This window comes from Pseudomonas sp. FP603 (genome assembly GCF_030687415.1).
In the GTDB taxonomy this organism is placed as follows: Bacteria; Pseudomonadota; Gammaproteobacteria; order Pseudomonadales; family Pseudomonadaceae; genus Aquipseudomonas; species Aquipseudomonas wuhanensis.
In genome coordinates, this window is sequence record NZ_CP117431.1 from 115,343 (window position 1) to 346,028 (window position 230,686).

A 230,686-nucleotide genomic window follows, 5' to 3' on the forward strand; every position below is an offset into this window, starting at 1 on the left:
GGCCGACGTACTCTTCGATCTCCACCGGCAGGCCGAAGTACTCGCTGAGAATGGCCTTCAAACCGTCCGGGTAGCGGGTTTGTGCCGACAGATGACCGCTGTAATGCAACTTCGCCGTGTCGGGGATCAGCCCTTGTTTGAGCAGGCTCGGCATGCCCCGGCCGCTCAGTGCTGCCAGGCGTGCCGACCAGTAGTCATCGTCCGGGCGATCATGGCTGACCGTCGGCCGCGCTTCGGCCCAGGCCCGGTAAAACAGGCTCAGCAGGCGGTGATGGAACACATCCAGGAAGCGTTTACTGGTGCTGTCGGCGTTGTTGCGCTGGCGTTCGCGCACATATTCGGTGAGGTGCAGCGGCAATGGGCCGTTGGGGCCGCCGAGGCCGAAAAAGAACTGCTCCAGGCGCGCCGGCGCACCGTCGACGCCCGGCTGTACCGAAGCCAGGGTCGCCGGGGCGAAGGTGCAATCGGCCTGTTGCCCAAGGCGCAGTGGATCATCGGCCAGGCGCAACGAATGGCCCAGGCGCGGCAGTTCAGGTGATTCGCACTCGATGCGCCGCAACGCCTGGAAGAAGTCGTATTCCCAGGGCTCCTGGTGCATCGCATCCAGAGTACTCACAGGGTCGGACGGCGTCCGGGCTTGGCTTTCCATCGCATGATCTCGCCGCGTTCGGTGGTACGGATCACCGTCTCGGTAAAACTGTTGATCGACACGTAGCGTGCCAGGAAGCGCTCGAACACGGCACCGAGCAAGAAGACTCCAGTGCCGCGAAACGCGTTTTCATCGAATTCCAGGGTGATCTCCAGGCCACGACCAAACACGATCGGGCCCGGCATTGGCAAGCGTCGGGTGCAGGCCTTGCTGCTGACTTCGCGCAGGCCTTCGATCTGCAATTGCAACGCCGCATCGTTGCTGTCGCCATACAGGCGCAGCAGTTCGCGCAGGGCGGCGGCGCCCTGGCCTTGCTCGCTGAGGGACAAGTAATTGAGCGACAGCTGGCTGATCAGCCGCCACGCCTTGGCGTCATGGGCATGACTGGCGCGTGGGCGGCTCGGGCCTGCCACGCAGCGCACCGCCGCTACCGGTGCGCTGTCGGCCAGGGTGAAGTCGGTCTTGCTATTGCCCACGCTCATGAACAGCGGCAGGTCGCGGTTGGTGCACAACGCCGTTACGCCCAGTTGGCGCAGGTCGTGGCGATAAGGCGCCTGCTGGCTGTCCACCAGACTGACGAAGGTTTCGCTGCCGATGTAAGTCGAACGCGGGCCGTTGCGCCGCTGGCCGCTGGACAGCACGCGGGGTTCGCGCCGCACCGTGTACCAGGCTTGATCGCGGCCATAACGAGACGGATCGCGTACCGCATAGAACGGCAAAAAAGGCTGCTCCGACCCGGTGCCGTGGCCGGTGAGGGTGGTCAGGGAATGAATCTCGAAATCCATCGGCCGGGTGCGGTCGGCGATCACATGGTGTTCATTGACCCGTTCCGACAAGTGGATGCGATCCAGGCGTTTGGGAAACAAGTTGATGGCCGGGGTGCAGAACGGCAGGAACTGCGCGGCTCCGACGCTGCCTTCCAGGCTCGGATCGTGACGGTCGAACAGCACGATCAATTCCAGTGTCTGGCCGTCGCAGCGTTTGACCGCCCGGCTCAATTGGGTGAAGTCGACAAACAGAAAGCGGTGGGGCAGGGCGAAGTATTCCTGCAACAGGCGATAGCCCTGGAAGGCCCGCGAGACCACTGGTAGCGCGGCGTCGGTGTCATCGAATCCCACGGAACGCAGCGCGTCCTGCGGCAGGCGTTCCACCCAATCACCGCCGGGCTGACGGGCGAACACGGCGCAGACGTTGCCCAGCAGCTGTTCGTAGAGGCGGAAGGGTTGTTCGTCTGCACCGCTGAGGTACAGCGGCAGGTTGTCCAGGGCCAGACTGTTGAACGGTAGTTCGGCGCCGGTGCGCAGGGTCAGGCGAAGACCGGCCTTGGCCTTGGGTTCGCTGGCGGCCATGCGCCCGAGCACGGCGGACGGGTTGCCGAAATACTCGGCCTGGCTGACCTGCAACGGCCACAACGTCACCGCGTGGGCGGTGCGGTACTCGCAGCAGGTTTGGGTTTCGCGACCCAGGGCGGCACGCAGAACCGTGTCCCGGGGCAGCGGGAAGCCGCTGCTCAGCGAGCCTTCATCAGGGTCGGCCTGCAATTGCACCACGGTCATCGACGGTGTTGGCGCCAGGTAATGGGGGTACGCGATTTCCAGCAGGTTATGAGTGAAGGTCGGGTATTCGGCATCGAGTTTGAGCTGTACCCGCGCCGTCAGGTAGGCGAACCCTTCCAGCAAGCGCTCGACGTACGGGTCGGCGCAGTCCATGCCGGACAACGTCAGCCGACTGGCGATTTTCGGGTATTCCTGAGCGAACTCCGCCGCGCTTTCGCGCACGTGGTGCAATTCCTGGTTGTACAGTTCCAGCAGGCGCGGGTTCATGAGCGTCTCCGCTGATCGGCGTTGATCACTCGCACATGGCCGGATTCCAGGTCCAGGTCGGTTTGCAGCATCAGGCGCAGCGGCACTGGCTGGGCCCAGAGATCGCCTTCGATCTCGAAACTCAGGGCGTTGTGGTTCATCTCGGCGGATGCCCGGGCCCGCACGCGCAACGTGTTACGCAGAATCCGCGGTTCGAACGTGGCGATAGCCTGGTGGATCAGCGCTTCAAGCGCCGCGATATCGACGTTCGACGCACTGTTGCCGGCCAGGGCCGGCAGCCCGAAGTTGACCACCGACGTGCCGGCCGGGGGTGTGCAACGTCGCATCGGCGCTGAGCAATGAAGTGGTGTTGAGCAGCCACGCCAAATCACGCAGCACCGAGGCTTTCAGTTGGGTCAGGGATAGCACGCGCTTGTCGGCGCTTTCCTTCAGGTTGCTCGGGTCGTCGTCGGTCAACCGGTCCAGCAGGGACGGTTGCAGGCGATCGCGGGTGGCGATTTCGGTTACCACGTAAATGGCCCCACATACATTTTTTTGGTCCCCGCCCGAGCCGCAGGAGGCATAGTTACTCGCGGCGCCCGCTTCCAGGGCCCCGTTGATTTGGCGTATAGCCTGCATTTTGCTGAGGCAGTCGCGACTAGGCGCTGGCATGTGCTCGCTACGCCAGACCGCGAATATCGGAATGTCGTTGAAGGTCTCTACACGCAGCCTTTGCGGTTTATCCAAACTGAAGCTGCAAGGCCATTCCATGTCCAGCCTCATACGAGTCTGGTCGGGTTTGACCAGTGTGCATCGGCCCTGATCGTCAACCAATCTGAGTTGTTGCCCGACGAAGACTGCCTGGGTGGCCGTCGGTTCAGCATGTTGGGCCCATGCGCCCAGGCTGATGAAATTCATCGCCAGGCACACGGTGAGCAGATGCTTTTTCATTGATAAACGAAGACCTGACCCCGACTCGGGCACCGAGCAGGAAAGGACTGGATTGGAGCAAGCAGTAAACGCCATCGGCGCATTCAACCGGGCCGGGAGGGACGGTTGCAGGCGATCGCGGATGGCGATTTCGGTTACCACCGGAATAGTGCCGTAAACATTTTCTGGTCTTGCTGGCCGAGCCCGCACATGGCACTGGGGTTGACCGACGAGGCTTCCAGAACGCCGTTGATTTTGCGTACGGCTTGGGATTTTGTATCGCAGTCCCGACTAGGCGATGGTTCGGGGACGCTCCGCTCGACCAGGAAAATCGGGACGTCTCTGAACATTTCTACCCGCAATTCACCCTTTGGGTTCAGGTTGAAATAGCACGGCCATTCCATACCCAACACCAAATGAGTCTGATCAGGTTTGAGGATGGCGCATTGACCGTTCTGGTCGACTAGCTTAAGTAGCTGGCCGGCGAACGTTCCTTGAGTGCGAGCGGGCGCGTCGAGTTGGTCTGGATCGGTTTCAGCGCAGGCATTCAAACTGATCAGCAGGCCGCACAGGAGTGTCGCTCGGAGCATTGGCCCTATCATGTCAACTCCCAGAACCAGACCTGTCTGGAAAGGAAATCACCATCAAAGAAGCCTTTGGTTCGGCCACGATTCCATAGATCGATGTGGTCGCCTGAGCGCTCGCTTTCAGGCTCGTTTGCACGGCTAAAGCAATCCTTGAAAAAGATGATTCCGGTCTTCTGGCTGAGTTTCAGACGATCGGCTGCGCTACCACTCAAAATGGTCGGACGCCCCAAATGATGCCGCCACAGCCAGTTCGCCAGAGACTCGGCGCCACGGGCATGGTCATGCTTGCATTTGGGATCGGTGTAGGTCGATTTGTTGACCTTGATGGTCAGCTCGCCATTCAACGCGACACTCATACGAATCGCGCACTGGTTGCCCCAGGGCTGGTCGCATGGATCCTTGACGGTGGGATAGCTGCTCCACAAATTAATAAACGAAGGCTTGGCCATGACTCAGACACCGGATGGGAAAGGATTGGATTCGAGCAAGCACCAAAATGCCCCCGACGCATAACGACGGGGGCACGTTCGATTACACCTTGACGTTCTGGCGGATGTTCCAGCCGAACTTGACCGGTCCGCCTTCCTTGGTGCCATCGGCTTTTTGCGGCTGGTAGTCCACCAGCACCTTGGCGAAGTTCAGGGTGAGGTTTTCGGTCAGGCGATCATCGCTGCCCGAGCCGCCGGTGCTCAGGGAAGTGACCAGCACTTCTTCCAGGTTGATGATCATGTACTCGACCTGGCTTTCGCCGCCGGCCTTGCGCACGGTCAGCTTGACCTTGTCGATGTGCTTGCCGCTGGCGCAGTGCATCATCAGGTTCGGTGAGGCCTTGTCGACGTATTTGGTCAGCGACAGGTCCTGGATATTCACCTTGCCGGCACCGCCGCCGCTGCCCACGTGCATGTTGCCGGACTGAGACATGCCCCAGCTCCAGTTCAAGACGTCGATTTCGTCCTTGTGGGCCTTGTCCATGGACTCGCCCTTGATGTCGCCGATCTTGATGAAAATATCAACAGCCATGTTTTCTCCCTGTGTGGTCTCTACCACATTGTGTTTTTGCTGATCGTTCCCACGCTCTGCGTGGTAACGCATCGGGTGACGCTCTGCGTCACTGGGACGCGGAGCGTCCCGGGCGGCATTCCCACGCAGAGCGTGGGAACGATCACATCAAGGGCGTTTTTATGCGCCTTTGGCCGAAGGCAGCTTGGATACCAGACGCAGCGACACGGTCAGCCCTTCGAGCTGATAGTGCGGGCGCAGGTAGAACCTGGAGTTGTAGTACCCCGGGTTGCCTTCCACGTCCTCGACGATCACTTCGGCCGCCGCCAATGGGTGCTGGGCCTTGGTGGTTTCGGTGGAGTGCGCCGGGTCACCGTCGACGTAGTTGAGGATCCAGTCCTGCAACCAGCGCTGCATTTCGTCCTTCTCTTTGAAGGAGCCGATCTTGTCGCGCACGATGCACTTCAAGTAATGAGCGAAACGGCAGGTAGCGAACAGGTACGGCAGGCGCGCAGCCAGGTTGGCGTTGGCGGTGGCGTCCGGGTCGTCGTACTCGGCCGGTTTCTGCAACGACTGGGCGCCGATGAACGCGGCGAAGTCGGTGTTTTTCTTGTGCAGCAGCGGCATGAAACCGTTCTTCGCCAGTTCCGCTTCGCGGCGGTCCGAAATGGCGATTTCGGTTGGGCACTTCATGTCCACGCCACCATCGTCAGTCGGGAAGGTGTGCGCCGGCAGGTTTTCCACTTCACCGCCAGACTCCACGCCACGAATGCGCGAGCACCAGCCGAAGTGTTTGAACGAACGGTTGATGTTCACCGCCATCGCGTAAGCAGCGTTGGCCCACGTGTACTTGGAACTGTCGGCACCGTCGGTGCTTTCTTCGAAGGCGAAGGCCTCCACCGGATCGGTCTTGGCGCCATATGGCAGACGCGCGAGGAAGCGCGGCATGGTCAGGCCGATGTAGCGCGAGTCTTCCGATTCGCGCAGAGAGCGCCAGCCGGCGTATTCCGGGGTGGTGAAGATTTTGGTCAGATCGCGCGGGTTCGACAGTTCCTGCCACGAGCCCATCCCCATCACGGTCGGCGATGCGGCGGCGATGAACGGCGAGTGCATGGCGGCGCAGACTTTCGACAACTCGCCCAGCAACTCGACATCCGGCGGCGACTGGTCGAAGTAGTAATCGCCCACGAGGCAACCGTAAGGTTCGCCGCCGAACTGGCCGTATTCTTCTTCGTACATCTTCTTGAAGATCGGGCTCTGGTCCCATGCGGTGCCCTTGAATTTCTTCAGGGTCTTGTGCAGGTCGGTCTTGGAGATGTTGAGCACGCGAATCTTCAGTTGCTCATCGCTCTCGGTGTTGTTGACCAGGTAGTGCAGGCCACGCCAGGCACTTTCCAGTTGCTGGAAGTCCGGGTGATGGATGACCTGATTGACCTGAGCGGTGAGCTTGGCGTCGATGGCGGCGATGATTGATTCGATCGACTTGATGGCGTCGTTGGACACCAGGTCGGTCTGCGCCAGAGCCTGTTCGGCCAGGGTGCGCACGGCGGTCTCGACGGCTTCGCGAGCACGTTCGGTCTTGGGTTTGAATTCTTGCAGCAGCAGGGAGGCGAACTCGCTGGCTTCTTCGATGGTGCCCAGTGTCTGAGCGTCTGCACGTACTGAATCGGTCATGATCATTCGTCCTGATTAAGCCTGAGGCTCGGCTGGCTTCGGCGCACTGGCAAGCGCCTGGAGCAGCGCCGGATCCTTGATGGCCTTCATGATGATTTCTTCGGCACCGGTCTTGCCGTCCATGTAGGTCAGCAGGTTGGCCAGTTGGGTGCGCGCTTCGAGCAACTTGTTCAGCGAGTCGACCTTGCGCGCCACGGCGGCCGGGCTGAAGTCGTCCATGCTTTCAAAAGTGATGTCCAGACTCAGGTTGCCTTCGCCGGTCAGCTCGTTGGGCACGTGGAACGCGACGCGTGGCTGCATGGCCTTGAGGCGCGAGTCGAAGTTGTCGACATCCACTTCGAGGAACTTGCGATCGGCCACAGGCGCCAGAGGCTCGGCGGGCTTGCCGGCGAGGTCCGCCATCACGCCCATGACGAAGGGCAGCTGGACTTTTTTCTCGGCGCCGTAGAGTTCGACGTCGTACTCGATCTGCACTCGAGGCGCGCGGTTGCGCGCGATGAATTTCTGAGAACTTTGCTTCGCCACGTTGCTGCTCCTGGTCGCTCAAGCGACGGTGTTGGCGTCATCGGCGGTACCGGTGACGTGACTGCGTGATCCGTTCGCTTTTATTCGCCGTCTGGTCCGCGCAGGTTTTCAAATTGGCTCATGCCGTCGGGAATCAGGTTGCGCACGATGGCCGCAAAGTCGGCGTGCACCAAATTCTTCGCCCGGTTCAACAGCACCGGCAGCGGGCTGGAGGGCTCATGACGGGTGTAGTACGCAAGAATCCGGTCCAGGCTGCGCAACACGTCGTCGCGGTTGTTGATTTCGCCAGTGCTGCGCGGTGTGCTCGGCGCGGTGGAGTGTTCAACCGGCGCGGCACTGTCGTCGCTGATGGAATCGGGCAGGGGGCTGTCGCCGCTCTGCGGGGCGAACTGGCCGAGAATCTGCAAGGCCATTTTGAGCGGTTGCTTCAACGGACCAAGGTCAACGCCCTGGGCGGAACCGACGTGTTCGCTGATCTGTTGCTCGATGGCCTCGGCGACGCTACGAGCCTCATGCAACGCTGCGCGGGTAATTTCCAACTGTTCGGGATCGCTATCCAGGAACGCCCCGGCGAGCTGCTCGGCGCCGAGGTTTTCGTCAGGGAAGCTTTGCAGGCCGCTGGCATTGGCGGCGGCGCGCAGGCTGACAGCGCCAAAGGTTCGCGAACGGGCCAGGATGCTTTCGCGCAGCAGGCGAATGGTGGCATCGGATGTCAGGCCGGCGAGGGCATTGATGCGCACGGTGGGGTCGTTGTCGTCTTCGGCATCCAGGCGTGGATGCAGGTCGGCCCAGTATTGCTTGAGCAATTCGCTGATCAGTGTCAGGACGCGGGCCAGGCCGGTGACGCCTTCGAGGGCAAGCGAGCTTTGCAAAAGGAAATGGGTGATACGCAGGTCTTTGCTGCGCTGCAACAAATCCAGACTTTGCTGCTGGATGCTGCGCCATTCGGGGGGGGCGGCAGGCAATATCGAATCGCCCATGCTGCGCTCGGGCTGGCCCAGGGAATCGCGTTCCAGGCGCAAAAAATCCGCGTCATATTCCAGATCTTCGCCACAAGGCGAAGTCGCGGAAACGGCGGCGAGCAACAAAGGCACTTCCACTGAATTTGATCTCCCTATCGCCCGACTTATCAGAGTCGGGCAGTTCACATGTTAGTTCCAGGTGGAACTTCACATGCTTCCTTGAGTGTAATAGCCCTTTGGATGCGCAATGATCTTAAAGTGCCATCATCTATATTCAAGAAGTTATGCATTTTTGGTGTAGTACTTATGGCTTGTCAAGGTAAGCTATTTCCTCTGTGTGACAGATGTGAGGTGCTTAACAACCTGCGCGACTGATTGGTCGAGGCGAGCACTGATGCAGGTTTTTTGTCACGCAAGCCGGTTAAGATCAGCAATCATGCTGGTAAAAAGCCGTTTTCGAGGTTGTTTGCAAGGTAGTCGGAACGAATCTAACGGGAGTAAATCCCGATTCGCCCGCGCGCAAAGTGTTCAGCAAGGAGGCAAGATGTCGCTGTGTTTGACTATCACTAGTTATCACAAAATTACCCCTGGCCAGTGCCCTGAGAAATCCATGGATCAGGGCGTGATGGCAATAGGCCGTAATTCTGATAATGACTGGGTATTACCCGATCCAGAGCGCTTGGTTTCCGGAAAACATTGCGTTATTCAATATAAAGATGGCCGGTATTACTTAACTGATAACAGCACTAACGGTGTGGAATTGGTCAAGGCCGGTCTTCGTCTGCGCAAGGGCAACAGCGAGCCGTTGCAAGATGGCGAAGTTATCCGCATCGGTGATTATGAAATCCAGGCGCGTATCGATTTCAGTCTGCCGGTGACTGACGGCAACCCTTTCGCCGATTCGTCCAGCAGCTTCGAGGCCCTGATGGGGCGTCAGGGCGCCGTCGTGAATACGCCGACGTCGTTGCCCGTGACACCACCTGCACATTTTCAGGGCGTATCGGCCATGGACACGATGCCGGACCTGTTCGACTTTCTGACACCGACCAGCGTCCCGCCGGCCACCCAGCCCGACCATGTCCCGGCCGAGCAACACGACTTCCGCCCACCGACTCCGATCCCCAACCCAACGCCCGTGGCCACGCCTGCGCCGCTGGCGTCGGCCCCGGTGATTCCGGAAGATTGGGACCTGTTCAGCGACAAGCCTGCGCCGGTGATTGTCGCCGCCCTGCCCGTTGCAGAGGTTGCGCCGCCGCCCGTACCTCACATCAGCGCACCGATCGAACCGGCACCCCTACGCGAACCGCCCGTGGCCATCGTCGAACGCCCGGTCACCCCGGCCGACAATTCTCAACCCGACCTGTTGCAAGCCTTTCTGCGCGGTGCCGGGCTGGATCAGTTGCGCCTGGACAAGGCCCAGGCCGAAGCACAAATGGAAAGCATCGGCCGCAGTTATCGGCTGATGGTCGAAGGCCTGATCGATGTCTTGCGCGCCCGTAGCAGCCTCAAGGGCGAGTTCCGCATTCAGCAAACGATGATTCAGCCGGTGGAAAACAATCCGCTGAAATTCGCTCCCAACGTCGATGAAGCATTGCTGTTGCTGTTGCGCCACAGCAATCAGGCGTTCATGGCGCCGGACCTGGCGGTACGTGACAGTTTCGATGACTTGCGTGCCCACCAATTGGCGGTGATGGCCGGCGTGGAAGCTGCGATCAAGCACCTGCTGGCGCGCTTCGAGCCGGCGCAACTGGAAGAGCGCATGGGCAAGCCCGGTGGCCTGTCGAGCATTTTCAATGGCTCGCGACAGGCCCAGTACTGGCAGCAGTTCACCGAGCTCTACAGCAATATTTCCCGCGAGGCCCAAGAGGATTTCCAGGACCTGTTCGGTCGGGAGTTCAGCCGCGCCTACGAAGAACACAGTACAAGGCAGCGCCGCGGCTGAGCATCGCATCGCATAGCGCCATTCATAGCAAAGAACGGAACAACGGATAGCTGAAACGTCATTGAGGACGCAGGATGATTCCCAGGTTTTTACTCGCAGTTGCCACCGCGCTTCTGCTGACCGCATGTGCCAAGGATGCGGCAAAACCCCAGCCCGAAGAGACTGAGGCCGAGGCCGACACGGCCGCCGTCGAGTTGCACTTTCACGCCATTGCCGGGCTCAACCCCGGCGCCACTGGCCAGCCAGCCCCGGTCCGGGTGCGTATTTTCGAATTGAAAAATGCCGCCACCTTCGGCCGTTCCGATTATTTCGCACTGGCCGAACGGGCCCAGGCGACGCTCGGCGCAGACCTGATCGACCAGGACGAAGTGCTGATCCAGCCCGGCCAGCAGTTGAGCCTGCAGCGCGACCTCGACCCGGCCACCCGCCATATCGGCGTACTGGTGGGGTATCGCGAGCTGGATCAGTCGTTGTGGCGCGCAGTGATGAATGTCCCGCCGCGCCAATACACCGAATACCAGATCAGCCTCGATGTGCGAGCCGTGCGCAGCGCCGTCGTGGTTTCCCCATCCAGCCCTGCCCAATAAGCAATCGGAGCTCCCCATGTCCTGGAACAATCGTGTGGTCTGGTCGGAAGGCATGTTCATTGGAACGCAGCACTTCCAGCAGCATGACCGTTACCTGGAGAACCTCATCGACGCCCGGAGCCGCCCGTTGTCGGCCGGCGCCTGGGGTTTCTCCGAATTGCTGATCGACCAGGGCCTGTTGGCCCAGGGCAAACTGGCAATCATCTCGGCACGGGGCCTGTTGCCGGACGGCACGCCATTCAATATTCCCCAGGATGACCTGGCGCCTAGCCCGCTGAATGTCGATGACAACCTGCGCGATGGCTTGGTGTACCTGGCCTTGCCGCTCAAGCGCGCCGGTGCGCGGGATACCGTTGACGAAGGCGAAGTCCTGGGCGCTGCGCGCTACGTGAGCCAGGTGCGCGAAGTGCGGGACGACAACGCGCCGTTCGAAAATCAGGCCCCGGTGGCCGTGGGGTCGAGGGCGCTGCGATTATTGGTTGCCCAGGATGGCATCAGCGACTACGCCGCCATCGGCCTGGTACGAATCAAGGAGAAACGCGCCGACCGTGCCTTGGTGCTCGACGACACTTACATTCCGCCGCTGCTGGATGTGGTCGCCTCCACCCCCTTGGCCGCGTTCCGCAGCGAACTGCTGGGCCTGCTGCATCAGCGCGGTGAAGCCCTCGCCGGGCGCGTGGTGGCATCCGGTGCCGGCGGTGCCTCGGAAATTGCCGATTTCATGTTGCTGCAACTGGTCAATCGTGCCCAGCCGTTGATCCAGCACTTGAGCCAGTTGAGCCCGTTGCACCCCGAGCGGTTCTACAGCGAGTTGGTGAGTCTGGCTGGCGAGTTCTCGACCTTTACCGCTTCCGGGCGGCGCCCCCAGGAATACCCGCAATACCAACACGATGACTTGGCGCTGAGTTTCGCGCCGGTGATGCAAGCCCTGCGTGAGGCGCTATCGATGCTGATCGACAGCAAGGCCACGCCGATTCCGATTGTCGAAAAAGCCTACGGCGTCCATGTGGCGATGCTGGCCGACAAGTCCCTGCTCGACAGCGCCAGCTTCATCCTGGTGGTGCGCGCCGACGTACCCGCCGAAACCCTGCGCAGCCACTTCGGCCAACAGAGCAAGGTCGGCTCGGTGGAGCACATCCGCAACCTGGTCAACCTGCAATTACCGGGCATTGGCCTGCTGCCGCTGCCGGTGGCGCCACGGCAGATCCCGTATCACGCCGGCTCCACTTATTACGAACTGGACCGGGGCAGCGAGCATTGGCAACAACTGGCCAACTCCGGCGGTTTTGCGTTCTACATCGCGGGGCAATTCCCGGGGCTGAACCTGGCTTTCTGGGCGATCCGAGGATAAACCGCAATGAGCAACGACGATCGTACCCAATTCATGCCGACGCCCGGTGGCCGTGGCGCCGACCCGATCCGCCCGGAGGCTGGCCGCGCCCAGTCCGCGCCACTTTCGATGCCGGCCGCGCCGCTTTTGATCAGCAACGCCGAAGGTCTCAACCCCCTGGAGAGCGCCGCTGGCCCGTTGCTGGCTTTGCTGACCCGCTTGCGCAACACCATTGCCCACCCGGCGCCGGCGAGCCTGCGTGCGCAATTACTGGCCTACCTGCGCCAGTTCGAGGAGCGCGCCGAGGCTGCCGGCGTGGTGCGCAACGATGTGTTGCTGGCTCGTTACGCCTTATGCACCGCCCTGGATGAAGCGGTGTTGAGTACGCCGTGGGGGGGGGCCAGCGACTGGGGCAAACAGAGCCTGCTGATCACCGTGCACAACGAAGCCTGGGGCGGCGAGAAGGTGTTCCAGTTATTGGAACATTGTCTGCAAAGCCCCCGCGAACGTTTGTATTTGCTGGAGCTGTTGTACCTGTGCATGTGCCTGGGTTTCGAAGGGCGTTATCGGGTCATGAACGACGGTCGCAGCCAACTGGAAGCCTTGCGTGAGCGCACCAGTGCGGTCATCCGCAGTGCTCGTGGCGAGTATGAGCGTGAACTGTCGCCCCATTGGCGCGGCGTCACCGTAGCCCGCGACCGGCTGGCGCAATTCATGCCGCCATGGATCGCCGTGGCCATCGGCGTGGCGCTGCTGCTGGCGCTGCTGTTCGGCCTGCGCCTGAAACTGGCCGCCGATGCCGAGCCGGTGTTTAAAAACATCCATGCACTGGGCGAGATCCCGGTGCAGGCCATCGACCGTCCGGTGGTGCAACCGAAACTGATCGAGCGTCCCCGTCTGGCGGGCTTCCTTGCCGATGAAATCAAGGCTGGACGGATCGCGGTGGAAGACGCCGTTGACCGTTCAGTGGTGACCATTCGTGGCGATGAACTGTTCGCCTCGGGCAGCGCCAGCATCATCGACAATTTCCAGCCGCTGATGCTGCGCATCGCCGATGCCGTTCGCAAGGTCAAGGGCCAGGTCCGGGTGACCGGGCACAGTGACAATCGCCCGATTGCCACCTTGCGGTTTCCATCAAATTGGGCCTTGTCCGAGGCGCGGGCCAATTCGGTGCTGCAAATCCTTTCGGCCAAGACCGGCCAGCCCGAACGCTTCAGCGCCGAAGGCCGCAGCGACACCGAACCGCTGGCCTCGAACGCGACAACAGAGGGCCGCGCACGCAACCGTCGGGTCGAAATCACAGTGTTGGCGGAGGGGGTCGAGTGAAGGCGTTTTTCAGTTTTATCATCCGCTGGGTCATTCCGTTGCTGGGGCTGATCGCCCTGAGCCTGATCATCTGGTTTGTCGGGCCGCTGCTCGAATTCCTGGTGCCCGAAGGCCGGCGCTGGACGCTGATCATTCTGGTGTTCGCGGTGTGGATCGCCTATCGGCTGTTTCGCATCTTCCAGGCTCGCCGTCAGGCCGCCGAAGTGATGCGCAGCCTGGCGGCGCAAACTCCGCCGGACCCGACCAGCATCGCCACGGCCGAAGAGCTCGAAACCCTGCGCCAGCGCATGGACGAAGCCTTGGCGCTGTTGAAAAAAGCCAAGTTGGGCGGTGACGAGCGACGTAACCTGTACGAGCTCCCGTGGTACGTGATCATCGGCCCGCCGGGTTCGGGCAAGACCACGGCGCTGGTCAATTCCGGGCTGCATTTTCCGTTGGCGGCGCAGTTGGGCGCCGGGGCGGTCCGTGGCGTTGGTGGCACGCGCAATTGCGATTGGTGGTTTACCGATCAGGCCGTGCTGCTCGACACCGCCGGGCGCTACACCACCCAGGACAGCGACGCGACGGTCGATAAAGCCGCATGGCTGGGTTTTCTCGGCCTGTTGAAAAAACAGCGGGCCCGACGCCCGATCGACGGTGCGTTTATCGCCATCAGCCTCTCCGACCTGCTGCTGGGCAGCGACGCCGAGCGCGCCGCCCATGCCGCCGCGATCCGCCTGCGTATTCAGGAGCTGTACACGCAACTCGGCGTGCGCTTCCCGATCTACCTGATGCTGACCAAGCTCGATCTGGTGCCAGGGTTCATGGAGTATTTCGATACCCTGAGCAAGGAAGAACGGGCCCAGGTCTGGGGTATGACTTTTGCCCTGGACGACGGTAAAAACAATGACAGCCCGCTGGCCCATCTGCAAAGCGAGTTCACCGGCCTGGAACAGCGCCTCAACGATCGTTTGGTGGAGCGTTTGCAACAGGAGCGCGACCCGGCGCGGCGCGATCTGATCTACGGCTTCCCGCAACAGTTCGGCGCGTTGAAGGATTGCCTGCAAAGCTTCCTTGAGGGCGTATTCAAACCCAACGCCTTTGAAGAGCGGGTGTTGTTGCGTGGGGTGTATTTCACCAGCGGCACCCAGGAAGGCAGCCCGATTGACCGGCTGATCGGTTCCATGGCCCAGAGCATGAACCTGGACCGCCAGCATCTGGCGCGCCAGAACGGCACCGGGCGCAGTTACTTCATCGAAAAACTCTTCAGCGCCGTGGCCTTTGCCGAGCGTGGACTGGTGGGGGTCAACCCGAAAGTCGAACGTCGGCGCAAGTGGATCGCCCGGGGCGTGCTGGCCTCGACCGTGGCCCTGGTGCTGGTGGTCGGGACCTTGTGGTGGATCAGCTACCGCGCCAATCAGACGTATATCGCGCAAGTCGATCAGAAAGTCGCGCCCCTGGGCCAGGCCGTGCAGAGCCTCAGCCCGGCACAGCGGGACGTGCTCGCGGTATTGCCCTTGCTCAACGCGGTGAAGCACTTGGCTGACGACGCGCCGAGCTGGGCCGAAGGCCTGGGCCTGTATCAGGGCGACATGCTTGAAGCCGAGTCCGGCAGCGTTTATCGCAAGCTGTTGATCGCGGTCTTCGCGCCACGCTTGCTCACGCGCATCGAAGAGCAACTGCACGGCGGCGGCAATTCGGACTTCCTTTACGAAGGCTTGAAGGCCTACCTGATGCTCGCCGACAGCGAGCATTACGATGCCAACTTCATCAAGGCGTGGATCGCCCTGGACTGGGATCGCAGCCTGCCGCGCGACTTGCCGGCCGAGCAGCGTCTGGCCCTGGAAGAGCACTTGCAGGCACTGTTCGAGCGCCATCCGCCCACCGCACGTCTGGACCCGCGCCTGATCGACGACCTGCGCCGGCAGTTGCAACAGCTGCCGGTGGCCCAGCGCGTCTATGACCGGATCAAGCGGCAGAAACTGCCGGACGGCATTCCGGACTTTCGTCTCAACGAAGCGGCCGGGCGTGATGCCGCGCTGGTGTTCAGCCGCAAGAGCGGCAAGCCGCTGGGCGAACCCTTGAGTGGCTTCTTCACGGCCAAGGGTTACCGCCAAGGGTTTTTGCTCACCAGCCTGAACCAGACCGGCACCCTGGCCGAGGAGCAGTGGGTACTCGGTCACGATCAGGCAGAACAACAGAATGTCGCCAGCCTGGCCGCCGACGTGCGCCGCCTGTATTTCCAGGATTACCAGCGCCAGTGGGACGCCTTGCTGGCGGATATCGACTTCGTGCCGATCACCAGCGTGGCTCAGGCTGCCGATGTGTTGCGGGTGATTTCCGGCCCGACCTCGCCGTTGAAAAAACTGCTGGTGGCGGTGGCAAAGGAAACCGACCTGCAACAGGAAGAGCGCCTGCTGGCCGCCAAGGGCGCGCCGGTGGAGGGCGGGGTCGACAAGCTCAAGGAGCGCTTGGGCACCTTGCTCGGCCAGGAGCAGGCGATGCAAAACACGGCTGAGGCCAGTGACGATCCCATCACCGCGCATTTTGCCGAACTCAACCGCATCGTCAGCAAAAACGAAGGCGAGCCTGCGGCCATCGACGGCCTGCTGGCCGACATGAACGCCCTGTATGTGCAGGTCAGCGCCATGGTCGGCGCCAGCGGCGACGCCTTGCTCGGTGAAGCCAAGAACCAGGCCGCAGCGGCCGCGACACGGGTCAGCCTCAACGCCGAACGTCAGCCGCCGCTGGTGCAGGGCCTGGTCAAATCGGTGGTCAACTCCACCACCAACAGCATGATGGGCGGGGTACGCAATCAACTGAACGCCGCCTGGACCAGCGAAGTGGTGAACATCTATCGCCAGTCCCTGGCCGGGCGTTATCCGATGTCGCCGGGCAGTGCGCGGGACGCGACCCTGGACGATTTCGGCCAGTTCTTCGGCGTGGGCGGAGTGATGGACAACTACTTCCGCAAATACCTGCAGCCGTACGTGGATACCTCGACCCAGGCCTGGCGCTGGCAACCGGGCGCCGCACAGAAGCTCGGCATCGCCCCGGGGGTGCTGCAAACCTTCCAGCGGGCAGCGACCATCCGGGATGCGTTTTTCCGTTCCGGCGGCACCCAGCCGATGGTGCGCTTCGAACTCAAGCCCGTGGCAATGGATGCCACCATCACCCAGTTTTTACTCGACCTCGATGGCCAGCAATTGAGCTACGACCATGGCCCGAGCCGTCCGACCGCCATGCAATGGCCAAATCCCGGCAGCATCGGCGTGGTGCGAATCTCGATCATGCCGCCCTCGGCCAGCGGTCGTTCGGGCATCACCCTGGACGGGCCCTGGGCCTGGTTCCGCCTGCTCGAGCAATCGGACCTGACCGCCGGCAACTCGCCGGATCGCTTCAACCTGCGGCTGCGGGTCGACGGCGCCAGCGCCTCCTATGAGCTGCGGGCCAACAGCGCCTTCAACCCGTTCAAGAGCCGTGTGCTCAGCGGTTTCAGCCTGCCGGAGCGTTTATGAGCACGCCGGGCTTCTATGGAAAGCTGGCCAGCCGCGGGGACTTTGTCAGCCGTGGCTTGTCGCAGAGTTTTATCGGCCCCTGGGATTCGTGGCTGGCGGCGGGCCTGCTCGCCAGCCAGAGCCTCGGCGACCGTTGGCTCAATGCCTATCTGGTCAGTCCGCTGTGGCGCTTTATGGTCGCGCCCGGTGTGTGTGGGCCGCAGGCCGCCGTCGGGGTGGTGATGCCAAGTGTCGATCGGGTGGGCCGGTATTTTCCGCTGACCGTCGCGGTGCTGCTGGATCACGAAGCCGACCCGGCGTCGGTGGTGGGCGGTTCGGACGCCTGGTTTGAACAGGTCGAGCAATTGATGTTGAGCACCTTGAGCGTGGAGGCGAGCTTCGAAGCCTTCGGTGCAGAGCTGGAGACGCTGGGCAGCCCGGCGTACCCTGCCACGCGCGCCAAGCAGCCGTTTTGCCGGCCTGAACCGCTTTGATGCCACCGACCCGAAGGCGCGGATGACCGCGCTTGCCGAACTGGCCTGCGAAGGCGCAAGCCTGTGGTGGGGCCAGGGTTCGGAGCGTATCGCCCCCGGTTTATTGCGGTGCCAGGGTCTGCCGGCCGCCGCCGATTTTGCGCAATTTTTGCTCGGCCAAGAAGGTGTTGTGTAGATGTGTCCACGCGTTGGAAAGACGTTCAAGTCTGCAAGCAAGAGCCATGTCGGCATGGTCCGCCAGGTTAACGAAGATGCTTGCCTGGACCGGCCGGAAAATGGCCTGTTGGGTGGTCGCCGATGGCATGGGCGGGCACGCGGCGGGCGACTACGTCAGCAGTCTGATTGTCGACAGTCTGCGTAGCATTGCCGTGGGCCGTTCGCTGGATGAATACGTCGCGGCGCTGAAAACCGACCTGCTGCGGGTCAACGCCGCCGTGCGTGAAGAAACCGCCAACCGCGGCGTGACCATGATGGGCAGCACGGTGGTGGTGCTGGCGGCGCGTGACTTGCGCGGGGTGTGCCTGTGGGCGGGTGACAGCCGCTTGTATCGCCTGCGTGACGGCCTGCTCGAAAGCATCTCGCGGGATCACAGTTACGTTCAGGATCTGCAGGACAGCGGCCTGCTCAGCGAAGCCGAAGCCCGGGTGCATCCACGGTCCAATATTGTCACCCGCGCCATCGGGGTCCAGTCACAGCTGGAACTGGCGATGGTCGAGCTGCTGTTGAAGCCCGGCGACAGTTACCTGTTGTGCAGTGACGGGCTGAACAAGACCGTTGAAGACCATGAGATCCGCGATGTGCTGGGCCACGACGAACCTGGGGAAATCGCCAGCAGCCTGGTGTCCCTGGGGTTGATGCGCGGCGCTCCGGACAACATCACCGTCATCGTCGTGAAGGTGCCGTCATGAATTCCACCCTGAGCATTCTGATCCCCGGCTATGACATCGACGGCGAGATCGGCGAAGGCGCCATGGCCAGCGTTTACCTGGCGACCCAGCGCTCGCTGGAGCGCAAGGTGGCGCTGAAGGTCATGGCCGCGGCGCTGGCGGCCGACCCGAGTTTCTGCGAGCGCTTCCTGCGCGAAGGTAAAACCCTGGCGCGCCTGTCTCACCCGCATACGGTCACCATCCATGACATTGGCCATGTCGGTGAGCTGTATTACATGGCCATGGAATTTCTGCCCAACGGCACGCTCAAGGAGCGCATCGCCGCGGGCCTGACGCCGGAACAGGGCCTGATCTATATCCGCCAGATCGCCTCGGCCCTGGGCTACGCCCATGGGTTGGGGCTGGTTCATCGCGACGTCAAACCGGCGAACATTCTGTTCCGTGCCGATGGCACGGCGGTGCTCTCGGACTTCGGCATCGCCAAGTCCATGGACGACCGCACCCAGTTCACCCAGGCCGGTTTCGCCGTCGGTACTCCCAGCTACATGAGCCCGGAACAGGCGCGCGGCCAGGATATTGATGGTCGGGCCGATCTGTATGCCCTGGGCGTGGTGCTCTACGAAATCCTCGTTGGCAAACTGCCGTATACCGGCAACGACGCACTCTCCACGGCCCTGGCGCATTTGACCGAACCGTTGCCGGAGCTGCCGGTGCACCACGGTCGTTATCAAGAGGTGCTGCGCAAGCTGTTGGCCAAGGATCCGGTCGAGCGTTTCCCGGACGCCAAGGCGCTGTTGCAGGCGCTGGATAATCTGCCTCGGGAGTCGGTTGACGCGACCACGATCCGGCCATTGCCAATTCCGGTATCGCCGATTGCGGTGAGCAATGACCTGGCGGGACTGACGCCGGTGTCCATCGATATACCGACCGGCCCCGCGCAGCCACAACCGCGACCCAATCCTGTTGCGCCGACGGTGAAGCCGACGCCGCAATCCCCAGCCTCGGAGCAGCGCAAGGGGCCGATGTTCGCGCTTGCCGCCGTCGCGGTAGCCGTGGTGCTGGCCTTGGGCGGCGCGGGTTATTGGTGGCTGTCGGGTGACGTCGAAGCGGACGCCAAGACGCCAGTGGTTTCAGTGCCTCCGGTCAAAACACCGCCGCCAACCGTGGCGCCACCGGTGAACCCCCCTGTGGCGACAGAAGTCGATAATGGTCAGCGTCCACTGCTGATGGCCGGCAAAAAAACCTTGTTCCAGCGAGTACTCAGCAAGCCGGGGGCGAAATTCGCCAGCGACCCTGGGGGCACACCCGACAAGGCCTTGCCGGCGTTTTCCGTGCTTTACGTCTATCAGCGAAAAGAGGTTGATGGCAGCCCTTGGCTGCGCGTCGGCGCCGCCACCGACGGGCGCAGTGACGGCTGGTTGCCGGCCGCGCAAGTCAGCGACTGGAAGCAAAGCCTGGTACTTAAATTCACCGAACGCTCCGGCCGTGCGCCGGTGATGTTCCTGCGTCAGCCCGGTGATGTGGAGAAGCTGCTGGCAGATCCGTCGACGGCAAAAAACCAGCTGCTCAAGGCCCAGCAGAATCGCGAAGACAACCAGCAGGTACTGGCTCTGGAACCGGCCGCCAGTGCAGTGCCGCAGAATCAGTTTTACCTGTTGCCGATTTTCGATTCGCGCGAGAGCTTCGATGAGAACGGTCAGTCGGTGCAGTTGCTGAACGTGGCGTCCATCGACCCCGGTGATGCTCCGAAGGCCGCTGCCAGCAACACGCCAATCACTACCGCTAGCGCCGACGCGTTCCGCACCGCCGTGGTGTTGGTCGTTGACACCACCGTGTCCATGCAACCCTACATCGATCAGGTCCGCGACGTCGTACACGAACTGCAAACCCGCATCGCCGAGCGCGGCGAGATGGACAGTGTCAGCTTCGGCCTGGTGGGGTTTCGCAGCAGCACCCAGAAAACCCCGGGCCTGGAATACGTCGCCAAAACCCTGATCACCCTCGAACAAGGACGCGATCCACAGCGCTTCATGGACCTAGCGCGGCAGGTCAAGGCGTCCACGGTTTCCAGCCATTCGTTCAACGAGGATGCGTTTGCCGGTGTGATGGAAGCGGTCGAGGGCATGGACTGGTCCGGCTATGGCGGGCGCGTGATCCTGTTAGTCACCGATGCCGGTGCCTTGCGCAAGAACGACCCATATGCCGCCACGCAAATGAACGAAGCCGAAGTGCGCCAAGCCGCGCTGGGCAAGCAGATCAAGATTTACGCCTTGCACCTGCTCAGCGATGCCGGCAAGAAAACCCATGGCGGTGCGCAAAGCCAGTATCGCACCCTCACCGCCGACGCCAACCCGCAGATCGGCGACCTGTACATTCCGGTGCCGGGCGCCGATGTGCGCAAGTTCGGTGAGCGGGTGGACGAGATCGGTTCGGTGTTTGCCGACCTGGTGCATCAGGTGCGTGGCAACAAGCCGCAAACCGTGCCGCTGCTGAGCGCCGCGCCGAGCCTGAGCGATAAATCGGCAGCCGTCGGCTACGCGATGCACATGGATTTCCTGGGGCGTAAAGCCGCCAGCCAGGCGCCGCAACTGGTCAGCGCCTGGACCGCCGACCGCGACCTGACCAACCCGGCACTGCCGGCGTTTCAGGTCTGCGTGATGCTGACCAAGTTGCAGCTCAACGACTTGCAGCAATCGCTGAAACTGATCGTCGATGCGGCTCGCAAGACACAGACCTCACCGAAGAATTTCTTCCAGGAAATCGCCAGCGCCAGTGCCTACATGAGCCGCGATCCCTCGGCCTTGCGCAAGGGCGGCAACCTGGCCGATGGCGGGGTTCTGGGTGAGTACCTGGAAGGGCTGCCCTACCGCAGCAAGTCGCTGAACATGACCCAGGATTTGTGGCTTTCGTTGAGCGTGGCCGAGCAGGAGGACTTTATCGACGAGCTGGATTCGAAGATCCGCCTCTACGAAACCTTCCACAACGACCTGGCCAACTGGGTGCGTTTCGGCGATGCCGAACCGGGTGATGCCTTGTACCGCGTTCCATTGTCGACGCTGCCGTGATGCTGAACATGAACGCAGTGCACAAAAACCGGGGCGTCGGCAGCCAGCGCTACAGCCTGGTGATTCCACGGTTGCAACTGCGTGCCGGTGAACAACTGGCGGTGGTCGGTCCCAGTGGCTGCGGCAAAAGCACGTTGCTCGATTTGCTGGCGCTGGTGCTGGCGCCGGATCAGGCCGGGCAGTTTGATTTTGCGCCCGGCCAAACCAGGACGGACATTAGCGGGCTGTGGCGCGCTGATGCGCAAAGTGCCTTGGCGGACCTGCGCCGCCGGCACTTGGGCTACGTGCTGCAAACCGGTGGCCTGCTGGATTTTCTGGACGTGCGCGGCAATATCGACTTGTCGCGCCAACTGCTTGGTTTGAAGGACGACGGCAGCGTGGATCGCCTGGCCGGGGCGTTGGATATCGCCGATCAATTGGGCAAAAAGCCGGGTGATTTGTCCGTCGGCCAACGACAGCGGGTGAGTTGCGCCCGCGCCCTGGCCCATGGGCCGCATCTGCTGCTGGCCGATGAACCGACCGCCGCCCTCGATCCGCTGAACGCGGAACGCGTGATGCAGTTGCTGGTGACCCAGGCCCGCGAACACGGCGTGTGCTGCGTCGTTGCCACACACGATGAGTCACTGGCCCGCGCCAGCGGTTTGCAGGTGCGGCGCATCAGTTGTCATCGCGACGTCGATGGCGGTGTCACCGCCATCCTCGGGGAGGCCTGCTGATGCGCAGCGCGCTGGTGGCTTCCCTGGCCTGGCAGGATTACCGCAACGATGCGTGGCTGTCGGCCTGTTCGGTGCTGGCGCTGGTGGCGGTGGTCGCACCGCTGCTGGTGTTGTTCGGCTTGAAATTCGGCCTGGTCAGCAGTTTGACCGAGCGCCTGGAAAATGACCCGGCCACCCGGGAAATCATTCCTCTGGGTGGCGGCCGGTTCAGTGCTGCGTTTATCGAACAATTGAGCCGGCGCGGCGACGTGGCTTTCGCCTTGCCGCGCACCCGGCAGATTGCCGCGACGGCGGATCTGACCACTGACGCGTCGACGGTGACCGTCGAAATGATCCCCACCGCCGCCAACGACCCCTTGCTCGGCAGTCTATCGGTGCCCCAAGGGTTGGATCAGGTGCTGCTCAGCCAGACCGCCGCCGAAAAGCTCGGGGCCAAGGCCGGTGATTGGCTGGAGGCCAGTTTCGGCCGGCAAGTGGCCGGTCGTGGCGAGGCGCAGCGCACTCGCGTCCAGGTGCTGCACGTTCTGCCGCTGGAAGCCTTCGCCCGGGACGGATTGTTCGCGTCATTGGCGTTACTGGAAGCGGCTGAAGATTATCGGGACGGTCGCGCCGTGCCAGCGTTCGGTTGGCCAGGTGATGCGGTGGGTGTGACGGAGCAGCGGGTGTATCCGGCGTTTCGTCTGTACGCCCGCAGCCTCAAGGATGTCGAGCCGCTGCGTCAGTACTTCGCTGCACAGAATCTGCTGGTCTCGACCCAGGCCCAAACCATCGCCCAGGTGCAATCGCTGAGCCGCAACCTGTCGATCGTGTTCTGGATCATCGCCGGATTGGCCCTGGCGGGAGCGTTCGCGGCGATTTTTGCCGGCGCGCTGGCGGCAGTCGAGCGCAAGCGCCGAGAGTTGTCGGTGTTGCGCCTGCTGGGGTTTTCCACGGCAGCGTTGCTTTTGTTTGTGGTGGTGCAGGCGCTGTACAGCGCCGGCCTTGCCGCCCTGTTGAGTGCCGGGCTGTATGGCCTGGCGCAATCGGGCCTGAACCATTTATTTGCGCAGATGCCGGGCGAGTACGCCAGCCATCTGCTGGCGCGTCACTACGCGTTGGCCCTGGCGGCCGTGCTCGGCGTCAGCGCCGTGGCGGCAGTCTGTGGTGGCTGGCGAGTGGCGCGTATCCAGGCGTGTGAAGGAATCCGAGATGTATAAGTTACTGGGCGCCGCCGTGGCGCTGAGCCTGGCCAGCATGGTCTGGGCTGATGAAAGCACCGACAAACTGGACAACCCCAAGCCGTTGCCCGATGACGTCAGCCTGCCGCTGCCGTGCGAAGGGCAGATGGTGTTCCGTTACGTCTACATCCTGGCGCAGGGCACTCTGGACGATCGCGAGATCAGCCTTGGCTATCCATTCAGCGAGGGCGAGGCCGGTTATCAGCAGTCGTTCATCTCCGGTTACCGCCGGGACTTTATCAACGGCCAGTTCACCCTCAAGGATCTGCCCAAGGATTGGGGCAAGACCCTCACGCCGTTGATGCCCAAGACTGACAACAAGACCCCGCTCAAACCGATGCTCTATTTCATCGGCAAATACGAAGTCACCGCCCGCCAATACGCCCAGGTCATGGCCCAGGCGCAATCGTTGGCCAGCGGCGAGCCGGCACCGGCCTGCGAGGCATTGCAAGCCGAGGCGCCGCAAGGCATGGCCGGGCGTTTGCCCAAGGTGAAATTGTCGCGATTCGAGGCCGAACGCTTCTCGGCGGTGTATAGCGCCTGGCTGATGAAAAACCACAAGGACCTGCTACCGGTGAGCGGTCGTGGCACCTCGGCGGAAGAGGGCGGGCTGGGTTTTGTGCGCTTGCCGACCGAGGTCGAATGGGAATTTGCTGCCCGTGGCGGGCAGGCCATTAGCCGTCAGGACCTGGAAGGGCGCCTGTTTCCCCGGCGCCTGGAAGGCAGCGAAAGCGACGGGCCACTGGCGGACTGGGCGGTCTTCAACCAAGTCGCCGGCGGCACTGGCCAAGCTGCGCGGCTGATGCCGATCGGTACCAAACTGCCAAACCCCATCGGCCTGTTCGACGTGATCGGCAACGCCGCCGAGATGGTCCAGGAGTCCTTCCAGCTCGTGCATGCCGGACGCCGCCAAGGCACCTACGGCGGCTTCGTGGTCAAGGGCGGCAACTACCTTGAAGGCGAGGGCACCTTATTCACCGGGATGCGTCGCGAGTACCCGCTGTTCGCCGCCGACGGCACCGAGCAAAACAACGAAACCACCGGGTTCCGGGTCGCAATTGGCGCGTTGTCGGCGCCACGTTCGCGCTACAAGGAACTGTTTGCCCAATGGCAGAAAGAAGGCCGGCTGGCTTCGCTGACCGATGCCATCGACGACGCCCAGGACCCGACCAAACGCCTGGACAGCATCATTGCTGCCAGCGTCGATCCGCGCCTGCAAGCCGAGTTGGGGCTGGTCAACGAAGAGCTCAAGCGCAACGTCTCGCTCATCGCCCAGCAGCGCGAGGAAGCGGCCGGCAACCTGATCCAGTCGGCGGCCCTGGTGGCCGAGACCGTCAACAACTACAACATTCGCCTGACCAATTTGCAGAAGAGTCGCCAGCAGGCCCTGGACGCCAAGGACGAGGCCAGCGCCAAGCTGTTCGCTACCGCCATCGACAATGGCCGCAGCGCGCTGGACGGCGCGGTGGCGATCTACATCGACAACCTGGCAACCGGCACGCGCTACACCGATGCCGTGATCCAGGCGCAGTTTCAACGCATCAAGGAAGAGTTGGAGCGCAAGCCGGTACTGGGCAAGAGCCTGGTAACGCGCGCAACGTTATTCGTTCGCCATGTCGGTGATTATCGTCAGCAACGACGAGCCGACCCGGCGGCGATATTGAAGGAATTGCTCGCATCGAACGCCCAGCGGTCTTGATCGTTCGTTGTACAGCGAGCTTGGAAGGGACTCAGGCGGCGGTGGGCCGTGCTGAGCTGGTCAAACTTAAAAGAGAACACAACTATGCTTTCCTCCCGTAAACCTTTTGCTTCGCTTTCCAAGCGTCACTTGCTGCTGATGGCCGTCGGCTTCAGTACCGTACTGACCGGTTGCGCCACGTCGCCGACCTCCAAGGTCGCCTCGAGCACCAAGGTCGAGTACTACCCAAACTGCTACGAGCCAGTGCAGCACTTGCGTGCCACTGATTCGAACATGACCAAGTCGGTCGTCACCGGCGCGGCCGTCGGCGCTGTCGGCGGTGCACTGCTGGGCGCCTTGGTCGACTCCGAGAACCGTGGCCGCAACGCCGCCATCGGTGCAGCGGGCGGTGCCCTGGCGGGCGGCGCGACCGGCTACTACACCGAGCGCCAGAAGCAGATCGCTGATGATAACCAGCGCATCGCTTCCTACGCCTCCGACGTCAACAAAAGTGCCGCCGACATCGACCGCAGCACCGCGTACGCCAAGACGTCGCAGCAGTGCTACCAGAACGCGTTCACCAAACTGGTCGCCGACCGCAAGGCCAAGACCGTCAATGACACCGAAGGCCGCAAGCGCCTGGCAGAAATCGTCGCGGGCCTCAAAGAGTCCAACGACCTGATCGTCGCGGTTAACGGTAAAGCCAGCGAAGACCTGAACAACTACACTCAGGCCTACGAAAAAGACCTGCAGCAAGTAGGTGTGCAGCGCACCGACGTGGTCACCGTTGCAACCGCCGACACCACGCCCGTCGTGGCGCCGACCAAGAGCAAAAAAGCGGTGAAACCGGCGAAAAAACCGGTGCTGCCAACCGTGCCGAAAGAAGCGGTCACCACTGAAAAAACCCTGCAGACCGCACAAGCCAAACAGGCGGAAAGCAAGCAAGTGGCTAGCGCAGGCACCACTCAGGTCAACAGCATGTGCAAGAACCCGGACCTGGGCGACTGGGCACCGGTGCCTTGCCCGAATGTTTGATTGAGTTTTTTGTAGGGCTTTGATCATTCCCACGCGCTGCGTGGGAGTGATCTGTACTGGCTACGCCTTGGCGCTATGCGCCGCCATCGTATTTGCTCTCCTTGATTTGCGACACCGTCAGATTCTGGAAAATCCGATGATCGTGACTGAATTGCAAGTAGTGCAGCACAGGCACCAGGGTCAAGTGATAACGGGTCAGGCGTATTCCAGATTCACTCGCGACCACGTTTTCTATTAGGCCATGAATACCTTCGCCGTTAAGCCCGAATTGGAGAAACTTGGTTGTTCATCCATAGGAAGCTAACACCCTGTGGGCAAACTCTTTCTTGCTTGGCTGAATATCAGCGTGCTGCTCCAAATGCGCGCGCCATGCAGATTCAAGCATGGGGCCATCAAGATCGCCGTCGGTAGCGAGATAGGCGGCGGCATCGTCTTTCACTGCCTGAATGTAGAGTTTGGAGAAACCATCCTTGATGTCGTTCGTTGTCGTAATAAACGGTCCGACCGTTGTGATGAGCAACCCGTATCCAGTGAATGACGAGGGGGTATAAGTAGGCTCAGCCCGAACAGAGTCGCTACCTACGAGTATGATCATGGCCCCACATAAGCTCCCGAAGGCCAGAGTCCATTTTTTATTGCGCCGAGTAGTCATGATCTGGTTGAACTCCCTGTCTGTGGCCGCCCAAAGCGTGAGCGCGCTGCCATAAGCGACGTGCCGCATCGACTCAACATTGAGAGTGCTTGTGTTTAAGTGGCGGCAACGTTGGCACTTTTGTTGATTCGGGCAAGGGCTACACAATCGAATCAATATCTAAATGGAACGGCGTACCCACCGCATGCCCTCCCGTGATTGCTGCAATAGCCGCTTCATTGTCTTCGGGGGGGGATGGCATCATCGCCAGTTGTTCCCGGGCGATATTTTCCAGATGAGCATTCCACCGAAGCAGACTGTCCTGCACCCACTCGGGTTGATCGGCGTAGCTGCCATAAACATCAGCCTCGGTGATCGTCCGCTTGTGCAGCGCGAGCAAGCGGATCTTGGTTTGGCTGATCTGTTCGACTTCTTTTTCTAGATCCCTTATCGCTTGGACATCTCGCTGGGGATTGGCATAAGCACGGGAGAGCTTTTCGATTTTCGCTTTGAGTGCACTTAGTTGTCCTGAGACGTTTGTCAGGGTGTCGCTGACCCATTGGAATTCAGTCAAAGTCACCAGCGAGCGTCTTTTTTCCAGCGTTTCCTGCCAGCGGCGCAGGCTGGCCCAGCATCCGGGAATGTAGCTATCGACCATCGAGTGATGGCCGTTATCTATCACCTGCCGCAGAAATGAGTCGCGCTTGGGCAAGCCATCAATCTGTCGCAGCGCTTCGGCGCAACCATGATCGTTGATCGTGCTGCAACCCGGTTCCCAAAGGATGGAGGAGCTGTGACCTTCGCCGAATACCACCGGCATGAAATGACGTAACTGGCCGTGATGCCCATACGGGTCACCCAGGAAATTAATGATCCCGCCTATAAAAAACGCCAAACCACCGACCGGGTGGAGAGCAAGTGCCGCCCCGTGGGTGGCATACATCGGAACGCGGTTGGACGGCGTGTTCATCCAGGTGGAAGGAACGCTCGGTACGGGGTCGTTGTGGAAGACGATGCGATGGTGGTTCAGCGGTTTTGCAGCTTCGATAAAGGTTGAGTCGGCGGCGCGGGGGGCGCCATAGGTGTAAAGCACGATGTTCGGTTGATACCGTTTATTACGTCGCAGCATCTCAGCCAGTATCAGCGCCACCGCACCACCCAGGCTGTGCCCGGTGATTACCAGCTTTTGCCCGCTGTAGAATTTTTCCATGTAGTCCACGACAAATCTGTAGGCCACTTTGGCAGCTCTATAGAAACCGTTGTGTACCTTTCCATCCCCTTGTTCGAAAGGCACCTGGTAGGCATCCGCATCAAGCCAGGCGTCGGCTAATATCTCACTTGTTCCCCTCACACTTACCAATATCAACTCGTCGTGATGGCAGATGAAGGCTTGGGTGTCGGTCTTGTTTACTTTGTTGCGATCATCGAGGAAGTTCACGTTCGCCGGGTGTTCCTGCGCATCGCCCAATTCCGGATCGTTGACCTCGGGGTACAACTGCGGGTCGAACGGCACCAGTTCCAGACGTTTGGAGTAAGGCACCTCTTCGTACATTGGGTAATACTTTGCAGTCTGGCCGGCATCGACTTGCCATATCTCATCAAATTGCGGCAGGGCATGACCGAACCAGTTGCCGCTGCTGGGCCGCAGTGGAAATGTCACGCTATCCGTTTCGACGGGCTGGGTATTCGGGTCTTGACCAAAGTCGGTGTAACTCAACGTCGACATCAGTGACAGTTGATAGAGGTTGAGTACGCAAAACTCGTTGCCTGTCGACAACATCGGCCGTAGCGCCCTCATCGGCCGCACTTCCAGTACATGATGTTTGTTTGGTAATAAGGCAATGCCTTTTGACTTGGGCGGCGGCGGGGCGAACCCTAGTTCGAACATGCCAATGTCCGCCGGAGTGATGACAGCGCCCATTCCCCCATCCGTGGCATCTTTATTCTGAGGCGTGAATGATCTGGTCTTTGCGGGCTGGCGGAACAGCGTGTGTAACATCGTGTTGGGTGGGGCGTTGCGCGAGGCCAAGGGCGGCAAATGCGCAACGTACTTGACCAGTTCGCTCACTTCGACCTGGTAATAGGCATCGGGATCAGCGAGGTCCTTCGCTGGATTTGCCAGAGTGCGTACGCCTGATTTGTCGAAAAAGCGGGTTTTTTCGGCGCGCACTTGTAGTTCGGTAATGGGGAGTGGGTAATGCTTCCTGCGAACTAATTCGCTGTAATCATCATTAAGTCCTCGATATTCGTCGTTCAGTTTGAGCAACACCGGGCCACAGAAGTGGTTTTCCACTTTGGCAGAGCCGGTGGCGTCGAGTTTTCCGGTGTAAACGGTGTCTTCGTAGTCGGTAACTTCGTAAGTCAAACCGGAGTAGGCCTTGCCATCACCGAACTCGTCGACTAGCTGAAAACTTGTCGAGTGGCCACGCAATGGGCAAGCGTGGATGTTGCCTTTCATAAATGGAATATCGCTCGCAGCCAAAGATTCGACGCTCATGGGTTTTCCTCCTTGTTTTCCGTGCAGCCTGGGTAAATGGTGCAGATCCGTTCGTCCACCATCCTGAAGGTGCTGAAATCCTTGTGATTGCCGTAACAAAACGCATGCTGGTCTTCGAAACCTTTGCCCATGCAGCGCTTCCAGCCGTCAGGCACCTTCACCCATGTGTCACCCATATAAGGCTCCTCCTCATGGGCCAAGGTGATCTTTAGCTTCACGATTTTCCCTGGTAGCTGATCAAGGGTATAAGCCGTGAAGGGACGACTTTTCGCGACGTTTCCCTGCGCATCGGTTTTTTTGCAGTAGAGGATTTTTATGAGGTAACGCTTGGGGCCGACTGTGCGGAAAAACCACTGACACTCGCCTGAAAACTCACCTATGCCAGCAGCGTTGAGCGTGCCTTTATTCCGATCCAATAACTCTGAGCGCACGGCAATTACGGCATAGTCAGAGCTTCTATCACTGAGTTCCGGGCCGAAGATGCCCGTGATTCTGATCTCCACTCGATTCAACGCCACCAGGCAGTCTTCAACTGTTCTGTACAGTTCAATGTCAGAAGTAGTTTCGTATTTCATATCGATTTTGTTGAAGCCCAACTGAGCATTTCTCCCTCCCGCGAGGGTGCACGTTTGCCCTTTGGCTGGCAGGTAGATCGCCTTCAACTCGTACTTGAAATCAGGCGGAAAATCGGGAACAAAGGTGAAGCTGTCCGACTTGCCGAGCGCGGAACAACCCAGTGTCAGGGAGAGGCAACTGCCGAGGGTCATGCTTTGAAAGATCCGCTTCATACAGGCGCATTTCCCTGCCAATAAAGCACCCGCTCAAAATGCGCCGCTGGGTCCTCTTCCGGCTTCGGTTGCCATGTCTTGGGCGGCAGGTAACTCGGCGCCTTCAAGCACTGAGTCAGCAAAAAATGCACCTGCTCCGGTTGCTGCCAGTCCCATAAACGGGCCAATTGAATCAAGCCCCACAACCAGTCATCCACATCGCGCTCTGTGGCAAGGGCAGCCAAGGCTTCGGTGTGCTCACGGATCAGGTAGCGGCGCGTGTTATCGAACTGCACGTTCGCGTAGACAATCTCCGGCGTCGGGGTTTTCAGCCACGCCGGTTCGAGCGGTAGCGGGTGTTCGCCGGGGTCAGGGTTGTCCGTGACTGTCCATTGCTCCGCGTGCCAGTAACAGACGCTGGCGATCGGCCCCAGATAATCGGCGTGCTGCTCAGGTTGCAGATGGCTCAGGGCGCGTCCCAGTACGCGATTATCGTGGAAGCGATACAGCGCCAGATTCGGGCGCTCGCCTACTACCAACCGGTCGCGCCAATGTGTGACTAAGGTATCAAGGTCCGTGAGGGCGGCGCTGGCCATCCAGCCCCAATGACGCTCGGGCGTGGCGAGCAGCGACTGGATGACCGGATGGTTGACGGTTCCGAGTTGAATAAGAACAGGGCCTGCTTGCGCCATTGAATTAGCTGCCGTGCCCACATACAAATTGCGGTATTGATCGGCTCCCAGTTCCTTGGTTAACGCATTGCGCTCGTCGAGATGACCGTCCGAGTCGAGCATCAGATAGAGCTCCCGTCCGGACCGGGATTGATCGAACAGCCATTGTTCAAGCGTACTCATGCGACTTCTCCAATGCTGCATTGGCCAGCGAGACAAGCCTCACAAAGCGGGCAGTAATCCGCCGCCCACTGTCGGGCGCCGGCGACGATAGACAGTGGGCTGGCGATGACGGGATTCGAATTGCTGGGTACAGCCTGAAGCGCCTGTAGCGGCTGAATACCCGCCAGTGGCGCTCCGCCCTCGACAATGGGCACGCTGCTGAAAATCCCGCCGGCATTGATAACGATGTGGTGACCACCCGCCTTGAGCGTCAGGCTCATGCCCGCGTCGATCACCACGTTAGTGGCGGTGACATGCGCCTGTTGCCCGGCCTGAATCACCAGCGACCCCGCGGACGTCGTGCTGCTATTGCCGCTGATAGTGATCAGCTCATCAGCGCCGATCACCGTGCTACGCACGCCTTGGGTGGTGTGGAATTCCTCGCCCTTGATCAGGCTGGTGCTGTTGTTGTCCACTTGCTCGAAGCGGTCGTTGCTGATCAGGCTGTGGCTGTCGTTGAGGATCAGTTGCTCGATGTCGCGTTGGGCGCGCAGGTAGATTCTTTCCTGCCCGACGCGGTCTTCAATCGACAGTTCGTTGTAGCCGCCATTGCGCGGCGAGCTTTGGCTGCGCAGGACAGTTCTGGTCTTGTTCTCGGGCAATTGATGAGCGACGGAAGTGACCTTGTTGGCCACGCAACCGGTGATCAACGGTTGATCCGGATCGCCCTCCTGAAATGTCACCACCACTTCCATGCCGACGCGCGGGATGGTCACTGCCCCAAAACCTTCGCCCGCCAAACTGGATGCAACCCTTAACCAGCAACTGCTTTTCTCGCTGTTGAGCTCTGCCCGATCCCAAGGAAACTCGACGCGAACCCTGCCGTACTCATCGCAATAAATTTCTTCTCCGGGGGGGCCTGTGACGCGCGCGATCTGGCAGACCAGCACAGGTTTTCGGGGAGGCATCGTTGGCCGATAACACACGTCCCAGGGAATCGCGCTGAAGCGGTTGCGGTAGCCCTGGGTAAAACCGTCCTCAGGTTCGGCAGTGCTGGTGATCGACTCTTCAAGCACCTGGGGTTGTTTTCCAGCGTGAGTGACACTGAGCAGCAGCCATAGATCGTTGTACGTTTCGCGTGGGTGTTGCGTCAGGCTGAAGAAATGACCGCTGCGCAGGGTCGACTGGTCGCTTTCGCCTTCGGCCAATTGGTAATCGGTACGGTGCCGTTCCAGCGCCAGCCGAGCGAGCTGTTTACCGCGTTTTTCGCTCTCGAATAACAGCGGGTAGCGATAGTCTTCAAGCTCAGGAGTGAACTCGGCGGTGAAGCAACTTTCCAGCAACAGACTCGGGCGTTTAAGGTCGTAGTGTCGGCGGGTGGTCGTGCTGGGGCGGGTGCTGAAACGCAGGGAAAACTGGCTGACGACCGAATGCTCCGCCACCATGCCGGAGTCTTGCTGATAAGGGGTTTCGCCCAACTTGGGGAAGCAGGTCTGGTCGTCGGTGAACACCAGCAGGTGGCTTTCCCGGGAGTGCTGGTGGTGCCAGGCGATGCCATCCTCGGCGCACAGCCGCTGGACGAACTCGAAATCATTTTCCCCGTATTGAGTGCAGTACTCGCGCTCGTGATTCGTTGCGATGTTGAAGGTGAAAGCATCGGCCTGAATGCCATGCCCCTTGAAGACCTGAGCGATGATTTGCGGCACCGTCAGGTGCTGAAAAATCCGTTGGTTGTGGCTGAACTGCAAGTAGTGCAGCGCGGGCACCAGAGTCAGGTAGTAACGGGTCAGGCGTCTACCAGCTTCACCTATGAGCACATCTTCGATACGGCCATGAATGCCTTCACCATTGAGGCCGAACTGGAGAAACGCTGGCTGGCTGAGCAAGCTTTCCAGATCGAAATCAGCGTATTCGCTAACCAGCTCAATCCGGATCGAATACAAGGTGCTCATGGCTTCAGTGCCTTCAAAGGCCAGCACTTTGAAATCGTTGCGAAGCGTTGGGATCAAAAACGTGAAATGAGCAGCATTGGCCGGGGCGAACATACGCTTATCCTTTTGCTTTTCCGTGGCTCGTCCTTAAGCCGAAAGAGGAGACAAATCGCGCTGCCAAAGCCATGCCCGGCGTGAGCAAACGCAAACTGTCCAGCACGCTAACAAGAGGGCAAAAGAATGAATGTCGGACGCGTCCAGAAAGTACGTCAGAGTTTTCCGCACTTCAGAATGTTGCGTCAGCAATGCGTGAATGGCTTTCGATATTTTTGTAAAAAGTTTGAGACGAACTGAGTACGTATTTGTAGAAAAATGGGTGAAATAAAGAAGTGCCATCATTCTGATGGCGCTTCTTGTTGCTTATTGTCAATTATCGCTACGTCCATGGATGACTGTAACTTTTCGGAAAGCTCCTACATTTTTCATGTTTTATTTTTGTCATGCTGGGTTCCGTTTCAGGGCGTGCATGTCCTGTGATCATTGGCGGGGTTGATAAACCGCTCTGGCTCAATGGTTGTGGGGGTGATGTGGCGAAGGTGAAGAGGTAAAAACCGGCATCAGGGGATCCCTTGTCCCCTATAGGGAGATCTCCTACAGCAACAACGGAGACGCAGTTTTATTGTTTTATCGGATGCTTGCTAATGGCCATCATTGTGATTAGGATGCGCGCCTTGAAAGAGCGCGAACTCAATTGGATGAGACTCATCGCAGCTCTTTGATACTGTCCCGCGCCATTTCAACTCCAATGGCCGCATGACTGTAATCCTAATTAAAGGTCACGGATGTCCTACTCAAGCAAACTTTCCGCCCATTACCTTGAACTCGCAAAAGCCTCTGTTTCAAAAGAGAATTTCGCGGGCGAGGATGTTCGCTTTTCGAGCGAATATGAGGCGTTGGAAAGCGAGCTGGGTAAAGCCTCGTCCATGCACGAAAGCGGTCAGATCGACTGGCTGAAAATCCGCGAAAACAGTGAAAATCTGCTGCGCACCCAATCCAAGGATTTGCGTGTTGGCGCGTGGCTGACCTGGGCGCTGTACCAGCGTGAATCCTTCCAGGGGCTGCTGGCCGGCCTCGGTTTGTTGCACCACCTTTGTGAAAATCACTGGGCCGAAATCCACCCGAACAAGGCCCGCACTCGCTCCGCTGCCATCAGTTGGCTGGTGCCGCGTCTTGAGCAGGTGCTGAACGAAAACGTCGCGATCAAAGAGCAGCTACCGCTGTTCCGCCGTCTGGTCGAGCATCTGGAAGGTCTCGACGCCGCGTGCACCGAGCACCTGGACGATGACGCGCCGTTGCTGCTGCCGATCTCCCGTCGCTTGAAAAACATGGTCCAGCGCGCCGCCGACAATCAGCCGGAGCCCGGTGTGGTGGGCGCCGCGGTGGCCCAGGTCAAGCAGGCCGCGACCCAGCTGTTCACTCCCGGCGCGCCGATCGATAACGAGAAAGAAGCCCACAAGGCCCTGCGCGCCCAGCAGGAGAACGCCCGTCCGTTGTGTGCCTGGTGGCTCAAACAGAAAGCCACCGACTTGCGCGCCCTGCGCCTCAATCGCACGTTGTTGTGGTTGCCCATCGATGCGGTGCCTGAGCGTAACGCCGAGCAAATCACCGTTCTGCGTGGCGTGCCGGCGGACAAACTCAAGGCCTATCAGGACCGCTACGATCAAGGGAAATACGCAGATCTGCTGGTAGAGCTGGAGGCGAGCCTGGCGAAAGCGCCGTTCTGGTTCGATGGCCAGCGAATGGTCTGGGAATGCCTTCAGGGGCTGAACGCCGAGATGGCGATGCGCGAAGTGGAAATCCACTTCGCGCTTTTGGTTCAGCGCCTGCCCGGCATCATCGAATTGCGTTTCCATGACGGCGCGCCGTTCGCCGATCCGGCCACCCGCGCCTGGATCAGCGCCAACGTCATGCCGCACCTGCAAAGCGCCAGTGCGCCGCGCAAGGTCGAAGTCGCCGATACCCAGCCGGCCTGGGAACTGGCCCTGGAAGAAGTCTTGCCGATTCTGCGCAAGGACGGCCTCAAGGCCGCCGTGCAGATTCTCAAGCAGGGCTTGCAAAGTGCCCACGGCGGGCGGGTCCGATTTTTCTGGCAGTTCGCCCTCGCGCGGCTGTGTTTCATGGCCAAGAAATACGAACTGGCCAAGACCCAACTCGAAACCCTCGACCAAACATTACAGGACTCAGGCCTGCACGCCTGGGAGCCCGATCTTGCGCTGGAAGTGCTGCATTTGCTGCATAGCTGCTGCGAGTTGTTACCGCAGAACCATGCAGTGCGTGAACGCAAGGAAGAGATTTATCGCAGGCTGTGCCACCTCGATCTTGAAGTGGTACTCGAATAGGCCCCCGGGCCACAACCGCAAGGAGAAAAGCCATGGCCAAAGAAGGCTCGGTAGCCCCCAAGGAACGCATCAACGTCACCTTCAAACCCGCCACCGGCGGTGCTCAGGAAGAGATTGAACTGCCGCTGAAACTACTGGCAATCGGTGACTACACCCACCGCAAGGACGAACGCAAAGTCGAAGATCGCAAGCCGATCAGCATCGACAAGATGACCTTCGACGAAGTGCTGGCCAAGCAAGAGCTGAGCCTGACCCTGAGCGTGCCGAACCGTCTGCAGGAAGATGGCGAAGCCGACGAGTTGGCCGTGCAACTGCGCGTCAACTCGATGAAAGACTTCAACCCGGCCTCGCTGGTCGAGCAAGTGCCTGAGCTGAAAAAACTGATGGAACTGCGCGACGCGCTGGTGGCCCTCAAAGGCCCGCTGGGTAACGCGCCTGCGTTCCGCAAAGCCATCGAAGGCGTGCTCGCCGACGACGAATCCCGCGGTCGCGTACTGGGTGAGCTGGGCCTGAACGCCGCCGCCCCGGACGCCTGAGCCCCTATCAGCCAAGGAAGCCAACACAATGAGCACTAGCGCAGCACAGCAAAAGAGCAACGAGAACGGCGAATACAGCATTCTCGACAGCATCATCGCCGAAACCCGCCTGACCCCGGACGACGAAGCCTACGACATCGCCAAACGCGGTGTGTCGGCGTTCATCGAAGAGCTGCTCAAGCCGCAGAACAACGGTGAGCCGGTCAAGAAGGCCATGGTCGACCGCATGATCGCCGAGATCGATGCCAAGCTCAGCCGTCAGATGGACGAAATCCTGCACCACCCGGACTTCCAGTCCCTGGAATCGTCGTGGCGTGGCCTGCAGTTGCTGGTCGACCGCACCAACTTCCGCGAAAACATCAAGATCGAAATCCTCAACGTCTCCAAGGACGACCTGCTGGACGATTTCGAAGATTCGCCAGAAGTGATGCAATCGGGCCTGTACAAGCACATCTACACCGCTGAATACGGTCAGTTCGGTGGTCAGCCTGTAGGCGCAATCATCGCCAACTACTTCATGTCCCCAAGCTCGCCGGACGTGAAACTGATGCAGTACGTGTCCAGCGTTGCCTGCATGTCGCACGCGCCGTTCATCGCGGCTGCCGGCCCGAAATTCTTCGGCCTGGAAAGCTTCACCGGTCTGCCGGACCTGAAAGATCTGAAAGATCACTTCGAAGGCCCGCAATTCGCCAAATGGCAGAGCTTCCGTCAGTCGGAAGACTCCCGTTACGTTGGCCTGACCGTGCCGCGTTTCCTGCTGCGTAACCCGTACGACCCGGAAGAAAACCCGGTCAAATCGTTCGTGTACAAAGAAACCGTCGCCAACAGCCACGAGCACTACCTGTGGGGCAACACCGCCTACGCGTTCGGCACCAAGCTGACCGACAGCTTCGCCAAATTCCGCTGGTGCCCGAACATCATCGGCCCGCAGAGCGGTGGCGCGGTTGAAGACCTGCCGTTGCACCACTTCGAAAGCATGGGCGAAATCGAAACCAAGATTCCTACCGAGGTATTGGTTAGCGACCGTCGTGAATACGAACTGGCCGAGGAAGGTTTCATCTCCCTGACCATGCGTAAAGGCTCCGACAACGCGGCGTTCTTCTCCGCAAGCTCGGTGCAGAAGCCGAAGTTCTTCGGCATCAGCGCTGAAGGCAAGGCAGCGGAGCTGAACTACAAGCTCGGCACCCAACTGCCGTACATGATGATCGTCAACCGCCTGGCTCACTACTTGAAAGTGCTGCAGCGCGAGCAACTCGGTTCGTGGAAAGAACGCACCGACCTCGAGCTGGAACTCAACAAGTGGATCCGCCAGTACGTGGCCGACCAGGAAAACCCGAGCGCCGAAGTTCGTGGCCGTCGTCCGCTGCGCGCTGCCCAAATCATCGTCAGCGATGTTGAAGGCGAGCCGGGCTGGTACCGCGTCAGCCTGAACGTGCGCCCGCACTTCAAGTACATGGGTGCCGATTTCACCCTGTCGCTGGTTGGCAAGCTGGACAAAGAGTAAGCGGAGCGACTCATGACTGGATACGGCAGCCTTTTCGAACGCCTGGGTGGCGACGCGGACAAACGCGTCGGCTGGAGCCGCGAGGTTTCCGCCATGGCGTCGGTGGCTGCCCATCTGGCCAAGATGCTCAGCACCCGTGCGGGCAGCGTGCAAACGCTGTCCGATTACGGGCTACCCGATCTCAATGACATGCGCCTGAGCCTGCACGACTCCCTGAGTCAGGCCCGTCTGGCCATCGAAAATTTCATCGAAGCCTACGAGCCACGCCTGAGCAATGTGCGTGTCATTTCCCTGCCGCGTGACAACGATCAGCTTCGCCTGTCCTTCAGCATTGAAGGCTTGCTGGAAGTTGATGGTTTCAAGCGTCAGGTCAGTTTCGCCGCGCGCCTGGATGGCAGCGGTCAAGTAAAGGTCAATTAAGGAGACTCCGATGTCCGGCAAACCCGCAGCACGCGTATCCGACCCCACCGCTTGCCCGCTCCCCGGCCACGGCACCAACCCGATCGCCGCCGGTTCCGGCGATGTGTTCTTCGACGGCCTCGCGGCCGCCCGCCAAGGCGATGCCTCGGCGTGTGGTGGTGCGATGTCGGGCGGGTTGGCGACGACGGTTTTGATTAACGGAAAACCGGCCGCCACGGTGGATTCCGTCGGGACTCATGGCAACAAGGTTACGGCTGGGTCCGGGACGGTGATTATCGGGAATTCGCATTCGCCGGCGCCGTTTGTGGCGCCGTTGCCTGTGATTATTCCTGGGTTTGATGAGCAGTTTGTCTTGACTGATAAGAGCGGAACTCCTATGGCAAACCGTCGATATCTGTTGATCCGAGAAAATGGCCTACAAGAAGAAGGTGTTACCAGTGATACAGGTCTGACTCATCGAGTGGCGCGGCACAATAGTGCGGAAAAAGTCGATATCTACGTTGCATCAGAGGATTGATGCAATGACGACTGACGTATTGGAAACACCAACAGGCATATTTAAAAAGATTGCCTCGACCAGCAGCACTGCTACTGCGGACAGGGCACCGAAAAATATCGTGGTGGAAGAAGGTCTGACTGTTTATCTCGGCGGCGCTGGCATGACCGGCGGATATATTGATGATCAGGTTAAGTCTCTACGTATGGTCGGTATTAGTGGTGCAGTAGTAGGGCGAAATACTGAAGGCCAATACGTCGATGCGGTCGCTGGGGTCAACAAGCACCGTTATAGGCTTAAGACAATTAATGGTATGTCTGACACCGGGCCATACAGTGTTGAAGCAGACTGGAGTTTGAATGCGCTAGGAGTGAGTCGTTCCGTTTCAGTCGGAGGGCAGTTTAATCTTATTGGTTATTCTTTCGGGTCGCTGGTGGCCGCACAGTCAGCTCTTTACTACGCTGATAAGGGGCAGGCAGTTGATTATTTAGTTTTGATTGGTTCTCCCATTTCTGAAGAAATGTTGAGAGAGGTTAAACAGCAATCGCTTATTAAGCATGTTGTTGTTCTCGATCTGAAGGAGCATGGCGACCCGATCCATGCGGGCATGTCATTATTCGACCTGGCTGAACACGCCCCCTTGCTCGGTTCGCAGATGACAGAGTCCAGTGAGCGTAAGGAAGGTGTGGGGCATTTCTACTACGGTATTGATGGACCATCTGGTGAACAGCGTCGGCTTGACTTGGCCCAATTCCTTTATGCCGAGGGCTTGCGTTGATGAGTAGCGCAAAAAAAGTCAGAGCAATGATCATCATCGCAATTGCTTTGGTCGCACCGTTTGCAATGTTCGAAATTTATGCGGTTGTCCGGTTTGGATTTGCTGAGCCTTATAGCTATTTGCTTTCCGTTCCGTTGGGGATTATCTCGTTCTTGCTGTTGCAGTTCGCTATTGGTTATGGGGTGGTTAAAGGGTGGGTAACCTGCAGAATGCCTGGTAACTACTATTTGATTGTACTTTGGGTCATCAGCTTGTTGGTGCTATTTGTACTTCCAAAGTTTTTTTCGAATGGGCCGATGTCGTGATTAGTTGTGAAGTAAGGCCAGCTCCGAAAATTGTGTTTGGGCTGCTATGTTCGAAAAGTGGGGCGGGTCCGAAAATTTCTAAAATGGTGAGTTGTTTTTATTTTTCTATGTCTGCGTTTTTTCTGCTGATGTCACTCACTGACCCCAAGACTAAATGGTCAGTGAGTGGTATTGATGTTTACAGCAGTTTATTTGTTTTTTGTGCTGCGCTTTATATTCCGATGATGGCATTTGTTTTTTATTATTTTGCAAAGGCAGTGGCAGTTATTTTTAGAGGGCAACGCTTACAAGATGGATTTCATCCCTTGGTCGCCGCCGCTGTAGGTGTTGTTGCTCTTTATAGTTTTAATAAGTGGGTGTTCAGTGAGTTGTTTTAGGCTTGGCTCGAAGCAACCCACTTGGAAAACTGAACGACATGCACGGGATAGGTGAAATGGAAGGCTACTTGGCGGTTGTTGCCGACAGCAATTTGTTTGGCGTTCTGGCATTGCTGTGTCTTGTGCTGATTCTGACCGGGCTTCGTCGTGGATTCCGAGAGTCGCTGCTCCATCGTGCACTGACGTTCGTAGTGTTAATGACCGTCGTCGTGATGGAGCTCACCGGTTCCTACTATGCGAATTTGAGTCCAGCATGAACATCTACGTCCGCTTTGCCATGTGCCTCGCTTTCCACGCTGCTGGATGCGTTGCTTACGCGTTCCTGAACGATGCAGTCGTCGTTGCCTATAAAGCGTTCAACGGCGGGTTCACAACGCGTGGCGTGGGAATCGGCATTGCTCATTACATGTTCATTTATATTTTTTTCGGGGTGAACGCACTGGTCGCAGTTTTCCCGAACCTATGGGCCAAACTCGGTTTGCTCGCGCTGATGGTTGCCTGGATTTTGTTCATGATGGTGCCCGACAACCCGTTGCGTGCGCTCTTCTACACCGTGGCCCAAGGTGGCGTCACGTTGTTGGCGATTCTAGTCACGCAGGTCATTGAGCTGCGTTGGGAAAAACGCGCGCTGATGCGGCAGGCGTTGCCTGCGAGTCCTGCGCAGGAGGTGGTCGCATGACCAGCTCGGGTCGCCTCAAAATGATTTGGCTACAGCGCTTCCTCATGGCGATGGGTGCGCTCGCCTGCGTGGCGCTCGGGGTGATTGTTTGCTACATGGATTTCTCTAAAGCACAGCCTCATGTGCTGAGCGAGTACCCGAATGCGAAGTGGCGCGGTGGTGCCGATGGTGGCCAGTTCGTAGAAATCAGCAAATCAGAACCACCCTATTATTTCGTGGAGATCCGCAATGATGATGGGTCATTGTGGGATCAGGGTTGGCTGAAGTTCGGAGATGAAAATAGCCAGCCGTTGACTGCCGACAGTGTGATGTTCTTCGCCGGCGAAGGAGTTATTTACCTTCAGCAAAGCCAGATTCTGAGCGCTGATAAAGCCATGGCCGGAGTTGTATATGAATAGCCGTCGGGTCATCGGTCTGGCCGTGCATGCGCTGGCCTGCGTGGTTTATATCGTCATGAATGGCTATGCCGTGCCCGCCTACAAACAACTGGTCGGTGGGCTGACCTCGCGCGGTGTCGCCATCGGCATGGCGATGTACCTGATTTTCTACTTTTTCGTTTCCCTGAATTTGATTCTGGTCTTCATCCAGCGCCAGGCCATCCAGTTTGGCCTGGTGATTTTCATGATGCTGGCGATTTTGTTTTACCTGCTGCCGCAGTATCCCATCCGGGGTTTGGCGTACTGCGCACTCACGGGTGGCTTGACGGTTGGCGCCATCCTGCTGAGCAACGCCATCGACAATGCCTACAGCCGCTGGCGCAGGCTTGCGCAAGTGCAGCCGCTGGCGACTCACGACCGCCAGGCAACACCGCGTCTGCTGCAGATCACGGCGCTGATCGGTGTGTGCATATGTACCGTTTTGCTTGGGATGAAGATTTTCGGTGGTGTAACGGCAGAGGCCGTGACTCGACACTCGAACGATTCGGGCAAGTGCTATCTCGTCACATACGCGCCCGGCTATCACAAGCTTGAATTGATCGGACAAGTGTTCGGGTTGTTCAGTAGTGAGTACTTTTTTCGGGTGTACACCACGGAAGGCGCGCTGCTCGAATCGTCCGAATGGAATTTTCGGGTGACTGAAATTTTCGGTGTTCCCCCTGAGTTCAGCGGCTCGACAGTGCTCTATCCCGGCACGCATGGTTATGAATACTGGTGGGTGCCGGAATGCGCCTGATCGCCAGAAGAACTCGCATGCGCAAAACCCGAACATGGTGCGCGCAATGACGCCATGGATTCGCGTATGGAAATGGCTCAATCACCTGCTGAGCCTGATCGGTGCATTGTCCATCATCGTGGTCGCGACGTTCTGGATCGGCTCGAGCCGGGGCAACGCGAAGCCGGTATTGCCCGAGCATCCCGATGCGGTATGGCGCGGCGCGCAGGACGGTGGCTACTTCATCGAGATCAGCCAATCCACGCCGCCGGACTATTTCGTCCAGGTGCGCGCGGAGGGCGGCAGTCTGGTGACAGAAGGCTGGACTCGTTTCAGCATTCCCGACGGCAAGCCGCTCACGATGAATCGTGTAAGCGGGGCCGACAGCGAGTACCTCTTCATCGACTCGTACGTGCCGATCACTGCGAGCAAGGGAGGGCAGAGCCAGTGAAATTTCGCTCTTGCCAGACAACGGTGTTACCGGGTCGCCAAGCTGAGGATAGGGGCTTGCCAATGATCGACGCAGCGGACGAGATGCCCACGCTTAGCCGCGCGCAGCTTGGTTTCTTCATGGCTGCCTTGTGGTGGCCATTGCTGGCGGTGCTGGCGATTTTTTCCTATGGCCTGTGGATTGGCGAGTACTCCACGTTCGATTCATCCGAGACCCATTGGGTGTACCTGTTGTGGTGGGGCATCCCCGGGTTGTTGATGTTTTCGCTGTGGACTTCTCGATCTGCCAAGAGCCGAAACGAGCAACAAGCGTTGCGGATGGTCTGGTTGGCGCCGTTGAAGTTCATTCCGTTCTACGCCGTGCCATGGATGCTTTATGGCTTGTTCAGTCTGGTCGCCGGGCAGCTCAGTGACTCTTACATGGCCTACGGCTGGATCCTGATCGTGCCGTATCTCCTGATCGTCGGTTATTTCTGTGCCGGCGTGACGGTCGTGCTCTACAGGATATTTTTTTGATGAGATCCACTACCAGGAAGGTACCTCGTGTCCTTTAACCACTACTACCAAAGCGAACTCACCGCACTTCGCCAGTTAGGTCGTCGTTTCGCCGAGCGTAGCCCGGCGTTGGCGCCTTTCCTCGGTCAGGCGGGGCGGGATCCGGACGTGGAGCGGTTGCTGGAGGGCTTTGCGTTCCTGACCGGGCGCCTGCGCCAGAAGCTCGACGACGAGTTGCCGGAGCTCAGCCACTCGCTGATGCAGTTGCTGTGGCCGAACTACATGCGGCCGCTGCCGGCGTTCAGCATTTTGCAGTTCGACCCGTTGAAGCGTTCCGGGCCTGCGTTGAGGGTCGAGCGTGATACGCCGGTGGAGAGTGTGCCGGTCGATGATGTGCGCTGCCGTTTCCGCACCTGCTACCCGACCGAGGTGTTGCCGCTGGATCTGGCCGCGCTGACTTATTCGGTGAAGGGCGACGGTTCGCTGTTGAGCCTGCGCCTGGAGATGAGCGCTGATGGCCATCTCGGCGAGCTGGAGTTGAGTCGTTTGCGCCTGCATTTTGCCGGTGAGCGCTACATCAGCCAGATGCTTTACCTGAGTCTGTTGCGCAACCTCGAAGGCATTGAGCTGATCCCGCTGGACGGTGCCGGCAAGGCCATCAACGGTGTAAACGGCCAGCCAATGGCGTTCAGGATGCCCGGCGACCGCGTGCAGCCGGTGGGCTTTGCCGAAGAAGAAGCGTTGATTCCGTATCCGCTGAACACCTTCCGCGGCTATCGCTACCTGCAGGAATATTTCGCCTTCCAGGACAAATTCCTCTTCGTCGACATCAACGGCCTGGACCTACTCAAGGCGTTGCCGGAAGACACCCTCAAGCAGATGCGTGGCCTGGAGTTGCGCTTCGATATTCGCAAGAGCGGCATCATGCGTATGCGTCCGACCCTGGACAACGTGAAGCTCTACTGCACGCCGATCGTCAATCTGTTCGAGCACGATGCGCTGCCGATCCGCCTAGACGGCAAACAGGACGAATACTTGCTGCTACCGGCCGAATACGACCTGGAAAACTGCGGTGTGTTCTCGGTGGAAACCGTCACCGGCTGGAAGCCCGGCGGTCTCGGTTATCAGGCATACGTGCCGTTCGAATCCTTCGAACACGACCCGAGTTTCGACGTGCCCACCAGCCGTCCGCATTACAGCATCCGCCAGCGTTCGTCCTTGCTGCACGACGGCCTCGACACTTATTTGAGCTTCGGCATCCGTCACACCGAAGCCCACGAAACCCTGTCGATCGAGCTGATGTGCACCAACCAGAACCTGCCGCGCAAGCTCAAGCTCGGCGACATCTGCATGGCCTGCGAAGAGACGCCGGAGTTTTTGAGCTTCCGCAACATCACCCCGGCCACGTCGAGTTTCGCGCCGCCGCTGAACCGCGACTTCCTCTGGAAGCTGATCAGCACATGTCGCTCAACTACCTGTCGCTGGCCGACGTCAATGCGTTGAAGGTGATTCTCGAAACCTACGACCTGCCGCGCTACTACGACCAACACGCGGAAAAAGTCAGCAAACGCCTGCTGGGTGGGCTCAAGTCGATCAAGCACCAGCATGTCGACAGATTGCACCGAGGGTTGCCGGTTCGCGGGTTGCGCACCGAGCTGACCATCGACCCGGAAGGGTATATCGGCGAGGGCGACCTGTTCGTGTTCGCTTCGGTTCTTAACGAGTTTTTCGCGCTTTACGCCAGTCTCAATTCGTTCCACGAGCTGCGGGTAAAAAGCACACAGGGAGAGGTGTACCAATGGACACCACGTATGGGCCTGCAGCCCCTGCTTTAAGCGGGCTGACCCGGGTAATACGCGAGTACTCGCTGTTTCAGGCTGTGCTGCTGGTGATCGACCGGCTGCGCGATGCACACCCGCACCTGAGCGAAGACGACCTCTACGACCAGCTGGAATTCCAGGCCAACCCGAGCCTGGGTTTCCCTGGCAGCGACGTCGATCGCGTGGAGTTTTTCAAAGAGCACGGGCAGATGCGTGCGCGCCTGCGTTTCAACCTGATCGGCCTGGTCGGTTCCGGTTCGCCGCTGCCGGCGTTCTATGGCGAACAGGCATTGGGCGACAGCGAGGACGGCAACCCGACCCGCAACTTCCTCGACCTGTTCCACCATCGCTTGCAACGGCTGATGCTGCCGATCTGGCGCAAGTACCGCTACCGCGCCAGCTTTCAGAGCGGTGCCCTCGATCCGTTTTCCTCGCAGTTGTTTGCGTTGATCGGCCTGGGTGGCGAAGAGATCCGCAAGGCTCAGGAACTGAACTGGAAACGCCTGCTGCCGTACCTCGGCCTGCTCAGCTTGCGGGCGCACTCGGCGGCATTGATCGAAGCGGTGTTGCGTTACTACTTCAAGCACGCCGAGCTGACCATCGAGCAATGTATCGAGCGCCGTGTCGAGATCCTCGACGAGCAGCGCAATCGCCTGGGTCGCGCCAACAGCATGCTCGGCGAAGACCTGGTGCTGGGCGAACACGTGCGCGACCGCAGCGGCAAATTCCGCATTCACATCCGCGAGCTCGACTGGCAACGCTTCCACGAATTCCTGCCGATCGGTTTCGGCTACCAGCCGCTGTGCGCGCTGGTGCGGTTCACCCTGCGTGACCCGCTCGATTACGACATTCGCCTGGTGCTGCGCCAGGAAGAAATCCGCGAACTTCGCATCGGTGAGCAGAACGCCTGTCGCCTGGGGTGGACCAGTTGGCTCGGCCGCGAAAAAGCGGACGGCGTGGTGACCCTGGGCAGCAAAATTCATTAAGGACAGATGACACATGATCAACGTAGACCTGCAACAACTTATCCAGGCGCTGGACGCCGAAACCCGTCGTGACCTGGAAAGTTCTGCCGAACGCTGCGTCGCCCGTGGCGGCAGCAAGATCCTCGTCGAAGACTTGCTGCTGGGCCTGCTGGAGCGTCCGCAAGGCCTGCTCGCCCGGGCATTGCAGGATGCCGAGGTGGACGCTGGTGAGCTCAGCGCCGCGCTGCAATCGCGGGTCGAGCACAGCGCCTCGCGCAACCCGGTGTTCGCCCCGGAACTGGTGCAGTGGCTGCAAGATGCCTTGCTGGTGGCCAACCTCGAACTGGGCCAGAGCCAGGTCGAGCAGGCTGCGTTGATCCTCGCATTGCTGCGCAACCCAATGCGCTATGCCGGCAGCCGTTATCAGTCGTTGCTGGCCAAGCTGAACATCGAGCGCCTGAAAGAATTCGCCCTGTCGCAGAAAGAACAACCGGCCACCGGCAAACCGGCGGTGCCCGGCGAATCGCTGCTGGAGCGCTTCACTCACAACCTGACCCAACAGGCCCGCGACGGCAAACTCGACCCGGTGCTGTGCCGCGATGGCGCGATCCGGCAGATGGTCGACATCCTCGCCCGTCGCCGCAAGAACAACCCGATCGTGGTCGGTGAAGCCGGCGTCGGCAAAACCGCCATCGTCGAAGGTCTGGCCTCGCGCATCGCCGCCGGCGAAGTGCCGCAAGTCTTGAAAGGCGTCGAGCTACTTTCCCTGGACATGGGCCTGTTGCAGGCCGGTGCCAGCGTCAAAGGTGAATTCGAGCGTCGCCTCAAAGGCGTGATCGATGAAGTCAAAGCCTCGCCGAAACCGATCATCCTGTTCATCGACGAAGCCCACACCCTGATCGGCGCGGGTGGCAACGCCGGCGGTTCCGACGCGGCCAACCTGTTGAAACCGGCCTTGGCCCGTGGCGAGTTGCGCACCATCGCCGCCACCACGTGGGCGGAGTACAAAAAATACTTCGAGAAAGACCCGGCCCTGGCCCGTCGTTTCCAACCGGTGCAACTGCACGAACCGACCGTCAGCGAAGCAGTGACCATCCTGCGTGGCCTGGCTCAGGTTTACGAGAAGAGCCACGGCATCTACCTGCGCGATGACGCGGTGGTGGCCGCGGCCGAACTGTCTGCTCGCTATCTCGCTGGCCGTCAGCTGCCGGACAAAGCCGTCGACGTGCTCGACACCGCCTGCGCCCGCGTACGCATCAGCCTCGCCGCCGCCCCGGAAAGCCTGGAACGCCTGCGCGGCGAACTGGCCGAAGGTGGCCGTCAGCGTCAGGCCCTGCGTCGCGACGCCGAGGCCGGTCTGCTGATTGACCATGAAGCGCTGGACGTTCTGGAAGATCGCCTGGCCGATGCCGAAGAAGAAATGGTCGCTCTGGAAACCCTCTGGACTGAACAAAAGGAATTGGCCGAGTGCCTGCTGGACCTGCGCCAACAACTGGCCAAGGCCCGCGAGGACGCCGCTGTCGAACCGACCATCACGGTTGAAGAGGACGCCGAAGGCACCGTGATCGAAACGCTGCCAGTGGACGAAGCGCAAAGCGTCGAAACCCTGGAAGCCGCGCTCAACGAAACTCACAAAGCCCTGACAGAACTGCAAGTCAAAGAACGTCTGGTGAGCTTCGAAGTCTGCCCGCGTCTGGTCGCCGAAGTGATCAGCGCCTGGACCGGTGTGCCATTGGCGCAACTGGCCCGCGAACACAACGCCAAGGTCGCAAGCTTCGCCACCGACCTGCGCACGCGCATTCGTGGTCAGGAGCAAGCGGTTCATGCGCTGGACCGTTCGATGCGCGCCACCGCTGCTGGCTTGAACAAACCCGATGCGCCGGTCGGCGTGTTCCTGCTGGTCGGCCCAAGTGGTGTCGGCAAGACCGAAACCGCGCTGGCCCTCGCTGATTTGCTGTACGGCGGTGATCGTTTCATCACCACCATCAACATGTCCGAGTTCCAGGAGAAGCACACCGTCTCGCGCCTGATCGGTGCGCCACCGGGCTACGTCGGTTACGGCGAGGGCGGCATGCTCACCGAAGCCGTGCGCCAGAAGCCGTACTCGGTGGTGTTGCTCGATGAAGTCGAGAAAGCCGACCCGGACGTGCTCAACCTGTTTTACCAAATCTTCGACAAAGGCGTGGCCAACGACGGGGAAGGGCGCGAGATCGACTTCCGCAACACGCTGATCCTGATGACCTCGAACCTGGGCAGCGACCGCATCAGCGAACTCTGCGAAAACGGCGCGCGGCCGACTGCCGAAGTGCTTGAAGAAACCATTCGCCCGGTGCTCAGCAAGCACTTCAAACCGGCGCTGCTGGCGCGCATGCGCGTGGTGCCTTACTACCCGGTCGGTGGCCCGGTGCTGCGCGAGCTGATCGAAATCAAACTCGGTCGTTTGGGCGAGCGCCTGAACCGTCGTCAGCTGGATTTCACTTACTGCCAGAGCCTCGTCGATCACCTGGCCGAGCGCTGCACCCAAAGCGACAGCGGTGCGCGTCTGATCGACCATTTGCTCGACCTGCATGTGCTGCCGTTGGTGGCTGACCGTTTGCTCGACGCAATGGCCACCGGTGAAAGCCTCAAGCGTGTGCATGCGACGCTCGACGGTGACGCCAGCGTGATGTGCGAGTTCGCCTGAGGTGGGTGTGATGTTCACTCAAGTGCAGCAACCGCTGGTCTATGCCGAAGCCTTGCTGGCGCAATTCGCCAGCCTGTCGCGCGCGGCGGACGGTGCTGCGCTGCTGGGTGACTTCGTGCGTGGGTTGGCCGAGCTCAGCGGTTGTGAGTTGACGCAGTTGTACCTGCTGGACGCGACTCACACTTGCCTGGGGATGAACGCCGAGTGCCTGAACGGCATTCTGCAACCCCGGGAAGGGGCGAGCCTGCCGGCGGATTACAACGGTGAACAACTGCTGCAATTCGCCCTGTGTCAAAACCGCGTGGTGTGCCTCAGCGAGCTGAGCGGCAGCCTGCACGAAACCAGTTTTCTGCCGCTCCAGGCCACGCCCTGGCAGTCGCTGTTGTGCGTGCCGCTGGTCAATCAGCAAAAGGCTGTCGAAGGTTTGCTGCTGTGTGCCAGTCGCCGGCAGATCGACCTGCAAGGCTTTGCCGATTCCCTCGGTCAACTGGGCTCGTTCGTGCTCGGCCAACTGCACTTGCTGCAGCGCTTGCGTCAACCGAGCGGCGATACACGGCCGGCGCCGGTCAACGTTCCGAGCGCCAGCGGTTATGGCTTGATCGGTAAAAGCGCGGCCATGCGCCAGACCTATTCGCTGATCAGCAAAGTCCTGCACAGCCCGTACACCGTGCTGCTGCGCGGCGAAACCGGCACTGGCAAGGAAGTGGTTGCGCGGGCGATCCACGATTGCGGCCCGCGGCGGTCCAAGGCGTTCATCGTGCAGAACTGCGCGGCGTTCCCCGAGAACCTGCTGGAAAGTGAACTGTTCGGCTACCGCAAAGGCGCCTTCACCGGCGCCGACCGCGACCGTGCCGGGCTGTTCGACGCGGCCAACGGCGGCACCTTGTTGCTCGACGAAATCGGCGATATGCCGTTGTCCCTGCAAGCCAAGTTGCTGCGGGTGTTGCAGGAAGGCGAGATCCGCCCGCTGGGTTCCAACGACACCCACAAGATCGACGTGCGCATCATCGCTGCGACGCACCGGGATTTGTCGGTGCTGGTCAGCGAAGGCAAATTCCGTGAGGACTTGTACTACCGCCTGGCGCAATTCCCGATCGAACTGCCGGCGTTGCGTCAGCGCGAAGGTGACATCCTCGATCTGGCACGGCACTTCGCTGACAAGGCCTGCTCGTTCTTGCAGCGCGATGCGGTGCGCTGGTCCGACGCGGCGCTGGATCACCTGTCCGGTTATGCCTTCCCCGGCAACGTTCGCGAACTCAAAGGTTTGGTCGAACGCGCGGTGCTGTGTTGTGCGAAGGCGGCGAGTTGCTGGCCGAGCATTTCTCCCTGCGCATGGAAGCCATACCGGAAGACAGCAGCCTGAACCTGCGCGAACGCCTGGAGCAGGTCGAGCGCAGTTTGCTGCTCGATTGCCTGCGTAAAAACGACGGCAACCAGACCCTCGCGGCCCGCGAACTGGGGCCTGCCACGCCGCACGCTGCTGTACCGCCTCGGACGCCTGAATATCAATTTGGGTGACTTCGATGGTTAGGCAACAGACCGTCGATTTCACCGCGTCCGCTTATTTCAGCGCCGCCCAAACGGGCTGGCGCTTTGTGCTTTGTCTACCCCTGGAGACCCTCTGATGCCTGTTCGTCACTGGCAAGCCGTCCTGCTGACCCTCGTCGTTCTATGCGGCCTCGGCGGCTGTAGCGGCAATTACAAATACAACGACAACACCTATCGCCCATTGGGTGATCCGCAGGCGGTCAATCGCGGCAAGTGACCGCAAGGAGTATCACCATGGAACTGGTTTTCGAAATGCTGAACACCAAGCAGTTCGTGCCCACGGATTTGTGCCAGAAGACCTTCAAGCAGGCCGGTGGCGTAATCGGCCGGGGCGAGGATTGCGACTGGATCATCCCCGACCGCAAGCGTCACCTGTCCAACCACCACGCGGTGATCAGCTACCGCGAAGGCACGTTTTTCCTGACTGATACCAGCAGCAACGGTATCCAGGACAGCGAAAGCGGCGCGCGCCTGCGCAAGGGCGAGCCGATGCGCATCGAGCACGGCAGCGTGTACGTGCTGGGTGACTTTGAGATCCGTGCGCGGCTGGTGCGCGACCCGGCGACCTTCGATGTTGAAGTTGGCCGTCCGCAGGCTGCGGGCAGCATCATTCCGGACGATGCCTTCCTCGACCTCGACCCGCTCAATGCCCTCGACCAGCAAGAGCGCGTGTACTCGGAAATCGACGAGCTGATTTCCCCGAGCACGGTGATTGAGGACACCCGTCAGCGTGCCGACTACGCGCGCATCGACATGGAAAGCCTGATGGTCCCGGAGCTGATCGATGCCCCGGCAGAGCCAGCACCGGCGCCACCACCAAAAGCGGTCGAACGTCAGAGCGAAGGTTTCTGGGAGCACTTCGGTGCGGCGTTGGGCGTGGACCTCAAAGACCTCGACCACGACGCCCGCGAAGCCCTGGCGCTGAACGCCGCGCGCCTGCTCAAGCAAAGCGTCGGCGGTTTGCAGCAGAGCCTGCGCACCCGCAGCGAGCTGAAAAACGAACTGCGCCTGGCCCAGACCACCGTGCAAGGCACCCACAAGAATCCACTGAAATTTGCCGTCGATGCCGGTGAAGCGCTGGGCATTTTGTTGCAGGGCAACAAGCCGGGCCAATTGCCGGCGGAGCAAGCGATCTCCCGCGCGTTCCGCGATTTGCAGGCGCATCAAGTTGCCTTGCTGACCGCCAGCCGCGCCGCCGTTCGCGGCACCCTGGAACATTTCTCGCCTCAACAGCTGACTCTGCGTTTCGAACGCGACAGCAAGCCGTTGCTCGCCACCTCCGGCAGTCGCTGGAGAGCCTACGGGCGTTACCACCAGGCTCTGCGTCTGGACGATGACTGGAGCGAACGCCTGCTGGCCCGCGACTTTGCCCAGGCCTACGAAGAACAGATCCGCCTGATTTCCACCCTTCACACCGACCACCAAGGATGATGCGCATGTCTCGCTGCTCCACCGCTTTTTTCAAGACGCTGACGGCGCTCATTGCCCTGGTGCTGTTGGCCGGATGCTCGTCGTTGTCGCCTTATTCCAAAGTGACCAAAGTTAACCTGAAGCTCACCGGTAGCGATCAACTGAACCCGGACCTCAACGGGCGTCCGTCGCCAATTGTCGTGCGTCTGTTCGAGCTCAAGCATCCGGTGACGTTCGAGAACGCCGACTTCTTCAGCCTGTACGAACGCGCCAAAGAATCCCTGGTCCCGGACCTGGTGGCCAGCGAAGAACTCGAGCTGCGTCCGGGTGAAACCGTCGAACTCAAGCTCAGCGTGGAAGAGGGCAGCCGTTACGTAGGCGTGCTCGCGGCCTACCGTGACCTGCCGGAAACCAAATGGCGCTACACGGTGCAAATCACTCCGCTGGAAGTCACCGTGGCTGACCTGACCCTCGATCAGGCCGGCATCCGCAATACCCATGAAACGCTCGCCAAGGCGGATGACTGATCATGAATTCCCATAAAGTCATTTGGCAGGAAGGCATGCTGCTGCGTCCGCAGCACTTCCAGCACAACGATCGTTACTACGACCACCAGATGAAGACCCGCACCCAGTTGCTGGGCAGCTACACCTGGGGCTTCCTCAACCTGGACATCGACTTGCAGTTCCTCAACATGGGCAAACTGGTGATCAGCCAGGCCTCGGGGATTCTGCCGGACGGCAGCCTGTTCGAACTCGGCGGCAACACCGAGCCGTTGGCGCTGGACGTGCCGCCGAACACTGGCAACACGCCGATCTACCTGGCGCTGCCGCTGGTCACCGGCAACCACATCGAGTCTCGCCGCCCGGAGCAGTCCGACGTGCTGGCGCGCTACACCGCGTACGACGCGGAAGTCGCCGACTCCAACGCCGGCGACGACTCCGCCAGCCAGGTCAGCTGCGGTCGTCCAGACTTCAAATTGTTGCTCGGCGAGCAGCAGAGCGACCAGGCCTACGTGAAGCTGAAGATCTGTGAAGTGCTCGACACCACGCCCGACGGCGTGATCAGCCTCGATCCGGACTTCGTACCGACCTACATTCAGGCGCACTCGTCCAGCTACCTGCTGTCGTGCCTCAAGGAAGTCATCAGCATGCTCGGCCACCGGGGCGACACCATCGCCGACCGGATCCGCTCCAACGGCAAGGTCGGCGGCGCGGAAGTCGGCGACTTTATGATGCTGCAACTGATCAACCGCACCGAAATGCTGCTGCGCCATTACCTCGGCCTGGAACAGGTTCACCCGGAAGAGTTGTACCGCACGCTGCTGACCATGCTCGGTGATCTGGCGACGTTTTCCAGCGAGAGCAAGCGCCCGCGTCTGGACAGCCGTTACCAGCACAGCGACCAGGGCGCGAGTTTCCGCAAACTGATGGAAGCGATTCGTCAGGTGCTGTCGATGGTGCTCGAACAGCACGCCATCGAACTGGTACTGCAAGCGCGTCAGTACGGGATCATCGTATCGCCGTTGCACGACCACAAACTGCTGGGCTCGGCCTCGTTCGTACTCGCGGCCAGTGCCAACTGCGACTCCGAAGAACTGCGCCATCGCTTGCCGGCGCACCTCAAGGTCGGCCCGGTGGAGCGCATCCGCCAACTGGTCAACCTGCATCTGCCAGGTATCAAGGTCAAACCGTTGCCGGTGGCCCCGCGGCAGATCGCGTTCCACTCCAACAAAACCTATTTCATCCTCGAACTCAGTTCCGAAGACCTGGCGCAACTCGAGCGCTCCGGCGGCTTCGCGTTCCATGTGTCCGGCGAATTCGCCGAGCTTGAACTGAAATTCTGGGCCATCAGGAACTGACCGACATGATCAAGGACATGGAATACAACCAGGACGACAAAACCGTCCTGCTCGACCGCCAGGGCCACGGCCCGGCGTCGAGTCCGCTGACTGACTTCGCTGCACCGCCGCGTTTCGAACAGCTGGAAGAGCGGATGATCTACGCCGCGCGCTTGCGCCCGGCCGAAGCGTTCAACATCAGCCTCAATTCGCTGGTGGCGGCGGCGTCCGAGCTGCTGTCGGAAGTGGTGCGCCTCAAGCACAGCGACACCCGCGAAGACCTGTACGCGCTCAACGAGCGGCTGACCGCCGGGCTGAAACTGTTTGAAGTGCGGGCGCTGCACAACGGCGCTGAAAGCAGCCAGGTGATGGCCGCCCGTTACGTGCTCTGCACTGTGGTCGACGAAGCCGTCGTCACCACGCCGTGGGGCAACGAAAGCGAGTGGTCGCAGATGAGCCTGCTCAGCAGCTTCCACAACGAAACCTTCGGTGGCGAGAAGTTCTTCCAGCTGCTGGATCGCCTGTCGAAAAACCCGGTCAAGCACCTGCCGATGCTGGAGCTGATGTACCTGTGCCTGTCACTCGGTTTCGAAGGCAAGTACCGGGTGCAAGCCCGCGGCATGCTCGAACTCGAAGGCATCCGTGACGCCTTGTATCGGCAGATCCGTCAACTGCGCGGCGACGTGCCTCGTGAGCTGTCGCCGCATTGGGAAGGCTTGAACGATCAGCGCCGCAGTCTGGTGCGCATCGTGCCGGCGTGGATGGTGGTGCTGTTCACCGTGGTCTGCCTGGTGGTGATGTATTCGGGCTTCGCCTGGGTGCTGGGCGAGCAACGCGAAACCGTTCTGCAACCTTATCAGCAGCTTGATCCGGCCACGGTTCAGCCGCAGCCGTAAACAGGGACGTGTGATGAAAAAGTTTTTCAAGAAAGTCGGCGCATTCCTGCGCCAGACCTGGGTCTGGACCCTGTTGCTGGTGCTGTTCGTCGCGCTGCTGGTGTGGTTCGTCGGGCCGCTGCTGGCGGTCAATGACTACAAATTCTGGGAAGGTTCGACCTCCCGCCTGCTGACCATCAGTGTGCTGTTCCTGATCTGGGGCCTGACCATGGTCTTCGTCAGCTGGCGCGCCGGTGTGCGCAAAAAGGCTGTGGAAGAAACCGAAGACGGCCAGGACCGTATCCGCCGTGAAGAGCTGATCGACGAAGAGCAGAAAGAGCTTCGCGTACGCTTCAAGGATGCGTTGAAAACCCTGAAGACCTCGAGCCTGTATCGCGGTCGCAGCGAGCGCTGGCGCAGTGATTTGCCGTGGTACTTGCTGATCGGTCCGCAGGGCAGCGGCAAGACCAGCCTGCTGGACTTCTCGGGCCTTGAGTTTCCAATCAACAAGATCGACCGCAAACTCACCCGCGACACCCTTGGTACTCGGCATTGCGACTGGTACTTCGCCGACCACGGTGTGCTGATCGACACCGCTGGGCGCTACCTGACCCAGCCGGATGCCGAAGTCGATGGCAGCGCCTGGAGCACCTTGCTTGACCTGCTGCGCAAGCGTCGTCGCAACCGTCCATTGAACGGCGTGCTGGTGACCATCCCGGTGGAAACACTGCTGGGCGGCAGCGAGCAAGACCTCGACACCCTGGCCCGCCAGGTGCGTGCGCGTCTGCAAGACGTGCATCAGAAACTGCACGTCGACGTGCCGATTTATCTGGTGCTGAGCAAAGCCGATCGCCTGCTCGGTTTCGACGAGTTCTTCGATCAGCTGACCCGCGAAGAAAGTGATCAGGTGCTCGGCACCAGCTTCCGCAAAGAACAGAGCGGTACTGACGTCGCCGTACTGCGCGCCGAGTTCGAAGAGCTGCTGCGTCGCCTGAACAGCCAGGTGATCATGCGCATGCACCAGGAGCGCGACACCCAGCGCCGTGGTCGGATCCTCGACTTCCCGCATCAACTGGGGCAGATCGGCGAGCGCCTGTGCCTGTTCGTCGACATGGCGTTCACCGGCAACCGCTACCAGCGTGTCAGTCAGTTGCGCGGTTTCTACCTGACCAGCGCACCGCACCTGACTCAAGAGATGGACCAGACCACCGCCGGCATCGGCGCCAATCTGGGTATGAACGCCGGTGTGTTGCCGACCCTGCGCAGTGGCCGTTCGCGGTTCATTCACCATTTGCTCAGCCGGGTGATTTTCCCCGAGGCCGATCTGGCTGGTCTGGACAAACGTGAACGCAGCCGCATCCACTGGGGCCAACGTGCGTTGTACGTGGGCGCATTGGCGGCACTGGCGCTGTTCGGCATGCTCTGGGCCGGCGGTTTCTCGGCCAACTATGAGCGTCTGGAAAACCTGCGCTCTCTGGCGCAAACCTGGAAGCAACAACGCTCGGCGCTGACCGCTCGCGATGATTCCATGGCGGTGCTCAAGACCCTCGACACCAGCTATGCGGCCACCCAGGTGTTCCCGAACAAAGGTGACGTGTCGTATCACGAGCGCGGCGGCTTGTACCAAGGCGAAGACGCCAATCCGGTGGTCAAGAGTGCCTACGAGCGTGAGCTTGAAGCGCAACTGCTGCCACGGGTCGCGACGCTGCTGGAAGGGCAGATTCGCGCCAACATGAAGGATCGCGAACGCCTGCTCAACAGCCTGCGCGCGTACCTGATGCTGAACATGAAAGATCGCCGCGATGCTACGTGGCTCAAGGATTGGGTCGCCACTGACTGGTCCCTGCGCTACGCCGGCAACACCGCGGTGCAGAACGGCTTGAACACCCACTTCGAGCGTTTGCTCAAGCAGCCATTTATTTACCCGCTGAACGATCAACTGGTGACTCAGGCCCGTCAGGTGCTGCGCAGCGAGTCGCTGGCCAACGTGGTTTACCGGATGCTGCGCGAACAGGCTCGCAATCTGCCGGAATACCGATTCAGCCAACACTTGGGCCCACAGGGTGCGCTGTTTGTCGGCACCGATTACGTGATCCCGGGGTTCTACACCCAACAGGGTTATCAGCAGTACTTCTCGGTCCAGGGCACTGCACTGGTCACCGATATCCTGCGTGACAACTGGGTGCTGGGCGAGGGCTCGGGCATCAGCGGCATGGACTTGCGTCGCCTGATGGTCGAACTGGAGCAGTTGTATTTCCGCGACTACGCCAACTTCTGGAGCGAAGCGGTCGGCCAGGTTGCCTTGCCACCGATCAACGACGCCGGTGAAGGCGCCGAGCAACTGGCGGGCCTGACTTCCGCCAACTCCCCAGTGCTGCAACTGCTGGTGGAAGTGCGTGAGAACACCCGTTTCCCGGTCATCGCAGACAGCGCTGATGAAGCCGCCGAAGCGGCTGACAAGCTGGGCGAGAAGGGCGGCAAGTTGGGCAAACTCGCTGCGGCTGCCGCGGACAAAGCGTCGGACATGGCCAAGAACTTGCCGGACACCGCGAAGAAATCCCTGCAACGTCGCTTCGAACCGCTGCACCGCTTGCTGGATGACAACAACGGCCCGGCCGCTGACCTGACACCGGCCCTGACGGCGCTCAACGACCTGCAACTGCAACTGTCGAGCCTCGCTCGCGCCAGTGCGCCGGACCAGGCTGCGTTCGAAATGGCCAAGACCCGCATGAGCGGCCAGCGTGATGCGCTGAGCAACTTGCGCAACGCGTCGAACCGTCTGCCGCGCCCTGTCAGCGTGTGGTTCAACGTGCTGGCCGAAGACACCTGGCGTCTGGTGCTCAACGATTCCTACCAGTACCTGAACCAGCGTTATCAGAGCGAGCTGTACAGCTTCTACGGCAAGGCGATCAACAAGCGTTACCCGTTCAGCGCCCACAGCACCAGCGATGTCGCGATCAGCGACTTTCGCGAGTTCTTCAAGGCCCAAGGCATCGCCGACCGCTTCTTCGAGAACTACATGCGTCCGTTCGTGAGTGGCGATCCAGGCAACTACCGCCTGCGCAGTATTGACGGTCACAGCATGCCGATCTCCAAGGTCTACCTCGACCAGATGGCCGCGGCACAAGTGATCCGCCAGAGCTTCTTCGCCAGCAACCCGGCCGAGCCGCAAGTGCAGTTCAAACTGGAGCCGTACACCCTCGACCCGGCCGTCAGCCGTTCCGAATTCAAGTTCGGCGACAAGACCATTGAATACCGCCACGGCCCGATCGTGCCGGTGTCGTTCAAATGGCCGACCGACGCCGAAGACGGTCGCACCAGCCTGGTCCTCGACAAGATGGCCGGCCGCCCGATCGGCATCGAGAAGAACTCCGGCCCATGGTCGCTGTTCCGTCTGTTCGACCTGATGCAGACCGAGTACTTGATGGGTCGCGACGTGTTGGTGCTCAAGGCTGACGTGGGTGGCCTGCGCGCCAACTACTTGCTGTCGAGCCAGCGCACGCCGAACCCGTTCGACATGGGCGTGTTGCGCACCTTCCGTATGCCGGTGCAGCTCTGATGCTGGTTGCCAGTCCCTGGCGCAGCGCTGCGCGTACCGATCCGGGCAAGGTTCGGGCGCGCAACGAAGATGCCTTTCTCGACTGCCCACAGCAGGGGCTGTGGGTGGTCGCGGACGGCATGGGAGGTCATCAGGGTGGCGACATCGCCAGCCAGTTGATCGTCGCCAGCCTGGCGGAATTGCCGGTGCAAAATGACTTCGACGAACGACTCAAAGGTATTCGCCAGTGCCTGCACTGGCTCAACCGCCGCTTGGGTCAAGAGTTGACCGTCACCGCCGGGCGCCACGACAGCATCATGGGCAGCACCGTGGTGGCGCTACTGGTGGAAGGCAATCGCGCGGCCTGCATCTGGGCCGGCGACAGCCGCTGCTACCTGTGGCGCGGCCAGCGTTTGTATCAGCTGTCCAAGGACCATTCGCTGCAACAGCAATTGATCGACGAACAGAACATGAGCGTCGAAGACGCTCGCGCGCATCCTGCTGCTCATGCGCTGACCCGTGCGGTCGGTGCTGCCGAGCAACTGACGCTGGATGTGTTGGAACTCGAGGTCTATCCCGGCGATGCGTTTCTGTTGTGCAGCGACGGTTTGTATCAAGGGTTGAGCAGCGACGCCCTGGGCAACGCCCTGAGCCTGACCGCGCCGCACGTTGCGCTGGAGCGTCTGTTCGACGGCGCTCTGCGTGGCTCGGCCCGGGACAACCTGACTGCCGTGGTGATCCGCCAATGACCGAATTCATGCCACCGTTCGACGACCTGCTGGTGACCGAGGAAGAAGCCAATAACCTGACTTACTTCGCCTTCGCCAAGCCTCTAAACGGAAAGCCGCATAAGGCTGAGCCTGCGTTGGCGCCGACCCGGGCCAGCGTCGGTGAACTGCCCGACGTGCTGGCGGGGCGTTACCGCATCGAGCGCCTGCTCGGTGCCGGTGGCATGGGCGCGGTTTACCGTGCACGGGACTTGCTGAGCGAACAGTTCGGCGATCCCGACCCTTACATCGCGCTGAAAATCCTCAGCGAAGAATTTGCCGAATCGCCGGACGCCAGTGCCTTGCTCTACAGCGAGTTCGCCCTGACCCGACGACTGCGCCACGACAACGTGCTGCGACCGCACACCTTTGAAGTGGACACCGACTGCCAGCGCGCCTTCATCACCATGGAACTCATGCGTGGGCTGACCCTGGACAAATTACTCTGCGAGCGGCCCCTGGGCCTGCCGTGGAAAGAACTGCGTGACATCGCGCTGCCGCTGCTCGACGCGCTGGCCTACGCCCACGCTCGCGGCGTGCTGCACGGTGACATGAAGCCGAGCAACGTGATGCTCAGCGAAGACGGCGTGCGCCTGTTCGACTTCGGCCTCGGCCAGGCGCAAGAGGGCATCTTGCCCGGCCTGCCGCACCTGAGTCGCAACCGCTTCAACGCCTGGACCCCCGGCTACGCCGCCCCCGAACTGCTCGAAGGCCAGACGCTGTCGGCCAGCGCGGACGTGTACGGCGTGGCCTGCGTGATCTACGAATTGGCGGGCGGCAAACACCCGTTCCGCCGCTTGCCCTCGACCGAGGCCCGCGACGGGCATCTGGAGCGCGAGCTGCACGCACCAAAGAATCTACCGAAACACTGCTGGCCAGCCCTGCGAAAGGCGCTGGCTTTCGATGCGGCCAAGCGCACCATCACCGCCGCCCAATTGCGTGACGCCATGGGCGCCACTTCGTCTTTGCTGCAACGCCTTCGACTGCGGGCGTAACGGATGACTACCGAACAGGGAGCAAGCAATGTTCAACTCAGCTAACGAAACGCACTTCAGCCTCACAGTCGAAGACTATGCCGGCGACCTGCAAGTGCTGTCGTTCACCGGCACCGAAGGCATCAGCCAGCCGTATCGCTTCGACCTCGAACTGGTCAGCGAAAACCCCGACCTGGATCTGGAAAAGCTCCTGCACAAACAGGCGTTCCTGGCATTCGACCCGAAAGGCAGCGGCATCCACGGCCAGATCTACCGCGTCGCCCAAGGCGATGCCGGCAAGCGCCTGACCCGCTACAAAATCTCCCTGGTGCCGCACCTGCAATACCTGCATCACCGCACCAACCAACGCATCTACCAACAGATGTCGGCGCCGAAAATCATCGCCCTGATCCTCGAAGAACACGGCATCAAAGGCAACGCCTACCGCTTCCAGCTGAGCACCCCGTGCCCGGACCGCGATTACTGCGTGCAATACGACGAAACCGACCTGCACTTCGTCCAGCGCCTGTGCGAAGAAGAAGGCATTCACTACCACTTCCAGCACAGCGAAAAAGCCCACCTGCTGGTGTTCGGCGACGACCAGACCGTGTTCCCCAAACTCGGCCAGCCCACCGCCTACGTGCAAGGCAGCGGCATGGTCGCCGACGAGCCAGTGATCAAAGGCTTCAAACTGCGCCTGGAAACCCGCACCGGCCGCGTCACCCGCCGCGACTACGACTTCGAAAAGCCCAACCTGCGACTCGAAGCCGCCTACAAACCCGACGGCGAAAGCACCGAACCAGACCTCGAAGACTACGACTACCCCGGTCGCTTCCTCGACCGCGCCCGCGGCAAATTCCTCAGCCAGCGCGCCCTGGAACGCCACCGCGCCGACTACCAGCAAGCCGAAGGCCATGGCGACCAGACCACCCTCGTCAGCGGCCATTTCCTGGAAATCTCCGACCACCCACGCACCGAGTGGAACGACCTCTGGCTGCTCACCGAAGTCGTCCACGAAGGCAAACAGCCGCAAGTGCTCGAAGAGTCGGTCACCAGCGACACCACCGACAACAAAGACGACTTCCACCAGGGCTACCGCAACCGCTTCCTCGCCACCCCGTGGAACGTGTTCTACCGCCCGGCCCTGGAACACCCAAAACCACGCGTCCTCGGCAGCCAGACCGCCATGGTCACCGGCCCCAAAGGCGAAGAAATCCACTGCGACCAATACGGCCGAATCAAAGTGCAATTCCACTGGGACCGCGAAGGCCTGGCCGACGACAAAACCAGCTGCTGGATGCGCGTTTCTTCAAGTTGGGCAGGTGATCGTTATGGCGCCATCGCCATTCCGCGTATTGGTATGGAAGTGTTGGTGACCTTCCTTGAAGGGGATCCTGACCAGCCGTTGGTGACCGGGTGTCTGTACCACAAGGAAAACCAGGTTCCCTACGACCTGCCGGCGAACAAGACGCGCACCGTGTTCAAAACCCTCAGCTCACCGGGGGGCGGTGGGTACAACGAACTGCGGATTGAAGATAAGAAAGGGGCGGAGCAGATCTTTATTCATGCCCAGCGGGATTGGGATGAAAACATCGAACACGACCAGAAGATTCGCGTGGGCAACGAACGCCACGACACTGTTGAGAAGAACACTTACACCGAACTCAAAGCCGAAGAACACCGCACCACCATCGCCGACCGCAAGACTGAAGCGCGGATGGATGACCACCTGACGGTTGGGCAGAACCAGCACATCAAGCTGGGGACTGCGCAGCTGACCAGTGCCGGGAAGGAAATACACCTCAAGGCTGGGGACAAGATTGTTATCGAAGCGGGGATGGAACTGACGGTAAAAGCGGGCGGTAGCTTCATCAAGCTGGATGCGGGTGGGGTTACCGTGGTTGGGCCGGTGGTGAAGATTAATGCGGGTGGGTCGGCTGGGAGTGGGACGGGGATTGGGATTAAGCCACCGGTGCTGCCGGGGGCGGCGGATAAGGATAAGGCGGGGAGTTTGATGGATCAGGCGTTGGGGAATGCGCCGCCTGAGAAGGTTAAACCGAAGGCTTTTTTTGTGTTTTCTGAGTGATGAAGTTCGTGATGACAACAAACAAAAATGCAAGGCAGTTCAAGTGGTGCTCCATCGCACTGCTGACGTTGGGTATGTGCAGCGGCGCCGTTGCCTCATCGCCCAGTGACCCGCAATGCCCGAGCGGCAACTTTGCAGAGTTCGCCCAGGTTTTCTCATCCCAACCTGAGATACAGAAGGCATTTATTGCCTCGTCCGTTCAGGAACTTCGAGTGGTTGCCGATGGCGACAAGCCAAAGGTTGTCCAGGGCAAAATCAAAGCGCTGGACGCTGCCGAGTTGAACGTTCTTGTGCCGGAAAATGCTGCTGCGTCGAGCCTAACTATTAAGGTCGATTTACCGAACAAGCTGATCGTTCGTGACCAGGCAGGCAAATTTCTAAAGGTTTTCGTCTTCAAACACGGCGACTGTTGGGTTCTGGATCGTGTCGAAGATTGGTCGCTTGAAAACGTATCTGATGTTGTGTCTCGAACAGAGAAACTATTGCCAGGTCAGCGAGAGCTGAGGAAAGGTGCATGGTTTGACAGGCTGGCTAATCATGCATCGCCTGAATCGGGTGTTTATTTGTACGCAGCAGCACTGGATAGCTACTTGGCCGGAGCGCAAGAAGGTTCGCCGCAAGCTGCACTCGCTGCTGCGGGAATCAGTCTTTCTGGGCAAGCTCCCCGCCTGGATAACAGCAAAATTGTGGATCTTTTGATTGCTGCTTCAAAAAGCATTCCAGACGCAGGCGTGACGCTTGCGAATTTTTACTGCGATGAGGGTGAATACGACGACAAGCACGTCTGTATCAACCCGCAACAGTCAATGGCTGCATTGGAAAGCGCCGCGAGCCGAGGCTCGGTAGATGCGCTGAGCCAACTTGGCGAGGTGTATGAAGTCGGCACCGTCGTCCCTGCTGACCTGCCCCGAGCAATGGCGTGTTATCAGGAGGTTCAGAAAAAGGATCCTGAGTCCGGCACGCGAGGTGTTGACCACTTAGCGGCCCAAGGCGTCGTCGCTGATAACTCAATTCAATGTCTTAAAGCAGGGAGCTTCCGATGAGTACCGGACTACTCGAACAGCGGGCTAACTACCCGCATACCCAATATGAATACGGTCCAGCGAAAGGTTACGCCGATGCCGACGGCGACGGTCGAAAGGAAATCGACTGTTCAGGTCTGTTGTACCGAATGCTGAAGGACGCGGGATATTCAATTCCATACCTGACAACGGGACAGCTGAATGTTGACGTAACCCATTTTGACGTCATTCCGCTCGCGAGCGTCGAGCCCGGTGATATTGCACTCTGGATCAATTTCCACGGGCATACCGGGGTAGTCGAGGACATCAACTCTGTACGGACCGCGGGGAATTTTTTCGGCTCGCAATCTTCTTCTGGGCCGAAATCAGCTAAATATGGGCACCAGAGCGGTTACTGGCCGATGCCAGAAAAGTTTTTGCGTCCGAAGGCTCAATACAGAACTGATGCACAACCTGCGCCAGCGGCTGCACCCACCCCAGGAACTGCTCCGGCGGGATCCGCACCCCTGATGAATTTTCAATACCCCTTCCGAAAGGCTGACGGGAAGCAATTCACTGACGCAGAGGAAGTTTACAAAACGCTCGAAAATGAGAAGTCAGGTCATTACTTGTTGGGTAGCAACAAATTTTGGCATGGCGGCATCCACATCAGTGATGCAAGTGCTCCGCAATGCGTACTGAATGAGCCGATACGCTGCATGGCCGATGGCAAAGTCGTTGCGTATCGCCTTAACGAGGATTATCTGGAGTCGACCTTCGGTGACAATGAGAAAAAGCTGAAATATTCCAACTCCTTCTGCCTGGTGCGTCACGAGTACAAGTCGGCACCCAATCCGGAAGAAGGGCCGAACAAAGGCAAGCAAAACAAGCTGAACTTCTTCAGTCTGTACATGCATTTGCTGCCTTATAAGCGCTATCCACTATCCGAGGAAGAAACACCAAAACCCAAAGTAACCATGAAGGTAAATGACTTCAAGGCATACGACGAGTTTCCCGAAACAAGCAGCGTTCAGTCTCCCGGAAAACTGGCTATGGGCACCAAGCTTGAGGTGCTGGAGCAGAGAAGCGTCGGTAACGTCACCTATGCTAAAGGAAAAATCCTTTCCGGCAGTGTAAAGAACGGGTCACACAAAGTTCGTGAAGCAGGGAGAGAGGTTTGGTTCGCCTATTTGAAGAATGGTGCACCTTACCAAAACTCCCAACCCAAACGTATTTGGCTCGCGGACGATGTACCGGAACGTGCCAAGCCAAAGTATTGGCAAGGGAAAGTAAAAGCTAGGACGTGCAAACGCTTGGCTATGTATGCCGCACCAGCGAACCCTACGGATGGGCAACCTGCAGGTGCGCGTATAGAAGAAAGTCGTGAGATAACGGTCAGCAGCACTATTGCGTTCGATAGCAAGGATGTTGTGAGCTTGGTTCTCGACAACAAATTGCGGCGAATGGCCCCATGTACACCGGTGGAAGCTAGCATATGGACAGGCACGGGGAGCGTACCATCAAATTTCTGGGCCATTGTCGAAAGCGATCCGGATAGCCAGTACGTGCAGTGGGAGACGCTCACGCCTACAGAATTTGAGGTTGTGACGACTAGCATTGGAATCAAGGCTGGTGACCCGATCGGCTATTTGGGGCAAACGGAAAATCTCACTAGCCAGCAAGGCGCGTCGGACAGCAAGTTTCAGGTTCACGTCGAAATATTCACCGCCGAATCGGAAGTGAAAGACTTCCTTAAAAACCTCGCTGGTCTGAAAACAGGCAAACAGTACCTGCACTTGCCGACCGGAACGGAGCTCAAGAAGACACCCCCGGCGACGGGCATGACAGTGCTCAAACTCGACCATGCTGTCGACCTCAGTAAGGCTCCGGTCATAAAGGAAGGTACTGAAGACTGGTACAAGGTCAGTGTTACCGAGGACGCTCAACCGGTCAGCGGACTAGTGAAAAAAGCAGGCGCCCAAATCGTCACCCAGCACGACTGGGAAAAATTGGGATTCCATATTGTTGAAGAAACAAACGCTATGGCAGACGGTTTCCTCGACCCCGAAGACATGCCGCAGTTCTTCAAAGATTTGCTCATGAAAATTGATAAAAACCATGATGGTGAAGTCGATCCCGGCGAGCTCGCCGACGCGTTGAAGAATATTGATACGAGAGATCAGTGGGCGAAGCTTATTGCTCATCATCCGACTGAATGGAAGGACAAAGCAGAGTCGGCTAAGTGGAGTAAGTTGGATAAGTTGTTGGAGTCATCACCCAAAACGTTGAAGCATGAAAAAGAAAGAATAAGCAAATATGTGTTTTGGGATGAGCTTGTTGGCGAGGCTGCTATTGGTTCAGAAGTGGTTTGGCACTTTCATCCAATAGAATTTGTTGCTGGATTTACATCCGCTACTGCGGAGCTTTTGTCGTACGATCAAATGAAAAAAATGTTCCCGGAGTCGTCAGAGGAAAAGCGAGAAGAGGTGCGGGGGCTGTTCAATAAATATGCCGATCGTTTTGAAATTAATACAATTCCTAGAATTGCTCAGTTTTTTGCTCAAGTTAAAACAGAAGTTGGAAATGCTTTGGTTGGTAAAGTGGAAGACTTATGGTATTCCGCAGAAGCGCTCAGATCTAAATTTGGGCGGTATTTTAATACATATCCAGCGGAAGCGGATCAGTACGGGTATAAGCGTATCGAAATGGCGCAGTATAACGCTCTTAGTCCGGCTGCAAAAAGTGCCTATACCATTCGAAAAAATAAAGCTTATTCTCAGTTTCCAAATGAAGATGAAATCGCGAAACGCATTTACTGTTGCTGCTCCCCTCAGGGCAATTTTGTATTGACTGCGGGTGGCTGTGTGGAAGGTATAAAGTATAAAGGTAAAGGATTTATTCAACTAACATGGAAGTCTAACTATAAAGCCGTGGAAGATTTGTTAAGGGCGAAGCTGCCGGAGGAGACCATTAACATGGTTGATAATCCCGATCAGTTGCTCGAAACGAAAATAGGCCTTATATCTGCGATGGGTTTTTGGGAGCTAAATAAGCTGAATGATCTTGTTGCACCTAATACAACCTCTACAGATAAAATAACAGAAGTTGTGAATAAGCATACTAATAGTTATGGCGAGCGGCGAAGTAATTTTACAGTCATATATCAGGAGATAAATCAGTGAGCGGATTCGTGAAAAACTGTCGTTTTTTGATATTTGTTCTTTTAGGGGGTGGAAGCATTTCCGTTTCCGCAGATCAAGTGTTCAATCCACCTGCGGCCTCGGAGATATTTAAAGAGTTTGACATTGGTTTGCTTCCGAATAAAAGCAGCCAAAAACTATTGATTTTGAAAAGTGAACCCGGCGATAGGGCTCAACGCTTACTTGTGACGGCAATCGTCGACTCTAAGCAGTCCGTAATTGTTGAGGCGCCAACTGCGTTGCCATTAATCAAAAATGCTTATTCCCCAGCAAGTTATGATGGATTTGAAGTTGGCGTCTTAAAGGGATCAGAAAAAACTATCAGTGTAGTGGATGCGCAAGCAGAAATGGTCTCATTCAAGTATGCTTCCACGAAGCCTGGCGCAATTGTCTACCTGAATACAAAGGAAGAAGACAACGCCAAGTATACCTTTAATCTTCAGTTTCAATATGACGCTCAGTCGGAGAAGGTTGTTATGAATAATCTTTTTCTGGTGGTTAACAATGAGTCCTGTGATAGGTCGCTTGTAAGCGTTTATGCAATTCCTTCGAATGCGCTTATGTCTAAATCACTCGAAACGTTTTCGGGAGCTGAAGCATTCGAGTATTTAAAGAGGCTTCATGTCGAAGCTCAGCGTTCAGACGTTAAGCGTGAAAAGCTTATGTCAGTGGCGGTAGCTTCAAATTTTGATCAGGCGCTATTGGCATACAAAAATGGTGATAAGGTAAAATTCAAGGAGCTTATGAGTTATCTAGTTGTAGATGGTGGCGAGGATGAGACGTGTGCGCCAGATACTTATATAGTTGAAAAGTACTATTATTCAAATATGGTTGGTTGGTCTAATGATCTTGGCTTTTTATTTGCTGAGGCTGGTTACTATGGTGAGGCAATCGAACTGCTAAAACAGGTAGTCGCACAGAATCCGAACAGGATTGTTGCTTATCTAAATCTGGCGGATGCTTATTGGGGGGGCAGATAAAAAAGACTTGTCTACTGAGAACTATAAAAAATACAGCGCATTGATGAGTCGATCGGGCAAGGCAGCAAAAATCCCTAAAAGAGTTAGTGAGCGCAGCTAAAACCTGTCGAGCCGTAAAAAGGGGCGGATTTATTTGTGGGGGTAGATTTAACTTTCGATAAATAAACCTATCCTCTTTGTTCGGTTCGGTTCGGTTCGGTTCGGTTCGCTTTGTTCGTTGTCCAGGGAGATATTTTTGAGCTTTAACAGCCGTTGGTTATATGTAATTCTGTTGCTGGTGTCTTCAGCGTGGGGCGAGGGTAAAAAGCTCGCATGCGATGCGGATACCAATATTTGCTCTGTGGCCATTGCAGAGAATTATTGTGGGTCTGACGGTGTAGCCAAGTCCAAGTGGGACATCCGAAGTGGATATTATGTACTGAGCTGTGAGTGTGACTGCACTACTCAGGAGAATAGCTTCTGGTTTGTAAGTCAGGATGGAAAAGTTAAAACTCTTGAGGCGAGTAAGGTTGTAAGTGCGGTAGATGTTGTAAAAAATAAATCGGGTGTTCCTGACTCATTCGGAACGGTACCCTACTGTAAAGCACTAAAAATAAATCAGGATCGACTTGTTTATTTGCAGAAGGGGCCAGGTGCCTCTGAGTCATCGCAGCCGTACTGTTATTCAGTCGTTGAGCAAGATGCAGCGGAAGCCTGTACGACTGAAGACTGCATGCAGAAACAAAGACTGGTAGAGAAAACTGTTGCGAGCCTGAAAGGTGAGATTCTGACAGAGTTTAAGAATGCAACATCTCGGCTTTATAAAAATAAAGAAGCGTTCGTGAGTTTTCCGAAACGAGGTTTTATAGAGAAGTATATAACTGACCATGGTTACTCGAGTGGTGACCAGCAAAGCTTCAATGATATTGCTTATTTTTGGCAGCAGGCTGGATTCAATGAGGATGCTATTTGGTTGTTGGGAAAAGTCATTGCCGATAATCCGAAACGAGTCGTGGCCTATCTCAATATTGCAGATGCATATTGGTCGGAAGGCGACAAAGCTACCGCCGCGAAAAACTATAAAACGTATAACGAGCTCATGATCATAGGCGGTAAACAGCAAAAAATCCCTGAGCGTGCGAAGGAGCGTAGTGTTCTGAAGTAGAAAGAAAAGGGGGGGGCGATTTGTGAGTTGGCTTTTGTTGAGGTCCGTATATAAAACGGTCTTCTTATTTTCCAGTTAATGGTAAAAGGGAATTTTCCATGAATCAGCGTCTGCTCGCGGGCAGCCTTTCGCTGCTGCTCTCGTTTCCAGCCTTCGCCGCGCCTTCGGATGCCTACACCCAACGCGATGTCATGCAGTGTGGCGGCGTTGAAGTGGTGTTGGTGTCGTCCTGCCGATCCGTGACGGTGCAGGACACTGAAATCCACGTAATCCCGGTCTGCTCCGACCAGACAATCAACATCGGCGGCAATGTGTTTCGGCGCAACATCGACAAAGTTTCACAGCTCACGTCCGACGGTGCGAAGACGAAGATGTGTAACCGCTCCATGAACCCCACATTCAAAGTGCATAGCCGATCACGGATGCTGTGCTCCCGATTCCCTCAGGAGCCAGCTCGCCATGATGCGACCCGACGCCAAAGTCGAAAAAGTCTATCTCTACCCCAAGCCCGTGGACTTCAGAAAGTCCATTGATGGCCTCGCTGCGCTGGTCGAGCTGGATATAAAAGTGGCGGTGTTCGATCCCGTGCTCTTCGTCTTTCTCAACAAGCCCCGTAACCGCGTGAAGATTTTGTACTGGGAGCGCAACGGCTTCTGCCTTTGGCTTAAGCGCTTGGAGTCCGAACGATTCAAAACATCGCCTGATCTCAGCGATGAAGTGATCGTTCTGACCGTCCAGGAACTGAACTGGCTGCTTGACGGTTTTGACCTGTGGCGCAACCGTCCTCACCAGGTTTTGACCCCACGCTACGTAGCCTGACCCGGTATAATCCGGGCCATGATTTCTCTGCCCGACGACCTTCCTGATGACCCCGTTTTGCTCAAGCAGATGCTGCTTGATGCACTCAATCGCCAGGGAGAAGTGGTCCAGTCTTACCAGACTCACATCGTTGACCTGAAAGAACAGATCAAGCTGTTGCGCGACCGCTTGTTCGGGCGTAAGTCCGAGCAGACAGCGGAGCCCAATACGCCGCAACTTGCACTGTTCAATGAGCCCGAGAGCGAGCCGATGCCGTTGATCGGCGATGTCGAAGAAGAAGTCGTTGCCCCGGTGTCGCGCCGTGGTAAACGCAAGCCATTGTCGGCTGAGTTGCCGCGTGTCGAGGTGATCCACGAACTGCCCGAGCACGAACTGACCTGTGCCTGCGGTTGCCGCAAGCATGTGATCAGCGAAGAAATCAGCGAACAGCTGGATATCGTGCCGATGCAGATCCGTGTCATCAAACATATCCGCAAGGTTTATGGTTGCCGTGACTGCGAAACGGCACCGGTCACCGCCGACAAACCGGCTCAACTGATCGAAAAGAGCATGGCCAGCCCAAGCGTGCTGGCAATGTTGCTGACCACCAAGTATGTCGATGGCTTGCCGCTGCATCGTTTCGAGACGGTGTTAAGTCGACACGGCATCGATATACCAAGGCAAACACTGGCTCGCTGGGTGATCCAGTGCAGCGAACACTTTCAGCCACCTGAACCTGATGCGCGACCGATTACTGGAAAGCCCGGTGATCCACTGCGATGAAACCCGTGTTCAAGTATTGAAAGAGCCAGATCGAGACCCGACCAGCCAATCCTGGATGTGGGTACAAGCCAGCGGCCCGCCAGATCGCAAAGTCGTATTGTTCGACTACACGTCCAGCCGTGCGCAGGAGGTTCCGTTGCGTCTGCTGGAAAGTTATCGCGGCTATGTTATGACCGATGATTACGCGGGCTATAACGCCTTGGCGTTGCAACCGGGGGTCGAACGGCTGGCCTGCATGGCCCATGCGCGACGCAAGTTCGTTGAAGCGCAAAAAGTGCAGCCCAAGGGCAAGACTGGGCGTGCGGATATCGCGCTGACGATGATCAACAAGCTGTACGGCATAGAACGTGAGTTGAAGGACGCCAACGATGAGCTGCGGTTTATCGGACGCCAGGAAAAGAGCCTGCCTATCCTGACTCAACTGAAAAGCTGGCTGGATAAAACCCAATCCCAAGTGACGCCGCAAAGTGCACTGGGCAAGGCTGTGCATTATCTGGCGAACAACTGGAGCCGGCTGGAGCGCTATATCGAAGCCGGTTATTTACCCATCGACAATAACGCCGCTGAAAGAGCGATCAAGCCGTTTGTCATCGGGCGCAAGGCCTGGTTGTTCAGCGATACCACCAACGGCGCGACCGCCAGCGCGCAGATCTATAGCCTGGTCGAGACCGCCAAGGTCAACGGCCAAGAGCCCTATACGTGGCTGCGCCACGTACTGGAGCGGTTACCGCACGCTTCATCGATAGAGGACTACGAAGCTTTGCTGCCATGGAACTGCTCCCCGGAAATGCCACGGTAAATCGCTAACCCATCCTTAGGTAGGTGGGGTTCATGGATCGCATACGAAGATGTTGAGTAATGTGGTCGTGGCGATGGATTGCGTGAAAGGAACCAAGGGCAGCCTGGTTTCAATTGGCGGTTATGGCGGGTGCGGATCCTGCCCTGAATGGCGCGGGTATTACTCCACGGCCGGCCGGTTAGAGCATTACAGCTACAGCAATAGCTATCGGTCGTTTGGTTCGAAAGGTTCTTGGGAGGGGCTGATCGAGGCTTATGGCGTCACGAAGAGACAACTGCAATCGGAAAGCCCTGCAGTGAAAAGGATCGTTTATGGCCAGCCTTAAGTGGGTGTTGATGTTCGGCAGCCTGTTTGCCGCCAGAGCCTTTGCCCAAGACCTGCCAATAGTCGGTGTCGGCGGGCACGCAGTGACGTTTCGGGCGACAGAATGGACGATGCCCGGTGTGGAGTCGGCGACTGCTTGGTTCACCGCAAGTGGTAAAACGTTCCCGCTCTTCAGCATCGACGTTGGTGCTGATGGGCACTCCGGTTGGCTCAGTCCTGACAAGAAAACCTTGTTGCTCGACCCGGTGAGCTTCGGCATGTTGTCGGTCGAGAGTGGTGAAGAAAAACTGGTGTCGCAACAGCATTGCGATGTGATCTCGATGGAGAGCGGTTGCGTGCTGGCTGAGCGTTCTGCCAGCTTTTGTGTCGGTAAATGGGTGGGCAATCAGTGGGTTTCCAACGACGGTGAAGTGTTCAATCCCGTCCTGGAGACGAAGCCCCCAAAGGACTTGTTGAGGCATGTCGTGGACATCGAGCCGGCGCAGTCCCGCGCGGAATCCATCGTATGGAGCCTGAGCTTTTTGAGTCCGGAGTCCTACATGGCGTGTCATCCCCCGGCGCAATATCTTCAGGCGTTCAACGACCTTGGTTTTTACCTCGCCGAGGGCGGTAACGATGAGCTTGCGCTGAGGTTTTATCGCGGCGTTGAGGCGGTCGGCAAGCGCACGGTGTTGATGTTGAACATGGCTGATTCGTTGTGGCGACTGAACAGGAAAGACGAAGCGCAGTGGTATTACCGCGAGTACGGCGAAGCGATGACTGCCGCCGGTAAGGCGCAGAAGATTCCGCAACGCGTAGCTGAGCGATCCGTAAATCAAGGAATGAAAAATTGAACAGGACGGAGAGAAACGTCGAGTCTGATTCATCGTAAAAAGATCACCGGTATATGGCTTTGATGATTTGTTCAATGTCGTGGATCAACAGGGAAGTGAATGGAAGTGGCCAGGTTTTTTAGTTGTGTGTGCGTACTTGTATCAATCATCGGTTTTGCATCACAACCGGTGTCAGCCAATGACCTACAAACCATCGATCAAATGCATCCACCGGTGGTGGCTTCGGTGGGTGAGCAGAAAATCACGGTATTTTTCTTGAAGAACACGCTCAAAGGTCAGACGACAGGCGCGTACGTTCCCAATGGTGAAGTTTTCTACGCAACGATGAGTGCTACGAAACCAGAACTCACTTATGTGGCGCCGGTCATTGGCGAACAGATAGTGTCGGTGTTCTTCTTCGAGCGTAAATTTCCTGAGCGAGCGGGGAAGTCCCTGTATGTGCTCACGAAAAACAAGGAGTCGGCCCGCTTCGAGGGCTACTCCTATTCGACGCTGGAGTTACCACTGATTAAGGGCGGGGATCAGTTGTCTTTGCGATTTTTTCGCGGTGATCCGCCAGATCCCGAATTGCAGGACTGTCGCGACGGGCGAGACCTGGAAGGGGGGGCAGATCTTGAGTGTGCTTACAAGGATGCGGCGAGTATTAAAAAGCGTCTGGCAGACTTGGATGCAAAGATTATTGCGGATTCAAAACTGGAACATGGCATCAGCCAGGAGCCGCGCAAAATCGGTGGTAACGCGGCCGATATTGCTTGTCCCTCGAACGAGTTTTCAGCGTTCCTCGCAGCTTTTTCCGAGCGCGCAGACGTGCAAAAAACGTTCGTTCAACAGCCGCTGCAACTTGTCACGACTGTGGCGGGAGATCCCGAGCCTGAGATGGAAAAGCGCAGTGTCAGCGGCGATCAGATCAAGTTTCCAATCATCCCGGATCGTGTGAAACGAGAGGCCGATGGTCTTACGTTGACCGTCAAGGACGAGCGGGGCAACAACGCCACGGCGATCCTGCAGAAGCCGGATACCGATTATGTCTTCGAGTATCAGTTTGTTCGTGGGCAATGTTGGCGGCTTGCAAAAGTCTCGGATTTTTCACTTTAGGCATGCGGTAAGCTCTACTGAGAGCACGACATCGTTTTCAAAAAAATGAGATCAGAGGGATCTGTGAAGAAGTTATTTTTAATGCTGTTGTTGGTATTGCCGCTGACGGCCCGTAGTGAGATCACAACACAGGTCTCGTGTTTCCGTTCGCTGGAAGGTAAAAACATCAATTTCGAATTCAGAACCTATTACGACTCGGTTACCCAATGGAGCGGCACTGGGGTTAGGTATAGCAAGTCGAAGAAGGCCATTTCTCTAGTCCATCGAAGCACCGAGCAAGAAATCCTGGCAGAGGATCGGCCCTATCAATTCACGACAACTTGGGTGGAAGTTTCCGAGGGGGCGCTGACGGGTGAGTATGAGATGGTCCGTCAGGGTGCTCGGATCTATGGGATGACCTATACGAATTACAAATCCGGTAAGAAATATTCGTTCGATCAAGATATCAGCATGGAGGCGTCACCAGAGACAGGCTGTCAGTGGTGAGTCGAGATTATCGAGAAAGGGGACTCAACGTCCCCTTTCTCTTTCTGTGGTCCCTTTATGCCTTAGCCCGATGCTCCGCCGGATTCGGCGAATCGATATGATCCAGCGCTCGCTCCACCAACAACTGCACCCCATCCGCCATTCTGCTGAGCGCCAGGGCGACTGAGCGGCGGGTGCCTTCGATGTCATCGGCCAGGTCGGCGGCGATGGCGCTGATGGACTTCAGGTCTTCGGAGGCGTTGGCCAGGAGGGCTTCGGTGTCGATGTCGGGGGAGACGGTGAAGAGTTTGCCTTTGCGCTTGGGTTTTTCGTTGGGTGGCGGGGCGAAATGGTGGTCGAGGGCGCGTTCGGCGGCTTCGTGGAGTTTTCTGGAATCGAAGGATTCGTAGGGGGATGTGGCTGGGTTTTCTGGGGGATTCGGTGTTGGCTTGATCATAGATGTTAACTTCCTGGAGTTAAGAGGCTGACACCGTTTCTCTTTGCACTTCGAAAGGGGTGGCAGCTGTGCGTTGGTGTGCAAGACCGGTCCAGGTGCCCGGCAGACCCGAAGGTCTCCGACGCACAGCCGCCATAACGATCCGCGAGCATAGGAAAACGCTCGATGAATTGCCACCAACGATTGTGCACCTGAATCGGACTTGCACGTCCGAGTCACCGATTTTGCGGTGACGAACAGAGGTTATCGGTGATGGCCAAAGTCGCCTAGTTCATGAACAGCCCGGCGTTTTGAAGGAAATGTCCGAGTGGTTTGAGGGCATTAAGATCAAAAGATCGCAGCCTTCGGCAGCTCCTACAGGAATGTGTTTCTTTAGGTGTAGGTCGGGTCCCTTAGAATGAAGTGCAAAGCGTGACTTGGTGGTCATCATGCGGGAAAAGCTGTTCATCTTCTTCTAACGTAACCCGACAGTGGCGTTCTGGCTTGAAGCGGCTACACTGCGCCGGCCGTTCATTTTTCTTTTGAGGCTGTGCGCATGAAATTTCGTTTTCTTCTGTGGATGCTGGGTTTGTTGATGGGTAAGGCCAGTCGGACTAATCCTGCGTTTCAGCAGCAGTTGGGTGACAAGGCGTTGGTGTTTCAGCTACAGACCCTGGACGGGAAGGTGGCGCGGCATTTCTTTGTGAAGGACCAGCGCATCACCAGCAAGTCAGGCGTGTATGCCGAGCCGGCGTTTGCGATTGCGTTTAAGGATGCGGCGTATGGCTTTGCCACGATGCAGGCAAAGAACAAGCAGTTGGCGTTTATGACGGGGATTCAGGACAAGTCGATTCAGATCAAGGGCAACCCGGCGCTGGTGATCTGGTTTCAGGGGTTGACCAAGTATTTGAAGCCTAGGAAGGCGAAGGTGGCAGCTAAGGTTTGAGGCTTTCGATCAAGTCTGTGGTGAGGGGGCTTGCTCCCGCTGGGCTGCGAAGCGGCCCTGAAATCTGAGACCTCGGTTGTTTCTGACACACCGCGTTGGCTGGGTTGCGACTGCTGCGCAGTCGAGCGGGAGCAAGCTCCCTCGCATAGGGGTTGGTGTATTTCAGATAGATCGGGGTGGATTCATCGCGGGCAAGCCCGCTCCCACAGGGATCGCCTAAATCCTGTGGGAGCGAGGCTTGCCCGCGATGCTTTTAGGCCTGGCTAAATTGCGAAGCCAGTTCACGCAGCAGCACTTCAGCCTCAAGCACTTTGCTGACAACGTCGTTGGCTTTGTCGCGAGTCAGGCCAACGCGCTCCAGCAAGGCATCCGGAATGTCTTCATCCGGACCCGAACCAATCCCGCGACTACGCAGCAAACGCACGGCCAAACATACGAGGTTCGGGTATTCGGCGTAATCACCGTCATAGCTCGGGTCGTGCTGGAAGCGCAACGCGGTGGCCAGTTCTTCGGGCATGTCCCAGTAGCGCATCAGCCATGAGCCGATCTGTTCGCGGCTGATGCCCAGCAGGTGTTGTTCCACGTAGCTGTGGCACAAGTGCGGGTTGACCTCCAGGTGGCGGCAGATCAGCGAGAAGTGCGGCGGGAAGACGTGGGCCAGTAGCAGGTAGCCGAAGTTGTGCAGCAGGCCGGCGAGGTAGGTCAGGCCGGCTTCCGGGCGCTGGGCGCGGGGCATGGCGCGGGTCAGGCCTTCGATGACAGCGGCGGTGTAGATCGATTGCTGCCAGTACGGCGTGGTGTGTTGCGGGTGGTCTTTGGGCAGGCTCAGGGTTTTGCCCAGGGCCAGGCCCAGCGCCAGGTTGATCACCAGGTCGAAACCGAGCACCCGGACGATGGCGTCTTCCACTGAACGAATCTTGCCCGGCGAGGCGTAGTACGGCGACGCTGCCCAGCTGACGACTTGTGCGGCCAGGGCCGGGTCGGTTTCGACGACGCCGGTGATGTCGTCGATGGTGGCGTTGGGGTCGACCCGCAGTTTGATGATTTTCTGCGCGGTTTCGGCCAGCGGCGGAATCTCGATGGTCTCTTCCAGACGTTGCTGGATGCGCCGCGCGGTGAACACCTGGACGGCCTGGGTGATTTCCTGGCGGTCATCGTCGGGGCGGTCGAGGTTCGGGCGGATGCTGTTCACGGCTTCGCCGAAATTGCCGGCGCTGGCCTTGGTGAGCATGGTTTTGAAATCTTCGCTGGTGATTTCCAGCAGCACGCCCGGCTCGCCCGAGTTGATCAGCAACTTCGGTTCGCGCAGCAGGCTTTCTTCGTACAGGCACGGTGAGCTGGTGAGCGCCGGCAGGCCGGGCAACAGGCTCAGGCTGTGTTTGCCGAGCATTTTTACCAGGCGTTCGGTGGATACAGCGGTCAACCGGCGGCCGGTGAGTTCGGCGAGGCGATTGAGGTCGAGCAGTTGGCTTTGCGGAAACAGCACCATGAGCGCGCCGACGGCATCATCCAGCAAAACCGCCTGCACTTTGCGTGCGGGGTTCAGGCCGTGATGGTCGAGGACTTCCTGGTAGGCGATGCCCAGCTTGCCGAGCAGCAGCCGAATAACAGACGGAGCGTGCGGGGTTTCGGGGGCGAGGGCAGCTTCTGTCATGGTCTGTATCCGTTTTCAAACAATTGCGGGAGTATAACCAGCTTGTTTAAGGCCAGGGTCCAGAAACTGCGACAGTGCTCACACTTGGCCGTATTGCTGCCCATGGCGCAGCCAGCGGTCGAGCAGCGGGCTGACGTGATCCGGCCAACGCTCGAGCAAGGCCTGGGCGGCGTCGCGCACGGCAGGCAGTAAATCGGCGTCGCGCATCAGGTCCGCGACCTTGAATTGCAGCAGGCCGGTCTGGCGTGTGCCGAGCATTTCGCCGGGGCCGCGCAGTTCGAGGTCTTTTTCGGCGATGACAAAACCGTCGTTGGTTTCGCGCATGATGCCCAGCCGCTGACGACCGATCTGCGACAGCGGTGGATGGTAAAGCAGCACGCAATGGCTGACGGCGCTGCCCCGGCCGACGCGGCCTCGCAGTTGGTGCAGTTGCGCGAGCCCGAGACGCTCGGGGTTTTCGATGATCATCAGGCTGGCGTTGGGCACGTCGACGCCGACTTCGATCACGGTGGTGGCGACCAGCAGTTGCAGGTTGCCGGCCTTGAATTCGCCCATCACTGCGGCTTTCTCGGCAGGCTTCATGCGGCCGTGGATCAGCCCGACCTTCAACTCGCCGAGGGCGGCGGTGAGGTCTTCATAAGTCGTTTCGGCGGCCTGACAGGTCAGCTCTTCAGATTCTTCGATCAGCGTGCACACCCAATAGGCCTGACGGCCTTCGGCGCAGGCGCCGCGCACCCGTTCGATCACTTCGACGCGCCGGGTGTCGGTGACCAGCACCGTGTTCACCGGGGTACGGCCAGGCGGCAGTTCGTCGAGGATTGAGGTGTCGAGGTCGGCGTAGGCGCTCATGGCCAGCGTCCGTGGAATCGGCGTGGCGGTCATGATCAGTTGGTGCGGACACATTCGCCCGCCGACGCCTTTCTGTCGCAATGCCAGACGCTGCTGCACGCCGAAGCGGTGTTGCTCGTCGATGATCGCCAGCGCCAGGTTCTTGAATTGCACCTCTTCCTGAAACAGCGCATGGGTGCCGACCACCATTGGCGTGCCGTTGGCGATTTGCTCCAGCGCGGCTATGCGATTTTTACCCTTGAGCTTGCCGGCCAGCCACGCCACTTCAATGCCTAGCGGTTCGAGCCAGCGCTTGAACGTGATGAAGTGCTGCTCGGCGAGGATTTCAGTGGGCGCCATCAGTGCGACTTGGTAACCGGCCTCCAGCGCTTGCAGCGCGGCGAGGGCAGCGACCACGGTTTTGCCCGCGCCCACGTCGCCCTGAATCAGCCGCAACATGGGCTCATGCTGACTGAGGTCGTAAGCGATTTCATTGCCGACCCGTTGCTGGGCGCCGGTCGGGGTGAAACCGAGGTTGGCCAAATACTGAGTGGGCAGCTTGGTGGCTTTGGGCATGGCCGGCGCGCGCAGGGCACGCATGCTCTCGCGCAGGCGCTGCTGGGACAGTTGATGGGTCAGCAGCTCTTCAAAGGCCAAGCGGTGCTGGGCCCAGTGATGACCGAGGGCGAGCTCGTCGACGTCGGCATCGGCGGGCGGGTGATGCAGGTAACGGATCGCATCGGCCAGCGGTGCCAGTTGATAGTCCCGGGCCAGTTCGGTCGGCAGCCAGTCGGGCAGGCTGCTGGGCCCGAGCAGGGTCAGGGTTTGCATGCACAGTTGGCGCAAACGCTGCTGGGTCAGGCCTTCGGTGAGCGGGTAGACCGGGGTCAGGGTTTCATCCACCGGCGGCGGCTCATCGCCGGTTATGGCGCGGTATTCCGGGTGGTAGATCTCCAGCCCCGACGCACCGGGCCGCGCTTCGCCGTAGCAGCGAATGCGCGTGCCACGCTTGAGGCCTTCTTTCTGGGCGTTGCTGAAATGGTAGAAGCGCAGACTGAGCCCGCCGGTGCCGTCCTGCAAACGGACAACCAGGCTGCGGCGCCGGCCCATGACCACGTCGGCACCGCTGACGGTGCCTTCGATCACGGCGTCTTGCCCGGGTCGCAAATGGCCGATCGGGACCACGCGAGTGCGGTCCTGATAACGCAGCGGCAAGTGGAACAGCACGTCCTGGAGATTTTCCAGGCCGACCTTGGCCAGCTTCTCGGCCATGGCTTCGCCGACACCCTTGAGTGCCGTCACCGACACTTGCGACAACTCGGTCATGGCAGCGACTTAACCGGCCACCACCGGCGCTGGCGGCTTGGCCACCGAGCACAGGCGAATGGAGTCGGCGAGAATTTCAATCGCCTTCGGCCGCGGGAAACTCGCGCGCCAGGCGATGGCCACGGTGCGGAACGGCACGGGCGCGCTCAGTGGGCGCACTTCAATCACGCCGGGAGCGTAGTGATGGCTGTCCACCGCCGACAGCGGCAGGATCGAAATACCCAGGCCGGACGCGACCATGTGGCGAATGGTTTCCAGCGAGCTGGATTCCACCGTGGTGTGTTTGGCGCCGTCGTTGCCTTTGGCCAGGGTCGGGCAGGCTTCCAGCACTTGATCGCGGAAGCAGTGGCCTTCGCCGAGCAGCAGCAGGCTCTTGTCGTTGAGCAGGGCGGCGTCGATGGATTCTTTTTGCGTCCACGGATGCTGAGCCGGCATCAGGACGTAGAACGGCTCGTCGTAGAGCTGCAAGGTCAGCACGTCGGCTTCGTTGAACGGCAGGGCGATGATGATTGCGTCGAGCTCGCCGTTGCGCAGTTTGTCGCGCAGCACGTGGGTGAAGTTTTCTTCGATGTACAACGGCATCTGCGGGGCGACCCGGTGCAGTTGTGGAATCAGGTGCGGGAACAGGTACGGGCCGACGGTGTAGATCGCGCCGACTTTGAGCGGGGCGGTCAGCTGGTTCTTGCCGGCCTGGGCCAGTTCGCGGATGCCTTGGGCCTGTTCCAGGACTTTCTGTGCCTGGGCGACAATGCCTTCACCGACCGGGGTCAGGCGCACGGCGCTCTTGCTGCGCTCGAAAATCAGCACACCGAGTTCGTCTTCAAGCTTTTTCACGCCTACCGACAGGGTCGGCTGGCTGACGTGGCAACGCTCGGCCGCGTGGCCGAAGTGCTGCTCTTGGGCGAGGGTAACGATGTAGCGTAATTCTGTGAGAGTCATAGCAAGCGTCCATGAAGTTGCGGGCCAAGCATACCGGCTGCAATCGATAGACGCACGTTATCAGACTGAGTGTGTCGAGTGACACTGGGCAATGCAGGTTTGCCGTTTCCAGATATGCAAAAAGGCACCTTTCGGTGCCTTTCATAGGTTTTGCAGTCGCCGAAGAACCTGTGGGAGCGGTGCCTTTAACGGCGGCGTTCCAGCGAGTAAACAAACGGTGCTACGATTTCGATGGAGCCGTTGTTCAGCATGTCGGCCGGTGGCTTGGGCAGCGGTTGGGCGCGGCGGATCATTTCCAGGGTGGCCCGGTCCAGATCGGCATTGCCGGAGCGGCCCACCAGTTCGAACGACAACACGTTACCTTCGGCATCCACCACAAAGCGCAGACGGTTCAAACCTTCCTTGCCGCGTTGCTGTGCGCTGGCCGGGTACTTTTTGTACTTGGCCAGGTGCGCGAGCAGTGTGCCTTGCCAGCTGGCCTTGGCCGCTTGTTGCGCGGGCGATGGGCCGGGTGCTGGTTGAGCGGATTTCTCCGTCGGTGCCTGAGTCGGTTGCGCGTCGCTCGGTTTTTCCTCGGAAGGTTTTTCCTTCGGCGGCTCCGGCTTTTTCTCCACAGGCTTGGGCGGTTGAGGCTTCGGCTTGGGTTTGACCGGCTTGGGCACGGCAATCTCGGCCTTCGGCGCTTCAGCGAGTTTCGGCAGCGGCAGTTCTTCCACCGGGGCCGGTGGCTGTGGCGGGGTGATCACCTTCGGCGGTGCGGGCGGTGGCGGGGCCGGAACCGGCGCCAGTTCGACCATCATCGCTTGCGGCGGCAGCTCGATCGGCGGGCGCGACGTCCAGTTCAGCGCCAGCGCAATGGCCAGCGCATGGACGCCCAGCACCACGGCCAGGCTCCCGCTGTAACGCGTCAGCTTTTGGCGCGTGTTGATCATTTCTTGGCTGCCGTCTCGAGTCCGACCAGGCCGACCTTCAGGTAACCGGCGGCGCGCAGGGCGTCCATCACGCCCATCAGGTCGCCGTAGTCCACGCCTTTATCGGCCTGGAAGAAGATCGTCGTGTCTTTCTTGCCCTTCGTCTTGGCGTCGAGTGTGGCGCCAAGGGTCTCGGCCTTCACTTCGTCTTCGCCGAGGAACAGGCGCTGGTCAGCTTTCACGCTGAGGAACACCGGTTTCTCTGGCCGCGGCGCCGGTTTGGCGGTGGAAGCAGGCAGGTCGACCTTGATGTCCACGGTGGCCAGCGGTGCCGCCACCATGAAGATGATCAACAGCACCAGCATCACGTCGATGAACGGCGTGACGTTGATTTCGTGGTTCTCGGCCAGATCGTCGTCTGCGCCTTCTTTCAAATGCAGGCCCATGGCCGATTACCCCACTTTCACCATGTGCGGTTGCGAGCTACTACGCTCGGCCGGCAGGTGGTCGAGATCGCGGCTGACCAGCAGCAGGACTTCTGCCGAGGCGTCGGACACTTGCGCCTTGTAACCGGCGATGGAGCGGGCGAAGACGTTGTAGATGACCACCGCAGGAATCGCTGCAACCAGGCCCAGCGCGGTTGCCAGCAGGGCTTCGGCGATGCCGGGCGCTACCACGGCGAGGTTGGTGGTCTGGGTTTTGGCGATGCCGATGAAGCTGTTCATGATGCCCCACACGGTGCCGAACAGACCGACGAACGGCGCGGTGGAACCGATGGTGGCGAGTACGCCGGGTGCCGCTGCTCATGTTGCGACCGCATGCAGGCGACCAGGCGCTCCAGGCGGAAGCTCACACGTTCCTTGATGCCTTCTTTCTCGCGGCTGTTGGCCGACAGGCGCATTTCTTCCAGCGCGTCGTGGACCAGCAGGTTGGCAAGGGTGCCTTCCTTGGCCGCTGTCGCGCTGGCTTCTTTAAGGGTGGCGGCTTTTTTCAGGTGAGCGATTTCAGTGCGCAGGCGACGCTTGGCGCCCATCAGCTCGAAGCCCTTGGCGATCCAGATGGTCCAGGTGATGATCGAGGCTATGGCCAGGCCGATCATCACGATCTTCACGATGATGTCGGCGTTCTGGTACATGCCCCACGGCGATAGATCATGGGCCATGCCCAGCGAGTTGTCGGCTTCGAGGACTTCCGGTACATCAGCGGCGTCTACGGCCTGGACTGGATCGGTCGCGGCAGGCGCTACGGCTGGTGCGGCGGGTGTTTGAGCGGCAGCAGGCTGTGTGGCCGGCGCTTGTGCATCAGCGAATGCGGCGGTCGGCGCCAGCATCAGGCTGAGCAGCAGGGCGGCCACTGCGCTCCAGGCGCGAGGTCGTTTGGTTGGCGAAGCGGGGAATTGATTGGGTGTCATGCTGGCCGGACCTGAGAGGAAAAGACTGTAAGTGTTCTTCCAGGCCTCGTGAGGCCGAGAACAAAAGTGGCCTGCATTATTGCAAGTAATTCTTGTTAACAAAAGTAATAGAGTATCTTTTTTTCCTTCATTGCTAGCTGCTCATCCATTTCGGGCGCTAGTCTGTACCTTTCTTGAGGGAGTTTTCTGATGTCCGCGCCTTCTGTTTTGATCGCCGGCTGCGGTGATGTCGGCAGTCGTCTGGCCACGCAATTGCTGGCCGGGCACTGGCAGGTTTATGGTCTGCGCCGCAATGTGTCGCGCTTGCCTACGGGTGTGCTGGGCGTTGCAGGTGACTTGTTCAGTGCGCAATGCCCGGCTGACTGGCCGACCGCGACACTGGATTATCTGGTGTACAGCGCCGCTGCCACCGACCACGACGAGGCGGGCTACCGTGCGGCTTATGTCGAGGGTTTGCAGCATGTGTTGGGGTGGCTGAAACAGCATGGCCAGCAGCCAAAGCGCATTCTGTTTGTCTCCAGTAGCAGTGTTTACGGCCAGCAGGACGGTGAGTGGGTCGATGAAACCTCGCCGACGGTGGCGGGCGGTTACTCAGGGCGTTTGATGCTGGAAGCCGAGCAAGTAGCGCGCGATAGTGGAATCCCGGCCAGCATCGTGCGTCTGACCGGCATTTATGGTCCGGGTCGAGAGTGGCTGCTGACTCAGGTTCGTCGCGGTTATCGCGTGGCGATCGATCCCCCGTTGTACGCCAATCGCATTCACGTCGATGACGCGGCGGGGTTGTTGGCGTTTCTGCTTGAGGCGGATCGGCGTGGAGTGGCGCTGGATGATGCCTATATAGGCGTCGATGATGCGCCCGCGCCAATGGCGGAGGTGGTGGGCTGGTTGCGTGAGTTCCTGGGCGTGACCGAATGGGCCGATGACGCCAGTGTGCGTCGTGCCGGCAGCAAGCGTTGCAGCAATGCTCGGGCGAAGGCGTTGGGCTGGATGCCGAAGTATTCGAGTTTCCGCGAGGGCTATGCCGCGATTCTTGAAGGTCGCTGCTGACTTCCAGTTACCCCTAAACAACTAATGTGGGAGCCTGCTCGCTCCCACATGGGTTTTGCGTTGGCCTTAGGGTCGGGTTACTGCTTCTTGAGCAACCATTTGCGCTCGCCGGGGGCAAACTGCGGCATCTCGTCCGCCAGGGCGGTGTTCACGGCCTGAAAGAGCTCCAGTTCCTTGCCTTTGCGGGCGAAGATCCAGGTATTGCCCTGGCCATTGAGTTGCAGCCAGATGTTGTCGTTGCCGATGCTCATCGATGCGCAATCGCCGGTCAGGCACAGGGCGTAACGGTCGGCGCCGGGCAGGCCGGACACTTGGCCGTCGGCCTGAAACTGCACAGTGCCACCTTCGCCTGGGCCGTTGATGATTTTCCAGCTGCCGCCCATGTAAGCCGAGTACAGCGCACGCTCAAAGCTGGCACCGATCGGTGCCCCGTCCGGGACCGGGATCTGGGCGCGGTCGAAAAGCTGTTCTGGTTCGTTTTCGCTGGCGACTTGGTGCAGTTGCTTGCCATCACGCTTCAGCTCGCTGGCGGAGCTGCCATAAAAGTCGACTTTCCAGGCGCCGGACTCTTCGCCCAGCAGCTTGCCTTCGACATTTTCAAAACCATTGGTATAGCGGGCCTGACCGGCTCTGGTGTTGACGTCCCATTCCAGGTTCGGGCCATAGGCCTGGAGCGCTTCACGCAGGGAACCGCCTTCGGATGCCGCATCGATCGCCGCCTGATTGATCCAGGTGCCGCTGATGTCACGGTCGGCAGGGTTGCTGGCACAACCGCCCAAGAGAAGGGCGACCAGCGAGAGAGCTAGCGCTTTGCGCATGGTGGAATCCTTTCAGAACGAAATCGGCGCAACCTCTGGGGCCGCGCCGGACGTATTACTCGATGACCAGAATGGCATCCATTTCAACCTGCGAACCCTTTGGCAGGGCTGCTACGCCGATGGCGGCGCGGGCTGGGTAAGGTTGGTCGAAGTATTTGCCCATGATCTCGTTGACCTTGGCGAAGTGGCTCAGGTCGGTGAGGAAGATGTTCAGTTTGACGATGTCCTTGAACGAACCACCGGCCGCTTCAGCCACGGCTTTGAGGTTCTCGAACACCTGGACGGTCTGGGCTTCGAAGCCTTCAACCAGTTCCATGGTTTTTGGGTCCAGAGGAATCTGACCCGACATGTAAACGGTGTTGCCAGCCTTGATCGCCTGGGAGTAAGTACCGATGGCGGCCGGGGCCTTGTCGCTGTTGATAACGGTCTTGGTCATGTATGACTCCTTGTGAAGGGTGGGCTACGCGCGCATGCGGGTGATGCGGATCACCCCGGTCAAGGCGCGCAGTTTCTTGATCACGCGGGCCAGATGCACACGGTCGTGCACACTGACCACCAGTTGGACCACGCTGATACGACCGTCGCGTTCGTCCATGCTGATTTTTTCGATATTGCCGTCGGCCGCGTTGACACTGCTGGCCAGCAGGGCGATCAGGCCGCGCTGGTGTTCCAGTTCGACGCGCAGCTCGACATTGAATTCACCGGTGACATCCTTGGCCCACGAGAGCTGGATGCATTTTTCCGGGTTGTGGCGGATTTCGCTGATGTTGCGGCAGTTGTCCAGGTGCACCACCATGCCTTTGCCCGCGGAGAGGTGACCGACAATCGGGTCGCCCGGGATCGGTGTGCAGCACTTGGCGTAACTGAGCACCAGGCCTTCGGTGCCACGAATCGCCAGCGGGCCTTCCGGGCTCGGCAGCTGTTCGCCTTCGCCGAGCAAGCGGCGGGCGACCACGTAAGCCATGCGATTGCCCAGGCCGATGTCTTCGAGCAGGTCTTCGATCAATTCGAGGCGGTACTCGTGGAGCATCAACTGCACGCGCTCGGCCGGGATTTTTTCCAGCGAGCTGTCGAAGCCGTTGAGCACCTTGTTCAGCAGGCGTTCGCCGAGGCTGATGGATTCGGAGCGGCGTTGCAGTTTCAATGCATGGCGGATGTGGGTCCGCGCCTTGCCGGTGACCACGAAGTTGAGCCAGGCCGGGTTCGGCCGCGCGCCCGGAGCGCTGACGATCTCGACCGTGGAGCCGCTTTGCAGCGGTTCGGACAGCGGCGCGAGACGACGGTTGATCCGGCAGGCAATGCAGCTGTTGCCCACGTCGGTGTGTACCGCGTAAGCGAAGTCGACCGCCGTGGAGCCTTTGGGCAGCTCCATGATCCGGCCTTTGGGTGTGAACACGTAGACCTCGTCCGGGAACAGGTCGATCTTCACGCTCTCGATGAATTCCAGCGAGTTGCCGGCCCGTTGCTGCATCTCCAGCACGCCTTTGACCCACTGGCGGGCGCGGGCGTGAGTGCCTTTGGGCTGCTCGTCGCCGCTGGATTTGTACAGCCAATGGGCGGCGATGCCGTTGTTGGCCATCTCTTCCATTTCACGGGTGCGGATCTGAATCTCGATCGGTACACCGTGCATGCCGAACAGCGTGGTGTGCAGCGACTGGTAGCCGTTGGCCTTGGGGATCGCGATGTAGTCCTTGAAACGCCCCGGCAACGGTTTGTACAAATTGTGTACAGCACCCAGCACGCGGTAGCAGGTATCGACCTTGTCGACGATGATCCGGAACGCGTACACGTCCATGATCTCGTTGAAGGCTCGACGCTTGCCGCGCATTTTTTTGTAGATGCCGTAGAGGTGTTTCTGACGACCGCTGACCTCGCCCTGGATGCCATCGATGGCGAGGCAGTGGCTGAGGGACTCTTCGATCTTGTTGACGATTTCCTTGCGGTTGCCCCGGGCGCGTTTGACCGCCTGGTTGATCCGCGCGGAACGCATCGGGTGCATGGCCTTGAAGCCGAGGTCTTCGAATTCTATGCGGATGGCGTGCATGCCCAGCCGGTTGGCGATGGGCGCATAGATTTCCAGGGTTTCCTTGGCGATCCGCCGGCGCTTTTCGCCGGATAGCACTTCCAGGGTGCGCATGTTATGCAGGCGGTCGGCCAGCTTGACCAGGATCACGCGAATATCGCGGGCCATGGCCATGGCCATTTTCTGGAAGTTTTCGGCCTGGGCTTCGGCTTTGGTCTCGAAGTTCATCTGGGTCAGTTTGCTGACCCCGTCGACCAGTTCGGCCACGGTTTCGCCGAACTGCGCTTGCAGCGCTTCCTTGGCAATACCGGTGTCTTCGATCACGTCATGCAGCATGGCCGCCATCAGGCTCTGATGGTCCATATGCATGTCGGCAAGAATATTTGCAACCGCGAGTGGGTGCGTGACGTACGCCTCACCGCTGCGGCGGCGTTGGCCGTCGTGGGCTTGTTCGGCGTAGAAGTACGCTCGGCGGACCAGATTGACCTGGTCCTTGCCGAGGTAGGTCGATAAGCGATCGGCGAGGGCGTCTATGCTCGGCATGATAATTCCTGCCGTTCGTTGTGACCCCGCGCCGTGCTACGTCGACCAGGCATGGACTTATACTGCCTCGTTGGACTCGTCCTCGAACGCTGCGAACAGCGGTTCGTCTTCGACGATTTCAGCGTTGGCGATGAACTCGTAGCTCATCAGGCCTTCAGCGATTTCACGCAGCGCTACAACAGTAGGCTTGTCGTTTTCCCACTGAACCAGGGGCTCTTTGCCGCCGGTGGCCAGTTGACGGGCACGCTTGGTAGAGAGCATGACCAGCTCAAAGCGGTTTTCCACGTGTTCTAGGCAGTCTTCAACGGTTACGCGGGCCATGGTATTCCTCGGAGCGAATGCAATATGCGCGCTGCCCGGTTGGGCGAGCGGACTCAACAGTTTAAAAAATCACCAGCGATTAGGGAAGCGCTGATTTTTTGACCAGGCTCTTCAATGCGCTATAAGTGCCAATGTAAAGCCCTTGCAGCGGTTTTGGGAAGCGCTGTTTAGCCGAGCAATTCAGCCAGCAACATGCCGAAACGCACCTGTTGGCGCTTCTGTTGCAATTGATTGGCACGGAAAATCGCCTTCAGGTCATCCAGCGCGTGGGAGAAATCGTCATTGATGATCAGGTAGTCGTACTCGACATAGTGGCTCATTTCGTTGACGGCTTCACGCATCCGGCCGGCAATGATCTCGTCGCTGTCCTGGCCACGGTTGGTCAGGCGCTGGTGCAAGGCTTGCAGCGATGGCGGCAGAATGAAGATCGAACGCGCCTGGGGCATGAGCTTGCGCACTTGCTCGGCGCCTTGCCAATCGATTTCCAGAATCAGGTCGTGACCTTCGTCCAGCGTCTGCTGCAGATGGCTTTGCGAGGTGCCGTAGAAGTTGCCGAATACTTCGGCTCGCTCCAGGAAATCGCCGTGCTCGCCCATTTTCACGAAGGCTTCGCGGGTCACGAAGTGATAGTTCACGCCGTCCACTTCACCCGGACGCATGGCGCGGGTGGTGTGGGAAATCGATACGCGAATCTCCGGGTTGGTATCGGTCAGGGCCTTGACCAGGCTGCTCTTGCCCGCGCCCGAAGGTGCGGAAATGATGTACAGGGTGCCGGTGCTGTGGGTCATGTCGGGTTTGCCTTACTCAATATTCTGCACTTGTTCGCGCATCTGCTCGATCAACACTTTGAGGTTGACCGCCGCTTGAGTGCTGCGCGGGTCGAAGGCTTTGGAGCCCAGTGTGTTGGCTTCGCGGTTGAGTTCCTGCATCAGGAAGTCCAGGCGCCGACCGGCAGCGCCGCCGGATTTGAGTACCCGGCGAACTTCGATGATGTGAGTGCTCAGGCGATCCAGTTCTTCGGCGACGTCGCTCTTTTGCGCGAGCATGACCATTTCCTGCTCCAGTCGCTGCGGGTCGAGGTCGGCCTTCATGTCGGTGAAGCGGTCGAGGACTTTTTGGCGTTGGGTGGCGAGCATCTGCGGGACCAGTTCGCGCAGGATCACCACATCTCCTTCAATAGAGGTCAGGCGCTCGTTGATCAATCGCGCCAGCTCAGTGCCTTCGCGCTCACGCCCGGCCTTGAGTTCTTTCAGGCCCTGATGGAACAGCGCCAGGGCTTCGGCATTCAGCGCTTGCGGGTCGGCGGCATCGGCCACCAACACGCCGGGCCAGGCCAGGACCTCCAGCGGGTTCAGCGCGGCCGGGTTCTTGATCAGGCCGGCGACCGTCTCGGCGGCCGCGACCAGTTGCGCGGCGCGCTCGCGGTCCACTTGCAGCGGTTTGCCGGTGCTTTCTTCGGTAAAGCGCAGGGTGCATTCGAGCTTGCCCCGGGACAGTTCCTGGCGCAGGGCTTCGCGGACCGCGCCTTCGAGGTCGCGGAAAGATTCCGGCAGACGCAGGTGGGGTTCCAGGTAGCGGCTGTTGACCGAGCGCAGTTCCCAGCTCAGGGTGCCCTGGACGCCGGCTTTTTCGACGCGGGCGAAGGCGGTCATGCTGTGCACCATGGAGGTACCTCGCAATGCAGGTCGGCGCGTAACCCATGGTTCGCGGACCCGCTATCTGTGAATTAAAGCCGACAGGCAGCAAAGGCGCAGGATTGTAGCGCAGTGGGGCGGATGCGCCCAAACACACGCTGTGACAAAGAGCTGCAGGCCGTCGGCTAAGCTCTATTCAGGGGCTTCAATCGTCGGGCGATTTTTTTAGAAGTGCCCACTGGCGGCCCACGGCTCTATAATGCTCGGCAGTTTTCCGTCCCCCGTACAGGTAATCCCTATGAAACGTCCAAGTGGTCGCGCTGCCGATCAGCTCCGCTCGATCCGCATTACCCGCAACTACACCAAACACGCCGAGGGTTCTGTGCTGGTCGAGTTCGGTGATACCAAAGTCATCTGCACCGTCAGTGTCGAGAATGGTGTGCCGCGTTTCCTCAAAGGTCAGGGCCAAGGCTGGTTGACCGCTGAATACGGCATGCTGCCGCGCGCCACTGGCGAGCGTAACCAGCGTGAAGCGAGCCGCGGCAAGCAAGGCGGCCGTACTCTGGAAATCCAGCGTTTGATCGGTCGTTCCCTGCGCGCTGCGCTGGACATGACCAAGCTGGGCGACGTCACCCTGTACGTCGACTGCGACGTGATCCAGGCTGACGGCGGCACCCGCACCGCGTCCATCACCGGTGCCATGGTTGCACTGATCGACGCCTTGAAAGTGATCAAGAAGCGCGGCGGCCTGAAAGGTGGCGACCCGCTCAAGCAAATGATCGCTGCCGTTTCGGTGGGCATGTACCAAGGCGAGCCCGTGCTTGACCTCGACTACCTGGAAGATTCGGCTGCCGAGACTGACCTCAACGTGGTGATGACCAGCACCGGCGGCTTCATCGAAGTTCAGGGCACTGCCGAAGGCGCGCCGTTCCAGCCGGAAGAGCTGAACGCGATGCTGGCGCTGGCGAAGAAAGGCATGAACGAGATTTTCGAACTGCAGAAGGCTGCACTGGCCGACTGATCGGATCTGCTCCACGCAAGGAGGACGTAATGAGTGACGAGCAACTGCCGCTACCCACACCGAGTCGAGAGGTTCGTCAGTGGGCGATGTTTTGTCACCTGTCCGCCTTGCTGGGGATCTGGCTGCCGTTCGGTACGCTGATCGGGCCGCTGATTCTCTGGCAGATGAAGCGCGAGTCAGACCCGTTCATCGATGCGCAAGGCAAGGAGGCGTTGAACTTTCAGATCACCGTCGCCATTGCTTCGGCCATCTGCTTTTTGCTGATGGTGGTGATCATCGGGTTTTTCCTGTTTGGTCTGGTCGCGATCGGTGCGCTGGTGTTGACGATCATCGCCGGCGTGAAAGCCAATGAAGGGTTCCCTTACCGGTATCCGTTCACCTGGCGGCTGATCAAATAATAGCCAGCAAAGATTTCCTGTGGGAGCGGGCTTGCCCGCGATAGCGATCTGGCAGGCAACACATCTGTTGACTGTGACGGCCTCATCGCGGCATAGGTATCTACACATCTCTAAAGTCTTCGGCTGGCCACCCAGCCGATGGCCTCTTTAGCAAAACCCGCCAGTTCCTGGGGCGTGTATTGTTCCAATGTCTCGCACATGGCCAAAAGCATGTATAAACCGGCCAGCAGCGCGGAAGCCGTCACCGGCTGCGAGCGCTTCATCTGTCGACCAGACAGACGGACCAAAAAATCCCGTGTTTGCTCAGCAAACTCCCCCTTAGCCCGCATCAGACGCCAACTGACAGCACATGCCTGACTGGCGATCAACAGCCGTTTGAACACCGCTTCACCGCTCTCTTGCTGCCAGTTTTCCAGCTGATGCCCACCCCCTTTAAGCAGTTTGAAGTAGGACTCGATACGCCAGCGCCAGTAATACCAGAGCGCCAATCGTTCATCTGCGACCTCTTGCTCAAGGTTGCTCAGCAAATACCATTCGGCCAGCAGGTGACCATCGGCTCCCAGTATTCGGCTCACGACGAGCCGGGCCGGCAACGGCTCACCAGACTTGCGCAGCGTCTTGCGGTCGGCCCTGTCTTTGGTGAAAGGCTGGGCTTGGCGGTCAGCACGACGGCGGTTTCTCCCACCCATTGAATGGCCGGTTTTCCTTTGTAGTCCACCTTGCGAGTTTTGCGGTAGGTCATCTCGCGAGCAATTTGACTCAGGGCCCTCGATTGACCTGCATGACTGGCCGTGGAACCGGCCTTGACTCGCACCAGCCATTGCCGACCCTCGGCCTGCCATTGCCTCAGGTGAGCGACCGAATCAGCCTCTCGATCCACGATATGGACAAGCGGCTTGGCAAAATTCTGCTGTTCCAGCCAAGTGATACGTTGTGTCAGTTCATGCAGATGCTTCTCAGGGACCAGCACTTCTTCGGCTCGCGTGCTGAGCACGCCGTCCCTGGTCGCCAGATTTTGAGCGGGAGTACAGATCGGTGCACCGTCACGGTCGGTGACTAGCAGGCTGCTTTGCAGTTCGTACCCGATATCGCCTCGGTGGGTCATTTGCAGGCGATCAGCCTTGCTGTGGTGGTGCATGTAATTGAGCCGAGACCAATCGTGCATGACCAGCGCGTAATCATCACAGTCATCCCGACAACCCTCGTGGGCTAACGCCAGCAGCGGTTTAACCAGGTCAACGGGCCGAACCCGGTCATTGCTCAAAAATCGCCAAAGGGCTTGCGTCTGTGCAAAAGCCTTGTCGCTTCGCGGCAAGGCTTTCATCCCGGCGGCCAGCGCCGGTAGTCCATTACTGTGTCCCATGACCAACTCGTCGTATCGTTTTGTCAGTCGGGCATCTAGCCCGGTCATTTGATATCCATGCCGTCCCTTTATAGACCAGGATCGGGAGATGTGTAGATACCTATGCTCATCGCGGGCAAGCCCGCTCCCACAGAAAGTAAATCATCACCCACAAAAAAGCCGACAGTGATGTCGGCTTTTTTGCATCTGCGAAAACACGCTTAGATCGTCAGCGTCCAGTCGTAGTCCACGATCAGCGGCGCATGCTGCGAGAATCGTGGCTGACGCGGCAGGCGTGCGCTGCGTACGAAGCGGCGCAGGCCTGGGGTCAGCAACTGGTAGTCGAAACGCCAGCCCAGGTTGAGCATTTCGGCCTGTTCGTTGTCCGGCCACCAGCTGTACTGGTCGCCTTCACGGCTGACTTCGCGCAGGGCATCGACATAACCCATGTTGCCGACAATCTCGTCCATCCAGGCACGTTCAGGCGCCAGGAAGCCCGGGGATTGCTGGCTGTCGCGCCAGTTCTTGATATCCAGCTTCTGTTGCGCCACGTACAGCGAGCCACAATAAATGTACTCGCGACGTTTGCGCCGCTGTTTATCCAGATAACGGCCGAAATCGTCCATTAGCTTGAACTTCTGGTTCAAGTCTTCATCGCCGTTCTGCCCCGAAGGGAGCAGCAAGGTCGCGATGCTGACCTTGTCGAAATCGGCTTGCAGGTAACGCCCGTAGCGGTCGGCCGTCTCGAAGCCGAGACCGCTGATGACTGCCTTCGGTTGCAACCGCGAGTACAAAGCCACGCCACCTTGGGCGGGAACTTCAGCTTCGCAGGCATAAAGGAAGTAGCCATCCAGTTGGAAGGCTGGATCGTCCAGTTCAAAGGCGGAGGCGCGGGTGTCCTGCAGGCAGATGACGTCGGCATTCTGTGCTTGCAGCCAACTGAGCAAACCACGCTCGACTGCAGCCTGAATCCCATTGACGTTCACACTGATGATCCGCATAAGTGGCCCCAAAAATCGCGTGCGGGTATGATACACGGCGTCTACCTAATTAGCTAAATCCGTGGTATTTGGGGTTTTTTTCATGCAAGCGTATCAGCGCGACTTCATTCGTTTTGCCATTGATCGTGGCGTTTTGCGCTTCGGTGAGTTCACCCTGAAGTCCGGGCGCACCAGTCCTTACTTCTTCAATGCCGGCCTGTTCAACTCGGGTTCTGCCCTGGCGCAGCTGGGGCGTTTCTACGCGGCGGCCATCGTCGAGAGCGGTATTTCGTTCGACGTACTGTTCGGCCCGGCTTACAAAGGCATCCCGTTGGCGGCGACTACCGCCGTGGCGCTGGCCGAACATCATGGTCGTGATCTGCCTTGGTGCTTCAACCGTAAGGAAGCCAAGGCCCACGGCGAAGGCGGCAGTCTGGTCGGCGCGCCATTGACCGGCGACGTGCTGATCATCGACGACGTGATCACCGCAGGCACGGCGATCCGCGAGGTGATGCAGATCATCGCTTCCCAGGAGGGCGCCAAGGCCGCGGGCGTGTTGATCGCCCTGAACCGTCAGGAGCGTGGCAACGGCGAATTGTCGGCCATCCAGGAAGTGGAGCGTGACTTCGGCATCCCGGTGATCAGCATCGTTTCGTTGAATCAGGTGCTCGAGTTCCTGGCGGATGATCCGCAGCTCAAGCAGCATTTGCCTGCCGTAGAAGCGTACCGCGCCCAGTTCGGCGTCTGACGCCAATTCCCTGTGGGAGCGGGCTTGCTCGCGAAGGCGGCGACACAATCAGCATTGATGTCGCCTGATACACCGCTTTCGCGAGCAAGCCCGCTTGTGTCTTGCGCAGGACTTAGACTGAAGATGAGAGCGGTGAGTGGCAAGCTGAACGCCCGGAGTGCTAGCAGCACGTGTGGGAGCCCATGCTGCCATTCACCTCTCCACTCTGGTTATTGAGCCCGAACAGTTGAACGAGCCGACCTCGAACATTACAAGCGTGGAGCCCAACCAGAGCGCTCTCATTTATGAGTGTAAGAGGGTTTAGCCATGTTTTCCTGCGCAGGCATTGATGTTTCCAAAGACAGTCTGGAAGTCTGGATTAATTCGCAAGGCATTGGTGCGAGTTTTCCGAACAGCGCCAGTGGTTTCCCGGTGCTGATTGATTGGTTAAAAGGCTTCGAAGTCACCCGCGTGTTACTGGAAGCCACCGGTGGCTACGAGCGGGGGCCCATGAAGGTGCTTCAAAGGGGCGGCTTTGACGTCTTACGAATCAATCCTCGTCGGGCGAAAGATTTTGCCAAGGCAATGGGTTATCGCGCTAAAACAGACGCGATAGATGCGCGGCTTCTCGCCGAATTTGCAACGATTATAAAGGACGCCGATAGCCGTATCACCAGCGCCGAACAGGACAATTTGCGTGCGCTGGTACAGCAACGCGAAAACTTTGTTCAGCAGCAAAGTGACGACAGGCGGCGTATCAAAACGGCTTCTGTCGACTCGATAAAACCCTTGTTGCAAAGCCATATCGACTATTTAGATCAGGCAATAAAGTCGATAGAACAGCTGATCTGCCAAAGCGCCAAAGACCTGGACAGTGAAAAAATTGCCCGCTTGCGCTCGGTTAAGGGACTAGGGCTCGTGACCGCAGCCAGCATCATGGCCTACCTGCCTGAGCTGGGAGAGGTTGGACGGCACGAGATCGCAGCACTGGCAGGGATCGCCCCTTACAACGACGACAGCGGCAACCACGAAGGGCCTCGTCATATAAGCGGTGGCCGATTTGCCGTGCGACGTGCGATGTACATGGCCAGTTGGGCTGTGATTTTGCGACAACCCGAGTTCAAAGCCCGATATGACGCGCTTCGCCTGAGAGGTAAATGCGCGAAAGTGGCGCTGATCGCCTGCATGCGGGTGTTGTTGATAAGGCTGAACGCGATGATCCGTGACCAAACTGAGTGGAGAGAGCAGGCAGCCTAAACAGACTGCTTGCTCATTTGGGAAATCACATGGTTTGAGACTGTGGAAGTTCGGCTGCCCTTTGATCAAACTTCAAAATAAAAGACATCAAGACAGTTGCTCCCACATTTAATCTCGGGTGTTCACACATAACTGTGTTCACCGCAGATCTACTGTGGGAGCGGGCTTGCTCGCGAAGGCGATTTCGGCAACGCCTCAGCGAAACCGATCAACCTCCTGCCGCAAATCCGCCGCCAGCTTCTCCAGCTCTTTGGCAGTCACAGCCAGGTTCGACACCACTTCGCGCTGCTCACTGTTCGCCAAAGCAATGCTTTGCAGATTGCTGCTGAGCAAGGTCGCGGTGCTGCTTTGCTCTTGGGTCGCGGTGGTGATCGCCGCGAATTGCTGACCAGCCGAGCGGCTTTGTTCATCGATCCGCGCCAGCGCCGAAGCGACGTTGGCGTTGCGCGACAGGCCTTCCTGCATCAGCACGTTGCCCTGCTCCATGGTGCTGATGGCGTTGCCGGTTTCCTGCTGGATGCTTTGGATCATCCCGGAAATTTCGTCGGTGGCTTGGCGAGTACGTGAGGCCAGGTTGCGCACCTCATCGGCCACCACCGCAAACCCACGCCCCTGCTCACCGGCGCGGGCGGCTTCGATGGCGGCGTTGAGCGCCAGCAGGTTGGTTTGCTCGGCGATCGCGGTAATCACCCCGACAATGCCGCCGATTTCCTGGGAGCGCTGCCCCAAGGTATTGATCACCGTTGCGGTGCTGTTCAGTGCACCGGCGATTTGCTCCAAGGACGAGGACGCTTCGTCCATCGACGTACGACCGATCTGGGTTTGCTGTGCGTTTTCCTGCGCCAGACGCTGGGTGTTGCCCATGTTGTCAGCGATGTTCAGCGAAGTAGCGCTGAATTCTTCCACGGCGCCGGCCATGCTGGTGATTTCGCCGGACTGCTGCTCCATCCCTTCATAGGCGCCACCAGACAAACCGGACAACGCCTGAGCCCGACTGTTGACCTCTCCCGAGGCTTTACGGATGTGCTCGACCATGGTCGACAGCGCCTGGCTCATCTGGTTGAAGGCACGGGCAAGTTGGCCGATTTCGTCATTGCTCGACACGTTCAGGCGAACACTCAAATCACCAGCGCCCAAGGCTTCGGCCTGGCGTACCAGGTCACCCAGTGGCGCCAGTTTGCTGCGCAGCAACCAGACCGCCGCACCGACTGCCAGCAACATCGCCAGCAGACTGCCGATCGCCAATTGAATGCCGACGCTCCAGGTCACGGCGCGGATTTCGGTTTTCGGCATGCTCGCCACCACCGACCACGGCCCGCCTTCGAACGGCACGGCAACACTGTAAAAGTCTTGCGACTTGTCGCTCCAGAACTCGCCTTTGCCCGGTGTCTTGGCCAGACCGACGATGCTCGGGGCCGCCTGATCCAGCGCTTGCACACCGGCAATCGGCACCAGCCATTTGCCTTGTTCATCCAGCAACGCCAGGGAGCCGGTCTGGCCGATGCGGAAGCGTTTGAGGTTGGCGAACTGCGCGTTCTGCGCGTCGGTGTAATCGAATCCTACGTACAGCACGGCAATGATCTTACCGCTGCTGTCGCGTACGGGGGTGTACTGCGACATGTAGAAGCGTTCGAAAAGCAACGCTCGACCCACGTAGCTCTGCCCCGCCATCAAACGGGCGTAAGCCGGGTTCGCGTGGTCGAGCTGAGTGCCGATGGCACGGCTGCCATCTTGTTTGCTGACATTCGTGCTGACCCGAATGAACTCCTCACCACTGCGCACGAACACGGTCGCGACGCCTGCGGTCATCTGCTTGAACTCGTCGACTTCCGCGAAGTTGTTGTTCAACACTTCACTGCCCAAGTGCAGGCCCGGTGTCTGCACACCCGCCACGGTCACCGGCTCATCCGGATGCACGCTCAAACCGGCGCTGAAGCGCTTCTCGAACAGGCCGGCCAGGCGCTGGGTGCTTTCACGCAAAGTGCCGTGAAAGGTGCTCAGCTGATCGGCAAGCAAGCGGGCCTCGCTGGCCAAGTGTTCTTCGCGAGTGGCGAGGTTGGCCGAGTCAAGCGAGCGCAACGCAAACACTGTACTGCCACTGATGACAATCGCCAGAATCACGGCAAGCGCAAGACCCAGCTGTGAAGCAATCCGAGCACGAGGTTGAGACATGACAGCTCCTGACCCAGTGGCCGGATCATTTTGATCGCATCGCACACTCGGCAAAATTTCTGATTGTGGGGAAAACATGGAACCTGCACGACGGTGCCATCAGCAGATTTTCGGCGGCAAAGCTGAATACTTGAGTAATTAACGGGGATATGGCTCAAGGCCGCCATTGCGGCGGCTCCATCGATTCAGCCCAGGCGTTCGACATCCGGTAATTCCATGGCCCGGACTTCGCCTTGCAGGAAATCGCTGAGCCGGCGCAAACGCTCACCGCCGGGGCGGGTTTTCGGCCAGACCAGGTAATAATGCTCACCACTGGCGACGGCCGTCGGCCACGGCAAACTCAGACGTCCCTGCGCAACGTCCTCCGCCACCATCAGCAAGTCGCCCATGGACACGCCGTAACCTCGGGCAGCGGCGATCATGCCCAGCTCCAGCGTGTCGAACACCTGCCCGCCCTTGAGCGAGACTTGATCGGTCAGGCCCATGCGCTCCAGCCAGTTGCGCCAGTCACGACGGTCCGGCGTCGGGTGCAGCAGCTCGGTGCTGGCCAGGCGCGTAACGTCCCACGGTTGGTCCTTCAGAAGATTCGGCGCGCCCACCGGAATCAGCTCTTCGGGGAACAGCAAAGTCGCCTCCCAGTCCGGTGGAAAATGCCCGTTGCTGAGGATGACGGCGCAGTCGAAGGGTTCGTGGTTGAAGTCCACCGTATCGATGTCCATCCAGGCGCTGGTCAGTTGCACCTCGTTCCCCGGCCGCAGGTGGCGAAAACGACTGAGCCGCGCCAACAGCCAACGCATGGTCAGGGTCGACGGGGCTTTCATGCGCAGGATGTCGTCCTCGGCGCGCAAGGTATTGCAGGCCCGCTCAAGGGCGGTGAAGCCTTCGCGAATGCCCGGCAGGATCAGCCGCGCCGATTCGGTCAGTTGCAGATTGCGCCCGCTGCGATGAAACAGCCGACAGGCGAAATGCTCTTCGAGCGTACGAATGTGCCGACTGACCGCACTTTGCGTGATCGACAGTTCTTCGGCGGCGCGGGTAAACGAGCTATGCCGCGCCGCCGCTTCGAATGCTCGAAGGGCATACAAGGGAGGAAGACGACGAGACATCAGGAAAGCTCCTATAACGCGATTGCACCAACTTATCAGAAACTCCACAGCATGAGTTTTAATCATGCCACCCATCCTTTTTATCCCTTTGTGAAAACCCCGCAGAGCGCCGAGAATCGACGCTTCCTGTTCTCTCTGACACTCGAGCGTGATGACCATGCAGCATCCAGCGCGTATTGAACTCTGGGCCATCCTGCGGCTGGCGGGGCCGTTGATAGCCTCGCAGTTGGCGCACATGTTGATGGTCCTCACCGACACGTTGATGATGGCGCGCCTGAGCCCCGAAGCACTGGCCGGCGGCGGTCTGGGCGCAGCGACGTATTCGTTCGTGTCGATTTTCTGCATCGGCGTGATCGCCGCCGTCGGCACCCTGGTGGCGATCCGTCAGGGCGCGGGCGATATCATTGGCGCGGCGCGGCTGACCCAGGCCGGGTTGTGGCTGGCCTGGTTGATGGCGCTGGTGGCGGGTTTGTTGCTGTGGAACCTGAAACCGGTGTTGCTGCTGTTCGGCCAGACCGAAACCAACGTCCTGGCTGCCGGCCAGTTTCTGTTGATCCTGCCGTTCGCCCTGCCCGGCTACCTGAGCTTCATGGCGCTGCGCGGCTTCACCAGCGCCATCGGCCGGGCGACGCCGGTGATGGTCATCAGCCTCGCCGGCACCGTGGCCAACTTCCTGCTCAACTATGCGTTGATCACCGGCCTGTTCGGTCTGCCGAAAATGGGCCTCGTGGGCATCGGTCTGGTCACGGCGATCGTGGCCAACCTCATGGCACTGGCGCTCGCGTTGCATATTCGTCGGCATCCGGCCTACGACGCCTATCCGTTGCGTCAGGGTCTGTCGCAGCCCAACCGTCAGTATTTGAAGGAATTGTGGCGCCTGGGCCTGCCGATTGGCGGGACCTATGCGGTGGAAGTCGGTCTGTTTGCCTTCGCCGCGCTGTGCATGGGCACCATGGGCAGTACGCAACTGGCGGCGCACCAGATCGCCCTGCAAATCGTCTCGGTGGCGTTCATGATTCCAGCAGGGCTTTCCTACGCAATCACCATGCGCATCGGCCAGCATTACGGCGCCGGGCAATTGCTCGATGCACGTCGGGCCGGACGGGTCGGGATCGCCTTCGGCGCTGCGTCGATGCTGGGGTTTGCCATGGTCTTCTGGCTGTTGCCGAATCAGTTGATCGGCTTGTTCCTGGACCACAACGACCCGGCGTTCCGCGAAGTCATCAACCTGGCCGTGAGCTTGCTGGCGGTGGCGGCGTGGTTCGAGCTGTTCGACGGCACGCAAACCATCGCCATGGGCTGCATCCGCGGGCTCAAGGATGCCAAGACCACGTTCCTGGTGGGTTTGGGTTGCTACTGGTTGATCGGTGCACCGGCCGCTTGGTGGATGGCCTTCCATTTGGATTGGGGGCCGACGGGGGTCTGGTGGGGCCTGGCGCTGGGGCTGGCGTGTGCAGCGGTGAGTCTGACGCTGGCGTTTGAGTGGAAGATGAAGCGGATGATTCGGCGTGAGCCGGCGTCAGAGCAGAATTTCCAGGTCGCTCAGCCTGACTGAGATCCCTGTAGATACTCTGTTCACGGTCAAGCTTTTAGCAGATGTTTTTCGCTGAAAAGCTTGGCCGTATCGAAATCCTCTCCAGCACGTATGCAGGCCCACAAGCCTGTCAGGTATTTGCGCATAACCGCGCAGATGGCCTGCATTTTTCGTTTTCCACGACCGACTAGCACGTCGTAAAAAGCCTTCACATAAGGATCGCAACGGATCGCTGACATGGCAGGCATGAACATCGCCGAGCGCAGGTAGGCGTTGCCACCCTTGCTCAGGCGCCCGGGTTTGTCGATGCTCGTTCCAGACTGGGTCAGTCGCACGTCCAGCCCTGCATAACGACTGATCTGCGGGGATTTGAGTGTCACTGGCAGGGTCGTCAGTTCAGCCAGCACTGCAAATGTCGAGACCTCACCCATTCCGGGTGCAGCCACCATGTGATCAAACTGCTCCTGCAAAATTGGACAGCTAGCGATGATGTCTCGCCCGGCTCGCCTAAACCGTTCGATGCGCCTGCCGAACATCGCAATAGCTTCTTCCTCATCCTCAATCAGCATCGCTGAAGTTGTTTCGGTCGCTTGAAGGGCATGCAGCTCATTCTTCGCTCGGGTGCAGTGGCAGGTCAGACGGTTGATATGCCGGCCAATGGCACGCAACTCAAGCTGGGCGGGGCTTGGAGGAGTCCACAAGCGAGGCGTCATGCGTTCGCCGTACTCCGCTAGCAACTGGGCGTCGATGGCGTCCGTTTTACTGTGTTGAAGCATCAGTCTTGCAAAATTGCGGGAGCTTTTCGGGTTGATCACAGAAACCGGCAAGCCTGCAGTGCTTAACTCCAGGGCCAGATCCAGGTAATAAATCCCGGTGGCTTCCATGACCACAGAAAGCGGTTTGAGTGCTATCAGCTTTTTCACGGCAGCCTTGCGCCCCTTGGGCGTTTGAGCGATATCCCACGAGCCAGCTGCACGGCCTTTGTCACGCCATCCCATTGCTGTGGTGCGAGAACCAACATCCAATCCGACGTGTACACTCATGCTTTCCACTCCAAGGAAACTGGGTGAAGATGGCTCCTGGTTCCCCCGACCTCGAACTTCATGCCACTGCAACCTTGTAATGCGAAGTCCGACTTGTCGGCTTCTCGATACTCTTCGTGGTGGGCAATGAGGCGGGGGGGCCTCTCTACAGACAAGGTCAGGAGCAAATCCTGCCTTCAGGAGCGATCGGCCTCCCCCAGAAACACATCTTTGAGACAACACCGAGGAGCTTAGCTGCTCTCGCCGGGTGTTCGGCCAACATACAAGGAGCGAGGCTGTGTGGCGAGGGAGCTTGCTCCCGCTGGGTCGCGAAGCGGCCCCAAAAGCTTTGCGACTGCTTCGCAGCCGAGCGGAAGCAAGCTCCCTCGCCACAAAAGCACCCACAGTTGTTTGTGGTTAGCTCACGACTTCCAGTGCAGGCTGCTGGTTGCTGCCGAACGTCAAGTACTCAACCAACTCCGCCAACGGCAACGGCTTGCTGATCAGATACCCCTGCACTTGGTCACAACCAAACCCGCGCAACAAATCCAGCTGCTCCGGTGTTTCCACACCTTCGGCAACCACCTCGAGGTTGAGGTTGTGCGCCAGGTTGATCATCGCGTGCACCAGTTTGCGATTCTCTTCCCGCTCTTCCATGCCGCCGACAAAGCTCTTGTCGACCTTCAACAACGCAATCGGCAGGCTGTTGAGGTGCACAAACGAAGAGAACCCGGTGCCGAAATCGTCCAGCGAAAAGCGCACACCCAAACGCCCGAGGGCGTCCATGGTCTGCTTGACCAGATCGCTGCGACGCATCACTGCGGTTTCGGTCAGTTCGAATTCCAGCCATTGCGCCTCGACGCCACGCTCGGCAATCAGCCGGCTCAGGGTCGACAGCAACTGGCTGTCCTGAAACTGCCGGAACGACAGGTTGATCGCCATGTGCAGCGCCGGCAGACCTCGTTCGCGCAGCGCTTGCATGTCTCGCAGAGCCCGGGAAATCACCCAGTAACCCAGCGGCACGATCAAGCCGCTTTGCTCGGCCAGCGGCACGAATTCGCTGGGGGGCAGCAAACCGCGTTCGCCATGACGCCAGCGCACCAAGGCTTCGAGGCCAACGATCTGGCCGTCCTCAAGGTTCAGGCGTGGCTGGTAATGCAATTCCAGCTCATCGCGGCGCAAGGCCCGGCGCAGCTCGCTTTCGAGGTCGGCGATGCTACGGGCATTGCGATTGATTCGTTCGTTGAAGATGTGAAAGGTGCAGCCTTGAGTGCTCTTGGCCTGCTGCATGGCGATGTGCGCGTGCCACATCAACGGGTCGGCACCGGCCTGCGCTCGTGCGTGAGCGATGCCAAGGCTGGAACCAATCAACAGGCTTTCGCCATCGATCCAATAGGGTTCGGACAGGGCTTCAGTAATGCGTTCGGCCATCCATTCGGCGCGCTGAGGGGCGCGGCGGGTGTCGATCAGCAGGGCGAATTCATCGCTGCCCAGCCGCGCCAGTTGATCGCTGGCCTCCAGCTGGCTTTTCAGCCGTGAGACCACCTGCAGGATCAACCGGTCGCCGGCCTGATGGCCGAGGGCGTCGTTGGCGTGTCGAAAGTTGTCGAGGTCGAGGTGACCGAGGGCCAGGCCGCGGCCGTCGCTTTCCGCCAGACGCGCCGCCAGCAAGGTCTGGAAACCCTGACGGTTGGCGATGCCGGTCAACGGGTCCTGCTCGGCCAGGCGCTGCAAGGTGTTTTCCAGCACGCCGCGCTCGCGCACATGACGCAGACAGCGGCGCAACATGCCGGGATCCAGCAAATTGCGCACCAGCCAGTCGCTCACCCCATCGGGCGGCGCCAGCGGCTCGTGTTCGAGCAGCAACACCGTCGGCAGAGTGCAACGGCCGGGCGCCGGTTGCAGAGCAGGAATCGTCAACAACACCGCACTGCGGTTGTCATCGAACAGGTTGCTGACTGACTCCCAGCTCGGCGCGCTGAGCAGCACAGCCGAACTCCCCATCGGAGCCAGACACTCGCGCAACAACGCTGCCCACGCCGGCTCTTCAGCCAGTAGCAGCAAACGCAAGGGTTCGACAGGCGTAGACAAGCTAGCTCCCTAGACTCTGCAAAGATGTAGGCGGCGGGCATTATGCCGCGCAGATAACCAATGACCAAATGACATCGGTTATCAAACACGGCTTTTGTGTCTTGAATACGAACATTAGACGCAAATTCACTACGCATCCTGCGTGAAAGTAGCAAAACCGGCAAATAGAGATAGCGTGTTGCGTCACAAGTCGGAGAGAGCAGCACAATTCGCTGAGCCTGTTAAAATGCCGGCCCATTTCGCTAATGACTCCCTGATTTCGTATGTCCCGACTCAATCCCCGGCAGCAAGAAGCCGTGAGCTACGTCGGCGGCCCTCTTTTGGTGCTCGCCGGCGCAGGCTCCGGCAAGACCAGCGTGATCACCCGCAAAATTGCGCATCTGATCCAGAGCTGCGGCATCCGCGCCCAGTACATCGTCGCCATGACCTTTACCAACAAGGCCGCGCGGGAGATGAAGGAACGGGTCGGCACGCTGCTCAAGGGCGGCGAAGGCCGCGGCCTGACGGTCTGTACCTTCCACAACCTGGGCCTGAACATCATCCGCAAGGAACATGTGCGGCTGGGATACAAACCGGGCTTCTCGATCTTCGACGAGACCGATGTAAAAGCCCTGATGACCGACATCATGCAGAAGGAATACTCGGGCGACGACGGCGTCGACGAGATCAAGAACATGATCGGCTCGTGGAAAAACGACCTGATCCTGCCGCCCGAAGCCCTGGAAAACGCGCGCAATCCCAAAGAACAGACCGCCGCCATCGTCTACACCCATTACCAGCGCACGCTCAAGGCGTTCAACGCGGTGGACTTCGACGACCTGATCCTGCTGCCGGTAAAACTGTTCCAGGAACACGACGATATCCTGGAAAAATGGCAGAACAAGGTCCGCTACCTGTTGGTGGACGAATACCAGGACACCAACGCCAGCCAGTATTTGCTGGTAAAACTGCTGATCGGCAAACGCAACCAGTTCACCGTGGTGGGCGACGACGACCAGTCGATCTACGCCTGGCGCGGCGCTCGCCCGGAAAACCTGATGCTGCTCAAGGACGACTATCCGTCCCTGAAAGTGGTGATGCTGGAGCAAAACTACCGCTCCACCAGCCGTATCCTCCGTTGCGCCAACGTGCTGATCTCCAACAACCCGCACGAGTTCGAAAAACAACTGTGGAGTGAGATGGGCCACGGCGACGAAATCCGCGTGATCCGTTGCCGCAACGAAGACGCCGAAGCCGAACGCGTGGCCGTGGAAATCCTCAGCCTGCACTTGCGCACCGACCGCCCCTACAGCGATTTCGCGATTCTGTATCGCGGCAACTACCAGGCCAAGCTGATCGAGCTGAAGCTGCAGCATCACCAGGTGCCTTACCGGCTTTCCGGCGGCAACAGCTTTTTCGGACGTCAGGAAGTGAAAGACCTGATGGCCTACTTCCGGCTGATCGTGAACCCGGACGACGACAACGCCTTCCTGCGGGTGATCAACGTCCCACGCCGGGAGATCGGTTCGACCACGCTGGAGAAGCTGGGCAACTACGCCACCGAGCGAAAAATCTCGATGTACGCCGCCACCGATGAAATCGGCCTGGGCGAGCATCTGGACAGCCGCTTCACCGATCGCCTGTCGCGCTTCAAGCGCTTCATGGACAAGGTCCGCGAGCAGTGCGCCGGCGAAGACCCGATCTCCGCCCTGCGCAGCATGGTCATGGACATCGACTACGAGAACTGGCTGCGCACCAACAGCTCCAGCGACAAGGCCGCCGATTACCGCATGGGTAACGTCTGGTTCCTGATCGAGGCGTTGAAGAACACGCTGGAGAAAGACGAAGAAGGCGAGATGACCGTCGAGGACGCCATCGGCAAACTCGTCCTGCGCGACATGCTGGAGCGTCAGCAAGAAGAGGAAGACGGCGCCGAAGGCGGCGTGCAGATGATGACCTTGCACGCCTCCAAGGGTCTCGAATTTCCCTACGTGTTCATCATGGGCATGGAAGAGGAAATTCTCCCGCACCGCTCCAGCATCGAAGCCGACACCATCGAAGAGGAACGCCGCCTGGCCTACGTCGGGATTACCCGGGCGCGTCAGACGCTGGCGTTCACCTTCGCCGCCAAGCGTAAGCAATACGGCGAGATCATCGACTGCGCGCCCAGCCGCTTCCTCGATGAACTGCCGCCGGACGACCTGGCCTGGGAAGGCAACGACGACACCCCGACCGAAGTCAAAGCGGTTCGCGGCAACAGCGCATTGGCGGATATACGCGCGATGTTAAAGCGCTAGAATTGAGCACTTTTTAGTCGATGCATTTTTTAACCGAACACTTTTTACAAGCTAGGCGCACACGGCGCCAGTAGAGGAAAGCTTCATGGAAGCACTGCACAAGAAAATTCGCGAAGAAGGCATCGTGCCTTTCCGACCAGGTCCTGAAAGTCGACGCCTTTCTGAACCACCAGATCGACCCGGCCCTGATGAAGCTGATCGGCGACGAATTCGCCACGCTGTTCAAGGACTCGGGCATCACCAAGATCGTCACCATCGAAGCCTCGGGCATTGCCCCGGCAATCATGACCGGCCTGAACCTTGGCGTACCGGTGATTTTTGCCCGCAAGCATCAGTCCCTGACCCTGACTGAAAACCTGCTGTCGGCGACCGTTTACTCGTTCACCAAGCAGACCGAAAGCACGGTGGCGATCTCCCCGCGCCACCTGACCAGCAGCGACCGCGTATTGATCATCGACGACTTCCTGGCTAACGGTAAGGCCTCTCAAGCGCTGATCTCGATCATCAAACAGGCCGGCGCGACCGTTGCAGGCTTGGGTATTGTGATCGAGAAATCGTTTCAGGGCGGTCGTGCGGAACTGGATGCCCAGGGTTATCGGGTTGAATCGTTGGCTCGCGTTCAGTCGCTGGCTGGCGGTGTCGTGACCTTCATCGAATAAACCTCCCGCAATGATCGTTCCCACGCTCCGCGTGGGAATGCTTCAAGGGACGCTCCGCGTTCCGGCTTTCGAATGGGACGCAGAGCGTCCCGGGCTGCATTCCCACGCAGAGCGTGGGAACGATCAACCGCCACACCGCAAAACCGGTGTGGGAGCGAGCAAGCCCGCACACATTTGGTCTCCGCTGGCCGTTACAAAGTGGTGGCTTTGAGGCCGGTCAGTAGTAACCGCTGAAACAAATCCTCTTTCAACCCCTCCGGCTTCGTCAGCTGCATCCGCTCCAGATGCACCGGAAACTCCGAAGCCGCTGGCGCATCCAGCGCAGCCTTGCCCAGTTCCAGAATCTCCGTGAGCTTGAACTTGCTCTTCAACCAGTTCAGCGCCCGCAATAAGTCCCGTTCCTCAGCGGTGAAATCACAGCCCAGCGGATATTCCGGAAACAGATTCGAATGCCGCGCCTGAATGGCCTGCAAACGCTGTGGGCTGTTGTCGGCGAAACGCGGATCGAGTCGGAAATGCTTCGGCAACTTGCCAACGCTCTGCGCCTGCTCGATCAGCCCCGACTGGAAACGTGAGTCGCTGATATTGAGCAACGCTTCGATCACCGCAGCGTCAGTCTTACCGCGCAAATCGGCGATGCCGTACTCGGTGACGACGATGTCTCGCAGGTGCCGTGGGATCGTGCAGTGACCGTATTCCCAGACAATGTTCGAACTGACTTCACCGCCCGACTCACGCCAACTGCGCAGCAGCAGAATCGAACGCGCGCCTTCCAGCGCATGGCCCTGGACGACAAAGTTGTATTGCCCGCCGACACCGCTCAGCACCCGTCCGTCTTCGAGTTGATCGGCCACGCCGGCGCCGAGCAGGGTCATGGTGAAGACTGTGTTGATGAAGCGCGCATCGAGGCGCTGCAAGCGTTTGAGTTCTTCCTGACCGTAGAGCTCGTTGATGTAGCTGATGCGGGTCATGTTGAATTCGAGCCGTTTGCCTTGGGGCATCTCCCGCAGGCGTTCATAGAAACTTCGCGGCCCGAGGAAAAACCCGCCATGCACCGAAATGCCGTCAGTCTGCGCGGCCTCGTCCAGTGTCCCGGCATTCGCCTGCTGCTGGGTTGGCACGTCCGGGTAGACCTTGCGCCGCACGATCCCGGCGTCGGCCAACACCAGCAAGCCGTTGACGAACATTTCGCTGCAACCGTAAAGGCCCTTGGCGAACGGTTCGATACCTCCTTCACGCTCAATCAACTGCGCCCACTGGCTGAGATTCAGATCTGCCAGCAACGCCTTGTAACCGTCACTGTCAGCTTGCCGCGCCAGCAACGCTGCCGTCAGGGCATCACCCATGGCGCCGATGCCAATCTGCAAGGTGCCGCCATCGCACACCAGCGTGCTGGCGTGCAGGCCGATGAAGTGATCCTGGAAACCCACCGGCATGTTCGGCGTGGAAAACAGCGTGGTGCTGTCCTTCGCGTCAATCAGCAGATCGAAGGTGTCGATGCCGATTTCCGCGTCCCCCGGCATGTACGGCAACTCGTTGTGCACTTGCCCCACCAGCAGGATCGTTTCCCCCGCGGCGCGGCGTTTGGCGATCATCGGAAACAGGTCGAGGGTGATGTCCGGGTTGCAGCTCAGGCTCAGGCTCAGGCGATCGGGATGCTCGGCATGGCTGGCCACCAGTTGCGCGACCAGGTTCAAGCCAGCGGCATTGATGTCCCGGGCGGCATGGCTGTAATTGCTGCTGACGTAATCCTGTTGGGCCGATGCGCTGTTAAGCAGGCTGCCTGGCTGCAGGAAGAATTGATGGACGTGAATGTTAGCGGGCAGGCTGTCGCGATGCAGGTCGGCGAGGAACTCCAGCTCCGGATAATCGCCGAACACCCGCTCAATGAAGGGTTCGAGGAAGCGCTTTTGCAAGCCATCGCCCAATGGCGGGCGTCCGAGGCACAGGGCGGTGTAAATCGTCAGTTGCCGCTCGGGCAGTTGCGCGATCCGTTGATACAGCGCGTTGACGAAATGATTGGGCTTGCCCAGCCCAAGCGGCAGACCCATGTGGATATGCGCAGGTAACCGGGCCAACACATCATCGACCGCTTGCTCGATAGAACACAGCTGCACCATCCGATTCTCCCTTACATTCCGTGAATTGGGCCTGGACCGAGCTTGCCGGGTCTTTGCCGCAAAGAATAGCCTCGGGGAAAAATCGCAGGCACAAAAAAGCCGCTCGAAAGCGGCTTTTCGTTGAAGACGGGCTTATTTCAGGCCGGACATCTTCTGGATGGCGCCCTTGAGATCGTCATCAGAGCAGTCGGCGCAGGTGCCTTTTGGTGGCATCGCATTGATGCCAGAGATTGCTTTGGCCAGCAAGCCGTCAAGGCCGCCCTCTTTCTTGGCGCGCTCGCCCCAGGCCGCGGCATCACCGATTTTCGGCGCGCCCAATACACCAGCGGTGTGGCAAGCGCCGCAATGTTTTGCAATCACCGAGTCAGGGGTTTTGGCATCACCACCACCCGCAGAAGCAGCGACTTCCATTCCCTTGCACTCTTTGCCCTGCACACAGACCTGGCCGACAGGTTCAAGACGTTTAGCAATATCGTCGTTGGTCGCTGCTTGTGCGCTGACTGCCCAAAGGGCCAATACGGTTGCTGGTACGGCCAGCATTTTCATAATTAGATTCACGCGTTCACCCTCAATGGTGGCTAGTCACGCCCACGGCCACGGTTCGCAGGCGGGCGCAAGTATAGCGGTAAGCCCGCCACACTGAAACAACCCCAAAGTCGAAGGGGTCTTGTCGTGGAATGGGAATACGGCATGGGCGTCTCCACAATCCGGGCAGGACGCCTCTTCTCTTAAAAATTCGCTGGGGTAGCTGCGCTGATTAGTCGCGCCGGGGTATCGAACGGATTACGGAAGCGGTGCGGCTTGGTACTTTCAAAGTAGTAGCTATCACCGGCTTCGAGCACAAATGTTTCGAGCCCGACCACCAGTTCCAGCCGCCCTTCCACCAGTATCCCGGTTTCCTCACCCTCATGGGTGAGCATCTCGTCACCGGTATCGGCGCCTGGCGGGTAGATTTCGTTGAGGAACGCGATAGCCCGGCTCGGGTGAGCCCGACCGACCAGTTTCATGGTCACTGCCCCATCGGAAATATCGATCAGCTCGTGGGCTTTGTAGACGATCTGAGTCGGTTTTTCCTGCAGGATTTCTTCGGAAAAGAACTCGACCATGGACATGGGAATCCCGCCCAGTACCTTCCTCAGCGAACTGATCGAGGGGCTGACGCTGTTCTTCTCGATCATCGAAATGGTGCTGTTGGTAACACCCGCGCGTTTGGCGAGCTCACGCTGGGAAAGACCTTTGAGCTTACGGATCGATTGCAGTCGTTCACCGACGTCCAATGCTTGCGCCTCCAGGGATTCAGGTTGCAGGAATATTGAGCGTTATCATGGCGACAGCGTTCAGTATTTACAACACTTGGGCCTGAATCCAGCCTGGCGAAGCGACTTTCGGTCGGGAGCGCTGTTTGTCAGGCCCCGGAATAGAGCAGCGGTACCCGACGCAGGTTGCAGAATATCTGATAAGGAATCGTGTCGGCGGCGGTCGCGACGTCACTGGCGAGGATATTTTTGCCCCACAACTCCACGGGCGAACCAAGGCCGGCTTGCGGTACGTCGGTCAGGTCGACGCAGAGCATGTCCATCGATACCCGCCCCAGCAACTGACTGCGCTGCCCGGCCACCAGCACCGGCGTGCCGCTCGGTGCCTGACGCGGATAACCGTCGGCGTACCCCATCGCCACCACGCCCACACGCATCGGTTTGGGGGTAATGAATTTCGCGCCATAACCAATCGGCTCGCCGGCCGGCAGTTCACGCACGCAAATCACTTTCGATTCCAGGGTCATCACCGGTTGCAGGCGGGACGCCACGGCATTGGCCTCTTCGAACGGCGTCGCGCCATAGAGCATGATGCCCGGGCGCACCCAATCGCTCGGAATCTGCGGCCAACCGAGCACCGCCGGCGAGTTACGCAGGCTGATTTCGGCCGCCAACCCCTGCCGCGCCGCCTCGAACACCGCGACCTGCTCGGTGCTGGTCTGGCAATGCAGCTCATCGGCGCGGGCGAAGTGACTCATCAACACGATCTTCGCCACTTTGCCGCTGGCCAGCAGCCGTTGATAGGCCGCCTGATAATCCGCCGGGTGCAAGCCAACCCGATGCATGCCCGAGTCGAGCTTGAGCCATACCGTGATCGGTTTGCTCAGCGCGGCTTGTTCGATGGCTTCGAGCTGCCACAGCGAATGCACCACGCACCAGAAGTCGTGCTCGACGATCAGCGCCAGCTCATCGGCTTCGAAAAAACCTTCCAGCAGCAACACCGGCGCACGAATGCCGGCGGCGCGCAGCTCCAACGCTTCTTCGATGCACGCCACGGCAAACCCGTCCGCCTCGGCTTCCAGCGCCTGGGCGCAGCGTACCGCGCCATGACCATAGGCATCGGCCTTGATCACCGCGAGGGCACGGGCCCCCGTGACTTCACGAGCGATCCGGTAGTTGTGGCGCAGGGCTTGAAGGTCGATCAGGGCACGGGCTGGACGCATGGCGGCAGACTTCTAGTCGGTCATTTGAAAAAAACCGGCGCTGGCTGACAGCGTGAACCGCCAACAGCGCCGGGAGAGGGATCTTTCTGGCTGAGCGTTATGGCAGCGCGGCAACAACCGACAGCTCGACCAGGATTTGCGGTTCGCACAGCTTCGATTCGACCGTCGCGCGAGCCGGGGCGACGCCTTTTGGCAGCCACTGGTCCCACACCGAATTCATGCCTGCGAAGTGCGCATCGATGTCTTTCAGGTAAATCGTCACCGACAGCAGACGGTTCTTGTCGGTCCCGGCCAGATCCAGCAAGCGCTCGATGTTGGCGAGGGTTTCACGGGTCTGCTGTTCAATCCCGGCGCTCATGTCATCGCCGACCTGCCCTGCCAGATACACGGTACTGTTGTGGACAACGATCTGGCTCATACGCTCATTGGTGAGCTGGCGCTGGATTGACATGTTTTGCGGACTCCTGAAATTTGTTGCCATAACGGGAAATATCGAGGCCTTCGGCGCTGATCTGTGGCGTTCTTTTCGCCATCAGGTCAGCCAGCAAACGACCGGAGCCACAGGCCATGGTCCAGCCGAGTGTGCCGTGGCCCGTGTTCAAGAACAGGTTTTTGAATGGCGTGGCACCGACAATCGGCGTGCCATCCGGGGTGGTCGGACGCAGGCCGGTCCAGAAACTCGCCTCGGCGAGATTGCCGCCCTGAGGATAAAGGTCGTTGACGATCATCTCCAGGGTTTCGCGTCGACGCGGGTTCAACGACAGGTCAAAACCGGCTATTTCCGCCATGCCACCAACGCGGATGCGGTTGTCGAAACGAGTGATCGCGACCTTGTAGGTCTCGTCGAGAATGGTCGACGTCGGGGCCATCGCCGGGTTGATGATCGGCACGGTCAGCGAGTAACCCTTGAGTGGGTACACCGGGGCCTTAATGCCCAACGGCTTGAGCAATTGCGGCGAGTAACTGCCCAGCGCCAGCACGTAGCGGTCGGCGGTTTCCAGCTTGCCGTCGATCCACACGCCGTTGATGCGATCACCGGCGAAGTCGAGGCGCTGAATGTCCTGGCCGAAACGGAATTCCACACCCAGTTTCGTAGCCATTTCGGCCAGGCGGGTGGTGAATATCTGGCAGTCGCCGGTCTGGTCGTTTGGCAGGCGCAAGGCACCGGCGAGGATGTCGGTGACACTGGCCAGGGCCGGTTCGACCCGGGCAATACCGGCGCGATCGAGCAGTTCGAACGGCACGCCGGACTCTTTCAGCACGGCGATGTCTTTGGCGGCGCCATCGAGCTGCGCCTGGGTGCGGAACAGTTGGGTAGTTCCGAGGCTGCGGCCTTCGTAGGCAATGCCGGTTTCGGCGCGTAATTCGTCGAGGCAGTCACGGCTGTACTCTGACAGGCGCACCATGCGCTCCTTGTTCACCGCGTAACGACTGGCGGTGCAGTTGCGCAACATCTGCGCCATCCACAGGTATTGGTCGATGTCGGCGGTGGCCTTGATCGCCAATGGCGCGTGACGCTGCAACAGCCACTTGATGGCTTTGAGCGGCACGCCCGGCGCGGCCCACGGCGAGGCATAACCCGGCGAAACCTGCCCGGCGTTGGCGAAACTGGTTTCCATGGCCGGCGCTGGCTGACGGTCCACGACCGTCACTTCAAAGCCGGCTCGTGCCAGATAATAGGCACTGGCGGTACCGATGACGCCGCTACCCAAGACCAGAACGCGCATTTTCATATCCCTCATCGCGGCTTACCGCTGACGTTTATTGTGCAGACCGAAGATGTGGGCAGTTTAAAAAAGATTAGCCAGTGCTTTTCACTATATAAGTGCCTATATTTGGCGACAATTCTCGGCAAAAACCCTTTTCACGGAGGCGCATCCCCTATGCGGACCAACACACAGACCAAACGTGAGCTGGACAAGATCGACCGCAACATCCTGCGGATCCTGCAAGCGGACGGGCGCATTTCCTTCACCGAACTGGGGGAAAAGGTCGGCCTCTCCACCACGCCCTGCACCGAGCGGGTACGGCGCCTGGAGCGCGAAGGGATCATCATGGGCTATAACGCCCGCCTGAACCCGCAGCACCTCAAGGGTAGCCTGCTGGTGTTCGTCGAGATCAGCCTCGACTACAAATCCGGCGATACTTTCGAAGAGTTCCGACGCGCGGTGCTGAAACTGCCCCACGTACTGGAATGCCATTTGGTGTCAGGGGACTTCGATTACCTGGTGAAAGCACGGATTTCCGAGATGGCCTCGTACCGCAAGCTGCTGGGCGACATCCTGCTCAAGCTGCCGCATGTGCGCGAATCCAAGAGCTATATCGTGATGGAAGAAGTGAAAGAGAGCTTGAACCTGCCGATTCCGGATTGAGGCTTTGTGGTGCATGTCCGGGCCCCATCGCGGGCAAGCCCGCTCCCACAGGTGTTGCGCCGATCTTGTGGGAGCGGGCTTGCCCGCGATGGGGTCGACTCAGTGAGTCTGACTTACGCAACAGTCAGACCAACACCTGTCGGGTAGAAGCCATGTACTCATGAATCTGCTTCTCGACCCGCGGATGGATCAGTTCCACCGGTCGCCGCCCGTTGGGGCATGGCAACGTCTTGGTGGTGCCGAACAGCCGACAGATCAACGGTCGTTCGTCATATACCGTGCAGCCGTTGGGGCCCAGATGGACGCAGTTGAGTTCATCCATCGCCGCATCCTGCTCGGCCCGGGTCTTGCGCGGCAGGCGGGACATTTCTTCGGGCGAGGTGGTCACCGGCCCACAGCAGTCATGGCAGCCGGGCACGCACTCGAAAGAGGGAATCTGCTGGCGCAGCGTGCGAATTTTCTGACTGTTGCAACTCATCGAAGCGGTGACCGAATGCGAAATAGACCGGGATTCTGACGCAAAAACCCCGATCCAGACAGCATCGACCGACCGGTGTTGCCCGGGTCCGAAGCGGCGGCTTATGCTCCGTCAACTTTTTCAAACACACGAACTCAGGATGACGCACATGAACGCCCCCGTTCAGCAACCTGCCCCGAGCCATCAACACGCGGCCTCTTATTACGCCGCCAGCAGCCTGCCGCAGCCCGATCTTGCGGTGCTCACAGGTGAGCTGGTTGCGGACGTGTGCGTGGTGGGAGGCGGGTTCTCCGGGCTGAACACCGCCCTCGAATTGGCCGAGCGAGGCTTGCGCGTGGTGTTGCTGGAAGCGCACAAGATTGGTTGGGGCGCCAGCGGACGCAATGGCGGGCAATTGATTCGCGGCGTCGGACATGGCCTCGACCAGTTCGCCAACGTGATCGGCGTCGACGGTGTGCGTCAGATGAAACTGATGGGCCTGGAAGCGGTGGAAATCGTCCGACAGCGGATCGAGCGTTTTCAGATCCCTTGCGACCTGACCTGGGGCTACTGCGACCTCGCCAACAAAGCTCACGACCTGGAAGGCTTCGCCGAAGACGCCACCGAGCTGCGCAGCCTCGGTTACCGTTACGAAACCCGTTTGCTGCAAGCCAATGAAATGCACAGCGTGGTGGGTTCCGATCGCTATGTCGGTGGCTTGATCGACATGGGCTCCGGGCATCTGCACCCCTTGAACCTGGCACTCGGCGAAGCGGCCGCCGCCCGGCAATTGGGCGCGAAGCTATTTGAGCAATCGGCAGTGACCCGTATTGATTACGGCCCCGAGGTCAAGGTACACACCGCCCAGGGCTCGGTTCGCGCGAAGACGCTGGTACTGGGTTGCAACGCCTACCTCAACGATCTCAATCCGCAACTCGGCGGCAAGGTGCTGCCCGCCGGCAGTTACATCATCGCCACGCAACCCTTGAGCGAAGAACAGGCCCACGCGCTGTTGCCGCAAAACATGGCGGTCTGCGATCAACGGGTGGCGCTGGATTACTACCGACTCTCGGCGGACCGACGCTTGCTGTTCGGCGGCGCCTGCCATTATTCAGGACGCGACCCGAAAGACATCGCCACGTACATGCGACCGAAGATGCTGGCGGTGTTCCCACAACTGGCCGGGGTGAAAATCGACTATCAATGGGGTGGGATGATTGGCATCGGCGCCAATCGCCTGCCGCAGATCGGCCGGCTCAAGGAACAGCCGAATGTGTATTACGCCCAGGCCTATTCCGGCCATGGGGTGAACGCCACGCATCTGGCGGGCAAGTTGTTGGCTGAGGCCATCAGCGGTCAGCAGAGTGGAGGGTTCGATCTGTTTGCCAAGGTGCCGCATATCACGTTCCCCGGCGGCAAACATTTGCGTTCGCCGTTGTTGGCGTTGGGGATGCTTTGGCATCGGATGAAGGAGTTGGTCTGATCGGTTAGTTGGCGTTCTTACGGGCCTCATCGCGGGCAAGCCCGCTCCCACAATGGTCGCTGGTATTCACAAGAATTGTGTTCACCGCCAATCCCTGTGGGAGCGGGCTTGCCCGCGATGAGGCCCGTAAGAGCGCCCTGGAACTCAAATCCGCCAAAACGATTTAAGCCCCTCCTCCAACGCCTGCTCCCGACTCAGCCCTACATCCCTCAACTGCTCCGGTGTCAGCGTCAGCAACGCCTTGCGCGTGTGCAGACGATGCCAGAACAGGCCCCAGCGACCCAGGCCAGACGGTGCGTTGCGCATGACCGCCTCGCGTGCGCCGTTTTTTTGCCCTGCCGCCAGTTCCTGACTGTGTAACGTCAGCCGCACATCGCTCAAGCCGTTCATTTTCGTCGCTCCTGTTTACTTGGGTAGCCAGAGCTTTCATGATGCGCGGACGGCAAAAAGCATTACAGATTCAACGATGGTGTATTAATTCCATACAGATTTTCCGTTTCAGCCTCTGAATCACATATTTTTGCCCCATCTGTACTGGTTAACCCAATCACCCATACCGAGACTGCGTCATGACCCTTTACGTCAACCTCGCCGAATTGCTCGGCACGCGTATCGAACAGGGCTTCTATCGCCCCGGCGACCGGTTGCCCTCGGTGCGGGCGCTGAGTGTCGAACACGGGGTCAGCCTGAGCACAGTGCAGCAGGCCTATCGAGTGCTGGAAGACGTTGGTCTGGCGATGCCCAAACCCAAGTCCGGCTACTTCGTGCCCGTGAGTCGCGAACTGCCAGAGTTGCCAGTGGTTGGCCGGCCGGCCCAGCGACCGGTGGATATTTCGCAGTGGGATCAGGTGCTGGAACTGATCCGCGCCGTACCGCGCAAGGACGTCGTGCAACTGGGTCGCGGCATGCCGGACATCACCACGCCGACCATGAAACCGCTGCTGCGCAACCTGGCGCGAATCAGCCGTCGTCAGGACATGCCCGGCCTGTATTACGACAACATCTACGGCACCCTTGAATTGCGTGAGCAAATCGCTCGCCTGATGCTCGATTCCGGCTGCCAGTTGAGCGCCAACGATCTGGTGGTCACTACCGGTTGCCATGAAGCGCTGTCCACCAGCATCCGCGCCATCTGCGAGCCGGGTGATATCGTCGCCGTGGATTCGCCAAGCTTTCACGGCGCCATGCAGACGCTCAAGGGCCTGGGCATGAAAGCCCTGGAAATCCCCACCGACCCGCTCACCGGCATCAGCCTCGATGCTTTGGAACTGGCGTTGGAGCAATGGCCGATCAAAGCCATACAGTTGACCCCCAACTGCAACAACCCGCTGGGCTACATCATGCCGGAGTCGCGCAAACGTGCGCTGTTGACGCTCGCACAGCGTTTCGACGTGGCGATTATCGAGGACGATGTGTATGGCGAGCTGGCCTACACCTACCCGCGCCCGCGCACGATCAAATCCTTCGACGAAGACGGCCGCGTCCTGCTCTGCAGTTCTTTTTCCAAGACCCTGGCACCGGGCCTGCGCATTGGTTGGGTCGCACCGGGCCGTTATCTGGAACGGGTGCTGCACATGAAGTACATCAGCACCGGCTCCACCGCGCCGCAACCGCAAATTGCGATTGCCGAATTTCTCAAGGCCGGGCACTTCGAACCACATTTGCGGCGGATGCGCACGCAATACCAGCGCAATCGCGACGCGATGATCGACTGGGTGACCCGCTATTTCCCCGTCGGCACCCGAGCCAGCCGTCCGCAAGGCAGCTTCATGCTGTGGGTTGAACTGCCGGAGGGCTTCGACACCCTGAAACTCAATCGGGCGCTGCATGATCAAGGCGTACAGATTGCTGTCGGCAGTATCTTTTCCGCCTCGGGCAAGTACCGCAATTGCCTGCGGATGAACTACGCTGCCAAAACAACCCCGCAGATCGAAGAAGCAGTACGAAAGGTCGGTGCGACAGCGATCAAACTGCTGGCGGAAACCGACTGACCTTTCTTCGGGGTGCGGCGTCCATATGCTAACCGCCACCACCCGGAATACGCTCCGTGAGAATCAGACAGCCCCTGCTTGCTCTTCTGTTACTCGCCTCGTTCCTGGGTGGCTGTACAACACTCAATGTCCCTCGCGAACCGAGTCAGGCCCTGCCGGCGGCCAATTCGGCGTTCGGCCGTTCGATCCAGGCACAGGCTGCCCCCCATCAGGGCCAATCGGGCTTTCGCCTGCTCTCCGATAGCGCCGAGGCCTTCACCGTTCGTGCCGAGCTGATTCGCAACGCCCAAAGCAGCCTCGATCTGCAGTACTACATCGTCCATGACGGCATCAGCACACGAATACTGGTGAGCGAGCTGCTCAAGGCCGCCGACCGCGGCGTGCGGGTGCGGATTCTGCTCGACGACACCACCAGCGATGGTCTGGACCGGATCATCGCGACTCTCGCCGCGCATCCGAAGATTCAGATCCGCGTATTCAATCCGCTGCACCTGGGCCGCAGCACCGTCGTTACGCGAACCATGGGCCGGTTCTTCAACCTGTCGCAGCAACATCGGCGCATGCATAACAAACTGTGGGTCGCGGACAACAGCGCGGCGATCGTTGGCGGGCGCAACCTGGGGGACGAATATTTCGATGCCGAACCCAACCTCAATTTCACCGACATCGACATGCTCAGTGTCGGCCCGGTTGCAGAGCAGTTGGGGCACAGCTTCGACCAGTACTGGAACAGCGCCTTGAGCAAGCCGATCGAGCAGTTTCTCTCGACCAAGCCGACAGCCAGGGATCTGAAAAACACCCGGACCCGACTGGACGAATCCCTGGAGGAAACGCGCAAACAGAATCACGCGCTCTATCAACAGCTGATGGCCTACACCACTCACCCGCGCCTGGATGTCTGGCGCCGGGAACTGATCTGGGCGTGGAACCAGGCGCTGTGGGACGCACCGAGCAAGGTACTGTCCAAGGGCGAGCCGGCTCCGCACTTGCAACTGACCACCCAGTTGGCGCCCGAGCTCAATGGGGTCAGCAAGGAGCTGATCATGGTCTCGGCTTACATCGTGCCCGGCGAACCGGGGCTGGTGTACCTGACCGGTCGCGCCGATGCCGGCGTGTCGGTGAGTTTGCTGACCAACTCACTGGAAGCCACCGATGTACCGGCCACACATGGTGGTTACGCACCCTATCGCAAAGCCTTGCTGGAGCACGGCGTGCAACTGTTCGAATTACGCCGCCAGCCCGGCGACAACGGTGACAGCGGCAGCGGACCGAGACTGTTTCACAGCAGGAGCAGCTCCTACCAAAGCTCCGACTCCAGCCTGCACAGCAAGGCGATGATTTTCGACCGACAGAAAGCCTTCATCGGCTCGTTCAATTTCGACCCTCGCTCGGTACTGTGGAACACCGAAGTCGGGGTACTGGTGGACAACCCACAGCTCGCCGGGCGGGTGCGCGAACTGGCACTGGAGGGCATGGCGCCCGCCCTCAGCTATCAGGCCCGGCTGGAGAAGGGTCAGATCGTCTGGGTCACCGAAGATGACGGCAAGCAGCACACATTGACCAAAGAACCGGGAGGTTGGTGGCGACACTTCAATTCATGGCTCAGCAGCATGGTTGGCCTAGAGAAGATGCTGTAGTCAGGAGTCTGGTGATCAATTGTGGCGAGCTCTCTGACCACAGACAAGCCCTCTCACCACAGGTTTGTGCAGCGCTCAGGCCGGTTCGGCAACCGTGCCAAACGCCCCTTGCCGCGACACCAGAATCACCAGCCCCAACGCGCCCGCCGCCATCAGTAACGGCAAGGCATGCCCGCTGATCCACTGGCTTCCGGCACCGGCTGCCAAGGGCCCGATCAGGCAACCAATTCCCCATAGCTGTGCGATGTGGGCATTGGCCCGCACCAGCGCATCGTCGCGATAACGCTCGCCGATCAGGATCAGCGACAAGGTGAACAAACCGCCGGCACTGGCGCCAAACAACACCCAAAGCGGCCAGATCAGTAGCGTGTCGATCAGCAATGGAATCGCCAGGCTCGACAGCAACAAGAGCATCGCACAGCCGGTGAATAGCGTACGCCGCGACAAGCGATCAGCCAGCGCGCCAATCGGCAATTGCAGCAAGGCATCACCCACCACCACCGTGCTGACCATCGCCAAGGCGATTTCCGTGGTGAAGCCCTGACGCAGACAATAGACCGGCAGCAAAGTCAGGATCATCGCTTCGAACGCAGCGAACAGCGACACTGCCCAGGCAATTGCCGGCAAGCCGCGGCAGAAGGTCAACAAATCACCGAGGGTTACGCTACAAGCTTCACTGGAGGGTGCGCCGCCGCGGCCCAGCAGCAGGAACGGTGACGTCATCAGCAAACCGACTCCGACCCAGAAGCCGTAATCGTGCTCGGTGCCCAACACACCCAACAGTAACGGCCCGGCCAGCTGACTCAGCGCATAGCTACTGCCATACAACGCCACCAGCCGACCGCGCCATTGCTCGACCACCAGTTGGTTGATCCAGCTTTCGCCGAGGATGAAGACGAGGGTCAGGATCACCCCGATCATCAACCGCAGCGCCAGCCAGACCGGATAGCTCGGCCACACTGCCAGCAAGCCGATAGATACCGCACCGGCCCACAGACACAGGCGCATCAGATTGGCCGTTCCAAGACGGGCCGCGAGGTGGCTGGAGATTTTCGCCCCCAGCAATACCCCAATGGCCGGCATTGCCGCCATCACACCGATCGCGAACGAGCCGTAGCCCCAGCCTTCCAGGCGTAACGACACCAACGGCATGCTGACACCCAAGGCCAGGCCAACACTCAAGACAGACGCCAACACGGCGAAATAAGTCGCCCAACGCATGTTCCACGCTCCTGTGGATATTTTATGTGCAGCGCAAAACACTGTGGGAGCGGGCTTGCCCGCGATGGCGTCTTAACATTCAACATAGAGGTTGGCTGTCAGATTGCTATCACGGGCAAGCCCGCTCCCACAGGGGATCTGTGTCCTTCAGAGCCCGATGTTCAATCGGGCTCCCTTACTGACTTACAACTTGATCCAGGTCGCCTTCAGCTCAGTGTATTTGTCGAACGCGTGCAGCGATTTGTCGCGACCGTTGCCGGATTGTTTGAAGCCACCGAACGGTGCGGTCATGTCGCCGCCGTCGTATTGATTGACCCACACGCTACCGGCACGCAAAGCCTTGGCAGTCAGGTGAGCCTTGGAAATGTCGGCGGTCCAGACCGCAGCGGCCAGACCGTAAGGTGTGTCGTTGGCGATCTGGATGGCTTCTTCAGCGCTGTCGAAGGTGATGACCGACAACACCGGACCGAAGATCTCTTCCTGAGCAATTTTCATCGCGTTGCTCACGCCATCGAAAATCGTCGGCTCAACGTAAGTGCCACCGGTTTCCTGAAGAATGCGCTTGCCGCCCACCACCAGTTTGGCGCCATCGGTGTGACCGGACTCAATGTAGGACAGCACAGTGTTCATCTGCTGGGTATCCACCAACGCACCGACATTGGTTGCCGGGTCCAGCGGGTTGCCCGGCTTCCAGGTTTTCAGGGCCTCGATCACCAGCGGCAGGAACTTGTCCTTGATCGAACGCTCGACCAGCAGACGCGAACCAGCGGTGCAGACTTCGCCCTGGTTAAAGGCAATGGCGCCGGCAGCGGCTTCGGCGGCGGCTTGCAGGTCCGGCGCATCGGCGAACACGATGTTCGGGCTCTTGCCACCGGCTTCGAGCCAGACGCGCTTCATGTTCGATTCGCCGGAGTAGATCAGCAGTTGCTTGGCGATCTTGGTCGACCCGGTGAACACCAGGGTGTCGACGTCGTTGTGCAGGGCCAGGGCCTTGCCGACGGTGTGACCGTAACCCGGCAGCACGTTCAGCACACCTTTCGGAATACCGGCTTCAACGGCCAGAGCCGCAATGCGAATGGCAGTCAGCGGCGATTTTTCGGAAGGCTTGAGGATCACCGAGTTACCGGTGGACAGCGCCGGGCCGAGCTTCCAGCAAGCCATCATCAACGGGAAGTTCCACGGCACGATCGCACCAACCACACCGACCGGCTCGCGAGTCACCAGCCCCAGTTGATCGTGCGGGGTAGCAGCGACTTCGTCGTAGAGCTTGTCGATGGCTTCACCGCTCCAGCTCAGGGCTTGCGCCGCGCCTGGAACATCGATGTACAGGGAATCGCTGATCGGCTTGCCCATGTCCAGGGTTTCGAGCAGCGCCAGCTCTTCGGCGTGCTGTTTCAGCAGGCCGGCAAAACGAATCATGGTGGCTTTGCGTTTGGTCGGCGCCAGGCGCGACCAGGCGCCGGTATTGAAAGTGGCGCGGGCGTTGTCCACGGCGCGTTGGGCGTCGGCGGCGTCACAGCTGGCAATCTTGCCCAGCAGACGGCCATCGACCGGGCTGATGCACTCGAAGGTCTCACCGGAGACGGCATCGGTGTATTCACCATTGATGTAGGCGCGGCCTTCGATCTTCAGATCGCGAGCCCGTTGTTCCCAGTCGGCACGAGTCAGGGTGGTCATTCGAGTGTCCTCCTCTTATTGAATACGAGTGCCCCGCGTTCTATGCGGGTGCTGTCAGGAATTCTGCCCGGCCAGCCTGCTTTTCGGCTCAAGGCAACCATTACCCTAAACCAGCGGCCGGTGAAGTTTCAATATATTTGACACAAGGCTGGCAAACGGCCTTGCGATGTTCATTTTAATAAACATAGACTTTCAATTTTCCAGCGCAATCACGGGGGAATACCAGCATGAGCATTCAGGACATCGTCGATTTCAGCCAGGCCAACACCCAGCCCGATCGTTATCGGCCCGACCCGGCGAAAGTCCTCAAGGGCGACCCCGAGCAAGCGGTGTACAACCACTACAACAGCCCGTGCGGCCAGATGAGTGCAGGTGTTTGGGAAGGCGAAGTCGGCCAGTGGCTAGTGAACTATACCGAGCACGAATACTGCGAAATTGTTCAGGGGGTTTCAGTGCTGCGCGACGGCGATGGCAACGCCAAGACCCTGCGCGTGGGCGATCGCTTCGTGATTCCGGCCGGTTTCAAAGGCACCTGGGAAGTACTGGAGCCGTGCCGCAAGATTTATGTGGTGTTTGAACAGAAGGCCTGAAAACTTGCGCTGTTTGAACCGGCCCCATCGCGGGCAAGCCCGCTCCCACAGGGATCTGTGTCAATCACAAAACCTGTGGGAGCATGGCTTGCCCGCGATGAGCCCTGACAGACAACACAAAACCCACAGGCAACAAAAAAGGCCCGTATCTCGCGATACGGGCCTTTTTCGTAAGAGGGAAAAATCAATTACTTGATTTTGCCTTCTTTGTAGATCACGTGCTTGCGAACAACCGGATCAAATTTCTTGATCTCGATTTTGTCCGGAGTAGTGCGCTTGTTCTTGTCGGTAGTGTAGAAGTGACCAGTACCGGCGCTCGAAATCAAACGAATCAATTCACGCATGATTAGCTCCCTTAGATCTTGCCAGCTTTGCGGATTTCGGCCAGCACGACAGTGATGCCACGCTTGTCGATGATACGCATGCCTTTGGCAGATACGCGCAGACGCACGAAACGTTTCTCTTCTTCAACCCAGAAGCGATGATGCTGCAGGTTCGGCAGGAAACGACGACGGGTTTTGTTGTTTGCGTGGGAAATGTTATTCCCAGTCACCGGACCCTTACCGGTAACTTGACATACTCTCGACATGCCTCAGCCCTCTAAAACCACATGCCCAACCCGGCATGGGTTGGCCGCTTAATCTCTCAGTCATTTGGCGCCAGGCGCCGCGTTTCTTTAGAGGTCTTACCGGCTACACCTACAGTGAAGGAACCGGGCCCCTAGAAAAGAGCGCTGCTTTATACCAGAAAGACTGAAGAGCAACAACATTCCGTGTGCGCGAACTTGATAAAATCCCCTTTTTCCGGGCGCCGGGCGCCTTGAATAAAGGCTGTCGTCGATTAAGACCGCTCGTCGCAGAGAATCGGCTAACCGACCGATTCCGGGTTTTCCTCGGCCCGCATCACCGAAAACAAGCGCACATAGTCCCCTTAAAACGAAAAAGGGGATAGTCATTTGCAAAAGAGCCCACTAGGGTAAGCCTTTTCCAGACTGCACTTGCAGATGGGCCTTCGATCTGTAAAGGAATCCGACCATGCGCCTCGCTGCCCTACCGCTGCTGCTCGCCCCGCTTCTACTGAGCCCACAGGCTATGGCTGCCGCCCTGAGCGTCTGCACCGAAGCCAGCCCGGAAGGGTTCGATGTGGTGCAATACAACTCGCTGACCACCACCAACGCCTCGGCCGACGTGCTGATGGACCGCCTGGTGGACTTCGACACCGCCAGCGGCAAAGTGGTCGCCAGCCTGGCGGACAGCTGGGAAGTCACACCCGACGGCCTGACCTACGTCTTCAAATTGCACCCGCAGGTAAAATTTCACCGTACCGAATACTTCAACCCGACGCGTGACCTGACCGCCGAAGACGTGAAGTTCAGCTTTGACCGCATGCTCGACCCCGCGAACCCATGGCACAAAGTCGCCCAGAGCGGCTTCCCCCACGCCCAGTCGATGCAGTTACCGGCGCTGATCAAGAAGATCGACGCATTGGACCCGCTTACCATCCGCTTCACCCTCGATCACCCGGACTCGACTTTCCTGCCCACCCTGAGCATGGGGTTCGCCTCGATCTATTCGGCCGAGTACGCGGACAAACTGTTGAAGGCCGGCACCCCGGAGAAACTCAACAGCCAGCCGATCGGCAGCGGCCCGTTCATCTTCACGCGCTTCCAGAAAGACGCCTCGATTCGCTACAAGGCCAACCCGGATTACTTCCGTGGTAAGCCATCGGTAGACCCGCTGATCTTCGCCATCACTCCGGACGCCAACGTGCGCTTGCAGAAATTGCGCCGCAACGAGTGCCAGATCGCCCTGTCGCCCAAACCGCTGGACGTACAGGCTGCGAAGCAGGAACCGACCCTGAAGGTGGAAAAGACTGACGCCTTCATGACCGCATTCGTCGGCATCAACAGCCAGCATCCGCCGCTGGATAAACCTGAAGTGCGACAGGCGATCAACCTGGCGTTCGACAAGGCCAACTACATCAAGGCCGTATTCGAAGACACCGCCGAGCCTGCCAACGGCCCATACCCGCCCAATACCTGGAGCTACGCCAAAAACCTGTCGGGCTATCCCCATGATGTCGAGAAAGCCCGGGCATTGATGGCCAAGGCCGGGCTCAAGAGTGGCTTCCAGACCACCATCTGGACTCGCCCCTCCGGCAGCCTGCTGAATCCCAATCCGAGCCTCGGCGCGCAATTGCTGCAGTCCGATCTGGCGGAAATCGGCATCCAGGCCGAAATTCGCGTAATCGAGTGGGGCGAGCTGATTCGCCGCGCCAAGGCCGGCGAGCACGACCTGTTGTTCATGGGCTGGGCCGGCGACAACGGTGACCCGGACAACTTCCTCACGCCGCAGTTTTCCTGCGCGGGGGTCAAATCCGGCACCAACTTCGCCCGCTACTGCAACCAGGATCTGGATAAGTTGATCAGCGCCGGCAAAACCACTGGCGAGCAAGGTGTACGCACCAAGCTCTACGAACAGGCCCAGGCGCAGATCCAGCAACAGGCGTTGTGGCTGCCACTGGCTCACCCGACTGCCTTTGCGCTGACGCGCAAGGATGTGCAGGGCTATCAGGTCAGTCCGTTCGGCCGGCAGGACTACTCGAAGGTTAACCTCAAGTAATCCGACCCGACAAAAAAACCTGTGGGAGCGGGCTTGCCCGCGATAGCGGACTTTCAGGCGACAACCATGTTGAATTTGCCGACGTCATCGCGGGCAAGCCCGCTCCCACAGGGACTTACTTAGCTCCGTATCCCTCGCTCACATCCACCCATACTCGGCCATGGACAGCGGATCGCCGTCACCGACGATGAAATGGTCGAGCACCCGCACATCGATCAGGTCCAGCGCCTCTTGCAGGCGCTTGGTCAGCATTCGGTCGGCTTGACTGGGGCTGGAGTTACCCGACGGATGGTTGTGACAGAGGATCAACGCTGCGGCGTTGTGGGCCAAAGCGCGTTTAACCACTTGTCTTGGATAGACACTGGTGCTGTCGATGGAGCCGCGAAACAGCACTTCAAAGGTCAGCACTTGATGTTTTGAATCCAAAAACAGACACCCGAATACCTCGTGAGGCTCGTGGCGCAGCATCGATTTCAGGTACTCACGGACCGCCTGCGGATTTTCCAGTGCCGATTTTTGGCGTGCACGTTCGGCCAAATGCCGCCTGCCCATTTCCTGTGCCGCTTGCAACTGAGCGAACTTCGCTGGCCCAAGTCCTAATTGCCTGCTGAACGCAGCCTGATCGGCCTCTAGCAGTGAGCGCAGGCTGCCAAACTGAGTCAGCAGATGTCGCGCCAGATCAACTGCGCTTTTACCCGATACGCCGGTTCTTAAAAAAATCGCCAGCAGTTCGGCGTCGGAAAGACTCCCCGAACCCAACTCAAGTAACCTCTCCCGTGGCCGCTCGGCCGCCGGCCAATCGCGAATACTCATAGCACCTCCCTGGAATGTGGGCGCCGCTGTTCCATAGCGGTCGCTGTGATATCGTAGCCCATCTTTTTTGCTGGCGAATTCATCCCTGGGGAGGGGGTATCGCCAAGCAGTCATCAACGAAATGAAAGGCAGACCTATGCAGCGGCTGTATCGGAAACGCATCGTTCTGGGCGTCGGCGGCGGCATTGCTGCCTACAAGAGCGCCGATCTGGTTCGCCGCCTGATCGACCAGGGCGCTGAAGTGCGCGTGGTCATGACCCGTGGCGGCAGCGAATTCATTACCCCGCTGACCATGCAGGCTTTGTCCGGGCATCCGGTCCATCTCGATTTGCTGGACCCGGCAGCCGAAGCCGCCATGGGCCACATCGAGCTGGCCAAATGGGCCGACCTGGTGCTGATCGCTCCTGCCACCGCGGACCTGATCGCCCGCCTGGCCCAAGGCATTGCCGACGACCTGCTGACCACGCTGGTGCTGGCCACCGACGCGGTGGTCGCGGTTGCCCCGGCGATGAACCAGGCCATGTGGCGTGACCCGGCGACCCAGGCCAACCTGCAAACCCTCGAAAGCCGTGACCTCAAGGTCTTCGGCCCAGCCTCCGGCAGCCAGGCCTGCGGCGACGTCGGCATGGGCCGCATGCTCGAAGCCACCGACCTCGCCCAGTGCGCGGCAGACTGCTTCCAGCGCCAGGCGCTGACCGGCAAACACGTGCTGATCACCGCCGGCCCGACCCAGGAAAACATCGACCCGGTGCGTTACATCACCAACCACAGCTCCGGCAAAATGGGCTTCGCCCTGGCCGAAGCCGCGGTAGAAGCCGGTGCCCGCGTGACCCTGATCACCGGTCCCGTGCACCTGCCGACCCCGGATCGCGTCACCCGTATCGATGTGGTCAGTGCCCGCGACATGCTCGCCGCCTGCGAAGCGGCGATCCCTTGCGACCTGTTCATCGCCTCTGCTGCGGTCGCAGACTACCGTCCGGAAGTCGTCGCCCCACAGAAACTCAAGAAAGACCCTACGAACGGCGACGGCTTGTTGCTACAGATGGTCCGCAACCCGGACATCCTGGCCACCATCGCCACCCGTCCCGATCGTCCGTTCAGTGTCGGCTTCGCCGCCGAAACCGAACACCTGCTCGATTACGCTGCCCGCAAGTTGAAAGACAAGAACCTCGATCTGATCGTCGCCAACGACGTCGCGAACCCGAGCATTGGCTTCAACAGCGAAGAAAACGCCTGCAGCGTGATCGACCGTGAGCTGCACGCCACGCTTTTCGCCCAGACCAGCAAGAGCAAAATCGCTCGCCAGCTGATCACTTTTATCGCCGATCGTCTGAACCAGGTTTAATTTACATGCACGCTTTGCAAGCCAAGATCCTCGACCCACGCATCGGTACCGAATTCCCGCTGCCGCAGTACGCCACGCCCGGCTCCGCTGGCCTCGACCTGCGCGCCATGCTGGAAAAAGACACCGTTATCAAGCCGGGCGAAACCCTGCTGATCCCTACCGGCCTGTCCGTCTACATTGGCGATCCGGGTTTGGCGGCGCTGATCCTGCCGCGCTCGGGCCTGGGCCATAAACACGGCATCGTGCTGGGCAATCTGGTCGGTTTGATCGACTCCGATTACCAGGGCCCGCTGATGGTGTCGTGCTGGAACCGTGGCCAGACCGATTTCAACATGGTGGTAGGCGAACGCCTGGCCCAATTGGTGCTGGTACCGGTGGTTCAAGCGCATTTTGAAATGGTCGAAGAGTTCGTCGAAACCCAGCGCGGCACCGGCGGTTTCGGCCATTCCGGCAGCCACTGATCACCGGCATTCAGGCTGGGAGCACTGCCCGACCTGACCTGCCCTCTGCATTTTAAGGATGAAAATTGCACAGACGTCATCTGGAAGGTTTACCACTGAAAATCAAGGCATTGGCCGGCCAATTGCTCGCCGATGCTGATGGCATGGCCTTTTCACACCACGAACTCTCGGTGGAAAACACCGTCATACCCTTCAGTTTGAGCCTGCCGGCGAGTTTTTCGCCGACAGGACCAGCCACTTTCAAAATGGAGCATTCCTACAGATGAGCACCCCAGCCCAAGTCGCACCCAAGTTCCCCGACAGCATCTTCCGCGCCTACGACATTCGCGGCACCGTCCCGGAATTCTTGAACGCTGAAACAGCATATTGGCTTGGTCGCGCCATCGGCTCCCAGAGCCTGGCCCAGAACGAACCCAACGTGTCCGTCGGCCGTGACGGTCGCCTCTCCGGCCCGGAGCTGGTGGAACAACTGATCCAGGGCCTTGCCGACAGCGGTTGCCACGTCAGCGACGTCGGCCTGGTGCCAACGCCAGCGCTGTACTACGCCGCCAACGTACTGGCCGGCAAATCCGGAGTGATGCTCACCGGCAGCCACAACCCGTCGAACTACAACGGCTTCAAGATCGTTATTGCCGGCGATACCCTGGCCAACGAACAGATCCAGGCCCTGCACGACCGCCTCAAGACCAACAACCTGAGCAGCGGCAAGGGCAGCATCACCAAGGTCGAGATTCTCGACCGCTACAACACCGAAATCGTCCAGGACATCAAACTCGCCCGCCGCCTTAAAGTCGTGGTCGATTGCGGTAACGGCGCGGCCGGCGTGATTGCCCCGCAACTGATCGAAGCCCTGAACTGCGAAGTCATCCCGCTGTTCTGCGATGTCGATGGCAACTTCCCGAACCATCACCCGGACCCGGGCAAGCTGGAAAACCTGGTCGACCTGATCGCCAAGGTCAAGGAAACCAACGCTGACCTGGGCCTGGCCTTCGACGGCGATGGCGACCGCGTGGGCGTGGTCACCAACACCGGCAGCGTCGTGTTCCCGGACCGCCTGCTGATGCTGTTCGCCAAGGATGTAGTAGCACGCAACCCCGATGCGGAAATCATCTTCGACGTCAAATGCACACGCCGCCTGATCCCGCTGATCAAGGAATATGGCGGTCGTCCGCTGATGTGGAAAACAGGTCACTCGCTGATCAAAAAGAAAATGAAACAATCCGGCGCCCTGTTGGCCGGCGAAATGAGCGGACACATCTTCTTCAAGGAGCGCTGGTTCGGTTTCGACGACGGTATTTACAGCGCCGCGCGGCTGCTGGAGATCCTCAGCAAGGAAAAATCCACCGCGGAAGAGCTGTTCGCAACCTTCCCGAACGATATTTCTACGCCAGAGATCAATATCCATGTGACCGAAGAGAGCAAATTCAGCATCATTGATGCATTGCACGATGCGCAATGGGGTGAAGGCGCCGACCTGACCACCATTGACGGCGTGCGAGTCGACTATGCCAAAGGCTGGGGCCTGGTTCGCGCCTCCAACACCACACCGGTGCTGGTGCTGCGCTTCGAGGCCGATGACGAGGCTGAATTGCAGCGCATCAAGGATGTGTTCCACGTCCAGCTGAAACGCGTTGCACCTGATCTCCAATTACCGTTTTGATCTTCTGAAGCACCCGGAGCCCTGAATGACCCTCGAACGCGAAGCCGCCGCCAACACCGCCAAGGTCCTGTCCGAAGCGCTGCCTTACATTCGCCGCTATGTCGGCAAGACGCTGGTGATCAAATACGGCGGCAACGCGATGGAAAGCGAGGAGCTGAAAACCGGCTTCGCCCGCGACATCGTGCTGATGAAAGCCGTTGGCATCAATCCGGTGGTGGTTCACGGTGGCGGCCCGCAAATCGGCGACCTGCTCAAAGCGTCTGTCGATCGAGAGCCACTTCATCGATGGTATGCGCGTGACTGACGCGCAGACCATGGACGTGGTGGAAATGGTTCTTGGCGGCCAGGTCAACAAGGACATCGTCAACCTGATCAACCGTCATGGCGGCAGCGCCATCGGCCTGACCGGTAAAGACGCTGAGTTGATTCGTGCGAAAAAGCTCACTGTTACCCGGCAGACGCCGGAAATGACCCAGCCGGAAATCATCGACATCGGCCACGTCGGCGAAGTGGTCGGGATCAACACCGACCTGCTGAACCTGCTGGTCAAAGGCGATTTCATCCCGGTGATCGCGCCAATCGGCGTCGGCGCCAACGGCGAGTCGTACAACATCAACGCCGATCTGGTGGCCGGTAAAGTGGCCGAGGCACTGAAAGCCGAGAAGCTGATGCTGCTGACCAACATCGCCGGCCTGATGGACAAGTCGGGCACGGTTCTGACCGGCCTGACGACTCAACAGGTCGACGACCTGATCGCCGACGGCACTATCTACGGCGGCATGCTGCCGAAGATTCGTTGCGCGCTGGAAGCAGTACAGGGCGGTGTGGGCAGTTCGTTGATCATCGACGGTCGGGTACCGAACGCGATTCTGCTGGAAATCTTCACCGATACCGGTGTGGGCACCTTGATCAGCAATCGCAAGCGTCACTGATTCAAACCTTAAAAGGATCGCAGCCTTTGGCAGCACCTACGGATTTTCGGATGTACGAAAACCCTGTAGGAGCTGACGAAGTCTGCGATCTTTTTTATGCGTGCCGGAAATGCCTGACCTAATCGAGCGAAACGTCCGACATCGTGAAGGAAGCAATCTGCATAGGATCTTCTCTGTCCCCACAGGAGATTTACCATGCGAAAAGATTACGTCCCTTACGGCAGCGATGTTTCACCCGGCACCTATGCCTGTGTCGATTGCGGTCACGAATACTCGAATCAGGCCAAGACCTCGATGCCGCCGTGCCCGCAACTCCGGAAAACCCCACACACTCGTCATGGCTGGAAAATTCTTACCGGCCTGGGCGATGCCGTTGTTGATCCGTACCCGGAGAAAGCCAATAAGCCCGGGATCAAAAAGGCCGAGGCATTCGGCAGCGCCAGCAAAAAATAATCCTAAAGGATAAGTCAGGCTGAGCAGGTAATGCTGGTCAGCCACGATGCTGAACCTGTGGGAGCAACTGTCTTGATGTCTTTTATTTTGAAGTTTGATCAAAGGGCAGCCGAACTTCCACAGTCTCAAACCATGTGATTTCCCAAATGAGCAAGCAGTCTGTTTAGGCTGCCTGCTCTCTCCACTCAGTTTGGTCACGGATCATCGCGTTCAGCCTTATCAACAACACCCGCATGCAGGCGATCAGCGCCACTTTCGCGCATTTACCTCTCAGGCGAAGCGCGTCATATCGGGCTTTGAACTCGGGTTGTCGCAAAATCACAGCCCAACTGGCCATGTACATCGCACGTCGCACGGCAAATCGGCCACCGCTTATATGACGAGGCCCTTCGTGGTTGCCGCTGTCGTCGTTGTAAGGGGCGATCCCTGCCAGTGCTGCGATCTCGTGCCGTCCAACCTCTCCCAGCTCAGGCAGGTAGGCCATGATGCTGGCTGCGGTCACGAGCCCTAGTCCCTTAACCGAGCGCAAGCGGGCAATTTTTTCACTGTCCAGGTCTTTGGCGCTTTGGCAGATCAGCTGTTCTATCGACTTTATTGCCTGATCTAAATAGTCGATATGGCTTTGCAACAAGGGTTTTATCGAGTCGACAGAAGCCGTTTTGATACGCCGCCTGTCGTCACTTTGCTGCTGAACAAAGTTTTCGCGTTGCTGTACCAGCGCACGCAAATTGTCCTGTTCGGCGCTGGTGATACGGCTATCGGCGTCCTTTATAATCGTTGCAAATTCGGCGAGAAGCCGCGCATCTATCGCGTCTGTTTTAGCGCGATAACCCATTGCCTTGGCAAAATCTTTCGCCCGACGAGGATTGATTCGTAAGACGTCAAAGCCGCCCCTTTGAAGCACCTTCATGGGCCCCCGCTCGTAGCCACCGGTGGCTTCCAGTAACACGCGGGTGACTTCGAAGCCTTTTAACCAATCAATCAGCACCGGGAAACCACTGGCGCTGTTCGGAAAACTCGCACCAATGCCTTGCGAATTAATCCAGACTTCCAGACTGTCTTTGGAAACATCAATGCCTGCGCAGGAAAACATGGCTAAACCCTCTTACACTCATAAATGAGAGCGCTCTGGTTGGGCTCCACGCTTGTAATGTTCGAGGTCGGCTCGTTCAACTGTTCGGGCTCAATAACCAGAGTGGAGAGGTGAATGGCAGCATGGGCTCCCACACGTGCTGCTAGCACTCCGGGCGTTCAGCTTGCCACTCACCGCTCTCATCTTCAGTCTAAGTCCTGCGCAAGACACAAGCGGGCTTGCTCGCGAAGGGATCGACCCAATTCAGGATTTGTCCCAAATCTGCGGATCAATTCCTCTCTAGTGGTTTTCCTTGGCATTTAGCACCAGTGTCTTGATTTTTATGCTTGCTGAAACGTTTCTTCAAGTTTATAAAATTGGCACAACTCCAAGAAAGGCTGCTGCCATGACCCCGCTCAAACTCTTTGTTGCTCTCAGCGCACTGTCCGCTGCCTCCCAAGCCATGGCTTGGGACTACGTCCTGCTCGATACCGACAAAGCCGTCCAGAACTGGCAAATCACCAGCCAGCAACTCGGGGTAAAAACCGATAAACCCTTCAGTGTGACCCTGCGCACCTTGCACGGCGGTCGGCAGGAAGGCGTGAGTATCGTCGACATCGATAACGGCACGATGAAACTCTCGGTGGTGCCGACTCGCGGCATGAACGTGCTGCAAGCTTCGGTAGGCAATGTACGCATGGGCTGGGATTCACCGGTCAAGGAAGTGGTCAACCCGTCCTTCATCGAACTCAACGGTCGTGGTGGTTTGGGCTGGCTGGAAGGCTTCAATGAATTGGTCACCCGCTGCGGCTACGAATGGGTCGGCCACCCCGGCATCGACAACGGCGAACTGCTGACCCTGCACGGTCGCGCCGCTAATATCCCTGCGAACAAAGTCACCCTGCACATCGACGAAAAACCGCCGTACGCCATCACCCTGCGCGGCGAGCTGAAAGAGCAGGCGTTCAAGAAAGTCGACTTCTCCGTCGCAACCGAACTGGTCACCGAACCCGGCAGCGTCGCGTTCGCCCTCAACGATACCCTGACCAACAACGGCGACTACCCGAAGGAATACCAGGCGCTGTATCACAGCAACTTCAGTACACCGTTCCTCGAGCAGGGCGCCCGCTTCGTCGCGCCGGTGAAACAGGTGTCGCCGTTCAACGACAAGGCCAAGGGCGATCTGCCCGACTGGCAAACCTACCGTGCACCGACCAAGGACTACGACGAAACGGTTTACAACGTGGTGCCCTATGCCGATGCCAAGGGCGATACGTTGACCGTGTTGCATAACAAGGCCGGCAGCCTGGGGGTTTCGGTCGGCTTCAATACTCAAACACTGCCCGTGTTCTCCCTGTGGAAAAACACCGATACCCAAGGGCAGGGCTATGTCACGGGGCTGGAGCCGGGGACGAGCTTTTCCTACAACCGCCGGTATCAGCGGCCACTGAACCTGGTGCCGACGATTGCGCCGAAGGAACAGAAGCAGTTCCGCATCAGCTATAGCTTGTTGTCGGATAAAGCGGCTGTGGATAAGGCGTTGAAGCAGGTGAGCGAGATCCAGGGTGGGCGGGAGACCGAGGTGCGGCAGACGCCGTTGGTTGATCTCACCAAGGGCTGACGCTGACTAGAGTGTTGTCGGCCGATATTGCAGCGCCTCGGCCAAGTGTTCACGGGTGATGCCATCGACTTGCTCAAGGTCCGCCAGAGTGCGCGCTACTTTGAGCAGTCGATGGGCCGCTCGCAGCGACAAAGTCAGCCGCTCACACGCCGTTTCCAGCCAGGTTTCGTCAACTGTGGATAACTTGCAGTGCCTGCGCAGGCCCGGTAAGTCGAGGAATGCGTTGGCACAGCCTTGGCGCTTTTGCTGCCGTTCTCGGGCATCGGCAACCAACTCGGCGGCGGTGGCAGTATCGTCGCCGGGTTTCAGCGCAGGATTTAACGCCGTGGCTTCGCGAGCAACCGTCAGGTGCAGATCGATGCGGTCCAGCAGGGGCCCCGACAGTTTGTTGCGGTAACGCTGGACCATGTCCGGTGTACAACTGCATTTACCACTGGGCTCGCCAAGATATCCACAGGGGCAGGGATTCATCGCGGCGACCAGTTGAAAGCGCGCCGGGAAGCGTACCCGGTCCTTGGCGCGGGAGATCACGATGTGGCCGGATTCCAGTGGCTCTCTCAATACCTCCAATACCTTGCGATCAAATTCCGGGAGTTCATCGAGGAACAACACGCCATGGTGGGCGAGGGTGATTTCGCCGGGTTGCGGTTTTGAACCACCGCCCACCAGTGCCGGGCCTGAAGCGGAGTGGTGTGGCTGTCGGAAAGGGCGCTGCGGCCAATGACTCAATGGCACGCAACTGGCGACAGATTGAATCGCCGCAACTTCCAGCGCTTCACTCTCGGCCAATGGCGGTAACAGTCCCGGCAGACGACTCGCCAACAACGTTTTCCCCGTCCCTGGTGGCCCACTGAACAGCAAGTTATGAGCTCCTGCCGCTGCAATCAGCAACGCGCGCTTGGCCGCGATTTGCCCCTGCACTTCGTTCAAGTCGGGATAGGGTTTGCTGGCGTAGAGCAAACCATTGGAAGCGTAGGGTGCGATGGGCGTATGGCCATTGAAATGCGCGACCGCCTCCAGCAAGTGATCCACTGCAATCACTTTCAACCCCGAAGCCAGGCAGGCCTCCTCGGCATTCGCCCGCGGCACCACCAGCGTGCGCCCGGCCTTGCGCGCAGCCAGCGCCGCCGGCAACACACCCCGAACCGCCCGCACAGCGCCCGACAACGCCAGCTCTCCCAGGCACTCCACGTCATCCAGCGTCAACGTTGGCACTTGCACACTGGCCGACAGAATCCCCAAGGCAATCGCCAGATCGAATCGCCCGCCGTCCTTCGGCAGATCGGCGGGAGCGAGATTCAAGGTGATACGCCGCGCCGGAAATTGCAGCCCCGAATTGATGATCGCGCTGCGTACTCGGTCCTTGCTTTCCTTCACGGCGGCTTCGGGCAAACCGACCATCGTCAGTGACGGCAAGCCGTTGGCCAGATGCACTTCTACGGTAACGGCGGGCGCTTCCACGCCAACCTGGGCGCGGCTGTGGACGATGGAGAGGGACATGGTCGTTCCTTGAGCTGACAGGGAACCGCTTCCTGCGGTTTTTGAAGGGTAGTCGTGGGCAGATGATTTAGCGTGGCGGCGGAGTAACCAAACTTTCGCAGGATGTTGCTGGGGGGCAAGCTGATTCCAGTCAGTTAAGCCGTAACGCGATCTGTAGCAGCTGCCGAAGGCTGCTACAAAGGTCACGTCGCGGCTGGTATTTGGGCGTAATCAACAGAGGAGCTAGATTTCTTTGTAGGACCGGGCCTGAATAGATGAAGGACTTCGGTGAAAGAGCTTGGACGCTCTTGTCGGATCGGGGTGGCTGCTTATGATCAAAGCTGATCAAGCCCTCAGGAGGGGATATGAGCAATTCTGGAATGCGGCCGATTCATCCTGGCGAAATCCTTGAAAAGGAGTTTCTTGAGCCGCTGGGTATTACAGCGGATGCTTTGGCTAGGTCGTTGAATGAGGTCGCGGGTGATGTGAGAGCTCTTGTGATGCAGGAGGGTGGTATCAGTCCTGAGCTCGCAAAGAAGCTCTCGCTCTGCCTGAAAACCACCCCCGAGTTCTGGCTAAACCTGCAATCGGCCTACGATCAGCGCAGAACCGAAATCGAGCGTGGTTGAGCTTCGGGAGCTTAAAAAGACTGCAGCACCCGCGAAGCACGCTTCCACCACGGCGCATTGACCCTACCTCGCGGTCGTTTCTCATTTGGCAGCAGTTGCGGAACATCCTGCAACCGAATCCACGGCTGGTTATTCCAGTGCAGCAAACTCAATGACATCTCCGGCCAGTTCAGCAAACTCAGGATCGGGCGCTCTGTTGAGGTGGGTTGCTGGGCGTCTCTGAGGGCTGGCACGACATCGTGGGTCAGCCATTCGCGCAGGCCTCGGTATTCGGGGCAGTAGTGGTAGATCAGTAACGCGTAGACGCCGGATTCGCTGATCAGCAGTGTGTTCTCTACTGTGCCGTGGATGAGCATTCGCACGGACTGGTGTTGGTCGGGGTCGAGTTTTCGTAACGCTCGTTCGTCGAGGAAAAGCCTTAGCAATCGGCCGAGGTCGCGGGCGCTGAACCAGGGCTGGTTTTCCAGGAGGCGGGCGTGGAGGTGGAGTTTGTGGCGGGTGAAGATGTGGGGGATTAGATAGTTTTCGTCCATGGTGCAGTTCTCGGGATCAAATGAAGAAAACTGCCTCTGATCGTCGCCAAACGAAAAAGGTGGCAGCCATGCGCGGGTTGGCGAACCGGTGACGCCCGAAAACCGGCAGACCCGAAGGTCTCCCACGCATAGCCGCCATAATTCGAGATGGGAACAAATTCCTCGGTCGAATGTGGTCGCGGTGCGTCGGGGTCTTCCAGGTCGCCAAACCCAGAGCTGAACATTCAGCTGGGGATGAGCATAGAAACTGGAGGCCTTACGACGCAATCGGACGGCGGTGGTGTTCTTTGTAGGAAGTTGCTGGGATGTTTGCGGGGCTTAAGATCAAAAGATCGCAGCCTTCGGCAGCTCCTACAGAAAACATTGAATGATCGTTCCCACGCTCTGCGTGGGAATGCATCCCGTGACGCTCTGCGTCACATCTGGAGCGGAACGCGGAGCGTCCCTGGCGGCATTCCCACGCAGAGCGCGGGAATGATCAGCTTACTCGGCGTCAGCAGGTGGGTTGAGCTTCGCTTCAAGCTCCGCCACTTTCGCTTCAAGGCTCTCCAACCGAGCCCGGGTCCGTGCCAGTACGACCATCTGGCTATCAAACTCTTCCCGGCTCACCAGGTCCAGCTTGCTGAAGCCGCTCTGCAACAGAGCCTTGAACTGGCTTTCGATTTCGCTTTTCGGCAGTGGGGTGTCGCCGCTGAAGAGGCGGGAGGCGGTGCCGCTCAGGGCGTCGAGGAAGTCTTTGGGCGCGAGCATGGGAAATGTTCCTGTCAACAATGGCGGGCAGTGTACCACGCAGTGTCTATAGTCAATCTCGGCGGCAACGGATGCACGCTTTTCGCGCATGTGGATGGGCGGCTGCGCACTGTTGTTGTGCGTAACCGTTGCGTCAATCGGCTGGAACGGCCTGCGGTAGCGGCCAAGGGCTTGAAATCAATGGGTTTTGGATAGATGGCAAGCTTTCTGCTTAGTCGCTGGTGACCCATGCACTGATGCAGTCGCTGTGACGAATGCAGTGCGCCAAGCGGAACGGGGGAAGTTTCGTGCGGAGTGGTTCGCTGGCGTCGGACGGGCAGGTAAGGCCGACGATGCGTTACAAAGCCAGGCACTGCGCTTAGACTTGAGTCGGGTTTGTTTTCCTGGGGCAAGTCCACCAATTCGGGAGAGAGTTTTCATGAAGCTAGTCACTGCCATCATCAAGCCGTTCAAACTGGACGACGTGCGCGAGTCGCTGTCCGAGATCGGCGTGCAGGGCATTACCGTTACTGAGGTCAAAGGCTTCGGTCGGCAGAAGGGTCACACCGAGCTGTATCGCGGCGCGGAGTACGTGGTCGATTTTCTGCCCAAGGTGAAGATCGATGTCGCCATTGACGACAAGGATCTGGACCGGGTTATCGAGGCGATAACCAAGGCCGCCAACACCGGCAAGATCGGTGACGGCAAGATCTTCGTGGTCAATCTGGAACAGGCGATTCGCATCCGTACCGGCGAAACCGATACCGACGCAATCTAAGCCGCCACAAACCCAACGCCCCAGGAGAAAACAATATGACTCTGCGTAAAATCGCAGGGCTAGGAGCCCTGTTGTCCCTCGTAATGCCCGGCCTGGCCATGGCGGCAGACGAAGTGGCGGCCCCAGTCCTCAATTCCGGCGATACCGCCTGGATGATGACCTCGACAGCCCTTGTGCTGTTCATGACCATTCCCGGTCTCGCGCTGTTCTACGGCGGCATGGTTCGCTCGAAAAACATTCTTTCCGTGATGATGCAGTGCTTCGCCATTACCGGTCTGATCAGCATTCTGTGGGTCATTTATGGCTACAGCATTGCGTTCGACACCACCGGCATGGAGCAGGGCGTCGTCAACTTCAACTCGTTCTTTGGCGGCATGGGCAAGGCGTTCCTCGCCGGTGTCACGCCTTCGAGCCTGACCGGTCCCGCGGCGCTGTTCCCCGAGGCGGTCTTCATTACCTTCCAGATGACTTTCGCCATCATCACCCCAGCGTTGATCGTCGGTGCTTTCGCCGAGCGGATGAAGTTCTCCGCCATGCTGATCTTCATGGGCATCTGGTTCACCCTGGTTTACGCACCGATTGCGCACATGGTCTGGTCCGGCAACGGCGGCCTGATGTGGGACTGGGGCGTGCTCGACTTCGCCGGCGGCACCGTGGTGCACATCAACGCCGGTGTGGCCGGTCTGATTGCCTGCCTGGTATTGGGCAAGCGTAAAGGCTTCCCGACCACCCCGATGGCCCCACACAACCTCGGCTACACCTTGATGGGCGCCGCGATGCTGTGGATTGGCTGGTTCGGCTTCAACGCCGGTTCCGCTGCCGCCGCTAACGGCACTGCCGGCATGGCGATGCTGGTCACCCAGATCGCCACCGCTGCTGCGGCGCTGGGCTGGATGTTTGCCGAGTGGATCACCCACGGCAAACCAAGCGCACTGGGTATCGCGTCGGGTGTTGTGGCCGGTCTGGTTGCAATCACTCCGGCGGCAGGCACCGTGGGCCCGATGGGCGCTCTGGTGATCGGTTTGGCGGCGGGCGTGGTGTGCTTCTTCTGCGCAACCACCCTGAAACGCAAACTCGGTTATGACGACTCCCTGGATGCCTTCGGCGTGCATGGCATCGGCGGTATCCTCGGTGCGATCCTGACCGGTGTGTTCGCGGCACCGGCCCTCGGTGGCTTCGGTACCGTCACCGACATTGGTGCACAAGTCTGGATTCAGTGCAAAGGCGTGGGCTTCACGGTGATCTACACCGCGATCGTCACGTTCATCATCCTCAAGGTCCTGGACGCTGTCATGGGGCTGCGTGTGACCGAGGAAGAAGAAGCTGTCGGCATCGATCTGGCGCTTCACAACGAACGCGGCTACAACTTGTAAGCACGCGCATGAAAAATTTGCCCGGCTTGCCGGGCATTTTTTTGTCCGGGATTTGTCAGTGAAGGAAGGGCTGAAAGGTTTTTTCTTACACGTTCGGTCGCGTTTACGACGGGCGTTTTTCTGCGGCCAATGGCTTACACGATTGAAGGATTATTAGGGCCTTTGTTTTTTTCCAGAGCGCGCTAGAATGCGCCCCGAACGTGCGGAGAACTGTATGTGGCAACAGACTCTGATTACCCTGCGAGCACGGCCCCGAGGCTTTCATCTGGTAACGGACGAATTACTCGCCGGCTTGCCTGAACTCAAGGCGTGTCGAGTCGGTCTGTTGCATTTGTGGCTACAGCATACCTCGGCGTCGTTGACCATCAACGAGAACGCCGATCCGGCGGTACGTCGCGACTTCGAACGATTTTTCAATCGTCTGATCCCACAAGGAACAGACGGCTATGAGCATAACGACGAAGGCCTGGACGACCTCCCGGCGCACTTCAAGGCCAGCGTACTTGGCTGTCAGCTCAGTTTGCCGATCTCGGCAGGCCGACTGGCGTTGGGGACCTGGCAAGGTGTTTATCTGGGCGAGCACCGTGATCACGGCGGTGCCCGTAAAGTCCTCGCCACCGTGCACGGTGAAGGGGCATGAAAACCGCTGGTTACCAGCGGTGGTTGATTTTTTTCCGGCAGCCGTCGACAGACGGCAAAGCTGGGCTATAACTAATCTGCTTTTCGCAAGTCATGAGGTAGAACATGAGCGACGATGATCTGGAAAACGACGACCTCGAAGTAGGCGACGAAGACGAAACCGAAGAAGGCCTGGAAGCGGCGGCAGAAGACGTCGCTGAAGATGACGGCGGTGATACGCCCGTTCCGACTGCCAAAGGCAAGGCCAAGGCTGCGGTGTCGGTCGATGAGCTGCCGAGCGTCGAAGCCAAGAACAAGGAACGCGACGCCCTGGCCAAGGCCATGGAAGAGTTTCTGGCACGGGGCGGCAAGGTGCAGGAAGTGGAGGCCAATGTGGTCGCCGATCCTCCCAAGAAGCCTGATAACAAGTACGGCAGCCGGCCTATCTAAGCGCCTGCTTCTTGCTTGCTGAACAAGCCCGCCGTCGCTGCGGGCTTTTTCATGGGCGCATAAATTCAAAGTCCGCCCTGATCCCTGTGGGAGCGGGCTTGCCCGCGATGGGGGCGTCACATTCGAAATTGATGTCGCCTGACACGCCGCTATCGCGGGCAAGTCGAATCGTCGCACCGCCGCTCCCACAGGTTATGTGTCAGGCGGAAGCCGAATTCCACCGCGCCAACAACCCCGGCAATTCCTTCAGGCTACGAATCTCGGCATCCGGCGCCTTCTCGGCTTCCCACACCTTGCCTGCCGGGTTAAACCAGATTGCCCGCAACCCCGCCTGCTGGGCACCGGCAATGTCATCGCCAGGATGATCGCCGATATGCACCGCTGTTTCGGCGGTTGCGCCGCCACGCTGCAGTGCTTCATGAAACAGTCGCGCATCGGGCTTGGCGATACCGATGTCTTCGGCGCACAGGGCAAACTTGAAGTAGTCCGCCAGCCCCAGCCGACGCACATCGGCATTGCCGTTGGTAACCACGCCTAAGGCGTAATGCTTGGCCAGCGTCTCCAGCGTCGGCTCAACTTCAGGAAACACTTCGATCTGATGCCGCGCATGCAGAAACACTTCGAAACCCTGATCGGCCAAGTCGCAAGCTACGGTATATCCGTAACCGGCTTCTTCCAGCGCATGGAACAACACCCGCCGCCGCAGGGCGCTGATGCGGTGCTTGAGGCTCGGTTCGTTGCTCAATACCCGCTCGCGAATCGACCACAAATGCTCCACCGGCACCGCGCCCAGGCTCGGCGCATGCTCGGTCAGCCATTCACGCAATATGGCTTCGGCGCTGGCGATCACTGGTGCGGTGTTCCACAGGGTGTCGTCGAGGTCGAAGGTGATCAATTGGATGGTCATGAATCATCGCCTTTAATGCGTTTGGCCCGTGGATGGGCACTGTCGTAGACCGTCGCCAGGTGCTGGAAGTCCAGGTGGGTGTAGATCTGGGTGGTCTTGATGTCCGAGTGGCCGAGCAGTTCCTGTACCGCCCGCAAGTCCTGGGAGGACTCCAGCAAATGGCTGGCGAAGGAGTGTCGCAACATATGTGGGTGCAGGTTCTGCCCTAGTTCGCGCTCGCCGGCGGCCTTGACCCGTACCTGAATCGCCCGAGGGCCGAGGCGCCGGCCTTGCTGGCTGACAAACACCGCGTCGTCCGCCGGGTTGGTCATGGCTCGTAGCGGCAGCCACAACTCCAGCGCTTCGCGAGCCTTTTTACCGACCGGCAACAGGCGGGTTTTACTGCCCTTACCTAGCACCTGAACCATACCGTCAGCCAGATCCAGCTGATCAAGATTGAGCCCCGTCAATTCAGAAAGCCGCAGGCCGGAGGAGTAGAACAGTTCCAGAATCGCCTGGTCCCGACGCGCCAGAAAATCATCCTCCACGGCGCCTTCAAGCAGTTGCAGCGCGCGGTCAGTGTCGAGGGTTTTCGGCAGGCGGCGCTCACCCTTGGGCGGTGCCAGGCCATTGGCCGGGTCGTGGTCGCACAGACCTTCGCGGTTCAGATAATGATAGAGCCCGCGCACTGCCGACAACAGCCGCGCCAGGCTGCGGGACGATTGACCCTGGGAATGCAGGCGAGCGATCAGGCTGCGCAGGCGCTGGATGTCCAGCGCGGCCCAGCTGTCGATGTTCTGTTTGACGCACCAGCCCAGCACTTTGTCGAGGTCGCGGCGGTAGGCGTACAGCGTGTGCGGCGACACCTGTCGCTCACTGCGCAGGTGTTCGCAGTAAGCGTCCAGTTGTCGTTCCACGATCAGCGTACCGAGCGCAGGGAGTTATTGACCCGTGGCAGCACGCGGCCCATGACTTCGGCGATGTAACTCAAAAACAGCGTGCCCACCGAGCTCTTGTAGTGCTGCGGATCGCGGCTGGCGATGGCCAGAACACCATGGATGCCCTGGTAGCTGATGGCGACGACGGCGGTGGAGCCGATCTGCTTGCGCTGTTCTTCGCCGAACAGGAAGTCCAGTTCGTGTTCCCGCAGGCTGCCGCTGACGCTTTTATCTTCCGAGAGCAAGCCGCCGATGGCCGTTTGCGCGTCGGCATGCGTCACCCAGCGGCCTACCGGCATCGGGTTGTCGCCCAGCAGGATCAGGCTGACGAAGGGCACCTGGAAATCCTGGCGAAGACTGTCTTCAACGCTGATCACCACATCTTCCAGGCTGGTGGCGTCCATCAGCGTGAGGATCAGGCGGCGGGTCTTGTCGAAGAGTCGATCGTTGTCCCGGGCCACGTCCATCAAATGCGAGAGGCGATGACGCAACTCGATGTTGCGGTCGCGCAGAATCGTCATCTGGCGTTCGACCAGCGAAATGGTGTCGCCGCGCTGGTGCGGAATGCGCAGGGCCGGGAGCAGTTCTTCATGCTCGATGAAGAAATCCGGATGAGCCTCCAGGTACGCGGCAATCGCCGCCGCCTCAAGGCTTTCGGAAGGGGATTCGTCGGGCTGTAGGGCGGGAACCTGGGGCTTGTCGGTCATGGATTTGGCTCACTCAAAGACGCACTTGTCCTTCGTATACGCGCACTGCCGGGCCGGTCATCATGACCGGTTGGCCAGGGCCTGCCCATTCAATGGACAGACGCCCGCCGGGCAGGTCGATCAATAGCGGCGAATCCATCCACCCCTGGCTGATCGCAGCCACTGCAGCTGCGCAAGCGCCGGTACCGCAGGCCTGGGTTTCTCCGGCGCCACGTTCCCAGACGCGCAACTGCGCGCGGTTCCGGTCGATGACCTGGAGAAAACCGACATTGACCCGTGCCGGGAAGCGCGGGTGATGTTCGATTTTCGGCCCCAGTTCATGCACCGGTGCTTTGTTGATGTCGCTGACCCGCAACACGGCATGGGGGTTGCCCATGGACACCGCAGCCAGTTCGACCATGGTGCCGTCGACGTCGACCTGATAGCTCAGGGCCTGGCTCGGCGCTTCGAACGGAATCTCGGCCGGGACCAGGCGTGGGGCGCCCATGTTGACGCTGATCTGGCCATCGTTGCGCACGTCCAGTTCGATGATGCCGCTTTTAGTCTCGACGCGAATCTGCCGCTTGGCGGTCAGGCGCTTGTCGAGCACGAAGCGGGCGAAGCAGCGCGCACCGTTGCCGCACTGTTCCACCTCGGAGCCGTCGGCGTTGAAGATCCGATAGCGGAAATCCACATCCGGGTTGCTGGGCGCCTCGACGATCAGCAACTGGTCGAACCCGATGCCGGTGTGCCGATCGCCCCACTGCTTGGCATGCTTGGGCAGGATGTGCGCGTGCTGGCTGACCAGGTCGAGAACCATGAAGTCGTTGCCCAGGCCGTGCATCTTGGTAAAACGCAGCAGCATGGGTTTACTCCGGCAGCAGGCTTTCGCCAGCAAACAACTCGGCTACCGTCTCACGGCGACGCACTTCAAATGCCTGATCACCGTCCACCAACACTTCAGCGGCACGGCCGCGGGTGTTGTAGTTGGAACTCATGACAAACCCATAGGCACCGGCCGAATGCACGGCCAGCAGGTCGCCTTCTTCCAGCGCCAGTTGACGATCCTTGGCCAGGAAGTCACCGGTTTCGCAGATCGGGCCGACGATGTCGTAGGCGCGAGCGGCGCTGTTACGCGGGCGCACGGCGGTGACGTCCATCCAGGCTTGATACAGCGCCGGGCGGATCAGGTCGTTCATGGCCGCGTCGACGATGGCGAAGTCTTTGTGTTCGGTGTGCTTGAGGTACTCGACCTGGGTCAGTAGTACGCCGGCGTTGGCGACGACGAAACGACCCGGCTCGAACACCAGCGCCAGGTCACGACCGTCGAGACGCTCGCGCACGGCCTTGATGTAGTCGGCAGCCAATGGCGGCTCTTCATCGCGATAACGCACGCCCAAACCACCACCGAGATCGATGTGGCGCAGGTAGATGCCGCAATCGCCGAGGCGGTCGACCAGGCCCAGCAGGCGGTCGAGGGCGTCGATGAATGGCGGCAGGGTGGTCAGTTGCGAACCGATGTGGCAATCGACGCCGACGACTTCCAGGTTAGGCAGTTGCGCGGCGCGGATGTACACGTCTTCGGCGTCGGCGATGGCGATGCCGAACTTGTTCTCTTTGAGACCGGTGGAGATGTACGGGTGAGTGCCGGCATCGACGTCCGGGTTGACGCGCAGCGAGATCGGCGCGCGAACGCCCAGCTCGGCGGCCACCACTTGCAGGCGTTCGAGCTCATCGGTGGACTCGACGTTGAAGCAGTGCACGCCGACTTCCAGGGCGCGACGCATGTCGTCACGGGTCTTGCCGACACCGGAGAACACGATCTTGTCGGCGCTGCCGCCAGCGGCCAGTACGCGCTCCAGCTCGCCACGGGAAACGATGTCGAAACCGGCGCCAATACGCGCCAGGACATTCAGTACACCCAGGTTGGAGTTGGCCTTGACCGCAAAACAGACCAGGTGAGGCGTGCCGGCCAGCGCATCGGCGTAAGCCAGGTATTGGGCTTCGATGTGGGCACGGGAGTAGACGTAGGTCGGTGTACCAAAGCGTTCGGCGATGGCGGACAGGGCAACACCTTCCGCGAACAGCTCACCGTCACGGTAGTTAAAAGCGTCCATAGCGTTCCCTTAGTAGACGTCGTGCTTGTGTGCTTTGGAGGCAGGCTGCTGTTGCGAGGACTTGGCCTGCTCGGCAGGATCCTGGTTCTCATCAGGCAGGTACAGCGGGCCTTTTTGACCACAGGCCGACACCAGGCAGGCAACCGCGACGAGCGCAGCAAGGGAAGAGATCAGGCGCTTCATGGCGAAATCCTTGAAAATGCATTAATTGCGCCGGAGTATACCGGCCACCCGGCAGCTTGCCTATGCGACGGGGCTCCCGTCCAGCGGGGCTTGGCCTGATGTGCGTCGGTTTAATGCAATCCCTGTGGGAGCGGGCTTGCCCGCGAAGGCGTTGGTTCAGTCAGCAAAGATATTGAATGTACTGACCCCTTCGCGGGCAAGCCCGCTCCCACAGATCGGTGCTTGGACGTTATCCTTTGCAATCACCGGGGCTCGGCCGTATCTTGCGGCGCTTGAGCGTGAGTAGACACTTTTTGAGGTTCCCGCAATGAGTTTGACCGAAGCCCGTTTCCACGACCTGGTCGATGCAACCCAGCAGTCGCTGGAGGATATTTTCGACGAGAGTGGCCTGGATATCGATCTGGAGAGTTCGGCGGGTGTACTCACCGTCAAGTTCGAAAACGGCAGCCAATTGATCTTCAGTCGTCAGGAACCGCTGCGTCAGCTGTGGCTGGCGGCGGTATCCGGCGGCTTCCACTTTGATTACGACGCAGAAAGCGAGCGCTGGATGTGTGACAAGAGTGAGGAGCAGCTCGGTGAGATGCTTGAGCGCATCGTCAAGCAGCAAGCCGACGTCGAACTCGATTTCGAAGGGCTGTGAGATCGTGACCCAGCCTGCGCCCGTTCGTCCGCCCAAACCGCTTTACAGCAATGTCAGCCCGGCGGTGCCGTCGCCGTGCAGTGGTGTGTGTCGGCTGGATGAACAGAAGGTCTGCCTGGGGTGTTTCCGTCATGTCGAAGATATTCGTGAATGGCGCTCGGCGGATGATGAGCGGCGGCGAGTGATTTGTGCGCAGGCTGCACAACGCAAAGTCTTGGCTTAAGGGCTTTTGTGGCGAGGGAGCTTGCTCCCGCTCGGTTGCGAAGCGGCCGCAAGATTTTGAGGGCCGCTCCGCGCCCCAGCGGGAGCAAGCTCCCTCGCCACAATGGTCAGCGCAGGGCCGTGGTCGCCTCCTGGCTTGTATATTTATTGAGCTGTGATAGTGTCCAGATACGCCTCAACCCATCGAGGCTCGTGAAAACCCCGCCTTTTTTCTGGCGGGGTTTTGCTTTTTTCGTGCAGAAGAAAGGAGTCTGCCCTGATCATGACCGCACCTTCCATCACCCTTACCCGTCTGGACGTACAGCGTCTGGAGCGCCTGATCGACAGCCTGGATGACACGCTGCCGGGCGTTATCGCGCTGCAAACCGAACTGGATCGCGCCGATACCCTGGTCGGTCACGAAGAGGTGCCAGCCGATGTCGTGACCATGAACTCCCGTGTGCATTGCCGTGAAGAAAGCAGCGGCAAGGACTATCACCTGACCCTGGTTTACCCCAAGGATGCCAACGCCGACGAAGGCAAGATCTCCATTCTGGCGCCAGTGGGCAGTGCGTTGCTGGGTTTGAAAGTCGGTCAGCACATTGACTGGCCAGCTCCGGGCGGCAAGACCTTGAAGCTGACCCTGCTGGAAGTTGAATCGCAGCCTGCCCATGGCGGCGACTTCCCGGAATAACATCCCTTCAGACCTGCTCGAGCGCCTCGTTCAGTGCGCGTTCCAGGTCGGCCTTGTAGCGCAGATACAGCTGAGTTGAACCCTGACCATCACCGAGCAGGCCCGACAGGTCCAGGTCGGTGATGTAGCAGCGATAGCGTTCAGTCTCGCGGCGCTGCTCGACGATTTCCCCGGCGACCACACTGAACAGTTGGTCGCCATATTCCAGCTCCGAAAATTCCCGCTGTTTGCAATACAACGTGACCTGCACCTGCCCTGGTGCGGCCTTGCCGATGATCGCCTGCACATCATAAAACGGTTTGTTGACCGGCGTTTGCGGCGCCGGCCGGGCTTCGGCCCGACGCGCCCGTGCGGTACCTGAAGGCAACAACTGGTAATACAAAGTCTCCAGGCTCAGCGGCTGGGCGGCGTCCATCGGCAGCAAGGCGTCGCGCCGATACTGGATCGATTGCAGGAAACGTTGCAGCGGCACCAGCAGGCTTTGTTCGTCGTGATAGGGCAAGCGTTGTTGCCACAAGGCATTGAACTCATCCAGTACGTACAGATCGGCCTGGTGTTCGTTGATCCGGTAGAACACCTGAATGCAGTCGGGTTGCCCCATGGGCAGGATCAGCGCCAGGTCGTGGTCTTCCAGTGCCATCGGGTCCAGATGCAACGGGCTGTAGCTCGCCAGTTCTTCGCCGAGGTAGTCAAGCAGTGCCGGCAGCGTGGCGAGGGCGACGTGATTGACTTGGCCGGGCACCAGTTCCAGCACGTGGTAATGCTGCTGGACCTGAATCAGGTAACGATGATTGAGTTTGCTCAGCAGCAGGTTCTGCGCGGTGTCGAGGATTTCTTCGACCCGCCGGGCAATGAATTGCGCGCGGTTGTGGCAGAAGCACCGCACCCGCAGCTTGGGCTGTTGTGGCCCGTCCGGCAGATTGTTGAGGTAATCGCGCAGGCAGTCGAGCAGGGCGTGGGGGCCGTCAAAGCGGCTGACCAGCACCTCGTTCCAGCTATTGAGCGTGACCTGATCCAGGGTCAGCACCAGGTTTTCCCGCACACCGGCATAGCTCAGGGAGTCAGTGCGCTCGGTGGTCATCAGGATGTTCAGGTCGCGATGGTGCTTGAGCGGGTCGATGCCGACGTTCACCAGAATCAGTACTTCGCTCGGCACACTGGCGCGCAGCAAAGGCTCTTCGGCGACAGTGGTCAAAGGCAGGGCGATGCTTTGTTGCAGGCTGCCGAGCAGGTTGAACAGTTCGAACTCGCTCAAGTCGCTGGTGCCTGGGTGCAGGGCCAGGCGGGTGCTGCTGTCGATCACGCCGTTACGGTGGCACCAGGTGAGCAGTTCCAGTAACTGACGACTGCGCTTGATCGGTGCGAAATGCTCCCACTCGTGGGCGGTCAGGCTGCCGTTGTACAAACCCCATTGGGTTTGCCCCGGTTCCTTCTTGTTGGGTGCCTCCACCAGCGTCAGGGTGTCTTCGGCCAGATCGGGAGCGATGCCCGGGTTGATGAATTCGACCTTGTCGGCCTTGCGCTCGAAGGCGGCATACAGCCGCCGGCCCAGCACATTGAGGTCGCGTTTGTTGATCAGGCTGACGGTCTGCTCGTTGCGGGCAAACTGCGTCAGGAAGCGGTAGCTGTAATTCAGCTCGCCGACCAAGGCTCTGCGTTCGGCACTGACCTGGCGGACTTTCCACTGGCTGCGGCTGTCGAGCAATGCGAGCTGACGCTGATCCCAATGCCATTCGTGGGCCAGGCGTTCGAGCAATGAACGCTGCCAGCTCTGGTTGCGACCGCTGCTGCCGGTGAGCTTGCGGTTGACCTTCAAGTACAGCGCGCGGCGTACCAGCTCCAGCCGTTCCAGTTCGCCCCGGGCCGTGAGGTATTCCTCGATGCGCCGGTAAACCACGACGTATGGATCCAGTTCGTCGAGGTCCAGTCGATTGGCAAACACCGCCTGCTTGAAACGCAGGCTCAGGCAGTGGACCTTGGGGTGTTCGCTGGCGTAGACCTCGGTCAGCAGCAGTTTGAGCACTGATTTGTACGGTGACTCGATGCCTTTGAATAACTGCCAGAGCCCGGCCCCGATGAATTCTCCGGGCGGGATGTACGCCAGATGCCCCAGGTCCAGGGTTTCGTCGGCACGGATGAAACGCTTGGATAACAGCGTATGGGTATACCGGTCGTACGCTGCCTCTTCATAAACCGGCACCAGCCACCAGATGGGTGTACGGCCGGCCAGCCAGATCGCGGTGCGGTAGAACTCGTCCAGCAGCAGGTAGTGCTGGGTGGTGCCGCAGTCTTCCGAACTCAGTTGGGTATCGCGCTCGCCGAGCACGAAGCGAGCCGGGTCGATCAGAAAGAAATGCGCCTCGGCACCCTGGCTGGCGGCCCATATCTCAAGCAGCTGGCATTTCTTGCGCAGCTCTGTGAGCTCGCTTTCGCTCAAGTCCGGTCCGTGACAGACCCATACGTCCATGTCGCTCTGATCGGCCTGGGCCAGGGTGCCGAGGCTGCCCATCAGGAACAGACCGTGAATCGGTCGCGGCGGATTGCTGCCGTGGCGCGGCTTATAGGAAAACGAGCGAGTCAGGCGCTGGGCTTCGGCGAGGGCGTTGGCGTCCGGTTCGTAATTCGACAGCCCGGCCGGGGTGCTACCCGAAACATAACCCGGCAACAGCGGATGATTGACATGGAAAAACAGCGGCAGCAGGGTCAGAACCGTTTGCTGGCGGGTCGACAACCCTTCCATGGCACGGGCCATCCGGCCCTCGTTGAGCTTCAGAAAGCGGGCGCGCAGTTGGCTGAGAACCTTGCGGTCGATTCCCTCGTCCAGATCGGGGCGGATTTCATGGGTACGGGTCATGTCAGCTCAATCCGGCTCGCGGGGCTCGGACGTGGGAGGGCTCGGGATGAGGGGCAGTTTAGCGCCTCGGCCTCGGGACTTTTCAGCTGATTTTGTGTTTCTGGCGTCAGATTTCTATCGCGCGGCGACAGCGGGCACCCAAGTGTGCCCGCGGAAATCCCGTGACAGAGGTTTCCGTGGGCGATGCGGCGATGCTCAGGCTGTTTCGCGCACGGACAGAATGGTTAGAACGGTTTGCACATTTTGTGCAGCGTCACGCCCCAGGCTGGTCAGATAACCGCCATCGGGCTGGGTGATCAATTCTTTGTCGAACAGTCTTTGGGCGGCGGCAATGGCTTTCGGGGCAGCGGTCTGATGAATTTTCAAACCTTCCTGGGAACTGTCCAGGTTGAAGAGGGCGAGGATTTCCAGTTCGGCAACCAACTCAGGGGTAAGCGACATAAGGACTCCAGACTTTCTAGGAATTGGACGATAGCGCTCCTAAGGTGATCCCACTCGCGCAGCATGTCCAGCGCTCGTAACAGGGTTTTTTGCCTCGGGGTGGTTTCCAGTTTAGTCAGCGTCTGGGGCAAGGCGGTATTGATTGGTGACAATCTGTGTGGAGGCGGGCCGCTGTGGCGAGGGAGCTTGCTCCCGTTGGGTCGCGAAGCGGCCCCAAAGCTTTGCGACTGCTGCGCAGCCGAACGGGAGCAAGCTACCTCGCCACAAAAGCCCCGTGACAGCGCTGGGTTATTTTTTTTCCGGCGGCAACTCTGGCAGCGCGCGCAGTGCGGTTTCGTACCATTCGGTGTTGAACGCGCGGTCTTCTTCGAGGATCGCGTCGATTTCCACAGCCAGCACGTGGGCCATCAGGTTGAGGATTTCTTCACGCTCGTAACCCACCAGGGTCAGTTTGTTGAAGGTCGCCTTGGCCGCTGGCGGGTTATCGCTTTCGATCTGGTTCTCGATCGCTTCGATCAGCGTCGTTTCAGCGAATTCTTCTTCGTCGTTGTCGATGTCGTTTTGCTCGCTCATGGCAGGCTCCTCAAGGAAAGGCGGCCAGTTTACCTGCATTCAGCGCTGTGATGCTTCTGGCAAGAAGTGCCCGGGCGTTCTATAACTGGCGCTGCCAACCCCCTGCACGGCCTGGAGGCTATGTAATGCTCAAGCTTTATGGATTTTGCGTCAGCAACTACTACAACATGGTCAAGCTGGCGTTGCTGGAGAAGGGACTGCCATTTGAAGAGGTGCCGTTTTACCCAGGCACCAGCCCCGAGGCGCTGGCGATCAGCCCGCGCGGCAAGGTTCCTGTGTTGGGCGTCGAACAAGGTTTCATCAATGAAACCAGCGTGATTCTCGAGTACCTCGAGCAGAGCCAGAAAGGCACGCCGCTGTTGTCGAGCGACCCCTTCGAGCGAGCGCAGGCGCTGGCTTTGGCCAAGGAAATCGAGTTGTACATCGAGCTGCCGGCGCGCGCCTGCTACCCCGCAGCGTTTTTCGGCATGTCCGTGCCGGAGGCTATCCAGGAAAAGACCAAGGCTGAGTTACTGCTGGGGTTCGCCTCGCTGGGCAGGCACGGCAAATTTGCCCCTTACGTAGCGGGTGACAGTCTCAGCATTGCGGATTTGTATTTCCTGTACAGCGTGCCGATGGCGTGTGCTGTGGCGCAGAAGCTGCTCGATATTGATCTGCTGGCCAAGATGCCAGCGGCAAGGGCGCTGCTGGAACGTTTGGAGCAGAATCTGCATGTGCAGCGGATCGCAAAGGACAAGAACGCGGCGATGCCTGCGTTTCTGCAGATGATCGCGTCCAAAAAGTAGGTTTTGTAGTGCTCTGAAGTCAGTCATCGCGGGCAAGCCCGCTCCCACAGGTTTCTCTGTCTGCCATAGATTTTGGCCAGTCGGAGATCCTTGTGGGAGCGGGCTTGCCCGCGATGCTTTTAGCGGCTGGCGAGCAGTGCCTGACCGCGTACAACAGCCTTTTTGACCTGCGCTGGCGCAGTCCCGCCGATATGGTCACGGGCATTCACCGAGCCTTCCAGGGTCAGCACGGCAAATACGTCCTGCTCGATCTGATCGCTGAACTTGCGCAGTTCTTCCAGGCTCATTTCCGCCAGGTCCTTGCCGCTTTCCACGCCGTACTTCACCGCGTGGCCAACGATTTCGTGGCAATCACGGAACGGCAGGCCACGGCGAACCAGATAGTCAGCCAGGTCGGTGGCGGTGGAGAAACCGCGCAGAGCCGCTTCGCGCATCATCGCGTGTTTCGGCTTGATCGCCGGGATCATGTCGGCAAAGGCCCGCAGCGAATCGCGCAGAGTGTCGGCGGCGTCGAACAGCGGTTCCTTGTCTTCCTGGTTGTCCTTGTTGTAGGCCAGCGGCTGGCCTTTCATCAGGGTCAGCAGGCCCATCAGCGCGCCGAATACCCGGCCAGTCTTGCCGCGAACCAGCTCTGGGACGTCCGGGTTTTTCTTTTGCGGCATGATCGAGCTGCCGGTGCAGAAACGGTCCGGCAGATCGATGAACTGGAACTGTGCGCTGGTCCACAGCACCAGCTCTTCGGAGAACCGCGACAAGTGCATCATCGCGATGCTCGCGGCCGAGCAGAACTCGATGGCGAAGTCGCGATCGGACACGTTGTCCAGGGAATTACCGCCGACGGCGTCGAAGCCCAGCAGTTGAGCGGTGTATTCGCGGTCGATCGGGTAAGTGGTGCCGGCCAGCGCGGCACTGCCCAGCGGCATGCGATTGGTGCGCTTGCGGCAGTCCACCAGACGCTCGTAGTCGCGGCTGAGCATTTCGAACCAGGCCAGCATGTGGTGCCCGAAGGTCACCGGCTGCGCGGTTTGCAGGTGAGTGAAGCCCGGCATGATGCTGGCGGCTTCGCGCTCGGCCTGCTCCAGCAAGCCTTGTTGCAGGCGAGTGATTTCGCTGAGGATCAGGTCGATCTCGTCACGCAGCCACAGGCGGATGTCAGTGGCGACCTGGTCGTTACGGCTGCGACCGGTATGCAGCTTTTTACCGGTGACGCCGATGCGGTCGGTCAGACGCGCCTCGATGTTCATGTGCACGTCTTCAAGGTCGATGCGCCAGTCGAACTGGCCGGCCTCGATTTCACCCTGGATGGTTTTCAGGCCATCGATGATGCTGTCGCGCTCGGCATCGGTCAGCACGCCGACCTTGGCCAGCATGCTGGCGTGGGCGATCGAGCCCATGATGTCGTGGCGATACAGGCGCTGGTCGAAGGTGACGGAGGCGGTGAAGCGGGCGACGAAGGCGTCGACGGGTTCACTGAAGCGGCCGCCCCAGGACTGATTGGTCTTGTCAGTGCTCATGAATTCGCTCGTATCGGCTTGAAGAAAGATGGCGTGGAACGCTGACGCGGATAATAACAGGGTTGCCAATCCTGTCGCTGACACTGGTCGACAGGTTTTTTCTCATCGCGCCGCCCCTGCTCGAAGCAAGCGATACAGAAATTGCGCAACGATATTTTTCAATTGAGCAATAACGTCCCGGCAACCGTCTACAGTTGGACAGAGGATCAGCGCACTTCTCGATGCTGCAGCTGACTATAGAGAGAAGAGGGGTGTTCATATTGTGTATCAGCAAACCCTACGGCGATGCCTCGCCAGTGCGGGCCTGGGCCGCCAGTCACGCGGCAGATGAAAATTTAGCCGCCGGTCTCGCGGCACTTTTTGGCCCTCGCGCTAGTCTTAGCGTGGATCGCGGTGACGGACGTCACTTCACCTGTCTACGCTATCCTTGTGCGAGACTCACGCAGGAATCCAGCGCAATATGAATGTCCTGATCGTTGATGACGAACCCCTGGCCCGCGAGCGCCTGAGCCGAATGGTCGGCGAACTCGAGGGATACAATGTCCTGGAGCCCAGCGCCACGAACGGCGAAGAGGCGTTGGCACTGATCGACAGTCACAAACCGGATATCGTGCTGCTCGATATTCGCATGCCGGGCCTCGATGGCCTGCAAGTGGCTGCACGATTGTGCGAACGCGAAACCCCGCCCGCCGTGGTGTTTTGCACCGGGCCCGATGAATTTGCCGTGGAAGCCCTACAGGCCAGCGCCGTGGGCTATCTGGTGAAGCCAGTGCGCACAGAACAGTTACATGAAGCATTAAAGAAAGCCGAGCGACCCAATCGCGTCCAGCTCGCGGCCTTGACTCGTCCGGCGGCCGAAACCGGTAGCGGTCCGCGCAGCCACATCAGCGCCCGCACCCGAAAAGGCATCGAACTGATTCCGTTGGGTCAGGTGGTCTACTTCATTGCCGACCACAAGTACGTCACCTTGCGTCATGAAGGCGGTGAAGTGCTGCTCGACGAACCACTCAAGGCCCTCGAAGACGAATTTGGCGACCGTTTCGTGCGGATCCACCGCAACGCCCTGGTTGCTCGCGAACGCATCGAGCGGCTGCAGCGCACGCCCCTGGGGCATTTTCAGCTGTTTCTCAAAGGCCTGAACGGCGATGCCCTGATCGTCAGCCGACGTCATGTGGCCGGCGTGCGCAAAATGATGCAACAGCTTTAAGGGCGGATTTCTACCCTATTACCGGACATTGAGGGCCAGGGAGGCCATGCGGTTTCTGATACAAGTCAAAGTGGATTTGGCTGAGCTGTTATTATCCGCCGTATCTATTCAGTACGGATTGATTGATCCATGTCCTCTCGCGAAATCCGCATCGCCACCCGCAAAAGTGCTCTCGCCCTGTGGCAGGCCGAATATGTCAAGGCTCGTCTGGAACAGGCCCATCCGGGCCTGCTCGTGACGCTGGTACCCATGGTCAGCCGCGGCGACAAGCTGCTCGATTCGCCGCTGTCGAAAATCGGCGGCAAGGGCCTGTTCGTCAAGGAACTGGAAACCGCGCTGCTGGAAAATGAAGCCGACATCGCCGTGCATTCCATGAAAGACGTGCCGATGGACTTCCCCGATGGCCTCGGTCTGTTCTGCATTTGCGAGCGCGAAGACCCGCGCGACGCCTTCGTTTCCAACACCTACGCCAGCCTGGATGAGTTGCCAAAAGGCAGCATCGTCGGCACCTCCAGCCTGCGTCGTCAGGCGCAGTTGTTGACCCGCCGCCCGGACCTGGAAATCCGCTTCCTGCGCGGTAACGTCAACACCCGTCTGGCCAAGCTCGATGCCGGCGAATACGACGCTATCATCCTCGCCGCGGCGGGTTTGATTCGCCTGGGCTTCGAAGACCGCATCACCTCGGCGATCAGTGTCGACGACAGTCTGCCGGCCGGTGGCCAGGGCGCGGTCGGTATCGAGTGCCGTAGCGCCGACACTGAAATTCATGCGCTGCTGGCGCCGCTGCATCACCAGGACACGGCCACCCGTGTCACTGCCGAACGTGCCCTCAACAAACATCTGAATGGCGGCTGCCAGGTCCCGATCGCCTGCTACGCCGTGCTTGAAGGCGAGCAGATCTGGTTGCGTGGTCTGGTCGGCGATCCGAACGGCGGTCTGCTGCTCAGTGCCGAGGCCCGAGCGCCACGCGGCGATGCCGAGGCCTTGGGCGTACAAGTGGCCGAAGACCTGCTGAGCCAAGGCGCCGCCGACATTCTGAAAGCAGTCTATGGCGAGGCAGGGCACGAGTGACTGGCTGGCGCTTGTTGCTGACGCGCCCTGCGGATGAGTCGGCGGCGCTTGCCGGTGTGCTGGCTGATGCGGGGGTTTTCAGCAGCAGTTTGCCGCTTTTAGATATCGAGCCGATTCCCGCCTCTGACACAATGCGCGAAGTCATTCAGAACCTGGATAGCTATTGCGCGGTGATCGTGGTCAGCAAGCCGGCCGCCAGAATCGCTGTCGATCTGCTCACCCAATACCGGCCACAGCCACCGGTTCCGAGATGGTTCAGCGTGGGCGCGGCGACGGCGCAGATCCTCGAGCATAACGGGCTGGATGTAAGTTTCCCGGTCGACGGTGACGACAGCGAAGCCTTGCTTGAGCTTGCGCCGTTGCGCGAGGCTGTCACTCGACCCGATCCGCGAGTGCTGATCATGCGCGGGGAGGGTGGGCGCGAGCTGCTGGCTGAGCGTTTACGCGAGCTTGGTGCTAGTGTCGAGTATCTGGAGTTGTATCGACGCGGTTTGCCGCAGTACCCGCCGGCAACGCTGCCTGACCGGATCAAGGCGGAACGCTTGAACGGGCTGGTGGTCAGCAGTGGACAGGGTTTTGAGCACCTGCACCGATTGGCTGGCGATGCCTGGCCGAGCATGGTGCGGTTGCCGTTGTTTGTTCCAAGCCCCAGGGTCGCCGAGCTGGCGCGCGCCGCCGGGGCCCAAACAGTTGTGGATTGTCGTGGCGCCAGTGCCGCGGCCTTGCTGGCGGCGTTACGGGAACACCCCGTGCCCGTTTTCTAATGCAAAGGATGGATACGTGAGCGAAACAGCCTTGCCTAAAGATGACGTCCGGCCCGTGCTTGATGCACCGGCTGATGCACCGGTTGAAACTGCGCCACCTGCCGTTGAGCAGCGCCGAGGCAATGGGTTGGCAATCGTTGCGCTGCTGTTGGGTGCGGCCGGTGTTGCCGTGGGCGGTTGGGGAGTCTGGCAGGTGCGTCACCTGCAAGCCACTAACCAGCAACAGTTGAGTCAGGTTCAGGCGCTGAATGATCAGGCCCAGAGCCTGAAGCTCAACGAGCAACGCCTGACGGCTCGCCTCGAGCAAATGCCGGCCGCCGAAGAACTCGACGCGCGCAGTCGCTTGGTCACTCAACTCCAAGGCGATCAGCAACGCTTGAATCAACGTCTGGAAACCGTCCTCGGCGCGAGCCGCAAGGACTGGCGTCTGGCCGAAGCCGAGCATTTGCTGCGTCTGGCCAGCCTGCGCCTGTCGGCGTTGCAGGACATCAGCAGCGCCCAGGCCCTGGTGCAAGGCGCCGATGAAATTCTCCGTGAACAGAATGACCCCGGGGCTTTTGCCGCTCGTGAGCAAGTGGCCAAAACCCTGGTAGCCCTGCGCAGTACCGAACAGCCGGATCGCACCGGGTTGTTCCTGCGCTTGGGGGCGTTGCGCGATCAAGTGATCAACCTCACCGAGCTGGCACCGGAATACAAGGACCGTGGCGAATCCCTGCTGGGCCTGACTGCCGATGGCGACGGTGCCAGTCGCTGGGCGCAATGGTGGGATCAGATCTCGCGTTATATCCGCATCGACTTCAACGCCGACAAGAATGTCCGGCCGTTGCTGGCAGGGCAGAGCCTGAGCCAGGTGCGCCTGGCTCTTAGCCTGGCGCTGGAGCAAGCACAGTGGGCCGCGCTTAATGGCCAAGCCGCGGTTTACACCCAGGCGCTGGCCGAAGCGCGGGACGTGCTCAAAGGCAACTTCAACCCGGACAACCCTCAGAGCAAAATCATGCTCGAGCAAGTGTCCGAGTTGAGCAAGCAGCCAGTCACGGTGGTCACGCCAGATCTGACGGGCACGTTGAGTTCGGTTCAGGCCTATCTCGAGCGTCGTAACGTCAATGCCGAGGAATCGGTGAAACCTCTGGCCAAACCTGCCGCGAGCACTATGCAGGAGGCCACGCCATGAAGCGCCTCTATGTGATTGTGTTCGTGGTCATCGCCGCTGCCGCCGCGCTAGGGCTGGCGATTGCCGAGCATTCCGGCTACGTGCTGATCGCCTACAAAACTTTCCGTTACGAATCGAGCCTGTGGGCAACCCTGGCCCTGGTAGTCGTGCTGTGGCTGGTGTTCTGGGGCATCAAGGTGTTGATCGAGCTGGTGACGACTTCCGGTGGAGTGGTCAATCCATGGTCGCGGCGCAATCGCAGTCGGCGGGTGCAAGTAGCGATCGAACATGGTCAGCTGGATTTGGCCGAGGGCCGTTGGGCCAGTGCACAGCGTCATCTGTATCGCGCAGCGGAAGCCGAGCGCCAACCGCTGCTCTACTACCTCGGTGCTGCCCGCGCCGCGAACGAACAAGGTCACTACGAGGAAAGCGACAACCTGCTGGAGCGCGCTCTGGAGCGGCAGCCCCAGGCCGAGCTGGCGATTGCCTTGAGTCATGCCCAATTGCAGACCGACCGCGGCGACACTGACGGCGCGCTGGTAACCCTGCAAGCCATGCACGAGCGTCATCCACATAACGTCCAGACTCTGCGCCAGTTGCAGCGCCTGCATCAGCAGCGGGGCGACTGGTCGGCCGTGATTCGCTTGTTGCCGGAGTTACGCAAGGACAAGGTATTGCCACCAGCCGAACTGGCTGAGCTGGAGCGCCGGGCCTGGGGTGAAAATCTTTCGTTGGCGGCGCACCGGGAAGAGGACGGAACGGTTGGTTTGCAATCGCTCAATCGCGCCTGGCAGCAACTCACCGCTGCTCAGCGCCAGGAACCGCAACTGGTGCTGGCCTATGCTGATCAGTTACGGCAGCTGGGGGCGCAGGTCGAGGCCGAAGAGGTCCTGCGTACAGCCCTCAAGCGCAAATACGACAGTCATCTGGCACGCCTGTACGGGCTGGTTCGCGGCAGCGATCCGGCCAGGCAACTGCACATCGCCGAGGGTTGGCTCAAGGATCATCCTGCCGACCCCAGCCTGTTGCTGACGTTGGGCCGTTTGTGTCTGCAAAGCAGTCTGTGGGGCAAGGCCAGGGATTATCTGGAGAGCAGCCTGCGTGTGCAGCGCAACCCTGAAGCCTGCGCCGAACTGGCGCGGTTGCTGGCGCAACTGGGTGACACCGAACGCAGTAATCAGCTGTTCCAGGAGGGCTTGGGTCTATTGGATGAGCGCTTGCTGGCGGCACCGCTGCCAGTGCCGGCTCACGCTTGATGCCGACTTGTAGCCGCTGCCGAAGGCTGCGTTCGGCGGCGAAGCCGTCGTCATAAAGGTTATGCGGTTCCTCTGTTAAACCGCGGTGCCTGTTTTACGACTGCTGCGCAGCCGAACGCAGGCTGCGCCAGCTGCTACAAGGGGCGGGAATCGCTTCGAATCCGCCACTGTTTCAGCGTTGTAATCCTTCGCCGGCAACGTCCTACAGAGGACTACATCAAATCCTCTCGACCCTGTCGGGAATTCCCTACACTTCTGGTGAAGTGTCCGTGGTGGTCTGCCTTGAAAGGCTGCCGCGCTTTCCTCTACCGTAACCGCCTGTCTCTACTGTTACGGAAAAGCCATGTCTTTGGCCTGCTCACGCTCCTTGTTTTTCATGGTTTTCATCGCAGGTGCCCTGGCGTTGGGCGTTTCCTATTACCTGGAATATGCGGTCGGTCTCAAGCCTTGCGGGTTGTGCCTGTTGCAACGGGTTTGTCTGGCGGTGCTCACGGGTGTCTGCCTGACGGCTTCGGTGCAGGGGCCTGGCCGCTTCGGGTCATTCTTGTATTGGCTGCTGGGTTTGCTCTGCAGTCTGGCCGGTACCGTCACAGCGTGGCGACAGGTCGTGTTGCAGAGCGACCCGGTGCATCAGCTGTCGGCATGCTCGCCCAATCTGGCCGATCTGTTCGCCAGTACGCCGTGGGTGTGTGTCGTGCAGCGAATGTTCCAGGGCACCGCCGATTGCGCGGAAATTTCCTGGACGCTATTCGACCTGAGCATCCCGGAGTGGAGCCTGCTGTTCTTCGTCGCAATGATGATCCTGGGCGGGTATCAGTTGCTGCGCCTTGTCTGGATCGCGTGTCAGCGACCGCTCAGCGGCGAGTCGTCGCACCGGGTCTTGGCGGGCGATTAAACACTTGTATGAACTTTATCTCCTGCGTACCTTGAAGCCATAGGCGCGCGGGCATAATCTGGCCCGCACGTGTCATTGGAATTATGTTGCTCGTTGCTGTTCTGCCTGACCAAGACCGGATGTGCCGTGTGTTGGGGGCAGGCGTAGAACGGCATGACCCATTAGGGAAGAGAGATCGCCATGTTAGATAGTTGTCAGAATGCTCAGGAACGCTGGGGTGGGGTTCATAAGCTCATTGACCGCTGGCTACAAGAGCGTGAAGAGTTGGTAAAGGCATTCCACGACTTGCGAAATGCCAAACCGGCTTTCGCCGACAAGTCCTTGAACGGTCGGTTTTGCGAGATTCTTGTCGATTACGTTTCGGCCTGGCATTTCGAAGTGAGTGAGCATCTGGTCAATGAGGCCAAGGCCTTTGGCGACGATGGCGGCCTTGAACTGGTGAAGCAGATCAACCCGCGTATCGATGTGAGCACCGAGATGGCTCTGTCGTTCAATGATCATTGTCACAAAGGTGATTGCAACGATACCGAGCGTTTCGCCGAAGCGCTGGAAAAACTGGGCAGCCAACTGCGTGAGCGTTTCGAACTGGAAGATTGCCTGATCGAAGTGCTGCACACGGCCCACAAGGAAGAGAGTTCGGTTCAGGCCTGAACCCTTCCCGGCTGGTCACTGAAAACGGTGCGCAATGCGCGCCGTTTTCGTTTCCGGCATTCAGCTTGTGGCACCCCGCAATTCGACTTCGAATACCAGCGGTGTAAACGGCGCGATCAAGTCGCCAGCACCGTCGGCGCCATAGGCTTGCGCCGATGGAATCACCAGGCGCCATTTCGCGCCGACCGGCATGTCTTGCAGCGCACTGCGCCACCCCGCGATCACGCTATCAAGATTGAACCACTGCGGCTGGTTGTTCTGGTCGAACACTGTGCCGTCAGGCAGGCGTCCGATATACAGCACTTGAACCTTGCCGTTCGGGCCGGCCTTGGCGCCGTTGCCCGGCGTCAGCTCCGTCAGCAATATTCCATCCGTCAATTCGCGAACCCCAGGCCTGGCTTTTTCTTCGGCGAGAAAACGCTGCTCTTTTTCGAGGGCGACTTCGCTTTGCGGGACGACGGGTTGCTCAGCGACCCGGGCTTCGTGCTCGGCAAGAATCTGTTCGATCCGCTCGTCTTTCAGTGCCAGCGGCTTGCCTTGATAGGCTTGCTGCAAACCTTCGAGCAGTGCCTGAAGTTGCAGATCCGGAACTTCCTGGCGCAAGCGTTCGCCAAGGCTTGCGCCCAAGCTGTAAGCAAGATCGTGAGCGTCATTTGCGGCGATTTTTTCGGAGGCCTGGGCCACGGAAAAAAACACGCACAGCGATAAAAAAAGGTAGCGCGACATGGGCACTCTCCGATCTGAGATGCGCAGGATTATGCCAGTGTGAATGCGCTCGAAGGTAAACTGGTTTTGCGCCAGCGCAGAACATTTTTACTTCGTTGCAACGTAGCGCTTTCGATACTGTCAAGATGCCCTAGCGGCGGTTGCAGCAGAGGTCTAGTATGAGCCGCATTCACGTCAGCCAGGAGGTAAACCATGTCGGCCACCAAGAAGCCAGTAAATACTCCGTTGCACTTACTCCAACAACTCTCGGGCAGCCTGCTCGAGCATTTGGAAAACGCTTGTTCCCAAGCCTTGGCTGATGCTGAAAAACTGCTCGCCAAACTGGAGAAGCAGCGCGGAAAAGCGCAGGAAAAACTGCACAAATCCCGCACCAAATTGCAGGACGCTGCGGCGGCCGGCAAAGCCAAGGCGCAAGCCAAGGCCAAAGGTGCGGTGAAAGAACTTGAGGACTTGCTCGACGCTCTCAAGGATCGTCAGTCCGATACGCGCAGCTACATCCTGCAACTCAAGCGCGACGCTCAAGAAAGCCTGAAATTGGCCCAGGGTGTCGGTCGTGTCCAAGAGGCTGTCGTCAAGGCGTTGTCCCTGCGTTCGGCCAAGCCAGCTGCGGCACCTGCGAAGAAAGCCGCTGCCAAACCGGCTGCTGCAAAAGCATCGGCCAAGCCTGCTGCCAAAGCTCCGGTGAAAACCGTAGCCAAGCCAGCTGCAAAACCTGCGGCGAAAAAACCAGTCGCTGCCAGTGCTGCGAAACCCGCAGCTAAAACGACGGCTGCCAAACCTGCCGCCAAGCCAGCTGCTGCCAAAACAGCCGCCGCTAAACCAGCTGCAAAAACCACGGCTGCCAAACCCGCCGTGGCAAAAACTGCAGCGGCAAAACCAGCGGCTAAATCTGCTGCCAAGCCAGCCGCTAGAACTGCCGCCGCGAAACCTGCTGCCAAACCAGCCGCCAAACCTGTCGCGGCTAAAACCGCTGCAGTCAAGCCTGCTGCAAAACCCGCTGCGAAACCCGCTGTAAAAGCTGCGGCCAAACCTGCCGCGAAACCGGCTGCCAAAACTGCTGCTGCGAAACCTGCTGCCGCTGCCAAGCCAGCCACTGCAGCCAAGCCAGCCGCTGCAAAACCAGCAACCAAACCCGCGGCCAAGCCAGCAGCAAAACCGGCCGTGAAAAAGCCGGTCGCCGCTGCCAAACCGGCTGCTGCGCCAGCGATCAAGCCAGCAACTTCGGCCCCTGCTTCTTCGGCCTCGGCGTCGCCCGCGCCTGCAGCAACCACCTCGATCACCACGTCTGCGCCAACGCCAGCCGCGTCGTCGAGCACCAGCACCACCCCAACCAGCGCTTCCTAAGTGCCGGTTACCGCGACGCGCAGCTGATGCAGCGCGTCGCGGTCCAGGTTGGCGGCGCCTGCCGCCACACCTTCCAGCCAGGCCGAGAGATCGGTCGCCTCATCCTGCGGCCAGCTCTTTGCCGATCGCTCCAGTCGCAACAACAGCTGTCGCTCGGCTTTCAGTTCCAGGGTTTTGACTTGTTCGCGCAACGTATGCAGTTCGACGTCTTCGGCCGCGCTGGCCTTCCATTGCCTACGCAACGCCCGTAGCGGTTGCACGATATCCGCGTCCCAGGGCTCGGCTACATCGCGAAGCTGCTTTATTCGTTGCTCGTTGCAGGCGACACCCCGCTGTCCCAGCCACAGACCACAGAGCAACAGACACACGTTCACCCCGGCCGACTGCAATTGCAGGCAGGCAGCTTCAACGCCGGGACGGGCGTAAGTGCCAAGGGAAAAGCTCCACAGGTCAGAGGACATAGTGCTACTCGCGCCAGTTGCGAGCGAAGCTGGTAGACTCCGCCGCCATTATGATTCGACTTCAGAACCTGACTTTACAGCGTGGCCCGCAACGTCTGCTAGAAGACGCCGAGCTGACCCTGCACGCCGGCCACAAAGCCGGCCTCATCGGTGCCAACGGCGCCGGCAAATCGAGCCTGTTCGCCTTGATCCGGGGCGAACTGCACCCGGACTCGGGTGACTGCTTCCTGCCGGCCGACTGGCGCATCGCCCACATGCGCCAGGAAATCGAGACGCTCGAACGCATCGCGGTCGACTACGTGCTCGATGGTGACCTGCGCCTGCGCGAGGTGCAACGCGACCTCGCCGCAGCCGAAGCGGCCCATGACGGTGCCGCTCAGGCCCGCCTGCACTCGGAACTCGACAGCGCCGACGGCTACACCGCCGACGCTCGGGCTCGAAAGCTGCTGGCCGGCCTTGGGTTCACCAACGAGCAGATGGATCGGCAAGTAGGAGATTTCTCTGGTGGCTGGCGGATGCGTCTGAACCTGGCGCAGGCTTTGATGTGCCCTTCGGACCTGTTGCTGCTCGACGAACCGACCAACCACTTGGACCTCGACGCCATCATCTGGCTCGAAGAGTGGCTTAAAAGCTACCCCGGTACCTTGATGCTGATTTCCCACGACCGGGACTTCCTCGATGCCGTGGTCGATCACGTAGCCCACGTCGATCAACGCAAGATCACCCTGTATCGCGGTGGTTATAGCGCCTTCGAACGCGCCCGTGCCGAACGTCTGGCCCAGCAACAACAAGCCTACGAGAAGCAGCAGGCGCAACGTGCGCACATGGAAAGCTACATCGCCCGCTTCAAGGCCCAGGCTACCAAGGCCCGTCAGGCCCAGAGCCGGATCAAGGCGCTGGAGCGGATGGAAGAGCTGTCTGCCGCGCATTCGCCGTTCGACTTCGTCTTCCGCGAGTCGACGAAAATTTCCAGCCCGCTGATCGACCTGTCGGATGCTCGACTGGGTTACGGCGATAAAGCCGTGCTGGAGAAGGTCAAGCTGCAACTGACCCCCCGGCGCGCGGATCGGCTTGCTCGGCCCGAACGGTGCGGGTAAATCGACCCTGATCAAAAACCTCGCCGGTGAGCTTGAGCCGTTGGCCGGTCGCCTGACGCGCGGTGAAAACACCGTCGTTGGCTACTTCGCCCAGCATCAGCTTGATTCCCTCGACTCCAAGGCCAGCCCGTTGCTGCACTTGCAGCGCCTGGCACCGACCGAGCGTGAGCAGACCCTGCGCGATTTCCTCGGCGGGTTCGATTTCCGCGGCGCGCGTATCGATGAGCCGGTACTGAATTTCTCCGGCGGTGAGAAGGCGCGTCTGGCCTTGGCATTGATCGCTTGGGATCGACCGAACTTGTTGCTGCTCGACGAACCGACCAACCACCTGGACCTGGAAATGCGTCTGGCGCTGACCATGGCCCTGCAGGAATTCAGTGGCGCGGTACTGGTGGTCTCACACGATCGCCATCTGCTCAAAAGCACCACTGACAATTTCTATCTGGTGGCAGACGGCAAAGTCGAGGAGTTCGATGGCGACCTGGAGGACTACGCCCGTTGGCTGGTCGAATACCGTCAACGCAATGCCCCGGTCAGCAATACCCCGGTCAATCCGGACAAGACCGACAAGAAGGCCCAGCGCCAGGCCGCTGCTGCGTTGCGTCAGCAACTGGCACCGCACAAGCGTGAGGCCGACAAGCTTGAAGCCGAGCTGGGCAAGCTGCACGAGAAGCTGGCGAAGATCGATTCCAGCCTTGGCGACATCGACATTTACGAGCCGATGCGCAAGAACGATTTGCGTGATCTGCTGGCTGAACAAGCCAAGCTGAAGGTGCGTGAAGCCGAGCTGGAAGAAGCCTGGATGGAAGCGCTGGAACTGCTGGAAAGCATGCAGGCGGAGCTGGAGGCGCTGTCCTGATGGAAGCCTTCAAACTGCCTTTACCGGCTGGGTGGGGCGAGCCGCTCTGGCTGGTCGTGCAAATTCTGCTGATCCTGCTGGCTGGTTATATCGCCCAGCGTATTGTCGCTAAATGCCTGACTCGCCTGGGCGAGCGCTATCCGTTTCCGCCGCAGTTTTTCATGCCGCTGCGTGGCGGTTTGCGCTGGCTGATCATGGGCAGTGCGCTGATTTTCGTGCTGGAACGCCTTGGCGTGTCGGCCACGGTGCTCTGGACGGCGTTGTCCGGTTTCGTTGCGGTGGCCGCCGTGGCGTTTTTCGCCATGTGGAGCGTGCTCTCCAACCTGCTGTGCGCGATCCTGATCTTCACCGTCGGCCCATTCCGTATCGGCGATGTGGTCGAGTTGGTGGATACCACCGACAAGCCCGGCGTCAAAGGCCGGGTGGTGGCGATCAATCTGCTCTACACCACGCTGATCGAAGCCGAAGAACTCGGTACCGGCAGCGCCATGGTGCAAGTGCCCAATAGCCTGTTCTTCCAGCGTTCGGTTCGACGCTGGCGCGGCACGGATGTGTTCCCTTCGAACGGGTTCGAAAAGTAAGCCTTCTGTTGCCTGACACACCGCTTTCGCGGGCAAGCCCGCTCCCACAGGTTTTTGGGGTGGATTGAGGTTTGTGATCAGTCCAAAACTCTGTGGGAGCGGGCTTGCCCGCGATGGCGGTTCGTCAGACGATGGGCCCTTCAAGCCATAAACGCTGGTCGACAGTCGCTCTGTCCTACAAAAAATCGGTAGTCATCGGCCCAAAGGCGCATTAGCTTAGACGTCTGTCACGAGTCTGAGTCGAGGTGTGCGATGGTGCTTCAAACATGGCTGGCTTTTTTTGCCGCCTGCTGGGTGATCAGCCTTTCTCCCGGTGCCGGCGCCATTGCGTCGATGTCCAGCGGTTTGCGCTACGGTTTCTGGCGCGGTTACTGGAACGCCTTGGGCTTGCAACTGGGCCTGGCGTTGCAGATTGCGATTGTCGCTGCCGGTGTCGGTGCGATCCTCGCGGCCTCCGCCACGGCTTTCTATGCGATCAAATGGTTTGGCGTGGCCTACCTGGTCTACCTCGCGGTCAAGCAATGGCGCGCGTTGCCCAATGATATTAACGACGACGCGGCCATCCGGCAGATCGGCAAGCCGATGGCGCTGATGTTCCGCGGTTTTCTGGTCAACGTCAGCAACCCCAAGGCCTTGGTGTTCATGCTCGCGGTGCTGCCGCAATTCATCGACCCCCACGCGCCGCTGGTGGCCCAGTACCTGATCCTCGGCGTGACCATGATCTGTGTCGACCTGATCGTCATGGCCGGCTACACCGGGCTGGCGGCGAAGGTGCTGCGTTTGCTGCGCACACCCAAGCAGCAAAAACGCATGAACCGCACCTTTGCCGGGCTGTTCATTGGCGCGGCGGCGTTCATGGCGACCCTTCGCAAAGCGGCGGTGTAAAACCTTCAGGTACAAAAAAGGCGACCCATCGAGGGTCGCCTTTTTCATTTGTGGCGAGGGGGCTTATGTGGCGAGGGAGCTTGCTCCCGCTCGGCTGCGCAGCAGTCGTAAAACCGGCTGATGCGGTTTGAATGGTTTGGGGGCCGCTGCGCGGCCCAACGGGAGCAAGCTCCCTCGCCACAGGCAAGCCCCCTCGCCACAGAATGACCAGCCTTGGATCAGTGCAGAATCACCGGCGCCGTATCCCGCGGCAGGTTATTGCGCAGCGGCGGCTGCCCCGGCTGCTCATAGCCACCGCCACCGAGCTGTTGGCTCAGTTGCGCAGCCACATCCTCACCCAATGCCTTGGACACATCGCGCACCACCCGTGGGCGGTTCAGCGAAATCTTGATATCCCGACCATTCACCAATTTGGTGTCCTGACCTTCGCCCATCGCCGTGAAGGCCGAGGTAATCTCAAAGGTCCTGGTGTTGATCAGGCTGAAGTCCGCCACCAGCGTCAGCCCCAGCACCGCCGAATAGCTGTCGGTGTTGGCCAGCTCGTTCATGTCACGGGTGAAATCGATGTCTGACACGGTGCCAAACAGCACGTAGTCGGCACCCTTGAAGCTACCAGCCTTGATCCGCTTGATCACGTCATACACGTCACCTTTGGACGATGCTGTGTAAGGCGTGCCCTGCACCAGCTGAAACATGCCGGTGCGCAGAATCTCGCCCTTGATGTCGCCGGTGAATTTTCGCAGTTCACCTTGCTCGATGTAGCTGCTGGTTGCTTCGTACTCTTCATAGCTGGACGAACCACTGGCGCCGTAATAGCTCTGGCTGTGGTTGCTCTGGGCCGAAACAGTGTGTACGTATTGCTCCACCCGTTCCTGATATGCCAGGTCGGCTACTGCGACTTTCGGGGCCGCTTGCACGCTGAACGCGCAAACCAGGGCCATCATGCCAATCCATGCGCGCATCGATTAACGCTCCGTGGTTTTGCGGATCTCTTTTTCGTCCATCCACTCGGCCAGACCGCTTTCAACGTCGATCAACTGCAGGCTGAATTTGTAGAAGACGTCCTTGTAGTCGCTGCTGCGTTTGACGATCGAGCTGATCGAGCCTTCGATACGATACTTGGCAGCGATCATGTTGCCAGTCTTGGCCACGGTGCTCTTCTTGTACAGACCACTCTGGTTTTGCAGCTTGAGCTGGTCGACCTGGCTTTGCATCGCAGTGTTGTCGCTGGCGAAGCGGGCGACGCCGGTCTTCATCAGCTGGGTCTTGATGCTGGTGGTGATTTCGCGGGTATCGATGTACTCGCTGGTCTTGTTCTTCACGTCGTAGACCTGAACCACCGGACGGCCTTGCAGGATGCCGGACTGGGCCAGGGAGCGGGTCATGGATTCGGCGATCATCTGCAGGTCGGTGGAGCCGAACTCGTTGGTCACGGTTTCCACGGCTTTGGTATCGCCGTAGCTGATGTTTTTGCTGCCCAGCGTCGGCGAAGTATTGGCGCAACCGCTGGCCAGGAGGGCGACGATGGCGATGAACGAAAAGCGTGCAAACATGGGAATGCTCTCTAGAACTGAACGAATAGGGTGTCGGGCTTAAGGCGTTTTGATTTCGAGACGGAAATCCACGGCTTTGGCGGTTGGCGCAATGGCCTGAATGAAGCTGGTCTGCGCGCCGTACATCATCTGGCTTTTCCAGACTTCTTCCTCGGCCACCGGGAAGCCTTCCGGGCCGAGCCAGGCAAAGCGGTAGTAGAACGTCTTGTTGCTGTTGAGGGTGTTGCTCAACTGCACATTAACGGTCATGAAACCGTTCTCGCGGGCGACGCGCATGGCGCCGACCACGATGTGTTTCTGCGGGCCCATGGCCACAACCTTGCTGGCCGCGCTGCCTGGCTCCGGTGGCGGCGGGGTGGCGCAGCCGGCCAGCAAGGCCAGGGCCGCGACGACGATGAATTTGAAACGCATGCAAAGACTCCGTTCTTAAGGTTGTTTGAGGCTGGCCACGGCGGTCGGATTAGCGCTCGGAATCACATGAGCGGCCAGGCCGCTGGCGAACACCTGATTACCCACTGCGCGCAGGCTAATGACCTGATAGCGCTGATCGACAGTGATCTTGACCACCGAACCACCGACGGCGCTCGGCAGCGAGACGTGATGCTCGCCTTTCTTCAAGCGCAGACGCACTACTTGAGTGGTGTCTGGCAGGGTGCGCCATGTACGGGTATCGGCACCTTCTAGCACGGCTGAAGAGATACCGACCGCAAGACCCGCCAGCGGGTTGGTTTCGTTGATCTGTTTCTGTGCCACGCCTTTGGTTATGGCACGGACGGTGGTGCGCAGGATGATGCCCGGCATGTCATCGCGCAGCGCGCGGCGGGACATGGCGGTGGTGCTGTTGAGTTGCGTCAGGTCCAGCTGCTGACCGTCCACGCCGATCTGGGCGAAGGTAGCGGTGGAGGTGTCCGGTTTGATGATCGGGAACGACAGCGGCGTGATCACCACGTTGTTGCTGATCGGCAATGGCAGCGGAATGCGGATCGAGTCGCGGGACGGCGCCAGGCCGCCTTGCACAACGATCAGGATGTCGCTGTCATCGTTCTTGGCGGGTTTGTCGAGATTCACCAGCGCCTGTTCCAGCAGCGGCGTGTTCGGACGCAGTTCGGCGGCCTTGCGATAACCCGGCGCCGCCAGATCTTTCTCGCCCAGGGCTTCATAGACGAAACCGGCCAGGTAATGGCTGAACGCACTCTGGTAGCTGTTTTTCAGGCTGACCACTTCCGGCGCGTCGAGGCTGGCCACCGGATAACCCTGAAGATCCTTGTACTGGGTTTTGACGCCTTCTTTCTCGGCCTGCTCTTCGCTCTTGAGGTATTCCTTGTCGCGCAGATCGGCGATCACCGCTTCACGTTCGTGAGTCTTCTTGATCGCGGTGCGCGCGCCGTCGAAGTCGTTCACCGCCAGCAGGTTGAGGGCCATCTGCGTGGTCAGCATGACTTTCTCGTAGTCGTAGCCTTCGTAGCGACGCACCTTGTCGTTGACCAGGAAGCTGCCGAACTGGGCCAGGTATTTGTCGGTGTCGAGTTTGACCGCGTCTTCCCACTTGCCCACCACCTGATCGGCGCTGGTCCAGGCGTTCTGGCTGCCGGACAAGTCGCCCTTGGCGCGCAGCAGTTCGCCTTTCTCGAAGTAATAGAGCAGGTCTTTGTCTTTGCTGGTGTTGTTCTTTTCCAGCAGGGTCAATGCGCCGTCGACGTTGCCGGAAGCCAATTGCTGGTTGGTTTGTGCAAGTTCCGAATCGTAGTTACGAAAGGCCGAGCAGCCGGAAAGCAGCGTGGCAGCGCTGAGCGCGATCAAGGTGGGGGCACGGAATGCCATAAGGGGACGTCTTCCCTGAATATAAGCAGCCGCGTGCTGGTCGGGCTGTTGGGACCCATCGGCAGGGCTGTTGGCCTCCTGCCAATTCCTCATAAAAAGAGGAGCTTAAATGCCGTATCGCTATAACGACGGCGCGGCATTATAAACAGGGATGCTGGCTATGTAATGGCTTTTTAATTACATCATTTCACAACGTGCCACTACTTATTTCAGGCCTGATACCACACTGCTTTCAGGCGCAGCGGCAGGTTCGAAAGCCACCCCGTTGCTGTAAATCCGCTCTCCCAACGCTCGCAGGCCTATGACCTGATGGTTCTGCTCGATGCGGACTTTCAGGGGCGCGGTGCCCGGCGTGTTGGGCAGGCTGATCAGGTGCTCGCCTTTTTTCAGGCGCAGGCGCGCCACCAGGGTGATGTTGGGCAAGGTACGCCAGGTTCGGGTGTCCGCGTGCTCAAAGCCATCGTGCTGCGTCACGTACGAGGCTTTGCTCGGGTCGCGTCGGTTGTCCGTAGCCTGAACAGAAGCAGCCAGGTAGGCACGATGCGCGGTGCGCTGAATGATGCCCGGCATATCGTCGCGCAACGTGCGCAAAGACATGTCGGTGATGCTGTTAACAAGGATCAGTTGCTGTTTGCGACCGTCGATCGTCATCTGCGTGAACGCCGGGGTCGACGTGTCGGGAACCATCACCGGAAACGACACATTGGCGACGATCACCTGATTGTCTTCCAGGCGCACCGGGTAGGGAACACGAACCGAGCTGCGTGCCGGCGCCAGGCCACTTTGCACGATGATCAGCACATCACTTTCATTGGCCTTGGTGGCCGGTTTGTCGAGTTCACGCAATGCCTGCTCGAAGAAGGGCAGGTCGGGTCGCAACTCGATGGCCTGGCGATAACCCGGGGCGGCAAGATCACGCTCACCCAGCGCTTCATACGTAAACCCGGCCAGGTAGTGACTGAATGCACTCTGATAGCCGTTTTTCAGCGCGATCACGGCGGGCGCATCCAGGGTCATCACGGGGTAGCCCTGGAGATCCTTGTAGTGCATGCGAACGCCCTGGGCCTTGGCTTCTTCTTCAAGTCGCTCGTATTCCTTTTCCCGCTGACGGGCGATCAGTGCTTCACGTTCGTGGGTTTTCTTGATGTCGGCGCGAGCACCGTCGAAGTCATTCACGGCTAACTGGTTCAGGGCCATTTGCGTGGTCAGCATGACTTCTTCGTAGTCGTAGCCATCGTAGCGCCGCAGTTTGTCGTTGATGATGCTGCCCCAGTGATCGCCCATGGCGGACAAGAGCTGTGTGCCGGCAGACTCGACGGTGTCCTGGCGCTGGATCACCAGTTGCTCTGCACTGCGCCAGGCAACCTGGCTTTGCGGCAGCGCACCGCCGGCACTCAGGACTGCACCTTTTTCGAAGTAGTAGAGCAGGTCCCGTTCTTCTGACGGATTGTGCAGCTCCAGGAGTTGGAGAGCGCCCTGCGGATTTCCCGCTTTCAACTGGGCGGTCGTTTGCTCCAGTTCCAGGTCGTAGTTGCGGTAAGCGGCGCAACCAGTCAGTTGCAGGGCAAGGCTTAACAGCAGCGAGAAAAACAGGCGTGAATGCATGGACGTTGATTCTTCCCTGAACGAAACCGACGGAGGGTGGCAATTGGCCGCTGAATGTATACGCAGCTGCGCAGGAAATACCAACAAAGCTTGAGTGAAACTCATTGGGAGTGAACAATGTGTTACTTCGTATTTCCATTTGAGATTTATTCATGACTGCCTCCTCTCGTTTTCTGGCGTGGCTCGTGCTGCCGATGATCGCGTTCTGCAGCTTCAATGCGCTGGCCGAAACCGCAGAAGGTGCGCCCAAGGCTCTGCATTTGCTCGATTACATTGGCGCCGATTACCCGGCGACGGTCGAGGCGGGCAAAGTCATCGATGAGTCTGAATACCGCGAACAGCAGGAATTCCTGAAGGTGCTGCAAGGTTTGATCGCCGATTTGCCGGCCAAACCCGAACGCGCAGAGCTGGAGCAAGGCGTCAGCAGCCTTGGCGCTGCAATCGCCGCTCGCAAGGACGGGGTGGATGTCGCCCGTCAGGCCCGGCAACTGGGCGCGAAACTGGCGGTGACCTATGAGGTCAGCCAGGCCCCGGTCATCACCCCGGACCCGACTCGCGGCGCGCCGCTGTATGCCCAGCAATGCTCGGTATGCCATGGCGATGCGGGCGCTGGTGATGGCCCGGCAGGCGTCGGCATGACGCCACCGCCAGCCAATCTGCGCGATGCCGTGCGACTGGACCGTCTGAGCCTCTACGCGATCTACAACACGCTGGGCATGGGCGTCGAAGGCACTGACATGCCGGCCTTCGCCGATCAACTGGATGATCGTCAACGTTGGGACCTGGCGACCTACATCGCCAGCTTCAGCGCCGACCCGGGCGCGGCAAAATCCGGGAAAACCTACAACATCGCCGACCTCGCACGTCAGACGCCAGCCGAAGTGCAGGCCGCCGAAGGTCCGCAAGCAGCCGCGATCTTCCGCGCGCAACGGGCGCAACCGCCGCAGGTCAAGCGTGGCCCGGGACAGTTGCTGGATTACACGGCGGCTACCTTGGACAAGAGCATCGCAGCCTACCGCGCCGGCGATCACGATCAGGCCTACGACCTGTCGGTGGCGGCGTACCTGGAAGGCTTCGAGCTGGTCGAAAGCTCTCTGGACAACGTCGACGCCAACGTGCGCAAAGACACCGAGAAGTCCCTGATGGCGTACCGTCAGTCGTTGCAGGACGGCTTGCCAGTGGCCCAGGCCGAGCAGCGTCTGGAGGCGGCCAAAGCCAAGTTGAAAGAGTCTGCTGGCCTGCTCGGCAGTGATGGCTTGAGCTGGTCGCTGAGCTACATTTCCGGTCTGTTGATTCTGTTGCGAGAAGGTCTGGAAGCGATTCTGGTGCTCGCGGCGATCCTCGCGTTCCTGCGCAATACCGGTCAGCAATCGGCGGTGCGCAGCGTCAATATCGGGTGGGGCCTGGCACTGCTGGCCCGGGTTGGCGACCTGGGCGGTGGCGGCGTATGTGATCGACGTCAGCGGTGCCCAGCGTGAACTGCTGGAAGGCGCGACGGCGTTGTTTGCCAGTGTCATGGTGCTCTGGCTCGGCGTGTGGATGCACGACCGTCGCCACGCAGCGGCCTGGCAGGATTACATCAAGAGCAGCCTGGTGAGCGGCGGCGGGCGTTTCGGGTTTGCGATCCTGGCATTCTTCTCGGTGTATCGCGAGCTGTTCGAAGTGATCCTGTTTTACGAAACCCTGTGGCTGCAGGCCGGGCCGGCAGGGCACAACGCCGTAATGGCGGGCGGGGCGACGGCGTTGGTATTGTTGATCGGCCTGGCTTGGGTGATTCTGCGCGGCTCGGCGAAACTGCCGCTGGCGTTGTTCTTCGGCATCAATGCCGGACTACTGTGCGCATTGTCGGTGGTGTTTGCCGGCCATGGTGTGAAGGCGTTGCAGGAAGCCGGGATCTTCGGCACGCGGCCGGTGCCGTTCTTTGACTTCGACTGGCTGGGGATCCACGCAGATGCGTATTCGCTGAGTGCTCAGGCCGTGGCGATCATTGCGATCATCGTGCTGTACAGCCGTAGCCGGATGGCCGAGAAGCGGCGGGTGTCGGTTTCCTGAAGCATTCGCTGCGCTCATAATCGCGGGCAAGCCCGCTCCCACAGGTTCAGCGCTAGCCTTGTGGGAGCGGGCTTGCCCGCGATGCTTTTCAACAGAGGAAACCCAATGCGCGTATGGATCGATGCCGACGCTTGCCCACGGGCAGCCAAGGATCTGGTAGTGAAGTTCGCCCTCAAGCGCCAGTTCGAAGTGGTGCTGGTGGCCGGTCAGCCGCAGATCAAACCGGGCCTCGCTCTGGTGAAGCTGATCGTGGTGCCCAGCGGTCCGGATGCCGCCGACGATTACCTGGTGGAACACGCCGTGCCAGGTGAACTGGTAATTTGCAGCGATGTGCCGCTGGCGGACCGGCTGGTGAAGAAGGGCGTCGCGGCGCTGGACCCACGAGGCAAGGAGTTCGATGCGCAGAACATGGGCGATCGGCTGGCGGTGCGTAACCTGTTCACCGATCTGCGTGAACAGGGTCAGATGAGCGGCGGACCGGCGCCGTTCGGCGATCGTGAGAAGCAGGCGTTTGCCAATGCGCTGGACCGGATCCTCACCCGGTTGTCGCGTAGGTAATGATCGTTCCCACGCTCTGCGTGGGAATGCAGCCCGGGACGCTCTGCGTCCCAAAGCGGACGCAGAGCGTCCATTGAGGCATTCCCACGCGGAGCGTGGGAACGATCAGGTCTCAAGCGTCGTTTTCGTGGGTCAGTTCCAACACGCGGTCGACCAGTTTGTTGATGCCGGAAGCGGCCTCGCTGATCGATTGCGCGAGCATGTACGCCGGAGTGCTCACCAGCTTGCGCGCCTTGTCTTCGACGATGTCGGTCACTGCGCATTCGGCATGGGTGGCGCCCATTTTGTTCATCGCGGCGGCGGTATCGGCATCGTTGCCGATGGTGCAGGTCACACCCGGGCCGTAGATCTTGGCCGCCAGGGCTGGCGAGATGCAGATCAGCCCCACCGGTTTGCCAGCCTCGGCGAACGCTTCGGTCAACGCCAGGACGTCAGGCTGAACGCTGCATCCGGCGCCTTCGACGGCAAAGTTCGACAGGTTCTTGGCCGATCCGAATCCGCCAGGAACGATCAGCGCATCGAAGTCTTCGACGCTGGCTTCACGGATATCCTTGATGTTGCCCCGGGCGATCCGCGCCGATTCCACCAGCACGTTGCGCGACTCGGGCATTTCTTCACCGGTCAGGTGGTTGATCACATGCAATTGCGCGATATTGGGTGCGAAACACTGCACCTGGGCGCCGCGCTGGTCCAGCCGCAGCAGGGTGATCACGCTTTCGTGGATCTCGGCGCCGTCGTACACGCCGCAGCCGGAAAGGATCACTGCAATTTTTTTGCTCATGGGCTTTTCTCCAGATTCATGGCGTTAAATGTCCACTAATTTGTCACTCGTTGCCATAGGGTTAATACGCGGCTACACCTAATCTCTGCTGAACGATTCTGATCAGGGCGCGTCATGGACTTCATTCTGTATGCGGTGCCGTTTTTCTTTGTGCTGATTGCAGTCGAGTTGCTGGCCGACCGTTGGCGCGGGGTGAGCAATTACCGCGTGGCAGACGCGATCAACAGCGTCAGTACCGGCGTGCTGTCGACTACCACGGGCCTGTTGACCAAAGGCGTCGGCCTGGTGACTTATGCCTTCGCCCTGAAGCATCTGGCCGTGATTGAGTTGTCGGCCGACAGCGTCTGGGTCTGGGTGTTTGCTTTCGTCTTCTACGACTTCTGCTATTACTGGCTGCACCGCATGGGCCACGAGCGCAATATTCTCTGGGCCGCCCACTCGGTGCATCACCAGAGCGAGGACTACAACCTCTCCACGGCGTTGCGCCAGACCAGCACCGGGTTTCTGTTGAGCTGGATCTTCTACCTGCCCATGGCCGTGCTCGGCGTGCCGCTGCTGGTGTTCGTCAGCGTGGCGGCGCTGAATCTGCTGTACCAGTTCTGGGTGCATACCCGGCACATTCCCAAGCTCGGCTGGTTCGAATGGTTCTTCGTCACGCCGTCCAATCATCGGGCTCACCATGCACAGAATGCTCTCTACATGGATCGCAACTACGGCGGGGTGTTCATTATTTGGGACCGTCTATTTGGCTCGTTCCAGGAAGAGGACGACAACGAACCGGTGATTTTCGGCGTGACCACACCGTTGGCGAGCTGGAATCCCTTATGGGCGAACGTGCAGTTCTATGCGCAGCTGTGGGATGACGCACGGCGCGCCGAACGCTGGTGGGACAAGCTGCGGATCTGGTTCATGCGCACCGGTTGGCGGCCGGCGGATGTAGCGGCGAAATACCCGATGAACAAACCGGACCTGAGCCAGTTCCGCAAATTCGAGGTACCGCTGGATGGGCGCCAACAGTGGTATGTGGCGCTGCAATTTTGCGTCTACATCGCTTTGGGCAGTTACTTGATGAGCCTGGAACAGAGCCTGCCGACTTCAGCCCTGGTGTTGGGCTGGGGGGCTGTGGCGTGGGGGCTGTTTGTGTTGGGCGTGGCCCTGGAAAATCGCCCGCAGGCATTGAGGCTGGAGCTGTTGCGGCTGGCGTCGAACCTGCCGCTGGTGTGGCTGGCGCCAATGGTCGGGCTATGGCCGGTCAGCGCGGTGGGCTGGGTGGGGCTGCTCAGTTACAGCCTGCTCAGTGGCATCGGTCTCTACTGTTGTAGAAACCGCTTCACTCGGTGGGCGTCGTAGGTTCGCTGGACTTGGCCTGTGCGGCTTTCAGCGCTTGCTCGTCGGCGTAGATCTTCTTCGCCAGGCGGGCATTCTTGAAGCGCCGCCGCAGCCACAGGCCAAAGCCCAGCACCAGCAAGGCGCCCAGCACCCATAGCTCGTACTTCTTGATACTGCCCAGCATGCCTTCGAGCACCGCGCCGAAATGATAAGAGGCTGCGGCCAGCGCAGTGGCCCAAATAGCTGCGCCAATCCCGTTGAGCAGCAAATAACGTCCCGGCGGATAGCCCGACAGACCGATTGCCACCGGCATTACGGTGCGCAACCCGTAGACAAAGCGGAAGCTCAGCACCCAGATGTCCGGGTGCTTGCGGATATGTTCCAGCGCCCGATCACCCATCAGTTGCCAGCGCGGTTTGCGCGCCAGCAATTTGCGCCCGTGCTTGCGCCCCAGGAAGTACCACAGCTGATCGCCGGCATAACTGCCGAAGAACGCTACGACCACCACCAGATTGATGTCCATGTATCCGCGGAACGCGAGAAAACCCGCGAGCACGAGAATGGTTTCGCCTTCGAAAAACGTGCCGAGGAACAGGGCAAAGTAGCCGAAGTCATGCAGGAATTGTTGGAGCATTGTCTGGGTGCTGGCGAAATGAACGCGCAGCCTAACCCCTCGGACACATTCAGGAAAGTGTCAAAATGTGTCTCGACGTGAACATTTCCTACAAGGACAATGGATGCGACTACCTGTCACAGGGCTAAGCACAACTGTCATTCGTTCGTCATAATGGCCGCTTATAACTGTCACGCTCGCCCGCCAGCGCGGGCTCAGGAGTCTGCCGTGAGCTTTACCCCCGCCAACCGTTTGTTTCCTGCAACCCGCCTGCGTCGCAACCGTCGTGATGATTTCTCGCGTCGACTGGTCCGTGAAAACGTGTTGACCGTCGACGACCTGATCCTGCCGGTGTTCGTGCTGGACGGTGAAAACCGTCGCGAAGCGGTGGCCTCGATGCCGGGTGTCGAACGCCTGACCATCGACCTGTTGCTGGAAGAAGCGGCCAAGTGGGTCGAGCTGGGGATTCCGGCACTGGCATTGTTCCCGGTGACGCCACCAGAGCTCAAATCCCTGGACGCCGCCGAAGCCTGGAACCCCAACGGCATCGCTCAGCGCGCCACCCGAGCCCTGCGTGACCGGTTCCCGGAGTTGGGTGTGATCACCGACGTCGCCCTGGATCCGTTCACCACCCACGGTCAGGACGGCATCCTCGACGAAGAAGGCTACGTGCAGAACGACATTACCGTCGACGCACTGGTTAAACAGGCCTTGTCCCACGCCGAAGCCGGCGCTCAGGTAGTAGCCCCGTCGGACATGATGGACGGTCGCATTCAGGCGATCCGCGAAGCGCTGGAGCTGGCCGGCCACGTCAATGTGCGGATCATGGCCTACTCGGCCAAGTACGCCAGTGCCTATTACGGCCCGTTCCGCGATGCGGTGGGTTCGGCGTTGAACCTGGGCAAGGCCAACAAGGCCTCCTATCAGATGGACCCGGCCAACAGCAACGAAGCCCTGCACGAAGTGGCGGCGGACTTGTCAGAAGGCGCAGACATGGTCATGGTCAAGCCAGGCATGCCGTATCTGGATATTCTCTATAGGGTCAAGGAAGAGTTCAAAGTGCCGACCTTTGTGTATCAGGTCAGCGGTGAATACGCCATGCACATGGCCGCGATCCAGAATGGCTGGTTGAGCGAAGGGGTTATCCTCGAATCCCTGACCGCTTTTAAACGTGCAGGCGCTGATGGCATCCTGACTTACTTTGCCGTCCGTGCTGCTCAATTGTTACGAGAGCAAAAATAGCCCTCCCAGGAACATTCGATGAATACCGAAGGACTCACTGAAGTTGCCGTAAAAGACGCTCAACCTGTGGTGGAGCAAATCGCCGAAACCCCGCCGGAACTGGAGCCAGCTCCACCCGCAGTGGTGGCCGAGCCCGTTGTGGCGGTGCCTGCGATTGCCATTCCCGGCCTGGATGACAGCAGCCTGTACATCCATCGCGAGCTCTCGCAACTGCAGTTCAACATCCGCGTGCTGGAGCAGGCGCTGGATGAGTCCTACCCATTGCTGGAGCGGCTGAAGTTTTTGCTGATTTTCTCCAGCAACCTGGACGAGTTCTTCGAGATTCGTGTGGCCGGCCTGAAGAAGCAGATCACCTTCGCCCGTGAACAGGCCGGCGCCGATGGTCTGCAACCGCATCAGGCCCTGGCCCGCATCAGCGAATTGGTGCACGGTCACGTCGACCGCCAATACGCGATCCTCAACGATATTCTGTTGCCGGAACTGGAAAAACATCAGGTCCGCTTCATCCGTCGTCGCTACTGGACCACCAAGCTCAAGACCTGGGTTCGCCGTTATTTCCGCGACGAGATTGCGCCGATCATCACCCCGATCGGCCTCGACCCGACGCACCCGTTTCCGTTGCTGGTGAACAAGAGCCTGAACTTCATCGTCGAGCTCGAAGGCATTGATGCCTTCGGTCGCGACTCCGGTCTGGCGATCATCCCGGCGCCGCGTCTGTTACCGCGGATCATCAAGGTGCCGGAAGAAGTCGGCGGCCCAGGCGACAACTACGTGTTCTTGTCGTCGATGATCCACGCCCACGCCGATGACCTGTTCCAGGGCATGAAGGTCAAGGGCTGCTACCAGTTCCGCCTGACCCGAAACGCCGACCTCGCGGTCGATACCGAAGACGTAGAAGACCTGGCCCGCGCCCTGCGCGGCGAGTTGTTCTCCCGTCGCTACGGTGACGCGGTGCGGCTTGAGGTAGCCGACACCTGCCCGAAACACCTGTCCGATTACCTGCTCAAGCAGTTCAACCTGCACGAGACCGAGCTGTATCAGGTCAACGGCCCGGTCAACCTGACCCGGTTGTTCAGCATCACCGGCCTGGACAGTCATCCGGAGCTGCAATACACGCCGTTCACCCCGCAGATCCCGAAACTGCTGCAAAACAGCGAGAACATTTTCAGCGTGATCAGCAAGCAGGACATCCTGCTGCTGCACCCGTTCGAATCGTTCACCCCGGTGGTCGACTTGCTGCGCCAGGCGGCCAAGGATCCGCATGTACTGGCGGTTCGTCAGACGTTGTATCGCAGTGGCGCCAACTCCGAGATCGTCGATGCGCTGGTGGACGCTGCGCGTAACGGCAAGGAAGTGACGGCGGTGATCGAATTGCGTGCGCGGTTCGACGAAGAGTCCAACCTGCAACTGGCCAGCCGTCTGCAAGCGGCCGGTGCGGTGGTGATTTATGGCGTGGTCGGCTTCAAGACCCACGCCAAGATGATGCTGATTTTGCGCCGTGAGGCTGGCGAGATTGTCCGCTATGCCCACTTGGGTACCGGCAACTACCACGCGGCCAACGCCCGTCTGTATACCGACTACAGTCTGCTGACCTCTGACGACGCCTTGTGCGAAGACGTCGGCAAACTGTTCAGCCAGTTGATCGGCATGGGTAAAACCCTGCGCATGAAGAAACTGCTGCACGCGCCGTTCACGTTGAAGAAGGGCATGCTCGACATGATTGCCCGGGAGACGCAATTCGCGCTCGATGGCAAACCGGCACACATCATCGCCAAGTTCAACTCGCTGACCGATCCGAAGGTCATCCGCGCGTTGTACAAGGCCAGTCAGTCCGGGGTGCGTATCGATCTGGTGGTGCGCGGCATGTGCTGCCTGCGCCCGGGCATTGCCGGCGTATCCCACAACATCCACGTGCGCTCGATCATCGGTCGCTTCCTGGAGCACACCCGGGTCTTCTACTTCCTCAACGGCGGTGAAGAGCAGATGTTCCTGTCCAGCGCCGACTGGATGGAGCGCAACCTCGACAAGCGCGTCGAGACTTGCTTCCCGGTCGAAGGCAAGAAGCTGATTTTGCGGGTCAAGAAAGAGCTGGAGCTTTATCTCACCGACAACACCCACAGCTGGAGTTTGCAGGCGGACGGTCGTTACATCCGCAACACGCCGACCGGCAACCAGAACCCGCGCAGTGCCCAGGCAACCTTGCTTGAGCGTTTGGGCAGCCCGATTCTGGCTGTCCGTTAACGTAGATTCGGTTGATACAAAAAAGGGCGATCCATGTGGATCGCCCTTTTTTATCCCCGTCCGCCCGAGCGGTGAATGACCTGTGGCGAGGGAGCAAGCTCCCTCGCCACAGGGTTTAGCGGACGTTCAGTACGAAGTTGACGCGGGTCAGCCACTCCGCTTCCAGGGCGAAGTCGGCCTGGGTCAACTGGTTGTCGTCCAGCCAGTGTTCCGGGAACAACACATCCAGGCTGTCGCCATTGGCGTGCAGCACGACTTGTGGCATTTGCTGGGTGCCGCGGATGTGATGGAACAGAATTGCAAAGCGCAGCAGCACGCACAGGCGAATCAGCTTGATGCCGTCGTCGCCGAACTCGGCGAACTTGTCCTTGGGAATGTTGCGTCGGTGGCCCCGCACCAGCAGCGCGAGCATTTGCTGGTCTTCGCGGGAGAATCCGGCCAGGTCCGAGTGCTCGATCAGGTAGGCGCCGTGCTTGTGGTACTGATAGTGCGCGATGTCCAGGCCCACTTCATGGACCTTGGCCGCCCAGCTCAGGAGTTCGCGCCAGACACCGTCATCCAGCTGCCAATCCTCGGCCACCTGATCGAAGGCATGCAGCGCCTTGCGTTCGACCCGCGCGGCTTGTTCCAGGTCAACATGATAACGATCCATCAGCGAGCTGAGGGTGCGCTCACGGACGTCTTCGTGATGATGACGGCCCAGCAGGTCATAGAGCACGCCTTCGCGCAGGGCGCCTTCACAGTGATCCATGCGTTGCAGTTCGAGGGAGTCGAAGATCGCTTCGAGAATCGCCAACCCGGCGGGGAAGATCGCCCGGCGGTCGGGCTTGATGCCTTCGAAATCGATTTTCTCGACATCGCCGAGTTTGAACAGCTTGCGCTTGAGCCAGGCCAGGCCTTCGGCATTCACTTCGCCAGTGCCATGCCCGCCGGCCTTCAGCGCCAGGCCGATGGCGCGAATGGTGCCCGAGGAGCCGATGGCTTCATCCCAGGTCAGGCGGTGCAGGGCGTGTTCGATGCTCATGATCTCCAGCCGCGCCGCGGTGTACGCCTGGGCGTAGCGGGCCGGGGTGATCTTGCCATCCTTGAAATAGCGCTGGGTGAAGCTGACGCAGCCCATTTGCAGGCTTTCGCGCAACAATGGCTCGAATCTCTGCCCGATGATGAACTCGGTACTGCCGCCGCCGATGTCGGCCACCAGGCGCTTGCCCGGGGTGTCGGCGAGGGTGTGGGAGACGCCGAGGTAAATCAGGCGCGCTTCTTCACGGCCGGAGATGACTTCTACCGGATGGCCAAGAATTTCTTCGGCGCGACGGATGAATTCGGCGCGGTTACGGGCTTCGCGCAGGGCGTTGGTGCCGACGATCCGCACGGTGCCGGGCGGCATACCGCTGATCAGTTGGGCGAAACGCTTCAGGCAATCGAGCCCGCGCTGCATGGATTCTTCGCTGAGTTGACGCTCTTCGTCGATGCCGGCGGCCAGCTGAACCTTCTCCCCGAGACGTTCGAGAATCCGGATTTCGCCGTTCTGGGCCTTGGCCACGACCATGTGAAAGCTGTTGGAGCCCAGGTCGATTGCGGCGATCAGGGACAGATTCTTGGCTTGGGATAGCGGCATGGTCAGGGGGTCTCGGTCGATAACCTCGACATCCTGCCACGATCAAACGCTGCCGCCAACGCGCAGGAGTTGTCGAAGGCTGCGATCTTTCACCACGGGGCATTCCGTGGTGTTGCGAATGGCCTCTTCGCGGGCAAGCCCGCTCCCACAGGTTTTTGCGTCGAACACATGATCGCGTCCCAACAGAGAACCCTGTGGGAGCGGGCTTGCCCGCGAAAGCGGCCTCAAAGGCACTAAATATCCTTCAGCCTGCCGCTTCCACCGTCCCGATGAAATTCGCCAGCTCCGCCGTCTGCGGGTTAGCAAACAGAATCTTCGGATCACCCACCTCATGCACCTTGCCATGGTGCATGAACACCAATTTATCCCCCACCTCGCGGGCAAAGCGCATTTCATGGGTGACCATGATCAGCGTCATGCCTTCCTTGGCCAGTTGCCGAACCACGCTCAGCACTTCGTTGACCAGTTCCGGGTCCAGCGCCGAGGTGATTTCGTCGCACAGCAGCACTTTCGGTGACATGGCCAACGCGCGGGCAATCGCCACCCGCTGTTGCTGGCCGCCAGACAGTCGATCCGGGAACGCATCAAATTTCTCCCCCAGCCCGACTCGTTTCAGCATCTCCTGCGCCAGTTCCGCGGCTTTGGCTTTCGGCACTTTCTGCACCACTTGCGGCGCGAGCATGACGTTTTCGCCCACGGTCAGGTGCGGGAACAGATTGAACTGCTGGAACACCATCCCGACTTTCTGCCGCAGGCTGCGCAGGTCGGCGCGGGCGGCGTCGAGGTATTCGCCGTCGACTTCAATCACGCCATCATTGATCGATTCCAGACCATTGAGGGTGCGCAACAAGGTGGATTTACCCGAGCCACTGCGGCCAATGATTGCCACCACCTGGCCTTCGTCGACACTCAGGTCGATGCCTTTGAGCACATGGTGGTCGCCGTAATATTTATGCAGGGCGGAAATTCTAAGCAGAGGCATGCAGTCTCCTTTCCAGGTAGCGCGCACTGAGGGACAAGGGGTAGCAGAGCAGGAAGTAACCGAGCGCCACCAGGCCGTAGACCATGAAGGGCTCGAAGGTCGCGTTGGCGAGCATGCCGCCGGTCTTGGTCAGTTCGGTGAAGCCGATGATCGAGGTGACGGCGGTGCCTTTGACCACTTGCACCGAGAAGCCCACGGTTGGCGCCACGGCAATGCGCAGGGCTTGCGGCAGGATCACATAGCGCAATTGCTCCAGCGGATTGAGCGCCAGGCTCGACGAGGCTTCCCACTGGCCGTTGGGGATCGAATCGACGCAACCGCGCCAGATCTCCGCCAGGTAGGCGCTGGTGAATAGCGTCAGGGCAATCGCCGCCGCCATCCACGGTGAAATCTCCATACCGGCCAACGCCACACCGAAGAACACCAGAAACAGCTGCATCAACAACGGCGTGCCCTGGAACAGTTCGATGTAGGTGCGGGCGAAGTGGCTGGGCAGGGATTTTTTTGAAATCCGCATCACCATGATCAGCAAGCCGATCAGCCCGCCGCCGATAAACGCCACCAGCGACAATGCCAGGGTCCATTGCAAGCCCGTGAGCAGGTTGCGCAGGATGTCCCAGAAGGTGAAATCGCTCATTGGCTGCTGCTCCTTGCTATGTAGCGCCGGCCGATCCAGTTCAGCAATTGGCGGATCAGCAGCGCCATGCACAGGTAAATCAGTGTGGTCAGGGCATAGGTTTCAAAGGCGCGGAAGTTGCGCGATTGAATGAAGTTGGCGGCGAAGCTCAGCTCTTCGGTGGCGATCTGCGAACAGACCGCCGAACCGAGCATCACGATGATGATCTGGCTGCTCAGGGCCGGCCAGACCTTGCCCAGCGCCGGCAACAGCACCACGTGACGGAAGGCTTCGAAGCGGGTCATCGCCAAAGCGGCTGCGGCTTCCAGCTGCCCGCGGGGGATCGCTTGAATGCCGGCGCGGATGATCTCGGTCGAATAGGCGCCAAGGTTGATCACCATCGCCAGCACCGCCGCCTGCCATTCGGAAATCTGCAGGCCCAGCGACGGCAAACCGAAGAAGATGAAAAACAACTGCACCAGAAACGGTGTGTTGCGGATCAACTCGACGTAGACCCCGAAAATGCCGGCGAACGGGCGGATGTTCCACGCCCGCACCAACGCGCCGACGATGCCTACACCCACCCCGAGTAACGCACCGATGGCCGTCAGCTCAAGGGTGAACAGCGCACCACGCAGCAGCAGGTCGGTGTTTTCCACCACCGGCAAGAAATCGAACTGATAAGCCATAAATCGTCTCCCGCGCGATCGATCAGAGATCGGCCGGCAGCGGTTCTTTGAGCCAGGTCTGGGAATTCTTCTCCAGGGCGCCATCAGCCTTGGCCGTGGCGAGGATGTCGTTGACCTTGCCCAGCAGCGCCGGCTCGTTCTTGTTCACGCCGACGTAAACCGGCGAATCCTTGAGTTTCACTTTCAGGGCGGGCACGCGTTTCGGGTTTTTTTCGCTGATCGCCACCATCACCACGTTACCGCTGGCGATCAGGTCGACTTGGCCGGCGAGGTAGGCGGCGATGGTCGAGTTGTTGTCTTCGAAGCGCTTGATGGTCGCGCCTTCGGGGGCGACTTTGGTCAGCTCGATGTCTTCGATGGCGCCACGGGTGACGCTGATGGTTTTGCCCTTGAGGTCGTCCAGGCCCTTGATGGCGGCGTCTGGCGGGCCGAATACGGCGAGATAGAACGGCGCGTAGGCACGGGAGAAATCGATCACTTTCTCGCGTTCGGGGTTCTTACCGAGGCTGGAAATCACCAGGTCGACTTTGCCGGTAGTCAGGAACGGGATGCGGTTGGTGCTATTGACCGGGGTCAGTTCGAGTTTGACCTTGAGTTGGTCGGCCAGCAGTTTGGCGGTGTCGATGTCGAGGCCGCGGGGTTTCATGTCCGGGCCGACCGAGCCGAACGGCGGAAAGTCCTGGGGCACGGCGACTTTGAGGGTGCCGCGTTTGACCACATCCTCCAGGCCGTCGGCGTGGGCGGGTGCCTGGCTCAGCATCAGGCTGGCAAACAGAGCGGCGAGGAGGACGCTGTAACGCTGGGTCATGGCAAATCTCCGGATCGGCGGGAAGTGATTTCTGCGGATCGACAGAGCACGGGCCATGCCAAGATTAGGTTTTGGGGGACGCAGGCCACGGTTTTGCTGGTGTTGTTCGGTCTTACTGGTCTGAACAGTCAGGAGCCATTTCGCACCCTGATGGCGCACTTGTGAAAATCCCCGAACCCCCATGGGGCACGACTTGCCGGACACCGCGAATAGCTTTACAACTAGCCGCTCATTGGCCTGGCTCGTCTGAAGAAAACATGAACTCGATCTCTCGCGCCGTACCCGAAGTGGCGCTGCAAGCCATCCGCAAACTGATCTCCGAGCAAGGTTTCGGGGCGGGGGATGCCTTGCCCTCGCAACGGGACCTGGCGGTGCAATTGGGGGTCAGCCGGGCGTCGTTGCGTGAGGCGTTATCGTCCCTGAGTGCGCTGGGCGTGATCAGTATCCAGCCGGGCAAGGGCGTGTTCGTGCAGTCGCCGGTCGATCTGCCCCGGGGCGATGCCGCGCCGGGTTGGCCGTTCGCGGCCCAGGTATCGCCGCTGGACATCTTCCAGTTGCGCTACGCGCTGGAAGGTTTTGCCGCCGGGCTGGCAGCCGTGACCCTGAGCACCGAGGAACTCGATGCCCTGGAAGACAATGTCGCCGCCATGCGCAACGAACTGCGTGCCGCCGACTTCGAAGCGGCGGCGCGACTGGATTTCGAATTTCACCGGCGCATCCTCCTGGCCAGCGGCAATCAGGCGATGCTGAGCATCCTGACGGCCAGCGCCGACATCTTCCTGGAGAGCCAGAAGCTACCGTTCATCCGGGCCGAACGGGCCATGGAAACCTGGCAGGAACACCGTAAAATCCTCCGCGCGCTGGCGCGTCGGGCCTCTGGCGCCGCGCAGAAGGCCATGCAGGAGCATGTGCGCAACGCTGCCCTGCGTACCGGAATTGCTTTCGTCGCTCCCGCCACCTCGTGACTTGAGCTATACCCAAACTCATGGCGCACCATAGCGAGACTCAATCATCTGCGGCTTCCTGAACACGGGAAGGGCGGCTATGATGGGCCACGTTTTTTATTGCTTACAACCCGGAGACATCCATGAGCAGCGATCTTATCAAGCACGTCACCGACGCTAACTTCGAAGAAGAAGTACTGAAGGCTGCTGGCCCTGTGCTTGTTGACTACTGGGCTGAGTGGTGCGGCCCTTGCAAAATGATCGCCCCGGTTTTGGACGAAATCGCTGGCACCTACGCTGGCAAGCTGACCGTTGCCAAGCTGAACATCGACGAAAACCAGGAAACCCCGGCCAAGCACGGCGTACGTGGTATCCCGACGCTGATGCTGTTCAAGAACGGCAACGTCGAAGCCACCAAGGTTGGCGCGCTGTCGAAGTCGCAACTGGCTGCTTTCCTCGACGCCAACATCTAAGCGTTGTTATAAAGCGTCACGAAAAGGCCCCGCATAATGCGGGGCCTTTTCGTTATTGAGGGCTAGACGCTCCGAAACTCAGGTGGTACATTCGGCCCCGCACTGGTTTCTCCACTGCCCCCTGCTAGCCGTCGCCGACGCACTCCTTTTCGAATAAGTACGCGATCCTGTCGCCTTCTCTGCGGCGCGGCCTCATTAAGCCAAAAGCTTAATTTCCCCCCTCCATAAATGATTACGTCATTCCTATATGAATCTGACTGAACTCAAGCAAAAGCCGATTACCGAACTGCTCGAATTGGCCGAACAGATGGGCATAGAAAATATGGCCCGTTCGCGCAAGCAGGACGTGATTTTCTCCCTGCTCAAAAAGCACGCTAAAAGCGGCGAGGAAATCTCCGGTGATGGCGTGCTGGAGATTCTCCAGGACGGCTTCGGCTTCCTGCGCTCCGCTGACGCTTCCTATCTCGCCGGCCCGGACGATATCTACGTCTCGCCGAGCCAGATCCGCCGCTTCAACTTGCGCACCGGTGACACCATCGTTGGCAAGATCCGCCCTCCAAAGGAAGGCGAGCGGTATTTCGCGCTGCTCAAGGTCGACACGATCAACTACGATCGTCCCGAGAACGCGAAAAACAAGATTCTCTTCGAGAACCTGACCCCGCTGTTCCCGACCGTGCGCATGAAGATGGAAGCCGGCAACGGTTCCACCGAAGACTTGACCGGTCGTGTCATCGACCTGTGCGCCCCGATCGGCAAAGGCCAGCGCGGCCTGATCGTTGCACCGCCGAAAGCCGGTAAAACGATCATGCTGCAGAACATCGCGGCGAACATCGCTCGTAACAATCCTGAAGTTCATCTGATCGTATTGCTGATCGACGAACGTCCGGAAGAAGTGACCGAAATGCAGCGCACCGTGCGCGGCGAAGTGGTTGCCTCGACGTTCGACGAGCCGCCAACCCGCCACGTGCAGGTTGCCGAAATGGTGATCGAGAAGGCCAAGCGCCTGGTCGAACACAAAAAGGACGTGGTGATCCTGCTCGACTCCATCACCCGTCTGGCGCGTGCCTACAACACGGTGATCCCAAGCTCCGGCAAGGTGCTGACCGGTGGTGTCGATGCCCACGCCCTGGAGAAACCGAAACGTTTCTTCGGCGCTGCGCGGAACATCGAAGAAGGCGGCTCGCTGACCATCATCGCTACCGCGCTGGTTGAAACCGGCTCGAAGATGGACGAAGTGATCTACGAGGAATTCAAAGGCACCGGCAACATGGAACTGCCTCTGGATCGCAAGATCGCTGAAAAACGTGTGTTCCCGGCCATCAACATCAACCGTTCCGGTACTCGCCGCGAAGAGTTGCTGACGGCCGACGACGAACTGCAGCGTATGTGGATTCTGCGCAAGCTGCTGCACCCGATGGACGAAGTCTCTGCCATCGAGTTCCTGGTCGACAAGCTGAAACAGACCAAGACCAACGACGAGTTCTTCCTGTCGATGAAGCGCAAGTAAATCGCAGAAAGTCAGCAAAGGCCGGGGAAACCCGGCTTTTTGCTATCTGATTTTTGATGAACCGGCAGTTCGTGGTTCTGAATAGAGGGGTTCGGCGCTAAACTGCCTGCCCCGAACGCCACGGCCAACACGAGGCTCACGCATGCAGTATCGCGACTTGCGCGACTTTATCAGCGGCCTGGAAAAGCGCGGCGAACTCAAGCGCATCCAGGTTCCAGTGTCCCCAGTGCTCGAAATGACCGAGGTCTGCGATCGCACATTGCGCGCCAAGGGGCCGGCGCTGCTTTTCGAAAACCCTACCGGTTATGACATTCCAGTACTCGGCAACCTGTTCGGCACCCCCGAGCGCGTGGCGCTGGGGATGGGCGCAGAAGCGGTCAGCGAGTTGCGCGAAATCGGCAAGCTGTTGGCGTTCCTCAAGGAGCCCGAGCCACCGAAGGGCCTGAAGGACGCCTGGTCCAAGCTACCGATTTTCCGCAAGATCATTGCCATGGCGCCGAAAGTCGTCAAAGACGCGGTGTGCCAGGAAGTGGTCATCGAAGGCGACGATGTCGATCTGGCGATGTTGCCGGTACAGACCTGCTGGCCGGGTGACGTCGGCCCGCTGATCACTTGGGGCCTGACCGTCACCAAAGGTCCGAACAAGGATCGCCAGAACCTCGGCATCTACCGTCAGCAAGTGATCGGCCGCAACAAGGTGATCATGCGCTGGTTGAGCCACCGTGGCGGCGCGCTGGATTACCGTGAGTGGTGCGAGAAACACCCCGGCCAGCCGTTCCCGGTGTCTGTGGCGCTGGGCGCTGACCCGGCAACCATTCTTGGTGCCGTGACGCCGGTGCCGGACAGCCTCTCCGAATATGCTTTTGCCGGTCTGTTGCGCGGTAACCGCACCGAGCTGGTGAAATGCCGCGGCAATGACCTGCAAGTGCCGGCCACCGCCGAGATCATCCTCGAAGGCGTGATCCATCCGGGTGAAATGGCCGACGAAGGCCCGTATGGCGACCACACCGGCTACTACAACGAAGTCGACAGCTTCCCGGTGTTCACCGTCGAGCGCATCACCCACCGGATCAAACCGATCTACCACAGCACCTACACGGGTCGTCCACCGGATGAGCCGGCGATTCTCGGCGTGGCGCTGAACGAAGTGTTCGTGCCGATCCTGCAAAAGCAGTTTCCGGAGATCACCGACTTCTACTTGCCGCCCGAAGGCTGCTCGTACCGCATGGCCATCGTGACCATGAAGAAGTCGTATCCCGGCCACGCCAAGCGGGTAATGCTCGGTGTCTGGTCGTTTTTGCGACAGTTCATGTACACCAAGTTCGTTATCGTCACCGACGACGATATCAACGCACGGGACTGGAACGACGTGATCTGGGCCATTACCACGCGCATGGACCCCAAGCGCGACACGGTGATGATCGATAACACGCCGATCGACTACCTGGACTTCGCCTCGCCGGTCTCCGGCCTGGGTTCGAAGATGGGGCTCGATGCCACGCATAAATGGCCAGGCGAAACCACTCGCGAGTGGGGCCGGGTCATCGTCAAGGATGAAGCCGTTACCCAACGGATCGATGCCATCTGGAATCAGTTAGGAATAGATTGATGCGTGTAACCTTGCAGCCCTCCGGAGCAGTGCTAGAGATTCTGCCCGGCGAGCGTATTCTCGATGGCGCGCGGCGCCTGGGCTATGAATGCCCGCAAAGCTGTCGCAACGGCAATTGCCATGTGTGCGGCGCATTGCTGGTGGAGGGGCGGGTCGAACAGGCCGGCGATGTGCGCGACCACGGCGAGTTCTACACTTGCATTGCAGAGCCGCTGGAAGACTGCATCGTGCTGTGGGATGGCGTGCTCGCGCTGGGAGAATTGCCGGTGCGCAGCGTGTCGTGTCAGGTCATTGAATGCAGGGACGTCGGCGGCGACACCTGGCGCGTGCGTCTGCGTGCGCCTGCGGGCAAGCCGCCGCGCTATCACGCCGGCCAGTATCTGATGATCGAGCGTGAGAACGGCGAGAAATCCGCCTTCTCCCTGGCCTCTGCGCCGCATTCCGGCCGCGATCTGGAAATTCACGTGCTGGCGCGCGAAAGCAGTGCGCTGAGCCTGATCGAACAGCTTCAGCGCAACCCGATGGTGCGCATTGAGATGCCGTTCGGCGATACCCATCTGGCGGAACTGCCGGACGGTCCACTGGTACTGATTGCTGCCGGTACTGGCATGGGCCAGATCCACAGCCTGATCGAACATTGCCGGGCCACCGGTTTCAAGCATCCGGTGCATCTGTATTGGGGCGTGCGTCGTCCCGAAGACTTTTATGGCATTGAGCATTGGGACGAATGGTTGAAACTGCCCAATCTGTTCCTGCATAAAGTCGTCAGCGATCAATGCGGCTGGGGAGGGCGCTGCGGCATGTTGCATGAGGCGGTGTGTGAAGATTTCCCTGATCTGAAAGCCCTGCACGTCTACGCCAGCGGCTCTCCGGCGATGGTCTATGGCACGCTGGATGCACTGGTTGAAGCGGGGATGGATGCCCATCAAATGCGCGCGGATGTATTCGCTTACGCGCCGCGATCTTGATCCTCGATTTAAATCGTTATAACTCCCCATATAGCCGATCGGTATTTATAAAATAATATAAATGCCGGTAGGTTATATCTTGCCCCAGCATAATTTCTAGAACTCTGCCATGGCATTTAAATTGCCTTAAAACATATGTGCCTTATTGTTACAGCGGTGCGTTCTATTAAGTAATTCTTTACCCGCGGGGAGCTGAACGCTATTCGCCATGAGTGCCATTGAATCTGCTTTTTTGAATCTGGCTTACCCTCCGCGGCTCGATCTGGGGCCGCAGCTTACGCACGAACAATTGCTCAGCTCGATGCAGTCGACCATGGCGCGCCACAAGGGTGGGCCGGTCTGGCTGTTCGCTTATGGTTCGCTGATCTGGCGCCCTGAATGTGCGGCGGTTGAGCGAGTGCGCGGTCGCGTGCATGGCTACCATCGCGGTTTGTACCTGTGGTCCCACGAACATCGCGGTACACCGGAAGTGCCCGGGCTGGTGTTTGGCCTGGATCGCGGTGGCTCATGCAGCGGGTTTGCCTATCGCTTGCCCGAAGAACAACTCGAAGCTTCGCTTTATGCACTCTGGCAGCGTGAAATGCCATTCCCGTCCTATCGCCCACACTGGCTCAACTGCCGTCTCGAAGACGGTAGCCAGGTTCAGGCATTGGGATTTGTATTGGAACGGCACCTGCCCAGCTATGCCGGCAACTTGCCGGATCATGTGCTGAGCCAAGTGTTCGAAAGCGCTTGCGGACGTTATGGCACCACTCGCGAGTATGTCGAGCAGACCGCCCACGCCCTGCGTAGCCACGCCATGCCAGACCGGAATCTGGAGGCGCGGCTCAAACGCTGCAAATCAAAGGCCGATCAGGCGAGCGCTTCGCGGCTCTGACTGGCGACTTGCTTGTGCCACAGCGTTGGCGCAAGGAAGGCCATCGCCAGCAGGCATGCGCCGATCAGCAAGACGAAACCGCCGTCCCAGCCGAAGTGGTCCACGGTGTAGCCCATCGCTGCACTGGCCGCGACTGAACCACCCAGATAACCGAACAACCCCGTGAAGCCTGCTGCAGTCCCGGCGGCTTTCTTCGGCGCCAGTTCCAGCGCTTGCAGACCGATCAGCATTACCGGGCCGTAGATCAGGAAGCCGATCGAGACGAGCGCGATCATGTCGACGGTCGGGTTGCCGGCCGGGTTAAGCCAGTAAACCAATGTCGCCACGGTCACCAACGCCATGAACACCATGCCGGTCAGGCCACGGTTGCCACGGAAGATCTTGTCCGACATCCAGCCGCACAGCAGCGTGCCCGGGATCCCCGCCCACTCGTAGAAGAAATACGCCCACGAGGTTTTATCCACGGTGAAGCCTTTGGCTTCCTTGAGGTAGGTCGGTGCCCAGTCCAGCACGCCATAACGCAGCAGGTAGACGAAGACGTTGGCCATGGCGATGTACCAGAGCATTTTGTTGCGCAGCACGTACTTGACGAAGATTTCCTTGGCGCTGAATTCCTCTTCGTGGCTAGCGTCGTAACCTTCCGGGTAGTCGTTCTTGTACTTCTCGATCGGCGGCAGGCCCACCGACTGTGGCGTGTCGCGCATGGTCATGAAGGCAAACACCGCCACGGCCAGAGCCACCGCTGCCGGTACGTAAAACGCGGCGTGCCAGTCGTTGAACAGACCCATGCCGAGCAAGAACAGGGGGCCGATCAGGCCGCCGCCGACGTTGTGTGCCACGTTCCACACGGACACCACGCCACCGCGCTCCTTCTGCGACCACCAGTGCACCATGGTTCGGCCACTCGGCGGCCAGCCCATGCCCTGGGCCCAGCCGTTGATGAACAGCAGGATGAACATCATGGTCACGCTGGACGTTGCCCAAGGCGCGAAGCCGAAAACGAACATCACGCCGGCCGACACCAACAGGCCAAATGGCAGGAAGTAGCGCGGGTTGGAGCGGTCGGACACCAGGCCCATGAGGAACTTCGACAGGCCGTAGGCAATTGCAATCGCCGACATTGCCAGGCCCAGCTGACCACGGGTGTAACCCTCTTCGATCAGGTATGGCATGGCCAGGGAGAAGTTCTTGCGCAGCAGGTAGTAACCCGCATACCCAATGAAAATCCCGGCGAAGATCTGCCAGCGAAGGCGTCGATAGGTGCTGTCTATTTTTTCTTCAGGCAATGGAGCCTGATGTGCGGCAGGACGAAAGAAAGCAAACATTCAAGAGCTCCAGATTTCTTGTTTTGACTGCGGATGCGAATGTTACAGTTTCGTTACCGAAAATAGCACCGCTTCACATCGGCAAAACAGCGGAAATGTTGGAGATTGCATGTTCCTTTATGAACATGTCGCTCAGGTATAAATGAGGGTCGGTGTCGGGATGACGGAGCCAGGTCGCAGGCTGCGACCTGGCTAGAAAACAATCAGCGAACCTGCACGACCACCTTCCCGACCGCCTTGCGCTGGCCAAGATCATTGATGGCCTGCGCCGCATTGCTCAGCGGATACACTTGCGACACCAACGGCTTCAACTTGCCCTCGGCAAACCAGCCAAACAGTTGCTGGAAGTTCGCCGCGTTGTCCTGGGGTTGGCGTTGGGCGAAGGAACCCCAGAACACACCGACCACCGCGGCACCCTTGAGCAGCGCCAGGTTCACTGGTAGCTCGGGGATGCGTCCACTGGCGAAACCGACCACCAGCAGGCGGCCGTTCCAGGCAATGGCGCGGATGGCCTGGTCGAACAGGTCGCCACCCACCGGATCGTAGATCACGTCGGCGCCCTGGCCGTCGGTCAGGCGTTTGATTTCGTCCTTGAGGCTGGTTTCGCTGTAGTTGATCAGTTCATCGGCGCCGGCAGCCTTGGCTACGGCGAGTTTTTCCGCGCTGCTGGCGGCGGCGATCACCCGGGCGCCCATGGCTTTGCCGATTTCCACGGCAGCGAGGCCGACGCCGCCGGAAGCGCCGAGCACCAGCAAGGTTTCGCCCGGTTGCAGGTTGCCCCGTTGCTTGAGGGCGTGCATCGAGGTGCCGTAAGTCATGCTGAAAGCGGCGGCGGTGTTGAAGTCCATCGATGACGGGATCGGCAGCACGTTGTAACCCGGCACCGCGACCTGCTCGGCAAAGCTGCCCCAGCCCGTCAGGGCCATGACCCGGTCACCAACCTTGAGGTGGCTGACCTTTTCGCCCACCGCGCTGACCACGCCGGCCGCTTCGCCCCCCGGCGAAAACGGGAAGGGCGGTTTGAACTGGTATTTGCCCTCGATGATCAACGTGTCCGGGAAATTCACCCCAGCCGCGTGCACGTCCAGCAGGATTTCGTTCTTCTTCGCGACAGGACTGGCGACGTCTTCCAGCACCAGCGATTCGGCAGGGCCGAAGGCTTTGCACAGCACGGCTTTCATCAGGGCTATTCCTTTGGGAGTGATGGCCGATAAGTGTAGGTGTGTGAGTCGTTGGGTCAACGAGCATGCCCGACCCTGATAGTCAGCCATAAGCTTGTGCTTGAGCGGCGGGTCGTTATGCTTGGCCGCAAACCGGATAAGGAGCGAATTGTGAAAGCGTGGATCATGTTGTTGCTGGCCCTGTCTCTGCCTGTGGCAGCGATGGCCGAAGAAGCCAAAGAAGGTGAAGCCCCGAAGGTCAACTACATCACCCTGAGCCCGCCATTCGTGGGCAACTATGGGCTGGACGGTACGCCGAAGCTCAAGGTCTACAAGGCCGATGTGGCGTTGCGGGTGACCGGCGAAGAGGCGACCAAAGCGGTGAAGGCCAATGAGCCATTGATCCGCAATCAGCTGGTGGCGTTGTTTGCGCAACAGACTACTGAAGCCATGAACAACGTCGAAGCCAAGGAAAAACTGCGTCAGGAAGCCTTGAAGCAGACTCAGCAAGTGATGAACGACGAAACCGGCAAGCCGGTGGTTGAGGATCTGTTGTTCAACAACCTGATCATTCAATAAGCCTTTTGCTGTCCGGGCGGGCCTCATTGCAGGCTTGCCCGAGAAGGGCGTGACTTGGTCCTCAGGAAGCCAGGCTCTTGCGAAACCGCATCAGCGCAATGGTAAAGAACAGCAGGCCGATGGCACTTAATGCCAGCAAGTCTGGCCAGACGACACCGATGCCGGCGTCGCGAAACAGTATCGCGGCGCTGAGGCTGACGAAGTGTGTCGACGGCGAGCCCTGCATCACCCATTGCAGCCATTGCGGCATGCTGTCCAGGGGCGTACTGCCCCCGGAAAGCAGCAACATCGGGATAATCACCGGAATCGCCAACAAGCCGAACTGCGGTGTCGAGCGGGCGAGGGTCGCGAGAAAGATTCCCAGCGCCGTGCTGGCGAACAGATAGACCGCCGTTACCAGCAAGAAAAAGCTCATGGAGCCGGCCAGCGGCACGCCAAGGGCGCCTTTGACGATCACTTCCAGCGATACCCAGGTGCACAGCACCACCACCAGCATGTTGCTCCAGACTTTCGCCAGCATGATTTCCAGTGCCGTCAGCGGCAGTACCAGCAAATGGTCGAGGGTGCCGTGCTCGCGTTCACGCAGTAGCGCTGTGCCCGTCAGGATGATGGCCAGGATCGTGATGTTGTTGACGATCTGAATCACCGCCAGGAACCAGCCACCCTCCAGGTTGGTATTGAACAGCGCTCGTGTCGTCAGCAGCACGGGTGTCTGGCTCGCCGCATCGCCCTGGCCACTGTAGGTCAGCAGCTCGCGCTGGAAAATCCGCCCGATATAGCCTGCGCCCATGAACGCCTGGCTCATGGCGGTGGCGTCAACGTTGACCTGCACCGCTGGCTGGTGGCCGCCCAGCAGATCGGCCTGAAAATTGGCTGGAACATTGATCACGAAGGTGTACCGCCCGCTGTCCAGCACCTCGTCCAGTTGGCCATAAGGCAGCGGCACCGGCGGTTGAAATTCCGGCGGCCGCAGAACCTGGGCCAGTTGGCGTGACATGGGGCTGTGATCTTCATCGACCATGGCCACACTGGCGTTGTGCACACCAATCACTGAGCCTGCGGCCGGCATGTAGATCGCCACTGTAAAGGCGTAGAGCAGGAACAGTAGCAACACACTGTCATGTCGCAGGCTCGTGAGTTCCTTGAGGCCAAGACGCAGGATGTGCGCAAGCTTATGCATTAGACCTCCTGCTTTTTCAGCATGGCCAGGCTGAGCCCGGTGAACCCGAGAAAGAACCCGAACAGTGCCAGGCATTGTGGCCACAACTGCCGGATATCCAGCGCCTTGGTAAAGGTGCCGACAGCAATATCGAGAAAATAGCCTGCCGGAAACAGCATCCCCATGACCGCGGCCGCCCCATCGAGGGCCGACCGCGGCACGATCAAACCGGAGAACTGGATCGTCGGCAGACTGGTGATGATCATAGTGCCTAGAATCGCGGCGATCTGGGTTCGGGTGAACGCCGAAATCAACATCCCCATGCTGGTGGTCGCCAGCACGTAGAGCAGCCCGCCGAAGGCCAGGGTCAATGCGCTGCCCTTGAAGGGTACGCCGAACAGCCAACGGTTCATGGCTGTCAGCACGGCGAGATTGATCAGACTGACGGCCAGATACGGCACCTGTTTACCCAACAGGAACTCCAGGCGGGTCAGCGGTGTGGCGTAGAAGTTGGTGATCGAGCCCAGTTCCTTCTCCCGCACGATGCCCAGCGCAGTCAGCATGGCCGGGATGAACGCCAGGACCAGTGCCATCACCCCGGGGCCGATGGCATTGACGCTGACGACGTCCTGGTTGTAGCGGAAACGGGTTTCCAGTTTGGCTGGCGCTTGCCGGGGCGGCGCGGGACTGGACTGATCCGCCAGTTGTTCCAGGTTGGCCTGGTGTACCGCTTCCACATAATTGCGGCTGGTTTCGGCGCGAAACGGCATACCGCCGTCGAACCAGGCCGCCACCGTGGGTTGGCGACCGGCGAACAGATCCCGACCGAATCCAGGGGGAATCTCCAGCGCCAGTTTGATTTCCGAGCGCTGCAATCGTCGATGCAACTGCGCCGGATCGCCTATCGGGGGCTGCTCCTCGAAGTAACGGGAACCGCGAAATGCCTCCAGATAAGCCCGGCTTTGCGGGGTCTGGTCCTGGTCGTAGACCGCGAAGGCGAGTTTCTCCACGTCCAGGGAAATGCCGTAGCCGAAAATCACCATCATGAGCATCGCCCCGAGTAGAGCGAAGGCCAGGCGCACTCTATCGCGCAGCAGTTCCTTGCCTTCACGGTTCGCCAATGCCCGCAGTCGCCCAAAGCTGAAGCGACGGTCTTTCATTGATGGGGTGGGTGCGAGCATCGTTTCGATGGGCGTTGGTGGCGCCGCTGTTGCGACCGGGCTCTGGGCCTGTTCCAGGCAGGTGACGAACGCGGCCTCAAGTGTCTGGCCGTTGAACTGCTGTTGCAGTGCTGCCGGGGTGTCGCAGGCCAGTACCTTGCCTGCGTGCATCAATGAGATGCGGTCGCAGCGCTGGGCTTCGTTCATGAAATGGGTGGACAGGAAGATTGTCACGTCCTGTTCGCGGGACAGTTCGATCAGCAGTCGCCAGAAATCGTCCCGCGCCGCCGGGTCGACGCCGGAGGTGGGTTCGTCGAGGATCAGCACTTCCGGGCGATGCAGCACCGCCACCGCCAGGGATAACCGTTGACGCAGACCCAGCGGCAATGCACCGGAGGGCTGATGGGCGACGTTGGCCAGGCTGAAGCGCTGGATCAGTTCGTCGATGCGCTGGGCACTGTCGGCCTGGGGTAGATCGAACAGTCGCGCATGCAAGTCCAGGTTCTGCCGCACGCTGAGTTCGCCATAGAGCGAGAAACTCTGAGACATGAAGCCGACGCGCTTGCGGGTGGCCAGATCCTTGGCGTTCACCGGGTTGCCCAGCAGCGTGGCACTGCCTTCGCTGGCCGGGATCAGCCCGGTGAGCACTTTCATGGTGGTGGTTTTGCCGCAACCGTTGGAGCCCAGAAACCCGAAGATCTCGCCACGGCCAATGGCGAAGCTGACCTTGTCCACCGCGGTGAAATCACCGAAGCGCAGGGTCAGGTCATGGGCTTCGATGGCGATGTCAGCCGTAGCGTTGGTTCTGGGAGGGATCACTAGCGGCTGGTGGTCGTGGCCAGTGTCGCCCTGAAAGTGGGTGAAGGCTTTATCGAGCTTGCCGCTGGGGGTTACCGCCCCCAGGTCGCGGCTCAAACCGGCAGCGATCAGCTTGCCGCCGTCGAGCATCAGGCAGTGTTCGAACTGCTCGGCCTCTTCCATGTACGCGGTGGCGACCAGTAGCGTCAGTTGCGGGCGTTGGCGCCGAACGTCATCAATCAACTCCCAGAAATGCCGTCGGGACAAGGGGTCGACGCCAGTGGTCGGCTCATCGAGGATCAACAAATCAGGCTCATGGATCAGTGCGCAACAGAGGCCGAGCTTCTGTTTCATTCCGCCCGACAGCTTGCCGGCCGGGCGCTCGGCAAATCGCAGTAGATCGGTGGCGAGCAGCAGGCTGTGCATGCGCTGATTGCTTTCAGCCCTGGACAGCCCGAACAGTGTGGCAAAGAAGTGAATGTTCTCGCGGATCGACAGATCAGGGTACAGGTTGCCGCCCAGACCTTGAGGCATGAATGCGATGCGCGAGTAGAGGCTGTTGCGGTGGCGCCGGTCCTGGATCGAGCCGCCGAGCACTTCCAGTTGACCTTCCTGCAGCGTCTTCACGCCTGCGATCAATCCCAGCAAACTGGATTTGCCGGCGCCATCCGGGCCAATCAACCCGCACCGGGTACCGGTGGGCAGGCTGAGCGTGATGTCGGTCAGCGCATGCCGTTCGCCATAGCGGTGCTGAAGGCGGGTGGCTTGCAGTGCCAGGCCGGTCATTGAAGATTGGCCGGCCAGTCAATGGGAGCGGTGCGCACGTAGCCATTGCCGGGCATCCCCGGTTTGGCCTGGGGCACGGCGCTGGGGTGGGTCAAGTGTAGCTTGACCCGAAACACTAGCTTCTGACGTTCGTCGCGGGTCTCGACCTCTTTGGGCGTGAACTGCGACTTGGCCGCCACGAAACTGATTTTTGCCGGCAGCGGCTGGTCGGGCAGGGCGTCCAGCAGGATCCGCGCTTCATCGCCGACCGCCAGGCGTCCGGCGACGGATGCTGCAAGATAGAGGTTCATGTATTGGTCGTTCGGGTCAATCAGCAGCAACACTCGCCCACCTGCGCCGAGCACTTCTCCGGGTTCGGCCATGCGAAGCTGAATTATTCCGTCGATGGGGGCCCGCAAGCTGCTGTCATCGATTTCGCTGTTTAACTGAGCCACTTGCGCCTGTGCCGCGCCAATGGCTGCGCCGACGGCGGACACCTGGGCGCGGGCCGCAGTAACAGCCGCATTGGCGGTGTCGAAGCGTGACTGCTGTTGGTCGATGATCTGGCCGCTGGCGAAACCGCGATTGAACAACGCCTGGGAGCGTTTGAGCTCTTGCTGGGCAAGCAGATGCTCGCTTTGGCGCAGTTTCACATTGGCCTGGGCCGCGGCAAGATTTTCCCGTACGCGTATCACTTCAGCTTCAGCCTGGTTGCGCTGGGCTTCAAGGGTTCGGGTGTCCATGCGGGCCAACAGTTGACCCTGAGTTACCTTGTCGCCTTCTTCCACCAACACTTCAGCCAATCGACCGGGTGTTTTGCTGGCGATTTGCACTTCCGTGGCTTCAAGTCGACCATTGCCGACGTACAACCCTTCGGGCAGTCGGTTGACGGTTGACCGCCAATAACCAAATCCTCCGGCGGCCAGCAACACAGTCCCCAGTAAAAAAACGAAGAAAAGCGAAGAACGGCTGTGCGTCGACATATCGGCATCCTGCGTCTATAGCGTCCCAGTCTGACAGGAACGCACTTGAGCACCTTGATGTTAGTCAACTGCGGGTCAGGCCTGACCGGTTGGCAAGGTAAGCCAGAGTGGCCGGCGGTTATGCATTATTTAGCGCAGATCAAGCACCGCTGCCCATTGTTCGGCTGTCACCGGCATCACCGACAGTCGCGAGCCTTTCTGCACCAATGGCATTTCGGCCAGTGCCGTTTGCTGCTTCAGATAATCCAGCTTCAGCACCCTGGGAAACGTCTCGACATGTGCCACATCGATCGCGCTCCAGGCGTTTTTCTCGGCAGTGGCCTTCGGATCATAGTAATGACTCTCAGGTTCCAGTGCCGTCGGGTCCGGATAGGCTGCCTCGACAATCTTTCCGATCCCGGCAATCCCAGGCTCAGGGCAGCTGGAGTGATAGAAGAAAAATTCGTCGCCCACTGCCATGGCCCTTAAAAAATTGCGCGCCTGGTAGTTGCGAACCCCGTCCCAGCGCGCTCGGCCAAGCTTCTCCAGGTCATTTATGGAGAGTTCGTCAGGCTCGGATTTCATCAGCCAATAAGCCATGGTTTTGCTCCTTGCGAGGTGGGTGGGGAAGTTGTCAGGCAATTTTATGACAAACCGACAGTCGGTTGACGCCAGCGTTTGCGTGTCGGTTCACGTTGTCGCAAAATGCCGGCCTTCCAAGCTTGACGCTGCTGCACGGCCTACACCTAAAACGGAAACCGCTGCTGTCATCGTGTTGATGTGCCTTGAGGGGGGCAATCGATGAAACGCAAACCGGATTTACTATGGATATTGGTTATTTTGTTCGGTTTGGGCGTCGTGACCACCGGCTATGCCCAAAGCCTGTGGGCCAACAAGACCGATGCTCCCGTCGAGCTCGCGCAGCAACAGCCATCGGCCTTCAAACGCTGAAGCTGTCTTTTGGACGCCGCTGATTTCAGTGGCGTCTAGTTCGCGAAATACCACGCCTTGTCCGTGACCGTTCCCTGTAGCGGCACATCCCAGCTCGCCTGAGCCAAACGTTGAACCTTCTGACATTCATGGGCCAGGCCCAACAGCGTCGGCTTGCGCCAGTTTTTGCGGCGCGCCAGGTACGCCAGGCTCCGGTCGTAGAAACCACCGCCCATTCCCAGGCGTCCGCCGACATCGTCAAACCCCACCAGCGGCAACAACACCAGATCCAGCGCCCAGACCTTGCGTTGTCGGGCGATGTTGTGCAGAGGTTCGGGGATGCGAAAACGATTGGGTTTGAGCTTTTCGCCGGGACGAATCCGCTGGAACACCATTTTGGTTCGTGGCCAGGCACTGAGCACTGGCAGATACGTCGCCTTGCCCCGACGTTGCGCGGCACGCATCAGCAAGCGCGGATCGATTTCACCGTCGGTGGGCAGGTACAGGGAGATGTGTTTTGCGCGACGGAACAGCGGGTGCCGGGCCAATTGCTTATACAGCCCGCGAGCGGCCTCGCGCTGCTGACTGGGGGTCAGTGCGCGGCGGGCCTTGCGCAGCATGCGTCGAAGTTGCGGTCGGGGCAGCAGCGCAGGTTCGGTCATGGATTAAGGCTTCGCAAGTGCGGGTACTGAAAGCGTACCCGTAAAAACACCGATGCCGGTATGAAAACCGGCATCGGATTGAAATCAGGCTCCCCGGATGAACCGCTGTCGACTTAGCCCTTGAACCCGAAAGTTCAAGGTGGAAGATGCAGTAGGCTTTAAGGCTTTCCGTCTAGCGGACATGCACACCAGCCCAACGTGCAACCTCCAGGGTAGTGCGAATCGGCTCAGGGACGTCGTCAACTGGCAAGCACCCCAGGGAGTGATGCGAGTATACCCCAAGCGGTTACGCGAATCAGCCCTTGGTGACGTCCGGATCGGTCGACAGCGCCAGATCGACGCGGTCCAGCAGGTCGCGAACCTGCTCACGGGTCGAGCCGCTGGCCTGCACATCCGGGCGTTCTTCCTTGTGCAGAAGATCGTGCGTGATGTTCAGCGCGGCCATCACGGCGATGCGGTCGGCGCCGATGACTTTGCCGCTGCTGCGGATTTCGCGCATCTTGCCGTCCAGGTAACGGGCAGCGCTGATCAGGTTGCTGCGCTCTTCCTGGGGGCAGATGATCGAATATTCTTTGTCGAGGATCTGCACGGTAACGCTATTGCTTGAACTCATGAGTCTTGCTCCAGGGCCTTGAGGCGCGAAATCATCGATTCGACCTTACGCCGGGCGATTTCATTTTTTTCAATGAGGTGCGCGCGTTCCTCGCGCCAGGTCTTTTCTTGAGCTAGTAAGAGTGCGTTTTGACTCTTTAGTTGCTCGACTCGGGTAATCAGCAGCTCGAGTCTGGCCATCAGCGCTTGCAGGTCGGTGTCTTCCATTGTGTCCACGTGTTCGTCTGATGGGAGGTAGCTGGCGGACAGCCTTTAATAGTCTTGGCGAGTCTGTCGATGTAGGATACAAGGCCTTCATTCTAGACATAGCGCCGTCTGGCGCCTAGCTGCCCATGCCCATTCAGAATTCTCCGTACCAAGCCTTTGCCACCCTGCTGAGCACCAGCGGCCATCCCGTCTCGCCTGCCGAACTGCACGGCCTGTTGCTCGGCCGCAGTTGCGCCGGTGCCGGTTTCGATGCCGACAGCTGGTTGGCAGACGCCGGCGAGCTGCTCGAAGGCGAGCCGCAAGACAACGTTCGCAACGCCTTGATCGGCCTGCAAGAGATGGTCAAGGGCGAGCTGACCAGCGACGACATGACCGTGGTTCTGCTGCTGCCGAGCGACGACGCGCCGCTCACCGAGCGTGCGGCTGCACTGGGCCAATGGTGCCAAGGCTTCCTTACCGGCTTCGGTTTGACCCGCCGCGAGTATGCCTTGAGCTCTGAAGCCACCGAAGTGCTGCAGGATCTGGCCGCCATTTCTCAGGTGCAAGACGCCCTGGAAGAGTCCGACGACGGCGAAAGCGACTACATGGAAGTCATGGAGTACCTGCGCGTCGCTCCGTTGCTGCTGTTCACCGAAACCAAGAAAACCGACGAAGCGGCTGCCAAACCGTCGTTGCATTAATCGCGTGCAAGGGAAAGCCATCTGCCCATGATTCATATCCCGAAATCGGAATACAGCCGTCGCCGCAAGGCGCTGATGGCGCAGATGGAACCCAACAGCATCGCCATCCTGCCCGCCGCCGCGGTGGCCATTCGTAACCGTGACGTCGAGCACGTCTACCGTCAGGACAGCGACTTCCAGTACCTCAGCGGTTTCCCCGAGCCTCAAGCCGTCATCGTCTTGATGCCCGGCCGTGAGCACGGTGAATACGTGCTGTTTTGCCGGGAACGTAATGCCGAACGGGAATTGTGGGACGGCTTGCGCGCTGGCCAGGAAGGCGCTATCCGTGATTTTGGCGCCGACGATGCATTCCCCATCACCGATATCGACGACATCCTGCCGGGCCTGATCGAAGGCCGCGACCGGGTGTATTCGGCCATGGGCAGCAACCCGGAGTTCGATCGGCATCTGATGGACTGGATCAACGTGATCCGCTCCAAAGCGCACCTCGGCGCCCAGCCGCCGAATGAATTCGTTGCCCTGGATCATCTGCTTCACGACATGCGCCTGTATAAATCGGCGGCAGAAGTGAAAGTGATGCGCGAAGCCGCACGGATTTCCGCCCAGGCCCATATTCGGGCGATGCAGGCCAGCCGTGCCGGTTTGCATGAATTCAGCCTCGAAGCCGAACTCGATTACGAGTTCCGCAAGGGCGGGGCGAAGATGCCGGCCTACGGTTCGATCGTCGCCGCCGGGCGCAACAGCTGCATCCTGCATTACCAGCAGAATGATGCGGTGCTCAAGGACGGCGATCTGGTGCTGATCGACGCCGGATGCGAGATCGACTGCTACGCCAGCGATATCACCCGCACCTGGCCGGTCAACGGCAAATATTCACCGGAACAGAAGGCGATCTACGAGCTGGTGCTGGCTTCCCAGGAAGCGGCGTTTGCCGAGATCGCACCGAACAAACACTGGAACCAGGCGCACGAAGCCACGGTCCGGGTGATTACTGCCGGTCTGGTGAAGTTGGGCCTGTTGCAGGGCGACGTCGACGAGTTGATCGCCAACGAAGCCTACAAAGCGTTTTACATGCACCGCGCCGGCCACTGGCTGGGCATGGACGTGCACGATGTCGGCGAGTACAAGGTCGGCGGCGAATGGCGCGTGCTGGAAGTCGGCATGGCGCTGACCGTGGAGCCGGGTATTTACATTGCTCCGGACAACCAGAACGTGGCGAAGAAATGGCGCGGCATCGGCGTGCGCATCGAGGACGACGTGGTGGTGACCAAGACCGGTTGTGAAATCCTGACCAACGGCGTGCCGAAAACGGTCGCCGAGATCGAGGCCTTGATGGCCGCCGCGCGGACACAAGCGGCATGAGTCGAGTCAATCTGGCAATCATCGGCGGTGGTCTGGTCGGCGCCAGCCTGGCGTTGGCTTTACAGGCGGGGGCCAAGGCCCGTGGCTGGAAGATCGTGCTGATCGAACCGTTTGCCCCCGGCCACACGTACCAACCGAGCTATGACGCCCGTTCTTCGGCGCTGTCGTTCGGCGCCCGGCAGATTTATCAACGGTTGGGCGTGTGGCAGGAAATCTCCCGCCGTGCCGAGCCGATCAAGCAAATTCATGTCTCCGACCGTGGACGTTTCTCCACCGCGCGGCTGTCGGCGATGGAAGAGGGCGTTCCGGCGCTCGGTTATGTGGTGGAAAACGCCTGGCTCGGCCAATGCCTCTGGCAAAGTCTGGACAAGGACGTGATCAGTTGGCGTTGCCCGGCGGAAGTCACCCGCATGGAACCGCTGACCGACGGCTATCGCCTGACGCTCAACGATGAAACCATCCTGGAATGTGACCTTGCGGTGCTCGCCGATGGCGGCCGTTCCGGCTTGCGTGAGCAACTGGGTATCGGCATCAAGAAACGCCCGTATAACCAGAGCGCGCTGATCGCCAACATCACCCCCAGTGAAGCGCACAACGGCATGGCCTTCGAGCGTTTCACCGACGATGGCCCTATGGCCTTGCTGCCGTTGCCGGACAATCGCTGCGCTTTGGTCTGGACCCGTTTGGGCATGGACGCGCAGCGGCTGGCCGCCCTGGATGACCGCAGCTTTCTCGGCGAGTTGCAGGACATCTTCGGTTATCGCCTCGGCACGCTGAAGCAGGTCGGCGTACGGCATTTATATCCGCTGTCGCTGATCGAAGCCGAGGAACAAGTCCGCCCGCATCTGGCGATTCTCGGCAATGCCGCCCACAGCCTGCATCCGATTGCCGGGCAAGGGTTCAACCTGTCCCTGCGCGATGCCCAGGCGTTGGCCGACAGTTTGTTGGGCAGCGAGACAGCCCCCGGCGATTTTGCCACCTTGCAGGCTTATCGCGAGCGCCAGCGTCTGGACCAGAGCCTGACCGTGGGTTTCTCCGATCAGGTCACCCGGCTGTTCGGCAGCACCCAGCCGCTGGTTTCCCTGGGTCGCAACATTGGGCTGCTCGGCCTCGATCTGCTGCCGCCAGCCAAGCGCTGGTTCGCCCGGCAGGCCATGGGCTTGGGTACGCGTCCCGATGAGTAAGCGAAAACCGGGCAGGGTGCACCTGCAAGTTGATATTCATGGCGGCGCGAGCACTTGGGTGAAGCGGGTCGAGAAAAACCTTTATGTGCGGCTCAAGCCGCAAGCGAGACAGGCTTAAAGCATGGAAATGCGCGCAGATCTGCTGATTGTCGGGGCCGGAATGGTCGGCAGTGCCCTGGCGCTGGCGTTACAAAACAGCGGGCTCGAAGTCCTGCTACTGGACGGTAGCCCCCTGAGCGTCAAACCCTTCGATGGGCAGGCTCCGTTCGAGCCGCGGGTGAGTGCCTTGTCGGCGGCCAGCCAGCGAATACTCGAACGCCTGGGCGTTTGGGAAGGCATTGCCAATCGACGCAGTAGTCCCTACACCGACATGCACGTCTGGGACGGCAGCGGTACTGGGCAAATTCATTTCTCGGCGACTAGCGTCCATGCCGAAGTGCTCGGGCATATCGTCGAGAACCGCGTGGTTCAGGACGCGCTGCTCGACCGACTGCACGACTGCGATCTCGGGATGCTGGCCAATGCGCGTCTGGAGCAGATGCGCCGCTCCGGTGACGACTGGCTGCTGACCCTGGCCGATGGCCGCACCTTGCGGGCCCCTTTGGTGATCGCGGCGGATGGCGCCAACTCGGCGGTGCGACGCCTGACCGGCGTTGCGACTCGCGAGTGGGATTACATGCACCACGCGATCGTCACCAGTGTGCGCTGCGCAAAACCTCATCAAATGACCGCGTGGCAACGATTCACCGACAACGGCCCGCTGGCGTTTCTGCCGCTGGAACGGGACGGTCAACAGGATTGGTGCTCGATTGTCTGGTCGACCACGCCCAGCGAAGCCGAACGCCTGATGGCGCTGGGCGACGAAGGCTTCTGCAAGGAGCTGGAACGGGCCTTCGAAGGTTGCCTCGGCACGGTGCTCAGCGTCGACCCGCGTGTGTGCGTGCCGCTGCGTCAGCGTCATGCCAAGCGGTATGTGGCTGAAGGCCTGGCGCTGATCGGAGACGCAGCCCATACCATCCATCCGCTGGCCGGGCAGGGTGTGAACCTCGGTTTCCTCGATGCCGCGGTGCTGGCCGAAGTGCTGCTGCAAGCGGCCGCGCGTGGTGAGCGGTTAGCGGACGTGAAAGTGCTCAGTCGCTTTGAGCGTCGGCGTATGCCCCACAACCTGGCATTGATGGCGGCGATGGAAGGGTTCGAGCGACTGTTCCAGGCCGACCCGTTGCCGGTGCGCTGGTTGCGTAATACCGGGTTGAAGATGGTCGATCAGATGCCCGAGGCCAAGGCGTTATTCGTGCGTGAGGCGCTTGGGTTGATTGGGGATCTGCCGGCGTTGGCCAAGGCTTGAAATTTTCGCTGCAGTAGCTGGCCCCATCGCGGGCAAGCCCGCTCCCACAAGGATCTTCAGCGCTCACACATAATGCATTAACAGCTGAATACCTGTGGGAGCGGGCTTGCCCGCGATGGCGGCAGATCAGCCACCTCATATCCCAGGCTATGCAACATCCGGTAACGCCTCCACTCACTGTTCGATTGAGAAGCGAAATGTGAGTCCTTATCATTTGGCATCACTTCCCCATTTCGAGAGACCGCTTCCATGTTGGCACCCAAGCGTCTACTGACCGCACTGGCCCTGACCCTGATCGGCAGCACTGCCGCCCAGGCCGCTGACGAGGTGGTGGTTTATTCCTCGCGTATCGACGAACTGATCAAACCGGTCTTCGATGTCTACACCCAGAAAACCGGCGTACAGGTGAAGTTCATCACCGACAAGGAAGCACCGCTGATGCAGCCGGATCAAGGCCGAGGGCGAGAACGTCACCGCCGACCTGTTGCTGACCGTCGATGCCGGCAACCTTTGGCAGGCCGAACAGATGGGCATCCTCCAGCCGTTCACGTCCAAGGTGATCGACGCTAACATCCCGCTGCAATACCGCGCGTCCTCCCATGCCTGGACCGGCCTGAGCCTGCGGGCGCGGACCATCGCCTACTCCACCGACCGGGTAAAACCCGGTGAGCTGACCACCTACGAGGCGCTGGCCGATAAACAGTGGGAAGGCCGCCTGTGCCTGCGCACGGCGAAGAAGGTCTACAACCAGTCCCTGACCGCCACCATGATCGAAGTCCATGGCGCCGAGAAAACCGAGAAAATTCTCAAGGGCTGGGTCAACAACCTGTCCACCGATGTGTTCTCCGACGACATCGCCGTGCTGGAGGCGATCAACGCCGGTCAGTGCGACGTCGGCATCGTCAACACTTACTACTACGGCCGTCTGCACAAACAGAAGCCGGACCTGCCGGTGAAGCTGTTCTGGCCGAATCAGGGCGACCGTGGCGTGCACGTCAACCTGTCGGGCATTGGCCTGACCAAACACGCGCCGCACCCGGAAGCCGCCAAGGCATTGGTGGAGTGGATGACCACACCTGAAGCGCAGAAGATTTTCGCTGACGTGAACCAGGAATTCCCGGCCAACCCTGCCGTTCAGCCTTCAGCTGAAGTCGCGAGCTGGGGCAAGTTCGTGGCCGACACCTTGCCGGTGGAAATCGCTGGCAAGCGTCAGGCCGAAGCGATCCGGATGATGGATCGGGCTGGCTGGAACTGAGTCTGTCGATATACTGCGCCACAGAGTGAAGTCGGCGGCGTCCCTGCCGGCCTGATCGTTCCCACGCTCTGCGTGGGAATGCATCCACCGGCGCTCCGCGTCGAGGCGTGACGCAGAGCGTCACAAGAGGTGTGCCCACGCAGAGCGTGGGCACAATCATTTAAACGAGAGCTTTCCTTGGCCCACCCCTCCCAACGCCGCTGGTATCCCCTGGTCTTCGCCATTGCTGCGCTGGTCCTGCTGCCCCTGAGTGTCCTGCTTCTTTCCTGGCAAACCATCGATCAGCAGATCTGGTCCCACCTGTGGGACACCCAGATGCCGCGACTGCTGGGCAATACCCTCACGTTGGTCCTCGGTGTCGGTTTCGGCGTAACGCTGCTGGGCGTCAGCCTGGCCTGGCTCACCAGCCTCTGCGAATTCCCCGGGCGGCGCTGGCTGGACTGGGCGCTGATGCTGCCTTTTGCGATTCCTGCTTACGTGCTGGCCTTCGTCTTCGTCGGCCTGCTGGATTTCGCCGGCCCCGCGCAAACCTTGTTGCGCGAATGGTTCGGCAGCGGTTTGAGGCTGCCGCGAGTGCGTTCAACCGGCGGTGTGATTCTGGTGCTGGTGCTGGTTTTCTATCCGTACGTTTACCTGTTGGCGCGTAGCGCATTCCTGGCTCAGGGCAAAGGCTTGATGGAAGCAGCGCGAGTCCTTGGGCAATCCCCGTGGCAGGCGTTCTGGCGAGTGGCATTGCCCATGGCGCGTCCGGCCATCGGCGCGGGAGTGGCATTGGCGCTGATGGAAACCCTGGCGGATTTCGGTGCGGTGTCGGTGTTCAACTTCGATACATTCACCACCGCCATCTACAAAACCTGGTACGGCTTCTTCAGCCTGTCCACCGCGGCGCAACTGGCCAGCCTGTTGCTGTTGGTGGTGATGGTCGTGCTGTATGGCGAGCGTCGTGCCCGCGGGGCCAACCGGGCGAGCAACGAACGGCCACGGGTCAAGGCGTTGTATCACCTGCGCGGGGTCAAGGCGCTGGCGGCCATGAGCTGGTGCGGTCTGGTATTCGCCTGCGCCTTCGTCATTCCCGTGCTGCAGCTGGTGGTGTGGTTCTGGCAACGTGGGCGCTACGATCTGGATGAGCGTTACACCGGATTGATCATCCATACCCTGTACCTGGGCGGCATGGCGGCGTTGATCACCGTCAGTGTCGCTCTGGTGCTGGCCTTTGCCCGTCGATTGGCACCGACCCGGGCGATCCGTTCCGGCATCAGTCTGGCCAACCTTGGCTACGCCTTGCCGGGCTCGGTGCTGGCGGTGTCGATCATGCTGGCGTTCAGTTATCTGGATCGCGAATTGGTGATTCCGCTGTCGGGCTGGCTTGGCGGCGCGGGCAAACCGTTGCTGCTGGGCAGTCTGTCGGCGTTGTTGCTGGCCTATCTGGTGCGCTTTATCGCGGTAGCCTATGGACCGCTTGAAAGCAGCCTGGCGCGAATACGGCCTTCTTTGCCCGAAGCAGCACGTAGCCTTGGCGTCAGTGGGCCACGACTGTTTTTCAAAGTGTATCTGCCGCTGCTGCTGCCGGGCACATTGAGCGCTGCGCTGCTGGTGTTCGTCGATGTGCTCAAGGAAATGCCCGCGACCCTGCTGATGCGCCCGTTTGGCTGGGACACGCTGGCGGTGCGGATCTTTGAAATGACCAGTGAAGGCGAGTGGGCCAGGGCCTCGTTGCCGGCACTGACACTGGTTTTGGTCGGACTGATACCGGTCATCGGATTGATCAGAAGGTCGGCGCATCGAAACACCTAGGTGCCAGTCCTACACCTTGCGGCTACAATGCGCGGCATTCGGTGCGGTCCGTCTTTCAGACCGGGTGGCTGAAACGGCTGAAGTCCTTTATTTCAAGGCATTTCACCCCGTACAGCGTCTGTCCGCACCTTCGCCACGCCCGGAAGGAGAAACCCATGGGACAGCGTACGCCTCTGTATGACCTTCATCTCGCCCTCGGCGCGAAGATGGTCGATTTTGGCGGTTGGGATATGCCTCTGCATTACGGCTCGCAGGTCGAGGAACACCATCAGGTGCGTCGCGATTGCGGGGTTTTCGATGTATCCCACATGACCGTGATCGATGTTGGCGGCCCCCAGGCCAAGGCCTGGCTTCAGTATTTACTGGCCAATGACGTCGAACGTCTGCACAGCCCCGGCCGTGCCCTGTACAGCGCCATGCTCAACGAGCACGGCGGCATCGTCGACGACATGATCGTCTACCGTCTTGAGGACGGTTATCGCTTGGTGGTCAACGCCTCCACCCGCAATCAGGACCTGGCCTGGATGCAAACTCATCTCGGCGATTTCGATGTGCAGCTCAACGAGCGCTCCGAGCTGGCGATGCTGGCCATTCAAGGGCCTCACGCCCGGCACAAGATTGCCGAACTGGTGACTCAGTCCCGTGGCACGCTGATTCAGCAGCTCAAATATTTCGAAGGTCAGACTGACGGTGACTGGTTCATCGCGCGCACCGGTTACACCGGTGAGGATGGTCTGGAAATCGTGCTGCCGGCCGATCAGGCACCGGGCTTCTTCAACGATCTGGTGGGCGCGGGGATTTCCCCGATCGGCCTCGGCGCCCGCGATACCTTGCGTGTCGAAGCCGGCATGAACCTCTACGGGCAGGACATTCATCAAGAAGTTTCACCATTGGCCTCCAACATGGCCTGGAGCATTGCCTGGGAACCGGCCACGCGTCAGTTCATCGGCCGCACTGCCCTGGAAGCCGAACAGGCCGATGGCGTACAGCACAAACTGGTGGGTCTGGTCCTTGAAGAACGTGGAGTTTTACGGGCGCATCAGGTGGTTCGCATCGCCGATGTTGGCGAAGGGGAGATCACCAGTGGTAGTTTCTCTCCTACGCTTAGCAAGTCGATAGCACTGGCGCGCGTGCCGGTGGCCACCGCCGACCGCGCTGAAGTGGAAATCCGTGGCAAGTGGTACCCGGTTCGAGTGGTCAAACCGACCTTCGTACGCCACGGCAAAACCTTGATCTAACTTTTTTTGGCGGGCAATGACCGCTGACATTTTTCTTGAGGACACAGAACATGAGCGAAATCCCTGTCGACCTGCGTTTTGCCGAAAGTCACGAATGGGCCCGTCTAGACCATGATGGCGGCGTGAAAGTGGGTATTTCAGACCATGCTCAGGAAGCCTTGGGTGACGTAGTGTTCGTTGAACTGCCGGAAATCGGCAAAGTGTTCGCTGCTGGCGAGGCTGCAGGTGTAGTCGAGTCGGTCAAGGCCGCGTCCGATATCTACTCGCCAGTTTCCGGCACAGTCATTGCCGTTAACGAAGAGTTGGCCAACAACCCGGAGCTGGTCAACAGCGCGCCTTATGACAGCTGGTTCTTCAAACTCGAGCCAAGCGATACCTCCGAGCTGAACAACCTGCTTGACCCGGTGGCCTACAAGGCTGCTATTGGCGAGTAAGCCTTCAGCGTTACCCCAAAAGCCCCGATTTTTCGGGGCTTTTTTGTGTCCGCTAACTTGATGCGCTGAAGATTAAATGTGGGAGCGAGCTTGCTCGCGAAAGCGATTAATCATTCAACGTATAGGTCGACTGACCCACCGTTTTCGCGAGCAAGCCCGCTCCCACAGGGGAAGTGTCAACCTTTCCCACAGGTTCGCTGCTGGCAGCGACTGCTATGCTGGTTTGACCGCATTGCATCGACGCCGAGCGCCAGTCAAGAGAGAGCCCGTCATGTCCCAGTTGCCGTCCTTGAGCCAGTTACGCGACCCCAATACCTTCCTGCGCCGCCACTTGGGCCCCGATGCCGCCGAGCAGCAGGCGATGCTCGACAGCCTTGGTCTTGGCAGCCGGGTCGAACTGATCGAGCAGACGGTGCCGCCGGGAATCCGCCTCAACCGGCCGCTGGACTTGCCGCCGGCCCTCGACGAAGAAGCCGCGCTGGCCAAGCTGCGGGGCTACGCCGAGCAGAACCAGGTCTGGACCAGCCTGATTGGCATGGGGTACCACGGCACCCTCACGCCGGCCGTCATCCTGCGCAACGTGCTGGAAAATCCCGGTTGGTACACTGCCTATACGCCCTATCAACCAGAGATCGCCCAAGGCCGGCTCGAAGCGTTGCTGAATTTCCAGCAGATGACCATCGACCTGACCGGCCTGGAACTGGCCAACGCCTCGCTGCTGGATGAAGCCACGGCGGCAGCCGAGGCCATGGCACTGGCCAAGCGCGTGGCCAAATCCAGAAGTAACCTGTTTTTCGTCGATGAGAATTGCCACGCGCAGACCATTTCCGTGGTGCGGACCCGGGCCGAAGGGTTCGGTTTCGAGCTGATCGTCGACGCTGTGGATAACTTGAAACAGCACCAGGTGTTCGGCGCGCTGCTGCAATATCCCGACACCCATGGTGAAGTGCGCGATCTGCGCCCATTGATCGATCATCTGCATGCCCAGCAAGCCTTGGCCTGTGTGGCGACCGATCTGCTAAGTCTGCTGTTGCTGACCCCGCCGGGGGAACTGGGCGCCGACGTGGTGTTCGGTTCGTCCCAGCGATTCGGTGTGCCCATGGGTTACGGCGGCCCGCACGCGGCGTTTTTTGCCAGTCGCGACGAATACAAACGGGCGATTCCCGGGCGGATCATCGGCGTGTCGAAAGATGCTCGCGGCAACGTTGCCCTGCGCATGGCCCTGCAAACCCGCGAGCAACATATCCGCCGGGAGAAAGCCAACTCCAACATCTGCACCGCTCAGGTGCTGCTGGCCAATATCGCCAGTTTCTACGCGGTCTACCATGGCCCGGAAGGGCTCAAACGGATTGCCCAGCGCGTCCATCGGCTGACCTGCATCCTCGCTGCCGGCCTGGAGCGCCATGGGATCCCCCGTCTCAACCAACATTTCTTCGATACCCTGACCCTGGAGGTCGGTGGCGCTCAGACCGCGATCATCGAAAGTGCCCAGGCGGCGCAGATCAACTTGCGCATTCTCGGCCGTGGGCAGTTGGGCCTGAGCCTCGACGAAACCTGTGACGAAATCACCGTGACGAAGCTGTTCGATGTGTTTCTCGGGGCCGATCATGGGCTCAACGTCGACGAACTGGACGCTGAAGTCTTGATGTCCGGCATTCCTGCCGGGTTGCTGCGCAATACATCTTATCTGCGTCACCCGGTGTTCAACGCTCATCACAGCGAAACCGAAATGCTGCGTTACCTTAAGCAGCTGGAAAACAAAGACCTGGCGCTCAATCAATCGATGATCCCGCTGGGCTCCTGCACCATGAAACTCAATGCCACCAGTGAGATGATCCCCATCACTTGGCCGCAGTTCGCCAATCTGCATCCGTTCGTACCGAAAGAGCAGGCGGTGGGTTATTCGTTGATGATCGAGGAGCTGGAGCGCTGGCTCTGCGCGATCACCGGTTTCGATGCGATCTGCATGCAGCCCAACTCGGGCGCTCAGGGCGAGTACGCCGGGTTGCTGGCAATCCGCAAATATCACGCGAGCCGCCATCAGGGCGCGCGGGATATCTGTCTGATCCCGTCTTCGGCCCACGGCACCAATCCGGCCTCGGCGCAAATGGCCGGGATGCGGGTGGTGATCGTCGAGTGCGACGAGGGGGGTAACGTCGATCTGGATGACCTGAAAGCCAAAGCCGCGGAGGCGGGGGATCATCTCGCCTGCCTGATGGCGACGTATCCTTCGACTCACGGGGTCTACGAAGAGGGCATCAGCCAGATCTGTGAAGTTATCCACAGCCATGGCGGTCAGGTGTACATGGATGGCGCCAACCTGAATGCGCAGGTTGGATTGGCGCGGCCGGCAGACATCGGTGCCGACGTGTCGCACATGAACCTGCACAAAACCTTCTGCATTCCCCACGGCGGTGGCGGACCGGGGATGGGCCCGATCGGGGTTCGGGCGCACCTGGCGCCGTTCGTCGCCAATCACCCGGTAGTGCCAATCGATGGCCCGCTGCCGGAGAACGGCGCAGTGAGCGCGGCACCTTGGGGCAGTGCAAGTATTCTGCCCATCAGCTGGATGTACATCGCCATGATGGGGCCGCAACTGGCGGATGCGAGTGAGGTGGCGATCCTCGCCGCGAATTACCTGGCGCAGCATTTGTCCGGCGCGTTTCCAGTGCTCTACACCGGGCGCAATGAGCGAGTGGCCCACGAATGCATCCTCGATTTGCGACCGCTGAAGACGCTGACCGGGATCAGTGAAGAGGACGTTGCCAAGCGCTTGATGGACTACGGCTTCCATGCGCCGACCATGTCGTTCCCGGTGCCGGGGACGTTGATGGTCGAACCGACCGAGAGTGAGTCGAAGGCGGAGCTGGACCGTTTTATCGATGCGATGCTGAGTATTCGCGCGGAAATCACCGAGGTGCAGAACGGCAACTGGCCGGCAGAGGACAACCCGCTGAAACGTTCGCCGCATACCCTGGCCGACATCACTGGCGTCTGGGAGCGGCCGTACAGCATCGCACAGGCGGTGACACCGGATGCGCACACCAAGGCCCATAAGTACTGGCCGGTGGTGAACCGGGTGGACAATGTCTACGGTGACCGCAATCTGTTTTGCGCGTGTGTGCCGGTGGACGAATACCGCTGAAATCACGAGAGATGAAGATCTAATGTGGGAGCGAGCAAGCCCGCTCCCACAATTGATCGCATTTCAGGCAAAAAAATGCCGCTCATGTGAGCGGCATTTTGTTCAGCAACGAACCTTATTTCGAGGCGATGGCATTCTTCGCCAGGATGGCGTTCGCCAGTTCCATGTCCGTGGCTTGCAGGCCTGGGTTGTCGGCTCGGACTTTCTGCATCGCGGCTTCCAGGTACGGCCCGCGAATGGCGCCGTCACTGGCGACAAAGCTGCCGGCGTCGTCCTGGGCAGCGACGACCAGCTTGTGATCCCTGGAGGTCAGGTAGGACGAACCGGTGGTGGCACCGGACGTAAGGACGCTCTGCCAAAAGCTGTCATCAGCCATCGCCGAACCGACTGGAAGGGACAACACGGCGAAGGTAGCGACAGCAAGTTTGAGACGCATAAAAGGTGACTCCACTGGATTAACTGCGGGCTTTGATTGCCAATAACCCAATCCAGTTCCGTGACGTTAGTCGGCTCGCGCCACCAGTAAAATCGCCCCTTGCTGCCCGACTACCCGAACACGGCTGCCGGATGCAGTGTCAGGCCCGCGGGCCATCCATACGCCATCGGCGACCTTGATCTTGCCGCGGCCGTCGACAATCGCTTCGCTGAGACCACGAACACCTTGCCTATCAGCTCTTGTCCGCGCAGGTTCAGGTTCGGCTGGTCGCTGGCTCGCACCACGCTACGCTGACGTCGCCACCAGCACAGTGCGGTGAGGATCGAAAAGACCGCAAACAGCAGCACCTCAGGTTCATATGCGACTTGGAGGGGCCAGGGACTATGGCTGATGCCAGTCAGTCAGAGTAAATCTCAAGTATGTTAAGAAATTTGAGCGACGAAAATCCTGTGGGAGCGAGGCTTGCCCGCGAAGAATGCACCGCGGTTTTTCAGGTAATCCGCGTCATCGTTCTTCGCGGGCAAGCCACGCTTCCACAGGTTATGCGTCTTGACTTACTTATCTCTGCTCACTCTGCGGCGTCACTCGCAACACCTCTTCGATCGTGGTCAAACCTGCCGCCACTTTCTGCGCCCCCGACAAGCGCAAACTGCGCATGCCTTCCTTGAATGCCTGACGGCGGACCGCCAGCAAATCGGTGTCAGGGTTGATCAGCGCTTTAATGCCGTCAGTCAGCTGCATGATTTCGTACACCCCGGCGCGGCCGCGATAGCCGGTTTCGCGGCATTCCAGGCAACCGATGGCGCGTTGTGCGTTGCCCGGCAGTGGCGCTTGCCAGGGCCGGGTCAGGGTTTGCCAGTCGTCCTCGCCCAAAGTTAATGGCGCCTTGCAATGCGGGCAGAGGGTCCGAACCAGACGCTGAGCCATGACCCCGAGCACCGTGGCCTTGATCAGGTAATGCGGCACGCCGAGTTCCAGCAGGCGGCTGATGGCGCTCGGGGCGTCGTTGGTGTGTAACGTCGACAGCACCAAGTGGCCGGTGAGTGCGGCCTGAATCGCCATTTCGGCGGTTTCGAGGTCGCGGATCTCGCCGATCATGATGATGTCCGGGTCTTGCCGCATCAGCGCGCGCACGCCGGCGGCAAAGGTCAGGTCGATGTTGTGCTGGACCTGCATCTGATTGAACGCCGGCTCGACCATTTCGATCGGGTCTTCAATGGTGCAGAGGTTGACCTCCGGCGTCGCCAGTTTCTTCAGAGTGGTGTACAGCGTGGTGGTCTTGCCTGAACCGGTCGGCCCGGTCACCAGAATGATGCCATTGGGCTGGCGGGTCATGTCTTGCCAGCGACGCAGGTCATCGGCGGAAAAACCCAGCTGATCGAAGTCCTTGAGCAGCACTTCCGGGTCGAAGATCCGCATAACCATTTTTTCGCCGAACGCCGTCGGTAATGTCGACAACCGCAACTCGACTTCGCCGCCATCCGGGGTTTTGGTTTTGACTCGACCGTCCTGGGGTTTGCGCTTTTCCGCGACGTTCATCCGCCCCAGGCTTTTCAGGCGGCTGACGATGGCCATGGTCACCTGCGGCGGGAATTGATAGACGTTGTGCAGCACGCCGTCGATGCGAAAGCGCACTGTGCCTTGCTCGCGCCGGGGTTCGATGTGGATATCGCTGGCCCGTTGCTGGAACGCGTACTGGAACAACCAATCGACGATGTTGACGATGTGCGCATCGTTGGCGTCCGGCTCCTGGTCGCTGGCACCGAGGTTGAGCAACTGTTCGAAGTTGCCCAGGGTGCTTATTTGCTGATCGGCGTTGGTGGCGCCAGTGACCGATTTGGCCAGGCGGAAAAACTCCACGCTGAAGCGCTGGATGTCCACCGGGTTGGCCACCACGCGCTTGATAGGTAGCTTCAGCACGTGGGTCAGGTCGGCCTCCCAACTGCTGACGAAGGGCTGGGCGCTGGCCACGGTGACGGCGTCGCGGTCGATGGACACCGCCAGAATCTTGTGGCGTTGGGCGAAGGCATAGGACATCAACGGCGTAATGGCCGCGACATTGATTTTCAGCGGGTCGATGCGCAAATAGGGCTGACCGGCCTGCTGAGACATCCAGAGCGTCAGGCTTTCCAGGTCGAGGTGTTTGCCGGGACGGCTGAGGTCGTCCAAGTGTTGGCTGGCGATGAACTCCAGCGGGTGCTGTTGACCATTTATGGCGTGACGGCGGCGGGCGTTGAGTGCGTGTTCGGCTGAATCCTGGCTGATAAAGCCTTGGGCGACCAGTTCACGCAGCAAATCGTTAAGGTCCAGCCAGCGGTCCTGAGTGGCGAGTTGAACGGACATGCGGGCTCCTTATGAACAACCGTTCGCAAAGGATAGCCGCGCACCCGCAGACCGTTGGGCCACTACCCGACCAACACGTGTCGGGTTTTTTCAGCCTGTCGCGTGAGCAGGCTCTTGCCACGCAGAATCAGCCGCTTGCAGGTTCACCGAGCAGACGCTGATCAGGTTACGTAATTTTTCCGCGATCACTTGAGCACGGTGCCAGCTCAGGCCGTCCATGACGATATCGACCGACAGCAGATCGTCCATTCGCTGCACGTTGACCTGCTGCGGCGTCAGAAACTGCAAGGCGAACAGATTGAGCGCACGGCACAGCAAATCCGGCTCGGCCTCGGCCAGCAATTGGTAATGGACGCGGCAGTGGGCGTTGCTGACGTTCCAGACATCGGCGCGGGCGGGCGGGGTGTTCACGGCTTCTAAATGCGGCATGGTCGGTCTCCAAAATCACTGGAGGAATTTTTACATTCGGTGCCGGGCATTTCTTATCTATGATTGGGCTTATTGACCATTTATCGAATTGATCAATTCGATCTAGTACCCACTATAGGTTTTTCTATGCACAGCGAGCTGGATGGCTACGACCGCAAGATTCTCGCGTTGCTGCAAGAGGACGCTTCGCTCTCCAGCGCGCAGATCGCCGAACAGGTGGGGCTCTCGCAGTCGCCGTGCTGGCGGCGGATTCAACGGATGAAGGAGGAGGGGATCATTCGCGGTCAGGTGACGTTGCTTGACCGAAAGAAAATCGGCCTTAACACGCAGATCTTCGCCGAGATCAAACTCAATGCCCACGGACGCTCGAACTTCACCGAGTTCACCGAGGCGATTCGCGGCTTTCCCGAAGTGCTGGAGTGTTATGTGCTGATGGGGGCGGTGGATTTCTTGCTGCGGATCGTCACGGCAGATATCGAGGCTTATGAGCGCTTCTTCTTCGAGAAGCTGTCGATGGTGCCGGGGATTCAGGAGGTCAACTCAATCGTGGCGTTGTCGGAAATCAAATCCACGACGAGTTTGCCGGTGTTGCGCTGATGATGTTCGAAGGCCTTTGTGGCGAGGGAGCTTGCTCTCGCTGGAGTGCGAAGCGCTCCCCAATCCGGCCATTGCGGTATGCCAGACAAACCGCGATGCCCGGATTTACGACTGCTTCGCAGCCGAACGGGAGCAAGCTCCCTCGCCACAGGGTACTTACAGACGCAGCAAAGTCTTCCAGGCGCGATTCTGATACACCGCAATCGCCTGGTGCTTACGCGCATCCAGCGATTCATCGGTGATCGGCTCGTTGGCCAGTTGCGTCAGTTTGTTCAGCTCGCCGTACAGGCGATCCATTTCCGGGATCTCCAGCACGCCACGAGCATGGTGCAGCCAGGCCTGGATGCGCTCGATGCGCGGCAGCTGCTCGGCCAGGTCTTCCGGCTGTTGCTGGTAACGCTGCAATTGCAGCGAGTTGGCTTCTTCGCCCAGCATGCGCGGCAGCCAGCTGCCCAGTTGTGCAGCGCCCTGGCGATTGCCGCGGGTGTTGCGATCGGCGGCCCAGGTGCGAGCCAGCAACCAGCGCGAAGTGTTCAGGGAGAACAGGCCCCAGCGCGGATCTTCCAGCTCTTCGAGGAATTGCTCCGGCGCGGCTTTGCGCACGTCTTCGTCGTCCAGGCCGGCTTGGACCAGGGGGCGCCAGTCTTCCAGCAGGGCATCCAGCGCGACCCGCAGATCATGAGTTGACTGACGCGGTGCGGCCTGACCGAGGCTGCTGATCAGCGCGCGCATTTCAGCGAGGTTCTCGACCCAGTCCTGCAACAGGCGCCAGTGGCCATTGAAGCGATATTGCTCGGCCAGACGCTGGCTGCTGCTCAGCAAATGCCAGCTCAGGGCGGCGAACGCATCGTCCAGCGGCATTTCGGCGGTGATTTGCGGCGCCGGCAAGCTCAGCGAGTAGCTGTTGGCATCGAACAGGCGATAACCGCGCTCGGCCTTGCTGATATCACATGGCATCAGCGCCAGGGTCGCAGCCAGTTCGGCGGCCAGTTCCAGCAGCGCGGCCGGTTCGCCTTCGCGCAGTTCCAGTTCCAGCTCGCAGATTTCTTCTTTCTGCTTGCCGACCACTACATGGCCCAGGTCCAGCGCGGCTTCGATGACCACTTTGGTCTTGCCACGGCCCCAGGCGATTTCCGCGCGCTCGCGAACGAAATCGGTGGTGAAGATGGCTTTCAGGGTTTTCTTGTCCAGATCGGCCAGCTCTTCGGGCCAGCATTCACCGTCGAGTTTCTTCACGTCGAGTTTGGCTTTGGGCAGGGACCAGTCGTACTCGTGACGCTCGGACAGACCGGCAACGCTCTGGCCACGGGTCTTGAGCGTCTGAATCACTTCTTCGCCATCGCGGCGCAGGCGCAGGGCAACCTTGGCGCGGGCCAGGTCGCGCTCAGGCGTGTCGAAGTACTGGTTCATCAACTCACGGCGTTCCCAGCCACTTTTGTTGCGTTTTTTCAATAACGGGTGCTCGCGCAGGGCGGCGAGGGTTTCGCGGCTGACGCGTAGTTTGATTTCGGTTTCTTTCTGCATGGCCGGAAAATCCAGGATCGGGAGCGCAGCCGGGGGAATGTGTGGCTGCCAAGGTCGTGCAGTGTACAGGACTGATCCGTCCTACGCGCCGTAGCGGTTTATTCCTGTCGCCGGATGGTTCTATGATGGACTTCAATTCGGGAGTTGGGAGTCAGCGATGCCTTTGCCGTCCATGAAAGATCAGTTCGCTGCGCTGATCGCCGCGCCGTCTGTCAGCTGTACCCAACCCAGCCTGGATCAAACCAATCGGCCGGTCATCGACTTGTTGGCGACATGGCTCGGGGACTTGGGTTTTGCCTGCGATATCCAGCAGGTCAGCCCCGGCAAATTCAATCTGCTGGCCAGTTTTGGTGCCGGCCCCGGCGGCCTGGTGCTGGCTGGTCACAGCGATACGGTGCCGTACGACGAGGCGTTGTGGCAGACCGATCCGCTGAAACTGACGGAAGTGGACGGTCGTTGGGTCGGCCTGGGCAGTTGCGACATGAAGGGTTTTTTCGCCCTGGCCATCGAAGCCGTCAAACCCTTGCTCGACCAACCGTTCAAGCAACCCTTGCTGATCCTCGCCACCTGCGATGAAGAAAGCTCGATGTCTGGCGCTCGCGCTCTGGCCGAAGCCGGACGGCCATTAGGTCGCGCGGCGGTGATCGGCGAGCCGACGGGGCTAAAGCCGGTGCGGATGCACAAGGGCATCATGATGGAACGCATCGACATCCTCGGCCAGAGCGGCCATTCCTCGGACCCGCGCCTGGGCCACAGTGCCCTCGAGGCCATGCACGATGCCATCGGCGAACTGCGCGGCTTGCGCCTGGCGTGGCAGCGCGAATTCCGTAACCCGCAGTTCAGTGTGCCGCAACCGACCCTGAATTTCGGCTGCATTCACGGGGGCGACAATCCCAACCGCATCTGCGGCCAGTGCTCGCTGGAGTTCGACTTGCGTCCATTGCCAGGCATGGACCCCAAAGCCTTGCGCGCGGCGATTTTGCAGAAGCTCAATCCGATTGCCGAACGGCATCAGGTGAAGATCGATTACGCGCCGCTGTTCCCCGAAGTGCCACCCTTCGAGCAGGCCGAAGACTCGGAATTGGTGAGGGTCGCCGAAAAGCTCACCGGCCATCGCGCCGAAGCAGTGGCGTTCGGCACGGAAGCGCCTTATCTTCAGCGTCTTGGTTGTGAAACACTGGTATTGGGACCGGGCGACATCGCCTGCGCCCACCAACCGGGGGAATACCTCGAAATGTCACGTTTGCAGCCTACCGTGCATCTATTACGACAACTGATTGAACATTACTGCCTGACGCCGGCCAAAACGACGATGCCAGTGTAGGAGCGTGTATAAATTGCCGATGTCCCAACCCGTATTCATGAGGAGAGCGCGCGTGTCGCCAAGCCTGTTCCGACGATAACCATCAGCCCGCTGTGCGTTTACTGCTTTACCCTTTTTTCGGCTGCTATTTATTACAGGCCCAGGTTCATGCCCGAATACGTCAATTGGCTTCGTCACGCTTCGCCTTACATCAACGCCCACCGCGATTGCACCTTCGTCGTCATGCTGCCCGGCGACGGCGTGGAGCACCCGAACTTCGGCAATATCGTCCACGACCTGGTGCTGCTGCACAGCCTGGGCGTGCGGCTGGTGCTGGTTCACGGTTCCCGTCCGCAAATTGAAACCCGCCTCGCAGCTCGCGGCCTGACCCCGCACTACCACCACGGCATGCGCATCACCGATGCGGCGACGCTGGAGTGCGTGATCGATGCGGTCGGCCAACTGCGCATCGCCATCGAAGCGCGGTTGTCCATGGACATGGCCTCGTCGCCGATGCAGGGCTCGCGCCTGCGGGTGGCCAGCGGCAATCTGGTCACTGCACGGCCGATCGGCGTACTTGAAGGTGTCGACTATCACCACACCGGCGAAGTGCGCCGGGTCGACCGCAAGGGCATCAATCGCCTGCTGGACGAACGCTCCATCGTGCTGTTGTCGCCGCTGGGTTACTCGCCGACCGGTGAGATCTTCAACCTCGCGTGCGAAGACGTCGCTACCCGTGCGGCCATCGATCTGGGTGCGGACAAGCTGCTGCTGTTCGGCGCCGATCTGGGCTTGATCGATGAAAATGGCCGGCTGGTCCGCGAATTGCGCCCGCAACAGGTACCGGCGCATTTGCAGCGTTTGGGCAGCAACTATCAAGCCGAGCTACTGGATGCTGCCGCTGAAGCGTGCCGGGGCGGTGTGGCGCGCAGTCACATCGTCAGCTACGCCGAAGATGGCGCGCTGCTGACCGAACTGTTCACCCGTGACGGTGGCGGTACGCTGGTGGCCCAGGAGCAATTCGAAGTTGTGCGCGAGGCAGCCATCGAGGACGTCGGCGGTTTGCTGGACTTGATCAGCCCGCTGGAAGAGCAGGGGATTCTGGTACGCCGTTCCCGAGAGGTGCTGGAGCGTGAGATCGAGCAGTTCAGCGTGGTAGAACGCGAAGGCATGATCATCGCCTGCGCGGCGCTGTATCAGATTGCCGATTCGGATGCGGGGGAGTTGGCGTGTCTGGCGGTGAACCCGGAGTACCGCCATGGCGGTCGCGGCGATGAGTTGCTGGAACGCATCGAAACCCGCGCCCGGGCACAGGGCCTGAAAACCTTGTTCGTGCTGACCACCCGGACGGCCCACTGGTTCCGTGAGCGGGGGTTTGTACCGAGCAGCGTCGAACGCCTGCCATCGGCGCGGGCGTCGCTTTACAACTACCAGCGTAATTCGAAGATCTTCGAAAAAGCCCTCTGACCCGGGCCAGCCGGGACCTGTATTTGATCGTTCCCACGCAGAGCGTGGGAACGATCATTCCTGCACAAATTTTGCGCTGACGTACGGCGAATAATCCGGCAGCACCGTCTCGACCTTGCCTTGCTCCTTCAAGAACTTCGCCGTTTCGCCAATGGCCTTGGCCGTGCCGTTGCGCACCATGAACGTTTCGGCAGTGTTGATCTGGGTTTGATAACCGACCGTGAGCGTCGCCGCCTGGGCGGAAAAAGAAAATATAAGCGATACATAAACTGTAACAAATTGACTAGATAGTGCGCGTTTGGCCATGATGGCGTCGCCTTTTCGCAAGTGATTGACGTATGGGGGATGCGTCGAACGCTAATCGATCTAAAAAAATGCCAATGAATACCATTTAGGAATTAGCTTATGAGCCGATACCCGTGATCCAGGTTCGGGTTATCGATTGAAAGATATATTCCTAAAAGGTATTAAAAAGAATTAAACAATTCTTTTTGGGTTTATGAAGAGCTCATTACCCTGCAGGGACCAAATCACGGCGGTTAGACCTTGGTCGTAGACACACATGGTTACGATTGACTTGTCAGTCATGGACCAGTGCTAATCGCGCATCTGTGGATCTGGGGCGTTAGACCCGAGACCAAAGAACACAAAAATTAGAACGAGAGGAGCGAAACAATGAAGAAGTCCACCTTGGCCCTGGCTGTGGCCGTAGGGGTTTTGGCGCAGCAGGCAGGCGCCGCCGGTTTCATCGAAGACAGTAAAGCGTCCGTCAGTTCCCGTACCCTGTACTTCAATAACGATAACCGCGAAGGCGGTTCCGACCAGCGCGAAACGGCCACCGGCCTGAAGTTCGACTACAAGTCCGGCTTCACCCAAGGCGTCGTAGGTTTTGGTATCGACGCCCAGGCTCTGGTCGGTATCCACCTCGATGGCGGCAAAGGTCACCACCCAGATAACAACTCCTTTGTTCCAAGCGACACCGACGGTTCGGCTGTGCACAACTGGAGTCGTCTGTCAGGCAACGTAAAGGCGCTTTTCTCGAAGACCGAGGCTCACTTGGGTGGTGCCTTGGCGCCTAACCTGCCAATTCTGGTGGCCAACGATGGTCGTCTGCTGCCGCAAACCTTTGAAGGTGGCACTATCACCTCCAAGGAAATCGACAACGTAACCTTCAACGCCGGTCAGTTGGAGCACGCCGTTGGCCGTGCGGGGACTAACAGCACCGGCCTGGCGGTGAGCGGCGGTACTGAGGAAAGCAACCAGTTCCGTTATGGTGGTGCGGACTGGAAAGTCACCAAAGACCTGACCCTGCAGTACTACTACGCCAACCTGCAAGACTATTACAAACAGCACTTCCTGGGCGCGGTACACGTTTTCCCGATCAGCGAAGGCCAGTCGTTCAAGACTGACCTGCGTTACTTCGACAGCAGCTCTGATGGCCGTAATGGTGACGCCGGCTACCGGTTCAACAACAACGGCGGCTATGCCAAGACCCCGGGCGAGGTCGATAACAAGACCTGGAGCGCCATGTTCACTTATACCCTGGGTGGCAGCGCCTTCCTGTTGGGTCACCAGCAAGTCGGCGATGACGGTGGCTTCGTCTACATGAACCAGGGCAGCCTTTTGAATGACAGCGGTCGTAACGAAGGGGCTGGCGGCTCAAGCTTCTATCTGTTTACCGATAGCATGATCCATCAGTTTGTCCGCGCAGGTGAGAACACCACGTTCGGTCAATACTCGTACGACTTCGCCGCCTTGGGCGTTCCGGGCTTGAAGGCTGCAGTTGCCTACCTCCACGGTGACGACATCAAATCCGCCACTGGCGGAAGCGATTCGTCCGAGTGGGAGCGCGACATGCGCCTGGACTACGTTGTCCAGCAAGGCCCTCTGAAAGGCTTCGGCACTACCCTGCGTCACGGCACCTACCGTGGCAGCAGTACTGGTATCGCCGACCAGGATCAGACTCGCCTGATCTTCAACTACACTTACAACTTCATGTAAGACGTAGAAAAAAAGCCCCGCCCGGCATCTCGCCGGGCGGGGCTTTTGCGTTTTCAAAGCGGGGTCACCCCCGTAATCCCGCCTTGAAAATCCCCTCTTTGCAGCAACTCAAGGCCTTCTCGAACCTTGTCGGCGATGTTCGTCCTCATGTGCATTCAGGTCCAGTGAACAGATATTTAATATTCACTTATGATCTAAATAAATCGATATTTATTCTTTTTAATCTCTAATGAACGCAGGCACAGTTGAGCTCAACAAGCACTCATCAGGAGCAGCACCATGAGCCTCAGACTTGGCGATATCGCCCCCGACTTCGAGCAGGATTCCAGCGCCGGCACCCTCCGTTTCCACGAATGGCTGGGCGATAGCTGGGGCGTGTTGTTTTCCCACCCGGCGGACTTCACGCCGGTGTGCACCACCGAGCTGGGTTTCACCGCCAGGCTCAAGGATGAATTCGCTCAACGCGGCGTCAAAGCCATTGCTCTTTCGGTCGACCCGGTGGACTCGCACCACAAGTGGATCGAGGACATCAATGAAACCCAGAACGCCATCGTCAACTTCCCGATCCTCGCCGATGCGGACCGCAAAGTGTCCGACCTGTACGACCTGATCCACCCAAATGCCAACGACACCCTGACCGTGCGCTCGCTGTTCGTGATCGATCCGAACAAGAAGATTCGGCTGACAATCACTTACCCGGCGAGTACTGGCCGTAACTTCAATGAAATTTTGCGGGTGATCGATTCGCTGCAGCTCACTGACAACTACAAGGTGGCTACTCCGGCCAACTGGCAGGATGGTGATGAAGTGGTGATCGTGCCGTCGCTCAAGGACGAAGATGAAATCAAACGACGTTTTCCCAAGGGTTATCGCGCGGTGAAACCGTATTTGCGTCTGACGCCGCAACCGAATCGTTGATTGAAAACCGCTCCTACAGGGGCGGGGAGCATCTACCAAAGCAGGGGATTTCGGGCCGTTTCGACGGCCTGTTTTTTTGCCCGGAAAAAGACAATTTTCATATTCGTTTAAAGTATAACTAAATGAATAAATATGATTTATGGATATATAAATCAGCTGTTAAGGTCACGCCATCAACGCGAGATCGCAAGCCGCGAATCGCCAAGCCGCTCAAGGAATTGTCTGAATGCTGGTCGTCTCACTCGGTGGCAGTCCCAGCCCACGCTCCCGTTCCGGGGTGCTGCTGGAGCGCTCCCAACGCTGGTTGCAAGAGCAAGGGGTGGAAGTGGTGAGTTATCAGGTGCGGGACTTCTCGGCCGAAGATTTGCTGCATGCCCGCTTCGACAGCCCGAAAGTGATCGACCTGTTGCAACAGATTGAAAACGCCGATGGCTTGTTGATCGCCACGCCGGTTTACAAAGCGTCGTTCTCCGGTGCGTTGAAAACCCTACTCGATCTGCTGCCCGAACGTGCCCTGAGCCACAAGGTGGTTTTGCCAATGGCTACCGGCGGCAGCATCGCTCACATGCTGGCAGTGGATTACGCGCTCAAACCGGTGCTGTCGGCGTTGAAAGCCCAGGAAATGCTGCAGGGGATTTTCGCCGTGGACAGCCAGATCGCTTACGGCGAAGGCAGCGCCCAGGCGCAGTTGGCGCCGGAGCTTGCGCAACGATTGTTTGAAGCGCTGGAGCAGTTTTTCAGCGCCATGGCTCGTCGGCCCAAGCCGCTCGATCCGAACCTGTTGAACGAACGTTTGCTGAGTGCTCGCTGGAGCATTTAAGCCAGCACTCAAGCCACACCTGAATTTGAAGTACTCACCTTACTCAGCCGCTAACGGCCAAGCAGGTGCAGCCAAAACCCAACTGCAAAAAGGAGAGCGCTATGCGCACTGTCATTTTGCGTCGTGGTCTGGTCGCTCTGTTTGCTGCGGCTGTTACCTTCGGCGCCATTACTCAAGCTCAAGCCGAGACCCTCCGGATCGGTTATCAGAAGTACGGCACTTTGGTGCTGCTCAAAGCCAAAGGCACCCTCGAAAAACGCCTCGCCGCCCAAGGCGTGGACGTGCAATGGACTGAATTCCCCGGTGGCCCGCAACTGCTCGAAGGCCTGAACGTGGGCTCCATCGACTTTGGCGTCACCGGTGAAACGCCGCCCGTGTTCGCTCAGGCCGCTGGCGCCGATCTGCTCTACGTTGCCTATGAGCCGCCAGCGCCCCACAGCGAAGCGATCCTGGTGCCGAAGGACTCGCCGATCAAATCGGTGCAGGAACTCAAGGGCAAGAAAGTCGTGCTCAACAAAGGCTCCAACGTGCACTACCTGTTGGTGCGTGCGCTTGAAGACGCCGGCCTCAAATACAGCGACATCCAGACCGTCTTCCTGCCGCCCGCCGATGCCCGCGCGGCGTTCGAGCGTGGCAGTGTCGATGCCTGGGTGATCTGGGACCCGTACCAGGCCGCCGCCGAACAGCAACTGCAAGCACGCACCCTGCGCGATGGCAAAGGCCTCGTCGACAACCACCAGTTCTACCTGGCGACCCAACCTTACGCGCAGAAAAATCCTGAAGTGATCAAGGCTCTGGTGGAAGAAGTACGCGCGATCGGCGAATGGTCCAAGGCCAATCCCGAGGACGTGACCCAGCAAGTTTCGCCACTGCTCGGCCTGCCAGCGGACATCACCCTGACCTCGGTGAAACGCCAGGGTTACGGCGCGCTGTTCCTTACGCCGGAAGTAGTCGCTGCCCAGCAAAAAATCGCCGACAGCTTCTACCAGCTCAAGCTGATTCCCAAACCCTTGAGCATCAAAGACGTGATCTGGACGCCCCCGGCGGCCGTAGCCAAAGCGCCGTAATTCGACTTCCCAAGGAGACCACTCCATGAGCCTCAATATTTTCTGGTTCCTGCCTACCCACGGCGACGGCCATTACCTTGGCACCGCCAAAGGCGCTCGCGCCGTCGACCACGGTTACTTGCAACAGGTCGCGCAAGCCGCGGATCGTCTGGGCTTTGGCGGGGTGCTGATTCCCACCGGTCGCTCCTGCGAAGACTCGTGGCTGGTGGCCGCGTCGCTGATCCCGGTGACCCAGCGTTTGAAATTCCTTGTCGCCCTGCGCCCCGGGATCATTTCCCCGACGGTGGCGGCGCGTCAGGCCGCGACGCTGGATCGTCTGTCCGGCGGTCGTGCGCTGTTCAACCTGGTCACCGGTGGCGATCCGGAAGAGCTGGCCGGTGATGGTTTGTTCCTCAGTCACGAAGAACGCTATCAGGCCTCGGTTGAATTCACTCGCATCTGGCGCCGGGTGCTGGAAGGTGAAACCGTCGATTACGACGGTCAGCACATCAGCGTGAAGGGTGCCAAATTGCTCTATCCGCCGATCCAGCAACCGCGTCCGCCGCTGTATTTCGGCGGCTCGTCGGAAGCCGCGCAAGACCTCGCGGCAGAACAGGTCGAAATGGTCCTGACCTGGGGCGAGCCACCGGCCGCCGTGGCAGAAAAAATCGAGCAGGTTCGCGCCAAAGCCGCGAAGCTTGGCCGTACCGTGCGCTTCGGTATTCGCTTGCATGTGATCGTTCGTGAAACCAATGCCGAGGCATGGCAAGCGGCGGATCGACTGATCTCGCATCTGGACGATGACATCATCGCCCGTGCCCAGGCGTCTCTGGCGCGTTTCGATTCGGTCGGCCAGCAACGCATGGCCGCCTTGCATGGCGGCAGTCGCGACCATCTGGAAGTCAGCCCCAACCTCTGGGCCGGTGTCGGTCTGGTGCGCGGCGGGGCCGGTACGGCGCTGGTCGGCGACGGTCCGACCGTGGCCGCTCGGGTGAAGGAATACGCGGACCTGGGCATCGACACGTTCATCTTCTCCGGTTATCCACACCTGGAAGAGTCCTATCGGGTGGCCGAGTTGTTGTTCCCGCATCTGGACATCGAGCGCCCGGAACTGCCCAAAGGCGCCAACTACGTCAGCCCGTTCGGCGAGATGGTGGCCAACGACATTCTTCCTAAAGCCGCGTCCCAGAGCTGAGGCGTCGCCATGAAGAAAATCATCCACAACCTCGCGCCTTGGGCGTTGCCGGTCTTGTTGCTGGCGGTATGGCAGTTGTCGGTGTCGGCGGGCTGGTTGTCGACGCGGATTCTGCCGGCGCCGATCGCGGTGATCGAGGCCGGTGTGAGCCTGGTCAGCAGCGGTGAAATCTGGACTCACCTGGCCATCAGCGGCTGGCGCGCGGCGCTCGGTTTCGCCATTGGCGGCGGCATCGGTCTGACCTTGGGTTTCATCACCGGCTTGTCGAAATGGGGCGAACGCCTGCTCGACAGTTCGGTGCAGATGATCCGCAACGTGCCGCACCTGGCGCTGATCCCGCTGGTGATCCTGTGGTTCGGCATCGACGAGTCGGCGAAGATTTTTCTGGTGGCGCTGGGCACGTTGTTCCCGATCTACCTCAACACGTATCACGGCATCCGCAACGTCGATCCGGCGCTGGTGGAAATGTCCCGCAGTTATGGTTTGTCCGGTTTCAGCCTGTTTCGTCAGGTAATCCTGCCGGGTGCGCTGCCGTCGATTTTGGTGGGTGTGCGTTTTGCCCTGGGCTTCATGTGGCTGACATTGATCGTCGCCGAAACCATTTCCGCCAGCGCCGGCATCGGCTACCTGGCGATGAATGCCCGGGAGTTTTTGCAGACCGACGTGGTGGTGCTGGCGATTCTTTTGTACGCGGTGCTCGGCAAGCTGGCCGACCTTGCGGCGCGCGGGCTGGAACGCGTGTGGCTGCGCTGGCATCCGGCTTATCAGGTTGCCAAGGGAGGTGCTGCATGACGGCTCAACAACCTCCACGCCTGCTGCGCGGTATTGCGCTGGTGGTGCGCAAGCTGCAAAAGACCTTCGGTTCACGGCAGGTGCTGCGTGAAATCGACCTGCACATTCCGGCCGGGCAGTTTGTGGCGGTGGTCGGGCGTAGCGGTTGCGGCAAAAGTACCTTGTTGCGCTTGCTCGCTGGTCTCGACAAACCCACGGCTGGCGAGTTGCTCGCCGGCGCAGCGCCACTGAGTGATGCGCGGGAAGACACTCGGCTGATGTTCCAGGAAGCACGTCTGCTGCCGTGGAAAAAGATCATCGACAACGTCGGTCTCGGGCTCAAGGGCAACTGGCGGCCGCAAGCGCTGGAAGCCCTTGAAACGGTCGGTCTGGCGGATCGCGCCAATGAATGGCCGGCAGCGTTATCTGGCGGGCAGAAGCAGCGTGTGGCCCTGGCTCGCGCGTTGATCCATCAACCGCGCTTGCTGTTGCTCGACGAACCTCTGGGCGCACTGGATGCCCTGACCCGAATCGAAATGCAGCAACTGATCGAACGGCTCTGGCAACAGCATGGCTTCACCGTGTTGCTGGTGACTCACGACGTCAGCGAAGCGGTGGCGATTGCCGATCGGGTGATCCTGATTGAAGAGGGCGAAGTTGGCCTCGACCTGCCTGTGGAACTGCCGCGCCCTCGGGTCCGTGGCTCCCATCGGCTGGCGGCGCTGGAAACCGAAGTGCTCAACCGCGTGCTGTCTCTGCCTGGCCAACCGCCGGAACCGGAACCTGTTTCACCACTGCCTACGCAATTGCGTTGGGCTCAATAACTTGAAGATTCATCCAACGACAGGAATCAACATCATGACTATCAAAGCCATCAACGTTCGTAACCAGTTCAAAGGCTCGATCAAGGAAATCGTGCTGGGTGACGTGCTGTCGGAAATCGACGTGCAAACTGCCTCCGGCATCGTCACGTCGGTGATTACCACCCGCTCGGTGAAAGAGCTGGAACTGGTGGTCGGCAGTGAAGTGATCGCGTTTGTGAAATCCACCGAGGTATCGATCGCCAAGTTGTAAGCGTGTGCGCAAACTACAACCCTGGAGGGTGTTAGCCCTTCGGGGTTTTTGCGCATGTCTTGAACTCAGTGGTGTAGCCATCGCGGGCAAGTCGGATCGCCGCACCGCCGCTCCCACAGGTTTATTTGTCACTCACAAAATCTGTGTTCGCTGGAGATTTTTGTGGGAGCGGGCTTGCCCGCGATGAGGCCAGCGTGACCGCCGCCGCAGTCAGATTGAGTGAATGCGCTTGGGCAAATATGGCGGCAGATAAAGCCCCAGATAAGCATCAAACACCCGCATCCCCTCCTCAGCCATACGCGGCGTGATCTGCCCATGCTGCTGCACCGAGCGAGCATACACCCGGTCCCCCAGCTCCATGGCCAGCGCAAACACATCGACATCACTTGGTAGCGTCGGCAGTTCGAAATGGTGGTCGAACAGTTTATGCATCAGGTCGCCAAGTTCGATGTCGTGCTGGCGGTCGGCCTGGGTGACTTCGGTCAGGCCATGCTGGGCAAGGATCAATTGGCGGGCGGCGGCGTCTTCGTCGTAGATGGCGAGCATGCGTTGTTCCACCAGTCGCGACAGGTCGCGCCAGCCGTTGAGAGCGTTGTGGTCGATTGGCGCTTGCAGGCAGGCGCGGAACGCGGCGTGGACGTCGGCGGTCAGGGCTTCAAGCAGGGCCGGGACGCTGGCGAAAAAATGGTAGACGGAGGAGGGCGGGATCTCCGCGCGTTCGGCGACGCTGTAGATCGACAGGCTGGCCACGCCCTCGGCGGCCAGCAGCGTGCGGGCGGCATCGAGTATCGAATCGATCCGGGCCTGGCTGCGGGCGCGGGGTTTGCGAAGGGTGGCGGTGCGCGTCATTGAAGTCTCCTGCAGGGCAGCGGGCATTGTACGCAGAGCGGGCAGATGTTCCATATCCCCTGTGACGAGGGAGCTTGCTCCCGTTGGAGTCCGAAGGACTCCCTGTAACAGCGATACGGTTCTGTCAGACACACCTCAATGGCTGTTTTGGGGCCGCTTCGCGACCCAGCGGGAGCAAGCTCCCTCACCACAGGTTTGATGTTGGCCATAAAAAAACGCCGCAGGCTTCAATAGCCGGCGGCGCTGTTTTTTTACTTCAACCGCTTACACGGTATGCAGGTACCAGTTGTACTCGAGGTCGGAGATGGAGTGTTCGAACTCCTCCAGCTCGCTCTCTTTACAGGCCACGAAGATATCGATGTATTTCGGATCGATGTACTTGGCCATGACTTCGCTGTCGTCCAGCTCGCGCAATGCATCACGCAAGTTGTTTGGCAGGCTTTGCTCGTTCTGCTCGTAGGAGTTGCCTTCCACGGGCGCGCCCGGCTCGATCTTGTTGGTCAGGCCGTGATGCACACCGGCCAAAACCGAAGCCATCAACAGGTACGGGTTGGCGTCGGCGCCGGCTACACGGTGTTCGATGCGTACGGCATCGGAGGAACCGGTCGGTACGCGGATGGCCACGGTGCGGTTGTCCAGGCCCCAGCACGGCGAGTTCGGCACGTAGAACTGTGCGCCGAAACGACGGTAGGAGTTGACGTTCGGGCAGAGGAAAGCCATCTGCGCCGGCAGGGTCTCGAGCACACCGCCGATCGCGTGACGCAGTGCGGCGTTCTGCTCGGGATCCTCGCTGGCAAAAATGTTTTTGCCATCTTTATCAAGAATCGAGATGTGGACGTGCAGACCATTACCCGCCTGGCCTGGGTAAGGCTTGGCCATGAAGGTGGTGTCCATCTCATGGTCGTAGGCGATGTTTTTGATCAGACGCTTGAGCAGGACCGCATAGTCGCAGGCCTTGATCGGGTCGGCCACGTGGTGCAGGTTCACTTCGAACTGCGCCGGGGCACTTTCCTTGACGATTGCGTCGGCAGGGATGCCTTGCTCTTTCGCACCTTCCAGAATGTCCTGGAGGCAGTCGACGTATTCGTCGAGGTCGTCGATCAGGTAGACCTGTGTCGAGTGTGGGCGTTTGCCGGAAATCGGCGAGCGCGGTGGTTGCGGGCGACCGTTCACGTTCTCCTGGTCGATCAGGTAGAACTCCAGTTCGAACGCGGCGCAGATAGTCAGGCCCATCTCGTCAAACTTTGCGACGACTTGTCGCAGGACTTCGCGCGGGTCGGCGAAGAAAGGATCACCTTCGAGTTCGTGCATGGTCATCAACAGCTGCGCGGTCGGGCGCTTCTGCCAGGGCTCATTGCACAGGGTGTCGGGAATTGGATAGCAGATTCGGTCAGCATCGCCGATGTCCAGGCCCAGGCCGGTGCTTTCCACCGTCGAGCCATTGATATCCAGAGCAAATAGAGAGGCCGGCAGGTTGATGCCTTTCTCGTAAACCTTGTGGAGGCTGGTGCGTTCAATGCGCTTGCCGCGCACCACACCATTCATATCCGCAATCAGAAGGTCAACGTACAGAACCTCAGGATGTTCCTTAAGGAACGCGTTCGCTTCGTTAAGCTGAACGGCACGCGGGGGTACCGACATGATGCAACACCTTTGTTGTTAAAAATATCAATCATTGATCTCTTCGGATTCCAGTCAACCCGAACGGCATGCCGAAGTCAAGCGAGGCCTTTTTTGCCCTAAAAAAGCACTGGCGAGGCTTTTTTGAGGCACTTTGGGGCGTTTTTTGGCTTTCGGCCCTCTTGGCGCCCGCGAGCTTGAGCGGGCCGTGTTGTATTTTTTACGGGGGTGTTGTGTAAAAAAATGAACAAGGCTAAGCTCGATTTAAACCCATAACAGCAATAATACCGGGGTGCTTCATGTCTCGCCTGCCGTTAATCGGCGTCACCGCCTGCTCAAAGCAGATCGGTCTGCATGCTTATCACATCAGTGGCGACAAATACGTACGCGCCGTGGCTTCAGCTGCCAAGGGCCTGCCGTTGATTCTTCCATCCCTGGCGGATCAACTGGCGCCGTCCGAAATTCTGGACGCTCTGGACGGCATTCTCTTTACAGGCTCTCCTTCTAATATAGAACCGTTTCACTACAACGGCCCGGCCAGTGCGCCAGGTACTGCTCATGATTCTGCACGCGATGCCACCACTCTCCCGCTGATCCGCGCCGCTGTCGAGGCCGGTGTTCCCGTGCTTGGCATTTGCCGCGGCTTCCAGGAAATGAATGTGGCGTTCGGCGGCAGTCTGCATCAGAAGGTTCACGAGGCCGGTCCATACATGGACCACCGTGAAGATGACAGCCTTCCGCTGGAAGGGCAGTACGCTCCAAGTCACTCGGTGCGCGTCCAACCGGGCGGGGTACTTGCAGGTCTCGGGCTGGCGAGAGAGATTAATGTCAATTCCATTCACGGTCAGGGCGTCGAACGACTGGCGCCGGGCCTGCGTGTGGAAGCGGTGGCGCCCGACGGGTTGATCGAAGCCGTCTCTGTTATCGAAAGCAAGGCTTTTGCCTTGGGTGTGCAATGGCATCCCGAATGGCAGGTAAGCTTGAATCATGACTACCTTGCGATTTTCCAGGCATTTGGCGATGCCTGCCGCAAGCATGCTCTACAACGCGACGCCGATGCGTCAAACAACGCCTGACTTATAAGAGTCAGGAAACTCAGCCTAAGAGGCATTTATGAGTAACAACCTCGACCAGCTCACCGATTGGTTGAAAGACCACAAGATCACAGAAGTCGAATGCATGATTGGCGACCTGACCGGCATCACCCGGGGCAAGATTTCGCCGACCAACAAGTTCATTGCCGAAAAAGGCATGCGCCTGCCCGAAAGCGTTCTGTTGCAGACCGTCACCGGCGACTACGTCGAAGACGACATCTATTACGAATTGCTCGACCCGGCCGACATCGACATGATCTGCCGCCCCGACCAGAACGCGGTGTTTCTGGTGCCCTGGGCCATCGAGCCCACCGCCCAAGTGATCCACGACACCTACGACAAGCAGGGCAATCCGATCGAGCTGTCGCCGCGCAACGTGCTCAAAAAGGTGCTGAAACTCTACGCCGACCACGGCTGGCAGCCGATCGTGGCGCCGGAAATGGAGTTCTATCTCACCAAGCGCAGCGATGACCCGGATTACCCGCTGCAACCGCCGATCGGCCGCTCCGGTCGTCCGGAAACCGGTCGCCAGTCGTTCTCGATTGAAGCGGCGAACGAATTCGATCCGTTGTTCGAAGACGTCTACGACTGGTGCGAACTGCAAGAACTGGACCTCGACACGCTGATCCACGAGGACGGCACCGCGCAGATGGAAATCAACTTCCGTCATGGCGATGCCCTGTCTTTGGCCGACCAGATTCTGGTGTTCAAACGCACCATGCGTGAAGCCGCGCTCAAGCACAACGTGGCGGCGACCTTCATGGCCAAGCCCATGACCGGCGAGCCGGGCAGTGCCATGCACTTGCACCAGAGCATCATCGACATCGAGACCGGCAAAAACGTCTTCTCCAATGAAGACGGGACCATGAGCCAGCTGTTTCTCAATCACATCGGCGGTTTGCAGAAGTTCATTCCTGAGTTGCTGCCGTTGTTCGCCCCCAACGTCAATTCGTTCCGCCGCTTCCTGCCGGATACCTCGGCACCGGTGAACGTGGAGTGGGGCGAAGAGAACCGCACCGTGGG

Annotated in this window: 203 protein-coding genes, 1 other RNA gene and 17 pseudogenes (2 of these 221 cut by a window edge); 127 read left to right on the forward strand and 94 right to left on the reverse strand. The window is 59.6% G+C overall.

The annotated features are described in order from the left end of the window. From tssG (PSH65_RS00500) to tssA (PSH65_RS00540), 9 genes and pseudogenes are all read right to left on the reverse strand, one after another. A protein-coding gene (gene tssG, locus PSH65_RS00500) for a type VI secretion system baseplate subunit TssG (RefSeq protein ID WP_305424463.1) crosses the window boundary here: on the reverse strand, positions 1-649 show its 5' portion. It extends 404 nt beyond the left edge of the window; 649 of the gene's 1,053 nt are visible here — the first part of the coding sequence; its start codon is at positions 647-649; its stop codon lies beyond the left edge, outside the window. Then, positions 613-2,472 carry a type VI secretion system baseplate subunit TssF gene (gene tssF, locus PSH65_RS00505; protein ID WP_305424464.1) on the reverse strand — a complete coding sequence of 620 codons (1,860 nt, stop codon included), beginning with the start codon at positions 2,470-2,472 and terminating at the stop codon, positions 613-615. The genes tssG (PSH65_RS00500) and tssF (PSH65_RS00505) overlap by 37 nt, the downstream gene beginning before the upstream one ends. Next, positions 2,469-2,982: pseudogene (gene tssE / locus PSH65_RS00510) on the reverse strand (type VI secretion system baseplate subunit TssE). The gene tssF (PSH65_RS00505) and the pseudogene tssE (PSH65_RS00510) overlap by 4 nt, the downstream one beginning before the upstream one ends. Positions 2,983-3,536: 554 nt before the next feature. Further along, complete coding sequence (locus PSH65_RS00515) at positions 3,537-3,971, reverse strand: hypothetical protein (RefSeq protein ID WP_305424465.1); 435 nt, start codon at positions 3,969-3,971, stop codon at positions 3,537-3,539. Positions 3,972-3,979: 8 nt separating this feature from the next. Next, positions 3,980-4,417, reverse strand: a complete 438-nt coding sequence (locus PSH65_RS00520) for a type VI secretion system amidase effector protein Tae4 (RefSeq protein WP_123500799.1) — start codon at positions 4,415-4,417, stop codon at positions 3,980-3,982. 82 nt (positions 4,418-4,499) lie between these two features. Next, the gene (locus PSH65_RS00525; RefSeq protein ID WP_007894494.1) at positions 4,500-4,988 is read right to left on the reverse strand and encodes a type VI secretion system tube protein Hcp; all 489 of its coding nucleotides are present in this window, start codon (positions 4,986-4,988) and stop codon (positions 4,500-4,502) included. A gap of 159 nt (positions 4,989-5,147) precedes the next feature. Continuing rightward, positions 5,148-6,641, reverse strand: coding sequence for a type VI secretion system contractile sheath large subunit (gene tssC, locus PSH65_RS00530; RefSeq protein WP_305424466.1), 1,494 nt, complete (start codon positions 6,639-6,641; stop codon positions 5,148-5,150). A 15-nt stretch (positions 6,642-6,656) separates the two neighbouring features. Beyond that, on the reverse strand, positions 6,657-7,166 hold the full coding sequence (tssB, locus tag PSH65_RS00535) for a type VI secretion system contractile sheath small subunit (RefSeq protein ID WP_007894500.1): 510 nt from the start codon (positions 7,164-7,166) through the stop codon (positions 6,657-6,659). Positions 7,167-7,246: 80 nt separating this feature from the next. Next, complete coding sequence (gene tssA / locus PSH65_RS00540) at positions 7,247-8,266, reverse strand: type VI secretion system protein TssA (RefSeq protein WP_305424467.1); 1,020 nt, start codon at positions 8,264-8,266, stop codon at positions 7,247-7,249. A 406-nt stretch (positions 8,267-8,672) separates the two neighbouring features. On the opposite strand from tssA (PSH65_RS00540), the gene tagH (PSH65_RS00545) reads away from it, so the two are divergent. The 12 genes and pseudogenes from tagH (PSH65_RS00545) (at position 8,673) to tagQ (ending at position 25,881) form a co-directional block, all read left to right on the forward strand. Continuing rightward, positions 8,673-10,070, forward strand: a complete 1,398-nt coding sequence (gene tagH, locus PSH65_RS00545; RefSeq protein ID WP_305424468.1) for a type VI secretion system-associated FHA domain protein TagH — start codon at positions 8,673-8,675, stop codon at positions 10,068-10,070. Positions 10,071-10,144: 74 nt separating this feature from the next. Then, positions 10,145-10,657 carry a type VI secretion system lipoprotein TssJ gene (gene tssJ, locus PSH65_RS00550; protein ID WP_305424469.1) on the forward strand — a complete coding sequence of 171 codons (513 nt, stop codon included), beginning with the start codon at positions 10,145-10,147 and terminating at the stop codon, positions 10,655-10,657. A gap of 16 nt (positions 10,658-10,673) precedes the next feature. Next, entirely contained in the window at positions 10,674-12,008 is a 1,335-nt protein-coding gene (tssK, locus tag PSH65_RS00555) for a type VI secretion system baseplate subunit TssK (RefSeq protein ID WP_305424470.1), read from the forward strand. Between the two features lie 6 nt (positions 12,009-12,014). Beyond that, the gene (locus PSH65_RS00560; protein ID WP_305424471.1) at positions 12,015-13,313 is read left to right on the forward strand and encodes a DotU family type VI secretion system protein; all 1,299 of its coding nucleotides are present in this window, start codon (positions 12,015-12,017) and stop codon (positions 13,311-13,313) included. After that, the gene (tssM, locus tag PSH65_RS00565; protein WP_305424472.1) at positions 13,310-16,810 is read left to right on the forward strand and encodes a type VI secretion system membrane subunit TssM; all 3,501 of its coding nucleotides are present in this window, start codon (positions 13,310-13,312) and stop codon (positions 16,808-16,810) included. The genes PSH65_RS00560 and tssM (PSH65_RS00565) overlap by 4 nt, the downstream gene beginning before the upstream one ends. Continuing rightward, positions 16,807-17,458 (forward strand): annotated as a pseudogene (gene tagF / locus PSH65_RS00570) (type VI secretion system-associated protein TagF). The gene tssM (PSH65_RS00565) and the pseudogene tagF overlap by 4 nt, the downstream one beginning before the upstream one ends. Continuing rightward, positions 17,459-18,191, forward strand: a pseudogene (locus PSH65_RS00575) (PP2C family serine/threonine-protein phosphatase). Beyond that, a complete protein-coding gene (locus PSH65_RS00580) occupies positions 18,188-21,235 on the forward strand; it encodes a serine/threonine-protein kinase (RefSeq protein ID WP_305424473.1) in 3,048 nt (1,015 codons plus the stop codon). Before PSH65_RS00575 ends, PSH65_RS00580 begins: the two are co-directional and overlap by 4 nt. Further along, the gene (locus tag PSH65_RS00585; RefSeq protein ID WP_305424474.1) at positions 21,235-21,951 is read left to right on the forward strand and encodes an ABC transporter ATP-binding protein; all 717 of its coding nucleotides are present in this window, start codon (positions 21,235-21,237) and stop codon (positions 21,949-21,951) included. Before PSH65_RS00580 ends, PSH65_RS00585 begins: the two co-directional genes overlap by 1 nt. Next, positions 21,951-23,147, forward strand: a complete 1,197-nt coding sequence (locus PSH65_RS00590; RefSeq protein WP_305424475.1) for an ABC transporter permease — start codon at positions 21,951-21,953, stop codon at positions 23,145-23,147. The genes PSH65_RS00585 and PSH65_RS00590 overlap by 1 nt, the downstream gene beginning before the upstream one ends. Continuing rightward, complete coding sequence (locus tag PSH65_RS00595) at positions 23,140-24,867, forward strand: SUMF1/EgtB/PvdO family nonheme iron enzyme (RefSeq protein ID WP_305424476.1); 1,728 nt, start codon at positions 23,140-23,142, stop codon at positions 24,865-24,867. Before PSH65_RS00590 ends, PSH65_RS00595 begins: the two co-directional genes overlap by 8 nt. 84 nt (positions 24,868-24,951) lie before the next feature. Further along, positions 24,952-25,881, forward strand: coding sequence for a type VI secretion system-associated lipoprotein TagQ (gene tagQ, locus PSH65_RS00600; RefSeq protein WP_305424477.1), 930 nt, complete (start codon positions 24,952-24,954; stop codon positions 25,879-25,881). A gap of 103 nt (positions 25,882-25,984) precedes the next feature. Here the strand turns inward: tagQ and PSH65_RS00605 are convergent. The 6 genes and pseudogenes from PSH65_RS00605 to PSH65_RS00630 form a co-directional block, all read right to left on the reverse strand. Next, positions 25,985-26,158, reverse strand: a pseudogene (locus tag PSH65_RS00605) (contractile injection system protein, VgrG/Pvc8 family); the annotation flags it as partial. 9 nt (positions 26,159-26,167) lie between these two features. Then, positions 26,168-26,401 (reverse strand): DUF2388 domain-containing protein, encoded by a 234-nt coding sequence (locus PSH65_RS00610; RefSeq protein WP_305424479.1) that lies wholly within the window; start codon positions 26,399-26,401, stop codon positions 26,168-26,170. Positions 26,402-26,672: 271 nt separating this feature from the next. Continuing rightward, complete coding sequence (locus PSH65_RS00615) at positions 26,673-29,009, reverse strand: lipase family protein (protein WP_305424480.1); 2,337 nt, start codon at positions 29,007-29,009, stop codon at positions 26,673-26,675. Further along, entirely contained in the window at positions 29,006-29,797 is a 792-nt protein-coding gene (locus tag PSH65_RS00620; RefSeq protein WP_305424481.1) for a hypothetical protein, read from the reverse strand. Before PSH65_RS00620 ends, PSH65_RS00615 begins: the two co-directional genes overlap by 4 nt. Beyond that, the gene (locus PSH65_RS00625; RefSeq protein WP_305424482.1) at positions 29,794-30,630 is read right to left on the reverse strand and encodes a DUF4123 domain-containing protein; all 837 of its coding nucleotides are present in this window, start codon (positions 30,628-30,630) and stop codon (positions 29,794-29,796) included. Before PSH65_RS00625 ends, PSH65_RS00620 begins: the two co-directional genes overlap by 4 nt. After that, entirely contained in the window at positions 30,627-32,654 is a 2,028-nt protein-coding gene (locus tag PSH65_RS00630) for a type VI secretion system tip protein VgrG (protein ID WP_305424483.1), read from the reverse strand. Before PSH65_RS00630 ends, PSH65_RS00625 begins: the two co-directional genes overlap by 4 nt. A gap of 728 nt (positions 32,655-33,382) precedes the next feature. On the opposite strand from PSH65_RS00630, the gene tssA (PSH65_RS00635) reads away from it, so the two are divergent. The 37 genes and pseudogenes from tssA (PSH65_RS00635) to PSH65_RS00815 all read left to right on the forward strand — a co-directional run bounded on the left by tssA (PSH65_RS00635) (position 33,383) and on the right by PSH65_RS00815 (position 72,080). Beyond that, positions 33,383-34,939, forward strand: coding sequence for a type VI secretion system protein TssA (tssA, locus tag PSH65_RS00635; RefSeq protein ID WP_305424485.1), 1,557 nt, complete (start codon positions 33,383-33,385; stop codon positions 34,937-34,939). A 32-nt stretch (positions 34,940-34,971) separates the two neighbouring features. After that, positions 34,972-35,475, forward strand: coding sequence for a type VI secretion system contractile sheath small subunit (tssB, locus tag PSH65_RS00640; protein WP_019580435.1), 504 nt, complete (start codon positions 34,972-34,974; stop codon positions 35,473-35,475). Between the two features lie 28 nt (positions 35,476-35,503). After that, positions 35,504-36,979 carry a type VI secretion system contractile sheath large subunit gene (tssC, locus tag PSH65_RS00645; RefSeq protein WP_008007668.1) on the forward strand — a complete coding sequence of 492 codons (1,476 nt, stop codon included), beginning with the start codon at positions 35,504-35,506 and terminating at the stop codon, positions 36,977-36,979. 12 nt (positions 36,980-36,991) lie between these two features. Continuing rightward, entirely contained in the window at positions 36,992-37,399 is a 408-nt protein-coding gene (gene tssE / locus PSH65_RS00650) for a type VI secretion system baseplate subunit TssE (RefSeq protein WP_007894554.1), read from the forward strand. Positions 37,400-37,409: 10 nt separating this feature from the next. Beyond that, positions 37,410-37,916: a PAAR domain-containing protein gene (locus PSH65_RS00655; RefSeq protein WP_305424486.1), complete on the forward strand. Its 507-nt coding sequence runs from the start codon at positions 37,410-37,412 to the stop codon at positions 37,914-37,916. Positions 37,917-37,920: 4 nt separating this feature from the next. Continuing rightward, the gene (locus tag PSH65_RS00660) at positions 37,921-38,673 is read left to right on the forward strand and encodes a hypothetical protein (RefSeq protein WP_305424487.1); all 753 of its coding nucleotides are present in this window, start codon (positions 37,921-37,923) and stop codon (positions 38,671-38,673) included. Further along, a complete protein-coding gene (locus tag PSH65_RS00665; RefSeq protein ID WP_305424488.1) occupies positions 38,673-38,978 on the forward strand; it encodes a hypothetical protein in 306 nt (101 codons plus the stop codon). The genes PSH65_RS00660 and PSH65_RS00665 overlap by 1 nt, the downstream gene beginning before the upstream one ends. A 161-nt stretch (positions 38,979-39,139) precedes the next feature. Then, entirely contained in the window at positions 39,140-39,355 is a 216-nt protein-coding gene (locus tag PSH65_RS00670; RefSeq protein WP_305424489.1) for a hypothetical protein, read from the forward strand. A 56-nt stretch (positions 39,356-39,411) separates the two neighbouring features. Beyond that, entirely contained in the window at positions 39,412-39,612 is a 201-nt protein-coding gene (locus tag PSH65_RS00675) for a hypothetical protein (RefSeq protein ID WP_305424490.1), read from the forward strand. Next, positions 39,609-40,034, forward strand: coding sequence for a hypothetical protein (locus PSH65_RS00680; RefSeq protein WP_305424491.1), 426 nt, complete (start codon positions 39,609-39,611; stop codon positions 40,032-40,034). The genes PSH65_RS00675 and PSH65_RS00680 overlap by 4 nt, the downstream gene beginning before the upstream one ends. Further along, the gene (locus PSH65_RS00685; RefSeq protein WP_305424492.1) at positions 40,031-40,432 is read left to right on the forward strand and encodes a hypothetical protein; all 402 of its coding nucleotides are present in this window, start codon (positions 40,031-40,033) and stop codon (positions 40,430-40,432) included. The genes PSH65_RS00680 and PSH65_RS00685 overlap by 4 nt, the downstream gene beginning before the upstream one ends. A gap of 22 nt (positions 40,433-40,454) precedes the next feature. Then, the gene (locus PSH65_RS00690) at positions 40,455-41,207 is read left to right on the forward strand and encodes a hypothetical protein (RefSeq protein ID WP_305424493.1); all 753 of its coding nucleotides are present in this window, start codon (positions 40,455-40,457) and stop codon (positions 41,205-41,207) included. 46 nt (positions 41,208-41,253) lie between these two features. After that, positions 41,254-41,637, forward strand: coding sequence for a hypothetical protein (locus PSH65_RS00695; RefSeq protein ID WP_305424495.1), 384 nt, complete (start codon positions 41,254-41,256; stop codon positions 41,635-41,637). A gap of 62 nt (positions 41,638-41,699) precedes the next feature. Then, positions 41,700-42,152 carry a hypothetical protein gene (locus PSH65_RS00700; protein ID WP_305424496.1) on the forward strand — a complete coding sequence of 151 codons (453 nt, stop codon included), beginning with the start codon at positions 41,700-41,702 and terminating at the stop codon, positions 42,150-42,152. A gap of 27 nt (positions 42,153-42,179) precedes the next feature. Then, positions 42,180-43,966 (forward strand): annotated as a pseudogene (gene tssF / locus PSH65_RS00705) (type VI secretion system baseplate subunit TssF). After that, positions 43,930-44,937, forward strand: a complete 1,008-nt coding sequence (gene tssG, locus PSH65_RS00710; protein ID WP_007894581.1) for a type VI secretion system baseplate subunit TssG — start codon at positions 43,930-43,932, stop codon at positions 44,935-44,937. Before tssF (PSH65_RS00705) ends, tssG (PSH65_RS00710) begins: the two are co-directional and overlap by 37 nt. Positions 44,938-44,950: 13 nt before the next feature. Next, positions 44,951-47,599, forward strand: coding sequence for a type VI secretion system ATPase TssH (gene tssH, locus PSH65_RS00715; RefSeq protein WP_305424497.1), 2,649 nt, complete (start codon positions 44,951-44,953; stop codon positions 47,597-47,599). A 10-nt stretch (positions 47,600-47,609) separates the two neighbouring features. Continuing rightward, positions 47,610-49,130: pseudogene (locus tag PSH65_RS00720) on the forward strand (sigma-54 interaction domain-containing protein). A 93-nt stretch (positions 49,131-49,223) separates the two neighbouring features. After that, complete coding sequence (locus tag PSH65_RS00725; protein WP_007894589.1) at positions 49,224-49,364, forward strand: hypothetical protein; 141 nt, start codon at positions 49,224-49,226, stop codon at positions 49,362-49,364. Between the two features lie 17 nt (positions 49,365-49,381). Further along, on the forward strand, positions 49,382-50,578 hold the full coding sequence (gene tagH, locus PSH65_RS00730) for a type VI secretion system-associated FHA domain protein TagH (protein WP_305424498.1): 1,197 nt from the start codon (positions 49,382-49,384) through the stop codon (positions 50,576-50,578). A gap of 5 nt (positions 50,579-50,583) precedes the next feature. Beyond that, positions 50,584-51,084, forward strand: coding sequence for a type VI secretion system lipoprotein TssJ (gene tssJ, locus PSH65_RS00735; RefSeq protein ID WP_008007643.1), 501 nt, complete (start codon positions 50,584-50,586; stop codon positions 51,082-51,084). A gap of 2 nt (positions 51,085-51,086) precedes the next feature. Further along, the gene (gene tssK / locus PSH65_RS00740) at positions 51,087-52,418 is read left to right on the forward strand and encodes a type VI secretion system baseplate subunit TssK (protein WP_305424499.1); all 1,332 of its coding nucleotides are present in this window, start codon (positions 51,087-51,089) and stop codon (positions 52,416-52,418) included. A gap of 5 nt (positions 52,419-52,423) precedes the next feature. Beyond that, a complete protein-coding gene (gene icmH / locus PSH65_RS00745) occupies positions 52,424-53,293 on the forward strand; it encodes a type IVB secretion system protein IcmH/DotU (protein WP_305424500.1) in 870 nt (289 codons plus the stop codon). A 13-nt stretch (positions 53,294-53,306) separates the two neighbouring features. Then, the gene (tssM, locus tag PSH65_RS00750) at positions 53,307-56,831 is read left to right on the forward strand and encodes a type VI secretion system membrane subunit TssM (RefSeq protein WP_305424501.1); all 3,525 of its coding nucleotides are present in this window, start codon (positions 53,307-53,309) and stop codon (positions 56,829-56,831) included. Beyond that, entirely contained in the window at positions 56,831-57,559 is a 729-nt protein-coding gene (locus PSH65_RS00755; protein WP_305424502.1) for a PP2C family serine/threonine-protein phosphatase, read from the forward strand. The genes tssM (PSH65_RS00750) and PSH65_RS00755 overlap by 1 nt, the downstream gene beginning before the upstream one ends. Then, the gene (locus tag PSH65_RS00760) at positions 57,556-58,572 is read left to right on the forward strand and encodes a serine/threonine-protein kinase (RefSeq protein WP_305424503.1); all 1,017 of its coding nucleotides are present in this window, start codon (positions 57,556-57,558) and stop codon (positions 58,570-58,572) included. Before PSH65_RS00755 ends, PSH65_RS00760 begins: the two co-directional genes overlap by 4 nt. Positions 58,573-58,600: 28 nt before the next feature. Next, positions 58,601-60,637, forward strand: coding sequence for a type VI secretion system tip protein VgrG (locus tag PSH65_RS00765; RefSeq protein ID WP_305424504.1), 2,037 nt, complete (start codon positions 58,601-58,603; stop codon positions 60,635-60,637). An 11-nt stretch (positions 60,638-60,648) separates the two neighbouring features. Further along, positions 60,649-61,680: a sel1 repeat family protein gene (locus tag PSH65_RS00770; RefSeq protein ID WP_305424505.1), complete on the forward strand. Its 1,032-nt coding sequence runs from the start codon at positions 60,649-60,651 to the stop codon at positions 61,678-61,680. Beyond that, positions 61,677-64,820 carry a hypothetical protein gene (locus tag PSH65_RS00775; protein ID WP_305424506.1) on the forward strand — a complete coding sequence of 1,048 codons (3,144 nt, stop codon included), beginning with the start codon at positions 61,677-61,679 and terminating at the stop codon, positions 64,818-64,820. Before PSH65_RS00770 ends, PSH65_RS00775 begins: the two co-directional genes overlap by 4 nt. Continuing rightward, entirely contained in the window at positions 64,817-65,818 is a 1,002-nt protein-coding gene (locus PSH65_RS00780) for a tetratricopeptide repeat protein (RefSeq protein WP_305424507.1), read from the forward strand. Before PSH65_RS00775 ends, PSH65_RS00780 begins: the two co-directional genes overlap by 4 nt. Positions 65,819-66,053: 235 nt before the next feature. After that, positions 66,054-66,962: a type IV pilus biogenesis/stability protein PilW gene (locus PSH65_RS00785; protein WP_305424508.1), complete on the forward strand. Its 909-nt coding sequence runs from the start codon at positions 66,054-66,056 to the stop codon at positions 66,960-66,962. Between the two features lie 459 nt (positions 66,963-67,421). Beyond that, positions 67,422-67,781 (forward strand): IS66 family insertion sequence element accessory protein TnpB, encoded by a 360-nt coding sequence (gene tnpB / locus PSH65_RS00790; RefSeq protein WP_049285761.1) that lies wholly within the window; start codon positions 67,422-67,424, stop codon positions 67,779-67,781. Positions 67,782-67,799: 18 nt separating this feature from the next. After that, positions 67,800-69,342: pseudogene (locus PSH65_RS00795) on the forward strand (IS66 family transposase). A 49-nt stretch (positions 69,343-69,391) separates the two neighbouring features. Beyond that, the gene (locus PSH65_RS00800) at positions 69,392-69,667 is read left to right on the forward strand and encodes a hypothetical protein (RefSeq protein WP_305424509.1); all 276 of its coding nucleotides are present in this window, start codon (positions 69,392-69,394) and stop codon (positions 69,665-69,667) included. Further along, positions 69,654-70,499 carry a type IV pilus biogenesis/stability protein PilW gene (locus PSH65_RS00805; RefSeq protein ID WP_305424510.1) on the forward strand — a complete coding sequence of 282 codons (846 nt, stop codon included), beginning with the start codon at positions 69,654-69,656 and terminating at the stop codon, positions 70,497-70,499. The genes PSH65_RS00800 and PSH65_RS00805 overlap by 14 nt, the downstream gene beginning before the upstream one ends. A gap of 99 nt (positions 70,500-70,598) precedes the next feature. Further along, positions 70,599-71,594, forward strand: a complete 996-nt coding sequence (locus PSH65_RS00810) for a hypothetical protein (protein WP_305424511.1) — start codon at positions 70,599-70,601, stop codon at positions 71,592-71,594. Between the two features lie 81 nt (positions 71,595-71,675). Then, complete coding sequence (locus PSH65_RS00815) at positions 71,676-72,080, forward strand: hypothetical protein (RefSeq protein WP_018927471.1); 405 nt, start codon at positions 71,676-71,678, stop codon at positions 72,078-72,080. A gap of 55 nt (positions 72,081-72,135) precedes the next feature. On the opposite strand, the gene PSH65_RS00820 is transcribed toward PSH65_RS00815, so the two are convergent. Continuing rightward, the gene (locus tag PSH65_RS00820; protein WP_305424512.1) at positions 72,136-72,516 is read right to left on the reverse strand and encodes a DUF6124 family protein; all 381 of its coding nucleotides are present in this window, start codon (positions 72,514-72,516) and stop codon (positions 72,136-72,138) included. A 535-nt stretch (positions 72,517-73,051) separates the two neighbouring features. Between PSH65_RS00820 and PSH65_RS00825 the strand changes: the two genes are divergently transcribed. Next, positions 73,052-73,441, forward strand: a complete 390-nt coding sequence (locus PSH65_RS00825) for a helicase (RefSeq protein WP_305424514.1) — start codon at positions 73,052-73,054, stop codon at positions 73,439-73,441. Positions 73,442-73,694: 253 nt separating this feature from the next. Here the strand turns inward: PSH65_RS00825 and PSH65_RS00830 are convergent, their stop codons facing one another. The 6 genes and pseudogenes from PSH65_RS00830 to exbB all read right to left on the reverse strand — a co-directional run bounded on the left by PSH65_RS00830 (position 73,695) and on the right by exbB (position 80,510). Then, a complete protein-coding gene (locus PSH65_RS00830) occupies positions 73,695-75,095 on the reverse strand; it encodes an aminoacyl-tRNA deacylase and HDOD domain-containing protein (protein WP_305424515.1) in 1,401 nt (466 codons plus the stop codon). 78 nt (positions 75,096-75,173) lie between these two features. Further along, positions 75,174-77,249 carry an ATP-dependent DNA helicase RecG gene (gene recG, locus PSH65_RS00835; protein ID WP_305424516.1) on the reverse strand — a complete coding sequence of 692 codons (2,076 nt, stop codon included), beginning with the start codon at positions 77,247-77,249 and terminating at the stop codon, positions 75,174-75,176. Positions 77,250-77,258: 9 nt separating this feature from the next. After that, complete coding sequence (locus PSH65_RS00840; protein WP_008007618.1) at positions 77,259-78,188, reverse strand: hydrogen peroxide-inducible genes activator; 930 nt, start codon at positions 78,186-78,188, stop codon at positions 77,259-77,261. A 185-nt stretch (positions 78,189-78,373) separates the two neighbouring features. Then, positions 78,374-79,120, reverse strand: a complete 747-nt coding sequence (locus PSH65_RS00845) for an energy transducer TonB (RefSeq protein ID WP_008007617.1) — start codon at positions 79,118-79,120, stop codon at positions 78,374-78,376. Then, positions 79,117-79,545 (reverse strand): TonB system transport protein ExbD, encoded by a 429-nt coding sequence (exbD, locus tag PSH65_RS00850; protein ID WP_305424517.1) that lies wholly within the window; start codon positions 79,543-79,545, stop codon positions 79,117-79,119. The genes PSH65_RS00845 and exbD overlap by 4 nt, the downstream gene beginning before the upstream one ends. A 6-nt stretch (positions 79,546-79,551) precedes the next feature. Further along, positions 79,552-80,510: pseudogene (exbB, locus tag PSH65_RS00855) on the reverse strand (tonB-system energizer ExbB). Positions 80,511-80,699: 189 nt separating this feature from the next. On the opposite strand from exbB, the gene PSH65_RS00860 reads away from it, so the two are divergent. Further along, entirely contained in the window at positions 80,700-81,557 is an 858-nt protein-coding gene (locus PSH65_RS00860) for an SDR family oxidoreductase (RefSeq protein WP_305424518.1), read from the forward strand. A 77-nt stretch (positions 81,558-81,634) separates the two neighbouring features. Here PSH65_RS00860 and PSH65_RS00865 read toward each other — a convergent pair whose 3' ends face one another. The 6 genes from PSH65_RS00865 to PSH65_RS00890 form a co-directional block, all read right to left on the reverse strand. Further along, entirely contained in the window at positions 81,635-82,375 is a 741-nt protein-coding gene (locus PSH65_RS00865) for a hypothetical protein (RefSeq protein ID WP_305424519.1), read from the reverse strand. 55 nt (positions 82,376-82,430) lie between these two features. Beyond that, on the reverse strand, positions 82,431-82,811 hold the full coding sequence (locus PSH65_RS00870; RefSeq protein ID WP_003177257.1) for a RidA family protein: 381 nt from the start codon (positions 82,809-82,811) through the stop codon (positions 82,431-82,433). A 24-nt stretch (positions 82,812-82,835) separates the two neighbouring features. After that, positions 82,836-84,941 carry a bifunctional GTP diphosphokinase/guanosine-3',5'-bis pyrophosphate 3'-pyrophosphohydrolase gene (gene spoT / locus PSH65_RS00875; RefSeq protein ID WP_007894658.1) on the reverse strand — a complete coding sequence of 702 codons (2,106 nt, stop codon included), beginning with the start codon at positions 84,939-84,941 and terminating at the stop codon, positions 82,836-82,838. Positions 84,942-84,998: 57 nt separating this feature from the next. After that, positions 84,999-85,262, reverse strand: coding sequence for a DNA-directed RNA polymerase subunit omega (gene rpoZ, locus PSH65_RS00880; protein ID WP_003177259.1), 264 nt, complete (start codon positions 85,260-85,262; stop codon positions 84,999-85,001). 167 nt (positions 85,263-85,429) lie between these two features. Continuing rightward, positions 85,430-86,050, reverse strand: a complete 621-nt coding sequence (gmk, locus tag PSH65_RS00885) for a guanylate kinase (protein WP_090177994.1) — start codon at positions 86,048-86,050, stop codon at positions 85,430-85,432. Positions 86,051-86,062: 12 nt separating this feature from the next. After that, on the reverse strand, positions 86,063-86,926 hold the full coding sequence (locus PSH65_RS00890; RefSeq protein ID WP_030132448.1) for a YicC/YloC family endoribonuclease: 864 nt from the start codon (positions 86,924-86,926) through the stop codon (positions 86,063-86,065). A 268-nt stretch (positions 86,927-87,194) separates the two neighbouring features. Between PSH65_RS00890 and rph the strand changes: the two genes are divergently transcribed. Together rph and PSH65_RS00900 are read left to right on the forward strand one after the other, a co-directional pair. Continuing rightward, positions 87,195-87,917 carry a ribonuclease PH gene (rph, locus tag PSH65_RS00895; protein WP_123720220.1) on the forward strand — a complete coding sequence of 241 codons (723 nt, stop codon included), beginning with the start codon at positions 87,195-87,197 and terminating at the stop codon, positions 87,915-87,917. Positions 87,918-87,946: 29 nt separating this feature from the next. Beyond that, positions 87,947-88,315: a DUF4870 domain-containing protein gene (locus tag PSH65_RS00900; RefSeq protein WP_030132446.1), complete on the forward strand. Its 369-nt coding sequence runs from the start codon at positions 87,947-87,949 to the stop codon at positions 88,313-88,315. Between the two features lie 110 nt (positions 88,316-88,425). On the opposite strand, the gene PSH65_RS00905 is transcribed toward PSH65_RS00900, so the two are convergent. The 3 genes from PSH65_RS00905 to PSH65_RS00915 form a co-directional block, all read right to left on the reverse strand. Beyond that, a complete protein-coding gene (locus tag PSH65_RS00905; protein WP_305424521.1) occupies positions 88,426-88,890 on the reverse strand; it encodes a hypothetical protein in 465 nt (154 codons plus the stop codon). Then, positions 88,887-89,726 (reverse strand): hypothetical protein, encoded by an 840-nt coding sequence (locus PSH65_RS00910; protein WP_305424522.1) that lies wholly within the window; start codon positions 89,724-89,726, stop codon positions 88,887-88,889. The genes PSH65_RS00905 and PSH65_RS00910 overlap by 4 nt, the downstream gene beginning before the upstream one ends. Positions 89,727-89,878: 152 nt before the next feature. Further along, positions 89,879-90,658: an exodeoxyribonuclease III gene (locus tag PSH65_RS00915; RefSeq protein WP_305424524.1), complete on the reverse strand. Its 780-nt coding sequence runs from the start codon at positions 90,656-90,658 to the stop codon at positions 89,879-89,881. An 82-nt stretch (positions 90,659-90,740) separates the two neighbouring features. Here PSH65_RS00915 and pyrE point away from each other — a divergent pair, with 82 nt between their 5' ends. Next, positions 90,741-91,385: an orotate phosphoribosyltransferase gene (pyrE, locus tag PSH65_RS00920; RefSeq protein WP_095633618.1), complete on the forward strand. Its 645-nt coding sequence runs from the start codon at positions 90,741-90,743 to the stop codon at positions 91,383-91,385. A 306-nt stretch (positions 91,386-91,691) separates the two neighbouring features. After that, positions 91,692-92,621: a transposase gene (locus tag PSH65_RS00925; RefSeq protein ID WP_305421584.1), complete on the forward strand. Its 930-nt coding sequence runs from the start codon at positions 91,692-91,694 to the stop codon at positions 92,619-92,621. A 195-nt stretch (positions 92,622-92,816) separates the two neighbouring features. Here PSH65_RS00925 and PSH65_RS00930 read toward each other — a convergent pair whose 3' ends face one another. Further along, complete coding sequence (locus tag PSH65_RS00930) at positions 92,817-94,793, reverse strand: methyl-accepting chemotaxis protein (RefSeq protein ID WP_305424527.1); 1,977 nt, start codon at positions 94,791-94,793, stop codon at positions 92,817-92,819. Between the two features lie 185 nt (positions 94,794-94,978). After that, positions 94,979-95,899, reverse strand: coding sequence for a LysR substrate-binding domain-containing protein (locus tag PSH65_RS00935; RefSeq protein ID WP_305424528.1), 921 nt, complete (start codon positions 95,897-95,899; stop codon positions 94,979-94,981). A 157-nt stretch (positions 95,900-96,056) separates the two neighbouring features. Between PSH65_RS00935 and PSH65_RS00940 the strand changes: the two genes are divergently transcribed. Further along, on the forward strand, positions 96,057-97,454 hold the full coding sequence (locus PSH65_RS00940; protein ID WP_305424529.1) for a NorM family multidrug efflux MATE transporter: 1,398 nt from the start codon (positions 96,057-96,059) through the stop codon (positions 97,452-97,454). A 26-nt stretch (positions 97,455-97,480) separates the two neighbouring features. Here the strand turns inward: PSH65_RS00940 and PSH65_RS00945 are convergent, their stop codons facing one another. After that, a complete protein-coding gene (locus PSH65_RS00945) occupies positions 97,481-98,476 on the reverse strand; it encodes an IS110 family transposase (protein WP_305424530.1) in 996 nt (331 codons plus the stop codon). Between the two features lie 396 nt (positions 98,477-98,872). After that, positions 98,873-100,546 carry a bifunctional diguanylate cyclase/phosphodiesterase gene (locus tag PSH65_RS00950; protein ID WP_305424531.1) on the reverse strand — a complete coding sequence of 558 codons (1,674 nt, stop codon included), beginning with the start codon at positions 100,544-100,546 and terminating at the stop codon, positions 98,873-98,875. Between the two features lie 263 nt (positions 100,547-100,809). Between PSH65_RS00950 and rep the strand changes: the two genes are divergently transcribed. Then, on the forward strand, positions 100,810-102,822 hold the full coding sequence (gene rep / locus PSH65_RS00955; RefSeq protein ID WP_305424532.1) for a DNA helicase Rep: 2,013 nt from the start codon (positions 100,810-100,812) through the stop codon (positions 102,820-102,822). A gap of 85 nt (positions 102,823-102,907) precedes the next feature. Next, positions 102,908-103,481: pseudogene (locus tag PSH65_RS00960) on the forward strand (xanthine phosphoribosyltransferase). 191 nt (positions 103,482-103,672) lie between these two features. Here PSH65_RS00960 and PSH65_RS00965 read toward each other — a convergent pair. The 6 genes from PSH65_RS00965 to dadA form a co-directional block, all read right to left on the reverse strand. Continuing rightward, positions 103,673-105,601: an acetyl-CoA hydrolase/transferase C-terminal domain-containing protein gene (locus tag PSH65_RS00965; RefSeq protein WP_305424533.1), complete on the reverse strand. Its 1,929-nt coding sequence runs from the start codon at positions 105,599-105,601 to the stop codon at positions 103,673-103,675. Between the two features lie 132 nt (positions 105,602-105,733). Continuing rightward, on the reverse strand, positions 105,734-106,159 hold the full coding sequence (locus PSH65_RS00970; RefSeq protein WP_305424534.1) for a cytochrome c5 family protein: 426 nt from the start codon (positions 106,157-106,159) through the stop codon (positions 105,734-105,736). 170 nt (positions 106,160-106,329) lie between these two features. After that, positions 106,330-106,878, reverse strand: coding sequence for a cupin domain-containing protein (locus PSH65_RS00975; RefSeq protein ID WP_305424535.1), 549 nt, complete (start codon positions 106,876-106,878; stop codon positions 106,330-106,332). A 128-nt stretch (positions 106,879-107,006) separates the two neighbouring features. After that, positions 107,007-108,080: an alanine racemase gene (gene alr / locus PSH65_RS00980; protein WP_305424536.1), complete on the reverse strand. Its 1,074-nt coding sequence runs from the start codon at positions 108,078-108,080 to the stop codon at positions 107,007-107,009. A 97-nt stretch (positions 108,081-108,177) separates the two neighbouring features. Next, complete coding sequence (locus PSH65_RS00985) at positions 108,178-108,531, reverse strand: RidA family protein (RefSeq protein WP_007894740.1); 354 nt, start codon at positions 108,529-108,531, stop codon at positions 108,178-108,180. Next, positions 108,503-109,807, reverse strand: coding sequence for a D-amino acid dehydrogenase (gene dadA / locus PSH65_RS00990; protein ID WP_305424537.1), 1,305 nt, complete (start codon positions 109,805-109,807; stop codon positions 108,503-108,505). Before dadA ends, PSH65_RS00985 begins: the two co-directional genes overlap by 29 nt. Before the next feature lie 156 nt (positions 109,808-109,963). Here dadA and PSH65_RS00995 point away from each other — a divergent pair, with 156 nt between their 5' ends. Further along, the gene (locus PSH65_RS00995) at positions 109,964-110,452 is read left to right on the forward strand and encodes an Lrp/AsnC ligand binding domain-containing protein (RefSeq protein WP_003206849.1); all 489 of its coding nucleotides are present in this window, start codon (positions 109,964-109,966) and stop codon (positions 110,450-110,452) included. Between the two features lie 124 nt (positions 110,453-110,576). Here the strand turns inward: PSH65_RS00995 and PSH65_RS01000 are convergent, their stop codons facing one another. Next, positions 110,577-110,930, reverse strand: a complete 354-nt coding sequence (locus tag PSH65_RS01000) for a YkgJ family cysteine cluster protein (RefSeq protein WP_007894729.1) — start codon at positions 110,928-110,930, stop codon at positions 110,577-110,579. Between the two features lie 148 nt (positions 110,931-111,078). Here PSH65_RS01000 and PSH65_RS01005 point away from each other — a divergent pair, with 148 nt between their 5' ends. Continuing rightward, positions 111,079-112,392: an FAD-binding oxidoreductase gene (locus PSH65_RS01005; protein ID WP_305424538.1), complete on the forward strand. Its 1,314-nt coding sequence runs from the start codon at positions 111,079-111,081 to the stop codon at positions 112,390-112,392. 144 nt (positions 112,393-112,536) lie between these two features. Here the strand turns inward: PSH65_RS01005 and PSH65_RS01010 are convergent, their stop codons facing one another. Beyond that, positions 112,537-112,782, reverse strand: a complete 246-nt coding sequence (locus PSH65_RS01010) for a DUF1127 domain-containing protein (RefSeq protein WP_305424540.1) — start codon at positions 112,780-112,782, stop codon at positions 112,537-112,539. A gap of 179 nt (positions 112,783-112,961) precedes the next feature. On the opposite strand from PSH65_RS01010, the gene PSH65_RS01015 reads away from it, so the two are divergent. After that, complete coding sequence (locus PSH65_RS01015) at positions 112,962-114,383, forward strand: PLP-dependent aminotransferase family protein (protein ID WP_305424541.1); 1,422 nt, start codon at positions 112,962-112,964, stop codon at positions 114,381-114,383. Positions 114,384-114,439: 56 nt separating this feature from the next. After that, positions 114,440-116,020, forward strand: coding sequence for a phospholipase D family protein (locus PSH65_RS01020; protein ID WP_305424542.1), 1,581 nt, complete (start codon positions 114,440-114,442; stop codon positions 116,018-116,020). Positions 116,021-116,095: 75 nt separating this feature from the next. Here PSH65_RS01020 and PSH65_RS01025 read toward each other — a convergent pair whose 3' ends face one another. Next, positions 116,096-117,241 carry an MFS transporter gene (locus PSH65_RS01025; protein ID WP_305424543.1) on the reverse strand — a complete coding sequence of 382 codons (1,146 nt, stop codon included), beginning with the start codon at positions 117,239-117,241 and terminating at the stop codon, positions 116,096-116,098. A 183-nt stretch (positions 117,242-117,424) separates the two neighbouring features. Beyond that, positions 117,425-118,918, reverse strand: a complete 1,494-nt coding sequence (locus tag PSH65_RS01030; RefSeq protein WP_305424544.1) for an aldehyde dehydrogenase — start codon at positions 118,916-118,918, stop codon at positions 117,425-117,427. 227 nt (positions 118,919-119,145) lie between these two features. Between PSH65_RS01030 and PSH65_RS01035 the strand changes: the two genes are divergently transcribed. Beyond that, positions 119,146-119,508 (forward strand): cupin domain-containing protein, encoded by a 363-nt coding sequence (locus PSH65_RS01035; RefSeq protein ID WP_038980750.1) that lies wholly within the window; start codon positions 119,146-119,148, stop codon positions 119,506-119,508. Between the two features lie 188 nt (positions 119,509-119,696). Here the strand turns inward: PSH65_RS01035 and rpmG are convergent, their stop codons facing one another. Then, positions 119,697-119,852: a 50S ribosomal protein L33 gene (gene rpmG / locus PSH65_RS01040; protein ID WP_007894709.1), complete on the reverse strand. Its 156-nt coding sequence runs from the start codon at positions 119,850-119,852 to the stop codon at positions 119,697-119,699. Between the two features lie 11 nt (positions 119,853-119,863). Next, the gene (rpmB, locus tag PSH65_RS01045) at positions 119,864-120,097 is read right to left on the reverse strand and encodes a 50S ribosomal protein L28 (protein ID WP_007894701.1); all 234 of its coding nucleotides are present in this window, start codon (positions 120,095-120,097) and stop codon (positions 119,864-119,866) included. Positions 120,098-120,542: 445 nt separating this feature from the next. Here rpmB and PSH65_RS01050 point away from each other — a divergent pair, with 445 nt between their 5' ends. Then, positions 120,543-122,129 carry an ABC transporter substrate-binding protein gene (locus PSH65_RS01050; RefSeq protein WP_305424547.1) on the forward strand — a complete coding sequence of 529 codons (1,587 nt, stop codon included), beginning with the start codon at positions 120,543-120,545 and terminating at the stop codon, positions 122,127-122,129. 138 nt (positions 122,130-122,267) lie between these two features. Here PSH65_RS01050 and radC read toward each other — a convergent pair whose 3' ends face one another. Continuing rightward, on the reverse strand, positions 122,268-122,942 hold the full coding sequence (gene radC, locus PSH65_RS01055; RefSeq protein ID WP_305424548.1) for a DNA repair protein RadC: 675 nt from the start codon (positions 122,940-122,942) through the stop codon (positions 122,268-122,270). 136 nt (positions 122,943-123,078) lie between these two features. Between radC and coaBC the strand changes: the two genes are divergently transcribed. The 6 genes and pseudogenes from coaBC (at position 123,079) to PSH65_RS01085 (ending at position 127,793) form a co-directional block, all read left to right on the forward strand. After that, positions 123,079-124,287 carry a bifunctional phosphopantothenoylcysteine decarboxylase/phosphopantothenate--cysteine ligase CoaBC gene (coaBC, locus tag PSH65_RS01060; protein WP_305427080.1) on the forward strand — a complete coding sequence of 403 codons (1,209 nt, stop codon included), beginning with the start codon at positions 123,079-123,081 and terminating at the stop codon, positions 124,285-124,287. 5 nt (positions 124,288-124,292) lie between these two features. Beyond that, on the forward strand, positions 124,293-124,748 hold the full coding sequence (gene dut / locus PSH65_RS01065) for a dUTP diphosphatase (RefSeq protein ID WP_007894692.1): 456 nt from the start codon (positions 124,293-124,295) through the stop codon (positions 124,746-124,748). Positions 124,749-124,813: 65 nt separating this feature from the next. Beyond that, a complete protein-coding gene (locus PSH65_RS01070) occupies positions 124,814-125,014 on the forward strand; it encodes a hypothetical protein (protein ID WP_305424549.1) in 201 nt (66 codons plus the stop codon). Positions 125,015-125,031: 17 nt separating this feature from the next. Beyond that, positions 125,032-126,408: pseudogene (locus PSH65_RS01075) on the forward strand (phosphomannomutase/phosphoglucomutase); the annotation flags it as partial. Positions 126,409-126,433: 25 nt separating this feature from the next. Then, a pseudogene (gene argB, locus PSH65_RS01080) lies at positions 126,434-127,340 on the forward strand (acetylglutamate kinase). Between the two features lie 195 nt (positions 127,341-127,535). Beyond that, complete coding sequence (locus PSH65_RS01085; RefSeq protein ID WP_305424550.1) at positions 127,536-127,793, forward strand: hypothetical protein; 258 nt, start codon at positions 127,536-127,538, stop codon at positions 127,791-127,793. 163 nt (positions 127,794-127,956) lie between these two features. Here the strand turns inward: PSH65_RS01085 and PSH65_RS01090 are convergent, their stop codons facing one another. After that, positions 127,957-128,886, reverse strand: a complete 930-nt coding sequence (locus PSH65_RS01090) for a transposase (protein ID WP_305421584.1) — start codon at positions 128,884-128,886, stop codon at positions 127,957-127,959. Between the two features lie 385 nt (positions 128,887-129,271). Here PSH65_RS01090 and PSH65_RS01095 point away from each other — a divergent pair, with 385 nt between their 5' ends. Further along, positions 129,272-130,486 carry an aldose 1-epimerase family protein gene (locus PSH65_RS01095; RefSeq protein ID WP_305424551.1) on the forward strand — a complete coding sequence of 405 codons (1,215 nt, stop codon included), beginning with the start codon at positions 129,272-129,274 and terminating at the stop codon, positions 130,484-130,486. Between the two features lie 6 nt (positions 130,487-130,492). Here PSH65_RS01095 and PSH65_RS01100 read toward each other — a convergent pair whose 3' ends face one another. After that, a complete protein-coding gene (locus PSH65_RS01100; protein ID WP_305424552.1) occupies positions 130,493-131,986 on the reverse strand; it encodes a YifB family Mg chelatase-like AAA ATPase in 1,494 nt (497 codons plus the stop codon). A 344-nt stretch (positions 131,987-132,330) separates the two neighbouring features. Here PSH65_RS01100 and PSH65_RS01105 point away from each other — a divergent pair, with 344 nt between their 5' ends. Next, positions 132,331-132,594 (forward strand): HigA family addiction module antitoxin, encoded by a 264-nt coding sequence (locus PSH65_RS01105; protein ID WP_305424553.1) that lies wholly within the window; start codon positions 132,331-132,333, stop codon positions 132,592-132,594. Positions 132,595-132,605: 11 nt separating this feature from the next. Here the strand turns inward: PSH65_RS01105 and PSH65_RS01110 are convergent, their stop codons facing one another. Beyond that, entirely contained in the window at positions 132,606-133,127 is a 522-nt protein-coding gene (locus PSH65_RS01110) for a Bro-N domain-containing protein (protein ID WP_305424554.1), read from the reverse strand. 483 nt (positions 133,128-133,610) lie between these two features. Further along, on the reverse strand, positions 133,611-133,877 hold the full coding sequence (locus tag PSH65_RS01115) for an accessory factor UbiK family protein (RefSeq protein WP_007894783.1): 267 nt from the start codon (positions 133,875-133,877) through the stop codon (positions 133,611-133,613). 418 nt (positions 133,878-134,295) lie between these two features. Here PSH65_RS01115 and glnK point away from each other — a divergent pair, with 418 nt between their 5' ends. From glnK to sutA, 4 genes are all read left to right on the forward strand, one after another. Further along, entirely contained in the window at positions 134,296-134,634 is a 339-nt protein-coding gene (gene glnK, locus PSH65_RS01120) for a P-II family nitrogen regulator (protein WP_002555808.1), read from the forward strand. Between the two features lie 35 nt (positions 134,635-134,669). After that, entirely contained in the window at positions 134,670-136,007 is a 1,338-nt protein-coding gene (locus PSH65_RS01125) for an ammonium transporter (protein WP_030129121.1), read from the forward strand. 214 nt (positions 136,008-136,221) lie between these two features. Beyond that, on the forward strand, positions 136,222-136,647 hold the full coding sequence (locus PSH65_RS01130; RefSeq protein ID WP_007989493.1) for a secondary thiamine-phosphate synthase enzyme YjbQ: 426 nt from the start codon (positions 136,222-136,224) through the stop codon (positions 136,645-136,647). Between the two features lie 104 nt (positions 136,648-136,751). Then, positions 136,752-137,075 (forward strand): transcriptional regulator SutA, encoded by a 324-nt coding sequence (gene sutA, locus PSH65_RS01135; protein WP_030129119.1) that lies wholly within the window; start codon positions 136,752-136,754, stop codon positions 137,073-137,075. A gap of 199 nt (positions 137,076-137,274) precedes the next feature. Here sutA and PSH65_RS01140 read toward each other — a convergent pair whose 3' ends face one another. From PSH65_RS01140 to PSH65_RS01165, 6 genes are read right to left on the reverse strand one after another with little or no spacing between them, the layout of a single operon-like run. Then, complete coding sequence (locus PSH65_RS01140) at positions 137,275-137,982, reverse strand: HAD family hydrolase (protein ID WP_305424555.1); 708 nt, start codon at positions 137,980-137,982, stop codon at positions 137,275-137,277. Further along, complete coding sequence (xerC, locus tag PSH65_RS01145) at positions 137,979-138,878, reverse strand: tyrosine recombinase XerC (RefSeq protein ID WP_007942372.1); 900 nt, start codon at positions 138,876-138,878, stop codon at positions 137,979-137,981. The genes PSH65_RS01140 and xerC overlap by 4 nt, the downstream gene beginning before the upstream one ends. A gap of 2 nt (positions 138,879-138,880) precedes the next feature. Beyond that, complete coding sequence (locus tag PSH65_RS01150) at positions 138,881-139,606, reverse strand: DUF484 family protein (RefSeq protein WP_305424556.1); 726 nt, start codon at positions 139,604-139,606, stop codon at positions 138,881-138,883. 13 nt (positions 139,607-139,619) lie between these two features. After that, on the reverse strand, positions 139,620-140,450 hold the full coding sequence (gene dapF, locus PSH65_RS01155; protein ID WP_305424557.1) for a diaminopimelate epimerase: 831 nt from the start codon (positions 140,448-140,450) through the stop codon (positions 139,620-139,622). Positions 140,451-140,454: 4 nt separating this feature from the next. Next, positions 140,455-141,702, reverse strand: coding sequence for a diaminopimelate decarboxylase (gene lysA / locus PSH65_RS01160; protein ID WP_305424558.1), 1,248 nt, complete (start codon positions 141,700-141,702; stop codon positions 140,455-140,457). Positions 141,703-141,711: 9 nt separating this feature from the next. After that, the gene (locus tag PSH65_RS01165; protein ID WP_123720251.1) at positions 141,712-141,885 is read right to left on the reverse strand and encodes a lipoprotein; all 174 of its coding nucleotides are present in this window, start codon (positions 141,883-141,885) and stop codon (positions 141,712-141,714) included. A 307-nt stretch (positions 141,886-142,192) separates the two neighbouring features. Here PSH65_RS01165 and cyaY point away from each other — a divergent pair, with 307 nt between their 5' ends. From cyaY to rnk, 3 genes are all read left to right on the forward strand, one after another. Continuing rightward, positions 142,193-142,525, forward strand: coding sequence for an iron donor protein CyaY (gene cyaY, locus PSH65_RS01170; RefSeq protein ID WP_030129113.1), 333 nt, complete (start codon positions 142,193-142,195; stop codon positions 142,523-142,525). Positions 142,526-142,529: 4 nt separating this feature from the next. Continuing rightward, the gene (locus PSH65_RS01175; RefSeq protein WP_253417645.1) at positions 142,530-142,748 is read left to right on the forward strand and encodes a DUF1289 domain-containing protein; all 219 of its coding nucleotides are present in this window, start codon (positions 142,530-142,532) and stop codon (positions 142,746-142,748) included. Positions 142,749-143,009: 261 nt separating this feature from the next. Continuing rightward, the gene (gene rnk / locus PSH65_RS01180; RefSeq protein ID WP_305424561.1) at positions 143,010-143,420 is read left to right on the forward strand and encodes a nucleoside diphosphate kinase regulator; all 411 of its coding nucleotides are present in this window, start codon (positions 143,010-143,012) and stop codon (positions 143,418-143,420) included. Positions 143,421-143,427: 7 nt separating this feature from the next. Here the strand turns inward: rnk and PSH65_RS01185 are convergent, their stop codons facing one another. The 3 genes from PSH65_RS01185 to PSH65_RS01195 form a co-directional block, all read right to left on the reverse strand. Beyond that, the gene (locus PSH65_RS01185; protein WP_305424562.1) at positions 143,428-146,274 is read right to left on the reverse strand and encodes a class I adenylate cyclase; all 2,847 of its coding nucleotides are present in this window, start codon (positions 146,272-146,274) and stop codon (positions 143,428-143,430) included. A 195-nt stretch (positions 146,275-146,469) separates the two neighbouring features. Then, positions 146,470-146,715 (reverse strand): TIGR02647 family protein, encoded by a 246-nt coding sequence (locus tag PSH65_RS01190; RefSeq protein ID WP_007894898.1) that lies wholly within the window; start codon positions 146,713-146,715, stop codon positions 146,470-146,472. A 288-nt stretch (positions 146,716-147,003) separates the two neighbouring features. Continuing rightward, on the reverse strand, positions 147,004-147,288 hold the full coding sequence (locus tag PSH65_RS01195) for a hypothetical protein (RefSeq protein ID WP_305424563.1): 285 nt from the start codon (positions 147,286-147,288) through the stop codon (positions 147,004-147,006). Between the two features lie 125 nt (positions 147,289-147,413). On the opposite strand from PSH65_RS01195, the gene PSH65_RS01200 reads away from it, so the two are divergent. Next, complete coding sequence (locus tag PSH65_RS01200; protein WP_305424564.1) at positions 147,414-148,073, forward strand: glutathione S-transferase; 660 nt, start codon at positions 147,414-147,416, stop codon at positions 148,071-148,073. 119 nt (positions 148,074-148,192) lie between these two features. Here PSH65_RS01200 and argH read toward each other — a convergent pair whose 3' ends face one another. Then, a complete protein-coding gene (argH, locus tag PSH65_RS01205; RefSeq protein ID WP_305424565.1) occupies positions 148,193-149,587 on the reverse strand; it encodes an argininosuccinate lyase in 1,395 nt (464 codons plus the stop codon). Between the two features lie 460 nt (positions 149,588-150,047). On the opposite strand from argH, the gene PSH65_RS01210 reads away from it, so the two are divergent. From PSH65_RS01210 to PSH65_RS01240, 7 genes are all read left to right on the forward strand, one after another. Beyond that, positions 150,048-150,794 (forward strand): LytTR family DNA-binding domain-containing protein, encoded by a 747-nt coding sequence (locus PSH65_RS01210; RefSeq protein WP_007899317.1) that lies wholly within the window; start codon positions 150,048-150,050, stop codon positions 150,792-150,794. A 129-nt stretch (positions 150,795-150,923) separates the two neighbouring features. Next, positions 150,924-151,865, forward strand: a complete 942-nt coding sequence (hemC, locus tag PSH65_RS01215) for a hydroxymethylbilane synthase (protein ID WP_305424566.1) — start codon at positions 150,924-150,926, stop codon at positions 151,863-151,865. Next, the gene (locus PSH65_RS01220) at positions 151,862-152,629 is read left to right on the forward strand and encodes a uroporphyrinogen-III synthase (RefSeq protein ID WP_305424567.1); all 768 of its coding nucleotides are present in this window, start codon (positions 151,862-151,864) and stop codon (positions 152,627-152,629) included. Before hemC ends, PSH65_RS01220 begins: the two co-directional genes overlap by 4 nt. A gap of 16 nt (positions 152,630-152,645) precedes the next feature. Then, positions 152,646-153,800, forward strand: a complete 1,155-nt coding sequence (locus tag PSH65_RS01225; protein WP_305424568.1) for a uroporphyrinogen-III C-methyltransferase — start codon at positions 152,646-152,648, stop codon at positions 153,798-153,800. Then, the gene (locus PSH65_RS01230) at positions 153,797-155,035 is read left to right on the forward strand and encodes a heme biosynthesis protein HemY (RefSeq protein WP_305424569.1); all 1,239 of its coding nucleotides are present in this window, start codon (positions 153,797-153,799) and stop codon (positions 155,033-155,035) included. The genes PSH65_RS01225 and PSH65_RS01230 overlap by 4 nt, the downstream gene beginning before the upstream one ends. Before the next feature lie 343 nt (positions 155,036-155,378). Next, positions 155,379-155,930: a disulfide bond formation protein B gene (locus PSH65_RS01235; RefSeq protein ID WP_305424570.1), complete on the forward strand. Its 552-nt coding sequence runs from the start codon at positions 155,379-155,381 to the stop codon at positions 155,928-155,930. Between the two features lie 180 nt (positions 155,931-156,110). Beyond that, entirely contained in the window at positions 156,111-156,581 is a 471-nt protein-coding gene (locus PSH65_RS01240) for an Rsd/AlgQ family anti-sigma factor (protein WP_007941595.1), read from the forward strand. 60 nt (positions 156,582-156,641) lie between these two features. Here the strand turns inward: PSH65_RS01240 and PSH65_RS01245 are convergent, their stop codons facing one another. Beyond that, positions 156,642-157,307 (reverse strand): FKBP-type peptidyl-prolyl cis-trans isomerase, encoded by a 666-nt coding sequence (locus tag PSH65_RS01245; protein WP_305424571.1) that lies wholly within the window; start codon positions 157,305-157,307, stop codon positions 156,642-156,644. Positions 157,308-157,499: 192 nt separating this feature from the next. Here PSH65_RS01245 and PSH65_RS01250 point away from each other — a divergent pair, with 192 nt between their 5' ends. Continuing rightward, the gene (locus PSH65_RS01250) at positions 157,500-158,651 is read left to right on the forward strand and encodes an AlgP family protein (RefSeq protein ID WP_305424572.1); all 1,152 of its coding nucleotides are present in this window, start codon (positions 157,500-157,502) and stop codon (positions 158,649-158,651) included. Here the strand turns inward: PSH65_RS01250 and PSH65_RS01255 are convergent. Beyond that, positions 158,648-159,112 carry a TIGR02444 family protein gene (locus PSH65_RS01255; RefSeq protein ID WP_305424573.1) on the reverse strand — a complete coding sequence of 155 codons (465 nt, stop codon included), beginning with the start codon at positions 159,110-159,112 and terminating at the stop codon, positions 158,648-158,650. The genes PSH65_RS01250 and PSH65_RS01255 overlap by 4 nt on opposite strands. 50 nt (positions 159,113-159,162) lie before the next feature. Here PSH65_RS01255 and PSH65_RS01260 point away from each other — a divergent pair. The 3 genes and pseudogenes from PSH65_RS01260 to PSH65_RS01270 all read left to right on the forward strand — a co-directional run bounded on the left by PSH65_RS01260 (position 159,163) and on the right by PSH65_RS01270 (position 162,534). Further along, positions 159,163-161,068 (forward strand): annotated as a pseudogene (locus tag PSH65_RS01260) (ATP-binding cassette domain-containing protein). Then, positions 161,068-161,649, forward strand: coding sequence for a mechanosensitive ion channel family protein (locus tag PSH65_RS01265; RefSeq protein WP_305424574.1), 582 nt, complete (start codon positions 161,068-161,070; stop codon positions 161,647-161,649). The pseudogene PSH65_RS01260 and the gene PSH65_RS01265 overlap by 1 nt, the downstream one beginning before the upstream one ends. Positions 161,650-161,901: 252 nt before the next feature. Beyond that, complete coding sequence (locus PSH65_RS01270; protein ID WP_305424575.1) at positions 161,902-162,534, forward strand: LysE family transporter; 633 nt, start codon at positions 161,902-161,904, stop codon at positions 162,532-162,534. Between the two features lie 218 nt (positions 162,535-162,752). Here PSH65_RS01270 and PSH65_RS01275 read toward each other — a convergent pair whose 3' ends face one another. From PSH65_RS01275 to PSH65_RS01295, 5 genes are all read right to left on the reverse strand, one after another. Further along, positions 162,753-163,496: a penicillin-binding protein activator LpoB gene (locus PSH65_RS01275; RefSeq protein ID WP_305424576.1), complete on the reverse strand. Its 744-nt coding sequence runs from the start codon at positions 163,494-163,496 to the stop codon at positions 162,753-162,755. Positions 163,497-163,499: 3 nt separating this feature from the next. After that, on the reverse strand, positions 163,500-164,087 hold the full coding sequence (lpoB, locus tag PSH65_RS01280) for a penicillin-binding protein activator LpoB (RefSeq protein WP_305424577.1): 588 nt from the start codon (positions 164,085-164,087) through the stop codon (positions 163,500-163,502). A 39-nt stretch (positions 164,088-164,126) separates the two neighbouring features. Beyond that, positions 164,127-164,498: a YcfL family protein gene (locus PSH65_RS01285; protein WP_305424578.1), complete on the reverse strand. Its 372-nt coding sequence runs from the start codon at positions 164,496-164,498 to the stop codon at positions 164,127-164,129. 15 nt (positions 164,499-164,513) lie between these two features. Continuing rightward, positions 164,514-165,908, reverse strand: a complete 1,395-nt coding sequence (locus tag PSH65_RS01290) for a COG3014 family protein (RefSeq protein ID WP_305424579.1) — start codon at positions 165,906-165,908, stop codon at positions 164,514-164,516. A gap of 204 nt (positions 165,909-166,112) precedes the next feature. Next, on the reverse strand, positions 166,113-167,513 hold the full coding sequence (locus PSH65_RS01295; RefSeq protein WP_305424580.1) for a COG3014 family protein: 1,401 nt from the start codon (positions 167,511-167,513) through the stop codon (positions 166,113-166,115). A 152-nt stretch (positions 167,514-167,665) separates the two neighbouring features. On the opposite strand from PSH65_RS01295, the pseudogene PSH65_RS01300 reads away from it, so the two are divergent. Beyond that, positions 167,666-169,565 (forward strand): annotated as a pseudogene (locus PSH65_RS01300) (FTR1 family protein). Positions 169,566-169,670: 105 nt separating this feature from the next. Next, the gene (locus PSH65_RS01305) at positions 169,671-170,123 is read left to right on the forward strand and encodes a YaiI/YqxD family protein (protein WP_305424581.1); all 453 of its coding nucleotides are present in this window, start codon (positions 169,671-169,673) and stop codon (positions 170,121-170,123) included. A 112-nt stretch (positions 170,124-170,235) separates the two neighbouring features. On the opposite strand, the gene elbB is transcribed toward PSH65_RS01305, so the two are convergent. Further along, positions 170,236-170,904, reverse strand: a complete 669-nt coding sequence (gene elbB / locus PSH65_RS01310; protein ID WP_305424583.1) for an isoprenoid biosynthesis glyoxalase ElbB — start codon at positions 170,902-170,904, stop codon at positions 170,236-170,238. A gap of 114 nt (positions 170,905-171,018) precedes the next feature. Between elbB and PSH65_RS01315 the strand changes: the two genes are divergently transcribed. Further along, complete coding sequence (locus PSH65_RS01315) at positions 171,019-172,254, forward strand: sterol desaturase family protein (protein WP_305424584.1); 1,236 nt, start codon at positions 171,019-171,021, stop codon at positions 172,252-172,254. Here the strand turns inward: PSH65_RS01315 and PSH65_RS01320 are convergent. Continuing rightward, positions 172,235-172,867, reverse strand: coding sequence for a DedA family protein (locus PSH65_RS01320; protein ID WP_305424586.1), 633 nt, complete (start codon positions 172,865-172,867; stop codon positions 172,235-172,237). The two genes, PSH65_RS01315 and PSH65_RS01320, sit on opposite strands and share 20 nt — an antisense overlap. Positions 172,868-173,074: 207 nt before the next feature. On the opposite strand from PSH65_RS01320, the gene hemB reads away from it, so the two are divergent. Both hemB and ppk1 read left to right on the forward strand, forming a co-directional pair. Continuing rightward, positions 173,075-174,088 (forward strand): porphobilinogen synthase, encoded by a 1,014-nt coding sequence (gene hemB / locus PSH65_RS01325; RefSeq protein WP_305424587.1) that lies wholly within the window; start codon positions 173,075-173,077, stop codon positions 174,086-174,088. A gap of 18 nt (positions 174,089-174,106) precedes the next feature. After that, a complete protein-coding gene (gene ppk1 / locus PSH65_RS01330; RefSeq protein ID WP_305424588.1) occupies positions 174,107-176,329 on the forward strand; it encodes a polyphosphate kinase 1 in 2,223 nt (740 codons plus the stop codon). Between the two features lie 115 nt (positions 176,330-176,444). Here ppk1 and ppx read toward each other — a convergent pair whose 3' ends face one another. The 5 genes from ppx to PSH65_RS01355 form a co-directional block, all read right to left on the reverse strand. Beyond that, a complete protein-coding gene (gene ppx / locus PSH65_RS01335) occupies positions 176,445-177,947 on the reverse strand; it encodes an exopolyphosphatase (RefSeq protein WP_305424589.1) in 1,503 nt (500 codons plus the stop codon). A 244-nt stretch (positions 177,948-178,191) separates the two neighbouring features. Continuing rightward, a complete protein-coding gene (locus PSH65_RS01340; protein ID WP_305424590.1) occupies positions 178,192-178,929 on the reverse strand; it encodes an amino acid ABC transporter ATP-binding protein in 738 nt (245 codons plus the stop codon). After that, complete coding sequence (locus tag PSH65_RS01345; protein ID WP_305424591.1) at positions 178,916-179,566, reverse strand: amino acid ABC transporter permease; 651 nt, start codon at positions 179,564-179,566, stop codon at positions 178,916-178,918. The genes PSH65_RS01340 and PSH65_RS01345 overlap by 14 nt, the downstream gene beginning before the upstream one ends. Next, on the reverse strand, positions 179,563-180,234 hold the full coding sequence (locus PSH65_RS01350) for an amino acid ABC transporter permease (RefSeq protein WP_305424592.1): 672 nt from the start codon (positions 180,232-180,234) through the stop codon (positions 179,563-179,565). Before PSH65_RS01350 ends, PSH65_RS01345 begins: the two co-directional genes overlap by 4 nt. A gap of 22 nt (positions 180,235-180,256) precedes the next feature. Further along, entirely contained in the window at positions 180,257-181,042 is a 786-nt protein-coding gene (locus tag PSH65_RS01355) for a transporter substrate-binding domain-containing protein (RefSeq protein WP_305424593.1), read from the reverse strand. Between the two features lie 257 nt (positions 181,043-181,299). On the opposite strand from PSH65_RS01355, the gene PSH65_RS01360 reads away from it, so the two are divergent. The 6 genes from PSH65_RS01360 (at position 181,300) to PSH65_RS01385 (ending at position 187,420) form a co-directional block, all read left to right on the forward strand. Beyond that, positions 181,300-182,007 carry a FadR/GntR family transcriptional regulator gene (locus tag PSH65_RS01360; protein ID WP_305424594.1) on the forward strand — a complete coding sequence of 236 codons (708 nt, stop codon included), beginning with the start codon at positions 181,300-181,302 and terminating at the stop codon, positions 182,005-182,007. A gap of 122 nt (positions 182,008-182,129) precedes the next feature. Next, positions 182,130-182,459, forward strand: coding sequence for a thioredoxin TrxA (trxA, locus tag PSH65_RS01365; RefSeq protein WP_007899382.1), 330 nt, complete (start codon positions 182,130-182,132; stop codon positions 182,457-182,459). Between the two features lie 247 nt (positions 182,460-182,706). After that, positions 182,707-183,966 carry a transcription termination factor Rho gene (gene rho / locus PSH65_RS01370; RefSeq protein ID WP_007899384.1) on the forward strand — a complete coding sequence of 420 codons (1,260 nt, stop codon included), beginning with the start codon at positions 182,707-182,709 and terminating at the stop codon, positions 183,964-183,966. A 142-nt stretch (positions 183,967-184,108) separates the two neighbouring features. After that, complete coding sequence (gene ubiD, locus PSH65_RS01375) at positions 184,109-185,575, forward strand: 4-hydroxy-3-polyprenylbenzoate decarboxylase (RefSeq protein WP_007899385.1); 1,467 nt, start codon at positions 184,109-184,111, stop codon at positions 185,573-185,575. Then, entirely contained in the window at positions 185,575-186,543 is a 969-nt protein-coding gene (locus PSH65_RS01380) for a CDP-6-deoxy-delta-3,4-glucoseen reductase (RefSeq protein WP_305424596.1), read from the forward strand. The genes ubiD and PSH65_RS01380 overlap by 1 nt, the downstream gene beginning before the upstream one ends. A gap of 208 nt (positions 186,544-186,751) precedes the next feature. Further along, the gene (locus PSH65_RS01385) at positions 186,752-187,420 is read left to right on the forward strand and encodes a gamma-glutamylcyclotransferase (protein ID WP_305424597.1); all 669 of its coding nucleotides are present in this window, start codon (positions 186,752-186,754) and stop codon (positions 187,418-187,420) included. Here the strand turns inward: PSH65_RS01385 and glpT are convergent. Beyond that, the gene (gene glpT, locus PSH65_RS01390) at positions 187,396-188,745 is read right to left on the reverse strand and encodes a glycerol-3-phosphate transporter (protein ID WP_305424598.1); all 1,350 of its coding nucleotides are present in this window, start codon (positions 188,743-188,745) and stop codon (positions 187,396-187,398) included. The genes PSH65_RS01385 and glpT overlap by 25 nt on opposite strands. A 203-nt stretch (positions 188,746-188,948) precedes the next feature. Next, positions 188,949-189,926 carry an NADPH:quinone oxidoreductase family protein gene (locus tag PSH65_RS01395; protein WP_122841051.1) on the reverse strand — a complete coding sequence of 326 codons (978 nt, stop codon included), beginning with the start codon at positions 189,924-189,926 and terminating at the stop codon, positions 188,949-188,951. 150 nt (positions 189,927-190,076) lie between these two features. Between PSH65_RS01395 and PSH65_RS01400 the strand changes: the two genes are divergently transcribed. After that, positions 190,077-190,484, forward strand: a complete 408-nt coding sequence (locus tag PSH65_RS01400) for a flagellar basal body-associated protein FliL (protein WP_038980837.1) — start codon at positions 190,077-190,079, stop codon at positions 190,482-190,484. A 61-nt stretch (positions 190,485-190,545) separates the two neighbouring features. Here the strand turns inward: PSH65_RS01400 and PSH65_RS01405 are convergent, their stop codons facing one another. From PSH65_RS01405 to PSH65_RS01420, 4 genes are all read right to left on the reverse strand, one after another. Further along, on the reverse strand, positions 190,546-191,664 hold the full coding sequence (locus tag PSH65_RS01405) for an ABC transporter permease (protein ID WP_305424600.1): 1,119 nt from the start codon (positions 191,662-191,664) through the stop codon (positions 190,546-190,548). Then, the gene (rbbA, locus tag PSH65_RS01410) at positions 191,664-194,387 is read right to left on the reverse strand and encodes a ribosome-associated ATPase/putative transporter RbbA (RefSeq protein WP_305424601.1); all 2,724 of its coding nucleotides are present in this window, start codon (positions 194,385-194,387) and stop codon (positions 191,664-191,666) included. The genes PSH65_RS01405 and rbbA overlap by 1 nt, the downstream gene beginning before the upstream one ends. Next, on the reverse strand, positions 194,384-195,349 hold the full coding sequence (locus tag PSH65_RS01415; RefSeq protein WP_305424602.1) for an HlyD family secretion protein: 966 nt from the start codon (positions 195,347-195,349) through the stop codon (positions 194,384-194,386). Before PSH65_RS01415 ends, rbbA begins: the two co-directional genes overlap by 4 nt. 129 nt (positions 195,350-195,478) lie before the next feature. Beyond that, positions 195,479-195,928 (reverse strand): EVE domain-containing protein, encoded by a 450-nt coding sequence (locus tag PSH65_RS01420; RefSeq protein WP_305424604.1) that lies wholly within the window; start codon positions 195,926-195,928, stop codon positions 195,479-195,481. A 201-nt stretch (positions 195,929-196,129) separates the two neighbouring features. Here PSH65_RS01420 and PSH65_RS01425 point away from each other — a divergent pair, with 201 nt between their 5' ends. Further along, on the forward strand, positions 196,130-196,279 hold the full coding sequence (locus tag PSH65_RS01425; RefSeq protein ID WP_305424605.1) for a hypothetical protein: 150 nt from the start codon (positions 196,130-196,132) through the stop codon (positions 196,277-196,279). Between the two features lie 35 nt (positions 196,280-196,314). Here the strand turns inward: PSH65_RS01425 and PSH65_RS01430 are convergent, their stop codons facing one another. The 4 genes from PSH65_RS01430 to PSH65_RS01445 all read right to left on the reverse strand — a co-directional run bounded on the left by PSH65_RS01430 (position 196,315) and on the right by PSH65_RS01445 (position 197,739). Beyond that, positions 196,315-196,920: a 5-formyltetrahydrofolate cyclo-ligase gene (locus PSH65_RS01430; RefSeq protein WP_305424606.1), complete on the reverse strand. Its 606-nt coding sequence runs from the start codon at positions 196,918-196,920 to the stop codon at positions 196,315-196,317. Between the two features lie 86 nt (positions 196,921-197,006). After that, a non-coding RNA gene (ssrS, locus tag PSH65_RS01435) (6S RNA) lies at positions 197,007-197,185 on the reverse strand. Between the two features lie 30 nt (positions 197,186-197,215). Further along, on the reverse strand, positions 197,216-197,533 hold the full coding sequence (locus PSH65_RS01440) for a cell division protein ZapA (RefSeq protein ID WP_018927584.1): 318 nt from the start codon (positions 197,531-197,533) through the stop codon (positions 197,216-197,218). Further along, complete coding sequence (locus PSH65_RS01445; RefSeq protein ID WP_007940359.1) at positions 197,530-197,739, reverse strand: TIGR02449 family protein; 210 nt, start codon at positions 197,737-197,739, stop codon at positions 197,530-197,532. Before PSH65_RS01445 ends, PSH65_RS01440 begins: the two co-directional genes overlap by 4 nt. A 125-nt stretch (positions 197,740-197,864) precedes the next feature. Between PSH65_RS01445 and PSH65_RS01450 the strand changes: the two genes are divergently transcribed. The 10 genes and pseudogenes from PSH65_RS01450 to gcvP all read left to right on the forward strand — a co-directional run bounded on the left by PSH65_RS01450 (position 197,865) and on the right by gcvP (position 210,176). Further along, complete coding sequence (locus tag PSH65_RS01450) at positions 197,865-198,419, forward strand: YecA family protein (protein ID WP_305424608.1); 555 nt, start codon at positions 197,865-197,867, stop codon at positions 198,417-198,419. 27 nt (positions 198,420-198,446) lie between these two features. After that, positions 198,447-199,781 carry a Xaa-Pro aminopeptidase gene (gene pepP, locus PSH65_RS01455; protein ID WP_305424609.1) on the forward strand — a complete coding sequence of 445 codons (1,335 nt, stop codon included), beginning with the start codon at positions 198,447-198,449 and terminating at the stop codon, positions 199,779-199,781. Continuing rightward, positions 199,778-200,965: a 2-octaprenyl-6-methoxyphenyl hydroxylase gene (gene ubiH, locus PSH65_RS01460; protein ID WP_305424610.1), complete on the forward strand. Its 1,188-nt coding sequence runs from the start codon at positions 199,778-199,780 to the stop codon at positions 200,963-200,965. The genes pepP and ubiH overlap by 4 nt, the downstream gene beginning before the upstream one ends. A 22-nt stretch (positions 200,966-200,987) precedes the next feature. After that, positions 200,988-201,083 (forward strand): annotated as a pseudogene (locus PSH65_RS01465) (tetrameric acyl-CoA thioesterase); the annotation flags it as partial. 9 nt (positions 201,084-201,092) lie between these two features. After that, the gene (locus PSH65_RS01470; protein WP_305426928.1) at positions 201,093-202,310 is read left to right on the forward strand and encodes a 2-octaprenyl-3-methyl-6-methoxy-1,4-benzoquinol hydroxylase; all 1,218 of its coding nucleotides are present in this window, start codon (positions 201,093-201,095) and stop codon (positions 202,308-202,310) included. Between the two features lie 249 nt (positions 202,311-202,559). Next, positions 202,560-203,565, forward strand: a pseudogene (locus PSH65_RS01475) (extracellular solute-binding protein). Between the two features lie 177 nt (positions 203,566-203,742). After that, the gene (locus PSH65_RS01480) at positions 203,743-205,359 is read left to right on the forward strand and encodes an iron ABC transporter permease (protein ID WP_305424611.1); all 1,617 of its coding nucleotides are present in this window, start codon (positions 203,743-203,745) and stop codon (positions 205,357-205,359) included. 155 nt (positions 205,360-205,514) lie between these two features. Next, positions 205,515-206,597 (forward strand): glycine cleavage system aminomethyltransferase GcvT, encoded by a 1,083-nt coding sequence (gcvT, locus tag PSH65_RS01485; protein ID WP_305424613.1) that lies wholly within the window; start codon positions 205,515-205,517, stop codon positions 206,595-206,597. Between the two features lie 50 nt (positions 206,598-206,647). Next, a complete protein-coding gene (gcvH, locus tag PSH65_RS01490) occupies positions 206,648-207,031 on the forward strand; it encodes a glycine cleavage system protein GcvH (protein WP_038980852.1) in 384 nt (127 codons plus the stop codon). A gap of 271 nt (positions 207,032-207,302) precedes the next feature. Beyond that, entirely contained in the window at positions 207,303-210,176 is a 2,874-nt protein-coding gene (gcvP, locus tag PSH65_RS01495) for an aminomethyl-transferring glycine dehydrogenase (protein WP_305424614.1), read from the forward strand. Positions 210,177-210,291: 115 nt separating this feature from the next. Here gcvP and PSH65_RS01500 read toward each other — a convergent pair whose 3' ends face one another. The 4 genes and pseudogenes from PSH65_RS01500 to PSH65_RS01515 form a co-directional block, all read right to left on the reverse strand. Beyond that, on the reverse strand, positions 210,292-210,612 hold the full coding sequence (locus PSH65_RS01500; RefSeq protein ID WP_305424615.1) for a DUF2388 domain-containing protein: 321 nt from the start codon (positions 210,610-210,612) through the stop codon (positions 210,292-210,294). Between the two features lie 66 nt (positions 210,613-210,678). Continuing rightward, positions 210,679-210,962 (reverse strand): annotated as a pseudogene (locus PSH65_RS01505) (NfeD family protein); the annotation flags it as partial. A gap of 208 nt (positions 210,963-211,170) precedes the next feature. Further along, positions 211,171-212,955 carry a GspE/PulE family protein gene (locus tag PSH65_RS01510; protein ID WP_305424616.1) on the reverse strand — a complete coding sequence of 595 codons (1,785 nt, stop codon included), beginning with the start codon at positions 212,953-212,955 and terminating at the stop codon, positions 211,171-211,173. A gap of 90 nt (positions 212,956-213,045) precedes the next feature. After that, complete coding sequence (locus tag PSH65_RS01515) at positions 213,046-213,384, reverse strand: hypothetical protein (RefSeq protein ID WP_305424618.1); 339 nt, start codon at positions 213,382-213,384, stop codon at positions 213,046-213,048. Positions 213,385-213,510: 126 nt separating this feature from the next. Here PSH65_RS01515 and PSH65_RS01520 point away from each other — a divergent pair, with 126 nt between their 5' ends. Beyond that, positions 213,511-213,981, forward strand: coding sequence for an Lrp/AsnC family transcriptional regulator (locus tag PSH65_RS01520; protein ID WP_007940379.1), 471 nt, complete (start codon positions 213,511-213,513; stop codon positions 213,979-213,981). A 156-nt stretch (positions 213,982-214,137) separates the two neighbouring features. Here PSH65_RS01520 and PSH65_RS01525 read toward each other — a convergent pair whose 3' ends face one another. Further along, a complete protein-coding gene (locus PSH65_RS01525; RefSeq protein WP_305424619.1) occupies positions 214,138-215,505 on the reverse strand; it encodes an inorganic triphosphatase in 1,368 nt (455 codons plus the stop codon). 157 nt (positions 215,506-215,662) lie between these two features. On the opposite strand from PSH65_RS01525, the gene argE reads away from it, so the two are divergent. Together argE and argA are read left to right on the forward strand one after the other, a co-directional pair. After that, positions 215,663-216,829, forward strand: a complete 1,167-nt coding sequence (argE, locus tag PSH65_RS01530) for an acetylornithine deacetylase (protein WP_305424620.1) — start codon at positions 215,663-215,665, stop codon at positions 216,827-216,829. Between the two features lie 147 nt (positions 216,830-216,976). Continuing rightward, positions 216,977-218,275, forward strand: coding sequence for an amino-acid N-acetyltransferase (argA, locus tag PSH65_RS01535; RefSeq protein WP_007899457.1), 1,299 nt, complete (start codon positions 216,977-216,979; stop codon positions 218,273-218,275). A 54-nt stretch (positions 218,276-218,329) separates the two neighbouring features. Here argA and tauA read toward each other — a convergent pair. Continuing rightward, positions 218,330-218,446 (reverse strand): annotated as a pseudogene (gene tauA / locus PSH65_RS01540) (taurine ABC transporter substrate-binding protein); the annotation flags it as partial. Positions 218,447-218,950: 504 nt separating this feature from the next. Here tauA and PSH65_RS01545 point away from each other — a divergent pair. The 8 genes from PSH65_RS01545 to PSH65_RS01580 all read left to right on the forward strand — a co-directional run bounded on the left by PSH65_RS01545 (position 218,951) and on the right by PSH65_RS01580 (position 226,100). Next, positions 218,951-220,276 carry an OprD family porin gene (locus PSH65_RS01545; RefSeq protein WP_305424621.1) on the forward strand — a complete coding sequence of 442 codons (1,326 nt, stop codon included), beginning with the start codon at positions 218,951-218,953 and terminating at the stop codon, positions 220,274-220,276. Between the two features lie 279 nt (positions 220,277-220,555). Beyond that, positions 220,556-221,194: a peroxiredoxin gene (locus PSH65_RS01550; RefSeq protein ID WP_305424622.1), complete on the forward strand. Its 639-nt coding sequence runs from the start codon at positions 220,556-220,558 to the stop codon at positions 221,192-221,194. 226 nt (positions 221,195-221,420) lie between these two features. Next, positions 221,421-222,014, forward strand: a complete 594-nt coding sequence (ssuE, locus tag PSH65_RS01555; RefSeq protein ID WP_305424623.1) for an NADPH-dependent FMN reductase — start codon at positions 221,421-221,423, stop codon at positions 222,012-222,014. Positions 222,015-222,115: 101 nt separating this feature from the next. Beyond that, positions 222,116-223,081 (forward strand): sulfonate ABC transporter substrate-binding protein, encoded by a 966-nt coding sequence (locus PSH65_RS01560; RefSeq protein ID WP_305424624.1) that lies wholly within the window; start codon positions 222,116-222,118, stop codon positions 223,079-223,081. A gap of 25 nt (positions 223,082-223,106) precedes the next feature. Beyond that, a complete protein-coding gene (gene ssuD, locus PSH65_RS01565; protein WP_305424626.1) occupies positions 223,107-224,255 on the forward strand; it encodes an FMNH2-dependent alkanesulfonate monooxygenase in 1,149 nt (382 codons plus the stop codon). Positions 224,256-224,264: 9 nt separating this feature from the next. Continuing rightward, on the forward strand, positions 224,265-225,047 hold the full coding sequence (ssuC, locus tag PSH65_RS01570) for an aliphatic sulfonate ABC transporter permease SsuC (protein ID WP_305424627.1): 783 nt from the start codon (positions 224,265-224,267) through the stop codon (positions 225,045-225,047). Continuing rightward, positions 225,044-225,850, forward strand: a complete 807-nt coding sequence (gene ssuB / locus PSH65_RS01575) for an aliphatic sulfonates ABC transporter ATP-binding protein (RefSeq protein WP_305424628.1) — start codon at positions 225,044-225,046, stop codon at positions 225,848-225,850. The genes ssuC and ssuB overlap by 4 nt, the downstream gene beginning before the upstream one ends. Positions 225,851-225,884: 34 nt before the next feature. Further along, on the forward strand, positions 225,885-226,100 hold the full coding sequence (locus PSH65_RS01580) for a molybdopterin-binding protein (RefSeq protein WP_003229256.1): 216 nt from the start codon (positions 225,885-225,887) through the stop codon (positions 226,098-226,100). A 210-nt stretch (positions 226,101-226,310) separates the two neighbouring features. Here the strand turns inward: PSH65_RS01580 and PSH65_RS01585 are convergent, their stop codons facing one another. Both PSH65_RS01585 and PSH65_RS01590 read right to left on the reverse strand, forming a co-directional pair. Then, positions 226,311-226,949, reverse strand: coding sequence for a TetR/AcrR family transcriptional regulator (locus PSH65_RS01585; protein WP_305424629.1), 639 nt, complete (start codon positions 226,947-226,949; stop codon positions 226,311-226,313). 264 nt (positions 226,950-227,213) lie between these two features. Continuing rightward, positions 227,214-228,590, reverse strand: coding sequence for a glutamine synthetase family protein (locus PSH65_RS01590; RefSeq protein WP_007897683.1), 1,377 nt, complete (start codon positions 228,588-228,590; stop codon positions 227,214-227,216). Between the two features lie 278 nt (positions 228,591-228,868). On the opposite strand from PSH65_RS01590, the gene PSH65_RS01595 reads away from it, so the two are divergent. Continuing rightward, positions 228,869-229,645: a gamma-glutamyl-gamma-aminobutyrate hydrolase family protein gene (locus tag PSH65_RS01595; RefSeq protein WP_305424630.1), complete on the forward strand. Its 777-nt coding sequence runs from the start codon at positions 228,869-228,871 to the stop codon at positions 229,643-229,645. Positions 229,646-229,682: 37 nt separating this feature from the next. Next, positions 229,683-230,686, forward strand: the 5' portion of a protein-coding gene (locus PSH65_RS01600) for a glutamine synthetase family protein (protein ID WP_305424631.1). Its footprint extends 355 nt past the window's final position; 1,004 of the gene's 1,359 nt are visible here — the first part of the coding sequence; the start codon lies at positions 229,683-229,685; its stop codon lies off the right edge, out of view.

Coding starts and splice junctions, on each gene's coding strand:
- PSH65_RS00995 (WP_003206849.1), top strand. CDS start 109,964: ATGCGGACCAACACACAGACCAAACGTGAGCTGGACAAGATCGACCGC.
- PSH65_RS01405 (WP_305424600.1), bottom strand. CDS start 191,664: ATGCATAAGCTTGCGCACATCCTGCGTCTTGGCCTCAAGGAACTCACG.
- PSH65_RS00625 (WP_305424482.1), bottom strand. CDS start 30,630: ATGAGTACGCTTGAACAATGGCTGTTCGATCAATCCCGGTCCGGACGG.
- spoT (WP_007894658.1), bottom strand. CDS start 84,941: ATGCCGAGCATAGACGCCCTCGCCGATCGCTTATCGACCTACCTCGGC.
- PSH65_RS01090 (WP_305421584.1), bottom strand. CDS start 128,886: ATGTTTTCCTGCGCAGGCATTGATGTTTCCAAAGACAGTCTGGAAGTC.
- ppx (WP_305424589.1), bottom strand. CDS start 177,947: ATGCCGCTATCCCAAGCCAAGAATCTGTCCCTGATCGCCGCAATCGAC.
- dadA (WP_305424537.1), bottom strand. CDS start 109,807: ATGCGCGTTCTGGTCTTGGGTAGCGGCGTCATCGGTACCGCCAGTGCC.
- PSH65_RS01150 (WP_305424556.1), bottom strand. CDS start 139,606: ATGACCGACAAGCCCCAGGTTCCCGCCCTACAGCCCGACGAATCCCCT.
- PSH65_RS00940 (WP_305424529.1), top strand. CDS start 96,057: ATGCAGCATCCAGCGCGTATTGAACTCTGGGCCATCCTGCGGCTGGCG.
- PSH65_RS00680 (WP_305424491.1), top strand. CDS start 39,609: ATGAACATCTACGTCCGCTTTGCCATGTGCCTCGCTTTCCACGCTGCT.
- PSH65_RS00865 (WP_305424519.1), bottom strand. CDS start 82,375: ATGCGCAAAGCGCTAGCTCTCTCGCTGGTCGCCCTTCTCTTGGGCGGT.
- PSH65_RS01360 (WP_305424594.1), top strand. CDS start 181,300: ATGAACTCGATCTCTCGCGCCGTACCCGAAGTGGCGCTGCAAGCCATC.
- PSH65_RS00800 (WP_305424509.1), top strand. CDS start 69,392: ATGTTGAGTAATGTGGTCGTGGCGATGGATTGCGTGAAAGGAACCAAG.
- PSH65_RS01275 (WP_305424576.1), bottom strand. CDS start 163,496: ATGCGCGCATGGATTGGCATGATGGCCCTGGTTTGCGCGTTCAGCGTG.
- tagQ (WP_305424477.1), top strand. CDS start 24,952: ATGCTTTCCTCCCGTAAACCTTTTGCTTCGCTTTCCAAGCGTCACTTG.
- PSH65_RS01585 (WP_305424629.1), bottom strand. CDS start 226,949: ATGACGCGCACCGCCACCCTTCGCAAACCCCGCGCCCGCAGCCAGGCC.
- PSH65_RS00590 (WP_305424475.1), top strand. CDS start 21,951: ATGCGCAGCGCGCTGGTGGCTTCCCTGGCCTGGCAGGATTACCGCAAC.
- PSH65_RS00675 (WP_305424490.1), top strand. CDS start 39,412: ATGGAAGGCTACTTGGCGGTTGTTGCCGACAGCAATTTGTTTGGCGTT.
- tagH (WP_305424498.1), top strand. CDS start 49,382: ATGGAACTGGTTTTCGAAATGCTGAACACCAAGCAGTTCGTGCCCACG.
- PSH65_RS00700 (WP_305424496.1), top strand. CDS start 41,700: ATGATCGACGCAGCGGACGAGATGCCCACGCTTAGCCGCGCGCAGCTT.
- PSH65_RS01140 (WP_305424555.1), bottom strand. CDS start 137,982: ATGACCATCCAATTGATCACCTTCGACCTCGACGACACCCTGTGGAAC.
- PSH65_RS01250 (WP_305424572.1), top strand. CDS start 157,500: ATGTCGGCCACCAAGAAGCCAGTAAATACTCCGTTGCACTTACTCCAA.
- PSH65_RS01290 (WP_305424579.1), bottom strand. CDS start 165,908: ATGGCATTCCGTGCCCCCACCTTGATCGCGCTCAGCGCTGCCACGCTG.
- tssF (WP_305424464.1), bottom strand. CDS start 2,472: ATGAACCCGCGCCTGCTGGAACTGTACAACCAGGAATTGCACCACGTG.
- PSH65_RS01380 (WP_305424596.1), top strand. CDS start 185,575: ATGCGTGTAACCTTGCAGCCCTCCGGAGCAGTGCTAGAGATTCTGCCC.
- PSH65_RS01525 (WP_305424619.1), bottom strand. CDS start 215,505: ATGCAGAAAGAAACCGAAATCAAACTACGCGTCAGCCGCGAAACCCTC.
- exbD (WP_305424517.1), bottom strand. CDS start 79,545: ATGGGCCTGCATTTGAAAGAAGGCGCAGACGACGATCTGGCCGAGAAC.
- PSH65_RS01595 (WP_305424630.1), top strand. CDS start 228,869: ATGTCTCGCCTGCCGTTAATCGGCGTCACCGCCTGCTCAAAGCAGATC.
- tssB (WP_019580435.1), top strand. CDS start 34,972: ATGGCCAAAGAAGGCTCGGTAGCCCCCAAGGAACGCATCAACGTCACC.
- PSH65_RS00935 (WP_305424528.1), bottom strand. CDS start 95,899: ATGTCTCGTCGTCTTCCTCCCTTGTATGCCCTTCGAGCATTCGAAGCG.
- PSH65_RS01030 (WP_305424544.1), bottom strand. CDS start 118,918: ATGACCACCCTGACTCGTGCCGACTGGGAACAACGGGCTCGCGATCTG.
- PSH65_RS01470 (WP_305426928.1), top strand. CDS start 201,093: ATGCGCGCAGATCTGCTGATTGTCGGGGCCGGAATGGTCGGCAGTGCC.
- PSH65_RS00810 (WP_305424511.1), top strand. CDS start 70,599: ATGGAAGTGGCCAGGTTTTTTAGTTGTGTGTGCGTACTTGTATCAATC.
- PSH65_RS00770 (WP_305424505.1), top strand. CDS start 60,649: ATGACAACAAACAAAAATGCAAGGCAGTTCAAGTGGTGCTCCATCGCA.
- ubiD (WP_007899385.1), top strand. CDS start 184,109: ATGCAGTATCGCGACTTGCGCGACTTTATCAGCGGCCTGGAAAAGCGC.
- glpT (WP_305424598.1), bottom strand. CDS start 188,745: ATGTTTGCTTTCTTTCGTCCTGCCGCACATCAGGCTCCATTGCCTGAA.
- ssuC (WP_305424627.1), top strand. CDS start 224,265: ATGAAGAAAATCATCCACAACCTCGCGCCTTGGGCGTTGCCGGTCTTG.
- PSH65_RS00685 (WP_305424492.1), top strand. CDS start 40,031: ATGACCAGCTCGGGTCGCCTCAAAATGATTTGGCTACAGCGCTTCCTC.
- PSH65_RS00660 (WP_305424487.1), top strand. CDS start 37,921: ATGACGACTGACGTATTGGAAACACCAACAGGCATATTTAAAAAGATT.
- rph (WP_123720220.1), top strand. CDS start 87,195: ATGAAACGTCCAAGTGGTCGCGCTGCCGATCAGCTCCGCTCGATCCGC.
- radC (WP_305424548.1), bottom strand. CDS start 122,942: ATGAGTATTCGCGATTGGCCGGCGGCCGAGCGGCCACGGGAGAGGTTA.
- rpmB (WP_007894701.1), bottom strand. CDS start 120,097: ATGTCGAGAGTATGTCAAGTTACCGGTAAGGGTCCGGTGACTGGGAAT.
- alr (WP_305424536.1), bottom strand. CDS start 108,080: ATGCGTCCAGCCCGTGCCCTGATCGACCTTCAAGCCCTGCGCCACAAC.
- PSH65_RS01440 (WP_018927584.1), bottom strand. CDS start 197,533: ATGAGTTCAAGCAATAGCGTTACCGTGCAGATCCTCGACAAAGAATAT.
- PSH65_RS01545 (WP_305424621.1), top strand. CDS start 218,951: ATGAAGAAGTCCACCTTGGCCCTGGCTGTGGCCGTAGGGGTTTTGGCG.
- PSH65_RS01235 (WP_305424570.1), top strand. CDS start 155,379: ATGTCTTTGGCCTGCTCACGCTCCTTGTTTTTCATGGTTTTCATCGCA.
- PSH65_RS01110 (WP_305424554.1), bottom strand. CDS start 133,127: ATGGACGAAAACTATCTAATCCCCCACATCTTCACCCGCCACAAACTC.
- tssK (WP_305424499.1), top strand. CDS start 51,087: ATGAATTCCCATAAAGTCATTTGGCAGGAAGGCATGCTGCTGCGTCCG.
- PSH65_RS00925 (WP_305421584.1), top strand. CDS start 91,692: ATGTTTTCCTGCGCAGGCATTGATGTTTCCAAAGACAGTCTGGAAGTC.
- PSH65_RS00820 (WP_305424512.1), bottom strand. CDS start 72,516: ATGATCAAGCCAACACCGAATCCCCCAGAAAACCCAGCCACATCCCCC.
- PSH65_RS00520 (WP_123500799.1), bottom strand. CDS start 4,417: ATGGCCAAGCCTTCGTTTATTAATTTGTGGAGCAGCTATCCCACCGTC.
- PSH65_RS01580 (WP_003229256.1), top strand. CDS start 225,885: ATGACTATCAAAGCCATCAACGTTCGTAACCAGTTCAAAGGCTCGATC.
- PSH65_RS01340 (WP_305424590.1), bottom strand. CDS start 178,929: ATGCCTCTGCTTAGAATTTCCGCCCTGCATAAATATTACGGCGACCAC.
- PSH65_RS00515 (WP_305424465.1), bottom strand. CDS start 3,971: ATGCTCCGAGCGACACTCCTGTGCGGCCTGCTGATCAGTTTGAATGCC.
- PSH65_RS01100 (WP_305424552.1), bottom strand. CDS start 131,986: ATGTCCCTCTCCATCGTCCACAGCCGCGCCCAGGTTGGCGTGGAAGCG.
- tssA (WP_305424485.1), top strand. CDS start 33,383: ATGTCCTACTCAAGCAAACTTTCCGCCCATTACCTTGAACTCGCAAAA.
- PSH65_RS01355 (WP_305424593.1), bottom strand. CDS start 181,042: ATGACCCAGCGTTACAGCGTCCTCCTCGCCGCTCTGTTTGCCAGCCTG.
- ppk1 (WP_305424588.1), top strand. CDS start 174,107: ATGAATACCGAAGGACTCACTGAAGTTGCCGTAAAAGACGCTCAACCT.
- PSH65_RS01430 (WP_305424606.1), bottom strand. CDS start 196,920: ATGACCGAACCTGCGCTGCTGCCCCGACCGCAACTTCGACGCATGCTG.
- tssG (WP_007894581.1), top strand. CDS start 43,930: ATGGACACCACGTATGGGCCTGCAGCCCCTGCTTTAAGCGGGCTGACC.
- PSH65_RS01115 (WP_007894783.1), bottom strand. CDS start 133,877: ATGCTCGCGCCCAAAGACTTCCTCGACGCCCTGAGCGGCACCGCCTCC.
- PSH65_RS00630 (WP_305424483.1), bottom strand. CDS start 32,654: ATGTTCGCCCCGGCCAATGCTGCTCATTTCACGTTTTTGATCCCAACG.
- PSH65_RS01195 (WP_305424563.1), bottom strand. CDS start 147,288: ATGAGCGAGCAAAACGACATCGACAACGACGAAGAAGAATTCGCTGAA.
- PSH65_RS00805 (WP_305424510.1), top strand. CDS start 69,654: ATGGCCAGCCTTAAGTGGGTGTTGATGTTCGGCAGCCTGTTTGCCGCC.
- PSH65_RS01105 (WP_305424553.1), top strand. CDS start 132,331: ATGAGCAATTCTGGAATGCGGCCGATTCATCCTGGCGAAATCCTTGAA.
- PSH65_RS01130 (WP_007989493.1), top strand. CDS start 136,222: ATGTGGCAACAGACTCTGATTACCCTGCGAGCACGGCCCCGAGGCTTT.
- PSH65_RS00695 (WP_305424495.1), top strand. CDS start 41,254: ATGACGCCATGGATTCGCGTATGGAAATGGCTCAATCACCTGCTGAGC.
- PSH65_RS01050 (WP_305424547.1), top strand. CDS start 120,543: ATGCGCCTCGCTGCCCTACCGCTGCTGCTCGCCCCGCTTCTACTGAGC.
- PSH65_RS01000 (WP_007894729.1), bottom strand. CDS start 110,930: ATGAGTTGCAACAGTCAGAAAATTCGCACGCTGCGCCAGCAGATTCCC.
- cyaY (WP_030129113.1), top strand. CDS start 142,193: ATGAGTTTGACCGAAGCCCGTTTCCACGACCTGGTCGATGCAACCCAG.
- PSH65_RS00655 (WP_305424486.1), top strand. CDS start 37,410: ATGTCCGGCAAACCCGCAGCACGCGTATCCGACCCCACCGCTTGCCCG.
- PSH65_RS01010 (WP_305424540.1), bottom strand. CDS start 112,782: ATGAACGGCTTGAGCGATGTGCGGCTGACGTTACACAGTCAGGAACTG.
- PSH65_RS00830 (WP_305424515.1), bottom strand. CDS start 75,095: ATGACAGAAGCTGCCCTCGCCCCCGAAACCCCGCACGCTCCGTCTGTT.
- PSH65_RS01550 (WP_305424622.1), top strand. CDS start 220,556: ATGAGCCTCAGACTTGGCGATATCGCCCCCGACTTCGAGCAGGATTCC.
- PSH65_RS01185 (WP_305424562.1), bottom strand. CDS start 146,274: ATGACCCGTACCCATGAAATCCGCCCCGATCTGGACGAGGGAATCGAC.
- dapF (WP_305424557.1), bottom strand. CDS start 140,450: ATGCTGCTGCGTTTTACCAAGATGCACGGCCTGGGCAACGACTTCATG.
- rpmG (WP_007894709.1), bottom strand. CDS start 119,852: ATGCGTGAATTGATTCGTTTGATTTCGAGCGCCGGTACTGGTCACTTC.
- PSH65_RS00860 (WP_305424518.1), top strand. CDS start 80,700: ATGTCCGCGCCTTCTGTTTTGATCGCCGGCTGCGGTGATGTCGGCAGT.
- lpoB (WP_305424577.1), bottom strand. CDS start 164,087: ATGTTTGCACGCTTTTCGTTCATCGCCATCGTCGCCCTCCTGGCCAGC.
- sutA (WP_030129119.1), top strand. CDS start 136,752: ATGAGCGACGATGATCTGGAAAACGACGACCTCGAAGTAGGCGACGAA.
- gcvP (WP_305424614.1), top strand. CDS start 207,303: ATGTCCCAGTTGCCGTCCTTGAGCCAGTTACGCGACCCCAATACCTTC.
- PSH65_RS00965 (WP_305424533.1), bottom strand. CDS start 105,601: ATGGTGCAGCTGTGTTCTATCGAGCAAGCGGTCGATGATGTGTTGGCC.
- PSH65_RS00825 (WP_305424514.1), top strand. CDS start 73,052: ATGAAATTTCGTTTTCTTCTGTGGATGCTGGGTTTGTTGATGGGTAAG.
- PSH65_RS00620 (WP_305424481.1), bottom strand. CDS start 29,797: ATGAAGCGGATCTTTCAAAGCATGACCCTCGGCAGTTGCCTCTCCCTG.
- ubiH (WP_305424610.1), top strand. CDS start 199,778: ATGAGTCGAGTCAATCTGGCAATCATCGGCGGTGGTCTGGTCGGCGCC.
- PSH65_RS00890 (WP_030132448.1), bottom strand. CDS start 86,926: ATGGTGCACAGCATGACCGCCTTCGCCCGCGTCGAAAAAGCCGGCGTC.
- elbB (WP_305424583.1), bottom strand. CDS start 170,904: ATGAGCAAAAAAATTGCAGTGATCCTTTCCGGCTGCGGCGTGTACGAC.
- PSH65_RS01095 (WP_305424551.1), top strand. CDS start 129,272: ATGACCCCGCTCAAACTCTTTGTTGCTCTCAGCGCACTGTCCGCTGCC.
- PSH65_RS00910 (WP_305424522.1), bottom strand. CDS start 89,726: ATGACCGGGCTAGATGCCCGACTGACAAAACGATACGACGAGTTGGTC.
- PSH65_RS00775 (WP_305424506.1), top strand. CDS start 61,677: ATGAGTACCGGACTACTCGAACAGCGGGCTAACTACCCGCATACCCAA.
- PSH65_RS01005 (WP_305424538.1), top strand. CDS start 111,079: ATGAACGCCCCCGTTCAGCAACCTGCCCCGAGCCATCAACACGCGGCC.
- PSH65_RS00930 (WP_305424527.1), bottom strand. CDS start 94,793: ATGTCTCAACCTCGTGCTCGGATTGCTTCACAGCTGGGTCTTGCGCTT.
- PSH65_RS01240 (WP_007941595.1), top strand. CDS start 156,111: ATGTTAGATAGTTGTCAGAATGCTCAGGAACGCTGGGGTGGGGTTCAT.
- argH (WP_305424565.1), bottom strand. CDS start 149,587: ATGAGCACTGACAAGACCAATCAGTCCTGGGGCGGCCGCTTCAGTGAA.
- PSH65_RS01395 (WP_122841051.1), bottom strand. CDS start 189,926: ATGAAAGCCGTGCTGTGCAAAGCCTTCGGCCCTGCCGAATCGCTGGTG.
- gmk (WP_090177994.1), bottom strand. CDS start 86,050: ATGACCCACAGCACCGGCACCCTGTACATCATTTCCGCACCTTCGGGC.
- tnpB (WP_049285761.1), top strand. CDS start 67,422: ATGATGCGACCCGACGCCAAAGTCGAAAAAGTCTATCTCTACCCCAAG.
- PSH65_RS00985 (WP_007894740.1), bottom strand. CDS start 108,531: ATGTCAATCCAGCGCCAGCTCACCAATGAGCGTATGAGCCAGATCGTT.
- PSH65_RS01350 (WP_305424592.1), bottom strand. CDS start 180,234: ATGGCTTATCAGTTCGATTTCTTGCCGGTGGTGGAAAACACCGACCTG.
- PSH65_RS01085 (WP_305424550.1), top strand. CDS start 127,536: ATGCGAAAAGATTACGTCCCTTACGGCAGCGATGTTTCACCCGGCACC.
- PSH65_RS01295 (WP_305424580.1), bottom strand. CDS start 167,513: ATGCATTCACGCCTGTTTTTCTCGCTGCTGTTAAGCCTTGCCCTGCAA.
- PSH65_RS01415 (WP_305424602.1), bottom strand. CDS start 195,349: ATGTCGACGCACAGCCGTTCTTCGCTTTTCTTCGTTTTTTTACTGGGG.
- PSH65_RS00900 (WP_030132446.1), top strand. CDS start 87,947: ATGAGTGACGAGCAACTGCCGCTACCCACACCGAGTCGAGAGGTTCGT.
- PSH65_RS00840 (WP_008007618.1), bottom strand. CDS start 78,188: ATGACTCTCACAGAATTACGCTACATCGTTACCCTCGCCCAAGAGCAG.
- rbbA (WP_305424601.1), bottom strand. CDS start 194,387: ATGACCGGCCTGGCACTGCAAGCCACCCGCCTTCAGCACCGCTATGGC.
- trxA (WP_007899382.1), top strand. CDS start 182,130: ATGAGCAGCGATCTTATCAAGCACGTCACCGACGCTAACTTCGAAGAA.
- PSH65_RS01165 (WP_123720251.1), bottom strand. CDS start 141,885: ATGAAGCGCCTGATCTCTTCCCTTGCTGCGCTCGTCGCGGTTGCCTGC.
- PSH65_RS00595 (WP_305424476.1), top strand. CDS start 23,140: ATGTATAAGTTACTGGGCGCCGCCGTGGCGCTGAGCCTGGCCAGCATG.
- PSH65_RS00560 (WP_305424471.1), top strand. CDS start 12,015: ATGAGCAACGACGATCGTACCCAATTCATGCCGACGCCCGGTGGCCGT.
- PSH65_RS01270 (WP_305424575.1), top strand. CDS start 161,902: ATGGTGCTTCAAACATGGCTGGCTTTTTTTGCCGCCTGCTGGGTGATC.
- PSH65_RS01035 (WP_038980750.1), top strand. CDS start 119,146: ATGAGCATTCAGGACATCGTCGATTTCAGCCAGGCCAACACCCAGCCC.
- PSH65_RS00525 (WP_007894494.1), bottom strand. CDS start 4,988: ATGGCTGTTGATATTTTCATCAAGATCGGCGACATCAAGGGCGAGTCC.
- PSH65_RS00765 (WP_305424504.1), top strand. CDS start 58,601: ATGTTCAACTCAGCTAACGAAACGCACTTCAGCCTCACAGTCGAAGAC.
- ssuD (WP_305424626.1), top strand. CDS start 223,107: ATGAGCCTCAATATTTTCTGGTTCCTGCCTACCCACGGCGACGGCCAT.
- ssuE (WP_305424623.1), top strand. CDS start 221,421: ATGCTGGTCGTCTCACTCGGTGGCAGTCCCAGCCCACGCTCCCGTTCC.
- PSH65_RS00760 (WP_305424503.1), top strand. CDS start 57,556: ATGACCGAATTCATGCCACCGTTCGACGACCTGCTGGTGACCGAGGAA.
- PSH65_RS01285 (WP_305424578.1), bottom strand. CDS start 164,498: ATGCGTTTCAAATTCATCGTCGTCGCGGCCCTGGCCTTGCTGGCCGGC.
- PSH65_RS01560 (WP_305424624.1), top strand. CDS start 222,116: ATGCGCACTGTCATTTTGCGTCGTGGTCTGGTCGCTCTGTTTGCTGCG.
- PSH65_RS01500 (WP_305424615.1), bottom strand. CDS start 210,612: ATGCGTCTCAAACTTGCTGTCGCTACCTTCGCCGTGTTGTCCCTTCCA.
- PSH65_RS01210 (WP_007899317.1), top strand. CDS start 150,048: ATGAATGTCCTGATCGTTGATGACGAACCCCTGGCCCGCGAGCGCCTG.
- tssJ (WP_305424469.1), top strand. CDS start 10,145: ATGATTCCCAGGTTTTTACTCGCAGTTGCCACCGCGCTTCTGCTGACC.
- tssK (WP_305424470.1), top strand. CDS start 10,674: ATGTCCTGGAACAATCGTGTGGTCTGGTCGGAAGGCATGTTCATTGGA.
- PSH65_RS00815 (WP_018927471.1), top strand. CDS start 71,676: ATGCTGTTGTTGGTATTGCCGCTGACGGCCCGTAGTGAGATCACAACA.
- PSH65_RS01265 (WP_305424574.1), top strand. CDS start 161,068: ATGGAAGCCTTCAAACTGCCTTTACCGGCTGGGTGGGGCGAGCCGCTC.
- tssJ (WP_008007643.1), top strand. CDS start 50,584: ATGTCTCGCTGCTCCACCGCTTTTTTCAAGACGCTGACGGCGCTCATT.
- PSH65_RS01450 (WP_305424608.1), top strand. CDS start 197,865: ATGCCCATTCAGAATTCTCCGTACCAAGCCTTTGCCACCCTGCTGAGC.
- PSH65_RS00915 (WP_305424524.1), bottom strand. CDS start 90,658: ATGCGGATCATCAGTGTGAACGTCAATGGGATTCAGGCTGCAGTCGAG.
- PSH65_RS00725 (WP_007894589.1), top strand. CDS start 49,224: ATGCCTGTTCGTCACTGGCAAGCCGTCCTGCTGACCCTCGTCGTTCTA.
- PSH65_RS01245 (WP_305424571.1), bottom strand. CDS start 157,307: ATGTCGCGCTACCTTTTTTTATCGCTGTGCGTGTTTTTTTCCGTGGCC.
- tssC (WP_305424466.1), bottom strand. CDS start 6,641: ATGACCGATTCAGTACGTGCAGACGCTCAGACACTGGGCACCATCGAA.
- gcvH (WP_038980852.1), top strand. CDS start 206,648: ATGAGCGAAATCCCTGTCGACCTGCGTTTTGCCGAAAGTCACGAATGG.
- pepP (WP_305424609.1), top strand. CDS start 198,447: ATGATTCATATCCCGAAATCGGAATACAGCCGTCGCCGCAAGGCGCTG.
- gcvT (WP_305424613.1), top strand. CDS start 205,515: ATGGGACAGCGTACGCCTCTGTATGACCTTCATCTCGCCCTCGGCGCG.
- PSH65_RS01510 (WP_305424616.1), bottom strand. CDS start 212,955: ATGTCCGTTCAACTCGCCACTCAGGACCGCTGGCTGGACCTTAACGAT.
- tagH (WP_305424468.1), top strand. CDS start 8,673: ATGTCGCTGTGTTTGACTATCACTAGTTATCACAAAATTACCCCTGGC.
- PSH65_RS01385 (WP_305424597.1), top strand. CDS start 186,752: ATGAGTGCCATTGAATCTGCTTTTTTGAATCTGGCTTACCCTCCGCGG.
- PSH65_RS00665 (WP_305424488.1), top strand. CDS start 38,673: ATGAGTAGCGCAAAAAAAGTCAGAGCAATGATCATCATCGCAATTGCT.
- PSH65_RS00755 (WP_305424502.1), top strand. CDS start 56,831: ATGCTGGTTGCCAGTCCCTGGCGCAGCGCTGCGCGTACCGATCCGGGC.
- ssuB (WP_305424628.1), top strand. CDS start 225,044: ATGACGGCTCAACAACCTCCACGCCTGCTGCGCGGTATTGCGCTGGTG.
- PSH65_RS01255 (WP_305424573.1), bottom strand. CDS start 159,112: ATGTCCTCTGACCTGTGGAGCTTTTCCCTTGGCACTTACGCCCGTCCC.
- PSH65_RS01445 (WP_007940359.1), bottom strand. CDS start 197,739: ATGGAAGACACCGACCTGCAAGCGCTGATGGCCAGACTCGAGCTGCTG.
- PSH65_RS01200 (WP_305424564.1), top strand. CDS start 147,414: ATGCTCAAGCTTTATGGATTTTGCGTCAGCAACTACTACAACATGGTC.
- PSH65_RS00945 (WP_305424530.1), bottom strand. CDS start 98,476: ATGAGTGTACACGTCGGATTGGATGTTGGTTCTCGCACCACAGCAATG.
- tssH (WP_305424497.1), top strand. CDS start 44,951: ATGATCAACGTAGACCTGCAACAACTTATCCAGGCGCTGGACGCCGAA.
- PSH65_RS01520 (WP_007940379.1), top strand. CDS start 213,511: ATGCACAGCGAGCTGGATGGCTACGACCGCAAGATTCTCGCGTTGCTG.
- lysA (WP_305424558.1), bottom strand. CDS start 141,702: ATGGACGCTTTTAACTACCGTGACGGTGAGCTGTTCGCGGAAGGTGTT.
- dut (WP_007894692.1), top strand. CDS start 124,293: ATGCACGCTTTGCAAGCCAAGATCCTCGACCCACGCATCGGTACCGAA.
- PSH65_RS01345 (WP_305424591.1), bottom strand. CDS start 179,566: ATGAGCGATTTCACCTTCTGGGACATCCTGCGCAACCTGCTCACGGGC.
- glnK (WP_002555808.1), top strand. CDS start 134,296: ATGAAGCTAGTCACTGCCATCATCAAGCCGTTCAAACTGGACGACGTG.
- PSH65_RS00580 (WP_305424473.1), top strand. CDS start 18,188: ATGAATTCCACCCTGAGCATTCTGATCCCCGGCTATGACATCGACGGC.
- recG (WP_305424516.1), bottom strand. CDS start 77,249: ATGACCGAGTTGTCGCAAGTGTCGGTGACGGCACTCAAGGGTGTCGGC.
- rho (WP_007899384.1), top strand. CDS start 182,707: ATGAATCTGACTGAACTCAAGCAAAAGCCGATTACCGAACTGCTCGAA.
- rep (WP_305424532.1), top strand. CDS start 100,810: ATGTCCCGACTCAATCCCCGGCAGCAAGAAGCCGTGAGCTACGTCGGC.
- PSH65_RS01015 (WP_305424541.1), top strand. CDS start 112,962: ATGACCCTTTACGTCAACCTCGCCGAATTGCTCGGCACGCGTATCGAA.
- PSH65_RS01515 (WP_305424618.1), bottom strand. CDS start 213,384: ATGCCGCATTTAGAAGCCGTGAACACCCCGCCCGCCCGCGCCGATGTC.
- PSH65_RS01305 (WP_305424581.1), top strand. CDS start 169,671: ATGCGCGTATGGATCGATGCCGACGCTTGCCCACGGGCAGCCAAGGAT.
- PSH65_RS00870 (WP_003177257.1), bottom strand. CDS start 82,811: ATGACCAAGACCGTTATCAACAGCGACAAGGCCCCGGCCGCCATCGGT.
- tssE (WP_007894554.1), top strand. CDS start 36,992: ATGACTGGATACGGCAGCCTTTTCGAACGCCTGGGTGGCGACGCGGAC.
- tssM (WP_305424501.1), top strand. CDS start 53,307: ATGAAAAAGTTTTTCAAGAAAGTCGGCGCATTCCTGCGCCAGACCTGG.
- PSH65_RS01590 (WP_007897683.1), bottom strand. CDS start 228,590: ATGTCGGTACCCCCGCGTGCCGTTCAGCTTAACGAAGCGAACGCGTTC.
- PSH65_RS01425 (WP_305424605.1), top strand. CDS start 196,130: ATGAAACGCAAACCGGATTTACTATGGATATTGGTTATTTTGTTCGGT.
- tssC (WP_008007668.1), top strand. CDS start 35,504: ATGAGCACTAGCGCAGCACAGCAAAAGAGCAACGAGAACGGCGAATAC.
- PSH65_RS00845 (WP_008007617.1), bottom strand. CDS start 79,120: ATGATCAACACGCGCCAAAAGCTGACGCGTTACAGCGGGAGCCTGGCC.
- PSH65_RS00615 (WP_305424480.1), bottom strand. CDS start 29,009: ATGAGCGTCGAATCTTTGGCTGCGAGCGATATTCCATTTATGAAAGGC.
- coaBC (WP_305427080.1), top strand. CDS start 123,079: ATGCAGCGGCTGTATCGGAAACGCATCGTTCTGGGCGTCGGCGGCGGC.
- pyrE (WP_095633618.1), top strand. CDS start 90,741: ATGCAAGCGTATCAGCGCGACTTCATTCGTTTTGCCATTGATCGTGGC.
- PSH65_RS01420 (WP_305424604.1), bottom strand. CDS start 195,928: ATGGCTTATTGGCTGATGAAATCCGAGCCTGACGAACTCTCCATAAAT.
- argA (WP_007899457.1), top strand. CDS start 216,977: ATGCCCGAATACGTCAATTGGCTTCGTCACGCTTCGCCTTACATCAAC.
- icmH (WP_305424500.1), top strand. CDS start 52,424: ATGATCAAGGACATGGAATACAACCAGGACGACAAAACCGTCCTGCTC.
- argE (WP_305424620.1), top strand. CDS start 215,663: ATGCCTTTGCCGTCCATGAAAGATCAGTTCGCTGCGCTGATCGCCGCG.
- PSH65_RS01025 (WP_305424543.1), bottom strand. CDS start 117,241: ATGCGTTGGGCGACTTATTTCGCCGTGTTGGCGTCTGTCTTGAGTGTT.
- PSH65_RS01320 (WP_305424586.1), bottom strand. CDS start 172,867: ATGCTCCAACAATTCCTGCATGACTTCGGCTACTTTGCCCTGTTCCTC.
- hemC (WP_305424566.1), top strand. CDS start 150,924: ATGTCCTCTCGCGAAATCCGCATCGCCACCCGCAAAAGTGCTCTCGCC.
- rnk (WP_305424561.1), top strand. CDS start 143,010: ATGACCGCACCTTCCATCACCCTTACCCGTCTGGACGTACAGCGTCTG.
- rpoZ (WP_003177259.1), bottom strand. CDS start 85,262: ATGGCCCGCGTAACCGTTGAAGACTGCCTAGAACACGTGGAAAACCGC.
- PSH65_RS00585 (WP_305424474.1), top strand. CDS start 21,235: ATGCTGAACATGAACGCAGTGCACAAAAACCGGGGCGTCGGCAGCCAG.
- PSH65_RS01190 (WP_007894898.1), bottom strand. CDS start 146,715: ATGTCGCTTACCCCTGAGTTGGTTGCCGAACTGGAAATCCTCGCCCTC.
- PSH65_RS01315 (WP_305424584.1), top strand. CDS start 171,019: ATGGACTTCATTCTGTATGCGGTGCCGTTTTTCTTTGTGCTGATTGCA.
- PSH65_RS01230 (WP_305424569.1), top strand. CDS start 153,797: ATGAAGCGCCTCTATGTGATTGTGTTCGTGGTCATCGCCGCTGCCGCC.
- PSH65_RS01125 (WP_030129121.1), top strand. CDS start 134,670: ATGACTCTGCGTAAAATCGCAGGGCTAGGAGCCCTGTTGTCCCTCGTA.